221 protein-coding genes, 1 tRNA gene, 6 pseudogenes and 1 riboswitch (1 of these 229 cut by a window edge) are annotated in these 227,099 nt (G+C 70.5%); of the genes and pseudogenes, 106 read left to right on the top strand and 122 right to left on the bottom strand.

Features of this window, described 5'->3' with window-relative positions:
- The 4 genes in view from OG943_RS19535 to OG943_RS19550 are tightly spaced (at most 8 nt apart) and all read right to left on the bottom strand, a layout consistent with a single transcriptional unit that may run on beyond the window.
- Positions 1–597 carry the beginning of a class I adenylate-forming enzyme family protein gene (locus OG943_RS19535; RefSeq protein ID WP_328611222.1) on the bottom strand. 906 nt of this gene lie to the left of the window's left edge, so 597 of the gene's 1,503 nt are visible here — the first part of the coding sequence; the start codon lies at positions 595–597; its stop codon lies off the left edge, out of view.
- Entirely contained in the window at positions 594–872 is a 279-nt protein-coding gene (locus OG943_RS19540; protein WP_328611223.1) for an acyl carrier protein, read from the bottom strand. The genes OG943_RS19535 and OG943_RS19540 overlap by 4 nt, the downstream gene beginning before the upstream one ends.
- Positions 869–2,371, bottom strand: coding sequence for an amino acid adenylation domain-containing protein (locus tag OG943_RS19545; RefSeq protein ID WP_328611224.1), 1,503 nt, complete (start codon positions 2,369–2,371; stop codon positions 869–871). The genes OG943_RS19540 and OG943_RS19545 overlap by 4 nt, the downstream gene beginning before the upstream one ends.
- 8 nt (positions 2,372–2,379) lie before the next feature.
- Positions 2,380–3,372, bottom strand: a complete 993-nt coding sequence (locus OG943_RS19550) for a hypothetical protein (protein WP_328611225.1) — start codon at positions 3,370–3,372, stop codon at positions 2,380–2,382.
- Between the two features lie 551 nt (positions 3,373–3,923).
- Between OG943_RS19550 and OG943_RS19555 the strand changes: the two genes are divergently transcribed.
- From OG943_RS19555 to OG943_RS19570, 4 genes are read left to right on the top strand one after another with little or no spacing between them, the layout of a single operon-like run.
- Positions 3,924–5,201 carry a glutamate-5-semialdehyde dehydrogenase gene (locus OG943_RS19555; RefSeq protein WP_328611226.1) on the top strand — a complete coding sequence of 426 codons (1,278 nt, stop codon included), beginning with the start codon at positions 3,924–3,926 and terminating at the stop codon, positions 5,199–5,201.
- A gap of 20 nt (positions 5,202–5,221) precedes the next feature.
- On the top strand, positions 5,222–5,512 hold the full coding sequence (locus OG943_RS19560) for an acyl carrier protein (RefSeq protein WP_328611227.1): 291 nt from the start codon (positions 5,222–5,224) through the stop codon (positions 5,510–5,512).
- A complete protein-coding gene (locus OG943_RS19565) occupies positions 5,509–6,495 on the top strand; it encodes a hypothetical protein (protein WP_328611228.1) in 987 nt (328 codons plus the stop codon). The genes OG943_RS19560 and OG943_RS19565 overlap by 4 nt, the downstream gene beginning before the upstream one ends.
- 17 nt (positions 6,496–6,512) lie before the next feature.
- Positions 6,513–7,397 (top strand): aldo/keto reductase, encoded by an 885-nt coding sequence (locus OG943_RS19570; protein WP_328611229.1) that lies wholly within the window; start codon positions 6,513–6,515, stop codon positions 7,395–7,397.
- A gap of 170 nt (positions 7,398–7,567) precedes the next feature.
- On the opposite strand, the gene OG943_RS19575 is transcribed toward OG943_RS19570, so the two are convergent.
- Positions 7,568–8,575: a DMT family transporter gene (locus OG943_RS19575; RefSeq protein ID WP_328611230.1), complete on the bottom strand. Its 1,008-nt coding sequence runs from the start codon at positions 8,573–8,575 to the stop codon at positions 7,568–7,570.
- A 494-nt stretch (positions 8,576–9,069) separates the two neighbouring features.
- Here OG943_RS19575 and OG943_RS19580 point away from each other — a divergent pair, with 494 nt between their 5' ends.
- Positions 9,070–9,363, top strand: coding sequence for a GlsB/YeaQ/YmgE family stress response membrane protein (locus OG943_RS19580; RefSeq protein WP_328611231.1), 294 nt, complete (start codon positions 9,070–9,072; stop codon positions 9,361–9,363).
- Positions 9,360–9,746 (top strand): WhiB family transcriptional regulator, encoded by a 387-nt coding sequence (locus OG943_RS19585; RefSeq protein ID WP_328611232.1) that lies wholly within the window; start codon positions 9,360–9,362, stop codon positions 9,744–9,746. Before OG943_RS19580 ends, OG943_RS19585 begins: the two co-directional genes overlap by 4 nt.
- A 106-nt stretch (positions 9,747–9,852) precedes the next feature.
- On the opposite strand, the gene OG943_RS19590 is transcribed toward OG943_RS19585, so the two are convergent.
- From OG943_RS19590 to OG943_RS19615, 6 genes are all read right to left on the bottom strand, one after another.
- Positions 9,853–10,698 carry an SAM-dependent methyltransferase gene (locus OG943_RS19590; RefSeq protein WP_328612103.1) on the bottom strand — a complete coding sequence of 282 codons (846 nt, stop codon included), beginning with the start codon at positions 10,696–10,698 and terminating at the stop codon, positions 9,853–9,855.
- A 100-nt stretch (positions 10,699–10,798) separates the two neighbouring features.
- The gene (locus OG943_RS19595) at positions 10,799–11,407 is read right to left on the bottom strand and encodes a hypothetical protein (protein WP_328611233.1); all 609 of its coding nucleotides are present in this window, start codon (positions 11,405–11,407) and stop codon (positions 10,799–10,801) included.
- Between the two features lie 13 nt (positions 11,408–11,420).
- A complete protein-coding gene (locus tag OG943_RS19600; RefSeq protein ID WP_328611234.1) occupies positions 11,421–11,879 on the bottom strand; it encodes an FMN-binding protein in 459 nt (152 codons plus the stop codon).
- Positions 11,880–11,889: 10 nt separating this feature from the next.
- On the bottom strand, positions 11,890–13,287 hold the full coding sequence (locus tag OG943_RS19605) for a ferredoxin reductase family protein (RefSeq protein WP_328611235.1): 1,398 nt from the start codon (positions 13,285–13,287) through the stop codon (positions 11,890–11,892).
- Positions 13,288–13,349: 62 nt separating this feature from the next.
- Positions 13,350–14,720 carry a HAMP domain-containing sensor histidine kinase gene (locus tag OG943_RS19610; protein WP_328611236.1) on the bottom strand — a complete coding sequence of 457 codons (1,371 nt, stop codon included), beginning with the start codon at positions 14,718–14,720 and terminating at the stop codon, positions 13,350–13,352.
- Positions 14,717–15,412: a response regulator transcription factor gene (locus tag OG943_RS19615; RefSeq protein ID WP_328611237.1), complete on the bottom strand. Its 696-nt coding sequence runs from the start codon at positions 15,410–15,412 to the stop codon at positions 14,717–14,719. Before OG943_RS19615 ends, OG943_RS19610 begins: the two co-directional genes overlap by 4 nt.
- A 339-nt stretch (positions 15,413–15,751) precedes the next feature.
- Between OG943_RS19615 and OG943_RS19620 the strand changes: the two genes are divergently transcribed.
- Positions 15,752–17,272, top strand: a complete 1,521-nt coding sequence (locus OG943_RS19620) for an alpha-L-arabinofuranosidase B (RefSeq protein ID WP_328611238.1) — start codon at positions 15,752–15,754, stop codon at positions 17,270–17,272.
- A gap of 69 nt (positions 17,273–17,341) precedes the next feature.
- Here the strand turns inward: OG943_RS19620 and OG943_RS19625 are convergent, their stop codons facing one another.
- From OG943_RS19625 to OG943_RS19655, 7 genes are all read right to left on the bottom strand, one after another.
- Positions 17,342–17,956, bottom strand: coding sequence for a TetR/AcrR family transcriptional regulator (locus tag OG943_RS19625; protein WP_328611239.1), 615 nt, complete (start codon positions 17,954–17,956; stop codon positions 17,342–17,344).
- 81 nt (positions 17,957–18,037) lie between these two features.
- Positions 18,038–18,478: a nitroreductase family deazaflavin-dependent oxidoreductase gene (locus OG943_RS19630; RefSeq protein WP_328611240.1), complete on the bottom strand. Its 441-nt coding sequence runs from the start codon at positions 18,476–18,478 to the stop codon at positions 18,038–18,040.
- A gap of 70 nt (positions 18,479–18,548) precedes the next feature.
- The gene (locus OG943_RS19635) at positions 18,549–19,244 is read right to left on the bottom strand and encodes a hypothetical protein (protein WP_328611241.1); all 696 of its coding nucleotides are present in this window, start codon (positions 19,242–19,244) and stop codon (positions 18,549–18,551) included.
- Between the two features lie 71 nt (positions 19,245–19,315).
- On the bottom strand, positions 19,316–20,020 hold the full coding sequence (locus OG943_RS19640; protein ID WP_328611242.1) for a hypothetical protein: 705 nt from the start codon (positions 20,018–20,020) through the stop codon (positions 19,316–19,318).
- Positions 20,021–20,044: 24 nt separating this feature from the next.
- Positions 20,045–20,581 (bottom strand): hypothetical protein, encoded by a 537-nt coding sequence (locus OG943_RS19645; RefSeq protein ID WP_328611243.1) that lies wholly within the window; start codon positions 20,579–20,581, stop codon positions 20,045–20,047.
- A 357-nt stretch (positions 20,582–20,938) separates the two neighbouring features.
- The gene (locus tag OG943_RS19650) at positions 20,939–21,850 is read right to left on the bottom strand and encodes a helix-turn-helix transcriptional regulator (protein ID WP_328611244.1); all 912 of its coding nucleotides are present in this window, start codon (positions 21,848–21,850) and stop codon (positions 20,939–20,941) included.
- A gap of 108 nt (positions 21,851–21,958) precedes the next feature.
- The gene (locus OG943_RS19655) at positions 21,959–22,723 is read right to left on the bottom strand and encodes a response regulator transcription factor (protein ID WP_328611245.1); all 765 of its coding nucleotides are present in this window, start codon (positions 22,721–22,723) and stop codon (positions 21,959–21,961) included.
- Between the two features lie 266 nt (positions 22,724–22,989).
- Between OG943_RS19655 and OG943_RS19660 the strand changes: the two genes are divergently transcribed.
- Positions 22,990–23,973 (top strand): helix-turn-helix transcriptional regulator, encoded by a 984-nt coding sequence (locus OG943_RS19660; protein WP_328611246.1) that lies wholly within the window; start codon positions 22,990–22,992, stop codon positions 23,971–23,973.
- Positions 23,974–24,002: 29 nt separating this feature from the next.
- Here OG943_RS19660 and OG943_RS19665 read toward each other — a convergent pair whose 3' ends face one another.
- Complete coding sequence (locus OG943_RS19665; RefSeq protein ID WP_328611247.1) at positions 24,003–24,170, bottom strand: hypothetical protein; 168 nt, start codon at positions 24,168–24,170, stop codon at positions 24,003–24,005.
- 245 nt (positions 24,171–24,415) lie between these two features.
- Between OG943_RS19665 and OG943_RS19670 the strand changes: the two genes are divergently transcribed.
- The 3 genes from OG943_RS19670 to OG943_RS19680 all read left to right on the top strand — a co-directional run bounded on the left by OG943_RS19670 (position 24,416) and on the right by OG943_RS19680 (position 25,885).
- On the top strand, positions 24,416–24,805 hold the full coding sequence (locus OG943_RS19670) for a DUF2255 family protein (protein WP_328611248.1): 390 nt from the start codon (positions 24,416–24,418) through the stop codon (positions 24,803–24,805).
- Positions 24,806–25,004: 199 nt separating this feature from the next.
- A tRNA-Leu gene (locus OG943_RS19675) sits at positions 25,005–25,078 on the top strand.
- Positions 25,079–25,432: 354 nt separating this feature from the next.
- Positions 25,433–25,885: a hypothetical protein gene (locus OG943_RS19680; protein ID WP_328611249.1), complete on the top strand. Its 453-nt coding sequence runs from the start codon at positions 25,433–25,435 to the stop codon at positions 25,883–25,885.
- 685 nt (positions 25,886–26,570) lie between these two features.
- Here the strand turns inward: OG943_RS19680 and OG943_RS19685 are convergent.
- Complete coding sequence (locus OG943_RS19685) at positions 26,571–26,966, bottom strand: heavy metal-responsive transcriptional regulator (RefSeq protein WP_328611250.1); 396 nt, start codon at positions 26,964–26,966, stop codon at positions 26,571–26,573.
- A gap of 92 nt (positions 26,967–27,058) precedes the next feature.
- Here OG943_RS19685 and OG943_RS19690 point away from each other — a divergent pair, with 92 nt between their 5' ends.
- Together OG943_RS19690 and OG943_RS19695 are read left to right on the top strand one after the other, a co-directional pair.
- Positions 27,059–27,481: a hypothetical protein gene (locus OG943_RS19690; protein WP_328611251.1), complete on the top strand. Its 423-nt coding sequence runs from the start codon at positions 27,059–27,061 to the stop codon at positions 27,479–27,481.
- A complete protein-coding gene (locus OG943_RS19695) occupies positions 27,402–27,902 on the top strand; it encodes an alkylmercury lyase family protein (protein WP_328611252.1) in 501 nt (166 codons plus the stop codon). The genes OG943_RS19690 and OG943_RS19695 overlap by 80 nt, the downstream gene beginning before the upstream one ends.
- Positions 27,903–28,256: 354 nt before the next feature.
- Here OG943_RS19695 and OG943_RS19700 read toward each other — a convergent pair whose 3' ends face one another.
- The 5 genes and pseudogenes from OG943_RS19700 to OG943_RS19720 all read right to left on the bottom strand — a co-directional run.
- Positions 28,257–30,563 carry a peptidase domain-containing ABC transporter gene (locus tag OG943_RS19700; protein WP_328611253.1) on the bottom strand — a complete coding sequence of 769 codons (2,307 nt, stop codon included), beginning with the start codon at positions 30,561–30,563 and terminating at the stop codon, positions 28,257–28,259.
- Positions 30,563–30,745 (bottom strand): hypothetical protein, encoded by a 183-nt coding sequence (locus tag OG943_RS19705; protein ID WP_328611254.1) that lies wholly within the window; start codon positions 30,743–30,745, stop codon positions 30,563–30,565. Before OG943_RS19705 ends, OG943_RS19700 begins: the two co-directional genes overlap by 1 nt.
- 55 nt (positions 30,746–30,800) lie before the next feature.
- Entirely contained in the window at positions 30,801–31,250 is a 450-nt protein-coding gene (locus tag OG943_RS19710; RefSeq protein ID WP_328611255.1) for an ArsR/SmtB family transcription factor, read from the bottom strand.
- Positions 31,251–31,428: 178 nt separating this feature from the next.
- Complete coding sequence (locus tag OG943_RS19715; RefSeq protein WP_328611256.1) at positions 31,429–32,133, bottom strand: DUF169 domain-containing protein; 705 nt, start codon at positions 32,131–32,133, stop codon at positions 31,429–31,431.
- A gap of 436 nt (positions 32,134–32,569) precedes the next feature.
- Positions 32,570–32,977: pseudogene (locus OG943_RS19720) on the bottom strand (GNAT family N-acetyltransferase); the annotation flags it as partial.
- Here OG943_RS19720 and OG943_RS19725 point away from each other — a divergent pair.
- Positions 32,926–33,825, top strand: a complete 900-nt coding sequence (locus tag OG943_RS19725; RefSeq protein WP_328611257.1) for a CmcJ/NvfI family oxidoreductase — start codon at positions 32,926–32,928, stop codon at positions 33,823–33,825. The pseudogene OG943_RS19720 and the gene OG943_RS19725 sit on opposite strands and share 52 nt — an antisense overlap.
- Before the next feature lie 2,088 nt (positions 33,826–35,913).
- Positions 35,914–36,126: a hypothetical protein gene (locus tag OG943_RS19730; RefSeq protein WP_328611258.1), complete on the top strand. Its 213-nt coding sequence runs from the start codon at positions 35,914–35,916 to the stop codon at positions 36,124–36,126.
- Here OG943_RS19730 and OG943_RS19735 read toward each other — a convergent pair.
- On the bottom strand, positions 36,107–37,102 hold the full coding sequence (locus tag OG943_RS19735) for a LysR family transcriptional regulator (protein WP_328611259.1): 996 nt from the start codon (positions 37,100–37,102) through the stop codon (positions 36,107–36,109). The genes OG943_RS19730 and OG943_RS19735 overlap by 20 nt on opposite strands.
- Positions 37,103–37,182: 80 nt before the next feature.
- Here OG943_RS19735 and OG943_RS19740 point away from each other — a divergent pair, with 80 nt between their 5' ends.
- The 3 genes from OG943_RS19740 to OG943_RS19750 are packed head-to-tail and all read left to right on the top strand — an operon-like array spanning position 37,183 to position 40,726.
- The gene (locus tag OG943_RS19740; protein WP_328611260.1) at positions 37,183–38,247 is read left to right on the top strand and encodes an amidohydrolase family protein; all 1,065 of its coding nucleotides are present in this window, start codon (positions 37,183–37,185) and stop codon (positions 38,245–38,247) included.
- Entirely contained in the window at positions 38,244–39,746 is a 1,503-nt protein-coding gene (locus tag OG943_RS19745) for an aldehyde dehydrogenase family protein (RefSeq protein WP_328611261.1), read from the top strand. The genes OG943_RS19740 and OG943_RS19745 overlap by 4 nt, the downstream gene beginning before the upstream one ends.
- A complete protein-coding gene (locus OG943_RS19750; protein WP_328611262.1) occupies positions 39,743–40,726 on the top strand; it encodes an amidohydrolase family protein in 984 nt (327 codons plus the stop codon). The genes OG943_RS19745 and OG943_RS19750 overlap by 4 nt, the downstream gene beginning before the upstream one ends.
- A gap of 66 nt (positions 40,727–40,792) precedes the next feature.
- Here OG943_RS19750 and OG943_RS19755 read toward each other — a convergent pair whose 3' ends face one another.
- Complete coding sequence (locus OG943_RS19755; protein ID WP_328611263.1) at positions 40,793–41,185, bottom strand: ankyrin repeat domain-containing protein; 393 nt, start codon at positions 41,183–41,185, stop codon at positions 40,793–40,795.
- A 213-nt stretch (positions 41,186–41,398) separates the two neighbouring features.
- Here OG943_RS19755 and OG943_RS19760 point away from each other — a divergent pair, with 213 nt between their 5' ends.
- Positions 41,399–41,725, top strand: coding sequence for a hypothetical protein (locus tag OG943_RS19760; protein WP_328611264.1), 327 nt, complete (start codon positions 41,399–41,401; stop codon positions 41,723–41,725).
- Positions 41,710–42,072 carry an asparagine synthase-related protein gene (locus OG943_RS19765; protein WP_328611265.1) on the top strand — a complete coding sequence of 121 codons (363 nt, stop codon included), beginning with the start codon at positions 41,710–41,712 and terminating at the stop codon, positions 42,070–42,072. The genes OG943_RS19760 and OG943_RS19765 overlap by 16 nt, the downstream gene beginning before the upstream one ends.
- Here the strand turns inward: OG943_RS19765 and OG943_RS19770 are convergent.
- Entirely contained in the window at positions 42,062–43,060 is a 999-nt protein-coding gene (locus OG943_RS19770; protein ID WP_328611266.1) for a trypsin-like peptidase domain-containing protein, read from the bottom strand. The genes OG943_RS19765 and OG943_RS19770 overlap by 11 nt on opposite strands.
- A 470-nt stretch (positions 43,061–43,530) precedes the next feature.
- Between OG943_RS19770 and lanKC the strand changes: the two genes are divergently transcribed.
- The 6 genes from lanKC to OG943_RS19800 all read left to right on the top strand — a co-directional run bounded on the left by lanKC (position 43,531) and on the right by OG943_RS19800 (position 49,818).
- Complete coding sequence (lanKC, locus tag OG943_RS19775) at positions 43,531–46,170, top strand: class III lanthionine synthetase LanKC (protein WP_328611267.1); 2,640 nt, start codon at positions 43,531–43,533, stop codon at positions 46,168–46,170.
- Between the two features lie 49 nt (positions 46,171–46,219).
- A complete protein-coding gene (locus OG943_RS19780; RefSeq protein ID WP_328611268.1) occupies positions 46,220–47,422 on the top strand; it encodes an MFS transporter in 1,203 nt (400 codons plus the stop codon).
- 58 nt (positions 47,423–47,480) lie between these two features.
- Positions 47,481–47,612, top strand: a complete 132-nt coding sequence (locus OG943_RS19785) for a hypothetical protein (protein WP_328611269.1) — start codon at positions 47,481–47,483, stop codon at positions 47,610–47,612.
- A gap of 49 nt (positions 47,613–47,661) precedes the next feature.
- Positions 47,662–47,790 (top strand): class III lanthipeptide, encoded by a 129-nt coding sequence (locus tag OG943_RS19790; RefSeq protein WP_328611270.1) that lies wholly within the window; start codon positions 47,662–47,664, stop codon positions 47,788–47,790.
- A gap of 134 nt (positions 47,791–47,924) precedes the next feature.
- Complete coding sequence (locus OG943_RS19795; RefSeq protein WP_328611271.1) at positions 47,925–49,148, top strand: GNAT family N-acetyltransferase; 1,224 nt, start codon at positions 47,925–47,927, stop codon at positions 49,146–49,148.
- A gap of 391 nt (positions 49,149–49,539) precedes the next feature.
- The gene (locus tag OG943_RS19800) at positions 49,540–49,818 is read left to right on the top strand and encodes a response regulator transcription factor (RefSeq protein ID WP_328611272.1); all 279 of its coding nucleotides are present in this window, start codon (positions 49,540–49,542) and stop codon (positions 49,816–49,818) included.
- Positions 49,819–50,391: 573 nt separating this feature from the next.
- Here OG943_RS19800 and OG943_RS19805 read toward each other — a convergent pair.
- Positions 50,392–51,204, bottom strand: coding sequence for a MerR family transcriptional regulator (locus OG943_RS19805; protein WP_328611273.1), 813 nt, complete (start codon positions 51,202–51,204; stop codon positions 50,392–50,394).
- 95 nt (positions 51,205–51,299) lie between these two features.
- Here OG943_RS19805 and OG943_RS19810 point away from each other — a divergent pair, with 95 nt between their 5' ends.
- Both OG943_RS19810 and OG943_RS19815 read left to right on the top strand, forming a co-directional pair.
- Positions 51,300–51,647 (top strand): nuclear transport factor 2 family protein, encoded by a 348-nt coding sequence (locus OG943_RS19810; RefSeq protein WP_328611274.1) that lies wholly within the window; start codon positions 51,300–51,302, stop codon positions 51,645–51,647.
- 390 nt (positions 51,648–52,037) lie between these two features.
- A complete protein-coding gene (locus OG943_RS19815) occupies positions 52,038–52,880 on the top strand; it encodes an oxidoreductase (RefSeq protein WP_328611275.1) in 843 nt (280 codons plus the stop codon).
- 925 nt (positions 52,881–53,805) lie between these two features.
- On the opposite strand, the gene OG943_RS19820 is transcribed toward OG943_RS19815, so the two are convergent.
- Positions 53,806–54,558 (bottom strand): alpha/beta fold hydrolase, encoded by a 753-nt coding sequence (locus OG943_RS19820; RefSeq protein WP_328611276.1) that lies wholly within the window; start codon positions 54,556–54,558, stop codon positions 53,806–53,808.
- A 52-nt stretch (positions 54,559–54,610) separates the two neighbouring features.
- Entirely contained in the window at positions 54,611–55,528 is a 918-nt protein-coding gene (locus tag OG943_RS19825; RefSeq protein WP_328611277.1) for an NAD-dependent epimerase/dehydratase family protein, read from the bottom strand.
- 97 nt (positions 55,529–55,625) lie between these two features.
- Between OG943_RS19825 and OG943_RS19830 the strand changes: the two genes are divergently transcribed.
- Positions 55,626–56,579, top strand: a complete 954-nt coding sequence (locus tag OG943_RS19830) for a GlxA family transcriptional regulator (RefSeq protein ID WP_328611278.1) — start codon at positions 55,626–55,628, stop codon at positions 56,577–56,579.
- Positions 56,580–56,857: 278 nt separating this feature from the next.
- Here OG943_RS19830 and OG943_RS19835 read toward each other — a convergent pair whose 3' ends face one another.
- Complete coding sequence (locus OG943_RS19835; protein WP_328611279.1) at positions 56,858–57,262, bottom strand: nitroreductase/quinone reductase family protein; 405 nt, start codon at positions 57,260–57,262, stop codon at positions 56,858–56,860.
- A gap of 58 nt (positions 57,263–57,320) precedes the next feature.
- Between OG943_RS19835 and OG943_RS19840 the strand changes: the two genes are divergently transcribed.
- Entirely contained in the window at positions 57,321–57,896 is a 576-nt protein-coding gene (locus OG943_RS19840; RefSeq protein WP_328611280.1) for a TetR/AcrR family transcriptional regulator, read from the top strand.
- Between the two features lie 43 nt (positions 57,897–57,939).
- On the opposite strand, the gene OG943_RS19845 is transcribed toward OG943_RS19840, so the two are convergent.
- A complete protein-coding gene (locus OG943_RS19845) occupies positions 57,940–58,914 on the bottom strand; it encodes a quinone oxidoreductase family protein (RefSeq protein ID WP_328611281.1) in 975 nt (324 codons plus the stop codon).
- A gap of 136 nt (positions 58,915–59,050) precedes the next feature.
- On the opposite strand from OG943_RS19845, the gene OG943_RS19850 reads away from it, so the two are divergent.
- The gene (locus OG943_RS19850) at positions 59,051–59,716 is read left to right on the top strand and encodes a TetR/AcrR family transcriptional regulator (RefSeq protein WP_328611282.1); all 666 of its coding nucleotides are present in this window, start codon (positions 59,051–59,053) and stop codon (positions 59,714–59,716) included.
- 26 nt (positions 59,717–59,742) lie between these two features.
- On the opposite strand, the gene OG943_RS19855 is transcribed toward OG943_RS19850, so the two are convergent.
- Complete coding sequence (locus OG943_RS19855; RefSeq protein WP_328611283.1) at positions 59,743–60,438, bottom strand: TetR/AcrR family transcriptional regulator; 696 nt, start codon at positions 60,436–60,438, stop codon at positions 59,743–59,745.
- Between the two features lie 69 nt (positions 60,439–60,507).
- Here OG943_RS19855 and OG943_RS19860 point away from each other — a divergent pair, with 69 nt between their 5' ends.
- From OG943_RS19860 to OG943_RS19870, 3 genes are all read left to right on the top strand, one after another.
- Positions 60,508–61,377: an SGNH/GDSL hydrolase family protein gene (locus OG943_RS19860; RefSeq protein WP_328611284.1), complete on the top strand. Its 870-nt coding sequence runs from the start codon at positions 60,508–60,510 to the stop codon at positions 61,375–61,377.
- A gap of 378 nt (positions 61,378–61,755) precedes the next feature.
- Positions 61,756–62,343 (top strand): TetR/AcrR family transcriptional regulator, encoded by a 588-nt coding sequence (locus tag OG943_RS19865; protein WP_328611285.1) that lies wholly within the window; start codon positions 61,756–61,758, stop codon positions 62,341–62,343.
- Positions 62,344–62,421: 78 nt separating this feature from the next.
- Positions 62,422–63,828, top strand: coding sequence for an amidase (locus OG943_RS19870; protein ID WP_328611286.1), 1,407 nt, complete (start codon positions 62,422–62,424; stop codon positions 63,826–63,828).
- Between the two features lie 49 nt (positions 63,829–63,877).
- Here OG943_RS19870 and OG943_RS19875 read toward each other — a convergent pair whose 3' ends face one another.
- Positions 63,878–64,471 carry a TetR/AcrR family transcriptional regulator gene (locus tag OG943_RS19875; protein WP_328611287.1) on the bottom strand — a complete coding sequence of 198 codons (594 nt, stop codon included), beginning with the start codon at positions 64,469–64,471 and terminating at the stop codon, positions 63,878–63,880.
- 182 nt (positions 64,472–64,653) lie between these two features.
- Between OG943_RS19875 and OG943_RS19880 the strand changes: the two are divergent.
- Positions 64,654–64,896 (top strand): annotated as a pseudogene (locus tag OG943_RS19880) (alcohol dehydrogenase catalytic domain-containing protein); the annotation flags it as partial.
- A 284-nt stretch (positions 64,897–65,180) separates the two neighbouring features.
- A pseudogene (locus tag OG943_RS19885) lies at positions 65,181–65,363 on the top strand (NADP-dependent oxidoreductase); the annotation flags it as partial.
- Positions 65,364–65,465: 102 nt separating this feature from the next.
- Here OG943_RS19885 and OG943_RS19890 read toward each other — a convergent pair.
- From OG943_RS19890 to OG943_RS19930, 9 genes are all read right to left on the bottom strand, one after another.
- Complete coding sequence (locus tag OG943_RS19890) at positions 65,466–66,626, bottom strand: acyl-CoA dehydrogenase family protein (RefSeq protein ID WP_328611288.1); 1,161 nt, start codon at positions 66,624–66,626, stop codon at positions 65,466–65,468.
- A 29-nt stretch (positions 66,627–66,655) separates the two neighbouring features.
- Positions 66,656–66,949 carry a putative quinol monooxygenase gene (locus OG943_RS19895; protein ID WP_328611289.1) on the bottom strand — a complete coding sequence of 98 codons (294 nt, stop codon included), beginning with the start codon at positions 66,947–66,949 and terminating at the stop codon, positions 66,656–66,658.
- Positions 66,950–66,981: 32 nt separating this feature from the next.
- Positions 66,982–68,352 (bottom strand): MFS transporter, encoded by a 1,371-nt coding sequence (locus tag OG943_RS19900; protein ID WP_328611290.1) that lies wholly within the window; start codon positions 68,350–68,352, stop codon positions 66,982–66,984.
- A 44-nt stretch (positions 68,353–68,396) separates the two neighbouring features.
- Positions 68,397–69,992 (bottom strand): FAD-dependent monooxygenase, encoded by a 1,596-nt coding sequence (locus OG943_RS19905; RefSeq protein ID WP_328611291.1) that lies wholly within the window; start codon positions 69,990–69,992, stop codon positions 68,397–68,399.
- Positions 69,993–70,757 (bottom strand): thioesterase II family protein, encoded by a 765-nt coding sequence (locus OG943_RS19910; protein WP_328611292.1) that lies wholly within the window; start codon positions 70,755–70,757, stop codon positions 69,993–69,995. It lies immediately after the preceding gene.
- Complete coding sequence (locus tag OG943_RS19915; RefSeq protein WP_328611293.1) at positions 70,751–71,419, bottom strand: histidine phosphatase family protein; 669 nt, start codon at positions 71,417–71,419, stop codon at positions 70,751–70,753. The genes OG943_RS19910 and OG943_RS19915 overlap by 7 nt, the downstream gene beginning before the upstream one ends.
- Positions 71,416–72,381 (bottom strand): AvrD family protein, encoded by a 966-nt coding sequence (locus OG943_RS19920; protein ID WP_328611294.1) that lies wholly within the window; start codon positions 72,379–72,381, stop codon positions 71,416–71,418. Before OG943_RS19920 ends, OG943_RS19915 begins: the two co-directional genes overlap by 4 nt.
- On the bottom strand, positions 72,368–72,646 hold the full coding sequence (locus OG943_RS19925; protein WP_328611295.1) for a hypothetical protein: 279 nt from the start codon (positions 72,644–72,646) through the stop codon (positions 72,368–72,370). The genes OG943_RS19920 and OG943_RS19925 overlap by 14 nt, the downstream gene beginning before the upstream one ends.
- Before the next feature lie 92 nt (positions 72,647–72,738).
- A complete protein-coding gene (locus OG943_RS19930) occupies positions 72,739–73,752 on the bottom strand; it encodes a beta-ketoacyl-ACP synthase III (protein ID WP_328611296.1) in 1,014 nt (337 codons plus the stop codon).
- A 417-nt stretch (positions 73,753–74,169) separates the two neighbouring features.
- Here OG943_RS19930 and OG943_RS48390 point away from each other — a divergent pair.
- Positions 74,170–74,340: pseudogene (locus OG943_RS48390) on the top strand (asparagine synthase-related protein); the annotation flags it as partial.
- A 230-nt stretch (positions 74,341–74,570) separates the two neighbouring features.
- On the opposite strand, the pseudogene OG943_RS19935 reads toward OG943_RS48390, so the two are convergent.
- Positions 74,571–75,372 (bottom strand): annotated as a pseudogene (locus tag OG943_RS19935) (IS5 family transposase).
- Positions 75,373–75,586: 214 nt separating this feature from the next.
- A complete protein-coding gene (locus OG943_RS19940; RefSeq protein WP_328611297.1) occupies positions 75,587–76,222 on the bottom strand; it encodes a TetR/AcrR family transcriptional regulator in 636 nt (211 codons plus the stop codon).
- A gap of 104 nt (positions 76,223–76,326) precedes the next feature.
- Here OG943_RS19940 and OG943_RS19945 point away from each other — a divergent pair, with 104 nt between their 5' ends.
- Complete coding sequence (locus OG943_RS19945; protein ID WP_328611298.1) at positions 76,327–77,265, top strand: alpha/beta hydrolase; 939 nt, start codon at positions 76,327–76,329, stop codon at positions 77,263–77,265.
- Positions 77,266–77,319: 54 nt separating this feature from the next.
- Entirely contained in the window at positions 77,320–77,604 is a 285-nt protein-coding gene (locus tag OG943_RS19950) for a LuxR C-terminal-related transcriptional regulator (protein WP_328611299.1), read from the top strand.
- Positions 77,605–77,655: 51 nt separating this feature from the next.
- Here OG943_RS19950 and OG943_RS19955 read toward each other — a convergent pair whose 3' ends face one another.
- Complete coding sequence (locus tag OG943_RS19955; protein WP_328611300.1) at positions 77,656–78,456, bottom strand: FadR/GntR family transcriptional regulator; 801 nt, start codon at positions 78,454–78,456, stop codon at positions 77,656–77,658.
- Between the two features lie 117 nt (positions 78,457–78,573).
- On the opposite strand from OG943_RS19955, the gene OG943_RS19960 reads away from it, so the two are divergent.
- From OG943_RS19960 to OG943_RS20000, 9 genes and pseudogenes are all read left to right on the top strand, one after another.
- Positions 78,574–79,095: a flavin reductase family protein gene (locus OG943_RS19960; protein ID WP_328611301.1), complete on the top strand. Its 522-nt coding sequence runs from the start codon at positions 78,574–78,576 to the stop codon at positions 79,093–79,095.
- A gap of 31 nt (positions 79,096–79,126) precedes the next feature.
- On the top strand, positions 79,127–80,326 hold the full coding sequence (locus OG943_RS19965; protein WP_328611302.1) for an acyl-CoA dehydrogenase family protein: 1,200 nt from the start codon (positions 79,127–79,129) through the stop codon (positions 80,324–80,326).
- 48 nt (positions 80,327–80,374) lie between these two features.
- A pseudogene (locus OG943_RS19970) lies at positions 80,375–80,473 on the top strand (fumarylacetoacetate hydrolase family protein); the annotation flags it as partial.
- An 85-nt stretch (positions 80,474–80,558) separates the two neighbouring features.
- Positions 80,559–81,467 carry a VOC family protein gene (locus tag OG943_RS19975; RefSeq protein WP_328611303.1) on the top strand — a complete coding sequence of 303 codons (909 nt, stop codon included), beginning with the start codon at positions 80,559–80,561 and terminating at the stop codon, positions 81,465–81,467.
- A 32-nt stretch (positions 81,468–81,499) separates the two neighbouring features.
- Complete coding sequence (locus tag OG943_RS19980) at positions 81,500–82,606, top strand: alcohol dehydrogenase catalytic domain-containing protein (RefSeq protein WP_328611304.1); 1,107 nt, start codon at positions 81,500–81,502, stop codon at positions 82,604–82,606.
- A gap of 1 nt (position 82,607) precedes the next feature.
- A complete protein-coding gene (locus OG943_RS19985; RefSeq protein ID WP_328611305.1) occupies positions 82,608–84,110 on the top strand; it encodes an FAD-dependent monooxygenase in 1,503 nt (500 codons plus the stop codon).
- Between the two features lie 3 nt (positions 84,111–84,113).
- A complete protein-coding gene (locus tag OG943_RS19990) occupies positions 84,114–85,112 on the top strand; it encodes a 4,5-dihydroxyphthalate decarboxylase (RefSeq protein ID WP_328611306.1) in 999 nt (332 codons plus the stop codon).
- On the top strand, positions 85,109–86,110 hold the full coding sequence (locus OG943_RS19995) for an amidohydrolase family protein (protein ID WP_328611307.1): 1,002 nt from the start codon (positions 85,109–85,111) through the stop codon (positions 86,108–86,110). The genes OG943_RS19990 and OG943_RS19995 overlap by 4 nt, the downstream gene beginning before the upstream one ends.
- 34 nt (positions 86,111–86,144) lie before the next feature.
- Positions 86,145–86,471 (top strand): YciI family protein, encoded by a 327-nt coding sequence (locus OG943_RS20000; protein WP_328611308.1) that lies wholly within the window; start codon positions 86,145–86,147, stop codon positions 86,469–86,471.
- A 389-nt stretch (positions 86,472–86,860) separates the two neighbouring features.
- Here the strand turns inward: OG943_RS20000 and OG943_RS20005 are convergent, their stop codons facing one another.
- On the bottom strand, positions 86,861–87,670 hold the full coding sequence (locus OG943_RS20005) for an SDR family NAD(P)-dependent oxidoreductase (RefSeq protein WP_328611309.1): 810 nt from the start codon (positions 87,668–87,670) through the stop codon (positions 86,861–86,863).
- A 224-nt stretch (positions 87,671–87,894) separates the two neighbouring features.
- Here OG943_RS20005 and OG943_RS20010 point away from each other — a divergent pair, with 224 nt between their 5' ends.
- A complete protein-coding gene (locus OG943_RS20010; protein ID WP_328611310.1) occupies positions 87,895–88,485 on the top strand; it encodes a TetR/AcrR family transcriptional regulator in 591 nt (196 codons plus the stop codon).
- Between the two features lie 30 nt (positions 88,486–88,515).
- Here the strand turns inward: OG943_RS20010 and OG943_RS20015 are convergent, their stop codons facing one another.
- Positions 88,516–89,502, bottom strand: a complete 987-nt coding sequence (locus OG943_RS20015) for an SDR family NAD(P)-dependent oxidoreductase (RefSeq protein ID WP_442874748.1) — start codon at positions 89,500–89,502, stop codon at positions 88,516–88,518.
- A gap of 95 nt (positions 89,503–89,597) precedes the next feature.
- Complete coding sequence (locus OG943_RS20020; RefSeq protein ID WP_328611311.1) at positions 89,598–90,191, bottom strand: TetR/AcrR family transcriptional regulator; 594 nt, start codon at positions 90,189–90,191, stop codon at positions 89,598–89,600.
- Positions 90,192–90,327: 136 nt separating this feature from the next.
- Between OG943_RS20020 and OG943_RS20025 the strand changes: the two genes are divergently transcribed.
- The 5 genes from OG943_RS20025 to OG943_RS20045 all read left to right on the top strand — a co-directional run bounded on the left by OG943_RS20025 (position 90,328) and on the right by OG943_RS20045 (position 93,978).
- Positions 90,328–90,714, top strand: a complete 387-nt coding sequence (locus OG943_RS20025; RefSeq protein WP_328611312.1) for a hypothetical protein — start codon at positions 90,328–90,330, stop codon at positions 90,712–90,714.
- Positions 90,711–91,898 carry an acyl-CoA dehydrogenase family protein gene (locus tag OG943_RS20030; RefSeq protein ID WP_328611313.1) on the top strand — a complete coding sequence of 396 codons (1,188 nt, stop codon included), beginning with the start codon at positions 90,711–90,713 and terminating at the stop codon, positions 91,896–91,898. The genes OG943_RS20025 and OG943_RS20030 overlap by 4 nt, the downstream gene beginning before the upstream one ends.
- On the top strand, positions 91,898–92,788 hold the full coding sequence (locus tag OG943_RS20035) for an alpha/beta hydrolase (protein WP_328611314.1): 891 nt from the start codon (positions 91,898–91,900) through the stop codon (positions 92,786–92,788). The genes OG943_RS20030 and OG943_RS20035 overlap by 1 nt, the downstream gene beginning before the upstream one ends.
- A complete protein-coding gene (locus OG943_RS20040; protein WP_328611315.1) occupies positions 92,788–93,123 on the top strand; it encodes a flavin reductase family protein in 336 nt (111 codons plus the stop codon). The genes OG943_RS20035 and OG943_RS20040 overlap by 1 nt, the downstream gene beginning before the upstream one ends.
- Positions 93,124–93,219: 96 nt before the next feature.
- Entirely contained in the window at positions 93,220–93,978 is a 759-nt protein-coding gene (locus tag OG943_RS20045; protein ID WP_328611316.1) for a DeoR/GlpR family DNA-binding transcription regulator, read from the top strand.
- Here OG943_RS20045 and OG943_RS20050 read toward each other — a convergent pair whose 3' ends face one another.
- The 3 genes from OG943_RS20050 to OG943_RS20060 all read right to left on the bottom strand — a co-directional run bounded on the left by OG943_RS20050 (position 93,979) and on the right by OG943_RS20060 (position 101,575).
- Positions 93,979–96,045 (bottom strand): protein kinase domain-containing protein, encoded by a 2,067-nt coding sequence (locus OG943_RS20050; protein WP_328611317.1) that lies wholly within the window; start codon positions 96,043–96,045, stop codon positions 93,979–93,981. It abuts the gene before it with no gap.
- A gap of 65 nt (positions 96,046–96,110) precedes the next feature.
- Positions 96,111–97,949, bottom strand: a complete 1,839-nt coding sequence (locus tag OG943_RS20055) for an FUSC family protein (RefSeq protein ID WP_328611318.1) — start codon at positions 97,947–97,949, stop codon at positions 96,111–96,113.
- 128 nt (positions 97,950–98,077) lie between these two features.
- Complete coding sequence (locus OG943_RS20060; RefSeq protein WP_328611319.1) at positions 98,078–101,575, bottom strand: indolepyruvate ferredoxin oxidoreductase family protein; 3,498 nt, start codon at positions 101,573–101,575, stop codon at positions 98,078–98,080.
- A 113-nt stretch (positions 101,576–101,688) separates the two neighbouring features.
- On the opposite strand from OG943_RS20060, the gene OG943_RS20065 reads away from it, so the two are divergent.
- Positions 101,689–102,129, top strand: a complete 441-nt coding sequence (locus OG943_RS20065) for an Lrp/AsnC family transcriptional regulator (RefSeq protein WP_328611320.1) — start codon at positions 101,689–101,691, stop codon at positions 102,127–102,129.
- A gap of 23 nt (positions 102,130–102,152) precedes the next feature.
- Here OG943_RS20065 and OG943_RS20070 read toward each other — a convergent pair whose 3' ends face one another.
- Positions 102,153–102,740 carry a TetR/AcrR family transcriptional regulator gene (locus tag OG943_RS20070; protein WP_328611321.1) on the bottom strand — a complete coding sequence of 196 codons (588 nt, stop codon included), beginning with the start codon at positions 102,738–102,740 and terminating at the stop codon, positions 102,153–102,155.
- A 100-nt stretch (positions 102,741–102,840) separates the two neighbouring features.
- Here OG943_RS20070 and OG943_RS20075 point away from each other — a divergent pair, with 100 nt between their 5' ends.
- The 3 genes from OG943_RS20075 (at position 102,841) to OG943_RS20085 (ending at position 104,784) form a co-directional block, all read left to right on the top strand.
- On the top strand, positions 102,841–103,446 hold the full coding sequence (locus OG943_RS20075; RefSeq protein ID WP_328611322.1) for a DUF2867 domain-containing protein: 606 nt from the start codon (positions 102,841–102,843) through the stop codon (positions 103,444–103,446).
- A 43-nt stretch (positions 103,447–103,489) separates the two neighbouring features.
- The gene (locus OG943_RS20080; RefSeq protein ID WP_328611323.1) at positions 103,490–103,981 is read left to right on the top strand and encodes a GNAT family N-acetyltransferase; all 492 of its coding nucleotides are present in this window, start codon (positions 103,490–103,492) and stop codon (positions 103,979–103,981) included.
- A 323-nt stretch (positions 103,982–104,304) separates the two neighbouring features.
- Positions 104,305–104,784, top strand: coding sequence for a MarR family winged helix-turn-helix transcriptional regulator (locus OG943_RS20085; RefSeq protein WP_328611324.1), 480 nt, complete (start codon positions 104,305–104,307; stop codon positions 104,782–104,784).
- A 24-nt stretch (positions 104,785–104,808) separates the two neighbouring features.
- Here the strand turns inward: OG943_RS20085 and OG943_RS20090 are convergent, their stop codons facing one another.
- The gene (locus tag OG943_RS20090; protein ID WP_328611325.1) at positions 104,809–105,744 is read right to left on the bottom strand and encodes a hypothetical protein; all 936 of its coding nucleotides are present in this window, start codon (positions 105,742–105,744) and stop codon (positions 104,809–104,811) included.
- A gap of 127 nt (positions 105,745–105,871) precedes the next feature.
- Here OG943_RS20090 and OG943_RS20095 point away from each other — a divergent pair, with 127 nt between their 5' ends.
- The 5 genes from OG943_RS20095 to OG943_RS20115 all read left to right on the top strand — a co-directional run bounded on the left by OG943_RS20095 (position 105,872) and on the right by OG943_RS20115 (position 110,824).
- Positions 105,872–107,089 (top strand): peptidase dimerization domain-containing protein, encoded by a 1,218-nt coding sequence (locus tag OG943_RS20095; protein ID WP_328611326.1) that lies wholly within the window; start codon positions 105,872–105,874, stop codon positions 107,087–107,089.
- A 246-nt stretch (positions 107,090–107,335) separates the two neighbouring features.
- A complete protein-coding gene (locus tag OG943_RS20100) occupies positions 107,336–107,956 on the top strand; it encodes a response regulator transcription factor (RefSeq protein ID WP_328611327.1) in 621 nt (206 codons plus the stop codon).
- Between the two features lie 32 nt (positions 107,957–107,988).
- A complete protein-coding gene (locus OG943_RS20105) occupies positions 107,989–109,407 on the top strand; it encodes a PAS domain-containing sensor histidine kinase (RefSeq protein WP_328611328.1) in 1,419 nt (472 codons plus the stop codon).
- An 83-nt stretch (positions 109,408–109,490) separates the two neighbouring features.
- Positions 109,491–110,006: an MSMEG_6728 family protein gene (locus OG943_RS20110; RefSeq protein ID WP_328611329.1), complete on the top strand. Its 516-nt coding sequence runs from the start codon at positions 109,491–109,493 to the stop codon at positions 110,004–110,006.
- Complete coding sequence (locus tag OG943_RS20115; RefSeq protein WP_328611330.1) at positions 109,985–110,824, top strand: alpha/beta fold hydrolase; 840 nt, start codon at positions 109,985–109,987, stop codon at positions 110,822–110,824. Before OG943_RS20110 ends, OG943_RS20115 begins: the two co-directional genes overlap by 22 nt.
- On the opposite strand, the gene ku is transcribed toward OG943_RS20115, so the two are convergent.
- From ku to OG943_RS20130, 3 genes are all read right to left on the bottom strand, one after another.
- The gene (gene ku / locus OG943_RS20120; protein ID WP_328611331.1) at positions 110,811–111,749 is read right to left on the bottom strand and encodes a non-homologous end joining protein Ku; all 939 of its coding nucleotides are present in this window, start codon (positions 111,747–111,749) and stop codon (positions 110,811–110,813) included. The genes OG943_RS20115 and ku overlap by 14 nt on opposite strands.
- 54 nt (positions 111,750–111,803) lie before the next feature.
- A complete protein-coding gene (locus OG943_RS20125; RefSeq protein ID WP_328611332.1) occupies positions 111,804–112,223 on the bottom strand; it encodes a DUF6292 family protein in 420 nt (139 codons plus the stop codon).
- Positions 112,224–112,401: 178 nt separating this feature from the next.
- Entirely contained in the window at positions 112,402–112,920 is a 519-nt protein-coding gene (locus tag OG943_RS20130; RefSeq protein ID WP_328611333.1) for an RBBP9/YdeN family alpha/beta hydrolase, read from the bottom strand.
- Positions 112,921–112,986: 66 nt separating this feature from the next.
- On the opposite strand from OG943_RS20130, the gene OG943_RS20135 reads away from it, so the two are divergent.
- Positions 112,987–113,964, top strand: a complete 978-nt coding sequence (locus tag OG943_RS20135; protein ID WP_328611334.1) for a pirin family protein — start codon at positions 112,987–112,989, stop codon at positions 113,962–113,964.
- An 87-nt stretch (positions 113,965–114,051) separates the two neighbouring features.
- Here the strand turns inward: OG943_RS20135 and OG943_RS20140 are convergent, their stop codons facing one another.
- The 4 genes from OG943_RS20140 to OG943_RS20155 form a co-directional block, all read right to left on the bottom strand.
- Positions 114,052–114,957 (bottom strand): alpha/beta fold hydrolase, encoded by a 906-nt coding sequence (locus tag OG943_RS20140; protein WP_328611335.1) that lies wholly within the window; start codon positions 114,955–114,957, stop codon positions 114,052–114,054.
- Positions 114,958–114,992: 35 nt separating this feature from the next.
- Positions 114,993–116,057 (bottom strand): tartrate dehydrogenase, encoded by a 1,065-nt coding sequence (locus OG943_RS20145; protein WP_328611336.1) that lies wholly within the window; start codon positions 116,055–116,057, stop codon positions 114,993–114,995.
- A 69-nt stretch (positions 116,058–116,126) separates the two neighbouring features.
- A complete protein-coding gene (locus OG943_RS20150; RefSeq protein ID WP_328611337.1) occupies positions 116,127–117,020 on the bottom strand; it encodes a LysR family transcriptional regulator in 894 nt (297 codons plus the stop codon).
- A gap of 72 nt (positions 117,021–117,092) precedes the next feature.
- Positions 117,093–117,995, bottom strand: a complete 903-nt coding sequence (locus tag OG943_RS20155) for a phosphatase PAP2 family protein (RefSeq protein ID WP_328611338.1) — start codon at positions 117,993–117,995, stop codon at positions 117,093–117,095.
- Positions 117,996–118,106: 111 nt separating this feature from the next.
- On the opposite strand from OG943_RS20155, the gene OG943_RS20160 reads away from it, so the two are divergent.
- From OG943_RS20160 to OG943_RS20170, 3 genes are read left to right on the top strand one after another with little or no spacing between them, the layout of a single operon-like run.
- On the top strand, positions 118,107–118,793 hold the full coding sequence (locus OG943_RS20160; protein ID WP_328611339.1) for a response regulator transcription factor: 687 nt from the start codon (positions 118,107–118,109) through the stop codon (positions 118,791–118,793).
- 28 nt (positions 118,794–118,821) lie between these two features.
- Positions 118,822–120,258, top strand: a complete 1,437-nt coding sequence (locus OG943_RS20165) for a HAMP domain-containing sensor histidine kinase (RefSeq protein WP_328611340.1) — start codon at positions 118,822–118,824, stop codon at positions 120,256–120,258.
- A complete protein-coding gene (locus OG943_RS20170) occupies positions 120,255–120,767 on the top strand; it encodes a hypothetical protein (RefSeq protein ID WP_328611341.1) in 513 nt (170 codons plus the stop codon). The genes OG943_RS20165 and OG943_RS20170 overlap by 4 nt, the downstream gene beginning before the upstream one ends.
- A 4-nt stretch (positions 120,768–120,771) precedes the next feature.
- On the opposite strand, the gene OG943_RS20175 is transcribed toward OG943_RS20170, so the two are convergent.
- Entirely contained in the window at positions 120,772–121,380 is a 609-nt protein-coding gene (locus OG943_RS20175; protein ID WP_328611342.1) for a TetR/AcrR family transcriptional regulator, read from the bottom strand.
- A 58-nt stretch (positions 121,381–121,438) separates the two neighbouring features.
- Between OG943_RS20175 and OG943_RS20180 the strand changes: the two genes are divergently transcribed.
- The 3 genes from OG943_RS20180 (at position 121,439) to OG943_RS20190 (ending at position 123,620) form a co-directional block, all read left to right on the top strand.
- Positions 121,439–122,707 carry an FAD-dependent oxidoreductase gene (locus OG943_RS20180; RefSeq protein ID WP_328611343.1) on the top strand — a complete coding sequence of 423 codons (1,269 nt, stop codon included), beginning with the start codon at positions 121,439–121,441 and terminating at the stop codon, positions 122,705–122,707.
- A 98-nt stretch (positions 122,708–122,805) separates the two neighbouring features.
- Positions 122,806–123,126, top strand: a complete 321-nt coding sequence (locus OG943_RS20185) for a hypothetical protein (RefSeq protein WP_328611344.1) — start codon at positions 122,806–122,808, stop codon at positions 123,124–123,126.
- The gene (locus OG943_RS20190; protein ID WP_328611345.1) at positions 123,123–123,620 is read left to right on the top strand and encodes a GNAT family N-acetyltransferase; all 498 of its coding nucleotides are present in this window, start codon (positions 123,123–123,125) and stop codon (positions 123,618–123,620) included. The genes OG943_RS20185 and OG943_RS20190 overlap by 4 nt, the downstream gene beginning before the upstream one ends.
- Positions 123,621–123,667: 47 nt before the next feature.
- On the opposite strand, the gene OG943_RS20195 is transcribed toward OG943_RS20190, so the two are convergent.
- Positions 123,668–124,177 carry a DUF5994 family protein gene (locus OG943_RS20195; RefSeq protein ID WP_328611346.1) on the bottom strand — a complete coding sequence of 170 codons (510 nt, stop codon included), beginning with the start codon at positions 124,175–124,177 and terminating at the stop codon, positions 123,668–123,670.
- A gap of 165 nt (positions 124,178–124,342) precedes the next feature.
- Here OG943_RS20195 and OG943_RS20200 point away from each other — a divergent pair, with 165 nt between their 5' ends.
- Positions 124,343–125,494, top strand: coding sequence for a N(5)-(carboxyethyl)ornithine synthase (locus OG943_RS20200; RefSeq protein WP_328611347.1), 1,152 nt, complete (start codon positions 124,343–124,345; stop codon positions 125,492–125,494).
- 42 nt (positions 125,495–125,536) lie between these two features.
- Here OG943_RS20200 and OG943_RS20205 read toward each other — a convergent pair whose 3' ends face one another.
- Positions 125,537–126,130 carry an NADPH-dependent FMN reductase gene (locus OG943_RS20205; RefSeq protein WP_328611348.1) on the bottom strand — a complete coding sequence of 198 codons (594 nt, stop codon included), beginning with the start codon at positions 126,128–126,130 and terminating at the stop codon, positions 125,537–125,539.
- A 110-nt stretch (positions 126,131–126,240) separates the two neighbouring features.
- Here OG943_RS20205 and soxR point away from each other — a divergent pair, with 110 nt between their 5' ends.
- Positions 126,241–126,708, top strand: a complete 468-nt coding sequence (gene soxR, locus OG943_RS20210) for a redox-sensitive transcriptional activator SoxR (protein WP_328611349.1) — start codon at positions 126,241–126,243, stop codon at positions 126,706–126,708.
- A 39-nt stretch (positions 126,709–126,747) separates the two neighbouring features.
- Here the strand turns inward: soxR and OG943_RS20215 are convergent, their stop codons facing one another.
- The 3 genes from OG943_RS20215 to OG943_RS20225 all read right to left on the bottom strand — a co-directional run bounded on the left by OG943_RS20215 (position 126,748) and on the right by OG943_RS20225 (position 128,464).
- On the bottom strand, positions 126,748–127,254 hold the full coding sequence (locus OG943_RS20215) for a mycothiol transferase (protein ID WP_328611350.1): 507 nt from the start codon (positions 127,252–127,254) through the stop codon (positions 126,748–126,750).
- Between the two features lie 99 nt (positions 127,255–127,353).
- On the bottom strand, positions 127,354–127,818 hold the full coding sequence (locus tag OG943_RS20220) for a hypothetical protein (protein WP_328611351.1): 465 nt from the start codon (positions 127,816–127,818) through the stop codon (positions 127,354–127,356).
- A gap of 1 nt (position 127,819) precedes the next feature.
- The gene (locus tag OG943_RS20225) at positions 127,820–128,464 is read right to left on the bottom strand and encodes a hypothetical protein (RefSeq protein ID WP_328611352.1); all 645 of its coding nucleotides are present in this window, start codon (positions 128,462–128,464) and stop codon (positions 127,820–127,822) included.
- Between the two features lie 282 nt (positions 128,465–128,746).
- On the opposite strand from OG943_RS20225, the gene OG943_RS20230 reads away from it, so the two are divergent.
- A complete protein-coding gene (locus OG943_RS20230) occupies positions 128,747–128,914 on the top strand; it encodes a hypothetical protein (protein WP_328611353.1) in 168 nt (55 codons plus the stop codon).
- Positions 128,915–128,917: 3 nt separating this feature from the next.
- Here OG943_RS20230 and OG943_RS20235 read toward each other — a convergent pair whose 3' ends face one another.
- Together OG943_RS20235 and OG943_RS20240 are read right to left on the bottom strand one after the other, a co-directional pair.
- The gene (locus OG943_RS20235; protein WP_328611354.1) at positions 128,918–129,301 is read right to left on the bottom strand and encodes a VOC family protein; all 384 of its coding nucleotides are present in this window, start codon (positions 129,299–129,301) and stop codon (positions 128,918–128,920) included.
- Between the two features lie 92 nt (positions 129,302–129,393).
- The gene (locus OG943_RS20240) at positions 129,394–129,822 is read right to left on the bottom strand and encodes a DUF6314 family protein (protein WP_328611355.1); all 429 of its coding nucleotides are present in this window, start codon (positions 129,820–129,822) and stop codon (positions 129,394–129,396) included.
- 164 nt (positions 129,823–129,986) lie between these two features.
- Between OG943_RS20240 and recQ the strand changes: the two genes are divergently transcribed.
- Positions 129,987–131,831 carry a DNA helicase RecQ gene (gene recQ / locus OG943_RS20245; RefSeq protein WP_328611356.1) on the top strand — a complete coding sequence of 615 codons (1,845 nt, stop codon included), beginning with the start codon at positions 129,987–129,989 and terminating at the stop codon, positions 131,829–131,831.
- Between the two features lie 71 nt (positions 131,832–131,902).
- Entirely contained in the window at positions 131,903–133,225 is a 1,323-nt protein-coding gene (locus OG943_RS20250) for an FAD-binding protein (RefSeq protein WP_328611357.1), read from the top strand.
- Here the strand turns inward: OG943_RS20250 and OG943_RS20255 are convergent, their stop codons facing one another.
- The gene (locus OG943_RS20255; RefSeq protein ID WP_328611358.1) at positions 133,226–133,972 is read right to left on the bottom strand and encodes an SDR family NAD(P)-dependent oxidoreductase; all 747 of its coding nucleotides are present in this window, start codon (positions 133,970–133,972) and stop codon (positions 133,226–133,228) included.
- A gap of 94 nt (positions 133,973–134,066) precedes the next feature.
- Here OG943_RS20255 and OG943_RS20260 point away from each other — a divergent pair, with 94 nt between their 5' ends.
- Positions 134,067–134,675: a TetR/AcrR family transcriptional regulator gene (locus OG943_RS20260; RefSeq protein ID WP_328611359.1), complete on the top strand. Its 609-nt coding sequence runs from the start codon at positions 134,067–134,069 to the stop codon at positions 134,673–134,675.
- A gap of 21 nt (positions 134,676–134,696) precedes the next feature.
- Here the strand turns inward: OG943_RS20260 and OG943_RS20265 are convergent, their stop codons facing one another.
- A complete protein-coding gene (locus OG943_RS20265; RefSeq protein ID WP_328611360.1) occupies positions 134,697–134,903 on the bottom strand; it encodes an antitoxin in 207 nt (68 codons plus the stop codon).
- A gap of 181 nt (positions 134,904–135,084) precedes the next feature.
- Here OG943_RS20265 and add point away from each other — a divergent pair, with 181 nt between their 5' ends.
- Positions 135,085–136,068, top strand: coding sequence for an adenosine deaminase (gene add / locus OG943_RS20270; RefSeq protein ID WP_328612105.1), 984 nt, complete (start codon positions 135,085–135,087; stop codon positions 136,066–136,068).
- Here the strand turns inward: add and OG943_RS20275 are convergent.
- The 3 genes from OG943_RS20275 to OG943_RS20285 form a co-directional block, all read right to left on the bottom strand.
- Positions 136,046–137,425, bottom strand: coding sequence for a vWA domain-containing protein (locus tag OG943_RS20275; protein ID WP_328611361.1), 1,380 nt, complete (start codon positions 137,423–137,425; stop codon positions 136,046–136,048). The genes add and OG943_RS20275 overlap by 23 nt on opposite strands.
- Positions 137,422–138,303, bottom strand: coding sequence for an AAA family ATPase (locus tag OG943_RS20280; RefSeq protein WP_328611362.1), 882 nt, complete (start codon positions 138,301–138,303; stop codon positions 137,422–137,424). The genes OG943_RS20275 and OG943_RS20280 overlap by 4 nt, the downstream gene beginning before the upstream one ends.
- 103 nt (positions 138,304–138,406) lie before the next feature.
- Positions 138,407–140,893: a BTAD domain-containing putative transcriptional regulator gene (locus tag OG943_RS20285; RefSeq protein WP_328612106.1), complete on the bottom strand. Its 2,487-nt coding sequence runs from the start codon at positions 140,891–140,893 to the stop codon at positions 138,407–138,409.
- Here OG943_RS20285 and OG943_RS20290 point away from each other — a divergent pair.
- The 5 genes from OG943_RS20290 to OG943_RS20310 all read left to right on the top strand — a co-directional run bounded on the left by OG943_RS20290 (position 140,826) and on the right by OG943_RS20310 (position 146,208).
- Positions 140,826–140,984 carry a hypothetical protein gene (locus OG943_RS20290; protein ID WP_328612383.1) on the top strand — a complete coding sequence of 53 codons (159 nt, stop codon included), beginning with the start codon at positions 140,826–140,828 and terminating at the stop codon, positions 140,982–140,984. The two genes, OG943_RS20285 and OG943_RS20290, sit on opposite strands and share 68 nt — an antisense overlap.
- Positions 140,985–141,505: 521 nt before the next feature.
- Positions 141,506–141,922 (top strand): hypothetical protein, encoded by a 417-nt coding sequence (locus tag OG943_RS20295; RefSeq protein ID WP_328611363.1) that lies wholly within the window; start codon positions 141,506–141,508, stop codon positions 141,920–141,922.
- Positions 141,923–142,108: 186 nt separating this feature from the next.
- The gene (locus tag OG943_RS20300; protein WP_328611364.1) at positions 142,109–143,482 is read left to right on the top strand and encodes a cytochrome P450; all 1,374 of its coding nucleotides are present in this window, start codon (positions 142,109–142,111) and stop codon (positions 143,480–143,482) included.
- 120 nt (positions 143,483–143,602) lie between these two features.
- Positions 143,603–144,889: an MFS transporter gene (locus OG943_RS20305; protein ID WP_328611365.1), complete on the top strand. Its 1,287-nt coding sequence runs from the start codon at positions 143,603–143,605 to the stop codon at positions 144,887–144,889.
- A gap of 2 nt (positions 144,890–144,891) precedes the next feature.
- Complete coding sequence (locus OG943_RS20310; RefSeq protein WP_328611366.1) at positions 144,892–146,208, top strand: cytochrome P450; 1,317 nt, start codon at positions 144,892–144,894, stop codon at positions 146,206–146,208.
- Positions 146,209–146,231: 23 nt separating this feature from the next.
- Here the strand turns inward: OG943_RS20310 and OG943_RS20315 are convergent, their stop codons facing one another.
- The gene (locus tag OG943_RS20315; protein ID WP_328611367.1) at positions 146,232–147,260 is read right to left on the bottom strand and encodes a polyprenyl synthetase family protein; all 1,029 of its coding nucleotides are present in this window, start codon (positions 147,258–147,260) and stop codon (positions 146,232–146,234) included.
- Positions 147,261–147,654: 394 nt separating this feature from the next.
- Here OG943_RS20315 and OG943_RS20320 point away from each other — a divergent pair, with 394 nt between their 5' ends.
- The 11 genes from OG943_RS20320 (at position 147,655) to mgrA (ending at position 158,287) form a co-directional block, all read left to right on the top strand.
- Positions 147,655–147,999 carry a hypothetical protein gene (locus OG943_RS20320; protein ID WP_328611368.1) on the top strand — a complete coding sequence of 115 codons (345 nt, stop codon included), beginning with the start codon at positions 147,655–147,657 and terminating at the stop codon, positions 147,997–147,999.
- Positions 148,000–148,035: 36 nt separating this feature from the next.
- Positions 148,036–148,269 (top strand): hypothetical protein, encoded by a 234-nt coding sequence (locus OG943_RS20325; RefSeq protein WP_328611369.1) that lies wholly within the window; start codon positions 148,036–148,038, stop codon positions 148,267–148,269.
- Positions 148,266–149,270: a polyprenyl synthetase family protein gene (locus OG943_RS20330; protein ID WP_328611370.1), complete on the top strand. Its 1,005-nt coding sequence runs from the start codon at positions 148,266–148,268 to the stop codon at positions 149,268–149,270. Before OG943_RS20325 ends, OG943_RS20330 begins: the two co-directional genes overlap by 4 nt.
- Positions 149,267–150,637 carry a cytochrome P450 gene (locus tag OG943_RS20335; protein ID WP_328611371.1) on the top strand — a complete coding sequence of 457 codons (1,371 nt, stop codon included), beginning with the start codon at positions 149,267–149,269 and terminating at the stop codon, positions 150,635–150,637. The genes OG943_RS20330 and OG943_RS20335 overlap by 4 nt, the downstream gene beginning before the upstream one ends.
- Positions 150,638–150,696: 59 nt before the next feature.
- The gene (locus OG943_RS20340) at positions 150,697–151,575 is read left to right on the top strand and encodes an SAM-dependent methyltransferase (RefSeq protein ID WP_328611372.1); all 879 of its coding nucleotides are present in this window, start codon (positions 150,697–150,699) and stop codon (positions 151,573–151,575) included.
- The gene (locus OG943_RS20345; RefSeq protein WP_328611373.1) at positions 151,572–152,633 is read left to right on the top strand and encodes a polyprenyl synthetase family protein; all 1,062 of its coding nucleotides are present in this window, start codon (positions 151,572–151,574) and stop codon (positions 152,631–152,633) included. The genes OG943_RS20340 and OG943_RS20345 overlap by 4 nt, the downstream gene beginning before the upstream one ends.
- Positions 152,630–153,460, top strand: coding sequence for a TauD/TfdA dioxygenase family protein (locus OG943_RS20350; RefSeq protein WP_328611374.1), 831 nt, complete (start codon positions 152,630–152,632; stop codon positions 153,458–153,460). The genes OG943_RS20345 and OG943_RS20350 overlap by 4 nt, the downstream gene beginning before the upstream one ends.
- 3 nt (positions 153,461–153,463) lie before the next feature.
- Entirely contained in the window at positions 153,464–154,624 is a 1,161-nt protein-coding gene (gene aepY, locus OG943_RS20355) for a phosphonopyruvate decarboxylase (RefSeq protein ID WP_328611375.1), read from the top strand.
- Complete coding sequence (aepX, locus tag OG943_RS20360; RefSeq protein ID WP_328611376.1) at positions 154,621–155,529, top strand: phosphoenolpyruvate mutase; 909 nt, start codon at positions 154,621–154,623, stop codon at positions 155,527–155,529. The genes aepY and aepX overlap by 4 nt, the downstream gene beginning before the upstream one ends.
- Positions 155,516–157,117, top strand: coding sequence for an MFS transporter (locus tag OG943_RS20365; RefSeq protein ID WP_328611377.1), 1,602 nt, complete (start codon positions 155,516–155,518; stop codon positions 157,115–157,117). The genes aepX and OG943_RS20365 overlap by 14 nt, the downstream gene beginning before the upstream one ends.
- Before the next feature lie 141 nt (positions 157,118–157,258).
- The gene (gene mgrA, locus OG943_RS20370) at positions 157,259–158,287 is read left to right on the top strand and encodes an L-glyceraldehyde 3-phosphate reductase (RefSeq protein WP_328611378.1); all 1,029 of its coding nucleotides are present in this window, start codon (positions 157,259–157,261) and stop codon (positions 158,285–158,287) included.
- 473 nt (positions 158,288–158,760) lie between these two features.
- On the opposite strand, the gene OG943_RS20375 is transcribed toward mgrA, so the two are convergent.
- The 5 genes from OG943_RS20375 to OG943_RS20395 form a co-directional block, all read right to left on the bottom strand.
- On the bottom strand, positions 158,761–160,008 hold the full coding sequence (locus tag OG943_RS20375) for an HNH endonuclease signature motif containing protein (protein ID WP_328611379.1): 1,248 nt from the start codon (positions 160,006–160,008) through the stop codon (positions 158,761–158,763).
- Between the two features lie 56 nt (positions 160,009–160,064).
- Positions 160,065–161,345, bottom strand: coding sequence for a PucR family transcriptional regulator (locus tag OG943_RS20380; RefSeq protein ID WP_442874749.1), 1,281 nt, complete (start codon positions 161,343–161,345; stop codon positions 160,065–160,067).
- Between the two features lie 175 nt (positions 161,346–161,520).
- Positions 161,521–161,976: a (2Fe-2S)-binding protein gene (locus tag OG943_RS20385; protein ID WP_328611380.1), complete on the bottom strand. Its 456-nt coding sequence runs from the start codon at positions 161,974–161,976 to the stop codon at positions 161,521–161,523.
- 26 nt (positions 161,977–162,002) lie between these two features.
- Complete coding sequence (locus OG943_RS20390) at positions 162,003–164,264, bottom strand: xanthine dehydrogenase family protein molybdopterin-binding subunit (RefSeq protein ID WP_328611381.1); 2,262 nt, start codon at positions 164,262–164,264, stop codon at positions 162,003–162,005.
- A gap of 467 nt (positions 164,265–164,731) precedes the next feature.
- Positions 164,732–165,271, bottom strand: a complete 540-nt coding sequence (locus tag OG943_RS20395; protein WP_328611382.1) for a PadR family transcriptional regulator — start codon at positions 165,269–165,271, stop codon at positions 164,732–164,734.
- A 90-nt stretch (positions 165,272–165,361) separates the two neighbouring features.
- Here OG943_RS20395 and OG943_RS20400 point away from each other — a divergent pair, with 90 nt between their 5' ends.
- From OG943_RS20400 to OG943_RS20430, 7 genes are all read left to right on the top strand, one after another.
- Positions 165,362–165,922: a hypothetical protein gene (locus OG943_RS20400; RefSeq protein ID WP_328611383.1), complete on the top strand. Its 561-nt coding sequence runs from the start codon at positions 165,362–165,364 to the stop codon at positions 165,920–165,922.
- A gap of 3 nt (positions 165,923–165,925) precedes the next feature.
- The gene (locus OG943_RS20405; protein ID WP_328611384.1) at positions 165,926–167,233 is read left to right on the top strand and encodes a carotenoid oxygenase family protein; all 1,308 of its coding nucleotides are present in this window, start codon (positions 165,926–165,928) and stop codon (positions 167,231–167,233) included.
- A 156-nt stretch (positions 167,234–167,389) separates the two neighbouring features.
- Positions 167,390–168,589 (top strand): ROK family protein, encoded by a 1,200-nt coding sequence (locus OG943_RS20410; RefSeq protein ID WP_328611385.1) that lies wholly within the window; start codon positions 167,390–167,392, stop codon positions 168,587–168,589.
- Between the two features lie 112 nt (positions 168,590–168,701).
- On the top strand, positions 168,702–169,070 hold the full coding sequence (locus OG943_RS20415; RefSeq protein ID WP_328612108.1) for an ArsR/SmtB family transcription factor: 369 nt from the start codon (positions 168,702–168,704) through the stop codon (positions 169,068–169,070).
- A 9-nt stretch (positions 169,071–169,079) separates the two neighbouring features.
- A complete protein-coding gene (locus OG943_RS20420; protein WP_328611386.1) occupies positions 169,080–169,808 on the top strand; it encodes an HAD family hydrolase in 729 nt (242 codons plus the stop codon).
- Entirely contained in the window at positions 169,808–172,183 is a 2,376-nt protein-coding gene (locus tag OG943_RS20425; protein ID WP_328611387.1) for a glycoside hydrolase family 65 protein, read from the top strand. Before OG943_RS20420 ends, OG943_RS20425 begins: the two co-directional genes overlap by 1 nt.
- Positions 172,184–172,284: 101 nt before the next feature.
- Positions 172,285–172,929 carry an O-methyltransferase gene (locus tag OG943_RS20430; RefSeq protein WP_328611388.1) on the top strand — a complete coding sequence of 215 codons (645 nt, stop codon included), beginning with the start codon at positions 172,285–172,287 and terminating at the stop codon, positions 172,927–172,929.
- 51 nt (positions 172,930–172,980) lie between these two features.
- Here the strand turns inward: OG943_RS20430 and OG943_RS20435 are convergent, their stop codons facing one another.
- The 4 genes from OG943_RS20435 to OG943_RS20450 all read right to left on the bottom strand — a co-directional run bounded on the left by OG943_RS20435 (position 172,981) and on the right by OG943_RS20450 (position 176,709).
- A complete protein-coding gene (locus OG943_RS20435; protein WP_328611389.1) occupies positions 172,981–173,166 on the bottom strand; it encodes a hypothetical protein in 186 nt (61 codons plus the stop codon).
- Positions 173,167–173,207: 41 nt separating this feature from the next.
- Positions 173,208–174,260, bottom strand: coding sequence for a Ppx/GppA phosphatase family protein (locus OG943_RS20440; RefSeq protein ID WP_328611390.1), 1,053 nt, complete (start codon positions 174,258–174,260; stop codon positions 173,208–173,210).
- A 277-nt stretch (positions 174,261–174,537) separates the two neighbouring features.
- Complete coding sequence (locus tag OG943_RS20445) at positions 174,538–175,578, bottom strand: LLM class F420-dependent oxidoreductase (protein WP_328611391.1); 1,041 nt, start codon at positions 175,576–175,578, stop codon at positions 174,538–174,540.
- A 48-nt stretch (positions 175,579–175,626) separates the two neighbouring features.
- Complete coding sequence (locus OG943_RS20450; protein WP_328611392.1) at positions 175,627–176,709, bottom strand: AraC family transcriptional regulator; 1,083 nt, start codon at positions 176,707–176,709, stop codon at positions 175,627–175,629.
- A gap of 71 nt (positions 176,710–176,780) precedes the next feature.
- On the opposite strand from OG943_RS20450, the gene OG943_RS20455 reads away from it, so the two are divergent.
- Positions 176,781–177,620, top strand: a complete 840-nt coding sequence (locus OG943_RS20455; RefSeq protein WP_328611393.1) for an SDR family oxidoreductase — start codon at positions 176,781–176,783, stop codon at positions 177,618–177,620.
- 157 nt (positions 177,621–177,777) lie between these two features.
- Here the strand turns inward: OG943_RS20455 and fahA are convergent, their stop codons facing one another.
- Together fahA and OG943_RS20465 are read right to left on the bottom strand one after the other, a co-directional pair.
- Positions 177,778–178,983, bottom strand: a complete 1,206-nt coding sequence (fahA, locus tag OG943_RS20460; RefSeq protein ID WP_328611394.1) for a fumarylacetoacetase — start codon at positions 178,981–178,983, stop codon at positions 177,778–177,780.
- A 13-nt stretch (positions 178,984–178,996) separates the two neighbouring features.
- Entirely contained in the window at positions 178,997–182,314 is a 3,318-nt protein-coding gene (locus OG943_RS20465) for a DUF885 domain-containing protein (RefSeq protein WP_328611395.1), read from the bottom strand.
- An 867-nt stretch (positions 182,315–183,181) separates the two neighbouring features.
- Between OG943_RS20465 and OG943_RS20475 the strand changes: the two genes are divergently transcribed.
- Entirely contained in the window at positions 183,182–184,141 is a 960-nt protein-coding gene (locus tag OG943_RS20475; protein ID WP_442874797.1) for an AsnC family protein, read from the top strand.
- Here OG943_RS20475 and OG943_RS20480 read toward each other — a convergent pair.
- From OG943_RS20480 to OG943_RS20525, 10 genes are all read right to left on the bottom strand, one after another.
- A complete protein-coding gene (locus tag OG943_RS20480) occupies positions 184,138–185,064 on the bottom strand; it encodes an RluA family pseudouridine synthase (RefSeq protein WP_328611396.1) in 927 nt (308 codons plus the stop codon). The two genes, OG943_RS20475 and OG943_RS20480, sit on opposite strands and share 4 nt — an antisense overlap.
- Positions 185,061–185,702 (bottom strand): signal peptidase II, encoded by a 642-nt coding sequence (lspA, locus tag OG943_RS20485; RefSeq protein WP_442874750.1) that lies wholly within the window; start codon positions 185,700–185,702, stop codon positions 185,061–185,063. Before lspA ends, OG943_RS20480 begins: the two co-directional genes overlap by 4 nt.
- Positions 185,703–185,726: 24 nt before the next feature.
- Positions 185,727–186,401: a hypothetical protein gene (locus tag OG943_RS20490; protein WP_328611397.1), complete on the bottom strand. Its 675-nt coding sequence runs from the start codon at positions 186,399–186,401 to the stop codon at positions 185,727–185,729.
- Positions 186,402–186,430: 29 nt separating this feature from the next.
- Positions 186,431–187,798: an aminotransferase class V-fold PLP-dependent enzyme gene (locus OG943_RS20495; RefSeq protein WP_328611398.1), complete on the bottom strand. Its 1,368-nt coding sequence runs from the start codon at positions 187,796–187,798 to the stop codon at positions 186,431–186,433.
- A gap of 40 nt (positions 187,799–187,838) precedes the next feature.
- Positions 187,839–187,953: riboswitch (SAM riboswitch) on the bottom strand.
- Positions 187,954–188,037: 84 nt separating this feature from the next.
- Positions 188,038–188,823, bottom strand: coding sequence for a M23 family metallopeptidase (locus OG943_RS20500; protein WP_328611399.1), 786 nt, complete (start codon positions 188,821–188,823; stop codon positions 188,038–188,040).
- Positions 188,824–189,121: 298 nt separating this feature from the next.
- Entirely contained in the window at positions 189,122–190,600 is a 1,479-nt protein-coding gene (locus tag OG943_RS20505) for a potassium/proton antiporter (RefSeq protein WP_328611400.1), read from the bottom strand.
- Positions 190,601–190,778: 178 nt separating this feature from the next.
- Entirely contained in the window at positions 190,779–192,386 is a 1,608-nt protein-coding gene (locus OG943_RS20510; RefSeq protein ID WP_328611401.1) for a penicillin-binding transpeptidase domain-containing protein, read from the bottom strand.
- A gap of 191 nt (positions 192,387–192,577) precedes the next feature.
- Positions 192,578–195,748 carry an isoleucine--tRNA ligase gene (gene ileS, locus OG943_RS20515; RefSeq protein ID WP_328611402.1) on the bottom strand — a complete coding sequence of 1,057 codons (3,171 nt, stop codon included), beginning with the start codon at positions 195,746–195,748 and terminating at the stop codon, positions 192,578–192,580.
- A 344-nt stretch (positions 195,749–196,092) separates the two neighbouring features.
- On the bottom strand, positions 196,093–196,620 hold the full coding sequence (locus tag OG943_RS20520; RefSeq protein WP_328611403.1) for an MFS transporter: 528 nt from the start codon (positions 196,618–196,620) through the stop codon (positions 196,093–196,095).
- Positions 196,614–197,420, bottom strand: a complete 807-nt coding sequence (locus tag OG943_RS20525; RefSeq protein ID WP_328611404.1) for an MFS transporter — start codon at positions 197,418–197,420, stop codon at positions 196,614–196,616. Before OG943_RS20525 ends, OG943_RS20520 begins: the two co-directional genes overlap by 7 nt.
- A 65-nt stretch (positions 197,421–197,485) precedes the next feature.
- On the opposite strand from OG943_RS20525, the gene OG943_RS20530 reads away from it, so the two are divergent.
- Positions 197,486–198,232 (top strand): ArsR/SmtB family transcription factor, encoded by a 747-nt coding sequence (locus OG943_RS20530; RefSeq protein WP_328611405.1) that lies wholly within the window; start codon positions 197,486–197,488, stop codon positions 198,230–198,232.
- A 22-nt stretch (positions 198,233–198,254) separates the two neighbouring features.
- Here OG943_RS20530 and OG943_RS20535 read toward each other — a convergent pair whose 3' ends face one another.
- The 11 genes from OG943_RS20535 to OG943_RS20585 form a co-directional block, all read right to left on the bottom strand.
- Positions 198,255–199,004: a hypothetical protein gene (locus OG943_RS20535; RefSeq protein ID WP_328611406.1), complete on the bottom strand. Its 750-nt coding sequence runs from the start codon at positions 199,002–199,004 to the stop codon at positions 198,255–198,257.
- Between the two features lie 202 nt (positions 199,005–199,206).
- Complete coding sequence (gene wag31, locus OG943_RS20540; RefSeq protein WP_328611407.1) at positions 199,207–200,058, bottom strand: DivIVA-like cell division protein Wag31; 852 nt, start codon at positions 200,056–200,058, stop codon at positions 199,207–199,209.
- Between the two features lie 52 nt (positions 200,059–200,110).
- Entirely contained in the window at positions 200,111–200,386 is a 276-nt protein-coding gene (locus tag OG943_RS20545) for a YggT family protein (RefSeq protein WP_091616814.1), read from the bottom strand.
- A 115-nt stretch (positions 200,387–200,501) separates the two neighbouring features.
- The gene (locus OG943_RS20550) at positions 200,502–201,095 is read right to left on the bottom strand and encodes a cell division protein SepF (RefSeq protein ID WP_328611408.1); all 594 of its coding nucleotides are present in this window, start codon (positions 201,093–201,095) and stop codon (positions 200,502–200,504) included.
- 80 nt (positions 201,096–201,175) lie between these two features.
- Positions 201,176–201,907, bottom strand: coding sequence for a YggS family pyridoxal phosphate-dependent enzyme (locus OG943_RS20555; RefSeq protein ID WP_328611409.1), 732 nt, complete (start codon positions 201,905–201,907; stop codon positions 201,176–201,178).
- Between the two features lie 49 nt (positions 201,908–201,956).
- Positions 201,957–202,664 carry a peptidoglycan editing factor PgeF gene (gene pgeF / locus OG943_RS20560; protein WP_328611410.1) on the bottom strand — a complete coding sequence of 236 codons (708 nt, stop codon included), beginning with the start codon at positions 202,662–202,664 and terminating at the stop codon, positions 201,957–201,959.
- A gap of 97 nt (positions 202,665–202,761) precedes the next feature.
- Positions 202,762–204,063 carry a cell division protein FtsZ gene (ftsZ, locus tag OG943_RS20565; RefSeq protein ID WP_328611411.1) on the bottom strand — a complete coding sequence of 434 codons (1,302 nt, stop codon included), beginning with the start codon at positions 204,061–204,063 and terminating at the stop codon, positions 202,762–202,764.
- A 331-nt stretch (positions 204,064–204,394) separates the two neighbouring features.
- Entirely contained in the window at positions 204,395–205,159 is a 765-nt protein-coding gene (locus OG943_RS20570) for an anti-sigma factor (protein WP_328611412.1), read from the bottom strand.
- Positions 205,156–205,767 (bottom strand): ECF RNA polymerase sigma factor SigK, encoded by a 612-nt coding sequence (gene sigK / locus OG943_RS20575; protein ID WP_328611413.1) that lies wholly within the window; start codon positions 205,765–205,767, stop codon positions 205,156–205,158. Before sigK ends, OG943_RS20570 begins: the two co-directional genes overlap by 4 nt.
- Entirely contained in the window at positions 205,760–206,494 is a 735-nt protein-coding gene (locus OG943_RS20580; RefSeq protein ID WP_328612110.1) for a DUF1365 domain-containing protein, read from the bottom strand. Before OG943_RS20580 ends, sigK begins: the two co-directional genes overlap by 8 nt.
- A gap of 8 nt (positions 206,495–206,502) precedes the next feature.
- Positions 206,503–207,774: an NAD(P)/FAD-dependent oxidoreductase gene (locus OG943_RS20585; protein WP_328611414.1), complete on the bottom strand. Its 1,272-nt coding sequence runs from the start codon at positions 207,772–207,774 to the stop codon at positions 206,503–206,505.
- 83 nt (positions 207,775–207,857) lie between these two features.
- Here OG943_RS20585 and OG943_RS20590 point away from each other — a divergent pair, with 83 nt between their 5' ends.
- A complete protein-coding gene (locus OG943_RS20590; protein ID WP_328611415.1) occupies positions 207,858–209,126 on the top strand; it encodes a cyclopropane-fatty-acyl-phospholipid synthase family protein in 1,269 nt (422 codons plus the stop codon).
- Positions 209,126–209,911 (top strand): DUF1295 domain-containing protein, encoded by a 786-nt coding sequence (locus OG943_RS20595; RefSeq protein WP_328612111.1) that lies wholly within the window; start codon positions 209,126–209,128, stop codon positions 209,909–209,911. The genes OG943_RS20590 and OG943_RS20595 overlap by 1 nt, the downstream gene beginning before the upstream one ends.
- Before the next feature lie 45 nt (positions 209,912–209,956).
- Here the strand turns inward: OG943_RS20595 and OG943_RS20600 are convergent, their stop codons facing one another.
- Complete coding sequence (locus OG943_RS20600) at positions 209,957–210,400, bottom strand: mycothiol transferase (protein WP_328612112.1); 444 nt, start codon at positions 210,398–210,400, stop codon at positions 209,957–209,959.
- 191 nt (positions 210,401–210,591) lie between these two features.
- Here OG943_RS20600 and OG943_RS20605 point away from each other — a divergent pair, with 191 nt between their 5' ends.
- Entirely contained in the window at positions 210,592–211,026 is a 435-nt protein-coding gene (locus OG943_RS20605) for an OsmC family peroxiredoxin (protein ID WP_328611416.1), read from the top strand.
- A gap of 63 nt (positions 211,027–211,089) precedes the next feature.
- On the opposite strand, the gene OG943_RS20610 is transcribed toward OG943_RS20605, so the two are convergent.
- The 13 genes from OG943_RS20610 to mraZ form a co-directional block, all read right to left on the bottom strand.
- Positions 211,090–211,926 (bottom strand): NAD(P)H-binding protein, encoded by an 837-nt coding sequence (locus OG943_RS20610; RefSeq protein ID WP_328611417.1) that lies wholly within the window; start codon positions 211,924–211,926, stop codon positions 211,090–211,092.
- A gap of 85 nt (positions 211,927–212,011) precedes the next feature.
- Entirely contained in the window at positions 212,012–212,887 is an 876-nt protein-coding gene (locus tag OG943_RS20615; RefSeq protein WP_328611418.1) for a cell division protein FtsQ/DivIB, read from the bottom strand.
- Complete coding sequence (murC, locus tag OG943_RS20620) at positions 212,884–214,311, bottom strand: UDP-N-acetylmuramate--L-alanine ligase (RefSeq protein WP_328611419.1); 1,428 nt, start codon at positions 214,309–214,311, stop codon at positions 212,884–212,886. Before murC ends, OG943_RS20615 begins: the two co-directional genes overlap by 4 nt.
- Complete coding sequence (gene murG / locus OG943_RS20625) at positions 214,304–215,428, bottom strand: undecaprenyldiphospho-muramoylpentapeptide beta-N-acetylglucosaminyltransferase (RefSeq protein ID WP_328611420.1); 1,125 nt, start codon at positions 215,426–215,428, stop codon at positions 214,304–214,306. The genes murC and murG overlap by 8 nt, the downstream gene beginning before the upstream one ends.
- On the bottom strand, positions 215,425–216,918 hold the full coding sequence (gene ftsW / locus OG943_RS20630) for a putative lipid II flippase FtsW (RefSeq protein ID WP_328611421.1): 1,494 nt from the start codon (positions 216,916–216,918) through the stop codon (positions 215,425–215,427). Before ftsW ends, murG begins: the two co-directional genes overlap by 4 nt.
- Positions 216,905–218,311, bottom strand: coding sequence for a UDP-N-acetylmuramoyl-L-alanine--D-glutamate ligase (gene murD / locus OG943_RS20635; protein WP_328612113.1), 1,407 nt, complete (start codon positions 218,309–218,311; stop codon positions 216,905–216,907). The genes ftsW and murD overlap by 14 nt, the downstream gene beginning before the upstream one ends.
- 34 nt (positions 218,312–218,345) lie before the next feature.
- On the bottom strand, positions 218,346–219,428 hold the full coding sequence (gene mraY / locus OG943_RS20640) for a phospho-N-acetylmuramoyl-pentapeptide-transferase (protein WP_328611422.1): 1,083 nt from the start codon (positions 219,426–219,428) through the stop codon (positions 218,346–218,348).
- A complete protein-coding gene (locus tag OG943_RS20645; RefSeq protein WP_328611423.1) occupies positions 219,425–220,948 on the bottom strand; it encodes a UDP-N-acetylmuramoyl-tripeptide--D-alanyl-D-alanine ligase in 1,524 nt (507 codons plus the stop codon). Before OG943_RS20645 ends, mraY begins: the two co-directional genes overlap by 4 nt.
- Positions 220,945–222,489 (bottom strand): UDP-N-acetylmuramoyl-L-alanyl-D-glutamate--2,6-diaminopimelate ligase, encoded by a 1,545-nt coding sequence (locus OG943_RS20650; RefSeq protein WP_328612114.1) that lies wholly within the window; start codon positions 222,487–222,489, stop codon positions 220,945–220,947. The genes OG943_RS20645 and OG943_RS20650 overlap by 4 nt, the downstream gene beginning before the upstream one ends.
- A 310-nt stretch (positions 222,490–222,799) precedes the next feature.
- On the bottom strand, positions 222,800–224,725 hold the full coding sequence (locus OG943_RS20655; protein WP_328611424.1) for a peptidoglycan D,D-transpeptidase FtsI family protein: 1,926 nt from the start codon (positions 224,723–224,725) through the stop codon (positions 222,800–222,802).
- Entirely contained in the window at positions 224,725–225,432 is a 708-nt protein-coding gene (locus OG943_RS20660) for a hypothetical protein (RefSeq protein ID WP_328611425.1), read from the bottom strand. Before OG943_RS20660 ends, OG943_RS20655 begins: the two co-directional genes overlap by 1 nt.
- On the bottom strand, positions 225,429–226,385 hold the full coding sequence (gene rsmH / locus OG943_RS20665) for a 16S rRNA (cytosine(1402)-N(4))-methyltransferase RsmH (protein WP_328611426.1): 957 nt from the start codon (positions 226,383–226,385) through the stop codon (positions 225,429–225,431). The genes OG943_RS20660 and rsmH overlap by 4 nt, the downstream gene beginning before the upstream one ends.
- Positions 226,386–226,602: 217 nt before the next feature.
- Positions 226,603–227,034, bottom strand: a complete 432-nt coding sequence (gene mraZ / locus OG943_RS20670; RefSeq protein WP_091616769.1) for a division/cell wall cluster transcriptional repressor MraZ — start codon at positions 227,032–227,034, stop codon at positions 226,603–226,605.
- Positions 227,035–227,099: the final 65 nt, after the last annotated feature.

The raw sequence follows: 227,099 nt of genomic DNA on the forward strand, positions 1-227,099 counted from the left end.
GAAGGACAGCGGCAGGCAGCAGAAGACGTTGTCGTCCGGCCGGTACCGCAGCCGCTGCTGAATCGCGTCCGCGGTGAAGAGCACCTGACGGTGGGTCGACACGACCGCCTTGGGCATCGCCGTGCTGCCCGAGGTGTAGATCAGGGCGAGCGGGTCGATGGACAGCCGGGCCGGCTCGTTCGGTTCACCGGGCGCGTCGGCCGGCAGCTCATCGAGCCCGTACACGTTCACCGACGGCGGTGCCAGCGCCGCCACCACGTCCACCGCCCGCGCCGAGGCGACGACCAGCCGTGGTTCGCAGTCGCCGAGAATGTGCTCGAGGTGGTACGGCCGCGTGCGGTCGCTGAGCACGACGTGAATGGCGCCGAGCCGGGACGCCGCGTAGATCAGCGCGAGGGTCTCGGGTTCGTGCGGGGCGAGGATCAGGACCCGGTCGCCCGGGAGCACCCCGTGACCCCGTAACCAGTTGGCGTAGGCCATGGACCGGATTCGCAGGTCCCGATAGGACCAGCCGCGTCCCTTGGTACGCACCGCGGACGCGTCCGGGGTGTCGGCCGCCTGGCGGTCCAGCAGGTGGTGGAGCAGGGCCACGGTCATCGAACTCCCCCTGAGTTGGTGGGTTCCCGGATGGTTCGCAGGATCTCGGTGAGCGCGGCCACGGACTCGAACGCCTCGGGGACGATCAGCTCCGGCGGGACTTCCACGCCCAGCTCGTCTTCGAGGCGCTCCAGCACCGCGACCACGGCGACCGAGTCGAACCCGGGCAGGTCGAACAGGGACGGCGCCTCCCGCGCGGTCTCCGGCGAGACGCCGAGCACCTCCCCGAACCGGGCGGCGACCAGGCTGGTCAGATCGGACGGTCGCGGGTTCATCGGCTCTCCTTGCCGACCAGCGCGAGCAGTTCCGCGCGGGCGACCTTGCCGGTGCCGGTGCGGGGGAGGTCGGACTGCACGTGGATGCCGCTGGGCACCATGTAGCCCAGCAGCCGCGCCCGGCAGTGCGCGGTCACCTGGCGGGCCAGCCCGGCCGGATCGGTGCCCGGCGCGGGCACGACGAGAGCGTGCAACCGGTTCGTCAGCTCGGGATCGGCCTCCGCCACCACGACCACCTCGGCGACGCCGGGGTGCGCCCCGATGACGGCTTCGATCTCGCCGATCTCCACGCGATACCCGCGTGTCTTCACCAGTCCGTCCCGCCGGCCCATCAGGTGCAGCAGGCCATGTTCGTCGCGCCGGGCGAAGTCGCCCGTGCGGTAGAAGCATTCGCCGCCGATGTCCACCATGGACTCGGCGGTGAGGTCCGGCCGGCCCAGGTACCCGGTCGTGACGCAGTCGCCCGCCACCACGAGCTCACCCTCGGCGGGCCCGTCGATCGCGGCGGTGCCGTCCTCGGCCAGCAGCGCGATCGTCACGCCGTCGATCGGGTGCCCGATGGGTACCCGGCTGTCCTCTGCCGGCGGTCCAGGCAGCGTGTAGCTAGTGATCACGTTGGTCTCGATCGGGCCGTACAGGTTGGCCACCTCCGCATGCGGAACCGCGCGCATCAACGCGGCCAGCGACGGCGCACGGAACTCCTCCCCCGCGTACAGCAGCCGGCGCAACGCGGGCAGCCCTTCCATCAGCAGGGTCGACCGGTTGACCAACGCGGTCAGCGCCGAGGGCACCGCGTAGAGGTGCGTGATCCGGCGGTCGGTGAGAAACCGTTGCAGCGCTTGCGGAAAGAGCGCTGCCTTGGCTGAGACGAGATGCAAGGCCGCGCCGGCCGCGAGTCCGGCGTACACGTCGTACACCGGCAGGTCGAAGTGCAGCGGGGCGTGGACGGCGACCCGGTCACCGTCGGCGAGCGGATAGGCTTCCGCCGCCCAGCCGACGAACGCGGCCGCGTTGCGATGGGTGATCACCACGCCCTTGGGAGTGCCGGTGGAGCCCGAGGTGTAGAGCACGTAAGCCTCGTCATCCGGGCCCGGGTCCGGCAGGTCTTCGGTGAATTCGGTGCTCACCACCGTCGACAGGTCGAGTACGGGGAGGTCGAGCCGTGCGGTGGCCGGGTCGTCCGATGTGGACAGCACCAGTTCACAACCGGCGTCCCGCACCACGAACCGCCGGCGCTCGGCCGGTGCTCCCGGGTCCACCGGCACGTAACAGCGGCCCGCCAGCATCGCGGCCAGCATGGCGATCACCGTCGCCGGTTCCTTGGCCGTCGGCACCGCCACGCGGCCGCCCGGGCGTACTCGTTCCCGCAGGATCGCGGCCACGGTGCGAACGGCGCGGCCGAGCTCGGCGTAACTGGTCGGCGTGCCGTCCGCGGCGACGATGGCGGTGGCCTGCGGCGTGCGGAGTGCGACCGCCAGCATCGGATCTACAAGGGACATAACGGCTCTCAGCGCCCTTCGGTTTCGGGCTCGGTCCTTGCCAGCAGCCATACGGCGAGAACTGCTTCGTTCGCCAGCGCGGTGGTGGCCGCGGCGAGCACACCGTCCGGTGCCGCCCGTCCGGTCTGCACCCGGCGCAGCGCCAGGTAGGACATTTCGGTGACCCGGCGCCACGGTCGTAGCACCTCGGCTTCGAACCGGCCGGGCAACTCGGGCAGGCCGATCCGCTCCAGCTCGGCGGCGACATCGGTGAGCCACAGGTGATGCAGTCCGCGGTCGCGGGCGAGCAGCCAGGCCTGCAGTGCCAGGTTCTCCACGCAACCGCTGTCCAGCTCGCGGTGCCGCTCGACGAACTGGGCCGGCGTGCCCGCGGCGGCCGCGCCCGTGATCGCCAGCGCGTTGTCCCTCAGCTGCCGGCGCAGGTCGACCGGCTGTGCCTCGCCGACCTTCGAGAGGACAGCCCAAGACCCGCCGGGCAGCGCCGCCTCGATGTCACCGATGGGGAGTTCGGTGGTCGTCGGCACGGCGCGGCCCCACGGGGTCGCGTTGTCGTACGGATCAACGATATGCAGCAGTTCTTCCGGTCCGCCTCCGAGCGCTTCGATGGCTTCGAGCACGAACCCGTGCTGTATGTGTTCGTTGCCGTGATATGGGAGCCACGGCAGGTGATAGGCGTCCCCGACCAGCACCAGAGGGTGCCCGCCGGCCAAGAACTGCCGCCACTGCCCCACGGCGTCGTCCACGTCCGCGATGTCCCGCCACAGCGGCGTGAATCCGGTGCGGCACGCCAGCTTCTCGGCCTGGTCGGCCGGCGGCAGGTCGGCTTTCGGCAACTGGTCCGGCTCGTTCGTCAGGCGCAGGCGCCAGTCCATCGCGAACGGTGCCCGTACATCGGCGACGCCCGCGTGGGCGAGCACCAGGGCGAGGTCATCGGACACGCAGTCGAGATATTCGGAGTCCACCCGGCCGAGCAGCGCCGAGCACGGTGTGGACGTCTTCATTTCGAGCTGACCTGACACAATTCCCCCGAAATCCCTCGACGGATCATCACACGTCACGAACCGTCGATAAGACAGCTATAGTAGGACTTCACATAAATCGAACGGCGGTGCCCTGCGGACGAACTTCGCACCTGTGGTCACGCTGACCGCGACAGGTTGTGCGAAGGTCTACATCCTCTCGTGTGGCACCTGTTCAATTCGTAGCCCCCGTTCGGGTGGTCCGCAAATTGGAGCCGCCCAGTCAGCACCCGTTTTGGGCCGGTCGAGCGCCGCAGTGACCGGAATACTGCCCCGTCGGGCCGCAGCACTGGGCCATTCGGCCTAGTACCGCCAGGCCAGGCAGTACAGCCCGCTGAATCGCGCTACGCCAATCAGTTGGTTATCTACAGCCCCTAGGACCTCTTGTCGATCATTTCCGCGCGCTTCAAGTTGTTGCCCCGTGCGGGTGCGCCTAAAATCGGAATTTCCACCGGATGCTCTGTGTCGCCCATGCCCTCGGCCGGTCCGGTTCGATCTCCCGCGAACATCAAATCAGATGCCGGATTGGCGTGATGACAGAGATCATTCTCGAAAATGCGAGACAGGCAGTGACCGAGGCGCCTCCGGTCGGTGACGAAGCATATCTGACGTTCGCCGAGGCGATCGAGACGCGGCTGCGCCGGCACTGGCCGGAGGTCGTGGCCGCGAACGAGCGGGATCTGGCCGCGGGGCGGGCCAAGCAGCTGTCCGGGCCGATGCTGGACCGGATGCGGCTGACCGACGGGCATCTCGACCGGCTCGCGGAGCTGGCGCGGCTGGTGCGCAAAGACCTGCCGGCGGTCAGCCGGCCCGGCTCCGAGTTCCACGGCCTCCAGCGCTCGACCGCACGCCGGGTGCCACGGCCGCTGGGCGTGCTCCTGATGATCTACGAGGCCCGGCCGATGGTCACTGTGGACAGTGCGATCCTTTCGGCCTGCACCGGCAATGCCGTGCTGCTCCGGGGCGGCAGTGAGATCAGCCGGAGCAACGCGGCGCTGGCGGTGGTGATCGACGAGGCGTTGCGAGACGCGCGCCTGCCGGCCGATCTGGTGCAGGTCCTGCACGATCTGGACCGGGCCGGGCTGCGCGAGCTGCTCCGTCGCGACGACGCGATCGACGTGCTGGTACCCCGTGGCAGCCCGACGCTCGTGGACTACTGCCGCACCACCTCCCGTATCCCGCTGATCGTCGGCGGAGCCGGGGTCAACCACCTGTACGTCCATTCCTCGGCCGATCCCGCGCTGGCCGCCCGGCTGATCCTGGACAGCAAGCTGCCCGACCCGGCCGGCTGCACCGCGCTGGAGATGCTGCTGCTCGACGAGTCCGTGGCCGATGACGTGCTGACGGCACTGGCCCGGCACGCCGACGAGCCGGACCTCAAGGGACTGGCGCTTCGGGTGCCCGGAGAACTCGCGCGACGGCTGCCCGATCGCCTCGCGGACGTGGTCCAGGTGCAGGAGATCGGCCCGCACGACGACGGCCGGGAGTTCCTCGACCGCACCTTGGCCGTGCGCACCGTCCCCGGCCTGGTGGAGGCGTCGGCGCACATCCGGCGTCACAGCTCGGGGCACACCGACGGGGTCGTCGCGACCGACCGGGAGGCGATCGCGGAGTTCTGCCGCCGGATGGACTCCGCCGCGGTGGTGGTGAACGGCTCGCTGCGCCTGCACGACGGCCCGAGTCTCGGTATCGGGGCGGAGATCGCGATCAGCACCGGCCGGACGCACGTCCGCGGCCCGGTCACGCTGGCCGCGCTGCTGACCTACAGCTGGATCGTCGAGGGTGAGGGCAGCGTCCGATTTCGCACGTGAGCACGAAGAAGGAGAAAACGATGGCGACTGACACCCGAATTCACGATGAGGTAAACCTCGCCGTGAAGAAGATGATGATCACGGAGTCCCGGTTGTCGCTCGACCCGGCCGAGCTGGGCGACGCGGAGCAGCTCAACGGGCCGGTACTGCGGGTGACGTCGGTGGGCCTGCTCGGCATGTTCATCCGGCTCGAGGACGAGCTGGCCCTGACGCTGCCGGACGGCCTGTTCGCCGGCAAGAACTTCGGCACGGTGGCCGACCTGGTCGACGTGCTGGTGCCCGCCTGTGCGCAACAGCGAGGAGCTGCATGACCGCGGCCCCGGAGCATCAGCCGGACGCGGCCGGCCCGAATGCCCTGAGCTGCTACACCGCCAACCTCGCGGCCTACCTCCTCGCCGGGAACGACGACGCGCTCGACGTCATCGCCCGCTCGGTACGCCTCGCCGTGCGCCCAGGTGACGAGCCGGCGTTCTCCCATCACTCCATTCCGTTGCATCAGGTCCCGGCTGAGGGCGAACTCGGTTTCGCCGGCGTGCCGACCAGTGCCGCCGCGATCGAAGGCATGGCGCGCGAGATCGAATCGAGCGGGCAGGTGCTCGTGCTGGCCAACAGCGCGTCGATGCCGTGGTCACGGGCCAGGGCCGGGGATGGCGCGCCACATCTGTTACTGGTGGATGGCCGTCGCGGCGGGCAGTGGCACGCCGTCGACGAGTTCACCGCGCTGCTCCCCGAGGGCCGGCAGGATCCTTTCCAGGGGTGGCTCACCGATGAGGGCCTGCTGAGCGCGATCCGGCCCAGCCCCGTCCCCGCGCCGGAACACAAGCTGCGCGAGGAACACGCTTTCGGCTTCCCGGTGCCGATTCCGCCGGATGGCACGTACCAGTGGGTCGCGCTCAGCCCAGGCCGGACCGCCGGGGTGCCGGACCTGCCTGGTGACTGGGTCACCGGCACCGAGGCGGCCCTGGCCGTGCTGTCGGAGTTCTGGGCCGGGCTGGGAGACCACGAACCCCGGCGCCGGTTCCTCGACGACATGTGGGCGGCCGCGCAGCATCACGCCTATCGCTACGTGCGGATCGGGTCCTTTGTGGACGAACGGAGCGCGGACATCGCGACGTTCACCCGGGCCGTCGAAACCTGGCAGAACCTGCCGATGGCCCTCCGGTTCGCCGCCGAATCCGCGGCGCGGGGCCGGGCCCGGCCCTCGATGGTCCAGGCCACCTTCGACCACCTGCTCGACGCGGACGGCCCCGCCCGGGCGCTGCTGCCCCAATACGGTTTTCCGGCCGTGCCATGACAGAAGGGACTTCCACCATGAACACCGTCAACGTGGACCAGCCGGTCCGCCGGACCTCGACGTTCGCCATCGGGGGCGACCTCACGGTGCACCGCCTCGGCCTGGGCACCATGCAGCTGACCGGCCCGGGCACCTGGGGCCCGCCACGCGACCGCGCCGAGGCGATCCGCGTGCTGCGGCAGGCCGTCGAGCTGGGCGTCGACTTCATCGACACCGCGGACTCGTACGGGCCGTACGTGGTCGAGGACCTGATCCGTGAGGCACTGCACCCGTACCCGGACGGCCTGGTCATCGCGACCAAGGGCGGACTGGCCCGGCGCGGCCCGGCGGCCCGCGACGAAGGGTGGCCCGCCATCGGCCGGCCCGACTACCTGCGGCACTGCGTGGTGACCAGCCTGCAGCGGCTCGGTGTGGACACGATCGACCTGTACCACCTGCACCGGGTCGACCCGCAGGTGCCGATCGAGGACAGCCTCGGCGAGCTGGCGACGTTGCGCCAGGAAGGCAAGATCCGCCACATCGGGGTGTCCGAGGTGAGTTTGGACGTGCTACGCCAGGCCCAAGCGGTCACGCCGATCGCCACGGTCCAGAATCGCTACAACCTTGTTGTGCGGCACCATGATCCCGTAGTGGAGTACTGCGAGCGCGAGGGTATCGGCTTCATCCCGTGGTTCCCGCTGGAGTCGGGAGACCTGACCACGAGCGGCGGGACGATCGCCCGGCTGGCGGAGAAGCACCAGTGCACCCGAGCCCAGCTGGCGATCAGCTGGCTGCTCGCCCGCTCCCCGGTGATGCTGCCGATCCCGGGCACCGCTTCCACCGGCCACCTGACGGAAAATCTCACGGCCGGCTCGGTCGTGCTGACCGACGAGGACGTCGAGCTGCTGACGCGCCTCAGCTAGTACTCCAGCCAGGCTACAAATACGACCCCTACGGCGGCAGCGATCTTGGTGAAGAAGAAGAGAAATAATAAATAGCATGAGGTGACGATGCCACACGGGCGCGGTCCCGATCGGTGATCCACGGTTCCGGCAGATACAGCTCACGATCGATCAGCACCTCGAGTGCCGCCTCAACTAACCGAGCGATCGCTCAGCGGCGGGTGTTCCGGGGCGAGCACCGGGGCCGCCGGCTCGTCAACGCGCTGGCGGCGCACCGCGATCAGCACTCCCGCGATGATCACGGCGAAACCGGCGAGCTGCCACACCGGCGGCCACTGCCCGCGCGCGAGGTAGACGTAGGCGACGCCGGAAATGGTCTCGACCACCACCAGCATGCCCGCGAGGCTGGTCGGAAGCCGCATGGACGCGGCGTTCCACAGCCAGGTGCCGCCCCAGGAGACCAGCATGCCGAGCACCACCGAGCCCACCAGCAGGCCGAGCAGGCCCGGATGGGCCGGCCCGACGGGCCCGAGCTGACCGGTCACCCACACCAGCGGGAGGGCGACGAGCGTGATCGCGCCGGTCGCGACACCGACCACACTGGACCACTGGCTGGACGAGACCTCGGGGTTCTTGGCCAGGAAACGCCCGTTGCTGACTCCGTAGGTGGCCCACATCAGCAGCGCGGCGAACGCGGCGAGGATGCCGATCACCTTGCCGCCCAAGGAAGTTCCGGGTACGCCGTCGGTGCCGACGATCTCCACCCCGTTGACCACGATCAGTCCGAGGGTCACGAGCACGACCGGAACCACCAGGCGGCGCCACGGATAACGACGGTCCACCCAGTTGCCGAGCAACGCGACCGTGACCGGGACGCAGCCGATGACCATCGTGGTGATCGGCGCCCCGGCCGAGTGCACCGCGACGACGACGAGCAGGTAGTACCCGATGTTGCCGGTGATGGCGTAGACCAGCGCCGGGCGCCAGTGCCGGCGGGCGACTCCGCGGATCGCCGCGCCGCCGCCGAGGAACAGCCCGGCGGACAGGACTCCGTACAGCAGATAACGGCCGGCCGTGAGGGTCGCCGGTGTCCAGTCGTGCAGCAGTTCCGGCAAGAGGAAGGCGAGCCCCCAGACCAGGCCCGCGGCGACACCCGCGCCCAGCCCGCCGGCGATGCCTCTGTCCTTGGCCTCTCGCATCACTGCCCGCCCGTCCCGTTCGGTTGATTTCCGGCGTATCCCACGGCTGGGCCACTGCTCGCATCGCTGCGGCATTCGAGCAGTGGCATTCGAGGAGCGGGAATTTGACGAGCGCGATTTCCGGTATTTCTTCGACGCCCGGGCAAAAGGACTCATCGATAGTGGGACTCGATCGTCGCGAGGGCGGAATCTGGGCGCTCCGGCGCTGTCCGCACACTCTACCGCGCCACCGGGGCAACAGCGGCCGCTCCGGGGCCCGGTTCTGGCCGATCAACCCCGGACGGCGGATTGACCGACCGGCCTGCCGGCGGGGACGTACCGGTCCCGCATCAGCTGTATGCGGCAGCGGGCCGGAGGTCTACGATGGCAGGTATCACCCGGTCTGATGCTGCGCTTGGGCAGAACGAAGCTTGGGCAGAAAACGTCTGTACCGGATCGGGTTTCGCCCCAGATCTTGGCGCCGCACGCTCGACTTGCCCCAAGGAAGGGCCACAGTGAGCATCATCGCCTGGATCATACTCGGCCTCGTCGCCGGCGTCATCGCCAAATCCCTGCTGGGTCGCAGGGCCAAACACGGGGTCATCGTCACGATCCTGATCGGCGTCGCCGGCGCGCTGCTCGGCGGCTGGGTGGCCGCGCAATACCTCGGAATCGATGCCACCAAAGGGTTCTTCGACCTCTCCACCTGGGTCACCGCGATCGTCGGCTCGGTTGTCCTGCTCCTGATCTACCACGCGTTCGCCGGCGGCATCGTGAAGTCCCGGCGCGGTTGGCGCGTACGCCGATGACAACCACCTTGCGGCTCCCCTCGCCCCGGACGGAAAACTGGGACTGGCAGATGCGCGGCTCCTGCCGCGGAATGAACACCATGCTCTTCTTCAACCCCGACGGTGAACGCGGAGACCACCGAGCCGCGCGCATCGCCAACGCCAAAAAGGTATGCCAAACCTGTGCGGTGCTCAAACAATGCCGCACCTACGCGCTGGCCTCGAACGAACTCCACGGCGTCTGGGGCGGCCTCTCCGAATACGACCGGCGCACCATTCACGACAACCCCGCGGTTCGCGGGGGAGAGAGCGAGAGCCCGCGATGTTCACCTTCACCGGAGCCGCGTCCGAGGCCATCAACCAGCTCACCACCGGCCAGAACGTACGTGAGGAAGGCGGGCTGAGGCTGAACGGTTCCCCGAGGACGGATCCGTGTTCTCCGGGGACATCAACGGGCACTTCACCTTCCTGGTGACCTCCCCGCAGTGAACCCTCCAGCCGCGGTGTGGTTCAGGCTTTGCGGCCGACCCCACCGGCCATGATCCGCTGGGCGATGTTGGGTGCCTGGAGCAGCGGCCCGTCCGGCCACCAGTCGGTCAGCGTGACGACTTCCGGGGCCTGGGCGGGACCTGGCGGGACGAGCTCGGTCTCGTGGAACAGCTCGTGGATTTCGCCCTGGGTGCGGGAGATGACGCCGCGCAGGGAGCCCGAGCTGATGACCTCCCGCATCTGCGCGACGGCCTCGTCCTCGCCCGAGCCGTCGTGGGGGTCGATGAGGTGGGAGATCACCAGGTACGAGCCCGACGGCAGGCGGTCCAGGAACTCGGCCGTGACCTCCGCGGGCCGGCCGCGGTCGCCCTTGTGGTGGTGCAGCGTGGCGACGAACAGCACCGCGATCGGCTCGTCCCAGTTCAGGTGCGACCGCACGATGTCGTTGTCGAGGATGCTGCCGGGCTCGAAGATGTCGGCCTGGATGTAGCGCGTGAGGTTGTTGTCTTCGAGCAGGGCGCGGCCGTTCGCCGCGACGATCGGGTCGTAGTCGCTGTAGACCACTTTCGCGTCGGGCCTGATCCGCTGGGCCACCTGGTGCACGTTCTCCGCCGTGGGCAGCCCGGAACCGCAGTCGAGGAACTGGGAGATGCCGGCGTTCGTGGCCAGGAACCGGATCGCCCGGATGAGGAAGGACCGGTTCTCGCGGGCGGCGTCGGCGAGCTCGGGCATCTTCTCCATGATGCGCACCGCTTCTTGGCGGTCGACCTCGTAGTTGTCCTTGCCACCCAGCAGGTAGTCGTAAATCCGGGCGACGCTGGCCCGGTAGGGATCCACACCAGGCGGAGCGTTCAGCTCATCGGACAACGACACCAGCCTCCTCGGCACTGTGGCGACAGTGGCACACACTGTAGTCACCACCAGTGACCCTTGGCTACCCGGGCTCGGGCCCGGACCACCGGGAAAATCAGCCCGCGTGGCCCGCGTGCGGCACCGCGTTCGGGCTGAACTGCCCCTGCCAGCTGGCCTGGGCGCCGGAGTCGCCGATCCGGGCGATGTCGTAGCAGGCGGCACCCGCGGCGAGGACACACAGGACCGCCACGACCACCGTGACCGTGGTGGACGCCGGGGCCAGGAAGGTCCGACGCGCTGCCACCGGACGCGTGACGACCGCGGTGCTGCCCGGCTCGGCACCACCCGGCTCAGCAATTCCCGGCTCGGTGACCTGCGGTTCCTGGACAACGGCGGCGGCGCGGGCCTCGCGGGCACGCCACCACACGACCAGCGCGAGCACGGCAACAGGGATCGCCGCCCAGATCGCGGTGTCGCCGAGATCGGTGTGCGCGCGGACGAGCGGGGTCGAGGCCACGCGCCGTTCCAGCCACTCCCCCGCGTCGGTGGTGACCGGGACGAGGACGACAACGAGGACGGACAGGATCGCGTTGGCACCGGCCAGTTTCCGGCGCACGGCGGGCCAGACGGCGGTGAGCACGAGCAGCAGCGCGGCGAGCGGGAGCAGGACCACGATCGCGTGGACGAGCAGGATGTGCGCGGGCAGGCCGTTTACGGTGGTCATGCGTTCCTTCGCTTCAGTGGTGGGCTTGGTCGAGTGCGGACTGCAAGGACTGGGTGTAGCCCTCGGAGGTGTAGGTGGCGCCGCTGACGGTGTCGATCTGCGCGCTCTGCGCCTGCAGGGTTTCCTGCACCAGGGTGGGGACCGCAGCGGAGTTGATGCGGACGTCGCGGCCGCTCTCGTCCGGCACCTGGACGGCCTGGGCGTCGGTGATCCGGCCGCCGGAGACGACGATGCGGACCTGGACCGGTCCGTACCGGGTGTCGGCGGCGGTGCCGGTGAAGGTGCCCGCACCGGCCGCCGCGCCGGGGGATGCCGGCGCGGCGGACGTCGCGCCGGCGGAGGGGCTCGCCGGACGTTGCCGGGCAACAGGAGAGGACGTGACAACCGCGTCGCCGCCGGTGCTGGTGTGGTAGCTGAACAGCAGCACGACGATCGAGACGGTCGCGGCGATCGCGAGCGCGATCCGGCGCATGGTGGGCTCCCTACCAGCCGAAGCGTTCACTGTGGACACGAGCGGACGGGACGCCGGCGCGCTGCAGCGAAGCGGTCACGGTGTCCAGCCAGCCATCCGGGCCGCACACGTAGACCTCGTGCTCGTCCAGGTCGGGCACGAGGTGCCGCAGCACGACCTCGTCGGCGACCGGGGCGTGCCCGGCGGGCAGCCAGGACCCTTCGGCCCGGGGCCCGGGCAGATACCAGAGGCGGATGCCGCGCCGGGCGGCGAGACCGTCCAATTCGGACCGGAACAGCACCTCACCCGGTTCGCTGACGCGGTACAGCAGCACGGCGTCACCGCGCTCATACGGCAGTTCCTCCAGCAACGCCCGCAGCGGCGTGATCCCGATACCGGAAGCGATCATCGTCACCTTGTGTCCACTTCGGACAGATCCGGTCAACCGGCCGTACGGTCCTTCGAACAGGACTCTGGTCCCCGGGCGCACGGCGGCCAGCCGCGCGCTGCCCTCGCCGAGGTCCTTCGCGGTGATGCGCAGCCGCCGTCCGTCCGGGGCCGCCGACAGGGAGAACGGGTTGCCGCGCGTCCAGCCCGGACCGTCCAGGAAGCGCCACACGAAGAACTGGCCCGCGGCGGCGGGAAGCCGGTCGAGGTGCCGTCCACGCAGCTCGAGCGACACCACGTCCGCCGACTCCCGCCAGACGCGGGTGACGCGCAGCCGATGGTGGACGTTGCGCCACACCGGCAAGCCCACGCGGAACACCAGGACGGACCCGGCGGCGGCCGCGTAGGCGCCCCACCAGAACACGGTTGCGACGGGGGAAGCGGTGAAGTCGGCACCGCTCCAGAGCTGGTGCGGCAGGGCCAGTCCCGCACCGAGGTAGGCGTAGAGGTGCAGCAGGTGCCACGACTCGTACCGGAGCCTCCGCCGCGCCGCGCGGACGGAAGTGACGGCGACCAGTACCAGCGCCGCCGTCCCCGCCGTGGCCAGCAGCATCCCGGGGTACGTCGTGACCAGGTCCCAGGCCTCACCGAGCAGACCGGACCGATCGGTCGCCGCGTAGCCCAGGGTGATCAGCCCGATGTGGGCGAGCATCAGCGTGAACGAGGTGAACCCGACGACGCGGTGGCGGCGCGCCAGGTCGTCCTGACCGTACGACCGCTCCACCCACGGGATCCGTGCCATCAGCAGCACCTGCACCAGCAGCAGGTCCGCGGCCAGCAACCCGGTCAGCCGCCCGATCGAAGTGAGCGCCGCGGCCGCGCCGTCCAGTTGCTGCAGCCCCCGGCCGGCGACCCACAGCGCGACCACGAACAGCAGGCTCAGCCAGGCGGCCAGCCCCGCGGCGGCACGCCACCACGCCCGGACCGGGGCGACGTGGACATGGCGCCGCCGCCCGATCGGCAACGTGGTGGTGGCGGACATCGGCTCTCCCTGTGGTGACGGCGTGTGACCGCCGCTCTGCCTGCCACTGTGGCCGAGCCCGGTTAGCCCCCGGCGTGGCCTCGGTGAGAATCCGGTAAGAGATCGCCGACGGTGAACCCGACCTCCGCGCCGCCGCCGTCCCGTGGCCCGGCGAAAACGGTGCCACCGTGGGAAAGCGCGATGTCCCGCACGATCGCCAGCCCGAGCCCGGACCCGGGCAGCGAGCGGGCGTCCGCGGCCCGGTGGAACCGGTCGAACACCCGTGCCCGGTCCTCCTCCGGGATGCCGGGGCCCCGGTCGAGCACCGTGACCCGCCCGGCGTGGACCCGCACCTCGACCGGGCCGGTCCCGGCGTCGAATTTCACCGCGTTCTCCAGCAGGTTCGACACCGCCCGCTCAAGTCCCTTCGGCCGTCCCGAGACGGTGGTGGCGTCCGCGTCGACCAGCACCGGCCGTCCCGAACGGCGCCGGACCCGTGCCGCGGCCCGCTCGGCCACCTCCGCGAGCGCGACGGGCCCGGCCTCCTCGTGGTCGTACTCGTGGGTGGCCAGGTCGACCAGCTCGGCCACGAGGTGGGTCAGCTCCCGGGTCTCGCCGTCGACGTCGGCGAGCAGCCGGCGGCGCGCGTCCGGGGCCAGCTCGTCGAACCGCCGCAGCACGCTGGCGTTGGTGCGCAAGCTGGTCAGCGGGGTGCGCAGTTCGTGGGCCGCGTCCTGGACCAGGCGCTCCTGATCGGCGCGGGCGTCGGCCAGCCGGGCGAGCATCGCGTCGAACGAAGTGGCCAGCCGGCCCACCTCGTCCCGGCCACCGGGCGGGACCCCGATGTCGAACCGGCCGCCGGCGCTGACCTCCTCGGTCACGCGCATCAGCCGCACGAGCCGCCGCGTGATCTGCCGCGCGATCAGCCAGCCCAGCAGCGCCGCGGCCACCAGCACCGCGGCACTCACCATGGTGATGCGCGCGGCCAGGTCGTTCAGCACGTGCCGCGTCTCGTCGACGTCGATGCCCAGCTGCAGCGCTCCCCGGCCGCCGCCGAGCGCGACCGTCACCACCCGGTAGTCGTCCGGGCCGACCGTGGTGTCCGCGTAGTCCTGCCCGCCGGCGGCCGAGGCGAGCGCGCGGTCCGCGGGCCGCACGGGGAACGCGATCGGCCGGCCGCCGAGGTGCCGGACCGCCCCGTCCGGCGCGACCGCCTGCGCGGCCATCGGCTGGGCCTCGTCGTGGTCGTTGTCCTGCGGGCCGCGGGTCAGCTCGTTGGGCGCCAGCACCTGGGTCGCCCCGGTGCTGACCTCGGAGGCCGAGGTCAGCAGGGTGCGGTCCAACTCGTTCCAGACTCGTTGTGAAGCGGTCTGGTAGCTCAGGACGCCCACGATGATCGCCGCGCCGCCCCCCACGGCGGCGAACGCGATCACCAGCCGGCCGCGCAGATTCACGGCAACCGCGCCGAATAACCCACACCGCGCACGGTGTGGATCAAATCGCCGGCGCCCGCCTTCTCCAGCTTGCGCCGCAGGTATCCGATGTAGACCGCGAGGTTCTTCGACTCCGGCCCGAACTCGTAGCCCCAGATGCGCTGGTGGATGGTGCCCCGGTCCAGCACGATCCCGGCGTTGCGGACCAGCAGCTCCAGCAGGTCGAACTCCGTCTTCGACAGCTCGGCCTCCGTGTCGAGCCACCACACCCGCCGCGCCCGCGTGTCCACGGAAAGCCCGCCCAGGCGGATCACCCGCTGTGCGACGTCCCCCGGCTCGGCGCTTCGCCGCAGCAACGCCCGCAACCGGGCGAGCAGCTCGTCCAGCTCGAACGGCTTGGGCAGGTAGTCGTCCGCACCCGCGTCGAGGCCCGCGACCCGGTCCGCCGTCTCCACCCGGGCCGTCAGCATCAGCACCGGCGTCCGGTCCCCGTCCGCCCGCAGCACCCGGCACACGCCGAGCCCGTCCACCCCGGGCATCATCACGTCGACGATCAGCACGTCGAACTCCTCGCGGCGCGCCGTGGCCAGCGCCTCGACCCCGTCGCCGACCTCGCTGACCCGGTACCCCTCCAGCTCCAGCGCACGCACCAGCGACTCCCGGATCGCCCGGTCGTCGTCGGCCAGCAGGACGCGGTGTGCCATGGCCGCCATCATGCCCGACCACTGCGGACCCGTCCTCGCGGCAACACGGCCACCGGCTTCCGGACGCGGGCGGGCAGGACTGCCGGTCTGGACCTTTACAACGTTGTTCCAACGATGTAAAAATTACCGCGCACCGGATCGGCAGGCCGCGGACAGGCCGGTCGAGCCGGTTTTCGACTCCTCCACCGTCCCCCCGAGCCGGGCTTGCGCTGCCGCCTCCGTTCAGCGCGACACCGGGTTGCCGAAGTTCCCGCGATCGCCGTAGGAGATGCCGTCCGGCCGCGCCCGCGAGATCCACGACCTCGGCCGTGAACCCGCCCCGGCACAAGCCGAACAGGAGTGCCTGTCATGAAACGCCTGCGGAACATCCTGTTGTCCGTCGTTCTCATGCTCACCGGCCTGGCCTTCGCCGGAACATCGGCCGACGCCGCGCCATCCCTGCCGTGCGACGTTTACGGCTCCGCGGGCACGCCCTGCGTGGGAGCGCACAGCACCGTGCGAGCGCTCTTCGCCGCGTACAACGGCCCGCTCTACCAGGTGCGCCGCGCCGACGGAGCCACGACCGACATCGGGCTGCTCTCGCCGGGCGGCATCGCGAACGGGGCCGCGCAGGACTCGTTCTGTGCCAACACGTCCTGCTTCATCTCCGAGATCTACGACCAGTCGCCGCGGCACAACGACCTCACCATCGAGGGGGCGGGCGGAGCCGGCGCGGCCGACGTCGGGGCCCCGGCCGACGCGCTCCCGATCAGCATCGGCGGGCACACCGCGTACGGCGTGGAAATCACCTCGGGCATGGGCTACCGGGACAACAGCACGAGCGGCGTCGCCGTCAACGGCCAGCCCGAGGGCATGTACATGGTGGCTTCCGCGACCCACGTCAACGGTGGCTGCTGCTTCGACTACGGCAACGCCGAGACGAACAACCAGGACACCGGCGACGGCCACATGGACGCGGTGTACCTCGGCCTGCGCTGCGAGTTCGGCAACTGCAACGGATCCGGCCCCTGGGTGGCGGCCGACCTCGAGAACGGGCTCTTCCAGTCGAACACCGGCACCAACGCCGGCGACCCGGGCCCCGGCGCGACCCCGTACGTCACGGCGATGCTGAGCAACAACGGCCAGGATCACTTCACCCTGAAACGGGGCGACGCGCAGACCGGCGACCTGGCCACGACGTACTCGGGCTCCGAGCCGACCGTCCGGAACACCTACTCGCCGCTGCACCAGGAAGGCGCGATCGTCCTCGGCACCGGCGGCGACAACAGCAATGCCGACATCGGCTCGTTCTTCGAAGGCGTGATGACCGCCGGTGTGCCGACCGACGCCGCCGACAGCGCCGTACAGTCCAGCATCGTCTCCGCCGGCTACGGCGGCTCGAACGGCGTCCCCGGCGGCACGCTCACTCCCGGCTCGTCGATCTCCCTGCGAGCGACCACCGCGTGCTGCACAACCCGCTACTTGCGCCACTTCGCCGGCGACGCGGTCACTTCGGTGATCACGGCGGACAGTTCCACATCGGACAAGAACGACGCCACCTGGATCGTCCGGCGAGGCCTGGCCAACAACTCCTGCCTCTCGTTCGAATCGAAGAACTATCCCGGCGACTATCTCCGCCACTCCAACTACCAGCTGCACCGGCAACCGGACGACGGCAGCGCCTTGCTGACCAACGACGCCACCTTCTGCCCGGGGTCCGGTAACAGTGGCTCCTACACGTCGTTCCAGTCGAACAACTATCCTGGCTATTACATCAGGCATTACGACAGCACTGTCTACATCGCTCACAACGGTGGCAGTAATCCTTGGGACGCCACGGCATCGTGGGCCGAGGACACCACCTGGGAGGTGGCTCAGCCGTGGTCGTGACCGGGCCGCCGGTGAACCCCTTGTGCCTCTTCTGAAGCACCGTTCCATCAGCAGGACCCGGAGGCTGTGTCAAGGCCCGCAGATCTGCGTGACGAGTTCGGTCCAGCCGTGCATGAGCCGCTTCCGCTGCCGCTCGACCGTGGCGGACGAAAGGTCTTCGGCGGGCAGCTGGAGCATCAGCGGCCCGTCGAGGGCGCCGGTGAGCTGTGCGGCGAGCACGTCGAGATCCCCGAACGCGGGCTTGATCTCGCCGAGCAGCATCCGGATGTGCAAGCGGGACAACGGGGATTCGCCGGCGGGGGCCTTCTGCCCGCCGTCGAGCGTGGCGCGGGCGATCTCGTGATTGTCGAACAGGAAGCTGATCCGCGCGGTCCCGTAGGCGATCAGCCGCTCCAGCCCCGGGGCGCCGGGGCCGAGCGGCGGGTCGCCGCCCATGACGGCCTGCTGCAGGGAGCGTTCTTCTTCGTCCAGCAACGCCTGGAAGATCCCCGCCCGGCTGCCGAACCGGCGGAAGACGGTGCCCTTGCCCAGCCCTGACCGCGCGGCGAGCTCGTCCATCGTGACGTCGCTCGCACCGCGTTCGGCGACCAGCACCCGTGCCGTCTCCAGCAGCAACGCCCGGTTGCGGGCGGCGTCCGCGCGCTCCGGGCGTGGTTTGCCGAGGTGCGGCAGAAGTTCCTTCACGGCGGCCACCCTATCCGCTCGATCCCGACGCCGGGCGGCACGTTCGCAGGGGAAACATGCCGCCCGGGTCCGCCGGCGCTACTACGCGTCGAACGGCGTCAGGACGAAGATGGGCATCTTGCGGGTGGTCTTCTTCTGGTACTCCGCATAGTCAGGCCACGCTTCGACGGCACGGGCGATCCACGTGGCGTACTCGTCGCCATCGACTTCCCGGGCCCGGTAGTCCTTCTTGACCGGACCGTCCTGAAGCTCGACGTGCGGGTTCGCCTTCAAGTTGTAGTACCAGACCGGGTTTTTGGGCGCACCGCCCAAAGAGGCCACGACCGCGTACTCGCCTTCGTGCTCCACTCGCTGCAGGGCACTCTTGCGGATCTTGCCGGTTTTGGCTCCCACCGAGGTCAGGACGATCACGGGCGCGCCCTGGTTGTCGGTGCCCTCGGTGCCGCCGGAGCTCTCGTAGAGCTCCACCTGGTTGCGGCTGAACTCGAACGCGCTCGGCTCGTACTCCCCGGTGAGAGGCATGGCTCCATCATCTCTTTCGTCGATCGGCTTTACCGTCAATCGGACTATACCCCGCTTCTTGCCGGCGTGCTCATGAGCTGGGTCCGGTGGTCGGAGACGGTGGTGCGCCGGACGACGCCTCAGTCGAGACCGGTGGGACGGTGGTCTCGACGGCCCCTGGCGGAGCGGCGCCCTTCGATGCCGGTGGGGAGGTGGCGGTGGTCCTCGCGGGGGCGTCAACGGCGCCTGATCGCGGACCCGGGCTCGGAGGCGGCGGCGTCGTGTTCGGATTGTTCGGTGTATCCGCCCCGTCATAGTCGGGGAGACCCCAGATCGGGATGACCGCGGGCGGTTCTTCCTTGACGACGCCCGGCCTCGTGGGAGTACAGCCCACGACGTGGGAATTGCTGACCCAGTTGCCCAGCGTGGCGTGCACGAACAGATAGTGCAGCTTCGGATCGGCGCCGCCCCGGGCCAACGGCCGGTTCACCACCGGACTGGTCAAGGTGACCAGGCTGGCGATCGGATGGTAGTTCCCGTCCGGGTGATTCCCTTTGGCGACCATCCGGATCTGGTAGGTCACGCCCGGCTGCGGTGGGGTGAAGGTGATTCGCGCATCGGTTCCGGCACAGCTCCCGCCGGCGTCGGTCCAGATGAGACCGTCCGGCCGGATCAGCGCGCCGGCCCGGCCGCTCGCGGCACCGGCCCCGGTCAGCCCGTAGGCAGCCGCGGCCGTCGACGACAGGACCAGACCCGAAGCCAGCACGGACACGGCCGTGAATACCATGGACAGCAACGCTTTCCGTCGGGCCGAGACCCGCAGGCCAGCACCCTTCACCCGGACGTTCCGGCACCTGTTCATCGCCGCGCCCCCTGCGCGCGACGACGCCGGGCACCGAGCAACCGCAACGCGATCCCGGCGAGCAGCAGGGCGAGCGCGATCCCGGTCAGCGCCAGGACCGAGACCCCGGTGAACGCGAGTTTCCCCGGCCCCGAGCCGCTGTTGCTCGCCTGCTCACCGACCGGCCCCGAGCCCTCGTGGCCGGTCCCCACCGGCACACCGGCCTCGGGCCCGGAACCCGGCGGACCGGGGGCGGTGCCCGTCGGCGGGACCACGCTCGCACCCCGGTCATCCGCGACGCCGACGGCCCGTGTCTCGACGATGAACGTCACGCCGAGACACGCGTCGGTCGCCGCCGCGGACAGGGTCAGCGCCCCCGGCACGACAAAGGAAGCCTTGCCGGACGCCGGCACGAAGAGCCCGCCTGCCGGTTGCCGGTCGTTGGTCGTGAGCAGGCCGACCGGGCAGCCCACCGGGTTCGAGGAGGACTTCACCCGGTCGAAGAACAGCGACACCAGCCGCACGCCGAACCCGTTGGGATTGGTCACGGTGAACTGCGCGGCGCCGGTCCTCCCGGGCAGGAGGTCGGCCACCGGCTCGCCCACCGCGTTCAGCGTGACCGGTTCCGGCGGCTCCGCGGCCGCCGCCGTGCCGCCCGCACCGACACCGCCCACCATCAGGACCGCGGGTACCGCGCTCAGCAAGAGCAGTGGTCGTCTCATCCCCACTCGCACCCCGTCGGCTCGCTATCCGGCTGCTGTCACGGCATCGATGGCCGTGACCTTCACGACCACCTTCGCGCCCTGACAGCCGTTACCCGCATCGGCCGACAAGCGGATGGCGCCGGGGATGGAGCCCGTCTCCGCCGTCGCGTTCGCCGGGACGGTGAGCGGCGGGGTGATGGTGATGGGCGCGGTGGGCACGCTGAAGTTCTCCGGACCGCAGGTCTGCCCCGCGACCGGTTCCACGGTCAGCCCGCCGATGCTGATCTTGTTCACCTGGACCGCGAACCCGTTCGCGTTCGCCACGGTGAAGGACGCCGCGCCGGTCCCACCGGGCAGCAGGTCGCCCTGGGGGTCGGCGACCTGGGTGAACACGAGGGCTTTCAGGTCACCCGCGCCGAGCGCCCGGCCGGACGCGTCGCCGCCGCCCTGGATGGAGAACGCCGCGATGGCGCCGCCGGTCAGGGCCATCGCCCCGACGGCGACCCCGATCCCCGCCATGACGGTCTTGAATCGACGGCTGTGCTTCGGCCCGGTCACGTGCTCGGAATCGTTCGCCATGATGAAGTGTTCCTTCTCTGAGAATTGCGACAACACCCAGAACGGGCTGCCCAATTCCTACGGGAGCGTCGGAAAGAACACCACACCTCACTGTGAAAGTACCCGCCAAGGGTGATATCCGGCGACGCGAGCCGGCCGCGTATCAATGCCGATCAGTTCTTCTCTCCCCCACGCTGGTGAGATCGGGCCGCCGGACGCGGAAATCCGGGTAGGCTCCCCTCGAGCCGCGATCTCCATTTCGGACGATGCGGCCGGCCGAGCGGGACCTGGCGGGGGGCCGGATCCGATAGCCGGGTCCCGCTACGGTCTGAACTGGACCCATCGCGAACCGCAGCAGGAAATGGTTCAGCGTAAGGGTCATCGGCTCGAATATCCGGGCCGGGCGGCACTCCGGCGGAAAACCAGCGGCGACTCGCCGGTCACCTCGCGGAACACATGGGAGAAATGCTGTGCACTGTGGATACCGACCGCCTCGGCGATCTGCCTGATGCTGTGGTCCCGATACGTCGGATCGGCGAGCAGCGCTTTCGCTTTGTCGATTCTCGCGCTGCGGATGAAGCTCGCGACCCCGGCACCGTCGAACAGCTGGTACAGCCTGCGCCGGGAGACCGCGTGCGCGGCGGCGACCGTGCTGACGGAGAGCTGGGCGTCGGTGAGGTTCCGCCGGATGTAGCGCTCGATGTGCTCCCGCTTCGCGGCTCCGGGGCTGACGTCGCGATCGGTGTCATGGATCGAGCGAAGGATCAGCTCGGCCAGCCCGGTCAGATAGTGGTCGAGGCCGACCACGTCGATCGCGGGCCGCCCGTCCGCGCCTCGCGCGGCGGTGATCGGCATGATGTTCTCGATCAGCTGGCGCAGATCCCGGCTCAGCCCATACGGCCGGTAGAGGACCCGGTTCACGGTCGCCGGCGGCAGCTGGATCACCGACAAGTCGACCCGGATGACGTGCCACCGGCAGGCACCCTCCTGGATCACCGTGAACGGCACCTCCGACGAGCCCGCGAACAGGTGGCCGGCCGGGACGTCGACCCGGCGTCCCTGGGTGAGCACGGTGGTCCGCGCCTGGTCGAACACGGCCAGGAACAGCGACCTGCCGCCCCCGTCCCCACCGATCCGCCAGGTACCGCGGAGCAGGTCGTGCGCGCCGGCGCCGACCGCCGTGTCGGCGCCGGCCCGGATCTCGAGGTGCACGGCGGTCGGCGCGTCGCGGAAAACGTGCTCGATCTCGACGTCGCCGAGGAGGCGCCGCAGCGCCTGGCAGACTTCCATCCCGGTTTCTCCTCGCCTCGCCTGCGCTCAGTGTCGGAGAAGCGAACGACGGGAGGGAACCCGCCGGGACGAATCGGCAAAAAGGGCGAACGGACAGGCAAGACGGAGCTATCCGCGTTGCGAAAAATCCGATCTCGCCGGACGCGGAAACAGTACCGGAACCGGAAAGCTTTCCGGGGAGAGGATGCGCAACCGGAAACCGCGCGAAACGGCGTCGGCGCGGCTCTGCGCCCCGAGCTTGCGCATCGTCGACTTCGCGTGTGTGCGCACCGTTTCCACCGAGATGAACAGGATGTCCGCGATCTGCCGGTTCTGCAGTCCTTCCGCCATCAGGTGCAGCACCTGGACCTCGCGGCCGGTGAGCAGCCGGCCGGCCGGGCGGACCGGTCCACTGTGGCCACCCGGCAGCCGCAGCGAAGACGGGAGCTGGGGCCGGCCCCGCACCGCCAGGCGCAGGCCGTCCAGGAGCTGCTCGACCGCGGACGAGGCATCGAACGCCGCGAACGCCCCGGTCTCGAAGGCGAGAGCGGCCCGCTCACGGACCCGCTCCCCCGGCTTCAGCAGGACAGCAACCCGGCTGTCCTGGCGGCTTTCCGAGAACAGCCGCACGAAGCCGAAGTGCGGGTCAGCCTCCTCGTGCACCCAGACGAACGCGGGCCGGAGCATCCGATCGAGCTGGAGCCCGGCGTCCATGGTGGATGCCGCGTGCACGACGACATTCCCCCCGGACTGCTCCAGCAGCCTGGCCATGCCCTCACGGACGAACAGCGACGGGCAGACGACCAGGAACCGGCCGGGACCGGCGCCCTCGGTCCTGGCGTTCGCCCGGAATGCGAAAACCGCCGCGGCGTCCCGGATTTCGACCTGTGTCATTTTTTCGTCCTTCCTCCGAACACGGGGACCGGCAACGAGAAACGGTTCCGGGTCAGCGCGATGGCCGCCAACTGTAAGGCAAAGTGGAAGGATCACACTGGGTCAGCTGTACCGATTTCTTGCCGATTCGTGCATCTTCTCCGGTCACCCGGGAGAGGGATGAACGGCCGCCGCATATTTGACTTCCGGACCCGCGCGTCCCACAATCACGATCAATCGCGCCCATCCCACCGGAAAGCACCAGGGCGGCCCGCGGAGGTGATGGTGTGTCCCAGCCGGACGGCCCCCTGCGCCCCCTGGTCCAGCGCCACACCCTCGGGTGGACCCCCGGTGGCAGCGCCTGGACGCAGTTCCAGCACGAGCTGGACAAGATCGACACGACGTCGGTGTCGCTGGCCAGTCCCCATCAGGCGGACCACCACGCGGACGTGGGCGTCGTCCGGATCGACGAGTTCGCGATCGCGCACGGCGAACTGCCCTCGGTCCGGGTGCTGAAGGAGGAACTGGGCGAGACCGCGGCCCTGTACCTGCGCGAGGGCACGCCATGGACCGTCCGGAACGGACGGACGGACTTCACCCACCACCACGGCGAACTGGTGGTCGCCGGCGCCGGCACGCACGAGGCGCTCAGCCACGAGCGTGGCCGGACGACCGGGCTCTGGGTGCCGCTGGACCGGCTCACCGTTCCTTACCGCGAACTCAGGCCGATGCTGATGCAGTCCGTCCCGCTGGACACTTCACTCCGCCGGCTGCTCTCGGTATCGGCGACGGAGCTCGCGAGGTCCGGCGAGTCGGACGCGGTGGGCGCCATGCACTACCTCAGCGGCCTGGCCGACCTCGTGCTGCGTTCGCTGCTCGGCCGCGACCCGGACCACGCCCTGACCCGCGACGCGCGGCGCGAGCAGATCATGGAATACCTCGACAACCGCCTGTCCGACACCGGGCTCACCGTGGACGAGGTCGCCGGAGCACACCACATCTCCCGGACCAAGCTCTACGAGATCTTCGGCGGCGACGGCATCGCGAGCTACCTCCGCGGCGCCCGGCTCGACCGGGCCAAGGCCATGCTGCTCGACGCCCGGCGCGCACACGAAACGATCGGGAGCATCAGCCGTCAGGCCGGATTCACGAACCAGTCCCACTTCACCCGGGCGTTCACCAAGGAATTCGGCGCGAGCCCGGGTGATTTCCGTGCCGCCGCAGCGGAAATGCGGCGCCGCCGTGATGAGCAGCCGCCGCAAGACGGGTGAACCCCCGGACCCCAGCGGACGTACGGCCCTCAGCGCTCCTGCTGCGGTGACCGGTCCTCGTCCGCCGGAGGTTTCCGGGTCGGCGGGTCGATCTCGGCCAGCAGCTCGCCGAGCTTGCGGTCGGCCGCCCTGAGCCTGATCACGATGAACAGCACCAGCACCGCGAGGAAAACCGGCACCACCACACTCCAGCACACGGCAGACTCCGTTCCTCAGGCCCGGCGGCGGAAACAGCGCAAGAACGCGGTTCCGGCCCGAAGCCGCCCGGCCCGCGAAACTCGCCGGGACCCCGGTCTCCGGAACCGCAGGTCCACCCATCTGAGCACATCCGCCATTGTCGCCCGGACGAACGGCCGCGGATGCCGTCGACGTGCACGAACGTTGCCGCTGCGTGCAGACTCTCTCTTCCCCACCAGCGGCCGAGTGAGGGTAACTTCGCGTCATGACTGCGACCTGGACTCCGGACGACCTACGGCGAATAGGTTCCGCCGACGAACTGCAGATCGCCGCCAGACGTGCCGACGGAACCCTGCGTCGCTGGTTGCCGATCTGGGTCGTGTGCGTCGGCGAGCAGGTCTATGTACGAACCTGGTACCGGCGGAACACCGGTTGGTTCGGTCACGTGCTGGACTCCCGCCGGGCCTGCATCCGCGTTCCGGGCCTGCAAGCCGACGTCGCCGCCGAGGACGTCGCCGCCGGACCGGATCAGCTGCGCGCGGACATCGACGCTGCCTATCGCGCCAAATACGGCCGCTACGGCACCTCGACGGTCGCGCAGATGGTGGCCGCCAAGGCCGCGGCCACGACCCTGCTGCTCAGCCCGGAGCCGTGACCGCGCCCCGCTTGCCCCAGGCGTGACCGGACCAGCCCGGTGAGCTCACGACGTTGTTCCCGGGAAAGGCTTTCCGCGCCAAAAGCGGGCTCACCGGCCCCCGGCGCCGAGGATCCGGTCCGTCCCATCGGCCCGACCGCGGAGCCCGACCCCGGAGCTCCGGTGGCCGGGCTGATCGCGTAGAGTTTCGACGAGTCACGCCCCCGTAGCCCAACTGGCAGAGGCAACGGATTCAAAACCCGTCCAGTGTGAGTTCGAATCTCACCGGGGGCACACTCCAGAACCCCACAAGCGCCCCGGCGTCAGCGCCGGGCTTCTCTTGCGAGTTCATCTGGTCGTTGATCCTTTCTGCGGTGCCCGTGATCTCGGGCACCTGTTCTCCCTGGTCATGGACCTGGACATGGAGCTGGACCACTTCGAACAGCGTTCGAAGCAGGGTGGCTGGTGCCTTGGCCAGGTTGACGGTGAGGTAAGGGAGCGAGTCCAGCAGCGACAGGTCCTCCGAACTCGGCTGAGCAGGCTCCGCACTGGTCTCCTCACTCACAGTGGTCGACTTCGCGGCCAGGTCGGTGCGCTGGGTTTCGAGGTCGCTGTAGCGGCTGAGCTTCCCCCTGTAGCCCGGACACCTTGGCCACGCTCACCGCGTGCGGCGGCGGCTCGACGACGTCCGGATCCACCGGCGGCACAGCCGCGACGGCGAAGACCGCGGACCAGGTGACCGCCGACATCACCGCCAAGATCCCCTCCGCCAAGCTGTTCAAAAGCTACACCGCGGCCGACGACCCGAACCACCAGCTCGGCCGGCCGAACGGCTACACCTCGAAGACGGCATTCAGCGACAGCCGCGTCCCAGCCGACCAGGCTGAGTTCGCCGAACCGGACGTCGTCGAGCGGGGCGGCAGCGTCGAAGTGTTCGCCGACGAAGCCGGTGCGAAGACTCGCATGAACTACATCCAGGAGATCGTGAAGAAGCTCCCTGCCGCAACGGAGTACGACTACCTCAACGGGCCCGTGCTGGTACGGGTGTCGAAGCTGCTGACCCCCGACCAGGCCAAAGAGTACGACGCCGCGCTCAGGTAGTCGTCCGAGGAGTTCGGCGCTCCCCGAAGCAGCCAGCGAGACGCAGTGACGCTGGAGAGGCTCGGGCAGTTTCGAGGTTCCGATCCACCACGCCCCGGAACGCGTCCAGAGCGGCCTGGTCGGCGTCGCCGCGATCGCCCCGGCCAACCATTCCCTCGGCCTGGTGCGGGCCGGCGCCCTGAGCCCGGACGTCGGGGAAGGCTTCGCGTTCACCCCGCTGTTCCTGGCCGGCGCCATCGCCGGCGACCCGTCTAGGCGACCGGCACACCATCAGAGTCGCAAAGAGCTTCACCTCCTGCAAGTGCCCCTCCGAAGCACGTTCGCCTTCATCGGGTAGCTCGGACGGGGGTGACGTCCACTCGCCGCCAGTCCGGGCCGTGGCGACCACAGCGTCAGACCGAACGAGGTCGGCGCCCCGCCAGCCGGTAACGCTCGGCGACGGCGGGGCCACACGACGCACTGACCAGACCTGCGTGTCCGGTATCAAGCCAGTGGTCGCGGGACCTGTGGTGATCGGCAGCACCGCGGAGACGGCGTCGTGCGGTGGAGGTCGGTTCAGCGGACGGGGCTGCGGCGTTCGAGGAAGACGGTGTCGTGCCGGACCACCGTCGCGTTGGGCGATGCGTTCGCGGATGCCGATGGTGCGGTAGCCGGGACGTCTGCAGAGATCCGAAGTTCGGTGAGGTCAGTTGGAGAGGATGCCGCAGACGGCGTCGCCGGTGCAGGTGGTGGGCTGGAAGCTTGCGGCGCGTGCTTTCAGCTCGCGGAGGTCGGCTTCGGCAGTGCGAAGGTCGGCGATGCGCCGGCGCACCTCGCTGAGCCGCTGGCCGATGAGTTCGGCGACGTGTCCGCACGGCGGGTGGCCGCTGTCCCGGATGGTGAGGACGTCGCGAATTTCGGTGAGGGTGAGGCCTGCGGCCTGGGCGGAGCGGATGAAGACGAGCCGGCCAGCCGCGTCTGAGGTGTAGTCGCGATATCCGCTGGAGGTCCGAGCGGGTTCGGGCAGGAGGCCGGCCTGTTCGTAGAAGCGGATGGTTTTGGTGTTGACCTGCGCTGTCCGCGCGAGCTCACCGATGCGCATGACGATGGACTCTACTCCTTGACCTTCCACTGGGATGGAAGGTTTACGGTGCTGGTCAAGATCGGGATCGGCGTTCTGCGAAGTGGTGTGCGATGGAGCTTGTCGTGTTGTCCGTGCCCGACTGCCCGAATGTGGCGCTGCTCGACGAGCAGCTGGCGACGCTGCTGGTCGGCCGCGACGACGTCCAGCTGATGCACCGGCAGATCACGGACCTGGACCAGGCGAACCGTGAGGGTATGCACGGTTCGCCGACGATGCTCGTGGACGGGACCGATCCGTTCGCCGATCCGGACGCAACGCCAAGCGTGTCGTGCCGCCTGTTCCCCGACGACCGTGGGCATCTGCGGCGCTCGCCATCTTTTGCGGCCTTGACAGCCGCGCTCGCTCCGGCAAGCGCGGCGTCGCCTGGCGCCGGTGGAGGGCGGGCAGCGGGCGATGCAGCAGGCTGTGCTGCGCTCGTTCGCGGCAACGGGACGTCCGCCGGCGAAGGAGACACTGGACCGCGTCGCGGCTGATGGATCGTTGACGGCCGCGGAAGTGCTGTCCGCGCTGCACCGCGGCGACTACGCTCGCCTGGACACGGCTGGACGGATCGTCGCGGCCTGCCCGTTCTCGCCCGAGCCCACTCGCCATCGCGTCACGTTGCCCGGCGGTCGCACCGTGTTCGCGATGTGCGCGATCGATGCCCTCGGGATTCCCGCCATGCTCGGCACGGACGCCAGGATCGACTCGGCCGGTCTCGGTGGACATGGCATCGTCGTGACCGTGCGTGGTGCCCAGGCCGAGGCGGTCTGCTGCGGGCATCTCAACTTCGCCAGCCGGTCAGCCGCGGGAACGTGGACTGCGGCACATCCGGATGTGCCGGGCACGGTCCTCGAGCTGGATCAGGCCCACGAGCTGGGTCGCGAAATTTTCGGCCCGTTGCTGAATTCCTGATCTTCCCCGCGGCGACGGCGTCCGCCCGCTTCCCTCGTGCGCGGGATGCACGGGGCGCGGGGCGTCGTGGTGTCCGGTGGTGCGGCGTTGGAGGTGCGGCGGGTTTCACGGCAGGATGGGTGCGCGCCCCCTTGGTGGCGGGCGCACGATGGCCGGGTGGTGAGCGGGCCAGGGTAAGACTGGCCCGCTCACCACCCGGTTTCTTCGAACCGCCGCGTGCGGCGGTCGTCTTCTAGCAGACGCAGCCGCCGTCCGGGGACATCGCGCAGGCCTGTGTGCCCTGGCCGCCCTGCACCTCGTCGAGCTCGGCTTCGGTGAGCTCGGGCACGGTGGTGGTTTCGTTCTCCATGGTGGTCACCTCCTCTCGGTGTCTGGCCGGGTGTGGTTCTCCCCGCCCGGAATGGCGGTGAGGATCGGGGGCCGCGCGGCGTCGGGCTGCTCGCCGGCGGCGTCGCCGTGGGCGTGGGCCGGTTCGTCGATCTGGGCGGCGACGAGCCGCGCGTAGTGCCCGCCGTGGCCGAGCAGTTCGCTGTGGGTGCCTTGCTCGGCGATGCGGCCTTGGTGCAGCACCAGGATCTGGTGGGCGTCACGCACGGTGCTGAGCCGGTGGGCGATGACGATCTGCACGCACCGCAGGCCGGCGAGGTTGTGGTGGATGCGGGCTTCGGTGGCGGCGTCGAGGTGACTGGTGGCCTCGTCGAGCAGCAGGATCCGGGGATCGCGCACGAGCGCGCGGGCGAGGGCGAGGCGCTGGCGCTGCCCGCCGGACAGGCCGGTTCCGCGCTGGGCGAGCTGGGTGCGGTAACCCATGGCCATCGCGGCGATCTCGTCGTGCAGGCACGCCAGCCGCGCGGCCCGTTCGATCGCGTCGGCGGGGATTGTGCTGTCGCGCAAGGTGATGTTGTCCGCGACGGTGCCGCTGAACATGAACGGTTCCTGCGGGACGACACCGATCTGGCCACGCAGCGCGCGGGGGTCGAGGTCGCCGGCGGGAACGGTGTCGAAGCTGATCCGGCCGCCGGTCGGGGTGTAGAGCCCGAGCAGCACCATCCCGAGGGTGGTTTTGCCCGATCCGGTCGAGCCGACGACGGCGATCCGTTCACCGGGGCGGATCCGGGTGGAGATGTCGTGCAGGACCGGTGGGCTGTAGGGGTCGTAGCGGAACCCGACGTCCTCGAGGTCGATCCGCCCGTGCAGCTGATGCCCCGTCGCGGCAGGGAGGCTGCGTTCGGGCGGGGTGTCCAGGACGTCGGCGAGCCGTTGCAGCTGAGCGCCGGCCAGTTGCAGCCGCTGGCCGTTGGCCACCACGGTCGCCAGCGGGGCCACGATGGCGGAGGCGAGCCAGGTGACCGCGAGCATGGTGCCGGGCGTCATGGTCCCGGCCAGCACCCGCACCGCGCACAGCCACAGCACCAGCAGCGGGGTCAGCACCCGCAGCGCCATCGTGATCGCGTCGACGACCGCGGCGAGGTAGGTACGGCCCAGGGTGGCGGTCATCCAGCCGGTGAGCAGTTGCGCGAGACGGCCCATGGCGCGGTCTTCGGCGGCGGCCGCCTTGTAGGTGGCGATGCCTTCGAGGGTCTCGACGAGGTAGCCCTGGGTTTCGGCCTGGGTGGCGAGGTCGGCGGCCATGCGCTCGCGCACCGAGCGGGTCGTGGCGATCAGCAGCAGCACCACGACGACGATGACGCCGAGCACCGCCAGCGCCACCGGCACGTCGAGCGCGGCCAGCACGGCGAGGTAGGCCAGGACCAGCACCGCGTCGAGCAGCGACCCCAGCGTCTGGCCGGTCATCAGGTCGCGCAGCATCGCGATGCTGCCGAAGCGGGTGACGATGTCGCCGGTGCTGCGCTGCTCGAAGAAGCGCAGCGGCAACCGGAACAGGTGCGCGCTGAACCCGAGCAGGGCGGCGGTGTCGAGGCGGCCTTGCAGGTACACCAGCAGCGACGACCGCACCAACGTCGTGAGCAACTGCGCCACGGTGACCACGGCGATCCCGACGCCGAGCAGTGTCATCAAAGCCGTCGCGCGCAGCGCGGGCAGGTCGTCGACGACGGTCCGGGTCGCCAGCGGCATCGCCACCACCAGCGCCTGCGCGATGACGCTGACCGCGAGCACGTGCAGCAGCAGCCGCACGGTGCCGGGGATCCGGCACAGCGACCGCAGGTAGGACCGCCAGAACGGCTCGACCGCGGCGGACCGGGGCGCGAACCCGTCTCCGGGGCGCGCGGTCAGCACCGCCTTGCCCAGACCCGCCCGGAACTCGGCGTGGGCGAGCCGCCGGCGGCCGCGGCGGGGATCGACGATGTCGACCCGGCGCGGCGAGATCCGTTCCACGACAACGTAATGGTTGCCCTCCCAGTGCGCGATCGACGGCAGGGGGAGCTTCGCGACCGACTCCGCGGTGGCGGCGTAGCCGGCCATCCGCAGGCCGCTGGCCCGCCCGGCCCGCAGCAAGCCACTCGCGCTGACCCCGTCGCGTCCCGGCGCGCACACCTCACGCAATTCACGGACCGGCGTGGGGCTGCGGTGGAACGCCAGGATCATCGACAGGCACGCCAACCCGCATTCGGCGTTACTTGACTGCAGCACCAACGGAACCCGGCTCCGCCGGCGCCGGACGCGTGCCAGCACCGCGGCCGGCCCGAAGCGGGTAGCCATCACAGCGTCCGTCCCATCAGCACCAGCAGCACGGCCAGGCCGGTGAGCACGAGCAGCAGGCCCAGCCACAGCAGCCGCACCGCCACGGGCCGGACCGGCGCGGGGAACACGTCGCGTTCGCGGGCGGTGGACCAGTGGCCGCTTTCGTCGCCGAACAGGATCCGTTTCTTCTTCCGCGCCAACGGTTTCACCCCCTCTTCCGCTCGCGAAGACCGCCTACGTCGAATACCTCGATCGTCACGTGCCGGAGGTGACCCGGTGGGCCGCGGCGCCGGGCGGGTCGGCCGGCGCACGGCGCGGCGGGGCCGTCTCGTCCAGATCGATCACGACACCGAGGTTCCGCATCGCGTCCCGGTCGACCGAGTAGTACGCCCAGATACCTCGCTGCTCCCGCCGCAGCAGTCCCGCGGTCACCAGCAGTTTGAGGTGATGGCTCACCGTCGACTGGGCCAGGCCCATCGCCACGGTGATGTCGTACACGCACACCGGTTCGCCGCTGCCGGCCAGGAGATTCACCAGCTGCACCCGGTGCGCGTGACCGAGTGCCTTGAACAGCACCGAGATCTGCGACGCCTCGTCGAAGGACAGCCGTGGTGTGCTCAGCGGCACGCTGCACAGCGGAACCCCCGACGGCGGGACCGGCGCGCATTCGGCGGCCGACGGGCGCACCACCACGGTCTCGTCCACAGCCGCTCCCCACTGAAGATGCTAGATCGAGGAACTTCGATGTATTAGATCAGAGTTCGTCGATGTGACCGAAGGTAGTAACCGGTGGCTCAACGCACAACCCCTGCCACCGGAATGGTCCAGCCACACCGAGGGCAGGGGCTTGTCACCGCGCAGACGCCGCAACCGGCGTCACGGATCAGGCGAAGGTGGCCTTCGCGGTCTCGTAGAACTGCTTCATCCCGGCGTTGGCGGTCACCGTGACCTCCAGCGCGGCAACGAACTCTTCGGCCTTGCCGCCGGGAAGCACGGCCAGAATCCGGTCATCGGCGATATCGGTGAACGTGCGCATCCCGATGCACCCCAGCGCCAGCCGCGGCGCCTGCGACTCCAGCGCCAGTGGCAACGCCGCGCACCCGGGGCGGCCCGACACGTCCATCGGGGTCGACGTCCATTTGGCGTTGCCCGCCGCCTCGTTGTAAACCATCGCCTGGGCCGGAGTCAGCCACAGGAGAACGAGATCGGCGGCGGTCGGGAATTCGGCCAGCGGACCGTACACAATTCCCGAACTCTTGCGCTTGACCGTCGGGATGTTCGCCGCCTCGTCCGGATCAAGGTAGCGGGCGTCGCACATCGACTGCACGAGGCCGCCGAGCTGCTCACCGGTCGCCGGCGGCAACTCGAAGCCCATCACCATCGCTCCGACCGGGCAGTTGAAATGCTGCTCGGCGGCCGCGTAGAACACTCCCTTTTCCGCGACACGCCAGAAGTTACAGCTGGAGGGAACGGCCTCGGTGGAGACCGCGACACCGTCGGGTGGCGCGTCGACGAACGTCAACGCCACCGGGGCGAAGTCGGCCGACAACAGCTCCGAGATCCGTGCTGCAACGTGTGCGTATTCCATGAATGTGCCTTTCACTAAGGTCATCTGATGGTGGCGGAACACGCACTGGCCGAGCCGGGGGTTTCCTTCCTTGAATCGTGGCGATCGGCCAATAATGTGTCCCCAGATTCCCTCTACGATCCACGTAAAGGATGCGGTATCCGGTCCAAGGCAGATGGGAAGCGCTCGTGAACGTCCCGGGTAAGACGAGACGACGAGCCCCCTGAACCCACCCCCTCGATCACGAGCGTCACGCTCTGTCGAGGCGCGACTCGTTCATGATCAAGAAACGGGACACGCCTCCCCGTACCCACCTGGATCCTGCCCGTAGCCGGAGACACCGCGCGCCGTCCACCCGGGTGCAGTTACACCCCGATAGCGCGTTTTCGATACGTTTCTTTCACCGAAGCCCAGCGCCCTACACCAGCGGAGACTCGAACACTCCGTCGACGTCGGTTCAGCTGACGGGGCTGCGGCGTTCGAGGAAGACGGTGTCGTGCCAGCTGCCGTCGCGTTGGGCGATGCGTTCGCGGATCCCGACGGTGCGGTAGCCGGCCGCGTGGTGCAGGGCGAGGCTGGCGCGGTTCTCGGTGAAGACCGACGTCTGCAGGGTCCACAGGCCGGCGTCGTCGGCGGCCATGACCTGCTTGCGCAGCAAGGCATTCCCGACGCCGCGACCACGCTGGCCCTCGGCGACGTAGACGGAGGTTTCGGCGACGCCGGCGTAACAGTCGCGTGTGGACACCGGGCTGGACGCGGTCCAGCCGACCACCTCGCCGTCGCGCTCGGCGACCCAGCGGTGCCCGGGGAACGATGACCGCCCAGGCTCTCTCGTCGGTGACGGTGCCCTTGCGGTACGCGGGCCCGGCCGAACCCGCCGGAATCTTCTACGCCGGCCAGCACGCGGCCGCCACGGCCCGCTTCCGCTCCGTCGGCACCGCCATCACGAACGCCCGGCCGATCCGCGGGGACTTCCGTCTCGACGTGTACGGGTTCGCGCTGGTCAAGCACCAGACGAAGGTGCAGGACTTCACCGACACCGAGGAGGTCGAACTGGTCTACAAGGCCGAACTGGAGGAGCTGGTCAAGGCGGCGACCGGCGCGGTGAAGGTCGTCGTCTTCCACACGATGGCGTGCTTCGAGGACGGCGAGAAGCGAGGCGAACGCCCGCCTGCACGCGCAGCGCACGCCGACTACGACGGCGCGAGCTTCGAAGTCTGGATCCGCCGGGCCATGGGCGCGGAGGCCGATGAGTGGCCGGCGGGACGCTGGTCCGAAATCAACGTCCGGCGCGGCATCCGCCCCGTCGAGCGAGTCCCCCTCGCCGTCGCCGTCGCCCGCACCACCGGCCTGGACCAGTACGTGCCGGTCCCGATCCACGAACGCCCGGACCAGCCGATGCCGTTCACCGGTCTCAATCTCGTGCACGACCCGCAACAGCGCTGGTACTACTTCCCGGACACGCAGCCGGACGAGGCACTGCTGTTCCGCCTCTGGGACACCGACTCCTCAGTGCCGTTCCCGGTGGCGCACAGCGCGATCGACGACCCCACCTCGCGCCCCGGCGCAGCCCCGAGGGCCAGCGTCGAGGGACGCACCGTGGCGTTCTTCGGCGGAGAGAAGCTGATTCCCGCCCTGTTCGGGGGTTCGTTCTCATCGAGGCTCGGCGGTCGGGCCGATCTTGAGTACGGGCCTTCCACTGGGGTGTCGTGACTGGGCAGGTCGGCTGCCGATCCCCACGGCTGTCGGATTGTTCGCCCGCTGGCGGTCGTCTCGACAACCGGTGCCCGCGGAGCTGCCCGAGGTGCGCGTCTTGGTCGAGGTCGCGCTCGCCACCGTGTGCGGCAGCGACCGGCGCACCGTGCTCGGCCACCGCCGTGCCCGAGCGTGCTGGGCCACGAGCCGGTCGGCACGGTCGCGGCGTTCGGGGCGGGCGGGTCGGCCGAGGCGGTGGACGGGTCCCCCTGGCGGTGGGGACCGTGTGGTCTGGTCTGTGCCGGCGCAGTCTCGTGCAGAAGTGTCGGCGGCTGCGCAAGTACGGTCACGAGCGGCTGACCGCGGACTGGCTGGCGCCGGAGCCAGGCGCGAAAGCGGATCGTCTTCAGTCTGCCTGTCGACATGCCTGCTGGTCGTGTCGATGTGGTGGGTTCGTTCAATGATTGGACTCTGGGCCGGCATGACCTCCAACCCGCACATGCGGGCGCCGCTCGACCACCTTCGAGGTCGCCGCGAGAGTAGTTGGCGGGGTGTCTCAGCCTGCCGTCACTATCAAGTTGGGTGGAGCAGTGCAATACTCGACTAACCGTCCATTGTGGAAGATTTTACCCGCATCTGAAAGGTAGTTGCGGGCAACCAGAATACTTCTTAGAGTGAGCAGACGGGGCGTTACACCGAACGGTGATCAGGAACGCGGCCAAAGCGGGGATTACGAGTTAAAAAGACTGTCGGTCCACCGTTGAAATCATTATCATTTCGAATGAATTATCAACGAGGAGGAGAATTGATCTCTGCATGGAATTCTAGAATGCGTAAAACACTGACTCTAATGGCTGGCCTGTTGCTGGCAGCGGGCACCATGCTGACCACAGCTCCGGCCGCCTCCGCAAATCAGACACCATCGACCGCCGCTCGCGCCTGTGGTCCCACGAACGCCGTGGATTACGGCAAGGTCTACTTCTCTCAGACAGAGAATATTTATGATCAACGAAGCAGTGGATCGCAGGTGTGCGGAGTCGCGCGGGCGGACACGGTGCGACCTGGTAATGAAGTCTGCAATGGCTGGGTGTTAGTGCAAGCCACAAATGGAATCTGGGGGTGGGTGCCCTTGGCCAAATCCTCGCCAAGTGCAACCATACCGAATGCCTGCGACTAAACATTTTGGCCGTGATGCGACGATGTGAGCACGAGTGGCTATGACGCCGAGTTGTCCTGGCGCGAGGCGCCGGCCAGATGTGGCGTGAGCAGTTCGGGCGGGCTGGCGATTGAGAGGGCGACGTCGTAGAAGCGGATGTCCTCTGTGCACCCTTCCACGGTGGGGTCGCGGGCGATTTCGGTGTTGATTAACTGCAAGGTCGTGGCTTGGCGTGCGGTGCAGACGAAGTGAAGGCGTTCGACCTCGACATCGGAGATGCAGGTATTTCGTTTTGCCGCCGCGGCCGCGGACGCAGCGGCTGTGCGACCGCATTCGCCGACATCGTCACCACGGCGCGGCGCTCGAGGGCCCCGACGGGACACGCTCGCCGTGCGAACATTTAGAGCAGCAGTAGGACTTTCGGTCGGATTGAAAATTTACCACCGCCAATTGCCGGCCAGCGTAGTCAACAATTATTCGCACATGCCGCCGACTTCGATTTTGAATGAAGAGATCGTAGATCTCGGCCCGGAATCGAATCGCATTCGAAATCGCCTGCTGCGGAAGCTGTCGTCGGACGAACCGATGCCCGACGTGGACCGTCGAGCAGATTACTAGCGCTGCTGGAATATCCGAGGCCCAGCTGCACGCGTTGAGAACGGACCATGACCGCCGGACTCGATCCTGAAAGTGATTCGGCTTGCCGATACACTCGGGCCGCAACGCCTGGAAGCAGTCGAGCGCGCTTACGCGGAGTTCACCAGGTGCCGGAACGATCCACGAGGCCAGTGACGTCAGCGAACCACCATCCGGCCCGATCGCGCGTGCTTCTGCGCGAGTTCGCGCCAGCGCGTGATCGCCATCGCGGCCGTCGGCACGGCGTCGATTCGCTTGCCGACGGCCTGACGGTCCGGCTTGTCCGGCCGTAGCTGGCCGGCGTCCCCGGCGGGATGCCGGACCTCTACGGCAACCGCGAGAACAAGGGCCACCGTGGTGGACGACCGCCGGCGTTCGACAAGGAGATCTACAAGCAACGCCACGCGGTGGAGTGCGGTATCAACCGTCTCGAGCGCAACCGTGCGGTGGCCACCCGATACGACAAGCTGGCCGTCCGTTACGAGGCCACGGTCGTCATCGCGGCGATCAACGAGTGGCTTCCATGACATCCGAAACATGCCCCATCAGACTTCGTAACCACTGATGCCCTGGATCCACGTCGTGCACCGGGTGCCACCAGAATGCCTCGATCAGCGGCACGGCGTCGAACGGGCAGTCGAGCACCCGGATGCCGGGTCCCGCAGCCGCGGCGAGGCGAGCGGGAACGATGGCGATCGTGTCCGTTTCCGGCAGTAACCAGAACACCACGAGAAACGACTCCGCGGTGGCCGCTATCCGCGGGCTGACACCGAGAAGTTCCATCTGCCGCCACCCAGGAGAACGGCCGAGATAGTTGGCGAACGTGGCCACCCACGGCATCCGGCTCAGGTCGTCCATGGTCAGCAGGTCGCCGACGAGCCGATTGTCAGCGGCCACCACACACACCCAGCGATCGGTGTACAGGTCGTGGTGGCGGGCCGAGTCCAGGAACCCGTGGGGCAGCAACACCCCGTCGACGGTGCGCAGGTAGTCGTCCTGCTCGTCGAGCAGCCGCGGAGTTGCCGGCGTGAATCGCAGGCTCACCTCGGGTGCGGAGTTCCGGACCAGCCGGAGAAGCGCCGCGCCGGCGGTACCGATGCCGTTGTCGGACGAGACGATGGTGAATGTCCGCGTGCTGGTGCGCGGGTCGAAGGCGGTTTCGGCCGCGAACGTGCGCTCGACGGCCGCGACCGCGGCAGAGGCCAGCGGGCGCAGCCGTTCCGCGAACGGTGTCAGCCGATAGTGATTGCCGGCCCGTTCGAGCAACGGGTCTCCGAAGTGCTTGCGCAACTGGCTCAACGCCTTCGACAGTGTCGGCTGGGTCCTCCGCAACAGGACGGCAGCGCCGGTCACGCTGCGCTCGTCCAGCAGGGCGTGCAACGCCTGCAGATGCGTGGAATCCAGCCCGAACGACAGCAACGCGTCGTTGCACCGCTGGTCTCCACTGTCCGGTTGATGCGGTGCGAACACGACATCACTATAGCCAGGAGGAATGTTGACCATACGCAATATGCTCTACGTTCTGGATCTCTCTCGGCGCACGATCGAGGTGAACCCCGCCTCGCCGTGCTGAAGGAGCGATCGTGTGCCACCCCGTCATCGATGTCCACGCCCATCTGTGGGCCGCCGACATCGAGTCGGCCACCGAAGCATTGCCCGGTCGCGCCGAACAGCGCCGCCTGGAACACCGGCGGCTGGGCGACGTGTCCGCCGACGTCGGCGCCAGCCAGTTGCGCAGCCGTCTTCCGCTCCTGGTCGATGTCGACCAGCGGCTGGCCGCCATGACCGCCGCCGGCATCGACGCACAGGTCGTGTCCATCACACCGACCCAATACCACCACTGGATCCGAGATCCGGCCGCCGCCCGTGAACTCGCGCACCTGACCCACGAGGTCATCGCCGCGCACTGCGCCGCACGCCCGGAGCAACTTGTCGGACTCGGTGTCATCCCCCAGCAGTTCCCCGCTCTCGCCGCCGACGCGCTCGACGACGCCTTCGCCCACGGGCTACGCGGTGTCGAGATCTCGACGCACGCACCGGACCCGGACCGTGGCGCGCCGATCGAGCTGTCTGATCGGCGGTACGACGATTTCTGGGTCCGAGCCGTTCACCTCGGCGCAGTGATCTTCCTGCACCCCTGGGGCTGCACGCTCGACGACCGGCTCTCCCAGTGGTACCTGTCGAACAGCGTCGGACAGCTCGTCGAACACACCGTGGCCCTGTCCCACCTCATCGTCGGCGGAGTGCTGGAGCGGTTCGGGCAGTTGCGAGTGATCGTCGGGCACGGCGGTGGCTATCTTCCCGGCACGATGACGCGCGCCGATCACGCCTGGCGCGAACGTCTCGACGCCAGGACCACCCCGCGACCGCCGAGTAGCTACCTGCCCCAGCTGTTCTTCGACAGCCTCGTCCACGAGCCCGCCGCACTGCGCCGGCTGGTGGACGAGGTCGGGTACGACCATGTCCTGCTCGGGTCCGACTACCCGTTCGACATGGGCGACCCCGACCCCTGCGGGCGGCTGAGGGCAGCCGGGCTCGAACCGCGTGCCATATCGGCGGTAGCCGGCGGCAACGCCGCCCGGATCGGACTCGCACCAGGCCCGCGACCGGTCACCTTGAGCTCCACCGACCAGAAGGAGGCAACGTGAGCAACAACCTCGAGGTCATCCGGCTGCGCTGGTCGTCGGCAGCGGGCGAAGACCGCTTCACCGTGGAGAACCCGGCGACCGGCGACACCGTCGCGGTGATCCAGGGCTCCGGAGCCGCCGAAGTCGACGCCGCCGTGAAAGCGGCGCACACCGGCTACCTCGGCTGGCGGATCCGTCCTGCCGCCGAGCGCGGCCACTATCTGCGGCTGATCGCCCAGACGATCCGCGACCACGCCGACGAGATCGCCGAGCTCGAGACCCTCGACAACGGCAAGCCGTTCACCCAGGCCCGCGACTTCGACCTCGTCGCGGCTGGCGGCATCTTCGACCTGTACGCCGGCCTTATGACGGCAGCGCCGAGTACCGCGGTGAACAACGGGCCACTGCTCGACGTCACGACCCTCGAACCGTACGGCGTCGTCGGCGCGATCGTGCCCTTCAACTGGCCGCCGATCCACACCGCGGGCAAGATCGCCCCGGCCCTCGCGGCCGGCAACGGCGTGGTACTCAAACCCCCGGAGCAGGCGCCACTGGCCGTGCTCCGGCTGATCGAACTCATTCAGGACGCGCTCCCCGACGACGTCGTGCACGTCGTCCCTGGTCGTGGGCCGGTCGGCGCCGCGCTGGCCGCACACCCGATGATCGGCAAGCTCTCCTTCACAGGGGCTCCGAGCACAGGGGTCGCCGTGGTGAAGACAGCCGCCGACAACCTCACCCCGGCCCTGCTCGAACTAGGCGGCAAGAACCCGCTCATCGTCTTCGACGACGCCGATCTCGGATCGGTCGTCCCCTGGATCATCGAGGGTGGCTTCTTCAACCAGGGCGAAGCCTGCACCGCGGCATCTCGGATCCTGGTACAGGACCCGGTGTACGACGAGGTCGCACGCCGGGTCGGGGACGCTGTGCGCCGACTCGAAGTCGGTGACGGCGCCAAGGCTGGCACCCACGTCGGGCCACTGGTCACGAGCCGGCAGCGGCAGCGCGTGCTCGACTACCTCGACATCGGCCGCGCCGAAGGCGCCGTACTCGCCGCGCAAGCCGACCTTCCGCGTGACCCGACGCTGTCCGACGGCTACTTCGTGCGGCCGACACTGCTCACCGAAGTGACGCCCGGCATGAGGGTGGCCAACGAGGAGATCTTCGGACCGGTCGTCACCATGATCCGGTTCGGCACGGAGGAGCAGGCGGTCCGTATCGCCAACGGCACACCATTCGGACTGGTCGCCGGCGTGTTCAGCACCGACGCGGAACGCGTGCTGCGGGTGGCCAACGCGGTCCGTGCCGGTCAGGTGTTCGTCAACCACTACAACCGCGCGGCGGTCGGCGTTCCGTTCGGCGGAGTCGGCGCCAGCGGCTACGGACGCGAGCACGCCCGGGAGACCCTGCGCGAATACGGCTACAGCAAGAGCCTGCGCATCCCCAACGGACTCGGACCGATACCCCGCTGGCAGCCCTCACTCGACATCACCCGGCCCGACGAAAACAGGAAGCCCTCATGACCGCCACCGGCTGGATCGACATCCACGCGCACTTCTCCACACCGTCCACCGACGAGCAGCGGCACGCGGCGTGGGAAGCGATGCACAAGCTGTGCTTCATGGCACCGCACCCCCACGTCTGGACCCCCGAAACGGCCCTCGCGTCGATGGACCGCGCCGGTGTCGCCATGCAGCTGCTGAGCAACGTCCCCCACACTCACGCAGCGCTGCGCGATGCCAACACCTACGGCGCCACGCTTGTCGCCGACCACCCCTCACGGTTCGGATTGCTCGCCGCGCTGCCGAGCGACGACCCGGACGCCGCGCTGGCGGAACTCGACCGTGCCGGCGGTGAACTGTCCGCCGATGGCTGGGCGGTCAGCACCACCTATGCCGGCGTCAACCTTTCCAGCCCGTCACTCGAACCGGTGTGGGCCGAGCTCGACCGGCGGCACGCGACCGTGTTCGTTCATCCGGACACCACGGCCCTGCCGCGGCTGGGGTTGCCCACGCCCCTGGTCGAGGTCGCGTTCGACACGGCCCGGACGGTGGTGGCGATGATGTACAGCGGGGTGTTCCGCCGGCACCCGGACATCCGTTTCGTACTGGCCCACTGCGGCGGCGCTCTGCCCGGGCTGTCCGGGCGGATAGGTCTGCTCGGCACCGAAGCCTGGGTTCCAGGTGCGGCCGGGATCACCTCCGACGAGATCCGCGCACAGCTGGGTCGCCTCTACCTCGACACCGCCGCTTCCGGCACCGACGCCAACATCGCCGCCGCGCTGGCCATGGTGCCGGCCGACCACATCGTCTACGGCACAGACTCCGGCGTTCCCTGCAGCACCGAGGACACCATCGCCGCCAACATCGCCGCGCTGCGCGACTCGACGGTCCTCGATGGCGCACAGGTCGACCACATCGGCAGCCGTGCCTTCGACTTGCTCCCCTCGGCAGCCCACCGCCACTGCGGTGGGGACCCGAATACCACTTCGCCTGCCCGATGAAAGCTCGCCGTGCGCTTCGCAGGCGCAACCACCAGCCCCAGCAGCCCATCCTCTCAACGCTGACCGCTAATCGACGTCGTCAAAAAACTGATTGACATCGTAATTTGCGATGAGCCGAGCCAGCCCGGCAGGAGTCTGCCCCGAACCATTGACGTTGCGTGGATCAGCCCCGTGCCGGCGAAGCAACTGAATGACATCACCTCGCCCCTGCGAAGTGAACACTGCCACGAATAGCGGCGTGTTCCCATACTTGTTAACCGCGTCGACCGCGGCTCCGGCTTCAAGCAGCGCCTCGGCGACCTCGACGTTGCCCTGCTGGGCCGCCAGGTGGAGCGGGACGAAGCCGTCACGGTCCCCAAGGTTCGGGTCTTGCCCCTCCGCCAGGAGCGCGCGGGCTCGGTCGGCAGTACCTTCAAGTGCACTGTAATGCAGCTCAGAGCGCCCTTGGCGGTCAACCATGCCGATGTCTCGATGAACCGCCGCCGGGTCCGGTCTTCAAGCTGAGCCCGGTCACGAGTCCGCCAGTATTCGAACCCAGGTCTGTGCCCATAGTGAACGGACCGTCTTTCGGGATGATTTTACCGGTGTTCGGGTCGATGTGGTTTCCGTCCTCGTCCTGCGGTTGCGCAGCCCGTACCGAAGCCTTCGTGGACTCGCGAAGCGTAACCCGCCATGCTCTCGTTCCACCCGGCGCTGGCCGACCTCACCCGAGCCGGGTGGCAATGGGACCATGGCCGATGGCGTTGCGGCGACAGCTGGGTCCAGCCGATCTCCCATCCCGCGCTGCGCCACGAGATCGACCGCACCCAGCACACCACGACCATCCTGGTGCGTGACCTCGCCAGCCCGGTGACCCTGGCGGGACCGGCACCTCCCGCGCACGACGGTGAGGGCGCGACCGGCACCGCTCGTGGCGACGCACTGGTACTGCATCTGCAGCCGGGACGGGTCACCCTCACCGCCGGCATCGGCGGCACCGTGCCGTGGCACGTGCCTTGACCAGGCGGCACCGCTACAGCAGCGACACCCTGTTCACCGAGGTGACCATGCTGACCGAACGCGCGACCGCGACGTTCACCACCACGGGCCTCCGGCTCGCCCACCCGCTCCCAGCCGAACACGTCACCCGCGCGGGAACTGCGCCCCGGCGCCGACCCCGCGACGCGCTCGCCTACCTGCTCACCGAGGCACTGCGCCCGTGGCGCGCCGGCGGGGCCCCGATGGGGCTGGAACTGTCCGGCGGCCTGGACTCCGCCACCGCCGCGATCGCCGCACACGAGCCCGCAGGACCCCCGCTGCGGACCTTCGGGCTCCTCGTCGAGGGAGGACAGGCGGCTACGAAGTAGCTACAGCCGTGTTGTAGGCCTGCAGTTCACTGTCCCCGAACAGTGGGCCCACTTCCCTGGTCTGATTCCCGGCTGATCCCCGGATGACAGCCGTCACGACGTTGTATACGCCCTGATCATCCGTCACGAAGAACGGTCCGCCGGATGCTCCTGGACCGAAGACGCAGTTCACCGCGATGCGGGTCGAGTCGGAAGGATCACGGAAAGCACGCACGCCAACGCAGCCGTATTGCTGCTCCGTGTCTCCTGCTTTGTTGCCATAACCGACCACCGTTACCCTCTGATCTGGAGAATTGTTGAAGGCGAGCCCGTTTTGGTAGCCGATATCTCCAGGGTTGCGACCATTCACACTGGGGGCGGTGACCACGAAAGCGGCGTCATGCTGCTGCGGATGACCTGGGGTCCAGCCCGCGGTGGGAACGTATGCCCTGACCGGAAAGCTGTCATACGGGCTGGTTCCCTTTGAGTACGCCGGAACGTAGTCGGCGTTCTCGGTCTTGCCTTTGTCGGGGCTCAGGCAGTGCGTAGCGGTTGCGAGCAGGTTGCCGCTTTTGCCGCCGTTCACGGCGACGGCCGTGCACGAAACATTGCCATTTGTCTGGCGGATGAACAGTTTTCCGACGCTCCGGGTGTCGTAAGGATCCGTTTCCACGCGCGCCCCGGTACCACTACCGCTCTTCGACTCGGCCGGCAGGATGACAGTGGGAGGGCTCGCCGGACCGGCAGCGGCGGTACTTTTCTCGCCCTCACCACGAGTTCCCGGCGCGACGACGTCATCAAGGGGCACAGCTTCGCGCATCCGCTGTGGCGTCCAGTAAGCGCGGGTCGTCGCGTCGTAATCCGGGCTTTGACCTCCGAGCATCACGACGTCAGGCTCCGACGCGGACGAGCTCGTCAGGGTGGCCGCGTTCACTGCCGGGACCACCGTCAGCGACACCGTCGCCACGGCGACGGTGCCCAGAAACGCGTACCGGATGCTACTTCGCATAACTTCTCCTTATCTCGAATTCACAACAAGGACTGACAAGCCTTTTTCGTGCCGACGTAAAGAAGGACGAAACTTCAGGAACTTTTCCGCCGGACTACGAAGCGAAACGCAAAGGGACCGATCACAACTTGTCTTCACTCAGCGAAACAGGACCACACTGTCCGGTCCCCGGATTTTCACACGGAGAACAAGAGTGGGCTATTTCCCGGGATCTTCAGTGCCACCGGACCGCTTCCCCTGATCCAGAGTTTAATTATTCACGGGTTGACGACAATGTCAAGGATCGCCCGCCGCCATTATCGCCCCACTCATATCTCACAGCTCATTTTGACTGTCAAGTCACGAGCTTCCGCCACTATTGTCGGAAGCGGTCCGGCGTACAGTATATTCCTGCAGCCGCCGACGCTTGCGCTAGAGGAATTCGGGCACCGTCCGCTGATCTGCCTCCTCTGCAGAAAGCCTGATGTCTTATGGACGACTACTTACTTTTCTGCCAGAACGATGGCGACTTCTACGACCACCCCTCGGTCCGCGCGGTAACGCCGTTCGCCACCGTGACGCAGGCACCACCGGAAGGATGGGTGCGCGAGGAGGACGCCTACTGGGCCTACTTCACCCCGGCAGACGCGCAGTTGCCGGAACAGGGCTGGAAGATTCACGTCTCGGCGGTGGTGGATGAGGCCGAGGAGGTCATCGGCCTCGTCGCGCGGCACTGTTTCGAGGAGCGGGTCAGCTTCAAGGTGCAGCCCTCGCGGCAGGCGTATCTGCTCAGCAACGGCAAGTACGCCCCACGAGGTGGAAGCGGAAAGCTGATCACGATCTATACCGGCGACGATGACCAGCTGCGAAGCACCCTCGATGCCCTCTCGAATACCTTGCGCGGCCGCCGAGGGCCATACATTCTCAGTGACCTGCGGTGGCTCGACGGCCCTCTGTACGTGCGCTACGGCGGGTTCAGCATGATGTACTGCGCCAACGGCGGCGGTCAGAGTGTCCCCGCCGTCCGCAGACCCGACGGCACGCTGGTACCGGACCTGCGCGGCCCGACATTTTCCGTTCCGGACTGGGTTCGTGTGCCGGGCTTCGTCGCGGAGCAGATTGAGAAGGCCTCCGTCGGCACCGTGAAAATGCCGTACCGGGTCGACAAGGTGCTGCATTTCTCCAACGGCGGCGGCATCTACCTCGGCCGAGGTGAGCAGTCGGACAAGCCCGTCGTCCTGCGAGAAGCGCGGCCGTTCGCCGGACTGGATGGATCCGGCCAAGACGCGGTCACCCGGCTACGGCACGAAGCGGATGTCCTGGCCGCCTTGTCAGATCTCGATTTCACACCCGGCTTTGTCACCGTTTTCACCGCGTGGGAACACCATTTCCTGGTCGAGGACTACATCGAGGGTGACACACTCTGGACCTTCATGGCCAAGCGGAACCCTCTTCCCCGCGGACGGCACACAGCTGACGAGGTGACCGAGTACACCGAACGGGCACTGTCGATCCTCATCCAGCTCGAGGCCGCCCTGCAAACGCTGCATCGACGCGGCTACGTGTTCGCCGATCTGCACCCGAAAAACATCATCATCGGTGCGGACGACCGGGTGACACTGATCGACTTCGAGATTTCCTACCGCCCCGCCGACGAACCGGCGCCCACCATCGGCGCCCCTGGGTTCGTCGCCGCCCACGCGTGGGAAGGGCCGGAACGGGACATCTACGCGCTCAACGCGATTCGGCTGGCGGTGTTCCTCCCCCTCACCGCCATGCTGGACTTCGATGCCGCGAAGGTCGACGACTTGGCCGACGCGGCCACGGTCCTGTTTCCGAAGGCGGCGGACGTCGTCGAGCAGGCCAGACTGGGAATCGCCGTTCCGGACGACCCCACCGCCGGATCGCCCACGCTGAGCCATCGGTTCGGGGCGGCGGCGCGGGACCAGCACGGTCCCGATATGCGGGCACTGCAGGCGTCGGTCCTCGCCGGGATCCTTCGCACGGCAACTCCCGATCGAGCCGATCGACTTTTCCCAGGAGACCCCGCCGGCCTGCGCGACGGCGGGTACAACCTCGCTTACGGCGCTTCCGGGGTGCTCGTCACGTTTCTTCTCATCGGACACCCGGTCGATCCCCGGCAGGTCGAGTGGCTCCGTTCGGCCACCGAACGTTCACCGGCGCGCGGCGGGCTTTACACGGGTATGCACGGCGCGGCGATCGCACTGCACGCACTCGGCGAGACGAACGCGGCTCACGACCTGCTCGACCGGATCACCGCCGACACCCCTCCTCAGCACTCACTGAGCCTGTTCGGCGGACTCGCCGGCATCGGCCTCGCCGTCCGCTACTTCGCACACCAGACCGGTGACGCCCACTGGCAGGAAGTGCTGGACAACCTCACGGCACGCGTAGCCGGCGAGCTGGCGCACGAGGCTCCGCAGTCGCCTGTTCCCGGTGAGCCCACGCGGAGCGGCCTCATGTTCGGCCGGACCGGCGCGGCGCTGTTCTGCCTGCGCCGCTACCAGGACACAGGCGACTCCGCGCTGCTCGACGCCACCAAGAAGGCGCTCGACGACGACTCCGCCCACCTCGACAGCAGTGAGTCGGGCGGAGTCGTGCTGTCGGACGGTGTGAACTCCCTGTCCCATCTGTCCATTGGCAGCGCCGGCCTGGCCATGCCGATCGACCTCTACCTGCGATACCGCACCGACGAACGCCTGACCACGCTGCGCCGCGGTATCACCGACGCTTGCGGTGCCGTCTTCACCGCCGAGTCCGGTCTGTTCCTGGGCCGGGCCGGGCTGATGACTGCGCTCGCCGCGGGCTCTCCCGACGAGACGACGGCCCGGATGCTGGCCGCGCATGTCCGACGGCTGGCATGGCACGCGGTCCGGCGTGACGGAACCATCCTGTTCCCCGGAAGCTGGCTGCTCAAGCTGTCAGCGGATCTGACCACCGGATCGTCCGGGGTCCTGCTCGCGCTCCGGGCCTGCGAGCTCGCGGCAGGAGCACCACCGGACAACACCACGAGCATGCTCCACGCTCTCGCCGAGTCGATCGCGGTGCCTTTCCCCTTGGGCCATTCCCCGTCGCCTCATTCCCCGCCGCCGGGCAAGCCGATCGGCTGACCGATCGGTGCTCCCGTTCGAACGGATGTCTGCCAGGAAGGACAGTTCCATGGGTACGGCGCGCTTGTACCGGGACAATGGCTATCGCCGGCTGTGGCTGGCCCAGGGTCTGTCCATTCTGGGCACCCAGGCGTCCCTGGTGGCACTGCCGCTGGTGGTCCTGTCGCAACTGCGCAGTCCCACGGATCTGGGCGTGGTCGCGGTCGTCGAGGCGGCCGCCACCGTCGGCGCGTTACCTCTCGCCGGGCCGCTCAACGACCGATTCGGTTACAAGCTGGTCATGGTGGGGTGTGACGCCGTTCGTGTCGTCCCGCTGGTCATGCTGGCCTGGCTGGTGTTCACGCACCGCGTCTCATTGCCGGCTGTGCTCGCGGTCGCGGTCATCGACAGCACACTCGGTGTCGTGTTCTCCTCGGCGAGCACCGCAACCTTCCGTTTGGTCGTCCCACCGGAGCGGCTGGCTACCGCGTTGTCGTACAACCAGGGCCGGTTCGCGGTGGTGAGCGTCGGCGGTCCGGCGCTGGGGGCGGCGTTGTACGCCTGGGCACCTCCGCTGGCGTTCCTGGTCGACGCGGCCTCCTTCCTGTTGTCAGCGGGTTGTGTGACGTCAGTCCGGCTGGCCGCGGTCCCACCACGGCGTACGGCGCGGCGGCGGCAGGCCACTCCCTTCGATGGCTGGAGATTCCTCTGGCGCCTGCCGTGCCTGCGACATCTGATCTTCGCGATGACCTTGACGAACTTCTCGATCAGCGGTGTCATGCTCACGCTGACCACGCTCTACGGCACGACCGGCCGCGCTCCGGTGACCGGTGTCGTCCTCGCTGTCGCGGGCCTGGCCAACCTGATCGGATCGTTCGGCATCGCCCCGAGCATGCGGGTGATCTCCCCGCGCACCCTGGTGCCCATGTCAGCGGCGGTGATCGCCGCCGCGGTCCTGCTGATCCCCGTCGGCGCCGCAAGTGTGGCCTGGGTCTGCTCGCTCATCGGCCTCTGCTGTCTGACCAGTCCCGCTTCGCAGACCTTGACCCAGACGATCCTGCTCCGAAACGCTCCCGCCGACCTCGTGGGACGAGCCCAGGCCGTGTTCCAGGTCGTGCCGCAGCTGGTGGCGTCACTCGGCCCGCTGGCCGGCGCGTACCTGCTCACCCGGATCTCGACGAGTGGAGCGGTCCTGGTGTTCGGCGGTCTGCTGGCTCTGGTCACCGTCTTCTGCCTCCTGTCGCCCCGGATCCGCGGCATCGCGGCGACATGACCCCCCAGTTGTCTGCTCTCACCAGAAGAGCGGAAGACGGAATGGAATGGAATGGTAAGTGAACGAAATCCTCGCACTGCAAAACATCCCGGTCGAGCCGGACCCGGACTCCCTCGGCCTCTTGCAGTTCAGCACCGCCAGTGTCAACTGCACCTCGGGGCGCACGATCTTCCGAACCGGCGACAACTGACCCGGGCACGTCGGCGTACCCCCATCTCACCATCTAAGGAGAAGACGAAATGAACCAGATCCTGGCCCTGCAGGGCATGTCCACCGAAGATACCGAGAGCGACGCGCTCGGCGTCCTGAAGACCAGCACCCTGAGCGTGAACTGCGGCACCCGAACGATCTTCGCGCCCGCCAACTGAGACACCCGCGAGAAACCTCAGTCGTGACAACGGCTGAGCGATGACGCCCTGCTCGGCCGGGCCGCACGACGTCCCGGCCGGGCGGAGGCCAGTCGCAGCCGGATCGGTTCACCGCGGCCAGTGAAAGTGACGCCATGAACAACCAGCCAGATCACTGTTCCCCACTGGTGCGGGCACTGCGACCGAGCGAGTATCGCGACGCGGTGGATCTGTTCCAGTCCGCGATGCACGCGCCGCTGGTCACCGACGACCAGTGGCCGCTGCTGGCGCGCACAATAGCTCCACGCGAGGCTTTCGGCGTGTTCATGGGCGCCCAGCTGGCAGGTATCTGTCAGGCGATACCCACGCGGCTCACCGTGCCCGGCGGCGGGACGGTCCGGGCATCCGCGATCGGGCGATTCGCGATGCGGCCGGATCACACCCGCAAGGGCGCCGGAACAGCGCTGATGGCGACGTACCTGGGTACCACCACGGCGCCGGTCATCATCTTGCGCGCCAGCGAGGGCGGGATCTACCGCCACTTCGGTTTCGGAGTGTCCACCAGCGCCGGCAACGTCGTCGTGAACCGGCATCAGGCCGTCCTCACCGCCGATGTGGCCGACGCGGGACGCGTCCGGATGATGCCCGCACAGGACGCCGGGCCGTTGACGAGCGACGTGTACCGGCGCACACCCCGGCGCCCCGGCATGGTCGACCGGGCGGACTACTTCGACGACCTCCTCCGCTTCGAAGCGCAGACGAGTCCGTCACCGCTGTGGGTGGCTGTCCACACCGGACCTGGCGGTAACGACGGCTTCGCGCTGTACCTGGTGCGCGAGACGTCCCGGATCGGTGAGACCCCTCGCACTGTGCTGACAGTCGCAGACATGCACTACCACACCGCCGACGCCTGGACGGGACTGTGGCGCTACCTCCTGGGCGTCGATCTCGTCGACGAGATCTCCCTACTGCAGCGCCCGAGTGACGAGCCGACCGCGTGGCTGTTCACCGACCCGAGGTCCTGCCGCCTCCAGACAGACTCCGACGAAACCTGGCTCCGCATCACCGACGTGGCGACCGCCCTCACCGCACGAACCATGGTCGGCGACGAACCTCTCGTCGCCGAAATCAGCGACGCGTTACTCCCCCGCAACTCGGGTCGATACTCCCTGTCGGCACGAGGCACCCATCGCACGTCACTGCCCGCTCAGCTTTCCCTGGACATCAGCACGCTGGCCTCGCTGTACCTCGGGCGAATACGCCCGTCCGCGCTCGCCGCGGTCGGCCGGATCACCGTGCACGCCGGCGGAGAAACCCTCGAAATCGCGGACCGCCTGTTCTCCGCGCCCTCTCCCCCCTGGTGCGGCACCGGCGTCTGACCGGTGCATACGCCGCGAAGCCCTGATAATCGGCAACGTCCGGTGACCTGACCGCGTTGGGGAAGGTATTCGCGCACGATCCGATCAGGCTTGCGCAGACGAGTTCATGCGTGCCACCGTCGCCGTGTCAAAATCAGGTTTCCATTAATGGAGATCCCGCCCGGGATCGGATACCGCCGAACGTCGTGAATATGCACGGCAAAGAATTGTTCCCTCGCCGAACACCCAACACCACATACTACATACTACATACCGCTTGAGCCCACCTCCCGGCCACACTTATTACAAAGAACTTAACAAATGAGAAGCAGTCTTACCGTAAGAATTCCCTATGAATTACCTCGACACGACCAAGCTAGAGTGCTCATGAGAACACAAGGGAGACATTGTCATGAGCACATCACCTGATGATAACGACGGTACGTATGGCAAATTCGCACCTCGCGAACTGGAAGTGCTTCACCACATCGCACATGGGTACACCTACGCCGCCATAGCGCATAAGCTGAAGATTAGCCCGCACACGGTCGACACCTACGTTCGCCGGATCAAGATCAAAGCCGACATCAAGAGTTACCCGCAATTGCTGATTCTCGCCACGGGGGGCGATTCGGCCGGCAGCGGGCACAATGGGGACTCAGAGAGTGCTCTACGCGGCGATCGCTCCTGAGCGATGATCTTGGACGAGGTTGATCGTTTGCCGTTGCGGTCGGCACCGAACGAATTGCGGTAACTGGCGGAGCAAGTCCATCCCCGCCTTCGAGTCGCGTCCACAGAGCGGTGGCGCGGCTCCGGCCAGGGTCCGGGCTCATGCACGGCGCTGAAATGCGGTTTCACGCTCAAATGGATGCCGTAGTTTCAGACCAACCGGCACCCGGTTACCGGCTTCCCCACTCCTGAGCAGTGGAGTACCGAAAGATCCAAGCATGACCGACATCCTGCGCAGCAGCGAACTCCGACGCGCGTGCGCAACCGTGACGCCTCGACTGTTCGGCGAACGTCCACTTCGGGCAGTCGACTGCCGTCGCGGAAGAATCGGCGCACCAGCGGCCGGATCAGGCTCCGCATCCGGAGCACATTGCGTCAGCCCGCTGCCCCGCTCGATGGCCAACGAGGCGAGGTGGGGCAACAGCGTCTTCGGAGTCATCCGTCATTCCATCGAAGCTGAGCAGCGAGCCGGATATCCACGGAGAGCTGTCAAAGGGTGTGTCGCGTACGGGCTCCGCGACGCACCCTCCCACTCTCATGCCGAAGCCAGGCGGAACACGGGCCAGCCGATCTCAGTCCGCCAGGACGCCGGGTCCGGATCGTCGCGTGGTCCAACGAGATAGGTCTCGTGGACAGGGCCGTCCACCGCGAGAACGTGGTCGACGACCCAGCCGCCAAGCCGACCGTACGTGACGTCGATGCCGTCATGCGGTCCGCAATGGATGGTGACGGCGAGTTCAGCGGACGGGAGCTCGACAGGCGTCACCCGGCCCACGGCCGGCGGGTCGACAACCGGCCGGTAGACTTGAACAGTTCCGCGGCCGCCAGTGAACAGTTCGTTGGCATAGCGGCCACCCGGCGGCCCCAGCGACCGCAGGCCGACGACCGCGGCGTCGAGTTCGGACATGGCCTCCGCGTACCAGGACAGCACATCGCCGTGGTCGGCCACACCCTCGACCGCGGCGACCACCCTGGCGGGCATTGAGCGGAGCTCGACGGGCAATGCGCCGTCGCCGGGGCGGAGCAGCTGCCGCAGCGAAGTCACTGCCGCGCGGGCGCGATCCAACTCGCTCTCTAACCGCCGCAGGTGTTCACCGACCAGACCCGCACGCTCCTCGGCGTCCTCGGTGGCGAGGATCTTGGCCACATCGGACAGTGGCACGTCCAGCTGTCGCAGCCGGTGAATGATCTGTGCGTGGGGGATCTGCTCACCGGCGTAGTAGCGATAGCCGCTCACCGGGTCGACCGACGCCGGTTCGAGCAGCCCGGATTCGTGGTAGCGGCGCAGGGTCCGCACGCTCAGGTGGGTCAACTGGGCGAACTCGCCGATCGTCAGTTTGCCGGACATGCCCCCTACTCTGCACCCTCCGGCCACGGCGCGCTTGACCCTCTCCCTACGGGAGGCCCCAGTGTCTGCCTGGAAGGACAGAAAGGACCACGGAGATGAGTACACCGATCGATGCCGGGCAACTGCCCGAGACGATCACCAGCTATCTGGCCGCCCACCAGGCCCGCGACTTGGAGCCCGCCCTCGGCCACTACTTCGAGGACGCTGTCGCGGTCGACGACGGCCACACCTACCGCGGCAAGCGAGAAATCCGCGACTGGCTGGCGCGCAGTTCCGGCGAGTACACCTATATGATGGAACTCATCGCGGCCGAACGTGTCAACGGCGACCAGTACGTAACCGTGCACCACCTCGAGGGCGACTTCCCCGGCGGCGTGGTCGACCTCAGGTTCAGGTTCACTTTGCGTGCCAACCAGATCGCCGAACTGATCATCGAACCCTGATCACTCCCACGGAATACGGCGCTTGGCTACCGGTTTGGCCCACTCCCTGCGCACTGCCGGCTGGCGGCGGACCCGCTCGGGATCCAAAGTGATCATCCGCGTCTCACCGGTCTCTCTCGCAATCCGGGGCCAGAAGCCAGTCGTCCGTGGAACTGCTGCCGTCCGCGCGGAAATGGCATGGCGCACCTCCGGTCCGCACGGCCGGCGGCCTACAGATGTTCCTGATAACAGGGCGGCCGCGTCTTCGCCTGCCGAGGTCCGCTACCGCTGCTGACCGCATGGTCGCCAACGTGACCTTCGTCATAGGACTCACCACTTCGGCGGTAACTGGCTGGCCTGCTGCGGGGAAGCGACACAACGCCCGATGCCCTTTCTGAGATGAGGAAGTACATGAAAACCTGGTTCATCACCGGCGGGACCTCCGGCGGCTTCGGCATGGCCTACGCGGACGCCGCGCTGGAAAACGGCGACCGTGTCGTACTCACCGCACGCACAGTCGAACCCCTGCACGAATGGGCCACGCCCTATGGCGACAAGGTCCTCGTCCTGCCCCTCGACGTCACCGACACGACACAAATCCAGCTGGCCGTAACTACCGCCGAAGCCCACTTCGGCGGCATTGACGTCCTGGTTAACAACGCTGGACGAGGGTGGGTCGGCTCCGTCGAAGGAATGGCCGACGCCGACGTGCGCAAACTGTTCGAACTGAACTTCTTCGCGGTAATCGCAGTCACTCGCGCGGTACTTCCCGGCATGCGCGCCAGGGGCGACGGCTGGATCGTCAACATGTCCTCCGTCGCCGGTCTGCTCGGATCACCGGGCTTCGGCTATTACACCGCGGCAAAATTCGCGATCGAGGGAATCACCGAAGTCCTGCGCCAGGAAGTGACGCCGCTGGGCATCAGCGTCATGGCGGTGGAACCGGGAGCTTTCCGGACCAACGCGTACGCCGGGTTCGCCGGCGAACCGGTCCAGGAGACCATCACCGACTACCGTGAGACGCTGGACACGATCAATGAGGCCTTCATCAAACAGGACGGCAACCAGCCCGGCGACCCGCTGCGTGGCGCCAAGGCCGTCATCTCGGCGATGAGCCTCCCCCACCCGCCACACCAGTTAGTGCTCGGCAGCCCCGGCTACGACAAGGTCATCGAGAAGCTCGAAGGGACCCTCACCGGCCTGCGCACCTACGAAACCCTCTCACGTGGCGCGGACTTCCCGCCGGGCGAATGAATTGCCGTGAAGGCCACCTTGACGGCGTCGACCGAGCAACAAGCTAGCCGAAATCTTCTTCGACAGAGGCATTCTCCCTGATCTGGCTCACCCGGTCGCGGACGAGCGGCCAGCAGCGGGATGCACAGCAGGGTCACCCGGCCGGCCGGGGAAGTGCGAGTTGCCCGTCGGGGAGGCGGTGCCGGTTGTGGTGGGCCCAGGTCAGTGCGAGCCAGGTCTTGCCGATGCCCCCGATCGCGGAGATCACCGCCGTCGCCCCGCCTCCGGGCCGCCATCCTCCGGTGACGGGGCGCCGGGTTGGCGCGGGGTGGGCGCAGGCGGTCCCGGCGACGGTGGTCAACGTGGAGAACGCCGGTGAGGTTGCCGATTGCGGTGGCGCCAGAGCCAAGACGGTAATGCCGGCCATCGAACCGGTGCGCGGACGAGGCAAATCCCAGGTCGACCCGTTTCGCCGACCCGCTTGAGCACAGCAGGAAGAACGGAGGCATAACGGATCCCGGACTGGGCGTCAGCAACCGCAAACATGATCTAGAAGTCGGCGAAACCACAGGTAGAAGCCCTGCACTCGAAACCTGGTTTCAAGATCGTCACGGTTGAACCAAGGGGATTTTAATCCCTGGGTTTGTCGTGTCAACGAGTGTCGAATAATGTTGCCCAGCACCACTTTGTGCAGGTCGGGCGGCATTTTTCGCGGGCGTTAAGGTCGGACGGTGCCGCGGCGTATCGGGTGCGCTGTGAGCAACCGAGCCCAATCGGAGACCGGCATCGGCATGCATTTCCGCCGAAGGCCGACCCCGGGCATGTCGTCCGTCGCTTCGCGGAGTCGTGTTTACTCGTCTTCGGCGGACCGTAATTACCTTAGTATTTCGGTTTGTTTCAGCGCCGGCCGCGCCCAACCCCACCAGCAGTCTCCGATCGTCGGGTGTCAGTCGAGGGTGAGGTTCGCGTAGAAGTCGTTCAGCGCGGCCGCGCCCCGCTTCGGGTCCTGCGTCATCCACCAGTGTCCGAGCCCGTCCAGCACGGCTTCCTTCGCGTCCAAACGGACCGCCGCGCGATGCCCGAACTCCGGCCCGCCAACGAACTGGTCCTCGGTCGCGTTGATGACGAGCCCTGGCCGGCGCGCGGCCGGCTCGAGGTCGACTCCCCAATCGAAGACAAGGGGGTCTGCCGCCGACCGGTACAACGCCAGAATGCACCTGGCCATCTCCGGACCACCGGCCTTCGCACACGCCTGCGCCGCCTCGGCGGTCATGCCGAAGCCGACCAGGCCCGTGACCCTGTCGTCGAACGGGGCGCCGAACATCTCTTCGACGGCGGCCTCACCCACACCCGGAGTCTGCCAAGCCCGCGCCAGGTCATGCCAGATGTAGGCGGGGTCGCTGATTCCGGCGACGTCGGTGCACCACGATCGGAGAAGATCCGGGCGGCTGGCCGCGACGCGCTGCACGTGGGCGCCGCCCCAGTCGTGCCCGACCAGGTCGATCGGACCGCCGATCCGCTCGAGCTCGCCGATGAGCCAGGTGAGGTAGTCGTCCGCGGTGGCCCCGAAACCCTCCGGCACAGGTGCGCCGAATCCGGGCGGGGACAGCGTGATGACGTCGGTACGGGACAGTTCCCGGCGCAGCGGGTCCCAGATCGCGGCGGCCTCGGGAACACCGTGGACGAAGACGATGGACATTCAGTGAACCTCCGTTGGCTGAACGGGTGAGTGCGGGAAAGTCTATAAAGGACTATCTGGTTGGCTGGGTGTTTTCCAGGAGGATCTCGTCCAGTGGGGTCGGTTTGAGGTCGAAGGTGTGTTCGGTCTGGGCGGAGTCGAGGATGAACGGCCGCCGGAACTGGTACTGCATTTCGGGCAGTTCCCGGATCATCGGTGAGGTGAGGCCGGCTGTCTTCAGCAGCCAGGCGGGCATGGAACGCAGCTTCGGGACGGGTGCCGCGGCCAGGCTCGCGAGCCGGGTTGCCAGGTCCCGCACGGAAACCGCCTGGTTCGTCGGCACATGCCAGACCTGGCCCCAGGCCCGTTCGTCCCGGCTCACCGCGACGAGCGCGCGGGCGGCGTCACCGGTCGCGGTCCAGCTGTGCGGCAGGTCGAGGGCCGCGGGCACCATCGCCTGTTTGCCTGCCAGCACTTTCGGTGCGGCTGTCAGCGTGAACACCGACTGGGCGCCGTTGCCGATGAAGTCGCTGGCCCGCACTTCGGTGACCCGCACCCGGCCCGCGCGGTGCGCGTCGAGCGCGTCTTCCCACATCTCGGCCCGGATTCTGCCCTTCGCGCTGGAGGGCGCCAGGGGCATGTCCTCGGTCATCGGCCGGTCCACCGGCCCGTACGCGTAGATGTTGCCGAGCATCACGTACCCGGCCCCGGTCGCTTCCGCGGTTGTCAGCAGGGACTTCGCCAGCGGCGGGAACTCTTTCCGCCAGCGGTGGTAGGGCGGCGCGGCACAGTTGAACAGCGTGTCCGCGCCGCTGGTCAGCTCGATCAGCCGGCCGGCGTCGGCGGCGTCGGCCGTGACCCGCTCGATCCGCGGATGCTCCGGCCCGCTGCCGCTGCGGGTGACCAGGCGGACCTCGTGGCCGGACTCGGCCAGCAGCGTGGCGGTCGCGATGCCGGTTCCCCCGGCGCCGATCACGACGGACAAAGGCATGTATTCCTCCAGTTTCGCGGTTCGAGGAGGTTCACTCTGGGCCAGATCGGCCCGGCGGCACAGTGGCCTGAATGCCAGATAGGCGTAGGATCCGGCCATGCATCAGATCGCCGTCGTGGCGGTGCCTCCGGTGGGCACTTTCGAGCTGGCCATCCCCGACCTGATCTTCAGCGGTGTGGAGGTGGCCGGTCGCCCCGCCTACGAGGTGTCCACCTGCACGGGCGAGCCGGGCCGGGTCACCAGTACCGGCGGGCTGGACGTGTTCGTGCCGCACGGGCTGGAGCGCGCCGACACGGCCGACACGGTCATCGTCACCGGCACTGGCGCCCGCGACCACGCGGACCCCGCCACGGTGGCGGCCCTGCGCCGGGCGGCGGCGCGGGGAGCGCGGATCGCGTCCATCTGCACGGGCGCCTTCGTGCTCGCCCACGCCGGCCTGCTCGACGGCCGCCGGGCCACCACCCACTGGCGCTACGCCACCGAGCTCGGTGAGCGCTTCCCGTCCATCACCCCGCAACCGGACGTGTTGTTCGTCCAGGACGGCGGCATCGTGACCTCCGCGGGGCTGGCCGCGGGAATCGACCTGTGCCTGCACCTGGTCCGCGCCGACCACGGTGCCGTGGCCGCCAACACCGTGGCGCGCCTCGCGGTCGTGGCCCCGGTGCGCCCCGGCGGCCAGGCCCAGTTCATCAGCGCCCCGCTGCCCGCGGAGAACGGGACGACACTGGCCGACACCCGGGCCTGGGTGCTGCGCCGGCTGGCCGAGCCGCTGACCCTGGCCGACCTCGCCACGCACGCGCGAGTGAGCGTCCGGACCCTCACCCGCCGCTTCCGCACCGAAACCGGCGAAAGCCCACTGCAATGGCTACTGCACCAACGGATCGAGCGGGCCCGCGAACTACTGGAGGCGACAGACCTGCCGTTGGCGCGAGTAGCCCACCTCAGCGGCATCGGCAGCATCGAATCGCTACGCCAGCACGTCATCCGCCGAACCGGGCTCACCCCCAGCGCCTACCGCACGTCCTTCACCCACCGACGCAGCAGCGCGTAAACCGCACGACCGCGGCCCTTGATTGATCCCCTCATTTCCGTCCAAAGTGGATCAACCAAGGGCCGCGCAATCAGCGACACACACCCCCAGGCCGTGCCGTGACCGTTCATCAGGTCAAGGTGAAACACCTGCCGGAGAAGTCGTGCGCGGGCCAGCTGATGAGGCGGTGTCGTTGCCGTACATGCCGGCGACGTCGGCCGGTGACGAGCCGTACCGCACAGCGGCGGACCCGATGGCTGCTGTGAGGCCGTCCGGACCGGCCCCGGCGACCGGGACGGTCACCGGCTGGTCCCGTGGCCGAGGTCGATCCGCACGGTCAGCAGGTCGGTTCCAAGCGCGCGGACCATGGCGCTGTTGAACCGCGGCAGCGTCGCCAGCCGTGCCCGCGCGTCGTCGTCGGGCATCAGGTGCGCCGTGCCGGTGCGCCACCGGCCCCGGATGCGGATCCGGACGGTGTTGTCGGCCTTGATGTTGCGGACATAGTTCGAGCTTTCGCCATGGTTGGACACGAACCAGAACTGGTCGGCGACCACCCGCCCGCCGACCGGCACCCGGCGGGGCAGACCGCTGGCGCGGCCGGTGGTCTCCAGCACCACCTGCGCCGGCAGGCTGGCGGTGACGGGGTTCGCGAAATGGTGGAACGTGTCGGCGAAACGTCGCTTGTGGCGCTGGTCTGATGTCATGAATCCATCTTTGTCGAGACCGTTGGTCTCGTCAATAGTGGCAGGTACTGTCACCCGGGTGACCGAACGGGCCCACACCGGACGACGCCGGAACGAGGCGGCCAGGCAGGCGATCCTGCACGCCGCCGCCGACCTGTTGACCACCGGCGACCGCGCGACGATCACCGTCGCCGCCATAGCCGAGCACGCCGGGGTCGGCAAGCAGACCATCTACCGCTGGTGGCCGTCCAAGAGCGCGGTCCTGCTCGACGCGATGATGCAAGGCGCCGACCAGGCCGCCCCGATACCGGAGACCCACGACCTCGCCGAAGACCTGCGCGCCTTCCTCGAAGCCACCTTCACCGCCGCGGCCGGGCACCGGACCCTGCTCGTCGGCACGCTGCACGAAGCGCTCGGCGACACCGACACCATGACGCAGCTCACGGCATTCGTCGCCAGCCGGCGCGCGGCACTGAGTCAGCTCCTCGACCGCGCCCGCGACCACGGCCAGATCCGCGACCCGCGTCGCGCCGCCCTCGCCGTCGACCAAGTGTTCGGTGTCCTGTGGTATCGCCTGATCTTCACCCGCGAACGACTCGACGACCACGCTGCACGCGAACTCGCCGACGCCCTGGCCGAACAGCTGACAACCTGAACCGGTCGACCCGGGCCACTCCCGGGTCGACCGCGGGCCGGGGTCACGGGGTCAGGACGACCTTGCCGATCGTGCCCCGCCCGGCCAGTGCCGCGGCGGCTTCACGCACCTCCGACAGCGGGAACCGGTTGTCGGCGAACAGTTTTATCCGCCCTTCGACGGCGAAGCCCAGCAGCGCCGAGAATCCCTCGGCCAGCTGCTCCGGGGTCGTGTACCGAAGGCTGAAGCCGAGCACGCTTTGACTGTCCAGGATCAACTGCCGCAGCTGCCCCGGCAGGCTGACGTCGTGAAGGTTCTGCGCGCCGTAGACGACGAAACGCCCGAGCGGCGCAAGCATCTCGAAGCTTTCCCTTGCCACGTCACCGGAAACACAGTTCAGCACCACGTCGAACCCCGCTCCGCCGGTCGCCTCCCGGGCCCGCCGGGCCCAGTCCGGCTCGGTGTAGTCGATGGTCACGTCAGCGCCGAGCGTGTCCAGCAAGGCGAGCTTGCCCGGGGAACTGGCGAGCGCGACGATCTGCCGCACGCCCGCGATCTTGGCCAGCTGCACGAGAAACAGCCCGACACCACCGGCCGCGGCCTGGATCAGGACCCGGTCGCCGGTGCGAAGCCGGGCGACATAAGTGGCCAGCGCGTAAGCCGAGAGCCCCTGCGTGAGCAGTGTGGTCGCCTCCTCGAACGAGATCGGCTCGGGAACGGCGACCACCCTCGCCGCGTCGACCAGGGCATATTCCGCGAGCCCGCCGCCTTCGGTCAGGGACGCGACCCGATCTCCGACGGCGACACCGTCCACACCGGACCCGACCTCGGCCACCACCCCGGCCACCTCGAAGCCCATGACGTACGGCAGCGGCTTGATCGCCGGGTACCTCCCCCGGCTCGTTTCGATGTCGGCGTAGTTCAGGCCGGCAGCACGAACCTCCACCAGCACCTCCCCCGCCCCGGGCCGGGGCCGGTCGGCCTCGACCTCCTTCAAGCTCTCGATTCCGTCGAACCCGGTCAGCTCGATCGCTTTCATGCAGCGCCTCCGGCGGCTGGTACTGGGTTGTCGCGGACACTCCCGCGTACGACAACGACCATTGTCGTACGTTCGACAATAAGCATTGTCGTATGATCGCGTCAAGGACGGTGGCGGCCGAAACCGGAGAGGGTTCATGAAGAGCTGGTCCGACGACAACCCCAAGGCACAGCTCATGCAGCGCAAACGCACAGCGATCGTGGACGCCGCGCGAACCGCCTTCCTCGACACCGGCTACGCCGAAACCTCGGTCCACCGGATCGCCGCCGCGGCCGGCGTGTCGATCAAGACCGTGTACCGCCACTTCGAAGACAAGGACGACCTGTTCAGCGCCGTCATGCACGACGCCTGCTCACTACCCGGCTCAGCCGGGCCCGGCCACGACGGCCGCGACGGGACCGCGCTTCCCGACCTGCCATGGCACGCCGAACCCCCACACCTCGCCCTCCCCGCCGCCGGCACCGACTACCTGCGAGTCACACTCACACCGACCGAGCTGTCGCTGTACCGGGTCGTCGCCCGCGACGCCCCGCGCTTCCCCGAACTGGGCCACCGGTACCGCCAGTTCGTGGAACTCCGGATCAGCCTGCTGGTGCGCTACCTCGACCGCTGGACCCCCAGCCAGAACTGGAACATCACCGACAGCCGCCGCGCGGCGGGCACCTTCGTCGCCATCCTCGGCAGCGACCTGTTCGACGACGCCCTGCACGGCATCCGCCAACCAACCGACCAGGACATCACCGACCGCGCCCACACCGCCGCAGACCAATTACTGACCCTCCTCGACAACGGCGCCCTGTAGCGGAACAGCACAGAATCCGCACGCGGTTATCCGGCCGAGGTGACGTCGGGTGTATGTGGCGGGGTGGAGATTCGTTCGCCGAGGTGGGCGATCCATCGCTGGTGTTCGTCTTTCGGCATCACGTAGGGGATGACCAGATCGCGGATAGCGTGTGTCAGTGAGGCGGTCTCGATGTCATGCCCGCGTGGGCGGGCGACTCGGTGCACCAGAAATCCGTCGACCAACGCCACAATCGCGACGGCGCGCTCCTCGGGTTCGCGGGCGCCGAAGCTGCGCAGCAGTTCCGTCGTGAGCCGCTCGAACGCGGCCAGGGCGCGGGCAATCGGTTCTTGGAGATTCGGACGTCTGCCTGCCTCGATGTAGAGCTGGAACTGGGCGATCGCGGCGTCCGGCGCGCGGTCTGCCAGCGCGACGGCCATCACCTCGATCATCGAGTCCGCGGCCAGGCCGCTACGCACGACCGTGTCCGCGAGGTCGGAGAGTTCGGCGACGCGTTCCTCGACGTGCAGGGTCAGCGCCTCGTCGATGAGATCTTGCACGGCGGCGAAGTAGTAGCTCGTAGTCGCCGCCGGCAGACCAGCCCGTGCCGCGACCCGGCGGTGGGTGACCGCGCCCGGTCCGTCTTCGGCGATCAGCGCCAGCGCGGAGCGCAACAACGCGGTTCGTCGTCGCAGGCTGCGTTCTTGGCGGGGATGATCACGGCCCGATGTTGACCTGGTCACGGGTTGCGAGTATACCGTTCACAGAACCTGGGCGTTCGCCCAGGTTTTGCGAAGGTAGGGAGATGGATCGTGCCAGACACGAAACGACCGGCCTGGCTACAGAGACTGCGCAAGCGGTATGCGACTCCGGCGACGGTGCTGGTGGCGGTGTTCGCGGCAGCCGGTTTGACAGCCCCCGCCGCCAGCGGCGCGGCCACCGCCCACCCGAACTATGTGGCCGTGGGTGACTCGTTCGCCGCGGGACCACTCATCCCCCACCAAACGGGCGGGTCTTGCCTGCGGTCGTCCAGCAACTACCCCGCACGGCTGGCCGCCACCCTCAAGGTCGCCACCTTCACCGACGTCACCTGCTCTGGCGCGGCAACCACCAGCCTGGCCAGCCAGTATCCGGCGCTCAACGCCAACACCGACCTTGTCACGCTCACGATCGGGGCAAACGACGCCGGGCTGTTCCAGGCGGTGTTGAACTGCGTCAACATCCTGCCGCAGCCGATCGGGACCCCGTGCAAGGCTCGATACACCGCAGGCGGAACCGACCAACTGGCCGCCGCGGTCGACGCGGCGGCGCCCGCGATCGGCGCGGCCATCAACCAGATTCACCTGCGCGCGCCGAACGCGAAGGTCATCGTGACGACATACGCCGACTATATCCGCCCAGGCGGTTGCTGGAATCCCGTCATAACGCCGATCTTGAGCGTTGACGGAGACTACCTGCAAAACGTCATCGACCGCCTCGGCACCCGCATCTCCGAACAGGCCGCGGCACACCATGCCACGTTCGTCGACTTCCGCGGACCGGGCGTCGGCCACGACGTCTGCGCCAGCGAACCGGACCGATGGGTCGAACCACTCCTGCCAGGCTCCCCCGCCGCGCCCATCCACCCCAACGCCCAGGGCATGACCGCATTCGCCGGCATCATCGCCAGCAAGCTGGACTAAGCGGAGTCATTCCTGCCAACGGGGTTCCGCCGCACGTTTCCGGGCGGCAACCCCGCCGGCGGAACGAAACCCATGCCCAGATCGACGCGGCGTGGTATCGAGATCGTGGGGCCACCGTTACCGAGATCCAGAATGGCCCCACATGAGGCAGCTCGACAGCCTCAACTTGTGCTGGCGTGTGCGGAGGGAGTCGCCGGCAAAGGAGGCGGCCGCGGCACTGGGGCACGGGAGCAGGCGGTAGCTCAGCGGCGGGCCGGACCGGTGCGGTGGTTCCGCGGTAGCCGCTCGCGGATCTCGTTGAACAGGTGGTCCCGCTGGCGCGGTGCACCCCTCGCCGACTCTCTAGACGACCAGTCTAATCCACGGTACGGTCAGGGCATGCCAGTCGCCAAAGTGGAAACGCGTCAGAGTCTTCTGGGCGCCGCGCGGCGGATCGTGGCCGCGAAAGGCTACGCCGCGGTCGGTATCAATGAGATCCTCGCTGCGACCGGTGTCCCGAAGGGGTCGTTTTATCACTACTTCAGCTCCAAAGACGCCTTCGGCGAGGCGATGATGAAGAGCTACTTCGACGACTACCTCACGACCATGGACGGGATCGTTGCCGACAAGGGCAAAAGTTCTGCCGAGCACCTGATGAGCTACTGGCGGAAGTTTTACGACACGCAAGCTGCGGACGACTGCCGAGGCGGGTGCCTGGTTGTCAAGCTCGGCGCGGAGGTCGCCGACCTCTCCGAGGTGATGAGGGTGGCGACGAAAGCCGGGACCGCGGCGATCATAGACCGGCTGGAGCGGATGATCGCCCACGGCATTGCGGATGGGTCCGTATCCGTCGATGAAAGCCCCCGCACTACGGCTGAGGCTCTCTACGAGCTGTGGCTCGGAGCGAGCATGATGGCGAAAATTCATCGCAGCCCGGGCTGCCTCGACCGTGCCATGACTGTCACCCGCCAGGTTCTCCGCACTTGACGAGTCCCCACCCCCACATCCTGCGGCGGATCAGCGCCAGCGCGAGAATAGTAGACCGGTCTAATCAAGGAGATCCTCATGCCCACCGACCTCATCTACTCAGACGCGAGTGAACTCGCCGAACTGATCCGCGACAGGAAGGTGTCCTCCGTCGAGGTGGTGCAGGCGCACCTCGATCGGATCGAGGACACCGATCCGAAGGTCAACGCCATCGTTACGCTCGCCGACGGCGTTCTGGAGGCTGCGAAGACTGCGGATGAGGCGCTCGCGGCCGGTGTGGAAGTAGGGCCGTTGCACGGCGTGCCGTTCACGGTCAAGGACTCGTTCGACACCGCCGGGGTGCTGACCCAGCGCGGTTCCCCGATCTTCGAGGGCCGCATCCCGGATGCGGACGCCACCAGCGTGGCACGGATGAAGCACGCCGGCGCGATCCTCCTTGCGAAGACCAACCTTCCGGAGTTCTCGTACTCGACCGAGTCCGACAACCTCCTGACCGGCAGGACGAACAACCCCTGGAACCTCGACCGCACGCCCGGCGGTTCCAGCGGCGGCGAATCGGCGGCGATCGCGGCCGGCATGTCGCCTCTCGGGCTCGGCAGCGACCTGGCCATCTCGGTGCGCGGGCCGGCCGCTCACACCGGCATCGTCGCCCTCAAAGCAACGCACGGGCGTATCCCGATGACCGGGGTCTGGCCGCGGGTGCCGCGCCGTGACTGGCACGCCGGCCCGATGGCCCGCACCATCCGCGACCTCGCACTGGCCTATTCGGTGCTTTCCGGCCCGGACGGTGCCGACGGATTCGCCACCGTTCCGCGTGAATTCGACGCCGGGCTGGGCGCGTCGCCGGACCGGCCCGTCCGTCTCGGCTGGCTGACCGACTCCGGGCTCGGCCCGATCGACTCAGAGGTCGCCGCCACCGTACAGAAGGCCGCCGAAGCGCTGCAGAGTACTGGGGTTCTGACCGAGGCGGTGAACATCCCCGCGCTCGAACGGGACAACCCTCTCGACCTGTTCTACCGACAGCACGTCATGGAGGTCAAGCCGTCCTTCCGCGACGTCACGGCCGGTCACGAGGACCAGATGGCCACGGTCTCCCAGCGCATGCTCGCCGGCCCCGACACATCCGTCCGCGACTACGTCCTGGCCGAACAAGGCATCGAACGCCTCCGGGACGCCTTCGCCGAGTACTTCCAGCAGTACGACGCCCTCCTGCTCCCGGTCCTGCCCATCCCTGCCCACGAACACGGACTCACCCGGTTCACCATCAACGGTCAGACGGTGAACGCCGCCCACATTCAGACGGCGACCATTCCGTTCAACCTGACCGGACTTCCAGCACTGTCCATGCGATTCGGCACGAGCAGCGACGGCATGCCGATCGGCGTACAGCTGGCAGCCAACTGGCACGCCGAGTCGACAATCCTGCACATCGCGTCGCTGCTGGAATCACTCAGCCCGGTCCGAAACGAGCACCCCACCCTCTGACAAGTCGCGAAAGACGCTACTCCGGGCCTGGTCCGTGTGCGCAACGTATTCATCCACGGGCCCGAGGGCGGCGTCCTGCCTCAGCATCGTCGCTCGCCGCGTTGACCAGGATCGCGCTCGCGACCACTTCGAAGAGGTGGCCGGCGCGTGGCGCGAGCGAGGGTTGGTCGCCGAGCCAGGCGAGCGCCGCTACCAACGCAAACAGATCGGTGCCATCAAGGTCGGTCCTAGCTGTCCCCGCCGCCTGGGCGCGGGTGAGGAGCCGCGCACCGGCGGCTCGCAGACTGACGCACGAGGAGTGGAGCGCGGATTCGGTGTCCTCGATGGCGGCTGCCATCAACACGGTCACGCCCCGGTACTCGGTCGTCCACGCGACGCAGTCGCGTAGCCACGAGACGAGCGCGTCTTCGGGTGGCCCTATCGTCTCGAGCTCGTCGGCCTGTGTCGTCAACTCGTCGAAGCTCGTGCGGAGTAGGGCATCGAGCAGCGCCTCGCGTGCCGGGAAGTGCCGCAGCAGCGTGGCGAGGCCGACGTCGGCCCTGCGTGCAATGTCGCGCAGTGACACGTCGACACCTTGCTCGGCAATGGCGGTGCCCGCTACTACGAGCAGGTGGTCTCGGTTCTTCCTGGCGTCGGCCCGCATCTACCCCTCTTGAATATCCGGATCAGTGGTCCATATATTCGCACCAGTGGACCACTTACATGAGTCACTGATCCACATAAGCGTATCCGCAGCACGGGCAGGAGAAAACGATGTCGACACACACCATGAGGGCGATCCGGCTCCATAAGCACGGCGGACCCGAGGTTCTGCGTTACGACGAGATGCCGATTCCCGAGCCGAGGCCGGGCGAGGTGCTCGTCCGCGTGCACGCGGTCAGCGTCAATCCTCCGGACTGGTACCTGCGCGGCGGACTGACCACGATGCCCGGGGAGACGGAATCGACGCTCAACCTGCCGGTTATCCCGGGGACAGACGTGTCGGGCGTCGTCGAGGACGTCGCCGCGGACGTCGACGGCTTCACCGCCGGCGACGAGGTCTTCGGCCTTCTGCGTTTTCCCAGCTTCAAAGGCAGCGCATACGCCCAGTACGTGGCCACGCCCGCGTCGGACCTCGCACGCAAGCCGGCCAGCATCGACCACCACTCGACGGCACTCGACGGCACTCGACGCCGACACAACAGTGCTCATCAACGGCGCCGCCGGCGGCGTGGGGCACTTCGCACTGCAGCTCGCGAAACGGAAAGGCGCACGTGTCATCGCGGTAGCATCCGGGCGCGCATGAACCGTTTCTCAGCGACCTCGGCGCCGACCGGTTCATCGACTACACGAAGACCCGCCCCGAGGAACTCGTGCACGACGTCGACCTCGTTCTCGACACTGTCGGCGGCCCCCACAGCAAACGCTTCCTGCGCACGCTCAAGCCCGGCGGCGCCCAGTTTCCCGTACTTCCCGGGGACTTCGACGAAGAAGAGATCGCGAAGCTGGGCGTCACGGTCTCGAGCGCCCAGGTCCGCTCGAACGGCACGCAGCTCGCCGAACTGGGACGCCTGCTCGACGCGGGACGTCAACATCCCAGTCCGGCAACTGCGTATGCACCGAGGCGAAGATTCGGCGCCCGGCCCGGACGTCGCACATCATCGAGCCAGCAGGGCGCGAGCCATCACCATGCGCTGGATCTGGTTGGTGCCTTCGTAGATTTGGGTGACCTTGGCGTCGCGCATCATGCGCTCCACGGGGTGGTCGCGCGAGTAGCCCGCGCCGCCGAACAGCTGAACCGCGTCCGTGGTGACCGACATCGCGATATCCGAGGCGTACGTCTTCGCCGCGGCAGCCATGAAAGTGCCCCGGATGTCGCCCCGCTGGGTCGCCGCGGCGGCGGCGTAGACCAGATGGCGCGCCGCCTCGATCTTCATACCCATGTCGGCGAGCATGAAGCGGATGCCCTGGAAATCGGCGATGGCCTTGCCGAACTGCCTGCGCTGCTGGACGTACGCGACCGATGCGTCGAGCGCGCCCTGCGCGATGCCCAGTGCCTGCGCGCCGACCATCGGCCGGGTGTGGTCCAGGGTGAGCAGCGCGGTTTTGAGTCCGGTGCCGAGCTCTCCGATGACGCGGTCTGCGGGAATGACACAGCGGTCGAAGTAGATTTCCCGCGTCGACGACCCCCGTAGCCCCATGGTGTGTTCCGGTTCGCCGACCGAGAATCCCGGATCGTCCTTGTGGACCACGAACGCCGAGATCCCGTCCGACTTCCGGGCCGCGTGCTGGTCGGTCACCGCCATCACGACATACCAGGTGGAAATCCCCGCGTGCGCGATCCAGCACTTGGCGCCGTCGAGCACCCACGTATCGCCGTCCGGACGTGCGGTGGTGCGCATGGAGGCCGTGTCCGAACCGGCTTCGCGCTCGGTCAGCGCATAAGAGGCCGACGCGCCCCCTGCGGCGATCGACGGCAGGACCAGTTTCCTCAGCTCGTCCGAGCCTGCCAGGAGGATGGGCTGGGTGGCCAGCCTGTTGACCATGGGGATCAGCGACGCGGTCGCGTCCACGCGCGCGACTTCTTCGACGACGACACAGATCCCGGCCGCGTCCGCGCCGTGTCCCCCGTACTCTTCGGCGATGTTGATCGCGTGATAACCGGCTTTCGACAACGCGTCGTACGCCTCTTGCGGGTAGCGCTCCTGCCTGTCGACTTCCGCCGAATACGGCGCGATTTCCCGCTCGGCGAGCGCACGGACCGACGACCGCAGAGCCTCGTGCTCGCCGGCCGGTTGAAACCCCCAGTGTTGCTCCATCGTGTTTCCCCTCCTGTCGTGTGGAACGGTCAGACGTCCAATCGGCGTATGTGATGTGGCCGGGGCGGCCCGTCGAGTTGCCCCTCCACCCTGTCCAGCAGGAGCCGCATGTGCGCTGTCCGCAGGTGCGTGTCGATGGCCGCCTGATCGGCCCACTCCTCGTCGATCACCAGGGTGTGCTCGTGATCGACCGAGACGTGGACGTCGTAGCGCAAGTTCCCGGTCTCTGCCCGCGTCGCGGGGACAGCCTCCGCGAGCGCTTCGACCAGCGAGTCGAGGCAGCCGGGTCGCACTGTGACGGTAACGAAGGACTTGATGGTCATTTCGATCCTCTTCCTGACGGGGACTGCGGGTTTCACGCCGTTTTCCCGCTGGCGGGCAGCAGCGGGCGCGCCGCGGCGGCCATGCCCAGCAGCAGCACGACGGACATGACCGCCGAGACGCGCATCGCCTCGGTCACGCCACCCGTGGTGGTGATCAGCAGGCCGAACACCGCAACGCCGACGACGCTGCCCATCTGCCGGGCCGCCTGCAGTGCACCGGATGCCAGGCCGACCCGGCTGGCGGGCACCCCGCTGACCAGCGTGGCCATCATCGGGGGCGCCGCGATGCCGACGCCGATGGCGATCGGCAGGGTCGAGGCCACCACGAACCACAGTGGCGAGGTGGAGCTGGTCGCGGTGAACATGGCGAACCCGGCCGCCTCGATGACCAGGCCCGCGACGATCACCGCCCGCGCGCCGAAACGGCGGCTCAGGCGATTGACGGTGAGGTTACAGACGCCGATGGTCACCATCATCGGCACGAACAGCAAGCCGGCCACGAACGCCGACGTGCCGCGCACGTTCTGGAAGTAGAGCGAGAGGATGAACAGGATCCCGAAGTTGGTGATGTTGAGGATGGTGCCCACACCGACGCAGGACAGAAACACCCGGTCCGAACCTAGGTCGACCGGCACCACGACGGTTTCCTTCCGCCGTTCCACTCGCCAGAATCCCAGCGCCCCCAGCACGAAGACGCCGACGCTGCCGAGTACCAGCGGTGACGACAGTCCGGCTTCCCCGACCTCGATGATCGCGAAGGTGAGCGAGGCGAGCGTGACCATCGCCAGCACCTGGCCTGCGACATCGAACTTGGCGTAATGACCGGTGGAACGCGGGATGCTCCGCAGTCCCCACAGGCCGAGCAACCCGAACGGGATGTTGACGAAGAAGATGGACTGCCAGCCGAGCCACGAGGTCAGCAGCCCGCCCACCGTGGGACCCGCGGCCAGCGAAATCGTCCCGCCCGCCGCCCACAGCGCGATCGCCTTCGCGCGTTCTTCGGTGTCGCTGACACATTCCCGCAGCAGCGACAGCGACGCCGGCAAGGCCGCCGCGGCCCCGGCGCCCTGCACGGCCCTGGCCAGCAGCAGCACCAGAGCCGTCGGCGCCAAACCGCAGAGGATGGAACCGGCGACGAACACACCGAGCCCGGCAGCGAACAGACGCCGCGCGCCCAGCCTGTCGGACAAGGAACCGGATGACAACATCAGGGACGCGAAGACCAGCGTGTACGCGTCGACGACCCACTGCAATTGGGAAGTGTCGGCATCGAGACTTCGCCCAATCGCCGGCAGCGAGACGTTCACGATGGTGACGTCCAAGGTGACCAGGAAGATGGCGCAGCAAGTGACGATGACCGCCCTGGCCATCGAAACCTGCCGGACGGGGGGAGGCGTAGTCACGCGGGTGTTCCTTCTTCTCGAGGGTGGTGGTCGAGCGGCACAGGTCAACGTGGGACGGCGGGAAGGCGGTTCAGCGCCGGATCGGACCGCTCCGCACGAGCGGTGGACCGGGCCACCTCGGCGGCAACGGCCGCGGCACCGGACTCGATGTCGAATTGGGCGAGGTCGACGAGCGTCGCGAGATGCCCGTCGGGCCGGACGACGAAGGCAGCGCGCGACCGGCCGAGGCGGCCGAGCAGGGCCCCCGGCGGGCGACCGGCGAGATCGATCAGCCGCAGACCGGGCAGCACCGCCTGGATCGCCGCGACCCGGGGCACCCAGTCCGCGGCGCGGTACTCCGCGCCCGGCCACAGCAGCACCGTGTGGGTGTCCGGCGCGAGCGTCGGCGTCGCGTCGGCGCCGGTCCAGCCCAGCGGGACGCGCTGCCCGGCAGCCATCGGATCGCCGGGCCCTGCCGGGCCGTAGCTGGTGTCGAGCTGCGCGAGCCGCGGGGCGATCGACCGGTCGAAAACCCCGGTGGCCGAACCGATCCGCATCGTGAGATCACGCACCGTCATCCGCGTCCTGTCCGTGTACAGCCCGATGCGGGCCAGGAATGTCGTAGCCGAGGCCACCCTCGCCACAGCGGGCCGCCGTTCCGCGTCATAGCTCTCCAGGATTCCGGTGCCGTACCGGCCGCGAGAAACCCCTGCCAGCTTCCACGCCAGGTTGGCCGCGTCCTGTATGCCGGTGTTCATACCCTGTGCCCCGGCGGGACTCATCACGTGGGCCGCGTCGCCGACCAGGAAGACCCGGCCCCGACGGAAGGTGTCGGCGGTGCGGACGTGAGCGGTGAAGATCGCGCTGAATCGCATCTCGCCGACCTCTTTGATGCCGGGGACGCGCTCGGCGAGCAAGCGCTCGAACAACTCCCGGCCGGGTTCGTCGCCGCCGGTGTACCAGGCCGGCACGCTGGCAGCGACGCGGAAGACGTCCCCGCCCATCGGTCCGAGTGCCATGTTCCCCCGTTCGGTGAGGAAATAGGCCGCTTCGTTCTTCGTCACCTCGCCGACCAGTTCGGCGTCGGTGATCGCCAGTCTGACCGGGAGGGTCTGACCGTCGAAGGTGAAACCCGAGAGCTGCCGCACCGCGCTATGGGAGCCATCGGCACCCACCACCCAGTCGTAGAACTCGGTGACCGGTGTCGTTCCAGCTTCGCGCAGCATGACGTCGACCCGGTCCGGAGTCTGCGAGACCGCCCTCAGCTCGCACCCTGTCCGCACGACGCCGCCGAGCTCGGCGAAGCGTTCCTCGAGGATCTGTTCCGTCCTCGACTGCGCGATGGCGATCCCATAGGGGTAGCGGGTGCCGCGAAGCCGGTCCAACCTCAGCTCACCGACACGCTTCTTACGCGAGTAGTAGTTCATCCGGTCGAAGTAGTGACCTGCGCCGATGACCCGATCGGTGACCTCCACACGGTCGAGCAGTTCGAGGATCCGCGGCCACAGCACGGTCGCCCGCGAATGCGGGCTGCCCAGCCTGGCTGCCTTGTCGATGACCTGTACATCCACCCCCTGCGCGAGCAGCTCGGCACCCAGCAGCAGGCCCACCGGCCCCGCGCCGACCACGAGCACCCGCGCGCTGTTCCGGTTCTGTGCCACCTACTTCTCCCTTCCACTCTTGACCATCGCGCCGCGCACCGCCACCGAAAAGGCCGCGGCCACTGGGCCGCTGTTGTCAGGGTCGAAGGCCGCGAAATGGCCTCCGCGCACCACGCTGCCGTTGACTGCGCCCTCGGTGAAACCGTGCCACTTCGCCAGCTCGCCGACTGGAACAAGCGGGTCGGCATCGCCACAGACATAGGAGACGTCGGCTCGGCACCGTTCCCGAGCGGCAGGCAGGTCGCCTTCGCCGACGATCGAGAAGTCGGCGCGCACCCGCCGCACCAGCTCGCCGACGACGTCGGCATCGGCCAGCGCACGCTCGTCGACAGCCCCTCCCGACGCCAGCAATGCCCGGATGGCGCCGTCGCTGACCGGGCCGGGATGCAGCCTGGCCAACCCGGCAGGACTTTGTGCCACGAGTACACAGGTCGAAGCCGCGCCGGGCGTGCGCGACGCCACACCGAGTGCGAGCAGCGCGCCCAGGCTGACGCCGACCAGCACTCGAGGAAGGCGTGCGTACTCCCCCAGCTCGACCGAGACAGACGCGGTGATCGTATCCAGCGACATAGTGCGCTCCTCGCCGTCCAGGCGTGGGGGCCGGAAGCAATGGGCCGCGCATCCCGGCGGCAACAGCCTGCTCAGCGTCCGCAGGCCTACCACGCTCCCGCCGGCGAAAGGAAAGAACAACACCGATGCGGCGGGACTCGGTGGCGCGGCGAGGCAAGTCCAGTTGCGACGGCGGACAGCCGTGGCGGTCAGCATGTCTCCACAGCCCGTCGTCCGCCGTGCCCGTCGGCAAGGCACTGCCCGGCCCAGTCCGCGCAAGCGCGCGCGGTCACATCCCAGCGCCGGATGTCGAGCGACAGCCCGGCGCTCTGTCCATAGCGGACACACACGCCGTGGCAGTTGCGCACCCGGCGTGACGAGGGCACCGGCCCTAGATATCCGGCTAGCGGAGCCAGCACACCGCCGTGGGTAACCAGCAGAACCGCCGCCCACCCTTCGGCCAGGCCTTGCCTCAACACGGTTTGAAGGCAAGAGGACACCCTGTGCAGGACCGCTTTCTGAGTTTCGCCGCCTGCCGGGGCGTAGTCGGCGTCGGACACCAGCCTGGCGAACTGCGCGCCGTGGGCCGCGGTGTAGCTATCGATGTCGCAGCCTTCCAGGTCACCGAGGTCCCGCTCCCGCAAGCCGTCAAGGACGCGATGGCCGACGCCCAGCGCGTCGCCGACCAGACTCGCCGTCTCCCGGGCCCTGGACAGCGGCGAGGAGTACACGGCGGAGAAATGCCCGTCCGCCAATGCTCGCGCGGCGTCCGCCGCCTGGCACTCCCCTGCCTCGTTCAACGGCTCATCGGCCCGGCCGAGGAACCGGTGCTGGGCATTGGACTCGGTTTCACCGTGCCGCAGCAGAACGAGTTTCACAGCCCGGCCTCCGGAAGCCGGTGAGCCACCTCGAACGTGGTGGTCACATCGGCGCAGCTCCCCCGCCAGGACGAGGCACTCCAGATCTCGCCGCCTTTCGGCAAGTGCTCGTGGTCAAGCACGGCCACCGTCACCGAGTCCGCACCGTCGCGGCGCCTCGGCGGCCCGGTCCGGCTTGCGGTGAACACACGTGTCCACAACGTGTTGCTGTCCGCTCGCGCGACGTCGTCGATCCGGTAGAGCAGAGCCTGCGCGGTCTGTGCGACCGCCAGGATGTTCTGCACGTCGGTCACGAACGGGCGGTGAGCCGCGGCAAGACCCGCGGGCGGGCCGCCGCGCCCGGCCTCATCCAGGAACCGGACAGCAGCGACGGCGGTGCGGGCGGGGACGTCGAGCTCGACGTCGTGCAGAGCGATTCCCGGCTGATCCGCCCCGCTCACCAGGCCGGCGGTGAACACGGTTTCCGGTCCCGCCTCTCCTGGCGCGCGCGGAAGCTCGACGACGTACGTGGTGCGCATCGAACCCATTTCACTGGTGAACTCGTAGGCGGGTGCACTCCCGTCACCGCGCTCCACGATCGCAGTTCGTATCTCGATGGTGTCGACGCTTTCCTGCGCCGCCGGGCCCGCACGCAGGCTCAGCGACCGTATCCACGCTCGGGCGACCTCGTCGGAGGTCAGTCCCGCCCACGACCTCAGATGCGACTCGGCGATGAGCCCGGCCAGCACTGTCGCGTCTATTGTGGACAAGTGCGGCCGCAGCCCTGTACCCGGCTTCTTGGTCGACCAGTCACGGGGGTAGTCGATCGCCGCCCGGTCGGTGCGCACCGTCGTGGCGCCTGCCTGCTCGGTACCGGAGTGCCACAACCGCTGCTCGACCCGGCGATAGCCCGAGCCGAAGAACCGCCCTTCGGCGGGCCCCAGCAGTGCGTCGATCCCGGCGTGGGTCTCACGCGTGGTCATGGCCGGCCTCCGCCAGCTTCCGGCTGGTCAGCGTGATGACCTCATCGAGCGACTTGCCAGCGTCGATCTCGCCGTCGAGAAAGACGACGCCGAACAATTTCTTGATCTTCAGTTCGAGCTGGACCACGCCCAGCGAGTCTATTCCCGCGTCTTCCAAGGTGCCTGCTCGTGCCCCGGTTCCGGTGACGCCGAACTTCACGGAGACGAAGTCCATGACCTCGGCCTCCACCTTGGCTGTCATCGGCGCCGTGCTGCGTTCGCTCATCCTGCGTTACCCCAATCCCCAGTGATGGTTCCTGTTCACGCCACCGCTACGTCGCGGCCGTGTCGAGCAATGGTCCGGTGGTGCCGGTGCGCTCAGGAGACGGCCTTTTCCGGCCAGGTGACCACAGTGGACCCCCAAGCAGTGCCGCCGCCGAATGCGGTGATCAGCACGCGGAGTCCTGGCGACAGCACACCTTCCTTGATGGCATCGCACAGGGCGAGCGGGATGGACGCGGACAGAGTGTTCCCTTTTTCCCCGATATTGATGAAGAACTTCTTCGGATCGAGCTCCAGCTCGTCCGCCAGGGCGTCGATAATCCGGCCGTTGGCCTGATGCACCACCACCAGGTCGACCTCGTCCAGGCTCAGCCCGGCCGCGCCGACCACGGTCCGCGCGGACTTCTCCAGCCGCGTCACCGCTTGGCCGAACAGGTCGCGTCCTCGCATGGCGATGTACGGGGAAGTCGAGCCGAGGAAACCGTTGGCGCGATCACGGGACCCGTAGCCCGGAATCGTCACGAGCTCACCCCAGCCGCCGTCGCTGCCAAGGTCGAAATCGCCGAGCACCCCTGCGGCCTCCGGATCGTCGGTCGCGACGACCACTACGGCTCCGGCACCGTCGCCGAAGATCGGCGCGGTGTCACGATCCCTCGGATCAGTGAACAGGCTGGTCGTCTCCGCCGACACGAACAGGACCCGCCGCGCCAGACCGGCTCGCACATAGGCCGCGACCGTGGCCAGCCCGAAGACGAACCCGGAACACGCGGCGCTGACGTCGAACGCGGCCACCTGGGGCAGCCCCAGCCGGTGGGCCACCAACGGAGCCGTCGGCGGCGAGATGTAGTCCGGTGTGGCGGTGGAGACCACCACCAGGTCCACCTCGTCGGAGCCCCAGGCGGCGAGGGCCCGCCGCCCGGCCTCGACGGCGAGATCGGAGGTGGCGACGCCGGGATCGACGACATGCCGGTTCGCGATTCCCGTCCTGGTCCGAATCCATTCATCCGTCGAGTCGATGGACCGGCAAATCTCATCGTTCGAAACCCGTCGCGGCGGCACGTAGCCACCGAGCGCCGCTATCGCTGCGTATTTCACGCGATTCCCCCCCATTGACGTGACCGGGCCTGGTTCCATCGACAGAGCGCCGGACGACGTCGTCCAGCAAGATGCACCTGTGACTTTTCGGACCAACCCGCACAATCCGGGTTAACGATTACCCGGATACTCCCCATCTTCGTGAAGATCACGCTACAGGTGAGGGGGTCCACCCTTCAAGCACGCAAGCAGGTGACAGCGCCTGCGCCACGGGGGCGATGTTGAGAAGTTGTCATCCTTCGAACAAGCGGGCAGCTCAGCACTGTCACCAGCAACAGAAGACACGCTTGCTCCAGCAAGTGGTCCGTACCAAGACGGTACATTTGTCCACTTCTGCACAAAATACGGTGATCCAGGACACAACCGCGCATCGCAGCGAAGGTCCACGACCATCCATTGTGGACTAAAATACCGTGGCCCATCACGGAATCGTTGACAGCGAACCGGCTCGCCTCGGCGGTCGGGCGGGCGGGCGTGCAGCTGTCGGGTGGTCTGGATTCCACGGCGATGGCCTGGCTGGCGGATTCAGCCGACCCGTTGCTAGTGACCACCACGGGTTCCTCTCCCGTCGACGACGATCTCACCTGGGCTCGACGCGCGCCGCGGCGTTGCCGGGCGCCGACGACGCCGTCCGCAACGGACTCACCCTCGCCTGGAGCAGCGGGGCCGTCGAAGGAGCTGTCTGCCGAATCAAAGCGATCAAGAGGCAGATGTATGGCCGAGCCAACTTCGATCTACTGCGCCGAAGCGTCCTACTCGGCACCTGAACCAGCCAGGACGATCACAGACTTCGTGCCAGAGCCAGAACCACCGTGACTCATTTAGAGCGTGTCTCAGTTGGCGAGTTTCTTGTAGCAGGTGATGGCGGCGCCGAGGGTGAGGAAGGCGAGGTAGTGGCTGGGTTTGCGTTCGTAGCGGATGGTCAGGCGGCGGTACCCGGTCAGCCAGGCGATGGTTCGTTCGATGACCCAGCGGTGCCGGCCGAGTTTGTCGGTGGATTCGATGCCTTTGCGGGCGATGCGCGGGATGATCCCGCGCTGGCGCAGCCAGTCGCGTAGGACTGGGATGTCGTAGGCCTTGTCCGTGTGGAGTTTTGCTGGTTTGCGTCGTCGTGGTCCTCGGCGGGAGCGGGTGGCCGGGAGGGCGTTGACCAATGGCTTGAGCGCGTGGCTGTCGTGGGTGTTGGCCGCGGAGACCCCAACGGTCAACGGCAGCCCGGCCCGGTAGGAGAGCGTGTGGATCTTCGAGCCGAGTTTGCCGCGGTCGACCGGGCTCGGACCGGTCAGACCGCCCCCCTTTGGCCCTGACGGATGCTCCGTCGAGGACCACGCGCGATCAGTCGATCAACCCCCGGCCACCCAGTTCGTCCAGCACCGCTTGGCGCACCTGCCGCCACAGCCCGGCCTCGGTCCACTCGGTGAACCGACGATGCGCCGTCGGTACGGTGACCCCGAAACCGGGTGGTAGATGCCGCCACGCGCAGCCGCTGGTCAGCACGAACACGATCGCGGTGAACACCGCTCGGTCGTCCACCCGCGACATGCCGCCGCCTTGCGGACGCGTCTTTCCCGGCGGGATCAACGGTTCCACCAGCACCCACAACTCGTCTGGCACCAACCGCAGCTCAACCCAGATCCAAGTGAGACACGCTCTAAATCGGACCGCGATTGGGCTGCCGATCCGTCGACGGCAACGCCTTCCACGCGCTCGCCGGAGTGGGCAGGCTCCCGGTTCGGCAGCCCGCGAACCCGTCTCATCTCCTGGGGCCGGGTGCCTGACCTCACGCCCAGCCACGTTCGACGCGCCCGGCACCCAGGGCGGCGTTGACTGACACACCTGGCCCGAGCTGTCAGCGGACGAGGTGGCTCTCGATGTGGTCGATCACCACTGACACGGCCTGCCGGTAGGCGGTGCTCGACCGGCGGATCTGGGACAGCAGCATGCCGCCCTGGATGGCGGCCAGCAGAGCGGTGGCGAGCGCGGCGATATCGGCGCTCTCGCTCAGCTCGCCGCGCTCCCGCATGCGCGCGAGTCCCGACCTGATAGGACTTTCCCACCGGTCGAAGGCGGCAGCGAGGCCGGTCCGCGCCGACTGATCGCTGTCGGCGAGTTCACTGGCGAGCGAGCCGATCTCGCAGCCGCCTTCGCAGCCCATAGCGTCCTGCCGGTCGCCCGCCCTGTCGCACCACTCGCGCAGGGCCTCGATGCTGTCCAGGTTGTCCAGAAGCGGACGCTGCTGGACGAGCTTGGCGTCTGTCTGGTGGTCGATGACCGCCAGGACCAAGCCCTGCTTGTCTCCGAAGTAGTGGTAGATCTGCGACGCGCTGACCCCGGCAGCCGCCTGGATGTCCGGGATGCTCGTGCCCCCCGCGCCGCGGCGGAACATCAGCTCCGCGGCGGTCTCCACGATGCGCTCGCGGGTCCTGCGGCCGGCTTTGGTGAGCCGGCGCTTCTCCGGCGCACCGGTCTTCGCTGGTGTGCTCACGCGTCCACGCTACCAAAGTTGGAATTGACATTCCAACGATGCGCCACGGATATTGGAGAAGTCATTCCAGCCCGGGTAGCCGTCTCTTCGGATAGGTGCGCACCATGTCCCTCGACCCCCAGATCGAGACCCTGCTCAAGCACTTGGCCGCAGAAGCCGGACCAGCCCTCGAAAGCCGGACAGTGGCGCAGAACCGCGCCGCCGGGCGCGCCTTCGCCATCCTGGCCGGCGCTCCCGAACCTGTCGCCGACGTCCGAGACGCCACTGCCACTGCCGACGGCCGCGACATTCCCGTCCGCATCTACCGGCCCGTCACCGAGCCGGACGCCGGGCCGCTGCCCGTGACGCTCTTCTTCCACGGCGGCGGCTGGGTCTTCGGCGACCTGGACACCCAGGACCACATCGCCCGCACCGTCGCCGGCCGCTCCGGCACGATCGTGGTCTCCGTCGACTACCGGTTGGCGCCCGAGCATCGCTTCCCGGCCGCGGCCGACGACGCCTACGCCGCGCTGACCTGGGTCGCGGACAACGCCGCCGGCTTCGGGGGCGACGGAGAGCGCCTCGCCGTGTTCGGCGAGAGCGCCGGCGGCAACCTCGCCGCGGTCCTCGCACAGGAATCCCTGCACCGCGGCGGACCTCGCATCACGCTCCAGGTGCTCGCCTACCCGGCAGTCGACCGGTTCGACGACAGCCCCTCGATGTACCAGTACCTGGCGGGACCTGTCCTGTCCCGGTCCTACCTCGAGTGGTTCTGGGGCGCCTACCTCAGCACCCCCGACCAGGGCGCCGACCCGCGGGTCTCGCCGGCACGCTCCGGCGAGCTGGCCGGACTCCCGCCCGCCGTCATCGCCACCGCCGAGAACGATCCCCTGCGCGACCAGGGGGACCGCTATGCCCGCAAGCTGGCCGACGCCGGCGTGCCAGTCCAGCACCTCCCGGTCAAGGGAGCCATCCACGGGTTCCTCTCGTTCACCGGCTCGGTACAACTCTCGCGGAACGTACTGAACCAGCTCGCCGACGCCGTGGCCATGGCCTTCCACTAACCAACCCAGCCTGCGCAGCGCCGCCCACCGCCCGACCCAGCCGAAATCGCCGCGTTGATCGCGAACGGCATGACCAGCAAGGAGATCTCCGCGACGCTGTTCATCGCACCGCGAACAGCCGAGACACATGTCGATCACATCCGCGGCAAGCAGAGCTTCGCCAACGCTCGCAAGCCGCCGCCCGGGTCACCTCCAGACGGCGGCCACCGAGGCCTGAGGATCGCTCCCCGGCGAGCAGTTCTTCGAACTCGTCGCCGGAGCCACTTACAGTCCACAGTGGAATCTGAAGCCGATCGACCGGCTCGGGCGCCGCCCTGGCCGCGCTCGACCTGGGCGTGACGGTACGGCGCGGCCAGGCGTCCACCGGTTCACGAAAACGCGGTGAGCGGGTCATGCGCGAGCGTGGTCCAACGCAGGTCCTGGACGGTCAGGATCGTTCGGCTCGACGACAGGATCGCCCGTGTTGTGCCGCTCGATCAGTTCCAGTGCACGGAGATCATGTACCGCGATGGCGGCTACCAGGTCAGCGTGCACTTGGTAACGCGCCAGCAGATCCTCGCGAGGTGCGACACCCTTGGCTGCCACGGCCGCACGGGTGTGCGTGTCGATGATCTCCAGCAGCCCGAGGTAGAGCGACCGCAGGATCGGGCCGGGGCTGATCTCGGCCATCCGGGCGTGCAGCTGCCAGTTCGCGCGCAGGAACGTGTCGACGTCGCCGCGGTCGGCGGCCTCGCCCATCCGGTCGGCAGCGTCCTGCAGCGCTTGGACGTCCCCGGTGGTGGCATGGGCCAGTACGTCCCGCACGAGTAACGGGTCCACCGCGTTGCGCAGGCGCACGGCTTCCGCCACCGCCTCGGCGTTCTGGTCCAGCGACAGCACCGCGTTGCCCAGCCGGATCACCGCTGAGGGGGTACTGGCGAACAGGCCGCCACCCGGGCCTCGGCGCACGGTGACGACGCCACGGGACTGCGCCATGCGCAAGGCCTCGTTGAAGGTACCGACGGAGACCCCCCACAGCGTGCGGAGTTCTTCCTTGGTGCCGAGACGTTCGCCCGGTCCCGCCTCGGCGGCCAGGGTTCGCATCTGCTCGGCGACGGCCGCCGGCCGGCGCAGCGGCTCCCAGTCGGCCTGGCGATAGGCGGGGGGACCGGTGCTCGCCGCGTCGTCGTCGGCCGTGTTCTCGCGCGTCACCGACGTGAGGGTAATTCAGCATGCTGAATTACGCCAGAACCCTTGACACACGAACTTCAGCGCGGCAAGACTATGTCGAATGAATTCAGCATGCTGAATTAGGATGAGGTGGCGACGATGACAGCTGACCAGCAGTTTCGTAACCTGATGGCCGGCGTGTGCGCCCCGGTCAGCGTGGTGACCACCCTGGATGCCGACGGTCCGCACGGGGCGACGGTCAGCTCGCTCGCCTCGCTGTCGTTGCGGCCCTCGCTCATCTCGATTGCCCTGGACCGCCGGTCGAGCCTGTTGTCGCGCGTGCTGAGTGCCGGCGTCTTCGGCGTCAACGTCCTGGCCGCCGACCAGGACGACCTCGCAGGGTTGTTCGCCCAGCGCGACACTGATCGCTTCGCCGCCGCCTCGTGGTCGCCGCATCGCGGACTCCCCCGGTTGGATGGCGTGGCCGGCTGGGCCGCGTGCCGGCTGTGGTCGACCGTGGACGGGGGCGACCATCTGCTGCTGATCGGTGAGGTGACCGACGCCGGCGCCATCCCCGCCGCGCCGCTTGTCTACGGCCACCGCACCTACGGCACCCACTCGGGATTCCGGACACGGCCTCGCACACCGATCGCCGACATGATCGCCGCCTGCGCCCGATGACCTTCCACACCTGAAGAAAGAGGAATCGTTCGTGACCAGCACACCGTCCCAGGTGGACACTCCGAGCACGGCGGAACTCCTCGCCCGCGCGACCGACCTGGCTCCCCTGATCAAGGCCAACGCCGCAGCGGGAGAACAAGACCGCCGGGTCGTCGAGGAGACGATCCGCGCGTTGTCCGACGCAGGGTTGTTCAAGCTCGCCACGCCCCAGCGCTACGGCGGCTACCAGACCTCGATGCGCACGTTGGTGGAGGTTTCCGCCGCCGTCGCCGAAGCCGACGGCGGGACCGCCTGGGTATTGACGTTGATCAACGGCTCGGCCTGGCTGGCGAGCCTGTTCCCGCAGCGCGCGCAGGACGAGGTATTCGGCGCGGACCCCGACGCCATGGTGTCCGGGGTGATCTCGCCGACCGCGCAGACCGTCAAAGTGCCCGGCGGCTGGCGAGTGACCGGTAAATGGTTCTACAACTCCGGTTCATGGCACGCGACCTGGGCGGTGCTGGGCATCCCGGTCACCGACGAGACCGGCGCCGTGATCGACCAGGGGGCCGCGCTCATCCCCCGGCACGAGATGGACCTGGTCGATACCTGGTTCGTCGCGGGTATGCGCTCCTCGGGCAGCAACTGCCTCATCGCCGACGACGTGTTCGTGCCCGAGCACCGGGTGATGCGCATGCCCGCCGCCATCGCCGGGGACTACCCGACCGAACACACCGACGAGGTCCTCTACCGCGCGGCCCTGATGCCGTTTCTCTCGTTGATCCTCGCCGGACCCCAACTGGGATTGGGCCGGGCCGCGCTGGACTACGTCATCAGCAAGGCCGCCAACAAGCCCATTTCTTACACCTTCTACGAGGCGCAGCAGGACTCGGTCGGGTTCCAGCTTCAGGTGGCCGAGGCCGCGCAGTTGATCGACACCGCGCACCTGCACGCCTTCCGCGCGGCCGACGCCATCGACGACTTCGCCCGGCGCGGGGAGTACCCCGATTTCCTGCCTCGCGCCCGAATCCGAGCCGACGTCGGCTACATCGCCGAGTGCGTCACGCGTGCCATCGACGTGTTGCTCAGCGCGCACGGCGCCGGCTCCTTCGCGGAGGTGAACCCGTTGCAGCGGATCTGGCGCGACTCCGCGACCGCGGCCCGCCACGCGATCGTCTCGCCCCGGATCAGCCAGGAAATCTACGGCAGGGCACTACTCGGTGTCGCGGAACCGGTCAGTCCGCTCGTCTGAGCATCTCTCCCTGATCACCGCCACCGATCGGGTGATCACGGCGAGCAGGTGCAGCACGGGCACACCGCTGACATGGTCTTTCCTGTTCCCGAGTTGATCACCCGGCGCTCGGCCATGCTTCCTCTCCTGCCCGGCGACGTGATCTTCACCGGCATGACGTCGCACGAACGGGTATCGGTCACGATCGGAGTCCCCGACCCCGCCACACCACCTGATCACGAGAAGGCAACCCATGCCCCAGCACAACCCGCCCTTGCTCAACGTGTCGAAGATCGGTTACGTCGGTTTCGAAACACCCGACGTCGACCGGATGGTCGAGCACTACACGAAGGTCCTCGATTTCGTCCTGGTCGAACGAGGCGCGAACCAGGCGTTCCTGACCACGAACTTCGATCATCACGCGGTGGTGATCGAACGCGCGGCCACCAGCCGGGCACGCAGCTACGTCGGTTACGAACTGCGTGAGGATCTGGACTTCGCCGAAGAGACGCTCCGCACCGCGGGCTACACCGTCGATCGCAGGCACGACATCGCGCCGTCCACTCCGGACGTTGTGGTAGTGGCCGAACCCGGCAGCGGCATCCCGATCCACCTCTACGACAGCCAATCCGGCACCGGGGTGAGCGGCTACACCCCGGTGCGCCCCACCAAGCTCGGGCACGTCGCGGCCTTCACCCCAGATCTGAACCTGCTGCAGGGTTTCTACCAGGACCTGCTCGGCTTCCGCTGGTCGGACACGGTCGGTGACTTCTTCGTGTTCCTGCGCTGCAACGCCGATCACCATGCCGCGAACTTCCTGGCGTCGACCAAACGGGAGGGCATGCACCACGTCGCGTTCGAGGCGCGCGACCTCAACCACCTGCAGACGCAGCTCGACCACCTCGCCGCTCACCAGGTCCGGCTCGACTGGGGACCGGGCCGGCACGGGCCGGGGCACAACATCTTCACCTACCACCGCGATCCGGACGGCAACACCATCGAGCTGTTCACCCAGCTCGACCTGATGATCAGCGAGGACAACGGCTACTTCGAACCACGACCGTGGCACGAGGACTTCCCGCAGGTGCCCAAGACCTGGGAAGTCGACCTGGCCACGATCAACAGCTGGGGTCCGGTCGAGCAAGCCCAGCTCGACCACTGAAAGCACGGAAAGATCGCGAGGAGGCGGAGGACATGACGGCGTCGGCAGCGACGGACCGCGCGGGCGAACTGCCCACGACCATGCGCGCCATGGTCATGCGGGCACGGGGCGAACCTTCGGTGTTGCGGATGGAGGAGATCGCGACGCCCGTGCCAGGACCGGGCGAGGTCGTGGTGCGGGTCGGCGCGGTCGAGGTGTCGCGCAGCCGGGACGTGGCCACCCGCACCGGGCAGCACCCGTACTCTCGCCAGCTCACCCTCCCGCACGTGCTGGGCGGCGACTTCGCCGGGATCGTCGCATCCCTCGGAGCGGGTGTGGACGGATCGCTGCTCGGGGCCAGGGTCGCGGTGATGAACCATCAGACCTGCGGCAGCTGCGCGGCGTGCCGCGCCGGGCGGGAGGACGACTGTTCGGCGCTGACCATGCTGGGCATCCACCGGCCCGGGTCGTATGCGGAGTACGCGCTCGTGCGCGTCGATCAGGTGCATCGGCTGCCCGAGGACATCGACCTCGTCCAAGCCGCCGCGCTGGCCGCCACCGGCCCGGTCGCGCTGACCCAACTGGTGGCCGGACGCGTCGAGGCCGGCACCACCGTGCTGCTCACCGGCCTGTCCGGGGCGCTGGCATCGACGCTGGCCTGCCTGTCCGGTGCTCGCGGCGCGCGGGTCGTGGGCCTGACCCGGCGGCCGGCCGAGATCGACCCGGCGCTCGGGGTCACCGTGCTCGATCTCGCGCACGCCGACCTGGCCGGCGCGATCGTCGCGGAGACAGGCGGCGGCCCGCAGGTGGTCGTCGACAACATCTGTGTTCCCGAGATCTTCGGCGCCTACTATCCGATCCTGCCCAACGGAGCGCGGGTGGTGATCTCCGGCGCGCTCGACGCTTCCGGCCCACCCGTGCTGGCGGTCCACGCGCGCACGCTGTACCTGCGCAGCATCAGCCTCCTCGGGGTGCGCAGCCACACCGCGTCCGTCACCGACCAGTTCTGGCGCCTGGTCCGCGACGGCTTCCGGATCCCGCGCACGGTGCTGCACGAGTACCCGCTCGCTCAGGCCGCCGACGTCCACGACGCCGTCGCCCGCAATGCCACCGCGGGACACACCATCCTGCGCGTCTCGCCCGAGAGCCTGGAGAAATGACATGACCGAGAACGTCATTGTGGTCGGCGCGGGACCGTCCGGTCTGATCGTCGCCAGCGAGCTGGCCCTCGCCGGGGTATCCGTGACCCTCGTCGAGCGGCGCACCGACGGTGTGCAGTCCCGGGCGGGCACCATCCTGCCGCGGGTGCTCGAACTGCTCGACACGCGTGGCCTCGCGCAGCAGTTCATGGACCGGGCCCGCGACATCATCCCCAATCCACTGTTCCGAACCCACATGTGGGCCGGGATGAAACCGGTGCACTGGCGCCACCTCGACTCGCGTTTCGGCTACCGGCTCGTCCTGCCGCAGAACATCACCGAGGACCTGCTGACCAAACACGCACTCGACACGGGGGTCACCATCGAACGCGGCCTCACCGTCGACACGGTCACCCAGGACGACTCCGGTGTCGAGGTCGGCATGGTCGCCGCCGACGGGCGGCGCGGCACTCGCCGCTGCGCCTACCTGGTGGGCTGTGACGGCGGGCGCAGCGCGGTGCGCGAACAGCTGGGTATCGAATCCACGGGCCACGGCCCGACCTTCACCGGCATCGTCGCCGATGTCCGGCTCGACAATCCGTGGCCGGGCGGCCGGCACATCACCGACAACGAGCATGGCTGGCTCGCGTCCTTCCCCTTCGGCGCCGGTGTCACCCGGTTCAACCTCGTGCACGCGCAGCGGATGCACGCCGACGTCGCCGAGCCCGTCACCGTCGACGAGGTGCGCGGCTGCCTGTCCGACATCCTCGGCACCGAGGTGGACTTCGACGAACTGGCCTGGGCATCGCGCTTCACGGACACCACCCGCATCGCCTCGACGTTCTCCCGAGGACGCGTCTTCCTCGTCGGTGAGAGCACCCGCATCCACTACCCCGCCAGCGGCGTCGGCATGAACTTCTGTATCCAGGACGCTTTCAACCTCGGGTGGAAGCTCGCCGCCGTCCTCAACGGACACTCGCACCCGGAGATCCTCGCCACCTTCGACGCCGAGCGTCGTCCCGTGGCCGAGGGCCTGCTGCGCAGCGTCGCGGCCCAGGTCGCGGTGCAGTTCGCGTTCTCGCCCGAGGCGATGGCATTCAAGCGATGGTTCGAGGCGACGTTGATGCCGATGCCGGAGGTCAACCGACGTCTCGCCGTCGAACTCAACGGCATCGCCGAGCCCTATCCCCGCGCGCCCGACGCCGACCCGTGCGTCGGATTCCCGGCGCCGGACCTGGAAATCCACCACGCCGACGGCGTTTCCACCATCGGCCGGCTCCTGCGGACCGGGCACTTCCTCCTGCTCGACCTGACCGGCAACGACCGCTTCCACGATCTGTTACCCGGCGGCATCCCCGTGGATGTCGTGTCGGGAGTCCCCATCAGACCACCCGACCGGATCGGCGACGTCACCGCGCTGCTCGTCCGCCCGGACGGCTACGTCGCCTGGTCGGCAACCGGACAGGACGATCGTGACGCGGCACGCGACGCCCTGCGCCACTGGCTCACCAACGTAAGGACGTGAACTATGTCTGCTCCACATCTGGACATCGCCACCTTTCGCTACGACACCACGCGTGCGCTGTTCGACGGAACAGTGGCGTTCGATGACGTCGACGCGGCCCTGCACACCGCCGCCACCATTCCCGAGATCTTCGCCGGTCTGGCGTCCGGCCGGTTCGACGTCGCCGAGTTCGGCCTCACCTACTACCTGCGGGCGCTGGACGCCGGCTCCGACCTCATCGCCATTCCGGTGTTCCCCAACCGGGTTTTCCGGCATTCCTGCGTTTTCGTGAACACCGCCAAGGGGATCACCGGCCCAGAGGACCTCGTCGGCCGCACGATCGGCGAGTTCGGCATGTACGGCCAGGACTCGGGCGTCTGGGCGAAGGGAATCCTGTCCGACGACTACGGCTTCGCCCCGGAGAAGAACCAGTGGGTCCTCGGCGGGCTCGAGACACCGTTGTCCGCTCCGTTCGAGTTCACCACGCACCCGCACCCGGACAACGTCGAGATCAGCTTCGCGCCGCCGGGCCGCACCCTCGCCGACATGCTCGACCGCGGGGAGATCGACGTCCTGTTCAGCGCCAACGCCCCGATGAACTACCTCGCCGGCTCACCCAACATCGCGCCGCTGTTCCCCGACCACGAAGCCCGCGAGCGCGACTGGTACCGCCGCACCGGCATCTTCCCGATGATGCACACCGTGGCCGCGCCCCGCGAACTGTTCACCGCCAATCCCGGCCTGGCCCAACGCCTCTACCAAGGATTCCTCTCGGCCAAGGACACCGCCGCCGAGAGGTACCGCACCATGCGACGGCTCTACCAGGTCACCACGATGGTGCCCTGGATGAACGGCCTGTTCGAAGGAAACCGCGAACTGTTCCCGGAGGACTGGTTCCCCTACGGCATCGACGCCAACCGCACGGCGCTGCAGACCTACCTCCGCTACTCCTACGAGCAAGGGCTCTCGCCCGCCCTGCGCACCGTCGACGAGCTGTTCGTCGAAGAATTGCGGAACACGTGAGCACCGAATACCGCGTTGTCGCCCTCGAAGAACACGTGGTCACCCCCGAGGTCGTCGCCGCGTGGCAGAAGCTGGAGCCGCAGTGGCGCGACCTGGCCCTGGCCCCGTCCACCCAAGGTGAGAGCGGACGACGGCTGGCCGAGATGGGCGACGAGCGCATCGCGGCGATGGACGCCGCCGGCATCGACACGCAGGTCCTGTCACTGACCGCGCCCGGCCTGCAGAACCTCGAACCGGCCGACGCCATCCCCCTTCAGCGAGAGGTCAACGACCTGCTCGCCGACACCGTTCGCACCCGGCCGGACCGCTTCCAGGCATTCGCCACGCTGGCCACCCCAGCGCCGGAAGCCGCGGCCGCGGAGCTGGAGCGCGCCGTGACCCGGCTCGGGCTGGCCGGTGCCATGGTCTTCGGCCGCACCCGCGAGCGGCACCTCGACGAACCGGAGTTCCGGCCGCTCCTCGAAGCCGCCGCCGCCCTGCGCGCACCGCTGTACCTGCATCCGCAATCGCCGCCGACCACCGTGCGCCAGGCGTACTACGGCGGGCTCGGAGAGCGGCTCGACGCGGCACTGGCCACGCACGGCATCGGCTGGCACTACGACTGCGGCGTCGAACTGCTGCGCCTGATCCTGGCCGGCGTGTTCGACCGGTTTCCCGACCTTCAGGTCATCGTCGGGCACTGGGGCGAGCTGATGATGTTCTTCCTCGACCGCATCGACACCAACCTCACCGAAATCGCCGGTCTCGACCGACCGATCTCCGACTACCTGCGCACCAACGTGTTCGTCACCCCCAGCGGCATCCTCAGCGAGAAGTATTTGCGCTGGACCGTCGAAACGATCGGCGCCGAACGCATCCTGTTCGCCGCCGACTACCCGTTCGTACCACTATCGACCGGAGCACGCGCGTTCCTGGACACGGCGGCACTGGACCCGGCCCAGCGGGCTGCCATCGGCTCGACGAACTGGGAACGAATCCACACCCGGATCCGCCGCTGACGCGGTGGAAGACCAGCGAGGAAGAACATCGAGAATGTGGTACCTGACAATTCAACGGTGGACCGGCGACCGTCAGAAGGCGCTCTCCGAACTGGTCGAGGACCACCTCGCCTGGATGGCGGAGCAGCTGCGTGCTGGCAACGTCTTGCTGGCGGGCCCGTCAGCGGACATGGAACTCGGCATCGTGGTATTCCGGGCTGAGAACCAGGCCGAGGCCGACGAACTCTGCAGGGCCGACCCCTTCGTCGCGGCCGGCTATCGCGAGTTCGACCTGATCGCCTGGGACGTGCACCAACTCTTCGGCGTCAACGCGTCCCGGCTGCCACCGAGAACGGGAAACTCAACCGGCCCCGGGTCCTGACGAAATCAGCAATCACACAGCGCAAGGAGACGAACAGATGGTACGCACCAAGGTCACGTACGTCGGCACGCTGGCCGCGTGCGGCGGCGGCACCACGCCGGGGGCACGTACAGCATCCGCACAGGGACTGACCTTTGTGCTCCGAGCAGTGCATGGGGGTTCCGGCCTCCTGGTCGTCCAGCTGCGGAGCCAGCTCCACCAGGCTGGTCACCCAGTGTGACAGCAACGTCACCTGCAGGGTCGCCGATCACGAATTGCCTGATCGCCCGCGAATGGCCGAAAGCGGTACGTTCAGCCGGCCAGGATGCGGCGCGTTATGAAAGAGCGAGATAGCCCAACGGGTATTGGCCGGACCGTCTGCGTCCGCGCCGCATCCGTTCGCTGGATCGTCAGGTGCCCAGGTCCCGGGTCATGCCGTGTCCGACGAGGCCCAGGCCGCCGTCCCAGGAGAAGAATCCGCCGGTGGCGAGGGTGGATTCCTTGCCCGCCAGCAGCACATAGATCGGTGGGTATTCCTCATCCCGCGGCATCCGGCGCAGCGGCGTCATGTCCGCCACTTGGCCGTCGCGGTCCAGCGTCTTCAAGCTGATGCCCTCCTGCCCGAGGGCGACCGGTCCGCGCAGGTCGCTGCCCGGGACGCCGCCGGGGATGACGGCGTTGACCCGGACTGCGGGCGAGTACTCGAAGGCGAGCTGGCGGACGAGTCCCACCCCGGCGTGCTTGGAGAAGGTGTAGAGCGGGCCGGACGCGCCGGGATAGAACCCGGACGTCGACAGGGTCAGGGTGATGCTGCCGTTCGTCTTGGCCAGTTCCGGTCTGGCGGCGACGGCCGCGAACAGGTAGCCCTTGAAGTTGACGGCCATGATCTCGTCGAGCGCGCTCTCCAGCTTGTCCGGCGGAATCTGATCCAGCCGGGCCGCGTATTCGTTGATGGCCGCTGTCCCGACGAGGGAATCGAGGCGGCCGAACCGATCGACGATGCCGGACACCGCCCGCTGGTGGTCCTCGAGGTGGCGGACATCGCCGTGGACGGCCAGCACGGCGTCGCCGTACTCATCGGTGAGTGCCGCCAGTTTGTCCTTGTCGTGGTCGAGCACGCCGACCAACGCGCCTTCGGCCACGAACCGGCCGACGACGGCGCGGCCCAAGCCGGACCCGCCGCCGGTGATCAGGGTGACGGCTCCTTCCAGCCGGCCCATCAGAACGTCACCTCCGAGGCAACCTCGGCATTGACGGGCGGAGTGCTTGACCTGATTGCCGTTTTACCCATGCTCGACTCCTTCGCGTCCAGCGATGCGTGCCGGAGGGGGACCCGGTAAACTCCGAATCGGAGGAACCTCCGGTACGCCGTCGAGCGTAACCGGAGGAACCTCCGTTAAGCAACTCCGCACGCCGATCCGTGTGGGCCGAAAGGGAGAATCCCGTGTCAGAGAACGGCACCAGACCGGTGCGCGCCGACGCGCGGCGCAACTACGACCGGCTGCTCGAAGTAGCCGTGCACGCCTTCGCCACCGACGGCACGCACGTCACGCTCGAGCGCATCGCGAAGACTGCCGGCGTCGGAATCGGCACGCTCTACCGCCACTTCCCCACCCGCGAGGCGCTCGTCGAGGCCGCCTACCGCCACGAGCTCACCGACCTCTGCGACGCGGTGCCCGGCCTGCTGCGGTCGATGCCGCCGGACCAGGCGACCCGCGCCTGGATGGATCACTTCATCGACTACCTGACCACCAAGCACGACATGGCCGAGGCACTCCGCGCCGTCATCGCCTCCGGTGGCAACCCCTTCGCCGAAAGCCGCGGCCGGCTGATCGCCGCCATCACCGCGCTCCTCGAAGCAGGCGCCGCCGCCGGGACACTACGGCCGGACGTCGAACCCAACGATGTGCTCGTGGCACTCAACGGCGTGTCCCTGGCCGCCGGCGAGCCGAGCCAGCGCGAACAAGCCGGCCGCCTCCTCGACCTTCTCACCGAGGGCCTGCGCCAGCACTCCGGGCCCGCTGAGCAGCGATAGCAGCGTTCCGCTCGGCGAACCCGTGCCTTATTACTCGAAACCAAGCAGTGCGAGCGACAACTCCCAGAGCCGGTTCGCGTTGGCCGGGTCAAGTGCGTAAGCCTCGACGCCGGAGATTGCGGTATTCGGGGCGGCGGGGTCCAGGACGGCCGCTTCGTCGCAGTCCTCGAAGTAACGGCCGCCGGTACCGTCGAGCTGTCGCGAGGTGGCGACGAAGACGCTCGTGGCCGCGCCTTGCTGTGGGGTCTTGAATGTCACTTCCGACTCGGCATATGTCCGTGCGTACGGGGCTGCGGCCACCAGCGCCGCCGAGACGTCAGGGTCCAGGTGTTGCGAGAGGTTGGTGGCCGCGATCGTCCCGGGGTGGACCGCGTTGGCGGTGATGCCGTCACCGCCCCAGCGGCGGGTCGCCTCGACGGCGAACAGGACGTTGGCGGTCTTGGATTGACCGTAGGCGAGGCCCAGGTCGTACGGCCGGGCGGTGAAGTTCACGTCGCCGAACACCACCGGTGAGCGCCGGTGCCCGACGGAGCTGAGCGACACGATCCGCGCATCACCGGCCGCGGCGAGTGCGCCGTGCAGGCCGAGCGCGAGCGCGAAGTGCCCGAGATGGTTGGTCGCGAACTGCGTCTCCCAGCCCTCGGGGGTCACCTGGAGATCACGTCGCCCCATAGTGCCCGCGTTGTTGACCAACACGTCCAACGGCCCGTCCCACGCCGCGACGAAGGCGGCGACGGACCCTTGGTCGGCCAGATCGAGCGGCACAACGTGGATCTGCTTGTTCCGGGTGCCGGCGATGATGTCCTCGGCGGTGCGGCGACCGGCCTCGGCCCTGCGCACGCCCAAGGTCACCTCGGCGTTCGCGCCGGCCAGCGCCCGTGCGGTCTCCACGCCGATGCCGGACGAACCACCGGTGACGATCACGCGCTTCCCGGAGAGGTCGATGCCGTCGATGACATCCGCGGCGGTCGACCGCGCGCCGAACCCGGTAGTGATGCGGTTGCCGTTCATGGCCATGCCTCGTCCCCGTCCGGTCGTAACGGAGGAGCCTCCGGTACGGCTTCCACCGTAACCGAACGCCGGACCGGCGGGCAAGACGGCCGACGAGCGCGTCAGGTGAAGGCCTTGACCATCAGGTCTGCCACCTGGTCGAGGTACTCCGAAGTGACCGGTTCGCGCCGCGCGTGCAGGCGCCAGAAGACCGGCGCCGCGAATACGTCCAGGGCCAGCTCGCGGTCGATGTCCGCGGGCACCTCGCCGCGGGCGACGGCGCGGTCGAGGACTTCCATGCCGAGCGCGCGACGGGGGGCGGCGATGTCGTCGGTGAGCGCGCGGGCCAGTGCTTCGTTGGTGCGGGCGATGCCCAGCAGGTCGGTGAAGATCGGGCCGATGCGCGGGTGGCCGACCCACTCCAGCACCGCGTCGAGCGTCGCCCGCAGGTCGCCGCGGAACGAGCCGGTGTCGGGCACCGCCGCCAGCGGCACGCCCAGTGCCGCGAACGTGCTGACGGTCATTTCCAGCTTCGACGGCCACCGCCGGTACAGCGCGCTCTTGCCCACTCCGGCGCGGCGCGCGACGGCGTCCATCGACAGGGATTGGTAGCCCTTCTCCGCCAGCTCGTCCAGCACGGCCTCGACGATCGAATCCGTCAGGTCCTGCCGAAGGACGGCGGCGCCCGTGGGGGTTCGGCGCTTGATTTCCGGCATGGGCGGCGATGTTAGCACTGGACAGGACCGTCCCGTCCCGCCTAAGGTCGTTGAGACGATACGGTCCCGGCCTGTTCACTCAGCACTACCACCTCATCACCATCATCGAACTCGCGTCGCACCGGAAGGAAGTTTCGTGAGCGACTATTCCGAGAATCCCGGCGATACCCTCCTCTTCGAGAACGACCGGGTGCGCGTCTGGTCCATGACGCTGGCGCCGGGCCAGATGTTCGACTTCCACCAGCACCACCACGACCACGTCGTGGTCTGGCCCGAAGCCGGCCTCGCGCAGGCGCAGGAACTGGGCGACGACGAATGGGGCCTGACGCAGGAGGCCCAGCCCGGCTTCGTCCTCTACCGGACGGTCGGGCACCGGAAACCCCTGACGCCGCACCGGATCCGCAACATCGGGGAGGACGCCGTGACGCACTTCGTCGTGGAGCTGCTGGAGAAGTCGCCGAGTGCCGAGGCCGAGCCGTGGGTCTTCAACGACCGCGGCGCGATCCGTAAGGAGAACCGATGACCACCGGACTGCCGCAGACCCGCCGCGAGGTCGTGGAGCGTGCCCGCGAGCTGCGGCCGCGGCTGGCGAAGGACGCCGTGCGCATCGACGCCGAGGGCGCCGACCCCACGGACAACATGCGCCTGCTCGGCGAGGCCGGGCTGCACCGGATCAACGTGCCCGTCGAGTTCGGCGGCCTCTGGGACGGCGGCCTGTACGGCGGCTGGCGCGAGACCATCGAGGCGATCACGGAGATCTCCGCGGCCGACGGCTCCACCGGCCAGTGCTGGGGCACCACGGCGCTGGTCGCGCGCGAGCTGTACGGCTCGGACCTCGACGCCGGGACCAAGCGGCAGCTGGCCGGCGAGCTGATGCACGAGGGACGCCGGTTCGTCGCGTCGAACGCCGAGACCGGCGGCGCCGGCCCGGTGACCGGGCGCCGGGTGGCCGGCGGCCTGGTGGTCAGCGGCACCAAGACGTTCAACACCGACAGCGGGGGCGGCGGCCGCGACCTGTCCTGTGTCAGCTTCGCGCTGGCCGGCCCGGACGGCGGGAGCACCCGCCACCACGCGCTGATCCGGCTCGACGACCCCGCCCTCGAGGCCCGCGGCGACTGGGACAACATGGGCCAGCGCGGCACCTGCAGCCAGACCATCGTCTACCGCGACGTGTTCGTGCCCGACGGCTGGCATTTCGCCTCGCACGAGCCGGACCCGTACTTCCTGTGCGCGGTCATGCTCCTGCACGCGGCGCTCCTGCAGGGCATCGGCGAAGGCGCGTTCGAGACGGCCGTCGGCTACCTGCGCGAGCTGAACCGGCCGAGCATGCCGAGGTTCGGCGCCGCGGCCACCGACCCGCTGATCCACCGGCAGCTCGGCGAGATGTCGAGCGAGCTGGCCGCGGGGCGGGCGTTGATGGTGGCCACGGCCGCCGAGCTGGAGGACCCGCCCGTGGACGCCGGCGAGATGGGCATCCGCGGGTTCCGCTCGAAGGTCGCCAGCACCCGCGCGGGCCTCGACGTGTCCTCGCGCCTGCACGACCTCACCGGCGCGCGCAGCACGTCCAACCGCTACCGGTTCGACCGGTTCTGGCGCAACGCCAGGACGTTCGGCTCGCACGACTCGCTCGACGTGAAGAACGCCCTCATCGGCGACTACGAGCTTTCGGGGGAGTTCCCGGTGCTCTCGGACTACGTGAAGTTCTGATGCCGCACCCCTCGGAACTCCTGCCGCCGCTGGATTACGCGGCCATGGTGCCGCGGGCGCTCACCGAACCGCACGCCGTGGCCGCGCTGCCGGGTGCGCTCAGTCATCTGAACGTGGCCTACGCGACGATGACCGGCTGGCGGCCGTTGCGGCTCGACCTGCACGTGCCGGCCGGCTCACCCGGCCCGCACCCGGTGGTGGTGTACGCGCACGGCGGCAGCTTCCTCGCCGGGGGCCCGGCGCTCGGGCCGTGGACTTCCCTTCCCGCCCAAGGGATCGCGGTCGCGTCGGTGGCCTACCGGCTGGCCGGGGAGGTGCCGTTCCCGGAGCCGGTCGAGGACATCCGCGCGGCGGTCCGGTGGGTGCGCGCGTCCGCGCCGCGGTTCGGCCTCGACCCGGCGCGGGTCGCCGGCTGGGGCAGTTCGGCGGGCGGCTACCTGATGACCATGGCGGCGCTGACCGGTGAAACGGCGCTGGGGCGGGAGTTCGGCGAGCACCGGGACTTCTCCCCCGCACTGTCCGCGGTCGTCGACCACTACGGCCTGGCCGACCCCGCGCGGCTGCGGGAGGACGCGCACGACAACACCGAAGAACAGCTGCGCGCGCTCGACGGCATCGCGGCGCAGTTCTTCGGCGCGGTCCCGCCCGCCTCGGCGGACCCGCTCCGGCTGGCCCGCCCGGGCGCGCCGCCGTTCCTCATCATGCACGGCGACGACGACCACCGCCTCGGCCTGCGCCAGAGCGAACGGCTGCGCGACGGGCTTTCCGCGGCCGGCGTGCCCGCGTCACTGGTCGTCGTGCCGGGCGCCGACCACGCCGGCCCGGAGTTCTCCTCCCCCGAACTGGTCGGGCAGGCGGTGCGGTTCCTGCGCGAGAGCTGGGCGGCGTGATGGACCCGGGCAGCCTGCGCGCGGCCTTCGGCTGTTTTCCCAGCGGGGTCACGGCTTTGTGCGCCCTCGTCGACGGCGAGCCGGCCGGGATGGCGGTCAGCGCGTTCACGCCGGTCTCGCTGGACCCGCCGCTGATCGCGGTGTGCGTCCAGGAGACTTCGCAGACGTGGCCGAGACTGCGCACCGCGCCGGCGATCGGCGTCAGCGTGCTGGCCGGCCATCACGGGCCGCTGTGCCGGCGGTTGTCCGGCCCGGGCGACCGCTTCACCGGCGCGGGCCGGACGTTCGCGGAGTCGGGCGCGATCCTCGTCAGCGCCTTCCGTCAGCTGGCCTGAGCCACGGCAGGAATTGACCACAGTGGAAATTGACCGCAGTGGGAGTTAGCACACCACGTGTGTGCGAACGACCATCCCGCGTGCGAGCATGGGCGCATGAGAAGTGCTGAACGCCGGCAGGTCATCGTCGAGCGGCTGCGGGGGTCCGCGCAGGTGGCGGTGGCCGAGCTGGCCGAGGTGACCGGCGCGTCCGAGATGACCGTGCGGCGGGATCTCGACGTGCTGGCCGCGCACGGTGTGCTGCGGCGGGTGCACGGCGGCGCCGTCCCGGTGGTGCCGACGGGGGTCGAGCCGCCGTTCGACGCGCGGCTGGCGACGGGCGCCGGCACCAAGCAGTCGATCGCCGCGATGGTGGCGTCGATGATCTCCGACGGCGAGACCGTGCTCCTCGACAGCGGCACGACGGCGCTGGAGGTCGCGAAGTGGCTGCGCGACCGGCCGGTGACGGTGATGCCGCTTTCGCTGCACGCCGCGCTCGCGCTCGTCGACGCGCCGAACGTCCGGATCCTGTTGCCCGGCGGCGAGCCGCGCCCCGGCGAGCTCGCGCTGGCCGGCCCGCTGGCACTGGCGTCGATGCGGTCGCTGCGGTTCGACGTGGCCGTGCTCGGCGCGTGCGCCTTCGGCCTCGACGCGGGCCTGACCGCGTTCGACCTGAACGACGCCGAGGTGAAACAGCAGGCGCTCGCCGTCTCGCGCCGGTCGATCCTCGCGGCGGACGGCTCGAAGTGGGGCCACGCCGCCCTCGCCCACGTGTGCGCCGCGGCCGACCTCGGCGCCGTCGTCACCGACGAGTCGGCTCCCGAGGACCAGCGGCGCGAGCTGGCGGCCCTCGGGGTGCACGTGTACGTCGCCTGATCACTTGCCCGGGGGCAGCGCCGCCACGAGCAGCACCCCGCGGTCCTGATCGACCACGTACGCGCGGCTCCCGTCCGGGGCGAGCGCGACGGAGGCCGAGTTGTCCGCCGTCACCGGCAGGGTTCCGCGCGATGTGCCCGTGGCGACGTCGATGATGGTCAGCACGTTGCCTTCGCCGTGGGCGTAGGCGGTCCGGCCGTCCGGCGAGAAGGCGACGTTGACGGCCGGCTTGTCGAACCGGACGGACCCGGTGACGGCCCGCGAGGCGACGTCGACCAGGTCCACCTGGGGCCGGTCGGCCTCGGCGACGTACAGGTGACGGCCGTCCGGGCTGTACGTCGGCGAGAAAGCCGGGCCGCCGACCGGGACGGTGGCCGTGACTTGGCCGTCGGCGCGGTCGAGCAGGACCAGGTCGGGGTTGTCGAAGCTGGTGACGGCGAGCGTGGTCCCGTCCGGTGACAGCGCGACGAAGTCCGGCGAGGCGACCGGATACCGCCGGGTGACCACGCCCGCGCGCAGGTCGACTTCCACCACGAGGCCGTCGCGCTGCAGCGCCGTGTAGCCGAACCGGCCGTCGGCGGAGATCGCCATCGAGTACGCGCGGGCCTGCAGCGGCACGGTCCGGCGGACGGTGGCCGTCGCGGGATCGATCTCCTGCAACCCTTGCGGCACGGCGACCCACATCGCGTCGCCGGAGGGGGTGAAGGCCACGCCGGACGGGTTCCCCGACACCGTGATCGTCGTGACGCGGGCGCTCGTGGCCACGTCGACGACGCTGACGGTGCCGCCGCCCTCGTCCGCGACGCAGACCCGGCGGCCGTCCGGCGCCACGGCCAGTCCGAACGGGGCCTGGCCGACCGGGACGCTGCTGACGGTCCCGGCGGGCAACGGCGGCAGGATCGCGGGCTTCGGTTGCGCCACAGGCGATCCCGCGGCCGGCGTTCCGGCGGACGGCCCCGCCGCGACCGGCACGGCCGTGCCCGCCAGCTGCCGGGACCGCCCGGCCACCGCGGCGGCCGTGATCCCGCCGCCCAGGATCAGCACCACGGCCACCACTGCGGCGACCCGGAGGCGCCCCAGCCCGCCACCGCGCGCGAAGCTACTGTCCTTAGTGGACAGATCGCCGACACCGCCGCCCAGCCCATCGCCGCGGGTGAGCTGAGGCCCGGCAACCCCCGTGGCCGGCGCCGCGATCCCCGCCCCGCCGACCGGTCCACCCACGGTCGGTGCCGCGGCCGGTGTGGTCCCGGCCAGTGCCGCCCGGACCGCCGCCGCCAGCGCACCCGCTGTGGCGTAACGGTTTTCGGGGCGTTTCGCCATCCCGGTGGCGACCACGGTGTCGAACTCCGGCGGCAGGAACGGGTGTTCGGCGGCGGGCCGCGGTGGCGGCTGGTCGAGGTGGGCGCGCAACGCCTCCGGCAGGCTGCCCGCGGCGAACGGCGGCCGTCCGGTGAGGCAGGTGTAGAACAGGCACGCGAGCGAGTACACGTCGGCCCGGTGGTCGACCGGCCCGCTCTCGAACTGTTCGGGCGCCATGTAGTCCGGCGTCCCGGCGATCCGGGACCCGCCGGTCGCGGTGAGGTCCGGCCGGGTCGCGATGCCGAAGTCGAACAGGTACACGAAGTCGTCGTCGAGCACCCGCACGTTGGACGGCTTGAGGTCCCGGTGCACGAGCCCGTCGCCGTGGGCCAGGTCGAGCACGCCGGCCAGCTGCTCCACGATCGACGCCACGCGCGCGGGCGGCAGCGGCCCGTCCTCGGTGAGCACAGTGGACAGATCGCGGCCGCCGACCAGCTCCATGTCGAGGTACAGCCGGCCGTCGACCTCGCCGTAGCGGTGAATGGGCACGACGTGCGGGCTGCGCAGGGCCGCCGCGAGCCGCGACTCACGGCGGAACCGCGTCCGGAACGCCGGGTCGAGCGCGAGCCCGGACGGCAGCAGCTTGAGCGCGACGAGCCGGTCGTCGTGCTCGGTGTCGCGCGCCCGCCAGACCTCGCCCATGCCACCGCCGCCGATCATCGACTCGAGCGCGTACGGGCCCAGGCGGGCCGCTCCCTCTTCCGTCACGAGCCGACACTAAGCCGCGAAACCGGGACCGGTCCCCGCACGGCAAGATCATGCCGTCGCGATGGCTAAGCCGAAGGCGCGAGCACGGGCCGGGCGTGCTGCACCCGCAGGACGTCCGCCAGGATCAGGTCCGCGACCAGGCGCTGCTCGTCGTCCGCGGGCTCCGGGAGGGCGGGCGGCACGGAACCGTCGGCCAGCGCGCGGGCGGCGCCTTCGGCGAACGCGGCCAGCTCGGGTGAGCCGCCGCGCAGCATGGCGCCCGCGGACGCCGCGAGCCCGCGCAGCCCACCGGCCGCCTCGTCGAGGGCCTCGCGCTGCGCCTCGTCCGGCGTGCGACTGCCCGGCTCCGGGCTGAGCAGGTCCTGGTGGGTGCGCACGGCGGCGCGGAACCGCAGGCCCAGCTCCCGCTGGGCGGGGGACTCGCCCCGCAGCCGGGACGCGACGTCGGCGAGCAGGTCGCCCATCGCGGCCGTGGCGTCGGCGAACCGGCGCGAAACCGGCGGCTTCGGCACACCCGGCACGGCGGCGAAGCCGAACAGCAGGCCGATCACCACAGCCAGCAGCACGAGCAGTATGTACTCCACGAGCACCGACACCGCGTCGAGGTGCCGCGTGGTCGCGTTCACCCCGACGCTCATCAGCACGATGCACCCGTTGAACACCATGGGTTTCGTCTGCATGAACGGGAATCCGACGAGCAGCGCGACGAGCCCGATGGGCAGCAGCGCCGATTCCGGCAGCAGCCACAGCACCAGCGCGAGCACCACGGCACCGGCCACCGCGCCCGCGCATCGTTGCCAGGCCTTCGACAGCGTGTCGCGCCACTCCGGCTGCATGATCGCGTACGTCGTCATCAGGAACGACACGGTGAGCGGGTCCCCGGGCCGCAGGCTCGCCACGATGACCGCGACCAGCATGCCCAGCGCGCACCGGACCGCGTGCCGCAGCTGGGCCGAGCGCCACGACAACGCGCCCGCCGCCTCGTGCCGCACGGCCTCCTCGACGAGGTGGCGCGGGAAGTCCACGGTGGACTCGTCGCGGACGGCGACCGCCGCGTGCACGGCTTCGACCGCGGTCCACAGGTCGTCGACCAGGCGCCGGGTCTCGCCCGGCAGGTCCACGGTCACGTCGACGCGGGTGACCGCGGCGAGTTCGGCCGGGGCGTTCTTCTCCCGGACGGCTTCGGCGATCCGCGCCAGCTCCTCGTCGACCGCGGTGAGCACGGCCGTGACGGCGTCGGCGGCTTCCGGGTCCAGCGCGCGGAGCCGGTCGCGCAGCACCGCGGCGGTGCCGTGGGCGCGCAGGCCCGCGCCGAGGACCCGGGCCTGCCACGCGCGCGGCCGGTCGGCCAGCCAGAGCCGGGTGGCGCGCTCGGCGCTGTCCTGGTCCGGCCCGGCCAGCGCGTCGGCGAGCGCGGCGCGGGTCGGCTTGCCCGGGTCGCCAAGGCCCATCAGCAGCCGCAGCACGAAGACCACGCCGATCGCGAGCGCGGGCGCGCCGATGATCTGCGCGGTGCTCGCGGAGCCGGTCAGCTGGAAGCCGTAGCCGAACACCGAGGCCATGCCCAGGCCGAGCCCGACGGTCACGAACCGCGCGCCCAGCGCCGGCAGCAGCGCGGACACGAACACCACGATCGTCAGCAGCGCCACCGCCGCGACCGTCGAGACCTGGCCGAGCAGCCTCGGCCCGGCCGCGCCGATGATCACCGCGGGCGCGAACACCGCCAGCAGCCGCAGGTCGGGCCGCAGCGGCCCGCCGTTCGCGGCCATGAAGCAGAACAGGGCGGTCAGCCCGGCCAGGATCATCGTCCCGCCGAGCCCGACGGCCGCGCCGATCCCCGCCGTCCCGCCGACCACCACCAGAATGACGACGAGCATCCCGCCGCCGCGCGCCAGAGCGTTCACCGCACCTCACCGTCGTCGATCTCCGCGAGGAGCCTCGCACCTCCGGCTCCGGCGCGCCACAGCGGGGCCACAGTCCTTTGTAGACTCAGTCCTTTGTAGACTCAAGCCTTGGTGGACTGAACCGCCGCTCAGGCCGTGATCGTCTCCAGCAGCTCCGCCGCGCGCGTCCGGAACCGCTCCACGGCGGCCAGCTTGATGTCCTCGTACCCGCGGACGACGTCGGGCAGCGCGGCCAGCTCCGTGACGGCCTCGGCGGTCTTCTCGTCCAGGTGGGCGAGCGCGCGGTCGACGAAGTGCTGGTACTCCCCCGGCAACGAGCGCTCCACTCGGCGGACGCGGGCGTAGCCGAACACGTCGGCCCGCGTGCCGCGGAGCCGGCGGGCGCCCCGCAGGGCCCGGAAGGTGACCGTGGCCGTGCGGCCGCGCAGGCGGATCTTGCGCTTCATTCCCATCGCGCGCAGCACCGGCGGGTGCAACAGCACGGCGACGTCCGCGTCGGCCCCGAACTCCGCTTCGCGGCGGGCGCGCTCGACCGGGTCGAGGTGCAGGCGCGCGACTTCGTATTCGTCCTTGTACGCCAGTAGTTTGTGCAGCCCTTGCGCGTACGCGGTGCCGATGCGCGCGCCCGTTTCCGCGTCCGTGCGCCCGGTCGCGTCGGCGGCGACCCGGCGGACCTCGGCGGCGTACCGGCGGGCCAGCGCCTCGTCCTGGAAGCCGATCAGGTCCGCGACCCGCGGCGCCAGCACGGCCTCCAGGTCCCCGGCGGCGGTCGACGCGGCGACGGCGCCGACCTCGACCGGCGCCACCACCGGCGCGGCGGCCGCCTCCCGGACGGCGGCCGCGTCGAGCACCGCGGCGCGGCCCCACCGGAACGCGGCCAGGGTCCGGTCCACGGCCGTGCCGTTGAGCCGGATCGCGGCCTCGATCGCGTCGGCCGAGATCGGCACCGCCCCGTGCTGGTAGGCGGCGCCGACGAGCAGCATGTTGGCCGGCATGTGGTCGCCGAAGAGCGTCTCGGACAGCTGGTTCGCGTCCAGCGGCAGCACGTCCGCGGTGACGGCGGCGATCTGCTCCAGCGCGTCGTCCGGCGAGCCCGGCAGGACGACGCGGTGGGTGACCATCGCGGCCGTCGGCACCACCGCGGTGTTCACCACGGCGACCGTGTGGCCGGCGCGCGCGGTGGCGAGGTTGCCCGCGTCGGCGGCGCCGAGCAGGTCGAAGCCCACCAGCACGTCGACCGTGGCCCGCGACGCGCGCAGCGAGCCGACCAGCGGCGTCTTGGAGATCCGGACGTCGGAGACGACCGGGCCGCCCTTCTGCGCCAGCCCGGTCTGCTCCAGCCCGGCCGCGAACCGGCCGTCGAGGTGCGCGGCCATCTGCAGCACCTGCGAGATCGTCACCACGCCGGTGCCGCCGACGCCCGGCATCCGCAGCAGCACGCTGTCCACTTCGGACAGACGCGGTGTCGGATCGGCCAGTGCCACCGGCAGTTCCGGTACCTCGCGCCGCCGCGGCGCGCCCGGCGTGACGAGCAGGAACGACGGGCAGTCGCCCTTGAGGCAGGTGAAGTCGCTGTTGCAGGAGGACTGGTGGATCCGCGTCTTGGGGCCGAACTCCGACTCGACCGGCCGCACCGAAAGGCAGGTGGACACGTCGCCGCAGTCGCCGCAGCCCTCGCACACGCGCTCGTTCACGACCACGCGCTCGGCCGGCGTGGGCAGCTGGCCGCGCTTGCGCAGCCGCCGTTCCTCGGCCGCGCACCGGTCGTCGTGGATCAGCACGGTGACGCCCTCGGTGGCGGCCAGCTCGGCCTCCACCCCGGCGAAGTCGTCGCGGTGGCGCACGGAGGCGATCGGGTCGAGCGTGACGCCGCGGTAGTCCGCCGGGTCCGCGGTGGTGACGACGATCCGGCGCACGCCCTCGACGGCCAGCAGCCGCGTGATCGAGGGGACGTCCATCCGGCCCTCGGCACGCTGGCCGCCGGTCATCGCGACGGCGTCGTTGTAGAGCAGCTTGTACGTCATCGTCACGCCGCCCGCCACGGCCGCGCGGATCGCGAGCGAGCCGGAGTGGTGGAACGTGCCGTCGCCGAGGTTCTGCACGAAGTGCGGGTCGTCGGTGAACGGCGCGAGCCCGAGCCACTGCGCGCCCTCACCGCCCATCTGCGTGAGGCCGACCTGGTGGCCGCGGCCCGCGCCGTCGATCGCCACCATCGCGTGACAGCCGATGCCGACGCCCACCAGCGTGTCGTCCGAGGCGCGGGTGGAGACGTTGTGCGGGCAGCCGGAGCAGAAGAACGGCGTGCGCGGCGCGGTCGCCGTCGGCAGGGCGATCCGCGCGGGCCGCGGCGGCGCGATCGCGTCCAGGTGAACGGCCGCCGTGCGCGGCAGCCGGTCCGGCCCGGCGACGGCCTCGATCCGTTTCGCGAGCGCGCGGGCGACGTCCTCGGCACCGAGCTGGCCGCGGGCGGTGAGCAGCGGGCGGCCGTTCTCGTCGCGGCGGCCGACGACGTTCGGCGCGCCGGGCCGGCGGTAGAGCGCCTCCTTGAGGTGCCCTTCGAGGAACGGCACCTTGTCCTCCACCACGAGCACTTCGTCGAGGCCCTCGGTGAGTTCCGCCAGTGCGCCGGCGTCGATCGGGTAGGGCATGGCCAGGCGGATCAGCCGCAGCCCGAGCGCGTCCATCGCGGCCTCGTCGAGCCCCAGGTCCTGCAGCGCCCGCTGCAGCACGGCGTACCCGGTGCCCGACGCGAGCACGCCCAGCTTCGGCGCGCGGGCGGAGAAGGTGACGCGGTTCAGGCCGGTCGCGCGGGCGTAGGCGCGGGCCAGGTCGAGGCGGCGGGTGAGCTGGTCGTGCTCGGCGTCCACCGCCGGGGCGCCGACCAGCGCCGGCCCGGTCGGGCGCACGGTCTCGGGCGGCATCGGGATCCCGTGGCGCAGCGCGCCGACGTCGATGGTGGCCGACGCGTCGGCGATGTCCGCGACGATCTTCAGCCCGGTCCAGAGCCCACTCGCCCGCGAGAGCGCGACGGCGTGCAGGCCGAGCTCGATGATTTCCGGCACGCTGCCCGGCGCGAGCAGCGGCATCACCAGGCTCTGCGCCATCGGCTCGCACGAGCTGGGCACGGTCGAGGACTTGCACGCCGGGTCGTCGCCGATCCACGCCACCGCGCCGCCGAGGCTCGCCGTGCCCGCGAGGTTGCCGTGGCGGATGGCGTCGGCCGCGCGGTCAAGGCCCGGGTTCTTGCCGTACCAGAAGCCGGTGACCCCGGCGTGGCGACGACCCGGCACGCTGCCCAGCAGCTGCGTGCCGGCGACGGCGGTGGCGGCCAGCTCCTCGTTCACCCCCGGCCGGAAGACGACGCCCGCCGGGTCGAGGAATCGCTTGGCCCGCCCCAGTTCCTGGTCGAGCCCGCCGAGCGGCGAGCCCTGGTAACCCGAGACGAACGCCCGGGTGTCGAGGCCGCGGGCCTCGTCGAGCCGCCGCTGCTCCAGCACCAGCCGGACGAGCGCCTGGACCCCGGACATCAGCGCCCGGCCGTGGTCGGCGACGTACTTGTCGTCCAGCGAAACCGATTCCGTGAGCACGGCGGCGCTCCTCTCGCGCGGGGACCTGTGGGGTGGCACACAGCAGAACCGACACCTTCTCACGGTGCAAGATCCGTGTTCACTCCGACGGGTTCGACGCAACTATGTAACGTGGAGTGGCAGTCCTGATTCATTTCTTGCGCGGAGGCACCATGAGCGCCGTAGACGACATCGACCTGCGGCTGATCGGGTTCCTGCGGCTCGACGGCCGCCGGTCCTACGCCGACATGGCGGCCGAGGTCGGCCTCTCGCTGCCCGCGGTGAAGCGCCGCGTGGACCGGCTGCAGGCGGCCGGCGTGATCACCGGCTTCACCGCGAAGGTGGACTACACGAAGCTCGGCTGGAGCATCGAGGCGTTCACCGAACTGCGCTACACCGGCCGCACCCGGCCGCCGGACATCGAACGGCTCGCCGTCGACCTGCCCGAGGTGCAGGCCGTCTACCTCATCGCGGGCGACCCGGACGCGCTGTGCCACATCCGCGCGAAGGACGTGACGCACCTGCGCGAGGTCATCGACGCCATCCGCAGCTCGGGCGGGGTGATGGGCACGAAGACGTTCATCACGCTCGGCAACTCGACCGAGCCGGTCTGAGCCGTTCCGGGCGACGCGACTCGTCACGCCCGTCTAGCCCGGGGCGGGTGGTCGCCGGGCGGGCCGTCGAGGATCAGGTCGGCGGCGCGGGCGATGACTTCGGCGCGGGTACGTCCGGGGTGGTCGGCGGCGAGGAAGTGGCTGCCGATCGCCGTGCAGAAGGCGAGCAGGGCGCGGGCCTCGACCTCGCCGGGGTCGGGGCAGAACGTGCTGATCGCGTCGCGCAGCAGGTGCATGCGCCGGTTGTCCACGCGGCGCAGACGCTCGGCGACGGCCTCGTCGCGGCGGGCCCAGTCGCGCACGGCCAGGTCGATGGGCAGCAGCCGGTCGCCGGAGAAGGTGAGCTGCCCGGCGCGCCGGGCCTTGTCCCGCACGTCGCCGCCGTCGGCCTCGATGCGGTCGAGCACGTCGTCGGTGCTCTCGCGCTCCCAGGTGTCCAGCATGGCTTCCAGCAGTGCGTCGCGGTCGGCGAAGTAGCCGTAGAACCCGCCTTTGGTGACGCCGAGGGCCTTGGCCAGCGCCTCGACGCGCACGGCGTCCACGCCGCCGTCGGCCAGCGCCCGCAGCCCCTGCTCGACCCACTTCTCCCGCGGTGTGCGCAACGCGCCCATGGCCCGGGTCCACCTCCAGTTTGGTTGTACGAAGCCGTACAACCGGTCTAACCTCACCTTATACGCAACCGTACAACACCGGAGCGACACGGAGGCCGTGATGGTCAGGAGACTCAGCACCGCCGCGCACACCTCGCGCCCGTGGCGGATCCACGAGATCGCGCCGGACTTCGAGGTGGAGGACGCGTGGGCGTTCCACACCCCCGGCGCCGGGCCGGACGACTTCCCCGCCATGCTCGCCGCCCTGCAGGCCGACCTCCGGCACACCGAGGGGCCCTCGCTGACCCAGTTCCTGTTCGCCGCGCGCTCGAAACTCGGCGGGCTGCTCGGCTGGGACGACCCCGGGACCGGCCTCGGCGGACGGGTCCGGCCGCTGTGCGACCGGCTGCCGGACGGCCTTCGCGGGCCCCGGACCGGGAAACCGATGCCGGGCACCCCGTTCACGACCGTGTACGAGCTCCACGACGAACGCGCCGAGGAGCTGGCGAACAAGACCGTCCACGGCATCGTGCACTTCGGCTGGGTCCCCGCCGGCGACGGCGACCACGAACTGCGGATGACCGTCCTGGTCAAGCCCAACGGCCGGCTCGGGCGCCTGTACCTGACCGCCATCGCCCCGTTCCGGTACCTGATCGTCTACCCGGCGCTCACCCGCCGCTGGGAGCACGCGTGGCGAGACCGCGACCGTATAGGGCGTTATACATAAAATTCCCTTGCCCGGCAACACTTGTCCGGAGATCGTGGAGGGCATGGCGGTCATCCGGGAACTCACGGTGGACGACTGGGCCGGCTGGCGGGCGCTGCGGCTCACCGCGCTCGCCGAGGCACCGCACGCGTTCGGCGCGCGGCTGGCGGAGTGGCAGGGCGAAGGCGACACCGAGGCCCGCTGGCGGCAGCGGCTGATCGACCGGCCGTTCAACGTGCTGGCCGAGGTCGACGGGCGCGCCGCCGGGATGGCCAGTGGCACCACGCCCGACGAAACCGACACCGTGAGCCTGCATTCGATGTATGTGGCGGCTTCCGCGCGCGGGCACGGCGTCGGCGACGCGTTGATCGAGGCGGTCGCGGGCTGGGCGCGGAGCTGCGGCGCCCAGCGGCTGCGGCTGGAGGTGTTCGACGACAACGAGTCCGCCATCGCGCTCTACCGGCGGCACGGGTTCGCCCCGGCGGGCACCGTCCGGTATCCGCGGCTCGCGCTGGAGATGGTCCGCGAGGTCAGGCACCCGTCACGTTCGGCATGATCGAATAAACGGACGTGGTGGCGCAGACGAACAGGATGGTGCGCTTCGGCCCGCCGAACACCAGGTTCGCCGCCGCCGGTGAGCGTGCCCCGTGCCGTGACGCCGAAGGCGCGGATGTGCCCGCGCCGGGTGTCCACAATGTACAGTTGCGAGCCGTCGTGCTCGGTGCGCGACGCCGGGAAGTGGACCGCGCCCTCCGCCCAGCGGCAGCCGTCGTACAGCCGCTCCAGCCGCGAATCGCGGCGTATGCCTACCTTAGGTATCCTTTTACCCGATCGAGCCATCTCTAGGCCTGAGTTGGTCAGGTAATCAAGGAGCCGATGATGGAGCGCGACACCTCACTGCTGGCCGATCTGCTCCCCCGGCTCACGCAGCTGAGTGGCGTGCTGAGCCGCGGCCGCCTCTTCGAGCACGCGCTCGCGGCCGCCGGGCTCTCGCTGGAGCGGCCCGCGATGACGGTGCTCGCCACCCTCCACCTGGCCGGGCAGCCGCTGCGCGTCGGCGAGATCGCCACCCGGATGCAGGTGGTGGGCCCGCACGTCACCCGGCACGTGAACGGGCTCGAGAAGCGCGGCCTGATCCGCCGCGTCACCGACCCGCTCGACCAGCGCGCCCGGCTGATCGAGCCGACGCCGGAGGGCACGGCCGCGACGAAGCGCTACATCGGCGTGGTGGAGGGCTGGTTCACCGGCGCGCTGGCGGACTGGCCCGAGCACGACCGCCGGGAGCTGGGCCGGCTGCTCACCCGGCTGGCCGACGACCTGTCCGGCCACCTGTCCGCGCTGGACGACGAGGTCCGGTGAGCCCGCGCCCGCCCGGACAGGCGGCTACTGCTGCGGCTGGGAGAAGCCCAGGAACTCCTGCTGCTCCCGGTCGTAGCGCTGGGTGAGCCCGTTGCCGTAGCGGTCCCACCAGTTGGCCGTGTGGCCGCCCTGGGTGGTGGTCGTGCCGCCGTAGACCTGGTGGTCGTACTCGATGCGGGCGTCGTGGAACTGCTGCTGGAACTGCTGCGGTGTGAGGCCCTGGATCTGCTGCACCGCGCCCGGGTCGAGGGTCCGCGCGCTCTGCACGATGTCCGCGCCGCCCATGTGGTTCAGGATCGCGCGGACGCCGCTCGCGCCCCGCATGTGCGCGCCGGACATGACCGCGGCCTGCGTGCCGGGGTCGGTGAAGTTCAGCGCGCCGGCCTGGCGGGCGTTGTTCGTCATCAGGTTCGCGACGACGGCGTGCTCCTCGGGACTGCCGAGGCCGTACTGCTGGCGGGCGGCCATGATCTGATCGTAGCCGTTGTGCATGTTCTGCCGGAAGCCGTAGGCCTCGGGCACCCCGCCCTGTTCGCCGGTCGCGCCCTCGGACTGCATGATCGAATCGACCACGCGGGAGTCGAGCTGCGTCGGCGCGGCGGCCGGTGCCGCGGCGCCCCCACCGGCGGGCGGCGTGGCGGCCTGCGCGGTCTGCGTACCGCCGCCGAAGCCCTCGGCGACGGCGGAGTCGGCGTCGGTGTAGCCGCGGGCCGCGGTCTGGACCTTGTTGTTCACCTCGCCGAGCAGGCTCACGAACTTGCCCAGCGCGGAGCCGAGGTTCGACTGCAGCGTGGAGTTCGCGGCGGCGACCCCGCTGCCGATGCCGGCGAACGACAGCGCGTCGATCACCAGCGTCTCCAGGTCGCGGGTCGCCGACAGCGCGGAGGCGCCGATGCCCTCCACGTTCTGCACGATCGACGACACCTCGGCCGGCAACACCCGGTAAGTCCCCGCTGTCATTGGCTGCTCCGTCCCGGTCCGCCTGTCACTGTCGGACCGAGAATTCCCCACCGGAAACTCCGTGCCCACGGTCGAATTACCCACTAGTCGCGGTCAAAACGGCCCGCGCGTGGGTATGTAGCCGCGCATGGAGCCCGACGAAGCCCGCCACGAGCGGGTGGACCAGGAGATCGAACGGCTGGACGAGCGCCTGTGGTCGCTCGCCGGGGAGCTGCACGCCTACCCCGAGCCGGCTGGTGAAGAGCACAACGCGGCGAAACGGCTGACAGCCGAGCTGGCGGCCGAGGGATTCGACGTCAGACGCGGCGTCGCGGACCTGCCGACGGCTTTCACCGCCCGCTACGGCACCGGACGGCCGTGCGTCGCGCTGCTGCTGGCGTACGACGCGCTGCCCGGCCTGGGCCACGCGCGCGGGCACAACCTCGTCGCGGCGGCCGGGCTCGGCGCGGCGCTGGCCGCACGCCGGGTACTGGCCGGCGACGCCGGGTCGCTGCTGGTCGTCGGCTGCCCGGCCGACGAAACCGCCCCGGTGCGGGCCGGGGTGTTCGACGAGGCCGACGCGGCGCTGGTGTTTCACCCGGGCGTGCACTCGTGGTCGTGGACGCCGCTGGCCGCGCGGGCCGAGGTGCGGATGACGTTCCACGGCCGCGCCGCCGGCCTGGCCGCCCCGGAACAAGGGGTCGACGCGCTCGCCGCGCTGGTCCAGGCGTTCACCGCGGTGGCGGCCCTGCGCTCGCGGCTGCCGCCCGGCTCGCGGGCGCAGGGCATCGTCACCCGCGGCGGCGAGTCCACCGACGTCGTGCCGGACCTCGCCGAGGGCCGGTTCGGGCTGCACGCCCGCACCACGGCCGAACTCGACCAGCTGGTGGCCGACGTGACGGCGTGCGCCGAAGGAGCCGCACTGGCCACCGGCGCGAAGGCCGGCGTCGAGCGGCTGGAGGGAAGCTCGCACTTCCGCGACAACCCCGTGCTGTCCCGCCGGTTCAGCCACCACCTCGCCGCGTGCGGGATCCACACCACCCCGCCGGACCCCGGGGTCTTCGCGGGTGGCTCGGGGGTCGAGGAGGTGAGCGTCCGGGTGCCGGCGATCCACCCGCTCATCGCGATCCTCGACCCGGGGCACGCCGATCGGACGCCCGAGTTCGCCACCGCCGCGGCGTCCCCGCGCGGGCGCACCGTCCTGCTCGCGGCGGCCGCGGCACTCGGCCGGACCGCGGTGGACCTGCTCGCCCATCCGGCGCTGGTGTTCCAGGCGTGGTCCCGCTTTACCGATCAGGCCGGCACCGACCAGGCACGCGCCGAGCGGGCCGGTTCGCCGGTGCCGCCAGTGCCGCCGGGCGGATGACGGCGGGATGGGCGGCTGTTATCCACCGCCGCGGGGAGACGGGCCTGGCGCGGGAAACCCGTTCCTCGCCCGCCGGACGCAGCCGGACAGCCAGGCCCCGGCGCGGCAAACCCGCTCCGACGGCCGGAACGGACAGTCCCGTTGCCCCATGGCGCCGTATGGCGGGCCGAGCGCCGCGCGAATGGCGGCTTGCCGGTTACGATCGTCGCCCAGTCTGCTGCCAGTTTCAGGAAGAAGGCCGTCGCCATGTCGCCCGAGCCGCGTCCCGATCCGGTGCGGGTGCTGCTGGTCGAGGACCACGACATGGTCGCCGAGGCGCTCGAACTGGCGATGGAACGCGCGCCCGGCATCGAAGTCGTCGGGCGGGCCCGTTCCCGCGGCTCCGCGCTCACCGAGGCCCGGCGTCTGCGGCCCGCAGTGGTGGTGCTGGACCGGCGGCTGCCCGACGGCGACGCGATCGCGGCCATCGGCGCGCTCGCCGAGCTGGGCGCCCGGGTGCTTGTGCTCACCGGCGACGCGACCCCGGCGCTGGCCGCGCGCGTCACCGAGGCCGGCGGCGGCGGGCTGCTGCTCAAGTCGGCGCAGCTGGGCGCGCTGGTGGCGGCCGTGCGGCAGATCGCGGCCGGCGAGCACGTCTTCGACCCGGACCTGCTGCCCGGACGGCCCGGTGCCGCGGCGCTGACCGGGCGCGAGCGGGAGACGCTGCACCTGCTCGCGGAAGGCGCGAGCACCGAGGAGATCGGCGACCGGCTGGGCGTCACCCGCAACACCACGCGCAACCACGTGCAGCGCGTCCTGGAAAAGCTCGGCGCGCGGTCGAAGCTCGAAGCCGTCGCGGTGGCCCGGCGCGAGGGGCTGCTCGACTGACGCGCCGGCCGCCGATGAGGGAGAGTCAGGGAATGGACGAAGCTCCCGCGGACGACATCCGCCTGCTGGTGCAGGGCGTCGTCGACTACGCGATCTTCATGCTCGACCCCGGCGGGCGCATCCTCACCTGGAATGCGGGCGCCGAGCACATCAAGGGCTACCGCGAGGACGAGATCGTGGGACAGCACTTTTCGGTGTTCTATCCGCCCGAGGACATCGCCGCGCGAAAGCCCGACCTGGAACTGGAAACCGCGCTCGCCGAAGGACGCCTCGAAGACGAAGGCTGGCGCATCCGCAAAGACGGCACCCGATTCTGGGCCAACGTGGTCATCACCACGCTGTACGACGAGGCCGGAAACCACCGCGGGTTCGGCAAAGTCACCCGCGACCTCACCGAACGGCGCACCGCCGAACAGGCCCTGCGCGAGAGCGAGGAGCGGTTCCGCCTGCTGGTGCAGGACGTCGTGGACTACGGCATCTTCATGCTCGACCCCTCGGGGCACGTGATCAGCTGGAACGCGGGCGCCGAGCGGATCAAGGGCTACCGCGCCGAGGAGATCACCGGGCAGCACTTCTCCGTGTTCTACCCGCCCGAAGACGTCGCCGCCCGCAAACCCGACCTGGAACTGGAAACCGCGCTCGCCGAAGGACGCCTCGAAGACGAAGGCTGGCGCGTCCGCAAAGACGGCACCCGGTTCTGGGCCAACGTGGTCATCACCACGCTCTACGACCACGCCGGAAACCACCGCGGCTTCGGCAAAGTCACCCGCGACCTCACCGAGCGGCGCACCGCCGAGCGGGCGTTGCGGGAACGGCGCCGGCTGGTCTGGCACCTGGTGGACGCCCAGGAAACGGAGCGGCGGCGCATCGCGTGGGACGTGCACGACGATTCGATCCAGGCCATGGTCGCCGTGGGCATGCGGCTGCAGCTGCTGGCCGACCGCCTGCCGGACAAGCACCGCCGGGCGGTGCGGGCGATGGACGAGTCGGTGCGCACGGCGGTCGGGCGCCTGCGCACGCTGGTCTCCCGGTTGCAACCGCCGGAACTGGACGGGCAGGGCCTGGCCGGCGCGCTGGCCGGCTTCCTGGACGAGGTCGTCTCCGGCTGGGGCCTGGACCACGTGTTGCGGGACAAGCTGACGGCCGAGCCGTCACCGGAGGCGGCGGTGACGGCGTACCGGATCTGCCAGGAGGCGCTGACCAATGTGCACAAGCACGCCCATGCGTCCCATGTGGACATATCTCTGTCCACAGCAGACAACGGACTCCTGGTGCGCGTGACGGACGACGGCACCGGCACCGACGCCGGCGCCACCCCCGGCCACTTCGGCCTGATCGAGATGCGCGAACGCGCGGAAGCCGCCCACGGCTGGTGGTCGATGACCGGCGCCCCGGGCACGGGCACGGCCATCGCGTTCTGGCTGCCCCGGGTCCCGGACGAACACCGGTGATCCCCGTGCTCCCGGCAACCCGTGCCCCCGAAACCCATGCCCCGGAATCACAGTACGACCACCTCCACCGGAAGGGGCCGACCTTGCAGACCTTCCTCCCGCTCCCCGGTTTCACCGCCAGCGCCCGGGCGCTGGACCGCCGGCGCCTCGGCACCCAGCGCGTCGAAGCCCTGCAGGTCCTGCGCGCGCTCCTCGGGCCGGATCACGGCCCGCGCGACCACCCCGTGGTCGCCATGTGGGCGGGCTACGAAGAAGCACTGACCCGTTACGGCCTGGATGTCTGTGCAGTGTGGACGGACGCGGGCGGCGCCGACCTCTGCGCGGGCAAACTGCGCGACCGGCTCCGCACCGCGCTGGGGCCGGCCCAGCCGCGGACGCAGGCCGAGCTGGCCGCGGCGGGCGAGCTGCCACCGTGGCTCGGGTCGGCGAGCTTCCACCTCAGCCACCAGTCGGCGCTGGTGTGGAAGGACCCCCGTTACTACCGCAAGCGGTTCCCGTCGGTGCCGGACGACCTGCCCTACGTCTGGCCCGCCTCGGACCGCCCGTGGCGGGTGCCGGGGGCATTAGGATCGCGGCCATGGGGACTTCACGGGAACTGACCTTGGCCGACGGCCGCGCGCTGCGGGTCCACGACACCGGCCGCGGCGCCGCGCTGACCGTGGTGTGGCACCACGGCACCCCGCAGACCGGGGCGCTGCTGGCGCCGCTGGTCGAGGCCGCGGACGCGCGGGACATCCGGGTGATCTCCTACGGCCGTCCCGGTTACGGCGGTTCGACCGGGCTGCCGGGCCGCACCGTCGCGTCGGCCGCCGAAGACGTCCGGCAGCTCGCCGACGCGCTCGGCGTCGGCGAGTTCGCGTCGATGGGCACGTCCGGCGGCGGGCCGCACGCGCTGGCGTGCGCCGCGCTGCTGCCCGACCGTGTGCGGGGTGTGGTGTGCTACGCGAGCGTGGCGCCGTACACCGAGGAATTCGACTGGTACGCGGGCATGGCCGACAGCGGTGGCCTCCGCGCGGGCCGCGAAGGGCGCGAGGCGCGCCTGGCCCACGGCGCGACGGCGGAGTTCAACGAGGACTCCTTCCTGCCCGTCGACTGGAAAACGCTGGAAAGCACGTGGTCCTCGTTGGGCAAGGACGCCGGCGCGGCCAGTGCGAGCGCCGAGGCCCAGGCCGACGACGACGTCGCGTTCGCCTCGCCGTGGGGCTTCGACCTGACGGCCGTGACCGCCCCGGTGCTGCTCGCCCAGGGCGGCGCGGACCGCGTGATCCCCGCTTCCCACGCCGAATCGCTCCTGCACGGCCTGCCGAACGCCGAGCTGTGGCTCCGTCCGCGTGACGGCCACATCTCGGTGCTCGAGACCGTCCCGCTCACGCTGGACTGGCTGCTCGCCCTCCGCCGACGCGTCAGGAGGCCTTGAGCGCCTTCTCCAGCGCGGCCCGGTTCATCTTCGAGCGGCCCTTGACCTCGCGTTCGCGGGCCAGCTCGTCGAGTTCGGCCTTCGACAGGTCGCCCAGGTCCGGCTTCTTCGCGCGCTTCGATTTCGCCGCGGGCCGCTTCTTCTTGCCGCTCTTGCCGTTCTGCACGCTGCGCTGGAGGGCCTCGAACAGGTCGACCACCTTCGTCGGCTCCGCGGGCTCCTCCGCGGGGGTCACGGTGCGGCCTTCGGACTTCGCGTCGATCAGCTCGTGGACACGGTCGGTGTAGGTGTCGCGGTAGTCGCCGGGGCGCCATTCGGCGGACATGGCGTCGATCAGGTTCACGGCCATGTCCAGCTCCTTGCCCCGCGCGCCCGCCCGGCCCGGCAGCTCGGGCAGTTCCTTCGCCGGGTCCCGCAGGTCCGCGGCGAAGTGCAAGGTGTTGAGCAGCATCACGCCTTCGCCGGCCCGCACCAGCGCCAGGTATTCGCGCCCGCGCAGCACGAACTTCGCGACGCCCGCCTTGTCGGTCTTGGCCATCGCGGTCAACAGCAGCGCGTACGGCTTCTCGAACTCCTCCTTGGCGGGCGCGAGCCAGTAGGTCTTGTCGAAGAACATCGGGTCGACGTCACCGAGGTCGGCGAACGACTCCACCTCCAGCGCCTTCGACCGCCCGGGCGCGATCTCGTCCAGCTCCTCGGGCTCGACCAGCACGTACTCGCCGTCGTCCAGCTCGTAGCCCTTGACCACGTCGGCGTAGTCCACCTCGTCGCCGGTGCGCTCGTTCACCCGGCGGTAGCGGATCCGGTCGCTCGTCCCGCGCTGGAACTGCCGGAAGTGCACCGTGTGGTCCTCGACCGCGCTGTAGAGCCGCACCGGCACCGTCACCAGGCCGAGCGTCAATGAACCACTCCAGACAGGCCTCATGACCTGGGAGTACCCGATTCCCGCCGCGCCGACACGGGACGGCCGCCCACTCGATCAGGCGAGCCGCTCGATCAGCTCCTCGTGCCGCCCGGCCCGGCGCAGCTCCCGCGGGTCCGGGCGGCCGGCGGAATGGTCCTCCGCGCGCAGGGCGGCCAGGAACTTCACCACGGTGCGCGGGTCGGGCAGCACGTCGTCCCCGTCGACGTAGGCCAGCACGATCGTGTCCTCCCCGCCGGCGGCCTCGACGGCGGCCGACCAGCCGTGCGCCTCGTGCCAGAGCAGCGCCAGGTCGCGGTCCGGGAAGCGGCCGAGCCGCCAGTCGAGCGCGATGTAGGCGGACACCGGGACGTCGAGGTCGACGGTGCAGGATTCGAGCCCCACCCCGGCGGCCCTGGCCACGCGCGCGAGGTAGCCGCGGAAAACTCGGTCGAAGTGGCTGTCCACGTCGAGGTCGGCATCCACGATGCGGGTCACGGGGCACCTGCTCTTTCGCTGGCGGGGAATGCGGCGCTCACCGGCTACCCCGGCCGCGCCCGGAATACACCAGTTCTCCCGCAGGAACCGCCTGGGGGAGAAGGGATCCGGCCCAGAAGCGGCCGTTCGGCCGTACCCCGTCCCGCCGAGCGGGAAACGCCGGGCCGCCCAGCCCGGGTCAGACCAAGAGCTTGGCCAGCAACGGCTCCCCGTCCGGCCACGGCCCGTACGCGCCGGTCAGGTGGCCGGCCTCGCCGATCGGCACGCACTCCGAGCCCCACAGCCCCGCGAAGTACCCGGCGCGGGCCGGCGACATCCACCGGTCGTTCGCGCTGGCGGCGAGGATCGACGGGAACGGCAGCCGCCCGCGCGGGATCGGGGCGAAAGCGGCGAGAGCGGGCTCCGGGTTCTCCTCGACGTCGGCGGGCGTCACCAGCAGCGCGCCCCGCACCGGCCGGGCGGCGCCGGCGGCCACCCAGTGCAGGATGGTCAGCACCCCCAGGCTGTGCCCCACCAGCACGGGCGGCTCCGCGAGCGCGGCGACGGCCTCGTCCAGCCGCGCCACCCACCCGGCCCGCCGCGGGTGCTCCCAGTCGTCCTGGAGCACCCGCGAGGAACCCGGCAACCGCTCGGCCCACACCGACTGCCAGTCGCCGGGATCCGGTCCGTACCACCCGTCCACGAACACCACGCTCATGCCGCCAGTATCCCGGCCCGGCTAACGTTGCCGGTGAGACGGCACCGACACCGGAGGTCCACCGCGATGAGCAACACCGAAGCCGCGCCCGACGAGCTGAGCTGCGGCGACGGCCCCGCCGCGGGAGCCGGCCGGGTCCAGGTCCTCGGCGCCCGAGAGGTGCCGCTCGGCGGGCCGCGGGCGATGCCGGTGCGCCGGACCCTGCCGCAGCGAAGCCGTTCCCTCATCGGCGCCTGGTGCTTCGCCGACCACTACGGCCCGGACGACACGAGCGCGTCGGGCGGCATGGCCGTCGGCTCGCACCCGCACACCGGGCTGCAGACCGTCAGCTGGCTCTTCGCGGGCGAGATCGAGCACCGCGACAGCCTCGGCTCCCACGCGATGGTCCGGCCCGGCGAGCTGAACCTGATGACCGGCGGGCACGGCATCTGCCACTCGGAGGTCTCCACCCCGGAAACCACGACGCTGCACGGAGTCCAGCTCTGGGTCGCGCTGCCGGAGGAGCACCGGCACGCCGCCCGCGGCTTCCAGCACCACGTCCCGCCCGTCACCGGCCTCGACGGCGCCACCGCGCGGGTCTTCCTCGGCACGCTCGCGGGCGAGACCTCGCCGGTGAAGACCTTCACGCCGCTGCTCGGCGCGGAGCTGACCCTCGACCCGGGCGCGCGCCTCACTCTCGACGTGGACCCGGCGTTCGAGCACGGCGTGCTGGTCGACACCGGGGCGGTCGCCTTCGCCGGCACCCCGCTGGCCCGCGCCGAGCTGGGGTACCTCGACGCCGGCGCCGCCAAGCTGGAGCTGGTCAACACCGGCGAAGGCGCGGCGCGCGTGTTGCTGCTGGGCGGGCCGCCGTTCGGCGAGGAGATCCTGATGTGGTGGAACTTCGTCGCCCGCACGCACGAGGAGGTCGTCGCCTTCCGCGAGGCCTGGCAGGCGGGGTCGGACCAGTTCGGCGCGATCCCCGAGGTGCCGGGCGCGCCGCGGATCCCGGCGCCGGTGCTGCCCGCCGTGCGGATCAGGCCGCGGCGGAACCCGGCGCGGTGAAGACCCGGCCTCGGTGCGCCGGTTGCCGAAACCGGCCCGCGCGCCGTCGACCGGCAGCGGCGCAGAACCTGTCCGGTACCGGACCGCTCAGCCGAAGAACTCCGCCAGCTCCCGGGCCACGTCCGCCGGTGCCTCCTCCGGCAGGTAGTGGTCCGACGCCAGCGCGCGGCCGCGGACGTCGGTGGCGTAGCCCCGCCAGACGTCCAGCACGTCGTAACTGCGGCCGACGAAGCTGCGCTCGCCCCACAAAACCAGCAGCGGGCAGGTGATCCGGCGGCCCGCCGCCGCGTCGGCGTCGTCGTGGACCAGGTCGATCGACGCCGCCGCGCGGTAGTCCGAACAGGACGCCGCGATCGCGGCCGGGTCGGCGAAGCAGCGGACGTACTCGTCCTCGGCCGCCGGGTCGAACGCCGTGCCGCCGGCGTGCCGGGCGCCCATCCGCGCGCGGATCCAGAACTCCGGGTCGCCGCCGATCAGCCGCTCCGGGATCCCGTTGCCCGCGGCCAGGAAGAACCAGTGGTAGTAGCCGAGGCCGAACGCGGCGTCGGCGTGGGCGAAGGTGTGCCGCGTGGGCACGATGTCCAGCACCGCGAGCCGGCTGACGGCGTCCGGGTGGTCGAGCGCCATCCGGTGCGCGACCCGGCCGCCGCGGTCGTGCCCGGCCACGGCGAACCGCTCGAACCCCAGCGCCCGCATCAGCTCGACCTGGTCGCCCGCCATCACGCGCTTGGCGTACTCGGCGTCGTCCGGGCCGGGCGCGGGCTTGGCGCTGTCGCCGTACCCGCGCAGGTCGGCGGCCACCACGGTGAACCGCCGCGCGAGCACCGGGGCGACGTGGTGCCAGATCACGTGCGTCTGCGGATATCCGTGCAGCAGCAGCAAAGGCGGGCGGTCGCCGCCAGAGGCACCTTCGTTCCCGATGGCACAGTGGATCCGCACGCCACCGGCGTCCACTGTCCGGTACTCGAACGGGCTGGGCAGCGGGACACTCATCGGCACACCTCCGGTTCGGCCAACGCGGGCACGTTTCAGCCCACACCGGCGGCGTCGAGCACCGCGCGGGTGAACGAGACGGTAGTGGCGGTGCCGCCCAGATCCGGTGTCCGCAGCGCGGTTTTCGCGAACACGTCCGCGATCGCCGACTCGACTTCGGCGGCGGCCTCGGCGTGGCCGAGGTGCGCCAGCAGCATCGCGGCGGTCCAGATCGCGCCCACCGGGTTCGCGATGCCGCGCCCGGCGATGTCCGGCGCGGACCCGTGCACCGGTTCGAACATCGACGGGTACTCGCGCTCGGGGTTGAGGTTGGCCGCGGGCGCCATGCCGATGCCGCCCGCGACGGCGGCCGCGAGGTCGCTGAGGATGTCGCCGAACAGGTTCGACCCGACGATCACGTCGAACCGCGCCGGGTCCAGCACCAGCTTCGCGGCGAGCGCGTCGATGTGCTCGGACTCGACGGCCACCCCGGGCCGGGCGGCGGCGCGCTCGGCCACCAGCTCGTCCCAGAACGGCAGGGTGTGCACGATGCCGTTCGACTTCGTGGCCGACGTCAGCCGCCCGCCGCGGCGCTCGGCGAGGTCGAGCGCGTAGTCCACCACCCGCGTCACGCCGGGGCGGGTGAACACCGCCTCCTGCACGGCCAGCTCGTCCGGGAAGCCGCGGTTCATCCGGCCGCCGATCTCGCTGTACTCCCCCTCGACGTTCTCCCGCACCACCACCAGGTCCACCTCGCCGGGCCGGGCCGCGCGCACCGGGCTCTCCACCCCCTCGAACACCCGGATCGGCCGGAGGTTGACGTACTGGCGGAAGCCGCGGCGCAGCGGGATCAGCAGGCCCCACAACGAGACGTGGTCGGGCACGCCGGGCCGGCCGACCGCGCCGAGGAAGATCGCGTCGTGGTGGCGGACGCGGTCGAGGCCGTCGCCGGGCATCATCGCGCCCTCGGCGAGGTAGCGCTCGCAGGACCAGTCGAACTCGTCGTAGGAGAAGGAGACGCCGTGGCGGGCGCCGACCGCGTCGAGCACGGCGCACGCCGCCGGGGTCACCTCACGGCCGATGCCGTCACCGGGGACCAGGGCGATGCGATGGGTCGTCATGCCCCCATGCCACCAGCGCGGGCCGGGCGGCGTCCAAGACCTGATCACGGCCCGGCTTATCGGCTGGGCCTATGAGTCCGCCGATGAGTCACCCGCGCAAGCGAGGAACGCCTGCGCCGGCGGGGTCAGCCCCGACGTGCGGTGCAGCAGCGCGAGGTGCAGGTACGCGGGCGGGTCGAGGTCGAGCACCCGGGCCCCGGCCTGCTCGGCCAGCGGCGCCCACGAATCGGCGAGCAGCGCGACGCCCACGCCGGCCAGCACGAGCGGCAGGATGGCCTCGCGGTGCTCGGTCTCGACCACGTCGACCAGGTCCACCCCGGTCGCGCGGAGGTCGTCGACGAGCCGGCGCATCCCGGTGCCGGGCTGCCCCACGATCATCCGCTGCCCGGCCAGCTCCCCCGGGCGCACCACCGTACCGGGGAACGGCGCGCCGGCCGGGGCGACCAGCACGAACCGCTGCCGGCCCAGCCGCACGACCTCGACCCCGGTCGCGGTCAGGGGCTCCGGCCCGGCGGCGAGCCCGATCTCCGTGACCCCGCCGCGCACCATGCCGAGCACTTCACCCGGGGTGAACGCGGCGCGCACGGCCACCGACAGCCCGGGGTGGCGGCGGGTGAACCGGCGGATCATCCCGCCCAGCGGCTCGACCGCCTGCGACGGCATCGCGGCCACCTCGACCCGGCCCACCTCCAGCCCGGCCACCGAGTCCACGCTGGCCCGGGCCGACGCCAGCCCCCGCACCACCTGGCGCGCAGGCTCGATCAGCGCGCGGCCCGCCTGCGTGAGCACCAGCCGGCGGCCGACGCGGTCGAACAGGCCGGTGCCCAGGTCCCGTTCCAGCGCCCGGATCGCCTGGGACAACGAGGGCTGCGCGACGTAGAGCGCCTGCGCGGCGCGGTTCATCCCGCCGTGGTCGACCACCGCGAGGAAGTACTCCAGCTGCCGCGCGTCCACTTTCGTCACCTCACTCCACGCCGGTGACGATAGCGTTCCGGCCCGCCGCGGAGCCGGTGGAGCCGCCCGGGATCGGCCGGGTCAGCGGCTCAGCCGCGAACCCGCGCGCGCCGGGTCGAAGTTGACGCGCCGGATCGGGCCGGAGACGAGCAGGACCACCGCGACCGAGGAGGCCGCGGCCAGCACCATGGCGGCGACGAACTGCGCGGCGCCGGAGGTGGCCGTGGCGAGCACCGCGTAACCGCCCAGCACGAGGGCGGACGGGGCGAGCAGGGTGACCAGCACCGGGACCAGCGGCACGCCCGTGGCGTCCGGGCGGCGGGCCGAGACGACCGCCGCGCCGGCGCACACCACGGCGGCGACCAGCAGGCTTCCGCCGACGGTGTCGGAGAGCCGGTGCCAGCCCAGCGCGACGGTCGCCGCGGCGACCCAGGCGACGCCGAGCGAGCCCACGGCGAGCACCCAGGTGCGGAACCGGGCGGGCAGCACCACGCCCAGCGCGAGCACCACCGCCGTCGCCGCGCTGACGTGCCCGCTCGGGAAGCTGTTGTGGCTCGCGACCGCCAGCCCGTCGTTCATGCTGGGCCGGTCGAGCACGTAGAGCTTGAGCAGCTGCGCGGCCAGCATCGGGGTGATCAGCAGCACCAGCGCCGTGACGCCGAGCGCGAAGCGGCGGCGCGCCAGGGCGATGGCCAGCACCAGCACCGCGACCCCGCCGAGCGCGACCACCAGGTCGGCGTGCTGCAGCGGGGCCGCCCAGTCCACAGTGGACTTGCCGGACTGCGCGCTGTGCACCACGCCGTTCTCCACCTGCTGCCCCGAGGCGGTGCGCACGAACAGCAGGTACGCCACGACAAACGCCACCGCGCAGCCGGCCGCGGCGGTGACCAGCAGGACGGTGCGCGACGCGGCCGCGGTCACCAGCGCGTGACGCGGGGCGGTGGACGAGGTGGCCGAGGGTGCTTCGGAGAACATCACAACCATGTCCCCGAGTCTCGGCGCCGGATTTTCAGGTCCGGTCAGCGCGGTGTCATGGTTTCGCAACAGAATGGCCCCGGTTCGCCCCGCGCCCCGGCGTTCCGAATAATGTGCCGGGTGGCGGTGCTCTTGGTGATCGAAGACGACGCGTCCGTGCGGGAGGGGCTGGAGCTCGCCCTTCGCCGTCAGGGACACGCTGTGCACACGGCCGGCACCGGTGAGCGAGGCCTGGAGATCATGACCGGTCAGGCTCCGGACATCGTGGTGCTGGACCTGATGCTGCCGGGCATGGACGGGTTCGAGACCTGCCGCCGGATCCGGGCCGCCGGGCAGACCCCGATCATCATGCTCACCGCCCGCAGCGACGACTTCGACATCGTCGCCGGGCTGGAGGCGGGCGCCGACGACTACGTGGTCAAGCCGGTCGAGCCGCGGGTGCTCGACGCGCGGATCCGGGCCGTGCTGCGCCGCGCCACCGCCGACCGCGACGCCCGCGAGAACGAGGCGGAACAGCACGGCGACCTGGTCATCGACCGCGCCGGCATGCAGGTGACCAAACACGGCGAGCCGGTCGCGCTCACCCCCACCGAGCTGAAGCTGCTGCTGGAACTGTCGCGCACGCCCGGGCAGGTCTACAGCCGCCAGCAGATCCTCACCGCCGTCTGGGAGCACGACTACCTCGGCGACTCCCGCCTGGTGGACGCCTGCATCCAGCGGCTGCGCTCGAAGATCGAGGACGTGCCGGCCCGGCCGGACCACGTGCAGACCGTCCGCGGGTTCGGGTACCGGTTCGGCCGCTCGTGAACGGGCCGCTCGGGAAAAGGCACTGCCGGTGAACAGCCGCCGTCTGCGGCAGTGGCTCGCCGGGCTGCGGCCCCGGCTGGTGCTCTCGTTCGCGGCGATGACGCTGGTGGGCGCGGCCGCCGCGGCGGGCGCGAGTTACGTGTCGGCCCGCACCACCATCCTCTCCGGCGTGCAGGACCCGGCGCTGATCCAGCTGCGCGACCAGGTCATCGCCTACCTCCCGCAGCTGCGGCTGCCCCTCGACCAGAGCCAGGTCGACCGGTTCGGGATCAACTTCAAGGGGGTCAGCACCCTGGTCGTCTACCGGGACCTGCACTCGGGCGCGAGCATCTCCGTGCAGGAGCTGCCGCCGGAGCTGCGCCGCGAGGTGGCCACCGGCTCGTCCATCCAGTTCCAGCGAGTGAGCAGCCCGGTGGGCCCGCAGCTCGTGATCGGGATGCCGGTGCTGGAGCGCACGGGCACCGGCCCGCCGGAGCACACCGGCGTCGAGGTCTACCGGCGGATCGATCTGGCCCCGCAGCAGGCGGCGATCGACCAGCTCGCCACCCGGGCCTGGCAGACCGCGGCGCTGGCGCTGCCGATCGCCGTGGCACTGGCGCTGCTCGCGGCCCGGCAGGTGCTGCGGCCGGTGCGCGCGCTCAACACCGCGGCGCGCAAGCTCGGCCACGGCCAGCTCGACGTCCGCCTGCCCGCGAAGGGCTCGGACGAGCTGGCCGAGCTGGTCACCACGTTCAACAGCACCGCGGCCGAACTGGAGCGGACGGTCGGCTCGCTGCGCGCGATGGAGGCGGACGCGCGCCGGTTCGTCGCCGACGTCTCCCACGAGCTGCGCACGCCGCTGGCCGCGATGAACGCCGTCACCGACGTGCTGGACGAGGACGCCGAGCAGCTGCCCGCGGACACCGCTGTCGCGGCGCGGCTGGTGTCGGCGGAGACGCGGCGGCTCACCCGGCTGGTACAGGACCTGGTCGAGATCTCGCGGTTCGACGCCGGCCGCGCCGAGCTGCGGCTGGACGAGTGGGATGTCGCCACGGCGGTGGCCGACAGCATCAGCGCCCGCGGCTGGTCCGCCGAAGACGGCATCGTGACGGACCTGCCCGCCGGCGTCGTCGCGACGCTCGACCCGCGCCGGCTCGACATCGTGGTCGCCAACCTGGTCGGCAACGCGCTGCGCCACGGCGAGCCGCCGGTCGAGGTCCGGCTGGGCACCGACGGGACGACCGTGACGCTGGTGGTCACCGACCACGGCCCCGGCATCCCGGCCGAGGTGCTGCCGCACGTGTTCGACCGCTTCACCAAGGCCGACAGCTCACGGGCCCGGTCCGAGGGCAGCGGGCTCGGCCTGTCGATCGCCCGCGAAAACGCGCGCCTGCACGGCGGCGACATCGAGGCGGGCAACACCCCCGGCGGCGCCCGGTTCGTGCTGCGCCTGCCGCGCCACGCCCGTCCCCCGGAGCCCCGATGAGACTCCTCCGGCACAGGAGCGCGCTGACCGCGCTGGCGGCGGCCGTCGCGCTGCTGGCGGCGGGCTGCGGGATCCAGTCCACCGGCGCTATCACGGCCGGGTCCGCGCCGTTGATGCCCGGCTCCGGCTCCGGCATCAGGCGGCTGACGCTGTACTACCTGCTCGACGGCAGGCTGACCCCCGTGCAGCGGACGTGGAACGGAGAATTGTCAGCCAGCGTCGCGGTGCAGCAGCTCTTCCAGGGGCCGACCGCCAGCGAGCAGGAGAAGGGCTTCTTCTCGCTGCTGCCCACCGGCGCCATCCCGCCGGTCAAGGTCGATTTCACCGGTGACTCGCCGACGGTCACCGTGACCTACCCGCTGGCGAAGCTGCAGCCGGGCGGCATGAACCAGATCGCCTGCACGACGGTGGCGGCGATGACGGCCGCGGGCGACTTCGTCCGCACGGGGCGCATCACCCTGGTCGGCCCGGACATGACCGACGACCAGCTGGTGTGCGGCGTCGGCTGAAGCCTCACCCCGGGGACAGGAAGCCGCGCGCCGTGCGCGCCACGGTGGCCATCGCGAGTTCGGACGCGGGGCGGCGGGGGCGGCCGCCGTCGTCGAGGTTGGCCTGGAGCGCGGCCTGCATCGCGCCCAGCACGGCCCCGGTCAGCGCGGCGGCCTCGACCTCGTCCAGCCGCGGCGCGTACGTCTCGTGCAGCTTGCGCGCCCAGCGGTCGCCGACCACGGCGTTGCGCAGCAGGTAGCCGGCCCGCAGCACGGGCACCGCGGCCAGCAGCCGGGTCCGCACGGCGGTGAGCGGGTGATCGAGCGGGAAGCTCCACGAGTCCTTGGTCGCCAGTGCGTGCACGGTCCGCACCACGAGGTCCGCGACGGGCTCGGCCGGGCCGGCGGTGGCGAAGACCTCGTCGAGCACCTCGTCGTAGAGGTGCTGGTCGGCGAAGACCACGTCCTCCTTGGTGGCGAAGTAGTTGAAGAACGTCGCCGGGGAGACGCCCGCCGCGGCGGCGATGTCGGCGACGGTGGTGCCGTCGTAGCCGTGTTCGTCGAACAGGGTGAGCGCGACCTCGATCAGCGTCTTCCGCGTCCGCCGTTTCTTCTCTTCCCGCAGACCCGCCATGGCGCGGATCCTACAGCTCATCTAAAATTATAGAGACTCTAAGTTTAGGGGAATCGTCATGGAGCACACCCGATGCTGTGTCGTCGGCGGCGGGCCGGCCGGGGTGATGCTGGGGCTGCTGCTCGCGCGCGCCGGCGTCGACGTGGTCGTGCTGGAGAAGCACACCAGTTTCCTGCGCGACTTCCGCGGCGACACAGTGCACCCGTCCACCCTCCGGCTGCTGGACGAGCTGGGGCTCGGCCCGGCTTTCGCGGCGCTGCCGCACTCGGTGCTGGGCCGGATGAGCATGCGGATCGCGGGTACCGACGTGGTCGCGGCCGACTTCACCCGGCTGCCCGGAGCGCACCCGCACCTGGCGATGGTGCCGCAGGCGGACCTGCTCGGGCTGCTGGCCGAAGCCGGTCGCGCCGAGCCGGCGTTCTCGCTGCGGATGGGCTGCCAGGTGCTGGGCCTGCTCCGTGACGGCGAGCGCGTCACCGGCGTCCGCTACCGCGACGAAGCGGGCGAGGTGCGCGAGCTGCCGGCCGCGCTCACCGTCGCCTGCGACGGCCGGTGGTCGACGGTCCGCCGGGCGCTGGGCTTGCGGCTGCGCGAGTTCACCGTCCCGATGGACGTCTGGTCGGTGCGCGTGCCCAAAACCGGTCCCGGCGACGACGACGACGGCGTGTTCGCGCGGTTCGAGGCGGGCCAGGCCGCGGTGACGATGGACCGCGGCGACTACCACCAGACGTCCTACCTGATCACCAAGGGACAGGATGCCTTGCTGCGCAAGGAAAGCATCGCCGCCTTCCGCGTCCGGCTCGGTTCACTCTTCGGCTGGGGCGAACAGCGGATGGCGGCGGTGCGCTCGTGGGACGACGTCAAGCTGCTGGAGGTCACCATGGGCCGGCTGCCGCGCTGGCACGCCGACGGCGCGCTCTGCATCGGCGACGCCGCCCACCCGATGTCGCCGGTCGGCGGGGCCGGGGTGAACCTCGCCGTGCAGGACGCCGTCGCGGCCGCCACCCTGCTCGCGGAACCGCTGCGCCGGGGCCGGGTGACTCCACGCCTGCTCGCGGCCGTCCGGCGACGGCGGCGGCTGCCGATGGCGGCGGTGCAGCGCAGTCAGCTGGGCGAGCACGCGATGCTGCTGCGCCCGGCGCTGGACGGCACGCTCGACCGCCTGCCGGCGCCGCTGCGACTGGTCCGCCGGTTCCCCGCGCTGGCCGTGGCGACCGCGTACCTGGGCGGCATCGGACTGCGCCCCGAGCACGCGCCCGCGTTCGCCCGTCAGTCCACTTCGGACGGTCCGGGGAAAGACCCCGCCCGCGGCTCCCACCAGGTGTAGTGTCGACAGTACGGGCGTGGTCCGCGCGCCGGCGGCAGAGCCGGCGCCGCGCGCCCGCGCACTCCTCGCTGGTCGGTGGCGGCCGGGACGGAGCCCGCATGAAAACAGAGGAACTGCGCGCGATGAACCGGATCCATGTCGAACGAGCGGCCGGGATCAACGAGAACGTGCGGACCGCGCGGGAAGAGATCGCGCTCGCACTGGCGACCCTCGAACAAGTCGAAGCCAAGCACGATATCCAGGCGCAGTACCAGGTGCTCGCCCGCGCCCGGCACCGGATCGCCGAGGCCTACCGGGCCGCCCGCGGCCTCGACCTGCGCACCGACCTCGACGAGTCGCTCTGGTTCGCCCTCGACGAGGCCGCGCTGTGGCAGGACCAGGAGGCGGAGCGCTACCGGCGGCTGGCCGGCACCCCGTGAAGGCGTCCACACCGCCGGTGCAGGTGCTCCTGCCCGACGGGGTGCTGGCGTGGGCCCGGCGGCTGCGGCCCGGTGACGTCACGGCCGTGATGGCCCTGCGCAGCCGGCTGACCGGGCACGACCACTCCTTCGCGCTGGGCGCGACCCGGCTCACCGAACTCGCCACCCAGCTCACCCACAGCTCCGGCATCGGGCACACCGCGGTCGGCTGTTTCGTGCACAGCCGGCTGATCGGGGTCGCCCGCTACGACGTCCTGGCCGACCCGGCCATGGCCGAGGTGGCGCTGGTGGTCGACGACCGCGTGCCGGCACTCGGGGTGTCGACGATCCTGCTCGAACAGCTCGTCGTCGCGGCAAGTGCCGACGGCGTAAGGAGTTTCCTCGCCGACGTCCGCGCGGAGGACCCCGCGGCGCTCGGCGTGTTCACCGCGCTGGGCCTGCCGTTCCACCTCGAACACGACCGGCCGGCCACGGTCTCACTCGTGCCGGCCTGACCGGCTCGGTGCGTTTTAACGGCTCGGTGTCTTAACGGCCCGGTGTCTTAACGGATCGGTGCGTCGCATTCGGCGAGCAGGGTTTCGACGGTCGCCGAATTTCCGGTTTCCGCCGCGGTTTTCAGCACCCGGTGCGCGAGCACGGGGTCGGTGGCCGGCGGGACGACCAGCAGGACCAGCCGCCGCTCGGGGCCGATCACGGTCACGGTGCCGGCGGGCTGCGACCGGAAGCCTTCCAGGCGCACCATGCGGTCCCCCGGCAGCCGGCGCGCGACCACGTCGTGGTCAATGAGGCTGTATGTGACGTGTTCGACCCGCTTCAGCGGCGACTTCAGCTCGGCCAGCAACGCCGGCAGCTCGGCGACGAAGTCGTCCGAACGCGGCCACCACGCACCGTCGACCTGACCCGACGACGGGCCTTCGGGCTTGAGCCGCAGCCGATCGGCTTCGCCTGGCGCAGCGGTCTTCTCCGGCGCGGTGGTCTCGCTTGGCGCGATTCCCTTGCCCGGGGCGGTGGTTTCAGCTGCGGTCGTGACTGTCCGCGGGCCCGACGGCATGCCGGTGCTCCCGTCCCCGGCCGGACGGACCAGCCGGTCTGGTCGCCCGAGGACGGCACAGGCTCGAACGCCTGCGCGCGAAGTGCTCTGGGGCTCCTTTGAACACTACACCCGCCATGCGCGCGACGTTTTGTGTTAAGACTTGCTTCTAGCAAAGGGGCCAAAGTGCACCAGCTCAGCCTTGGAGTCATCTCCCGGTCGCGCAAGGAAAACGAACGGCGGTTGCCGATCCATCCCCGGCACCTCGAACGGATCGACGCGGATCTGCGCTCGGCCATCTACCTCGAACACGGTTACGGGGAGCGCTTCGGCATCCCGGACGAACAGCTGGCCGGGCTGGTCGCCGGCATGCGCTCCCGCGAGGAGCTGATCGCGGAGACCGACGTCATCCTGCTCGCCAAGCCGCTGCCGGAGGACCTCGCGGAGCTGCGGACGGGCCAGGTCCTCTGGGGCTGGCCGCACTGCGTGCAGGACGACAAGCTCACGCAGCTGGCCATCGACCGGCAGCTGACCGTGATCGCGTTCGAGGCGATGAACCACTGGAACGACGACGGCTCGTTCGGCCTGCACGTGTTCCACAAGAACAACGAAATCGCCGGCTATTCCTCGGTGCTGCACGCGCTGCAGCTGATCGGCTCGACCGGCGACTACGGCCGCCGGCTGCGCGCCGTCGTGATCGGCTTCGGCGCGACCGCGCGCGGCTCGGTGACGGCGCTGAACGCGCTCGGCATCCACGACGTGGACGTCCTCACCGGGCGGGGCCTGTCCGCGGTCGGCTCGCCGATCCACTCCGCGAACATGGTCCACTTCCAGCACGACGTCAACAACCCGGGCGACCCCCGCCGCAGCCACGCGCTGACCGAGCACGGCCGGGTGCCGCTGGCCGGTTTCCTCGCCGAGCACGACATCGTCGTCAACTGCGTGCTGCAGGACACCGACGCGCCGCTGACCTTCCTCATCGAAGAGGACCTGGCCGAGTTCGCGCCGGGCAGCCTGATCGTCGACGTCTCCTGCGACGAGGCCATGGGCTTCAGCTGGGCGCGGCCCACCACGTTCACCGATCCCTCGTTCGTGGTCGGCGGCCACGTCACCTACTACGCGGTGGACCACAGCCCGTCGTACCTGTGGGACTCGGCCAGCTGGGACGTCAGCGAAGCCCTGCTGCCGCACCTGCGCACGGTGCTCACCGGGCCGCCCGCGTGGGAGATCAGCGAGACGGTCCGCCGGGCGATCGAAATCCGCGAAGGACACGTGCGGAACCCGGCGATCCTGGCGTTCCAGCACCGTTCGCCGGACTACCCGCACATCCGCGGCTGACCGGTTCCGGCGCGGGCGGCGGGCACCCGCCCGCGCCGGGGGTCACGCGGGATAGGGCCGCGCGGCCCGCGCCTGCGCGAGCGAACGGGCCCACCACTCCAGCTGGTCCAGCAGCGCCTTCGCGGCGACGGCCGTGGCCGACGCGTCCTTCGGCGAGCCGTTCTCGTCGAAGCAGCCGTGCGCGCCGTGGAAGCTGACGGTCTCCCGGATCGTCACCGCGTGCAGCTCGGCGAAGACCTGCCGCAGGTGCTCGACCGCCCGCAGGCCGCCGGAAATCCCGCCGTAGGAAACAAAAGCCACCGGCTTCGCCTGCCACTCGGCCATGAACCAGTCCACGACGTTCTTCAGCGAGGCCGGGTAGCTGTGGTTGTACTCGGGCGTGATCACCACGAACGCGTCGGCGGCTGTCAGCCGGGCACGCAGGTTCGCGACCTCTTCGGCGACCTCCGGCGCCGGCGTGGACCCGTATCCGGGCATCACCAGCGGCAGCGCGAGATCGGCGACGTCGACCACGTCCACCTCGAATCCGCCGTGCCGGCCGGCCTCTTCGGTGAACCAGCTCGCCACCGTGGGGGCGAACCGTCCTTCCCGGACACTGCCGACGACCACGGCGACCCGGACGGGAGCTTCGGACACTGTTCTCCTCCTGACTTCGCGGCGTGGAAAGGACTTCCCCGCCGTCTTCCGCCAGTCTGAAACTTCAAGCTCCCTTGAAGTCAAGCTCGGCTCGCGGCATGCTTGCGGGCATGACGAAGACCGAGCTGCCCGACCTGAGCGTCGGCGAGCTGTCCCACCGCAGCGGCGTCCCGGCGTCGGCGCTGCGGTTCTACGAGGACGAGCAGCTGATCCGGAGCCGCCGCACCGCGGGCAACCAGCGCCGCTACCGGCGCGACACGCTGCGCCGCGTCACCTTCATCCGGATGTCGCAGCGGGTGGGTATGCCGCTGTCGACGATCCGCGAGGTGCTCGCCCTGCTGCCGGACGACCGCACCCCCACCCGCGTCGACTGGGACCGGATCTCGCAGTGCTGGCGCAAGGACCTCGACGAGCGCATCCGCCAGCTCGAACAGCTGCGCGACCAGCTCACCGACTGCATCGGCTGCGGCTGCATGTCGCTGACGAAGTGCCGGCTGGCCAACCCGGGCGACCAGCTCGGCCGCCAGGGCCCCGGCCCGCAGCGGCTCCCGGACCACCGCTCCGAGGGTTACGCCTGAGCTGGTTCCGTGCCGCTGGGCCGGTTCCGGGCCGCCGGCTCAGCCGAGGAGCACCCCGCGCACGAACGCGGCCTGCCCGGCGTGCTGCAGGTCGTCGGACAGGACGCTGAGCAGCCGCACCCCGAGCGTCACCGGCGGGTCCCAGCCCTCGTCGACCACGCGGTCGAGGGCGGACTCGTCGAGCTTCGAGACCCAGCCGACGGTGTGCTCGTGCACCGCGTCGTAGTAGCCGGTGAGCAGCTCGGGCGAATCGGCTTGCACCGCGGCGACGTCGGCGCTGCTGTGCCCGTAACCGATGTCCGCGGGCGGGAAGGGCAGGCCGAAGCGGCGGTGCCAGTCCTGCCCGGTCCACACCTGCTCGGTGCCCGCGACGTCGGCGACGTGGTCGTCCTGCACCCGCGCGAGGTGCCAGACCAGCCAGGCGATCGAGTTCGCGTCCGGGCCCAGCCGGGCGGTCAGCTGCTCGCCGGTCAGGCCGTCGACGGCCCGGTGCACCACACCCTGGATCCGGCCGAAGCCGTCCACGAGCAGATCGGCCACGTTCATCCGCGTTCCTCCTAGGCTTGATCCTTGTCTGCTACCCCGATCATGCCCCGGGGAAACGACGGTGCCCAGGCCGGGCGCGGAGTAAAGAACGGCCGCGGGTTACGAGCCGATCAGCTGGTCGAAGAACGAGCGGTACCGGCGCAGCGCGATCCGCAGTTCCTCGGTGGCCGGCTCGCCCTGCTGCCATTGCGCTTCTAGATCACCCTTGTGCTCGGCGAACGAGGAAGCCAGCGCGCTGATCACGGCGGCGACCAGCTCGTCGGCGTCACGGACAGCACGGCGCGGGTCGTCCACGAAGCCGGTCTGCACGTTCTGCCAACGGCCGCGGAAGCTCGTCACGGCGTCCTCGTCGAACAGCGGCGGGGCGTTGTCGCTGTCCGCGCGCTGGTCCGCGGTGTGCGCACCCGCCGTTTCCGCGGGTTCTTCAGTGTCCACAATGTCCACCGAGCCTTCGGTGTCCACTCGGAACTGGTGCGGCTCGCCGGTGTCGGCGCGGGTGCCGGTCCCCTGCGCGGTCGAGGCCAGGTCGGCGGTGCTCAGGCCGCGGGTCTCCTGGTCGGTCATGTCAGCGTCCTCCGTTGCGCTCGTGGTTGCCGTCACGTTCACGTGAGGCACCGTTCCCGCCCCGCACGGCGGTCTCCTCGCGCTCGGTCCCGTTCGTCCCGTGAGGACGGTCGCCGCCGTCGGTCAGCAGGTCCTCGAAAACGGTGCGGTAGTGCACCATCGCGTCCCGCAGCTCCTCAGTGGACAGAGCGGTCTCCGCGTGCCGGGTGTGCGTGTCGTGCGCCGCGCGGTAGTGCTTGAGCGTGCTCGAATGCCGCACCGAAAGGTCCGACAGCTGCTGGTCGTAGCCTTCGGTGGGGTAACCGCGCTCGGCCATCAGCGAGACCAGCACCTCGTCCGCCTCGCCGACGGCGCCCGCGGGCTGGTCGACGAACTTCTCCTGGATCAGCGCCCACCGCTGGGAGTAGCGCTCACGGGTGGACGGCGAGAGCGGGTGAATGTCAAGGTCTTGGTGGCGGCGCTCGCGGCCGGCCAGATCCCGTTGTGCCGCACGGGGACTCTCGTTCTCCTCGACCGCGCGGGTGTACTCGGGTCCGAACTTTCGCTGCAGCCGTTTGCGCTGCGTCTCCTGCAGCACCAGCCAGGCCACCGCCGCGATCACCACCACGGCGACCACGACGATGACAACGATCAGCCATGTGGGCATCGCACGAACTCCTTCTCGGTGTTGTCGAAGCCCCCCGTCGGCTGCCGGATTCCCCTTGGCGCGGCGCGGAAACGCGAATCACCGTCAGGCCAAGTGTTTTCGGCCGAGTGGCCGTACCGGCGCCGCCGGATGCGGTACCGTCGAGTCAACAGTGCCGTTCGTTACCAATCCGACGGCAGCCACGGCGGAAACGGGTTCTCCGAGCAGATCGGCTGCAGCCCGTCTCCGCCTACTTTCGTCGGATTAGTAACAGCGCGAACCCGGCGAATCGGGAGGACCACCGTGCACCAGGGCTTGGGCTTCGGCCCGGCGGCGCTCGCCGTGCTGCCGGGGTCCGGCGGCGCCGCCGGGATTCCCATCCCCGGCTGGGTGAGCGCGCTCATCGCCGCGGTCTGCGCGGTCTCCGCCGTGGTGGTCCTGCTGCTGATCGCGCGCAACCGCCGCCGGTGAGGCTCAGCGCAGGTACCGGCTCACCTCGATGAGGTTCTCGTCCGGGTCGCGGAAGTAGACGCTGAGGATCGGCCCGGCCGCGCCGGTGCGCTCCACCGGCCCCTCCTCCACCGGCACGCCCGCGCGGGCGAGGTCTTCCTGCACCTCGTCGAGCGTGTCCGTCGTGATGAGACAGAGATCGGCGCTGCCCGGGGTCGGGCGCCGGGCCTTCGGCTCGAACTCGTGGCCGGCCTGGTGCAGGTTGATCTTGCTGCGGCCGAAGACCAGCGCCTTGCGCCCGCCCTTGAACGTCACCTCGGCCATGCCGAGCACCCGCGTGTAGAACGCGACGGTGGCGCCGACGTCCGCGACGGTGAGCACGAGGTGGTCCAGGCGGTCGATGCGCATCAAGGATCCTTTCGGTCGAAGCCTGCCGGCCGGTCCGCGCCGGGCCGCGCGGGTGCGAGCGCCGGCCCGCGGTGCTGGTCCGCGGGGCCGGCTCAGGCGCGGGTGAAACGCGTGGTGATCACGTGGTCCTTGACCGGTCCGGTGACCACCCATTCCTGGCGCCAGCGGCCGGAGTCGAGCACGGCGTACTCACCGCGGTAGACGTCGTCGCGGCAGGGGTGGCCGGTGGCCCACGCGCCGGTGCTCAGGTCGAGGTCGTGGAAGAACCCGCCGTGGTCGAAGTGCACCGCGGCCCTGGCCCCGCCCGCCGGGTGGTAGAGCAGGGTGCGGCTCATCGGGCCGGTGTAGGCGCCGAGCCGCATGCGGCCGGTCTCGCGGTAGACGAGCACGCCGTCCTCCAGCGCGAAGACCGCCTCGCCGTCCGCCGTGCCCATCGGCTCGCCGTCGGTGGCCACGATGTCGCGCGACAGCCGCCAAGCGCCGGCGAAGTGCGCCGTGAAGTCGGTGATCGCGAAGTGCACCCGGCCATTCTGCGCCCGCGGCCGTAGTCCCGTCCGCCCGAACGGGCATGGATCACAGAACCGCCCACCACGGAGGGTCACCCACGACGTCATGAGCGGGACACTCGTGCCAGGACGGCCAGGGCGGCCGCGCGCTGTCGGACCCCCGGCCTAGAATCGGCCGGGTGGCTCACCCCGACACGGCCATCGCGGCCGCCCCCACGTCTGCGCTCGAAACCCTGCACCGGGTCTTCGGCTACGACGCCTTCCGCGGCGATCAAGCGGAGATCGTCGAGCACGTGATCTCCGGCGGCGACGCGCTGGTGCTCATGCCCACCGGTGGCGGGAAGTCGTTGTGCTATCAGATTCCCGCGCTCGTGCGGCCCGGCGTCGGCGTGGTGATCTCGCCGCTGATCGCGCTGATGCAGGACCAGGTCGACGCGCTGCGAAACCTCGGCGTGCGCGCGGGTTTCCTCAACTCCACGCAGGATTTCGCCGAGCGGCAGCGCGTCGAGGACGCGTTCGTCTCCGGTGACCTCGACGTGCTCTACCTGGCGCCGGAGCGGCTTTCGGTCGACGCGACCGTGCGGCTGCTCGACCGGGGCAAGATCTCGCTGTTCGCCATCGACGAGGCGCACTGCGTGTCCCAGTGGGGCCACGACTTCCGGCCCGACTACCTGATGCTGTCGTCGCTGCACGAGCGCTGGCCGGACGTGCCGCGCATGGCGCTGACCGCCACCGCCACCGAGTCCACGCACAAGGAGATCTCCGCGCGGCTGAACCTCGACGGCGCGAAGCACTTCGTCGCGAGCTTCGACCGGCCGAACATCCAGTACCGGATCGTCGGCAAGGCCTCGCCGCAGAAGCAGCTGCTGGAGCTGCTGCGCACCGAGCACAAGGGCGACGCGGGCATCGTCTACTGCCTGTCCCGCGCTTCGGTGGAGAAGACCGCTGATTTCCTGGTGCAGAACGGAATCCCGGCGGTGCCGTACCACGCGGGGCTGGACAAGCGCGTCCGCGCGAGGAACCAGTCGCGGTTCCTGCGCGAGGACGGGCTGGTGGTGGTCGCCACGATCGCGTTCGGGATGGGCATCGACAAACCCGACGTCCGCTTCGTCGCGCACCTCGACCTGCCGAAGTCCGTGGAGGGCTACTACCAGGAGACCGGCCGCGCGGGCCGCGACGGGCTGCCGTCCACCGCGTGGCTGGCCTACGGGCTGCAGGACGTGGTGCAGCAGCGCAAGATGATCGACAACTCCGAGGGCGACGAGGCGCACCGGCGGCGCCAGGCGGCGCACCTGAACGCGATGCTGGCGCTGTGCGAGACGGTCGAGTGCCGCCGGGTGCAGATCCTCAACTACTTCGGCCAGGCCGGCGAGCCCTGCGGCAACTGCGACACCTGCCTGACCCCGCCGGAGCAGTGGGACGGCACGATCCCGGCGCAGAAACTGCTCTCCACCGTCGTCCGGCTGCGCAACGAGCGCCGGCAGAGTTTCGGCGCCGGGCAGATCACCGACATCCTGCTGGGCAAGACCACGCCGAAGGTCACGCAGTTCCAGCACGAGACGCTCAAGGTGTTCGGCATCGGCACCGAGCTGAAGGAGCCGGAGTGGCGCGCGGTCGTGCGGCAGCTGCTGGCCCAGGGCCTGCTGGCGGTCGAGGGCGACTACGGCTCGCTGGTGCTGACCGAGGCCAGCGCGGAGGTGCTGAACGGCGCGCGGAAGGTCATGCTGCGGCGCGAGCCGGAGCGCGCGGCCGCCGCCCGCTCGTCGCGGACCCGCAGCAAGGCCGCCGTGGTGGAGCTGCCGCAGGAGGCGGCGCCGTTGTTCGAGCGGCTGCGGGCCTGGCGGGCCGCCACGGCCAAGGAACAGGGCGTCCCGGCGTACGTGATCTTCCACGACGCGACGCTGCGCCAGATCGCGACGGAGCGGCCCGGGTCGCTGGAGGCGCTCGGGACGGTCAGCGGGGTCGGCGAGAACAAGCTGGCCAAATACGGCGAAGGGGTGCTGGCTTCGCTCGCCGAGGAGTAAGCGCCGCCGGTCTCGACCGGGGGCGTGGGTAGGGTCGGAAACCGGGATCCCGGACAGCAGGAGGCACCTCGGTGGGCGAGACGAACTGGGCCGGAAACCACGGCTACGCCGCCGAAGCGGTGCTGACCCCGCGCACGACCGAGGAAGTGCGGGCCGCGGTCGAGGCCGCGACCACCGTCAAGGCGCTGGGCAGCCGGCACTGCTTCAACGACATCGCCGACGCGCCCGGTGGAGTGCTCCTTGATCTGAGCGCTCTCAACACCGGCTCTCTGGAAAACCCGGTGGAGATCAACGCCGAGGCCGCCACCGTGACCGTCGGCGGGTCGGCGCGCTACGGCGACTTCGTCGGGCAGCTGCACGAAGCCGGTTTCGCGCTGCCCAACCTGGCCTCGCTGCCGCACATCACGGTGGCAGGCAGCGTCGCCACCGGCACGCACGGCTCCGGACGGCGGCTGCAGGGGCTCGCGTCGGCCGTTTCGGCGCTGGAGCTGGTCACCGCGGACGGCGGGCTGCGGACCTTCTCACGGGAGGCGGACCCGGACGTCTTCCCCGGACTGGTCGTCGGCCTCGGCGCGCTCGGTGTGGTCACCCGGCTGACCCTCGACGTGGTGCCCACGTTCGAGGTGCGCCAGAACGTCTTCGAGGGCCTGCCCTGGACCGCTGTGCACCAGCATTTCGACGAAATCGAGGACGCCGGGTACAGCGTCAGCCTGTTCACGGACTGGACCGGCGACCGGATCGACCAGGTGTGGGTGAAGAGCCGCGTCGAGCCCGGGGCGCCGGTCACCGCGCTCCCCGGGCTGCACGGCGCGGTCCCCGCCGACCGGCCCCGGCACCCGGTGGCCGCGGCCGGCGTGCCGGCCGTCCACTGCACGCCGCAGCTGGGGGTGCCGGGACCGTGGCACGAGCGGCTCCCGCACTTCGCCCTCGCGTTCACCCCGAGTGTCGGGGAGGAGCTGCAGTCGGAGTACTTCGTGCCGTACGGCGACGCGGTGGCGGCGATCGAAGCGGTCCGCGGGCTCGGCGACCAGCTGGCCCCGGTGCTCCTGGTGTGCGAGATCCGCGCGATCGCGGGCGACGACCTGTGGCTGAGCCCGTCCCACGGCGGTGACCGCGTGGCGCTGCACTTCACCTGGCGCCCGCGTCAGCCCGAGGTCGAAGCGCTCCTGCCGCTGCTCGAGGAACGGCTGGCCCCGTTCGGCGCCCGCCCGCACTGGGGCAAGCTCTTCCACAGCAGCGCGCTGTCCGGGCACTACCCGCGGATGGCCGATTTCCGGGCGCTGGCCCATGATCTCGACCCGGGTGGAAAGTTCCGCACGCCGTTCATCCGCCGGACTGTGTTCGGGGAAGCCGGAATCCGGCTCCAGAACCGGCCTCCCCACCACACGCCCTGATCAGAACTGGTTCTCGCCGCCGTCGATGTCCAGGTTCGCGCCGAGGATGAAACTGCTGTCGGCGGAGGCGAGGAAGGCCACCGCGGCGGCGATCTCCTCCGGGCGCCCCATCCGGCCGATCGGCACTCCCGCGGCGAGTTCCGTCTTGGCGGCGGCCGCGTTCGCCTCGCCGACGACCCGGTCGATGCCCGGGGTGTCGATCGCGCCCGGCGAGACCGTGTTGACCCGGATGCCCCGGTCCTTCAGCTCGTTGGCCCAGGTTCGCGCGAGCGACCGGATCGCCGCCTTGGACGCCGAGTACAGGCCGTAGGTCGCCCAGCCGTCGTCGGCGCGGATGGAGGCGTTGAGGATCACCGACGCGTCCGGGTTGAACAGGGGCAACGCCTTCTGCACGGTCAGCCAGGTGCCCCGGACGTTGATGCCGAAGATCTCGTCGTACTGCGCCACCGTGGCCTGCTCCAGCGGCGCGAACGACGCGGTGGCCGCGTTGGCGAACAGCACGTCCAGGCCCCGGCCGCGGTCGCGGACCGCGTCGTACAGCCGGTCCAGGTCGGCCGGATCCGCGATGTCACCCGGCACCGCGATGGCCGCCGGCCCGATCGACGCGGCGGCCGCGTCCAGCTCGGCCTTGCGCCGGCCGACCAGGAACACGTACGCGCCCTCAGCCGCCAGCCGGGCCGCGGTCGCCCGTCCGATCCCGGTGGCGGCGCCGGTGACGACGGCGGTCTTGCCCTCGAGCGTTCCCATGTGCGGAGCTCCCCTTAGTTCGGTATCGATCGGTACTTAAGTCGACCGTAGCACTTCCGGACCGATCGGTACCGAAGGGGTAGAATCCCCGGGGATGGGATCCGCTGAGAAAACTCCGATGGGCCGGCCCCGCGGCTTCGACGCCGACGAGGCCCTCGAGCGAGCCATGCTCGTGTTCTGGGAACAGGGTTACGAAGGCGCCAGCCTCACCGATCTGACCGGCGCCATGGGCATCACCCGCACCAGCATGTACGCGGCTTTCGGCAACAAAGAAGAGCTGTTTCGCAAGGCCATGCAGAGGTACGCCGAGGGCCCCGCCGCCTACGCGGTCCGGGCACTGGAGGAGCCGACCGCCCGGCAGGTGGCCACGGCGTTCCTCACCGGCTCGGTCCGCACGACCACCCGCCCCGGCTGTCCCGCCGGATGCCTGGCCGTGCAGGGTTCTCTGGCGGCCGGCGACCTCGGGCGCCCGGCCCGCGACACACTTGTCGCCTGGCGCGACGAAGCCCGCTCACGCCTGAGCGACCGCTTCCGGCAGGCCGTCGACGACGGCGACCTGCCACCGGAGACCGACACCGGACTGCTCGCCCGCTACCTCATGACCGTGTCGAACGGCATCGCCGTCCAAGCCGCCGGCGGCGCCGCTCGCGAGGAACTCCAGCAGGTGGCCGACGCGGCGCTGCGAAACTGGCCACCCGCCTGACTGTGCCGTCCGACAGTGCTGTCAGTGCCCGGGACGGGGCTTGGTGACGTCGCTGACCTTGCGGACCGCGCCACTGAGCTGGCTGTGGTACTTGCCCTTGGTCTTCTCGTCAACGAAGGTGGCGGCCTTGCCCACGACCTGGTTGACCTTCTCCGGGTTCTTCCGCGCATAGGACTGGACGACGCCCGCCGCGCCCGCCAGGATGGCCAGCCGTTTCATCATTGCCATGAGTGATCCTCCCGTTGTCTCTCGCCCGTTCAACGCCCGGCGGATACCCACGGTTCCCGGAAGCCGAACATTCCGGACATCGCCGCCGTGCCGAGATCAGCTGTGCCGAGATCAACCGACTGTGCCCATATCAACCGAAAACGACGCGACCTCGCGGCGCCGCCCCGGCATGATCACCGGCATGCACGACCTCGCCGCCCTTCCCAAGGCCCACCTGCACGTCCACCTCGAAAGCACCGTGCGCCCCGGCACGCTGCGCGAACTGGCCGACGCCAACGGCGTGTCCCTACCCGGTGAAACGCCGGTGTTCGACGGGTTCCGCGCGTTCGCCGACTACAACTCGCTGATCCGCGCGTGCCTGCGCCGGCCGGAGGACTTCGAGCGGGTCGCCCGGGAGTTCTGCGAAGACGAGTTCACACAGGGCACGCGGTACGCCGAGGTGACCTTCACCGCCGCGTCCCACGGGGAACGGCTGGGGGACCTGGAGATGCCGCTGGTATCCGTCCTCAAAGGACTGTCCGAAGGCGGCGCGCGCACCGGCCTCGAGTGGCGCGTGCTGCTCGACCACTCACGACGGCGGCCGGTGGAGCGGGCCGAGCGGACGCTGGACCTCGCGCTCCGCCACGAGGGCGTGGTGGGCCTCGGGCTGGCCGGCGAGGAGCGGCACCCGCTGAAGCCGTTCGCGGCCGTCTTCGACCGGGCCCGCGAGGCCAGCCTGCACCTCGTCCACCACGCCGGGGAGGACGCCGGGCCCGAAAGCATCCGCGAGGCCCTCGACCTCGGCCACAGCGAGCGGCTCGGCCACGGGATCCGGATCCTGGAGGACGACGCACTGGTCGCCGAGGTGCGCGAGCGCGGCGTCGCGCTGGAGGTCTGCCCGTCGTCGAACGTCACGCTCGGGCTGGTGCCCTCGCTCGCCGCGCACCCGCTCCCCCGGCTCGTCGACGCCGGTCTGGCTGTCACGCTGAACACCGACGTGCCGTCGGTCACCGGCACCACGCTCACCGACGAGTTCACCCTCGCCCGCGCCGCTTTCGGCTACGACGACACCCGCCTGGCCGCGATCGCCGCCGCGGGCGTCACCGCCTCCTTCGCGCCCGAGGCCACGAAAACGGCGCTGCACAAGGAGATCTCGGCCTGGCTCACACCGGGAGCAGGCGCGTGACGAGGGTGCTCAGCTGCTGCACCGTGCGGCACTCGTGCATCTCGACCAGCTCGGCGTAGGCGAGCGCGGCCGAGTCGCCCGTGGACCACAGCGCGCGGCGCTCCGGGTTGAGCCAGAACACGTGCCGGGCGCGGTCGCGGACGGCCCGGAGCGCGTCGAGGTTCGGGTCGCCGCCGTTGGTGCGGGCGTCGCCGAGCACGAGCACGGAGGTGCGCGGGCCGACGGCGTCGAGCCAGCGGTCCGCGAACTGGCCGAGCGCGCCGCCGTAATCGCTGTGCCCGTCCCAGCGCACCACGGCCGCCTCGCTCAGGATGCGCGCGCCGAGGTGCTCCGGGTCGGCCGTGCCGGTGGTGACCAGGTGCGTGACCTCGTCGGTGCTGTCGACGAACGCGAACACCCGGATCTTGCTGAACTGATCACGTAATGCCTGCACCAGCAGCATGGTGAAGTTCGCGAACCCCGCCACCGAGCCGGACAGGTCGCACAGCAGCACGATCTCCGGCCGTCCGGGCCGGCGGTGCCGGTACGCCGGGCGCAGCGGCACTCCCCCGGTCGTCAGCGAGCGGCGCAACGTCCGCCGCAGGTCGATCTGCCCGCGCGTGGTGCGCTTGCGCCGCGCCGCCAGCCGAGTGGCGAGCTTGCGTGACAGCGGCTGCACGGTCCGGCGCAGCTCGGCCAGCTGCGCGCGGCTGGCGATGAGGAAGTCGACGCGGTCGGCGGCGGGCGCGATGGCGTGTTTCGCGACCCGCTCGCGGCCCCGGACCTCCGCCGCCCGGCGGCGGGCCTCCGTGCGTACCTGGCCGCGGAAACCCTCGACGCGGCGGCGGATCTCGTCCCGCGTGAGCCGGTCGGTGAAAGCCTCCTCGGTCTCAGCGCCGCTGCCCGCCCGCATGGCCGCGAGCACCCGCGTGATCAACGTCTGCGGCTGGAGCCGGTCGAGCGTCTGGTGTGCGGAGAAGCCGCCGCCCGGCCCGGACCCGGCGCCGTACTGGCCGAGCATGTCGACCGCGAGCCCGGCGAGCTGCGCCAGCGTCTGCTGGTCGCCCTCGGCGAGCGCGGCGCCCAGCGCGTCCCGCAGCTGTTCGAGGTCCCGCGGCCGGTCCTCGCGTGCCAGCTCCGGCACCCCGACCCCGGCCGGGAAGTACAGGTCGAACGCGGCGTCGAACACCGCCCGCTGCCCGTCCCGGCGCACGAGCGCGGCGGCGAGCCCCTCGCGGACCAGCTCCCGGTCGTCGAACCCGAGCACCTCCAGCGCGGCCGCCGCGTCGACGGTCTCGCTCGGCCCGGCCGGGATGCCCTGCGCCCGCAGTGCCCGCACGAAGCCGGTCAGCCGCTCCGTGACGCCGGGCGCGGTCACGACGCGTCCAGCACCTGGTCGAGTTTCAGCCCGGCCCCGGCCTTGACGATGTCGTCCTGGTGCTTGAGCACGACGCCGAGGCTCTCCCGCACCACCTGCTCGTCAAGCGTGCCGGAGCCCAGCTCCAGCAGGGTGCGCGCCCAGTCGATGGTCTCCGCCACGGACGGCAGCTTCCGCAGGTCCATCGCCCGCAGCGCGGCGATCACGCGGACCACGGAATCGGCCAGCGCGGCGTTGATGCCCGGCACCTTGAGCCGGACGATCTCGCGTTCCAGCTCCTCGTCGGGGAAGCCGATGTGCAGGAACAGGCAGCGCCGCCGCAGGGCCTCGGACAGCTCGCGCGTGGCGTTCGAGGTCAGCACCACGAACGGCTCCCGCGTCGCGGTGATCGTGCCCAGCTCGGGGACGGTGACCTGGAAGTCGCCCAGCACCTCCAGCAGCAGGCCCTCGACCTCCATGTCGGCCTTGTCGGTCTCGTCGATCAGCAGCACGGTCGGCTCGGTGCCGGAGATGGCCGTGAGCAGCGGGCGGCGCAGCAGGAACTCCTCGCCGAAGATGTCGGTGCGCGCGTCTTCCCACGTCTCTTCGCGGCCGGCGGTGATGCGCAGCAGCTGTTTGGCGTGGTTCCACTCGTACAGCGCGCGGGCCTCGTCGATGCCCTCGTAACACTGCAGCCGCACCAGCCGCGAGCCACTCACCGCGGCGACGGCCTTCGCCAGCTCGGTTTTCCCGACCCCCGCCGGCCCTTCGACCAGCAACGGCTTACCCAGCCGATCAGCGAGGAACACGGTGGTCGCCACCGCCGTCGACGCGAGATAGCCGGCCTCGGCCAGCTTCGCCGACACGTCGTCGACGGAGGAGAAGAACCCGGTACCCACGTGACCTCCTAAGCGGTTGCTTACGGGTCATTATGCGGGACACCTCCCCACCCGGGTCCGGCCAGCGCCTCGCGGTCACGACCGGCACGGGTGTACCGGAGTCTCAGATGCCGGGCGGGCGCCGGCGCGGGAACGCCCGCCGGCAGATCGCGCCGTGACGGCGGGCATTGCGGTGCTTCTCCGCACGTTGCGGGTGTGGCATTTCCAGGTAAGCGACTTCACGGACGAGCACCTGGGAGAACTCGTAAGCCGGTTCGTCTTTCGTGCCCAGCGGAGATTTCCGGTTCAGCAGCTGTAACTTTTCGAGCCGATCCAGGCAGCGCCGAAGGTAGTCGATCCGGTCATCGCCGTACTCGCCCGCCGCGGCGATCCCCGCGGCGGTTATGCACCGGCCGAGTACCGCCGCGTCCTTGAGGACAGCCTTGTCGTCCGGGGGCAGTTTTGCCAGCCGGGCGGCCAGTACCCGGCGGACCTGGTCCGGCAGCCGCCCCTCGCGGAACCGGCCATTGCCGATCTCTGCCAGATATTCGAGGGCGAAGAGCGGGTTGCCGCCCACTTTGGCCAGGATCGATTTCTGCCGCGTTTCGTTCCGGTGACCGTTGCCGGACGACGAATCCAGCAGCTGCGCCATCGCCGCGTCCGGAAGAGGCGGCAGGGTCATGACGGTCGAATTGTGGGTCGTGCTGGACCACATCGGATACTTGGCGAACAGTTCCGGGCGGGCGGTGGCGAGGATGAACAGAGCGGCCGGGTCGAGGCTGCGGGAGAGTCGCGCGACGAACTCCAGCGACTGCTCGTCTGCCCGCTGGAGGTCTTCGAAGACCGCGACCACCGTGCGATTCGCGGCGATCCTTTCCACCAGGAAACACAGTGCGTGGAAGGCTTTTCCGAGGTCCGCGATTCGCCCGCGTGGTCCGGCCGGGAGGCGGGCCAGCCACGAAGTCAGCCGCTGACCGAGCTCTCCGGTCCCGGCCAGGCGATGCACGAGGGCGGTGATATCCGCCTCGGCCGGTGCCGGGTGGGTGAGCTGGTGATCGTGGCCGAGGTGGATGAGGCCGGTCAGGATGCCTGCGGCGAGGTCGTGGCCGGAGCCGGCGGCGCGGACGACCAGGACAACGGGACCGGGACTCACGGTGACGTCGCCGGGTCTGCCGCGTGTGCCGTTCCGCGCGCGCACCATCGCGAGGAATTCCAGGACCAGCCGTGACTTCCCGATCCCGGTCTCGCCCAGGACGGTCAGCAACTGCGGCCGGGCACCACGTTCGGCCTGATCCAGCTGGCGGCACAAGAGGTCCACACTGGATTCCCGCCCCACAAAGGGGGCAGCCGCGGATGAGCGAGAAGTCAGGGCGGGGGCTTCGCGCAAGGCTTCGACCTGCCACATCGGGTGCGTGGTTCGCTGTTCCACGCAGCTGATCAGCGCCGCGCTCGCCTCTCGGGTCGCGTCGCAGACCCACACCGTCCCGGGTGGGGCCGCGCTGGCGATCAGCACGCTGGAATTCACCGCGGCTCCGGCGACATCCGGATATCCGGTCCGGTCCGGTGCGTACTTGGCCAGTACTTCACCGGTCGCGACGGCTATCCGGCAGTTCTTCCCGGACGCGGCCGGGTTGCCCGGTGCCCGCAGGCGATCCCGGATCGCCAAGGCGGTGCGTACCGCTCTCGCCGCGTCGTCGTCGTGCGCACTGGGCACCCCGAAGGCCGCCAGGATGATCGGACCGGCCGAGCCTGCTCTGACGCCGCCCTCTTGCTCGACCTCCTCGCGCATCGCCAGGGTGACCTCCCGCAGACGCCGTTCGACCTCTTCCGGATCCTGATCGGGTTCGGCGTGCAGGGCCACGGCCACGATGCTCACCAAACGGCGCTCCACCACCGTTCCCGGGGCCACCGCTGGATGAACGGGCAGAGCGCCGGCAGCCCGGCCGGTGAAGCCGGGCTCGGCGGGGTGCGCGCCTCCGTGCGGATCCGGGCGGCCACCCGGAGGCGGGTTCTCTCCTTCCGATGCCGGCTCCGGGGGCGGCAGGTGCAGGCTCGGGTCGTGGACCAGGATGGCCTGCTCGAGCCGGCGCAGTTCGCGTCCGGGTTCGAGCCCGAGGTCTTGCAGGGTCGCGTCGCGCGCCAGGCGGTAGAGCTGGAGGGCATCGTGCTGCCTGCCCGCCCGGTAGAGCGCGAGCATCAGCAGCTGGCGAAGCCGCTCCCGGTGCGGCTCAGCCCGGCAGGCGTCGGTGAGTTCGCTCAGTGCTTCCCGATGCCTGCCCCGGCGAAGTTCGAGGTCGAAGTACTCCTCTTGGATCGCCGGTCGCAGGGCACGGATCGCCGCGAGCTCCGGCCAGGCGGCACCGGACTCCACCAGATCGGCCAGGACGGGCCCGCGCCACACTCGCAGGGCTTCCTGGAACATCTGCGCCGCGTCGTCGGGCCGGCCCAGGCCCGTCTGGGTGCGGGCGGCCTGCGCCAGCGCTTCGACCCGGCCGAGGTCGAGGTGCTGCGGGGCGACCCGCAGGAGGTATCCGGGAGCCTGCGTGAGCAGGTCGGTCCCGCCATCCGCGGCGAGCACACCGCGCAGGCCGGAGATCGCGTTCTGGATCATCTTGCGCGCGGTCGGGGGAACCTCGGCCGGCCAGAGCGCGGTGAGCAGCTCGCTGGTCGCCACCGGCTGGTTCGCGTGGAGCAGCAGGTAGGCCAGCACCCACCGTTGCTGCGCCCCCCTGAGCGATACCACGGACCCTCGATCGAGCACTTCAAGCGAACCCAGCACGCCAAATTCCACAGCCGTTCCTCAGCGTAGACAGACGGCGACTCAAGTGAGTATCGGCCGTCGAATTCATCGGATTAACTCGTTTGGCTCAACGCGAAAGATCTATTTTTCACCCGGCTCGCCGGTGTGGCAACCGATCTGTTCGAGGGTTGCCCTTTTCTCTCTGATGCCCGCTTCGCATGGTGGCCGCGCCACCGTCGCCGAGTTCGGACATCAGGTGTGAAATGTACGATCACTGTCCGGTTTCTCGCCGGGGCGGCGGGCCGGGGGCGCCCTCCCCGGTCATCCTCTGGTAATCGGGGCGATTGCCGGAGGATGGAGATCATTCGTTGCGGACGGTGATCACCCGTCCATACAGTGGCCTCGGAGGCACTACGGTGGGAGGAGGGCTTGTGCCAGAAATCCGGTTCCGTGAATCGATAGCAATCCACTGAAAGGTGAGAAATGACCATCGAGCACGTTGAAAACCCCACGCAGAACGTTTCCGGTGAGAAGAACGTAGCTTTCCAGAATTTCCTCGCGTCCATCGTCTCACTCAATGGCCCGGCCCTGCTGACGGAACTGGACGAGGCGGAGAAGACGTTCCCCGCCCTGGTCAGCGCGGTGAAGTACATCTGTTTCCAGATGTCGGCGAGCGCGGTCGCGGGCAGCACGTCCCGGCGCGGGAACGTGGTCGCCGATTGCGGCCCGGCGGTCGCCGAGTTCGTGATCAACGCGGCGAACTCGGTCGTGCAGAGCCCGGACATGGCCCGGAGCCTGACCGCGAAGGTGAATTCAATCTACATGCACGGGCAGACCGAGAAGTCCGTCAAGGAAGGGTACGTGGTCGAGGCCAGGCTGATCGGCGATCCGGTCCGCTGACGGCCCGGCCGGGGAACTCCCGGTGACGAAGAACGCACCTTGAGCAGGTCGATCTCGCCGGTCCGGCCGGGCCGGCGAGGTCGCCGCACCGCACATCGTCCCGCGCGGCCGCTACCCGAGCGGTGCGGCCCGAACACCGCGGTCATGGGCCAATGCCTGCTTCCGGAAACGCAAGGAGTTCGCGGCATGACGATGACAGAGACAGCGGCAGAGACCCCGGTCGCACGCCCGGCGGTGATGCCGGGCCTGCCCTACTTCGGCGGTATCGCCCGGATGAAGTCCGATCCGCTCGGCTACCTCCGAGAAGCGAGCGGGCGTGGGCCGGTGGTCCTGCTCGGCCGCCTGGACCGGAGATCGTTCTACCAGGTCAACGACGCAAACCTGATCCGGCAGGTGATGACGGCGCCGAGCACCGACCTCGGCATGACCCGCACGACCGACGTGCTCAAGGCGCTGTTCGACAAATCCGTGTTCACCCTGCAGAACGATGCCTGGCGCCGGCGCCGCGCCGAACTGCAGCCGGCCTTCCGGACCTCGACCATGCCGGAACTGTTCGACGTGGCGGCCGGTGAACTGACCGGCGCACTGGACCGGTTCGAGGCGGCGGCCGGGGCTGGGGAGCCGGTGGACTTCACCGCGGAGATGCTCGAACTCGTCCAGCGGGTGATCGTGCGCATGATGTTCGGCGTGGCGGTGCCGGGCACCGGCGAGCGGCTGGCGCGGGCGTTCGACTACGGGCTGAGCTACCGCCAGCGACGGCGCTGGGCACTCGTCAAACCCCCGTTGTGGGTCCCGACTCCCGCCAACAACCGCTTCACCTGCGAACTCGGGCAGCTCAACCGGCATATCACCTCGATCATCGGTGCCCACAGGGCCGAGCGCAGCGAGCGCGCCAGCCTGCTGTCGATGCTGATGAGCTGCCGGGACACCGAGACCGGCGAGAGCTGGACCGACGACCAGCTGCTGGCCGAGCTGAAGACGATCTTCAACACCGGCTGGCTGACCACCACGAACTCCCTGGTGTGGCTGTTCGACCTGCTGGGCAGGCATCCCGGGGCCGAGGCCAGAGTCGCCGCCGAGGTGGCCGAGCTGGCGCCGGACCGCCCGCTGGAGTTCGCCGATCTCAAGGCACTCCCGTTCACCGAGGCGGCGATCATGGAGACCATGCGCCTGTACCCGCCGGGCTGGCTGACCAGCAGGCGGGTGCTGCGCCCACTGACACTCGGCGGTGTGCCGCTGCGGCGCAACACCGTCATCATCGTCGCCCAGTTCTCGCTGCACCGGGATCCCCAGTACTGGGAACGGCCGGACGAGTTCGTCCCCGACCGGTTCGAGGCCGGCAGCCACGGCGGCGCGCACAAGTTCGCCTTCCTCCCGTTCGGCGCGGGACCGCGGGTCTGCATCGGACGCGGAGTGGCCATGATGGAACTGCTGATGATCGTCGCGATGCTGCTCCGGCGATTCCGCTTCAGCCCGGTGGACGACGCCCCCGCGGTCCTCGAACCGCTCTCCGTGCTGCGGCGCAAGGATCCGCTCAACCTGCACGTGGAGCGGCGCTGAGCGCAGCGGCCGGGCAACGGCGCCCGCGGAGTTCGCCCGGCCGCGTCGCGAAGGAATCGCTTCGGCCGGACCGATCCACCGCGGCGCGGCCCGGCCGGGACGTCCGGAAGGGAAATCGGTGTGCCGACGCGACATCCTCCTGCCACCGCGCGGGCCTCGGCGGTGGCCGGCTCCGCGGTCCGCTGGTTCCGGTCGCGGTGCGCGCCGCTGGCGTATCCCGCCTACCGCAGGTACTGGACCGGCCGGGTGCTCTCGGCCGCGGGCTCGGCGACCTCGCCGGTCGCGGTCGCGTTCGCGGTACTGCACCGGGGTGGCTCCGCGGCGGAGCTGAGCTGGGTGCTCATCGCCAACGTCGCCGCGCAGATCCTGTTCCTGCTCGTCGGCGGGGTTTTCGCGGATCGGATGCGGCGGGGGCGAATCCTGGTCGTGGCCAACCTGCTGGCGGGTGGCACCCAGGGCTGTGCCGGGCTGCTGGTGCTCACCGGGCAGGTGCAGGTGTGGCAGCTGGTCATGGCGTCGTTCGTGTCGGGTACCGCGGAGGCGTTCATCGGACCGGCGGCGCAGGGCACCGCGGCGAACCTGCTGCCCGCGCCCCTGGTGCGCGAGGGGACCGCCTTGATGCGGTTGTCGTTCAACCTGTGCAAGACGGCGGGTCCGGCGCTCGGCGGGGTGACGGTGGCCCTGGTGGGTGCGGGCTGGGCGATTGTCTGGGACGCCGGCACCTTCCTCGCCGCAGCCGTGATCCTGTCCAGCTTGCCTGCCGCCGCGGCGCGAGTCCGGAAAGGACGGTTCGCCGTCCAGTTGTGGGAAGGGTTGCGGGAGTTCGCCGCGCGTCCCCGGCTGTGGGTGCTCGTCGTGCAGATCTCGTGTGCGGTACTGGGCTGGCTGGTCGGGTTCCCATTACTGGGACCGATTTACGCGGGACAACGGCTCGGCGGGCCGGTGGCCTGGGGCGACATCGCGGCGGGCTACGCGGCGGGCCTGCTGGCGGGCTCGCTGATCACGCTGGCGTGGCGGCCGCGGCGGGTGGGGATGGTCGTGAGCCTGAGCTTGGCCTCGATGGCGGTGCCCCTGGTGGCCATGGCCACCGGGGCGGAGCTGCCGGTGGTGGTCGCGAGCGCGGTGCTGACCGGGGCGGGCCTGGACATCGGGATCCAGACCTACATGGCCTACCTGCAAAGCTGCGTACCCGATCGGCTGCTGGCGCGGATGACGTCGCTGAGCGCGCTGGGCCAGCTGCTGCCGGTTCCGTTCGGCTACCTGGTGGCGGGCCGGTTCACCGACGCGGTGGGGATCGGCCCGATGCTGGCCGGGTGTATCGGGGTGATCCTGCTGTCGGCCGTCGGACCGCCACTGTTCCTTCGCGAGACACGGCGGCTGCGGATCGCCGGGGAAAGGGAGCGCTGACCATGAACAGATTCGGCGAGCTGCGCGGTCGCGCGCGAAACCACCTGCGGACACTCGGCGCCGGCTACCTCGCCCGCGACCCTCTGGCGCTGCTTCAGTTGCGGCCCGGACGCGTTGCCCCGTATGCGATCTACGCCCGGATGCGCGCACAGGGCCCGCTGCTGCCCGCCAGTACGGGTGGCTGGGTCACCGCCAGCCACCGGGTATGTGACGCGGTGCTACGCGACCGGCGGTTCGGCACCCGCTCCCCGCGGTACGACGAGAGCACCGGCGCGCTGCGGGATTTGTCGCTGCTGGGCATGAATCCGCCGGACCACACGAGACTGCGGCGTCTGGTGCAGCCCGCCTTCAGCCCGAAGCTGATGACGGGCTTCACCGATCGGATCGAGCGCACGGTGGATGGCCTGGTGAAGCGCGCGAGCGGGCTTGGCCGGTTCGATCTGATGACCGAGATCGCCATGCCGCTGCCGTTCTCGGTCATCACCGGGCTGCTCGGCATCGCGGGCCCGGACGTCGAACGGCTGATGCCGAAGTCTCCCGGCGGGGAAATCCGCGCACTGCGGCACTTGCTGGAGGCCGGCGACGCGAGGGCGTACGAGTTGCTGCGGGACCTGTTCGAGCGCCGGCGCCGCGAGCCGCGCGACGACCTGATCAGCAGGCTGGTCGCGGCCGAGGGCGAGGGCATCGACTCGGCGGAAATGGTTCCGTTGTGCGGTTTTCTCCTGGTCGCGGGGATGGAGACCACGGTCTACCTGATCGGCAACGCCCTGCTGGCCCTGCTGGACCGGCCCGAGCAGTGGGAGCTGCTGTGCGCCGACCCGGCCCGGTGGGCACCGGCCGCGGTGGAGGAGGCGCTGCGCTTCGATCCGCCGGTGCAGCTGACCTCCCGAACCGCGCTCGAACCGGTCGAACTCGCGGGCGTGCCGTTGTCCGCGGGCATGCGTGTGCTCACCCTGTTCGGGGCCGCGAACCGGGATCCGGAGGTCTGGGACCGCCCGGACGAGTTCGACCTGTGCCGCCCGGCCGCGGCCGAGCACCTCGGGTTCGCCAGCGGGATCCACTACTGCGCCGGCCGGCCGCTCGCGCTTCTGGAAGCGACGATCGCGCTGCGGACGCTGGCGGAACGGATGCCCGGGCTGGTTCGGAACGGGCCCGTCCGCCGCCGGAATTCCACCACCATGCGCGGACCGCTCACCCTGCCGGTCCGGATCGGCGGCGCCGTGCGTACCGCGCGGCGGGGTGCCGGAGGCGTCCCGGCCGCACCCGAGGTGCCCGGCCCCGGTTGCCCGGCTTCCCGGCTGGGCGGGAGGTCCTCGTAGTGGGGCCCGGACCGGACTTTCGATCAGTGGGTGCGGGTGACGATGAGCCGGGCGAGCGTGGTCAGTTCCGCTGCCGCCCGGGCAGTCAGGTCGAGTGCGGCCAGTTCGTCGAGCCCCTCGGTCAGCAGCGCCTCGGCCCGGGCCTGGCTCCACGCCCGCCCGCCGGCCTGCTCGACGAGCTGGGCGGCGCGCACCAGTTCGCCGTCCACGAGTGCCGTCCGGCGGCGGTAGAGCATGGACAGTTCGGCACCGGCGCCCGTGCCGGAGGTCAGCGCCGCCACCACCGGCAGCGTTTTCTTGCGGCTTTGCAGGTCGGAGTACACCGGCTTGCCGGTGACCCCCGGGTCACCCCAGATGCCAAGCAGGTCGTCCACGTGCTGGAAGGCCAGCCCGAGCGCTTTGCCGAACGCGCCGAACCTGGTCACGGTTGCGGGACCGGCCTGCGCCGCCACCGCGCCGAGCGCGCAGGCCGCGCTGATGAGCATCGCGGTCTTGCCTTCGGCCATGGCCGAGCATTCGCCGAGCGTGACTTCCTCGCGCTGCTCGAAGTCGAGGTCCGCGGCCTGGCCCGAGATCAGCTCCAGCACCCCGGTCGCGAGCAGCTGCGCGCCCGATGTCCCTTGCGGGAAGAGGATTTCGAAGGCCAGGCCGAGCAGCGCGTCGCCGGTGAGCACGGCCGGTCCCTTGCCGAAGACGGTCCAGGCCGTCGGCCGGTGCCGCCTGGTGCGGTCGCCGTCCATGACGTCGTCGTGCAGCAGCGAGAAGTTGTGCACGAGCTCGACCGAGACGGCCGCGGGCAGCGCCCCGGCCGGGTCGCCGCCCGCGGCCTCCGCACACAGCACCACGAGGGCGGAGCGCAGTGCCTTGCCGCCGCCCGCCCGTGTCGGCGTGCCCTGGCCGTCCCACCAGCCGAAGTGGTAACCGGCGATCCGTCGCAGCTTTTCCGGCAGCCGTTTCACCGCGGCCCGCAATGCCGGATCGAGCAGCTCCTTGCTCCAGGCCAGAATCTCGGCCGCCGGGCGGGCCGAGCTGTGCGAGTTCACGATGGTCATGATGGGCCCATCCGGGGTGTCGTGGAATATTCCAAGCGTTTTTCCGCGGTACCGCCAACCGGGCTATTTTTCCGGAAATCAATGGCCGATTCCGAGACAGGCGGCGCCGGACCGCGCATTCCAACTTCTTTGCCGTACAAGACTGGTTGGCTTCAACCCTACACCGGAAGACGAGGTGCCAGCCAGTGTCCGAAGCTGCCAGGCAAAAGGTGCACGGACGCGAGTAAGGATGGGCAACGATGAGTACCGGAGGTGGGTGAAAAACGATAGTATTAATGGAGTCGCTATTCGCACTTCGGCCATCTTGCCGACCTTTCGTCCTTTGTGGAATAGGGGAGAAATGCTGGGAGAAGGAAGCGCTTCCATGGGGCGTTTTGAAAACTATGAGAACTTTATGGCCGCGGTGATCGGACTCGACGGGAAGGCGTTGGTCGAGCAGTTGCGGGAGGCGCGGGAGGCGTTTCCGGAGCTGATCACCGCGTTCACCTACCTGAGCATCCACGCCTCGGCGGCGGTGGTCGCGGGGAACACGTTCCGCCGCGGCAACCTGCTCGCGGACTGCGGACCGGCGGTGGCCGAACTCGCCGTGCACGCGGCGAACGCCGTCGTCGACACCCCGGACCTGGCCAAGGGGGTGATGTCCCGGATCAACGCGCACTACCTGCAGGCCGCCATGGAGAAGTCGCTGGAAGACCGGCACGTAGTCGTGCCCACCCTGGCCGACCCTTCGGTCATCTAGCCCGGACCACGACCGAATACCGAGATGAGGAGCGCGATGAACCCGATCACTCTCGTCGATCTGGCGAGACTGTTCCACGCGGCGGTCACGGCCGATCCCGCCGTGCCGGCGGAACTGCCCGGCGGTGTCCCGCGGGCCGAGCGTGAGCGGGTCGGTGCGGTCCTCACCGCCCTGCTCGCCGATCCGGAGGACGAGCGGATGCTGCGGCTGCCGCTGACCGGCACCGACATGGTGGACTTCGAGATCCCGGTGGAGGTCGGGCCCAAATGAGCACTTCCGTGAACGACGCCGTCGACTGGGATCTGGCCGGGTACGCCGTGTCCTACCCGGCTTTCCAGGCACATCCTGCGATCAAGGCGGAGTTCGCCCGGTCGTTGGAGAAACGCACGCGGCTGTGGGAGCCGGTGCTGAGTCTGCTCGCCACCGAGTTCGGGCACCGTCCCTCGGAGGCCTCCGCCCGGCTGCTGGGCGGATGGTTCGCGATGGTCCATCTCTCGGCACCGATCGATCAGCTGGTGGACCGGGATCCGATGTCCGACCAGTGGCGGGAACTCGGCGGGGTCGGCGCCATCGAGCTCGTGCTCGCGCTCAAGGACCAGATCTTCCGCGCACCGCTCGCGGCGCTGAGCCAGGACGACGACGCCGAGGCCCGGCATCGGGTGTCGCTCGCGGCGGTCGAGCTCGGCTCGTCGTGCCTGACCGCGACGATCGGAGAGTACCTCGACATCGTGGGCTATTCGGAGCTGCGTTCCGCCCCGCCCTACCCGGTCCAGGCCGGCGCGCGGGTCACCTTGTTCTACGAGAAGCTCGTCGGCTGGAAGTCCTCGGTCATCTACGAGTGCCTGCTGCGTTGCGCGGCCCTGATGATGGGGGCGCCGGAGAAGACCGTCGAAGCGCTCGCGATCTTCGGCCACCACATCGGATTCGCGGTGCAGGTCCTCGACGACGCCGGCGGGGTCTGGGGCGGCGGCGACGATCTGGAGAAGGACCCCGTCAAGGTGATCTCACCGCTGGCCTACGCGCTGTCGGTCGAGCATCCGCGCCGTGACGAGCTCGTCGAACTGCTGCACACCCGCACCGAGGACCGGGATGTGGCCGCGGTGCGTGACATCCTCGACGGCATCGAGGCCAGGGCCTTTCTCGAGTTCGTGATCCGGGAACGCGTCTCGCGGGGGGTGAGCGCGGTCGCCGAGGTGGCACCGGCGCTGGTGGTTCCCTTGCAGCACTGGGCGGACGGGTACTTCCGGCGGACGTCGGAGGCAGTCCGGTGATCAAGGCCGGGGCATCGCCCGCACGGACCTCGCGTGCGGCGTCGATGGTGCGGTTCCCGCATTTCACCGGCGTCGTCAGGATGAAACGGGATCCGATCCGTTATTTCCGCGAGGCCGCGGGCAAGGGACCCGTGGTGCTGCTCGGCCGGGTCGGCCGGCGGCGTTTTTACCAGATCAACGATCCGGCGCTGGTGCGGTCGGTGATGACCGCACCGCGCGAGGACGTGGGGATGACCCGGACCACCGACATCCTCGCCGCGCTGTTCGGCGACTCCGTGTTCACGATGCAGGGTGAACGCTGGCGTCGGCGGCGCGACGAGCTGCAGCCCGCGTTCCGCACGTCGAACCTGCCGGAGTTGTTCGGAACGGCGGCGGGTGAGGTCGCCGAGACCGTCGGCCGGTTCGCCGAAGCCGCCGAGACCCGCGGATCGGTCGACTGCAGTGCCGCCATGCTCGATCTGCTGCAGCGCATGATCGTGCGGATGATGTTCGGCGTGGCGGTACCGGAGACCGCACGGCAGCTGAGCGAGGCTTTCGACTACGGGCTGGAATACCGGCAACGCCGCCGGTGGTCCTTGCTCAGCCTGCCGCTGTGGTTCCCGAGCCCGGCCAGCGCCCGGTTCAACGACGGGGTACGCCGGCTCAACGGCAGCATCCGGGAAATCATCGAGGACTACCGGGCGCATCCGCCTGAGCGGGCCGGTCTGCTCAAGATGCTGATGGAGTGCCAGGACGACGAAACGGGTACCGGCTGGACCGACGACGAGCTGCTGGCCGAGGTGAAGACGACGTTCATCGCCGGCTGGCTGACCACCTCCACGGCGGCGATCTGGCTGTTCGATCTGCTCGCCCGGCACCCCGAGGTCGCGGCCCGCGTCGTCGCCGAACTCGACACGCTGCCGGCGGACCGGCCGCTGGCGTATGAGGACCTGCACGATCTGGCTTACGTCGAGGCCACGATCCTCGAGGCGATGCGGTTGTTCCCGCCGGGCTGGCTGCTCAGCAGGCGGGCCCGGCGGACGTTCCGGCTCGGTGATCTCCGCGTCCGGCGCCGTGCGGTGCTGCTGGTGTCGCCCTATGTCCTGCACCGGGATCCCGCGCACTGGCGGGAGCCGGACCGGTTCGATCCCGGCCGGTTCCACGACCGCTCACACGGCGAGGCGGGACGCGCCGTCTTCCTCCCGTTCGGCTTCGGTCCCCGGGTGTGCATCGGCCGCGGAGTGGCCATGATGGAGCTGAAGATGGTGGTCGCGACGCTGCTGCGCAATTTCCGGTTCACACTCGCCGATCCGGCGCCGGCCAGGTTGAATCCGGTCTCCTTTCTCCGCCGGGCCGATCCGCTGATCCTCGATATAACGCCTCGTTGAGGCCTGGTTCCGACTCCACCGACGAAAACGGTATGCCGTCCAGCAGAAGGGGGCTCGAAATGAGCAAGGTCACGTTGAATTCACCGGCGCAGGAGATCACCGGGAAGGCCGTCGTCGATTCCGAGTACGAGAAGGAAGTCGCCCGGATGTACGACGGGAAGCAGGAGGATTTCAACCTGCTGCTCGGCAAGGACACCAAGCTGGTCCACCACCACTTCGGGATCGGGGACTTCGACCGCTCGCCCGGCGCCCTGCGGGACGAGGACGAGATCCAGCGCAGGCTGCACGAACTGGAGAACGCCCAGACCGAGCGGCTGCTCGACCTGCTCGCCGGACTGGGGCCCGAGCACCGGGTCTTCGACGGCGGATCGGGCCGCGGCGGCACGGCGTTCATGGCGCACGAGCGCCTGGGCTGCTCCGTGGACGGCGCCACGATATCCCAGTACCAGAGGGAGTTCGCCGAACGCAGCGCGCGTGAACGGGGGTGCGCGGCCGAGGTTCGCTTTCACTTCATGAACATGCTGCGCACCGGCCTTGGCACCGCGAGCATGGATGCCGCGCTGACCAACGAGACGACCATGTACGTGGCCGATCTGACCGCGCTGTTCCGGGAGTTCGCCCGGATCGTCAAACCGGGCGGGCGTTACGTCTTCGCCACCTGGGCGATCGACGAGAGCGGTTCGGCCGGCGAGACCATCGCCGCGATCGACCGGCATTACGCCTGCACCATGCACACGCGCGAGGCCTATCTCCGGGCCCTGCTGGACTCCGGTTTCGTGCCCTACCACGTGGCCCAGATGGACGTGGACGCGTTGCCCTACTGGGAACTGCGCCAGCGCAGCGAACACAGCGATACCATCGAGAAGCTTTTCATCGATGGTTACCACGCCTCTTCGATCGCGTATCTCATGGTGGCCGCGGAACGGGTCGGAGGATGACTCCGGACGCACTGCTGGCGGACTTCGACGGCGAGCTGTTCCGGTTCCTGCACCGGGCGCAGCCGAAGTCGGGCACCTTTCGCGAGATGGTCAGCTATCACCTGGCCTGGCGTTCCTGGGACGACGCCGAACCGGCGGTGGCCGACGCGGGGGGCAAGCGGGTCCGGCCCCTGCTGGCGCTGCTGACTGCGCAGACTGTCTCGGGTGATCACCGCGCGGCGCTGCCGGCGGCGATCGCGGTGCAGCTCGTGCACGATTTCAGCATCATCCTGGACGACATCATGGATCGTGACCGGGTGCGCCGGAACCGCCCGTCGCTGTGGGTCGGCTACGGGACCGGGCAGGCGATGACGGCCGCCGCCGGTCTCTACGTGATCGGTCTCGACGCACTGCAGGACTATCTCGACACCGACGTGCCGCACCGGGAGTTGCGTGGTCTCACCAGGACCCTCCTGGACAGCTGCCTGGAGATGGCCGACTCCCAGCACCTCGATCTGGACTGGGAGAAGCAGTTCGGCATGACGCTCGACCAGGTGCGCGCGGTCGCGCTGGGCCGCTCCTGCCTGATCCGGTGCGGGGCCGAGCTCGCGGCCGACGTCAGTACCTCGGACCCGGAGGTCCAGGCGGCCTTCCGCGAGTTCGGCGCGTTGCTGTCCACCGCGTTCTCGATCATCGATGATCACCGGGGCCTGTGGGGCGACGAACTGCGCAACGGCAAGCCACTGCGCAGCGACATCCGCCAGCACAAGAAGACCTTCCCGATAGTCGCGGGCTACCTGCGCTGTGATCCCGTCCGGCAGCGGCGGATGCGGGACTTGCTCACCGGTCCCGAACTCGGCGACGCCGAGGTCGCCGCCGTCATGGACCTACTGGACGAAGCCGGTGCGGAGGAAGCCACCACACGGGAGGTGCGGCGCCTGTCCGGTTTGGCGCTGGAATGCCTGCATCGGCCGGCACTGGCGCAGTTCGACGTCTCCGATCTGGCCGGGCTGACCGAGAACCTGCTCGGTGGGCCGGCCACCACCACTCACCCTGTTCGGCAAGGAGGATCCGCATGATCACGCACGCACCTGAGCAGGCCGGGCCGCCGTTCGCGACCCTGCCTCCACTGACCTCGGCCGGACTGCCCGCCTTCGCCGACGCCATCGAAGAAGCTTGGCAGCGGCATCCGGTCCTGGTGTTCCACCAGTGCGAGCTGACCCCCGCCGACCTGGTCGCGTTCGGCGCGATCTTCGGTACCCCGGTGCCGGTGCCCCCGCAGGAGGGTGTCGTCGACACCACCGGGCTCCCACCGGAAATCATGATCATCTCGAATATCGTCGAGCAGGGCAGGCGGGTCGGCCATCTGGGCGGCGGGGACCTGAGCTGGCACACCGACATGTGTTACGTGCCGGAACCCGCGGTCGTGAGCGCGCTCTACGCTCTGGAGGTCCCGGAAACCGGTGGCGACACCTGGTTCCTCGACATGGCCGCGATCTACGACCGCCTGCCGGCCGGCCTGCGCGACCGGATCGAAACCCTGTCCTGCAAGCACGACGACAGCTACACGGCGGCGGGAGAACTGCGGCACGGCCGCGACCCGGTCCTCGACATCACCACCTCCTCCGGTGCGGTGCACCCGCTCGTGCGTACCCGGCCCGGGAGCGGCCGGAAGGCGCTGTACCTGGGCCGCCGGCTGAACGCCTACATCCCGGGGCTGTCGCTCGCCGAGTCCGACGCGCTGCTGGACGAGTTGTGGAGCTACTGCGGTGATCCCGCCGCGGGGTGGCCGCACCGGTGGCGGGCCGGTGACCTGGTGGCCTGGGACAACCGGGTGATGATGCACCGCCGCGACGGGATTCCGGAGAGATCGCGCCGGCTGATGCAGCGGATCCAGGCGAGGTGATCGGTGAACACGACTTCCGCGGCAGGGAAGGACCCGGCACTGGACGCCGACTTCGTCATCGACGCCCTGCTGGCCCGCGACTACCGCGAAATGGCCGCCGTCCCGTGCAGTTACCTCAAGCCGCTGCTCGAACGTGCCGCGCGGCGGCCCGAGCTGGGCTATTTCCCGGCGACCTGCGAGGGCGAGGCGGTCTCGGTCGCCGCCGGCGCCTGGCTTGGTGGCCGCCGGGTAGTGGTCGCCATGCAGAACTCCGGCCTGGGTGACGCGCTCAATCCGCTTGCCTCCCTGTGCCTGCCTTACGACGTGCCGGTCCTGCTTTTGGTCTCGGTACGCGGCGAGCCGGGCACGCGGGACGAACCCCACCACGACGTCATGGGCCGGACCACGGCCCGGATCCTCGCCGAGGTGGGGATCGATCACGACTGGCTGCCCTCCGATCCCGATGGTTTCCTGGACGCGCTCGACGAGGCCGAGCAGACGATGGACCGCACCCGCAGGCCGTACTGCCTGCTGGTCCGGAAGGACACTTTCCGGGAGCGTCGGGCCGTGGACAGGGTGCAGGCACCGGCCGCCCGGGAGGCGCTGAGCCGGTCCGAGGCCATCCGGTGGCTCCGGCAGCGGTTGCCCGAGGAGCAGGTGATCGTCACGACGACCGGCCTGACCGGCCGGGAACTCTACGCGGCGGGTGACCGCACGAGCCATCTCTACCTCAGCGGCTCGATGGGATGCGCGGGGGCGGTCGGCCTCGGCATCGCACGGTCGGGCAGGCAGCCGGTCGCCGTGTTCGACGGGGACGGCGCGGTCCTCATGCGGTTCGGCACACTGGTCAGCGCCGCCGCTTCGCGAACGCCGGATCTGCTGCATATCGTGTTCAACAACGGCTGTTACGACTCCACCGGCGGCCAGCCGATCCAGGGGCCGGTACCGTTCGCACTGACCGCCGAACTGCTCGGCTACGCGGCGTCGGCGCGCTGTACCTCGCTCGCGCAGTTGCAGCAGGCGTACGAGAAGGTGATGGCCCAGCCGGGTCCCCGGTTGCTGGAGATCCAGGTGACGACCGATCCGGTACCCGCGCCGCGGGTGCCGCTCGCTCTCCCGGAGATCGCCACGCGCCTGCGCGCTTTTTCCGCGCTGTCCGCCGCCGGCGAGGAGGAGGCCCAATGAGCGTCACCAGCCGGGCACTGCCCAAGACGTCCCAGCTACGGCGCCTGCTCCAGCGCCCGGAGCTGAGTTTCCTGATGGAAGCGCACAACGGCCTGTCCGCCAAGCTGGTCGAGGAGGCCGGTTTCGAGGGCATCTGGGCCAGCGGCCTGTCGATCTCGGCCTCGCTCGGACTCCGGGACAGCAATGAGGCCAGCTGGACCCAGGTCCTGGAAATCGCGGAGTTCATCAGCGATGCGACGACGATTCCCGTGCTGCTCGACGGCGACACGGGTTACGGCAATTTCAACTCGGTACGGCGCCTCGTGCGCAAGCTGGAGCAACGCGGAGTGGCCGGGGTCTGTATCGAGGACAAGCTTTTTCCGAAGATGAACAGCTTCGTGCGCGGCAGTGGGCAGCAGCTGGCCGAGATCGGTGAGTTCGCCGGGAAGATCGAAGCCGCGAAGGCCGTGCAGCGGGATTCGGACTTCGTCGTCGTGGCCCGCACCGAGGCGCTGATCGCCGGCCACGGCCTCGCTGAGGCGCTGCGCCGGGCCGAGGCGTATCGCCAGGCGGGCGCCGACGCGATTCTCATCCATTCGGCGCAAGCGGACGCGAGCGAGGTACTGGCGTTCAAGGCGGAGTGGGGTGAGCGCCTTCCGGTCGTCATCGTCCCCACGAAGTACTACCGCACCCCGACCCAGGTCTTCGCCGAACACGGGTTTTCCACGGTGATCTGGGCCAATCACCTGATGCGGTCCGCGCTGCAGGCGATGCGGATCACCGCGACGAGGATTTTCACCGAGCAGCACCTGCGGAACGTGGAGGACAGTGTCGCCCCGATGGCGGAGGTCTTCGAACTGCAGGACGAGGACGAACTGGCCGAAGCCGAGCGGCGCTGGCTGCCGAGGCGGAATGGCGGGCACTGACGCGGGCTCCGGTCCCCGGAACACTTCCCGCGGCTCGGCGGTGATCCTGGTCGTGGTGCTGGCCGCCGTCCTGATGGTGTCGATGGACAACTCCATCCTCAACGTGGCGCTGAAGACTCTCGCCGAGCCGCCGCCCGCCGGCCTCGGAGCCGACCAGAGCCGGATCCAGTGGACGATCGACGCCTACACCCTCGCCTACGCGGGCTTGCTGCTGACTTCCGGGCTCATCGGTGACCGGATCGGTCACAAGAAGCTGCTGCTCGCGGGTGCGATCCTGTTCGGCGGCGCCTCAGCGGTTTCGGCTTACGCGCGCACTCCGATGGAGCTGATCGCACTACGCGCGGTCATGGGTGCCGCCGGGGCACTGATCATGCCCGCGACCTTGGCCATCATTTCCGCCGAGTACCCGGGCGACAAGCGCACGAGGGCCCTCGGGATCTGGACCGCCGTGGTCGGTGTGGCAGTCGTCCTCGGCCCGATCATCGGCGGTGCCCTGCTCGGCTGGTTCTGGTGGGGGTCGGTATTCCTGATCAATGTGCCGATCGTGCTCGCTGTCGTCGTCGCGGTGTGCTGGTTCGTGCCCGATGCCGCTCGGGCCGGCGGCACCCCGGTCCGGCGCATGGACCCGGTAGGCATGGGGCTGTCGGTGCTCGGGCTGCTCGGGCTGATCTACGGCATCATCCGCGTCGGCGAGTACGGCGACTGGACGCGTCCGGACGCGATCGTGCCGTTCGGCGGGGGCCTGGTGCTACTGGGCGGGTTCGTGCTGTGGGAGCGGAGCGTCGACCATCCGGCGCTGAACCTGCACCACTTCCGGGAACGGGGTTTCGCGGCGGCGGCGACCGCGCTCGGGGTCCTCTATTTCGCGCTGACCGGCGGAACGCTCGTGATCGCCTTCTATCTGCAAGGCGTGCGGGGCTACAGTGCCCTGCTCACCGGTGTCTGCGTGCTCCCGCTGGCGGTCTCGCTGATCATTTTCGCTCCGCGGGTGTCGAAGCTGGTTCGCCGGTTCGGCGTGCGTGCCGTCTGCGTCGCCGGCCTGACCGCCATGGGCGTGGGCCTGCTGGGACTGGCCACGACCGGGACGGACACCCCGATCTGGTTATTCGAGCTGTACCTGTTCGTCTTCGGCACGGGGACCGCACACGTGCACCCACCCGCGACCGGAGTGCTGGTCTCCGCGCTGCCGTCCGCCGAATCGGGTGCGGCGTCCGCGGTGAACAACACCTTCCGGCAGGTCGGCGCCTCGATCGGGGCGGCGATCCTCGGCTCCGTACTCAACGCTGCCTACCAAGCGCGGATCGGATCCGCGCTCGACGGACTGCCGCCGCCTCTCGCGGAGCCGGCCCGCGGGTCCTTGACCGCGACGCTTCGGGCCGCCGCGGACCTGGCGGAACAGGGCCGGGGATCGCAGGCGCAGTCCCTCGCCCGCGCCGCGACCGAGGACTTCGTCGATGCCATGCGAATCACCTGGGTCACCGCGGCGGCGGTCGTGCTGGCGACCGCCGTCGTCGTGGCCGTGGTCATGCCCCAGGCCATCCGCGCGAAGAGCCGGAGCCGTCCTGAAATGAACACGGATCAGCACTGAGCAAAGACGTGCCGGCCGACCTGGACGCCATCTTCCGCAAGGTCGTGACGGACTTCGCCGACGCGGCGAGTGCCCCTGGCGCGGTTCCGGCTGGTCACCGCACCCGTGCAGCGGCCCGGCGGGAACCGTTAGCATCCGGACGTGACCTATGTTGCGGCGACCAGCCGATACGATTCCCTGCCTTACCGCCGCTGCGGACGCAGCGGGCTGAAGCTGCCCGCCATCTCGCTGGGCCTGTGGCACAACTTCGGCCACGACCGTCCCTTGGACGTCCAGCGGTCGATCACCCGGCGCGCGTTCGACCTGGGCATCACGCACTTCGACCTGGCGAACAACTACGGCCCGCCCTACGGCTCGGCCGAGGAGAACTTCGGCCGCCTGCTGGCGACCGACTTCAAGCCCTACCGCGACGAGCTGATCGTCTCCACCAAGGCCGGTTACGACATGTGGCCCGGGCCATACGGCGACTGGGGCTCGCGCAAGTACCTGCTGGCCTCGCTCGACCAGTCGCTGGGCCGGCTGGGCCTGGACTACGTCGATATCTTCTACTCCCACCGGGTCGACCCCGAGACGCCGCTGGAGGAGACGGTCGGCGCGCTCGACCGGGCCGTGCGCTCGGGCAAGGCGCTGTACGTCGGCATCTCCTCCTACCGGTCCGAGCGCACCGCCGAGGCCGCCCGCCTGCTGCGGGAGCTGGGCACGCCGCTGCTGATCCACCAGCCCTCGTACTCGATGTTCAACCGGTGGACCGAGGAGGACCACCTGCTGGACACGCTGGAGGACGCGGGCGCCGGCTGCATCGCGTTCTCGCCGCTCGCGCAGGGCCTGCTCACCGACCGCTACCTCAAGGGCGTGCCCGAGAATTCCCGCGCGGCACAGGGCAAATCGCTCGACCCGAACTCGATCACCGACGACAAACTGGCGAAGATCCGGGCCCTCAACGAAATCGCCGCCCGCCGCGGCCAGTCCCTCGCGCAACTGGCCCTGGCCTGGGGCCTGCGCGACCCGCGCATGACGTCGATGCTCATCGGCGCCAGCAGCGTCCGCCAGCTGGAGGACAACATCGCGGCCCTGAAGAACCTCGACTTCACCCCCGAGGAACTCGCCGAGATCGACAAGTACGCGACCGAAGCGGACATCAACCTCTGGAAGCGCTCCAGCGACGCGTGACCGCCGCCGCTTCGACGGGAAGTCCATCAAGGACTCGTGAGTGGTGAGTCCGGCTGGGGCGTGCGGCTCAGCCGGGACGGGACTTGAAGGCGCCGCAAGTCGACGACGAGGTGCGACGGGAGTGGTCGGCAGCGGCGGCTCGGCGTACGTCGAGGCATCCGGCCGCGCCCGGCACGTCGACAGCGAGTTGCGGTCGGCACTGACTGCGGGCCGGATGGCTGCGGTCGGTGCCGGCCGCGATCGACACTGGCCGCGGTCGACGTTGGCCGCGGTCGGCACTGACTGCAGGCCGTGCGGCTGCGGTCGGTGCTGACTGCGGTCGGTGTGGGCTGCGGGCCGTGCAGCCGCAGTCGGTGTTAGCCACTGTCGCGGCGTGCGGTCCCGGCCCGGAACCGTGCCCGGGCGCGTCTGTGTCGCGGCCGGCGGTTGTCCGGTCGCGGCACAGGCGAGCCTGAGCGGGAGTGGGTATCCGGTCAGAGGTGAAAAGTGTTGCGCCTGGGTCTTCGCAGCGGGTCAAAGTAGGCCGGCGGGATGAAGTCGGGTTTGCCGTCGGTGCCCATCCGGATTTCCCAGTCGCTGTTGTGGATGAGCCGGTGGTGGCGTTCGCACAGCAGCGTCAGGTTGCCGAGGTCTGTTGGCCCGCCGAGGATCCAGTAGACGATGTGGTGGCCGTCGCAGTGTTTTGCCGTGCTTCGGCAGCCCGGGAACGTGCAGCCTCGGTCGCGCATGGTGAGGCGTCGGCGTAGGCCGGTGGTGATGAGCCGCTTCGACCGGCCCAGGTCCATCGGCTCGCTGTCGGTGCCGAGGACCGCGGGGATGACGGCGCAGTCGCAGGCCAGTTTCCGTGCTTCGGCCGCGGAGATCGTGCCGCCGCCCTCGAGCGTCGCGGTTCCGATCCCCGACTTGAGTGCCTCGTAGCCCACGGTGATCGCCACGTGGACGCGGTCACCGCCGTGGGTGGGGAGCTCGTCGGCGGTCATCGCCAGCCGGGCCAGCTCGACCAGGGCATCGGCTTGGCGTTCGGCCAGGCCGCGGGGGTCGTGGCCGCCCTCGGTCCCCCAGCCCGGTGCCGCCAGAGGATCCAGCGCCGCCCGAAGACGAGCGTAAGCCAGACCGTCCAGAACACCCTTGATACTGGCCGTACCGTCACGATGCTCCCGGAACGACAGCTCCCGCGTCGGCCGCCCAGGCGGGTCCTCCGGCTCAGGTCCGTCGGGATCGAACGTGTCGGCCAGCCGCTCGCCGGCACGACTGACCTCACCGGGATTCGTCTCCCGGGCGAGGTCGACCAGGATCTTCTCCGCACCCGCACGGTCCACTTCGGACACAGTGACGGGAATCCGCGCCATGGCCCGCGCGATCACCTCGACATGCGCCGGGCTGATCGCGCCCTCGCGCGCAGCACTCCCCGCGAGAGGCGCGGTCACCGGGATCTCGGTCCCGTCCAGGCTGTGCGACACGTTCACCGCGTGCGCCCGCCGCACGATCCGCCCCGCGTCGCGCAGCCCGATCCTGGTCAGATCGTCCAGCCACGCCGCCGCGGAGGAATACCCGTAAGTCGCTTTCACCCCTTCGGTTTCCACCTTGGCGATCACGGCGCCGACCAGCGCGTCGCACTGGTTCGACACCTGGATCAGCAACCGCACGAGGGCGGCGGTCTGCACCCGATCGGCCCGCCGGATATCGGCGAGATCGGGGAGGTGAATCGCTGTACTGGACACCCTTCAAGACTACCGAGATTCGAACACACATTCGACACACGTTCGGGTGTACCTGCTCAGCCCACGTGAGTCGGCCGGGGCGAAGGCAAGTGCGCGGTTTCCGGGAACAAGTGCAGTGCCCGCAAGGCCGCCCCGAGTTCCGCGATGTCCGCCGGGTCCGTGAGCGAGCGGCCCAGCTCCTCCGTGACCCGGCGCAGGCGGTGCCGGATCGTGTTGGGGTGGCAGAACATCCGCTCCGACGTCAGCTTCGTCGAGCCCTGGCAGTCGAACCACGCGCGCAGGGTCAGGAGCAGCACGTTGCGGTCGTCGCCGGGGAGGTCGAGGATCGGGCGGAGCACGTGGTGCGCCAGCTGCACCGAGGCTTCCGGCGCGCTCGCCACCAGCCCCGCGAGCGGCGACTCCGTGAACTGCACCAGCCCGGACGCGCCGGGCGCCAGGCTGGACAGCGCCACGCGCGCGAAGTGCAGCGCCCGCGCCGTGTTGCCCAGCCCCGAAAACACCGGGCTCATCCCGACGCGGCCGACCGGCTCCGCGCCCATCAGGTCCACGATCACCTTGGCCGCCAAGGGATCCCGCAGCGAGACGACGCCCACCTGCAGGTCCGGCGTCAGCCGCCAGGCCGACGCGTGCTGGGCCTCGCGCAGCCGCTGCTCGATCTGCGGCAACGGCTCGTGGCCCAGCCGGGGCGTTTCCGCCGCGACGACCACGAAGGTGCCATCCAGGGACAGCTCCAGCACGCGCGCGATGTCCCACAGCGTGCCCTCGGTCGCGGCGCCGCCGGCGAACAGGGCCTCCACCAGCGCGGAGCGGCGATTCTGGTGCGCGACAACAACTTCCGCCGACGCGTCACGGTAGGCGAGAGTGAGCGCCTCGGCATAGTCGTCGATGAGCGCCCAGATCGCGGACGTCACGGCCACCAGCCCGGCCAGGTCCTGGTTCTCCCCGCGCGCGGTGAGCGCCACGAACCGGTGCCACACCTCGGTGAGCCCGATCCGGTACGCGCGCAGCACTTCCGGCAGCGGCGCGCCCTGCAGCGCCCGGGCGCGGCCGGTGGCCAGAGCCTGCGAGAGGTCGGGCGTCTCGCCGCCGCGCAGCGTGCGCATCACGAAGTCGAGGTTGACGCGCACGGACTTCCGCAACTCGCCGTAGGTGAGGAACCGCTGTTCGCGGTACACCGGCATCTGCTCGAGGATCTGCCGGGTGGTGGCCTCGGCCAGCTCGGGCAGCTCCCGCTCGACCTCGGCCGCCAGCTCGGCGACCACCGGGGCGAGGCCGCCGCGCAAAGCAGCCTGATGGTCCAGCGCAGTCCGGTGGTGAGACGCGGTCCGGTCGTGCATCGATGCCCTCCAGGCCTGGCGAAGGACACTCGCCCGTGACCGTACGGGGACTCTTCCTTGAGCCTCCGGGAAGGACAGCTAACACGACTGCCGCTGACCCGGCCGGGTGAACTTGTGACAGCCTCCGCGAATGCGGCAATAAATCTGTAGTACTTGCCGCATCCGCGGAACGGGCTCACATCTTGGCCGCCGCCGCCTTGATCGCCTCGCGGATCCGGAAGTACGAGCCGCAGCGGCAGACGTTCTCGATCGCGTCGATGTCGGCGTCGGTCGGGTTCTTCGTCTTCTTCAGCAGCGCCACCGCGGCCATGATCTGCCCCGGCTGACAGTAGCCGCACTGCGCGACATCCTGCTCCAGCCAGGCCTCCTGCACGGGGTGCAGCTGGTCGCCGTCGGCGAGGCCTTCGATCGTGGTGACCTCACGGCCCTCGCACTCCGACACCGGCACGACGCAAGGGTTCACCGCCTCGCCGTCGAGGTGGCTGGTGCAGGCCTTGCAGACGTTGATCCCGCAGCCGTACTTGAGGCCGCGGACCTTGAGCTTGTCGCGCAGCGCCCAGAGCAGCGGCAGGTCGGCGGGCGCGTCCACGGTCACGGTCTTCCCGTTCACCGCGAAGCTGTAGTTGGGCATGGGAACTCCTCGTGGTGGGGGGACGGTCAGCGGGGGAACGGGTCGAAGTCGACCGGGAAGTTGACCGGGAAGCTGCGCGGCTTGGTCCCGGTGGCGCGCGCGTAGGCGTTGGCGATCGCGCCGACCGGCGCCGGCAGGCCCAGCTCGCCCGCGCCGCCGATCTCGCTGCCGTTGGCGGGCATCACGAATACGGTCACCTCGGGCGGCGAGTTCTTCTGCCGGGCGTAGTGGAACTGCGAGTAGCTGCCCTCCAACGGCAGGCCCTTGTCGATGTGCAGGCCCGCGGTGAGCGTCGTCGAGATCGCGTCGGTGAGCCCGCCGAGCATCTGCGACTGCAGCCCGCGCGGGTTCACCGGCTTGCCGACGTCCACGGCGATGGTGGCCTTGGTGACGCGCGGCTGCTTCGGGTCGCGGGCGTCCAGCTCGACCAGACACGCGGCGTACGACTTGTACTCGCCGTGCACCGCGATGCCCTGGGCGAAGCCCTTCGGCATCTTCTTGCCCCACTCGCCGAGCTCGGCGACCTTGTCCAGCACGGCCTTCTGCCGCGGCTCCTTGATGAACTCGCGCCGGAACTCCAGCGGGTCCTTGCCGAGCTTCGCGGCGATCTCGTCGACCATGATCTCCTCGGCGCCGCGGGTGTTCGCGGAGTACACCGAGCGCCACGCCGAGGTGTGGAACTTCAGCGGCACCTCGTTGAGCAGCTGCGTGGTGACGCCGAAGTTGTACGGCGACTTCACGGTCAGCAGGAACACCGTCTGCGCGAAGCTCAGGTTGCCGCCCACGGGCAGCTTCGCGGCGAACGCGGTGAGGATCTCGCCGAGGCCGTGGCCCCAGTCGGTCTCGACGCTGGCCACGCGGTGCTCGAACGTGAGCACCTGGCCGAGCGCGAAGGTCGCGCGGATCTTGTGGTGGCTGGCCGCCCGCGCGCGGCCGTGGCGCATGTCGTCGATGCGGCTCCACATGAGCCGGACGGGCTTCTTCATCGCCTGGGAGATGTGCGCGGCCTCCAGCGCGGCGTCGAAGAACAGCCGGCGGCCGAACGAGCCGCCGCCCTGCTGGACGTGCACGGTGACCTTGTTCTCCGGCAGCCCCAGCTCCTGCGCGATGGTCTGCTTCGCCACGATCGGCGACTTGAGCCCGGCCCAGATGGTGGCGCTGTCCTCACGGACGTCGGCCACCGCGGAGTTCGACTCCATCGGCGCGTGGCTCACGAACGCGAAGTCGAACTCGCCGTCCACGTACTGCGTCAGCAGCGGCGGCACCACGAACGGCAGCGCGGCCGCCCGCAGTTTCTTCTGGATGGACGCGTTGTCCTCGCCGTCGACCGTGCCCGCGTTCCAGGTGACGTCGAGCGCGTCCTTGCCGTCGAGCGCCTGGCCGAAGGTCTCCGCCATCACCGCGACACCGGTGGACACCACGGCGAGGTCGATGATGCCGGGCATCGCGCGCACGGCGGCCTCGTTGTTGACCTTCTTCACGGTGCCGTTGATCGTCGGCGGGCGCCGGACCATCACCGGCATGGCGCCGGGGATGTCGAGGTCGAGGGTGTAGACCTGCTTGCCGGTGACCATCGCCAGCGCGTCCTTGCGCGAGGTCGGCGTGCCGACCAGCGTGTGCGCCGACTCGGCCTTCGGCTGGACCGGCGTGACGGGCAGCGCGGCCCGCGCGGCCGGGCCGGCCAGCTCGCCGTAGGACGCCGTGCGCCCGTCCGGGGCGCGCACCAGGCCGTCGCGTGTGGACAGTCGCGCCACCGGCACGTTCCACTGGGCGCCGGCCGCGGCGACCATGCGGGCGCGGGCCGTCGCGGCGGCGGAGCGGATCGGGTCGTACAGCGAGCGGATGGTGTTGGAGCCGCCGGTGAGCTGGTTGAACAGCAGCTCCGGGCGGGCGTCGGAAAGCACGACGTCGACCATGTCGAGCGGCAGGTCCATCTCCTCGGCGACCAGCATCGCGGACGCGGTGTTGATGCCCTGCCCCACTTCCGCGCGCGGCAGCTGCAGCCGCACGTGCCCGCCGGTGGTCACCTCCAGCACGAGCATCCCGGACGTCGGCGCGCACGAAAGCGTCAGCACGTCGCCGAGGTCGAGGATGTCCGCGGGCTGCGGCAGGGTCGGCACGGCGGCCTCGGCCGCGGCGGGCGCGAGGGCGTCGAACGACAGCTTGGTGGCGACGGTCAGCGTCGGGGCGGCGACCAGGTAGGTCAGGAAACGGCGGCGGCCGACCCGCCCCTCGTCGTCCGGTGCGGCCTCGCCGTGTTCGCCGGGGCGGGTGACAGGACTGGCCATCGGGAATCCCTTCGGGGCTCGCGCGGGCACGCACCGCTGCACCGGCGCAGCCCGGACGGGTGGAAACGGGGAAGTCGGGGGTATGACGCGGGTCACGCTAAGCACATGACAGAACCGACGCAACGCGCAGTAGTCGTGTCGACTGATTCGTGTGACGAGGTGACAGCGCGCGGACCCCGAATGTGCGCCGCGCCACAGTCATGACTGGTCGGAACGGCCGCGCGCCCTGCTGCGGACGGGGGAACGGCGGCTAGTGCCGCATCAAGCGGCCCGAACGCTCAGTGCGCTCCATTGCCGGTCGGCGGTGGCCAGTTCATAGCCGGCTTCCTCGATCGCGGCGCGCACCTCGGTGAGGATGCCGGCCGGATGTCCGGCGCAGCGGCAGAGGAAGCGCTCCGCATCAGCCTGCTACGCGTATTGGGCGTGGCCGCGCCGCCATCAGCCCCTACGCCGCTCTAGGACGAACGTCACTCCCCATCGGCAGCAGTGGCGCCGCCGGCCTTCCCGATCTGCGCCGCCGACCACTCCGCCCACTCGGCCTGCATCCGTGAGAATCGCTTGCCCCACTCCAACGCCAGGCGGCCGTAAACCGAGGCACTGTCCCAGTCGATCGACGCCTCCAGTCGCTCGAGGTGCTCCAAGCGCCGCTGCCCGATCTCGCCCATGCTCGTCACGTAGTCCTGCGCCTGCTCCGGCGAAATCGAGTCCAGGAAGTACACCCGCAGCAACGACTCGCTGCGGGGCGGGGGCGGCTCGTACGGCGAGAGCAGCCACGCGCGCAACTCCTCCTGGCCCGCCTCGGTGATCTCGTACTCCTTGCGCCCGCGCGGGCCCTCGTCCGCCACCTTGATCAGCGACGCCTTCTCCAGCTTGCCCAGCTCGCCGTAGAGCTGGCTCTGGGTGGCGGACCACACGTTGGCCATCGCCGTCTGGAAGCGCTTGAGCAGGTCGTACCCGCTTCCGGGCTGTTCGGCGAGCAGGCCGAGCACCGCGTGTCGAAGGCTCATGCCGCCATCTTACCTTCCACTCTTGACATGTCCAAGCGGAACGTTCTAACTTCGACATATCAACGCAGGAATATCGGGGAAGGGCAGGCCATGAACTACCTCAAGAGCTTCATCCCGTGGATCGCCTTCGCGGTGGTGTCCACCCAGGTCGACTGGCGGTACTCGGGCCTGGTCGGCCTGGTGCTCGCGGCCGGCCTGCTCATGCTGGAGCGCCGGCGCGGCAAGGGCTGGGACACGCTGGTCATCGAGCTGTCCGCCACGGTGTTCTTCGCGGTGCTGACCGTCTGGTCCTTCGCCGACCCCGGCTCGCCGCTGCACGACTACGTGGGCTCGCTGTCCGACGTCTGGCTCGCGGTCACCGCGTGGGGCTCGATCGCGGTGCGCCGGCCGTTCACCCTCGGCATCGCCAAGACGATGGTGCCCGCGGCAGTGTGGGACAACCCGGCGTTCCTCCGGGTCAACGTCGTCATCACCGCGGTGTGGGCCGCGAGCTTCACCGTCGCGGGCGTGGCCTCGGCCGTGCTCCTGAGCTCCGCGCCGCACGCGACCGCCGCCCTGGTCGTGATCAAGGTGCTCGGCTTCGTCGTCCCCGCTTCGTTCACCGTCCACTACCGCCGGCTCGTCCAGGCCCGCGCCCGGAAAGCAGCGTGAACCATGACCACCAGCGACTTCCAGATGACCGGCGGCTACGCGCCCGTGCACGACGAGCTGACCGCCTACGACCTGCCCGTCACCGGCGCGCTGCCGCCCGAGCTGACCGGCTGGTACCTGCGCAACGGCCCGAACCCGCGTGAGGCCAGCGCGCACTGGTTCACCGGCGAGGGCATGGTCCACGGCGTCCGGCTGGAGAACGGCCGCGCGGCCTGGTACCGCAACCGCTGGGTGCGCACCGAGAGCTTCGACCGGCCGGACGCGGTGCTGTACAACGCCGACGGCTCGCGGAACCTGCGCAACGGCCAGGCCAACACCCACGTGGTCAACCACGCCGGGCGCACGCTCGCGCTCGTCGAATCCTCGCTCCCGTACGAGATCACGCGGGAACTGGACACGGTGGGGCCGTACGACTTCGGCGGCGAGCTGGCCGATTCGATGACCGCGCACCCGAAGATCTGCCCGGAAACCGGGGAGCTGCACTTCTTCGGCTACGGCAGCCTCACCACGCCGCACGTGAGCTACTACCGGGCCGACGCCGCCGGGAACCTCGTCGTGAAGCAGCCGATCGACGTGCCGGGGCTGACGATGATGCACGACTTCGCGCTCACCCGTGAGCACGTCGTGTTCTTCGACCTGCCGGTGGTGTTCGACCGGGCGTCGGTCGGGCGCGGCATGCCCTACAGCTGGAGTGAGACCTACGGCGCCCGGCTCGGCGTGCTGCGGCGCGACGACCCTTCGGGCGGCGTGCGCTGGCTGGCGATCGACCCGTGTTACGTCTTCCACACGCTCAACGCGCACGACACCGCCGACGGCCGGATCGTCCTGCACGTGGTGCGGTACGACTACATGTTCCGGCCCGGCCACCCCCCGTCGGACGGCACGCTGTGGCGCTGGACGATCGACCCGGCGGCGGGCACCGTCACCGAGGACCGGCTCGACGACCGCCGCGCCGAGTTCCCCCGGATCGACGACCGGCTGGCCGGCGCCGACGCCCGGTTCGGCCACCTCACCGCCTCGCGCGGGCCGGAGGCGCGCAGCTCGCTGCTGCGTCACGACCTGCACACCGGTGCCGTCGAGGAGCACCGGTTCGAGACCGGCCGCATCCCGGGCGAGGCCGTGTTCGTGCCCGCCGACGACACCCCGGGCGGCGCGGGCTGGCTGCTCACCTACGTCTACGACGCGACCGCGGGCTCCAGCGACCTCGTGGTGCTCGACGCGCAGAACGTCGCCGCGCCGCCGGTCGCGACCGTGCGCCTGCCGCAGCGCGTGCCGGCCGGCTTCCACGGGAACTGGCTGCCGGACGCCTGATCGCACCCGCCCCCAGCGCGGCGTCCCCCGGTTCCACAGCTACGCCCCGTATCGTCGGCGGCGGGAGTCGATAAGAAGGTTTCCTGCCTTACCCGCGGAAAGCCGGATACCGTTGCCGGGACGGACATCGACACGACGTGAGGAAGCGGGCTGCAGGTGGTGGGCGCGGGGATTCCGCCGGTCGGCACGCCGGCCGGGATGCGCAAGATCAATCAGCGGGCGGTGCTCGACCTGCTGCGCCGGGAGGGCCCGGCGACGCGGCCGCGGGTGGCCAAGGACACCGGGCTGTCGAAGCCGACGGTGAGCCAGGCCCTGCTGGCGCTGGAGGCCGCGGGGCTCGCGCGCGCGACCGGGCACACGTCCACCGGCACCGGCCGCTCCGCGGTGCTGTACGAGGCGGACCCCACGGCGGGTTACGTGCTGGGGATCGACATCGGGCGTGAGCACCTGCGCGTCGCCGTGTCGGACCTCGGCCGCACGACGGTGGCGCGGCGGGACGCGCGCAACACCGCCCGGTCCGGCAGCGCGCTGGTCGCCGCCGTCGGCAAGCTCGCGGGCGAGATCGTGGCGGAGGCGGGGCTGGCCGCCGGGGACATCGTGGTGCGGGTGCTCGGCTCCCCCGGCGTCGCGGACCCGGCGAAGCGGTGCTTCCGGCACGCGCCGAACCTGCCCGGCTGGGGCCGCGCCGGGCTGCTGGACGACCTGGAGGCCGCGCTCGGCCCGGACCTGGTGGTGGAGAACGACGCGAACCTCACCGCCGTCGGCGAGTGGGAAAGCGGCGCGGCGCGGGGTGCTTCGGTGTTCGGCTGCATCACGATCGGCACCGGCGTCGGCATGGGCCTGATGGTGGACGGCCGGGTGTTCCGCGGCGCGACGGGCGCCGCGGGCGAGATCGGCTACCTGCCCTACGGCCGGATGCGCTCGGCCGACGAGCCGGGCGAGCCGCCCGCGCGCGGCCACCTGGAGGAGGCGACCGCGGCCCAGTCCGTGGTGCGCGGCGCCCGCGAACTCGGCCTGGGCACGGCGAAATCGGCGCGGGAAGTCTTCCGCCTGGCCCGCGAGGGCGACGAGCTGGCGCAGCGGGCCGTCGAGGCGGAGGCCGACCGGCTCGCCTACACGGTGGCCTCGGTGGCTGCCGTGATCGACCCGGAGCTGATCGTCCTGGGCGGCGGTGTCGGCACCGCCGCCGACCTCCTGCTGGAGCCGATCGACCGCGCCCTGCGCGCCTTCACCCCGCTGGTCCCCACCGTCGTCCAGGGCGAGCTCGGCGACGACGCGGTACTGGCCGGCGCCATCAGCGTCGGCCTGCGCGCCGCGGAGGGCCTGGTGTTCGACCGCCGCGTCGGCGCCGTCTGAGCACTCGTGAGTGTTTATGACGGTTAGAACCGGCATCAACACTCACGAGCCGGTTCCGGCGCGGCCGAACTGGTCGCCGGGCCCGGCGGGTGGAATCATCCCCGGGGTGAGCATCGAGCCCGACCGGCGTCTGATCGACCCGGAACGCGTGGCCGCCGCCGTCGCCGGGCTGGGCGACCGGGCGGTGATCGACGAGTGGGCCGCGCGGTTCGCCGTGGTGGCCGACCCGTCGCGGCTCGCGCTGCTCGTGTCCATCCACTACGCGCGGGAAATCAGCGTCACCGATCTCGCCGCCGCCACGGGCATGACCGACACCGCCGTCTCACAGGCATTGCGGCTGCTTCGCGCGCACGGCTTGGTCACGGCGCACCGAGACGGGCGGGTAGTGCGTTACCGGCTCGCCGACGCCACCGTGCACGAACTCATCCACCACGTGCGCCCGCACCCGGACGAACCCGCGGGAGACGGCCCGGCCCGGTAGGTTGGCGGAATGATCGGACTGCCCGACACCATCACCGCCTGCCTGTTCGACCTCGACGGCGTGCTGACCGGGACGGCCGTGCTGCACCGCGAGGCGTGGAAACGGACGTTCGACGAGTTTCTGCGCACCCGGGACGGCGAGTCGTTCCAGGAGTTCACCGACCAGGACTACGCGTCCTTCGTGGACGGCCGCCCGCGCGCCGACGGTGTCCGCGAGTTCCTGCGCTCGCGCGGCATCGAGCTGCCGGAGGGCACTCCCGACGACGCCGTCGACGCGCCGACCGTGAACGGCATCGGCAACCGCAAGAACGAGCTGGTCCTGAAGATCATCGAGGAGCGCGGCGTCAACCCGTACCCGGGATCGGTGCGCTATCTGGAAAAGGCGCGCGACGCGGGCCTGAGGATCGCGGTGGTGACCTCCTCGGCGAACGGCGCGAAGGTGCTCGACGCGGCCGAGCTGACGAAGTTCGTCGAGGCCCGCGTGGACGGGCTGGTGATCCGGCGCGACGGCCTCAAGGGCAAGCCCGCGCCCGATTCGTTCCTGGCCGGTGCCAAGGCGCTCGGCGTTACGCCCGAGCACGCGGCGGTGTTCGAGGACGCGCAGTCCGGGGTGCAGGCCGGGAAGGCCGGCGGCTTCGGCTTCGTGGTCGGGGTGAACCGCGCGGACCAGGCGGACGAGCTGCGGGCGCACGGCGCCGACGTGGTGGTCGACGACCTCGCCGACCTGCTGGAGGACTGATGACATCGTACGGTTACGAGTGCTCGCCGTGGGAGCTGCGGTGGTGCGGCCTCGACGTGGATGCCTTGCAGCGCACCGAATCCGCGTTCGCGCTGTCGAACGGCCACATCGGGTTCCGCGGCACGCTGGAGGAAGCGGAGCCGCGCGGGCTGCCCGGCACGTACCTCAACGGCTTCTACGAACAGCACGAACTGCCCTACGCCGAGGGCGGTTACGGCTACCCGGAGGCGGGCCAGACCGTCGTCAACGTGACCGACGGCAAGATCATCCGGCTGCTGGTCGAGGACGAGCCGCTCGACATGCGCTACGGCGCCGCGAACGCGCACGACCGGGTGCTCGACTTCCGCAAGGGCACGCTCAGCCGCACCACCGAGTGGTCCTCCCCCACCGGCCGCCGGGTCCGGGTCAAGACCGAGCGGCTGGTGTCGTTCACGCAGCGGGCCGTCGCCGCCATCCGGTACGAGGTGGAGCCGATGGACGAGGACCTGCAGCTGGTGGTGCAGTCCGATCTGCTGGCCAACGAGCCGGTCGAGTCGGACACGCACGACCCGCGGGTGGCGGCGGCGCTGGACTCGCCGCTGGTGGCGGAGTTCTGCCACGCGTCGGACTACGAGGCGGTGCTCGTGCACCGCACCCGCGTGTCCGGGCTGCGGATGGCGGCCGCGATGGACCACGACATCGAGGTGGACGACGGCATCCGCACGCACATCCACGCCGAGGACGACCTGGCGCGGCTGACCGTGGCCGTCGACGTGCCGCGGGGCGGACGGCTGCGGATCACCAAGTACCTCGCCTACGGCTGGTCCGCGCAGCGGTCGGTGCCCGCGCTGCGCGCACAGGCGGAGGCCGCGCTGGCCGGCGCGCGCCAGACCGGCTGGGACGGCATGGTCGAGGAGCAGAAGCAGTTCCTCGACGACTTCTGGGCGACGTCCGACATCGAGATCGAGGGCGACCCCGAGCTCCAGCAGGCCGTCCGCTTCGCGCTCTTCCACCTGCTGCAGGCCGGTGCCCGCGGGGAGAGCCGCGCGATCCCGGGCAAGGGCCTGACCGGGCCGGGCTACGACGGGCACGCGTTCTGGGACACCGAGACCTTCGTGCTGCCGGTGCTCACCTACACCACGCCGGACGCGGCGCGGGACGCGCTCCGCTGGCGTCACTCCACATTGGACAAGGCCAGGGAGCGCGCGACCCAGCTCGGCCTGCACGGCGCCGCCTTCCCGTGGCGCTCGATCAACGGCGCCGAGTGCTCGGCGTACTGGCCCGCGGGCACGGCGGCGTTCCACGTCAGCGCCGACATCTCCGACGCCGTGGTGCGCTACCTCAACGCGACCGGCGACGAGGACTTCGAGCGCGCCTACGGCGCCGAGCTGCTCGTGGAGACGGCGCGGATGTGGGCTTCGCTCGGGCACTTCGACCGGCACGGGAAGTTCCGCGTCGACGGCGTCACCGGGCCGGACGAGTACTCCGCGGTGGCGGACAACAACATCTACACGAACCTGATGGCGCGGCGGAACCTGCTCGCCGCGGCGGAGGTGTGCACGCGGCTGCCGGACGTCGCGCGGGAGTTCGAAGCGGACACCACCGAACTCGACACCTGGCGCGCGGCGGCCGACGCGATGGTCGTGCCGTACGACCGGGAGCTCGGCATCCACCCGCAGTCGGAGGGCTTCCTGGAGCACGACGAGTGGGACTACGCGGCCACCGAGCCGGACTTCTACCCGCTGCTGCTGAACTTCCCGTACTTCGACCTGTACCGCAAGCAGGTGGTGAAGCAGGCGGACCTGGTGCTGGCGCTGCACCTGTGCGGCGACTCGTTCAGCCCGGAGGAGAAGGCGCGCGACTTCGCCTACTACGAAGCCCGCACGGTGCGCGACTCCTCGCTCTCGGCCGGCACCCAGGCCGTGATCGCCGCCGAGGTCGGGCACCTGGACCTGGCCTACGACTACCTCGCCGAAGCCGCCCTGACCGACCTGCACGACGTGCACAACAACGTCCGCAACGGCCTGCACATGGCCTCGCTCGCCGGTGCCTGGCAGGGCGCGGTGGCGGGTTTCGGCGGGCTGCGCGACCACGGCGGCCAGCTGTCGTTCGCGCCCCGGCTGCCGCGGCAGCTGGGCAGCCTCAAGTTCCGCCTCGCCTTCCGCGGCACGCGGTTCCAGGTCGAGATCACCCACGACGAGGCGATCTACCACGTCCTGGAGGGCGAGCCGCTGGAGCTGGTCCACCACGGCGAGCGCTTCACCGTGACCGAGGACCCGGTGAAACTGCCGATCCCGGCCATCGAACCCGGCCAGCCGCCCCACCAGCCGCTCGGGCGCGCCCCGATGCGGCGCACTCCGGAGCGCGTCCGGCAGTTCGCGGCTCAGCAGAAGTGACGACTATCCAGAAATAACGGCTGGGCAGAAATGACGACTGTGCAGAAGTGACCGCTTGGCGGGGTTAGACAAGACGCAACGTTGCGTCTACTCTAACTCTCATGACACCCACGCTGCACACACCGCAGATCCGCACCGTGCTCGACCGGCTGTTCACCGAGGCCGCCCACGACGACGACCGGTCCCCGGCGGCCGGAAACTTCCACAGCAGCACCGCCAAGGACCGCGCCGACCTGATGGCGGACGTGTACATGCCGATCTCCGCGGCGGGCGGCGATCTGCTCTACGCACTGGTCAGGGCCGGCCGCCCGGAGACCGTCGTGGAGTTCGGCACCTCGTTCGGGATCTCCACCCTGTACCTGGCCGCCGCGGTGGCCGACAACGGCACCGGGCACGTGTTCAGCACCGAACTCAGCCCGGCCAAGATCGCCACCGCCAGGGCCAACCTGGACGAAGCCGGGCTCGGCGGCCACGCAACGATCCTGGCCGGTGACGCCAGGGAAACCCTCGCCGACCTCGCCGGACCGATCGGCCTGGTGCTGCTCGACGGCTGGAAGGACCTGTGCCTGCCGGTGCTGCGGCTGCTGGAGGACCGGCTCGCGCCCGGCGCATTGGTGGTCGCCGACGACGTCACCCTGCCGAGCATGGGCGACTACCTGGACTACGTCCGCACCCCGGCGAACGGGTACGTCAGCGTGGCCTTCCCGGTCGAGGACGGGATGGAGATCAGCTGCCACGCCGCATGAGGCCGGGGACCCCGCTTCAGGAGCGGTGCTCCGACAAACTCGAGGGAACGGTCAGACGGGGCCGGGCTCTTCGGTGCCGGGCGGGCTGTCGACGTCCTTCGTCGAGGCGGGGGTGAGGTCCGGGCCCGGCACGGACGGCACGTCCCCGCGCAGGTGCTGCGGATCGGGCAGGGCGCCAAGGTCGTCTTCCTCGTCGTCGCGGTGGTCACGCGGGAACAGCTCGCTGCGGGGGCTCATGGCTCCGGGATACCCGCTTTTCCCTTACCGCACCAGGGGCGTCACGCGGCCGGACGCGACTGTGACTTTGACTGAGCGGACTTGGACTGCGCGGATTTCGACTGAGCGGACTTGGACCGCGGAGACTTGGACTCGGGCGACTTCGTCTGGGACTTCCCAGGACCGTCCAAGGTCAGCTGGTCCAGCAGGGTGAGCAGCAGCCCGTCACGCGTCGACCACGGGCAGATGCTCACCGGCCCGCCCGCCACGGTCAGCAGCGCCTCCGCGACGATCGCGCCGCCCAGCGCCTGCTCCGCGCGCTGGCGGGTGATGCCGGGCAGCTTCGCGCGCCTCGACGACGGCATCGCCGCCAGCCGCGGGATCCACTCGCGCAGGTCGTCCAGGTACAGCTGGCGGGCCTTGCCCGGCCGGTCGCCCGCCAGGCGCGCCAGCTGCCGCAGCACCTTCGAGCAGCCGACCACCCGGTGGTCGGCGAACTCGGCCGTCACATCGCCCAGCGCGTCGGTCACCTGCTCCAGCGCGTGATCGCGCAGGGCCCGGACCATCTTCGACCGCACCGGCGGCTCGGCCGGCAGCCAGTCGCGCGTGACCGATCGGGCGCCCAGCGGCAGCGAGCGCGCGAACCCGGCGTGCTCGCCGTGGCCCGCGGCCAGCTCCACGGTGCCGCCGCCGATGTCCAGCACCAGCAGCGGGCCGCTCGACGCGCCGTACCAGCGCCGTGCGCCGACGTACGCCAGCTCAGCCTCGCGACGGCCGGAGAGGAACTGCAGCTCGACGCCGGTGTCACGGGCGACCCGGCGGACCACCTCGTGCACGTTCCCGGCGTCGCGGATGGAGGACGTGGCCAGCGGGAAGACGTCGGTGACGCCGTGGCGGGCGGCCGTCGCGGTGGCGGCCTCCACCGCGGCGGAGATCGCGTCGATCCCGCGGCGGGTCAGCCGGCCCTCCTCGTCGAGCTCACGGTCGAGGCGCAGCCGGGTCTGGTGGCTCAGCGCCGGCTCCAGCGGCGTGCCACCTTCCTCGACCACGACAAGCCGCGCGCTGAACGACCCCACGTCCAGCACACCGACAGCGGGCCCCGCGATGCTGTGCACAGTCCGGCCTACCTCGCTTCCGTTCAGGCCCCGTTTTCCCCCTGGACACCTTTCCTACACCCGCAACGGGCGGGATTTCGGCGTAATTACGGCTTTTCCGCGAAGGAACGGCGGCATTTTTCCGTCCCCACGCACCGGCCGATCACGGAAGAATAACCCAGTCAGACGTTTGACCAGCGCGGCGCCCACGCCCGGACGTGACGGAGCACACACGGAAAAGGGGCGAAGACCCGCAGGTCCCGCCCCTTTTCCGACGATATTCACACCGGCCGGCCGCTCAGCCGATGAGTTCCTTGAGTTTCGCGACGACGGCGACCCGCGCCTCACGGCCGGGCAGCAGCGGGCTGACGTTCAGCGTGGTCACCCCGGCCTCGGCGAACGCCGCCAGCCGCTCCTTGACGTAGCCGGCCGGGCCGACCAGCGAGATCGCGCGCAGCAGCTCCACCGGCACCGCCGCGGCGGCCTCGTCCTTCTTGCCGTCGAGGTAGAGGTCCTGGATCAGCTTGGCCTCGGCCTCGTAGCCGTAGCGGACGGCCAGGTCGTTGTAGAAGTTCCGGCCGCGCGCGCCCATGCCGCCGACGTACAGCGCGACGAGCGGGCGGACCTGGTCCAGCAGGTGGTCGACGTCGTCGCCGATGGCCAGGGCCGGGGCCGCGTACACGTCCAGCTCGCCCAGCGCCGGGTCACGCTTGGCCTTGCCCTCGGCGAGTGACGGGCCCCAGACGTCGGCGGCCTTCTCCGGGTGGAAGAAGATCGGCTCCCAGCCCTCGGCCAGCTCGGCCGTGAGCGCCACGTTCTTGGGGCCGAGCGAGGCGAGCAGGATCGGGATGCGCTCGCGCACCGGGTGGTTGATCAGCTTGAGCGGCTTGCCGAGGCCGGTGCCCTGGTCCGCGGGCAGCGGGATCTGGTAGTGCTTGCCGTCGTGGACCACGCGCTCGCGGCGCCACACCTGGCGGCAGATCTCGATGATCTCCCGGGTGCGGGCCAGCGGCGCGTCGTACTTCACCCCGTGGAAGCCCTCGATGACCTGCGGGCCGGACGCGCCGAGGCCGAGCGTGAACCGCCCGTTGGAGACGAAGTCCAGCCCGGCCGCGGTCATCGCGGTGAGGCTCGGCGTGCGGGTGTAGATCTGGAAGATCCCGGACGCCAGCTCGACCCGCTCGGTCTTCGCGGCCAGGTAGCCGAGCTGGCTGACCGCGTCGAAGCTGTAGGCCTCGGGCACGAACGCGATGTCCAGCCCGACTTTCTCCAGCTCCACGACGTCCGCGACGCTCTCGGCGAAGCCACCCGAGTAGTTGAGTCCCGTCCCGATCCGCATCCTTGCCTCATTCCGCACAGGGTTTACCGGCTAAGCGCCCGCTCATGTCTACCACGAAGCCCCGGACGACCTCGCGTAGTGGCCGGGCGCGACACCGGTGAACCGGCGGAACGCGGTGGCGAACGCACTGGCCGACCCGTACCCGACGGTGCGGGCGACCTCGTCGATCGTCCGGCCGCGGGCGAGCGCGTCCTTGGCCAGCGCCATCCGCCAGGCCAGCAGGTACGAGATCGGCGTCCGGCCGACCCGAGCGGAAAACCGCTCCGCGAACACCGACCTCGACAGATGCGCCGCGGCGGCCAGCGAGGCGACAGTCCAGGACCGGGCGGGGTCGGCATGCAGCGCACCCAACGCGGCGGCGACGGGTGGGTCGGCCAGGCCGGAGAGGAGGCCCGGGGCCGGGTTTTCACGCGGAGCCGGGGTGGCCGGAGTCGCCGGGGTGCTGCTGCCCGCTGGGCTTCCTTCTGTCATGGGGGTTTCGCGCGAGTCCGGGGCCGGCGGGGTGCTGCTGCTCGCCGGATTCCCTGCCGCCATGGGGATTTCGAGTGGGTCCGGGCTTCCGTCTCCGCCCGGCCCGGCTCTCAGCGCCTCGACCAGCATGACCTCCACCAGCCGGGGCAGGACGAACCCCGCACCGGGCCGATCGGCGGCGGCTTCGTCGCCGAGCAGGTCCAGCAGCTGCGAGATGCGGCGCGCGCCGCGGTCGGAGCCGTGCAGGTGGACCAGGGCTGGCACGAGATCCAGCAGCAGCGCCGAATTGGCCGGATCGAGCAGGAAGTGCCCGCCGATCAAGCGGACTGGGCCGGCGTCCGCCGCGTCACCGCCGTTGCCGACGGTGATCGAGTTGTCCTGGGCGCCGTCGAGCAGGGCTTCGCCGTCCTGGGGCGAGACGCCGGGAGCGCTGGCGAAGGTGAACGCGGGCGGGCCGCACAGCAGCAGGAAATCCCCCGCGGCCAGGGCTCGGGGCGGGCCGTCACTCAAGAGGAGACAGTGGCCGTCGGACACCATGCCGAAGTTGACGTCGCTGTTGCCCGGGAAGCGGACGGCCCAGTCGCCGGCTCCTTCGATCCGCTTCCACAGCACGGCACGGGGGCGGATCAGGCCGACGAGATCGGCCAGTGGATCAGTCATTCGGACGCTCGCTCATCAATAGCGGACTCTCGATGATAGACAGTCCGGCCGCGCACTCGCAGGCTGGAGGCATGACCGAAACATCGCGCTCCACCGTCCTGATCACCGGCAGCTCGTCCGGCTTCGGCCGCGCGACCGTCCACTTGTTCCGCGCCCGCGGCTGGAACGTCGTCGCCACAGCGCGGCGCGCGGACGCCTGGGCGGACGAGCCGCCGGCCGAAGACCTGCTGGTCTGCTCCCTCGACGTCACCGACGCCGGATCCATCGACGCGGCCGTCACTGCGGCCGTGGCCCGCTTCGGCCGTCTCGACTGCGTCGTCAGCAACGCGGGCGCCGGGCTGCTCTCGGTCTTCGAGAGCACGCCGATGACAACCGTGCGGGATCTGTTCGACACCAACGTTTTCGGGATGATGGTGGTCACCCGGGCCGCGCTGCCGCACCTCGCGGCGCACGGCGGGCGCGTGGTCACCGTGGCGTCCGGCTCCGGCATCGTGCCCGAGCCGCTGATGTCGGTGTACTCCGCGACGAAGTTCGCCGTCGAGGGTTTCACCGAGTCGCTGCGCCACGAACTCATCGGCCGCGGCGTCGGCGTCAAGCTCGTCGAGCCCGGGCTGGTCCGGGAGACGAACTTCGTCCAGCGCACCACCGAGACCTCCCTCGCCGTGCCCGTGCCGCCCGGTTACGAGGACTACTTCGCCCAGGTGGTGGCGGGTTACCAGCAGGAGTCGCCGTACCGGCTGGCCACGGAGTCCGATGTGGCCGAAGCCATCGTCACCGCGGCCACCGACGACACCAGCCGGCTGCGCCACGTCGTCGGCGAGGACACCGAAGTGTCCGCCCGCCAACGACGGGAAACGTCCGAAAAGGACTACAACGACTGGGCCCTCGCCCGGTCCGGCGCCACCGGCTGACGACCGGCGGCTGGCGCCCGACGGCGCGCGGCGGCTGGCTGCTGACTGTTGCTGGCGGCTGACGGCGCGCGGCGGCTGACCGCTGGCTGCTGCTGGCGGCGACTGCTGCTGCTGCTGGCGGCTCACGACCAGCTGCTGGCGGCTCACGACCGACGGCTCAGTGCGGCACCACCCGCCCGCGCACGTCGCCGAAGCCGATCCGCCCGCCGCCGAAGCCGGGCGCGGTCGCGCTGATCACGACCTCGTCGCCGTCCTCCACGAAGGTCCGCGTCTCGCCGCCGGCCAGCTCGAACGGCTCCCGCCCGCCCCAGCTCAGCTCCAGGAACGAGCCGCGCTGCTCCTTCGCCGGTCCCGTGACCGTGCCCGACGCGTAGAGATCGCCGGTCCGCAGGCTCGCGCCGTTCACGGTCAGGTGCGCCAGCTGCTGCGCCGCCGTCCAGTACTGCGTGGCGAACGGCGGGCTGGACACGAGGTGCCCGTTGAGCCGGATCTCCAGCGCCAGGTCCAGCCCCCACGGCTCGGCGCCGCGCAGGTACTCGAACGGCTCGGGGTCCTGCGGGGGCTGCGGCACGCGGGCGTGCTCCAGCGCGTCGAGCGGCACGATCCACGGCGACACCGAGGTGGCGAACGACTTGCCCAGGAACGGCCCCAGCGGCTGGGACTCCCAGCCCTGCAGGTCGCGCGCGGACCAGTCGTTCACCAGGCACACGCCGAAGACGTGCTCGGCGAAGTCCCCGACCGGCACGGGCGTGCCCATGGTGGACGGGGTGCCGACGACAAAGCCGACCTCCGCCTCGATGTCCAGCCGCTTCGACGGCCCGAACGACGGCTCGGCGGCCTGGCGCGCCTTGCGCTGCCCGCTCGGCCGGACCACGGGCGTGCCGGACACCACCACGGTGCCGGCCCGGCCGTGGTAGCCGATCGGCAGGCGCTTCCAGTTCGGCGGCAGCCGGGCCTCGGCGCCGCCGAAGATCCGGGCGGCGTTGAGCGCGTGCTGCTCGCTCGAGTAGAAGTCGACGTAGTCGGCGACCTCGAACGGCAGGTGGTTCGTGACCTCCGAGCGCGGCACCAGGTGCGCCCCGGCCTGGTCGGCGTAACGCGGCTCGGTCAGCCACTCCCGGACCTGCCCGCGCACCGCCCGCCAGGTCGTGGCACCCGCGGCCAGCAACGGGTTCAGCACCCCGCCGTCGAGCAGCCGAGCGAACGGCGCCGCGGCCTCCTCCGCCGCCGCGGACAGGTCGAGCACGTGCTCCCCCACCGCGACGCCGACACGACGGGCGAGCTCGCCCCCGCGCGAGAACACGCCGTACGGCAAGTTGTCCAGGCCGAACGGAGTGTCCTCGGCGAGGTCGAGCCAGGTCACTGCGGATCTCCTCCTACCGGCGGGCGCGGGCCGAAACCCACTCCGTCACCAGATCGTCCAAAGTAGACAGCGGAAGGATCCCGTTGCCCAGCACCACGTCGTGGAACTCGCGGATGTCGAAGTCCTCGCCCAGCGCCCGCTCGGCCTCAGCGCGCACGCGCTGGATCTCCAGCCGCCCCACCATGTAGCCGAGCGCCTGGCCGGGATTCGCCACGTAGCGGTCCACTTCGGCCTCGATCTCGAGCTTCGCCATCGGCGTGTTCTCGACCAGGTAGTCGATGGCCCGCTGACGGCTCCAGCCCAGCGCGTGCAGACCGGTGTCGACCACCAGCCGCCCGGCCCGCATCGAGTCCTGCGTGAGCATGCCCAGGCGGGTGATGTCGTCGAGGTAGAGGCCCATCTCGTCGGCGAGCCGCTCGGCGTAGAGGCCCCAGCCCTCCAGGTACGCGGTGAACGGCACGACGCGCCGCAGCATCGGCAGGCCGGTCAGCTCCTGTACGAAGGAGAGCTGGAAGTGGTGCCCCGGCACGGCTTCGTGGAACGCTATGGCCTCACTGGTGAACCGCGGCCGCGAACTAGCCTCGTACGTGTTGGCGTAGTACGTGCCCGGGCGCGAGCCGTCGAAGGAGGGCGGCAGGTAGTAGGCGATGGTGCCGCTCGCCGCCTCGGTCTCGGCCACCGGCTCCACTACGCACCGAGCCGCCGGGACGCGGGAAAACCATTCCGGCGCAACGGCTTCCGCCCGGGAGATCGCGGCACGGGCACCGTCGAGCAGCTCCTCACCGTCACGCCAGCGCAGCTCGGGGTCCGACCGCAGCCGTTCGAAGATCTCTGCCAGGTCCGCCGTGCCGAACACCTTGGTGCCCAGCTCGCGGTACTCCGCCGCCAGCCCCTCGGCGACCCGCAGACCGGCGTCGTGCAGTTCCTGCGCGGTGCGCTCGGTGGTGGTCTCCGCGCGGATCAGGCCCTGGTACTTCTCCTGCCCGCCGGGCAGGTGCCCGAGGCCCGGCTCGGTCTCCGGCTTGGCGACTGGCAGCGCCTCGTCGGCGAGGAAGGCGCGGTAGCGCGCGAAGGCGGGGTGCACCACCTCGGCCAGCAGGCGGTCGCGCTCCTCGGCGAAGCCCTCGACCTCCACCAGAGGCGTGAGCCGCAGCGAGTCGGTTTCGGCGTCGAGGTAGCGGTCGACGTAGCCGATCCCGATGCGCACCAGGAAGTCCGGCGCCACCAAGCCTTCGGCCATGGTGGCGCGCTGAGCCTCGATCACCGCGTCGAGGAAATCGCCGAGCGCGCCGAGCCGGCTGAGGTAGCCGCGAGCCTTCTCCTCGTCTTCCGGCGTCAGCTGGGGCAGGATCATCAGCAGGTACAGCACGGGCGAGCTGAAGCTGTCGCTCACGGCGAAGCCGGACACGCGCGAGTCGATCGAGTCGATCGCCCCACGGGCGCGCGTGATCACCACATCGCGGGTCACGACCTCCGCGCTGGTCAGGCCGGCGCGGTCGATCGCCTCGGCGCGCGCGGCGATGCCGTCGTAAGTGGCGCGATACCGCTGCGCCGCGGCAAGGCTGGGGTCGCCGAGCTTGTCGTGGTCACCGGGCAGGCCGTAGATCGTGCGATCGAGCGGCTCGCGCTCGAAGTCCAGCTCCAGGAGTTCCTCGGCCAGCCCGTTGACGGTGTCGCCGTGCCCGGCCACCCACTCGGAGACCACGGCGTCCAGCACCGACAGCGGCAGCGCGCCGCCGGAGAGCACGACGTCGTGGAACGCGCGCACATCGAAACGGCTCCCGAGGCGGGCCTCGGCGGCGGCGCGGACGCGCTGGATCTCCAGCCGCCCCACCAGGTATGCGAGCGCCTGTCCCGGATAGCCGATGTAACGGTCGACCTCGGCTTCGATCTCGACGGGCGCCATCGGCGTGTTCTCGACCAGGTAGTCGATCGCCCGCTGACGGCTCCAGCCCAGCGCGTGCAGACCGGTGTCGACCACCAGCCGCCCGGCCCGCATCGACTCCAGGGTGAGCATGCCGAGCAGGGAGACGTCGTCGGAGTACAGGCCCATTTCGTCGGCGAGGCGCTCGGTGTAGAGGCCCCAGCCCTCGGTGTAGGCGGTGAAGTCGCCGATCCGGCGCAACAGCGGCAGGTCGGTCAGCCCCAGCGCCGTGCTCAGCTGGAAGTGGTGGCCCGGGATCGCCTCGTGGAACGCCGTGGCCTCGGCCGTGTGCCGGAAGCGCTCGGTGGCCTCGTAGGTGTTGGCGAAGTAGGTGCCCGGCCGGGAGCCGTCGGTGGCGGGCAGCATGTAGTACGCGGGCGGCGCGCCGGGCGCGGAGTCCTCCGGGACCGCCTCGACCGTCCACGGCTGCTCCGGGATCCGGCCGAACCATTTCGGGGACTCGGCGGCCGCGCGGGTGATGGCCGCGCGGGCGGTGTCGAGCAGCTCGCCGGCGCTGGACCAGCGCAGCTTCGGGTCGGTGCGCAGCCGGTCGAAGATCTCGGGCAGCTCCCGCGTGCCGAACACCCGCGCGCCGAGTTCGCGGTACTGCTCGGCCTGGCCCGCGATCACTTCGAGGCCGGTGTCGTGCAGTTCCTGCGGGCCGCGCGCGGTGGTGGTGTGCAGGCGGGCGAGACGGGCGTAGATCTCGTCGCCGCCGGGCAGCCAGGAGACGCCGGCCTTGTCGTCCGGGCGGCCGTGCTGCACGACTTCGGCCGCGAGGAAGTCGCGGTACTCCTGGAAAGCCGGGCGCACGACGTCGCGCAGCAGCTCCTCGCGCCGGGCCGCGAACTCGTCGTCCGGCGCGGGCTGGCGCAGCAGCGGGTCGCCCGCGGCCTCGGCGAGGTAGCGGTCCAGGTGGGCGATGGCGCCCCGCACCAGCCGCGCGACCGGCACCCGCCCGGCCGCGATGCCCGCGCGGTGCCGTTCGGCGACCGCGCGCAGGTACGCCGGGATCTCGGCGAGCCGCCCGAGGTGCGCCTCCGCCGACGACCCGGCCGCGACGGACACCATCGGCAGCGACGACAGCAGCCCGGCCGCGGGCGCGACGAACAGGTCGCTGAGGGTGAACTCGGTGGAGTGGCTGCCGATCAGGTCCAGCCGGCCCTCGATGGAGCGGACCAGGACGTCACGCGTCACGCGGTCCTCGCCGGACAGGCCCGCGGCCTCGACCGCGCGAGCCCGCTCCAGCAGTGCGGACAGCCGCCCGCAGTGCGCGGCCTCGGCCTCGGCGCTCGGATCGCCGAGGCCCGGCGCGTCCGGCCGGATGCCCAGCAACGCGGCGGAAAGCGGCTCGACGGCGAACAATTCGTCGACGAACTCGTCGGCGAGATCGGTGACGACGGTCATGGATTCGGACCCCCAGGTTCGGTGGCGCAGATGCGTTTCCGACCCTAATGGAGATCCGCCCCGCGAGGGGCCGCATGGCACGAGAGTCCCGTTCACGCTGGGAGAACGGCGCTTTTGGACCTCCGGTGTCACTCCGCGTGTGGGCTGGGCCGCGGTGGGAGCCGGTCGCGGGTGGGCCGGGGGTGGCTTGGGTGGGGAGGCGGTGCGGTGGGTGACGGGTGGGGGGTCGGGTGAGCGGGGTTCGGACGGGGCGAGGGTTTGGGACGGGCGGGTTCAGGTGGATCGCGGCGCCGCGGGGCGAGGCCAGTGACGGGCGGGGCAGGAGCGGGCCGGGACACGGGCGGGTTTGGGCGCGATCCGGGGTGGTGAGGCGGTAGCGTTCGGGGAGTGGCCGTGACCGATCCCGTCGACATTCGCCTGCTCGCCGCGCTCGCTGATCTCGGCAAGACCGCTGTGCACGAGCTGGCGGCCAAAGTCGGGATGGATCCGCGGGAGGTCGCGTATCGGCTGGTCGCGCTGTCCGGGAGCGGGCTGCCTCTGCTGGTCGGCGTCGAGAGCGACCCCAGTGGGCTGCGGGCCGCGATCTCGGCCGCACCGCCGTCGTGGGCTCAGCCGGGGGCGCAGCAGCCGTCGTCGGGGCGGATGCCGTCCCAGCAATCGCCGGCTCAGCAGCCGCAGGCCCAGCAACAGCCATCCCAGCAGCCGCAGTCCGGGCCGATGCCCTCCGGGTCAGTGCCCTCCGGGTCAGTGCAGCCGGGGTCAGTGCAGCCGGGATCGATGCCGCCTGGGTCGATGCAGCCCGGGTCGGTGCCATTCCCGCAGCAACACGCATCCCCGCAGCAACCTCAGCCGCACCAGTCCCAGCAGCTGCCGCCCCAGCAGTACCTGTCCCCGCAACAGCCGCAGCCGGGACAGGCACCTCAGCAACAGCCGCAGTCCGGGCAGGTGCCCCAGCAACAATCGCAGCCGGGGCAGATGGCCCAGCAACAGCCGACGTCCGGGCCGATGGCCCAGCAGCAACAGCTGTCCGGCGGGTTTCCCGGGGCCGGGGCCGCGATGGCGCCGCTCCCCTACGGACAGAGCGGACAAGGCGGGCAAGGCGGGCAGAGCACGCAGGGCGGCCCAGCCGTCCACGGTGGACCATCCGGCCCCTACGCAGTCCAAGCCACCCCCTCCGGCGTCTACCCGGGCGCACCCCAACCTCAGCCCCAACCGGGCGCGGTCTCCGGCCCGTACTCAGGAGTGCCCGGCTCCGGCTCCGGCCCATACGCGGTCCAGGGCACCCCCTCCGGCCACTACCCCGGCGCCCCGGCGCAGCCCAACCCCCTCGTGAGCACCTGGGGAGTACCGCAGACGGCGTCCTGGGCGCGCGGCGACGAACCGCGCCGGACCGGGCCGCCCGGGGGTAAGCAGGGACGGATCGGCGAGGTGCTGGCGACCGAGGGGCTGGAGGGCGAGCAGCTCACCGTGCAGCTGCTGGAAGTCCAGGACCCGGCGGACTACCTGTTCGGCGCGGCCGGCTACCGGCTCGAGGAGGGCGAGCGGTCCGTGGTGGTGCACACCGAAATCACCAACCGCGGCTCGGTCGGCTTCGCGTCGCTGCCCGACAATTACCTCGAACTCGTCACCGACGAAGGCGCGACGGTCGGCAAGGCGCCGGTTTCGCTCACCTCGCGCCCGCCGCACAAGATCGGCGTCCGCCCGGGCGAGACGCTCGGCGGGCACACCGTCTACATCCTCCCGGACGCCACCCGCGTGGTCTCGGTCCGCTGGAGCCCGCGCCCCGAGCCGGACGATCGCACGCTGACCTGGGCGGTCGAGGGCTAGTTCTCGTCGCGCAGGAGCTGCAGGGCGTTGGCCAGGTCGTCCGGGTACTCCGATTCGAACTCCACCCAGCGGCCGTCGGCCGGGTGCGCGAAGCCGAGCGTGCGGGCGTGCAGCCACTGGCGGGTCAGGCCCAGCTTGCGCGCCAGCACCGGGTCGGCGCCGTAGGTGAGGTCGCCGACGCACGGGTGGCGCAGCGCGGAGAAGTGGACGCGGATCTGGTGCGTCCGGCCCGTCTCCAGCTTGATGTGGGCGAGCGACGCGGCGCGGAACGCCTCCACCACCTCGTAGTGGGTCACGCTCGGGCGGCCGCCCGCGACCACGGCGAACTTGTAGTCGTGCCGGGGGTGGCGGTCGATCGGGGCGTCGATGGTGCCGCGCGTCGGGTCCGGGTGGCCCTGGACCACGGCGTGGTAGCCCTTGTCGACGGTCCGCTCCTTGAACGCGCGCTTGAGCACCGTGTACGCGTGCTCGCTCTTGGCCACCACCATCACGCCCGTGGTGCCGGCGTCGAGCCGGTGCACGACCCCCTGGCGCTCGGCCGCGCCCGACGTCGCGATCCGCAGCCCCGCGGCCGCCAGCCCGCCGACCACCGTCGGCCCGGTCCAGCCCGGGCTCGGGTGCACGGCGACGCCGACCGGCTTGGAGATCACGACGATGTCGTCGTCGTCGTGCAGGATCCGCATGCCCTCGACGGGCTCGGCGACGATCTCGACCGGGTTCGCCGGCTCGGGCAGCGTCACCTCCAGCAGTCCGCCGGCGGCGAGCCGGTCGGACTTGCCTGCGGGCTGGCCGTCCAGCAGCACGTCACCGGCCGCCGCGAGTTCCGCGACGACCGTGCGCGAGAGGCCGAGCAGCTTGGCCAGCCCGGCGTCCACGCGCATCCCGTCGAGCCCGTCGGGGACGGGCAGCATCCGGGCGCTCACGCGGATTCCTCTTTCTTGACGCGGGTGGAGGTGCCGTCGTAGTCCTTGCCGAGCAGCGACAGCAGGACGATCAGCACCCCGCCGCAGCAGATGGCCGAGTCGGCGATGTTGAAGATCGCGAAGCCCTCGCCGTTCGGGGCGAAGGCCGAGATGAAGTCGACGACGTGGCCGCGCAACGGGCCGGGGGCGCGGAAGATGCGGTCGGTCAGGTTGCCGAGCGCGCCCGCCAGCACCAGGCCGAGCCCGATCGCCCAGCCGACCGAGCGCAGCCGCCGCGACAGCCACACGATGGCGACCACGACGGCCGCCGCGACCAGCGCGAGCACCCACGTCATGCCGGTGGCCATGGAGAACGCGGCGCCGGGGTTGCGGATCACCTGCAGGTAGATCAGCCCGCCGAGGATGCGGACCGGCTCCTTGCCCTCCAGGTTCGCGGCCACCAGGTTCTTCGTCACCAGGTCGATCGCCCAGAGCAGCACGGCGACGGCGAACACCAGCCCGACCCGGCGCTTGGGCAACGGGGCGGCGGCCGGCTCGGCCTCGGGCTCCGGCGGAGTGACGGCCTCGGCCGCAGCCGGTTCGGGGGCCTCGGCGGGCTTCGCGACGTCGTGTTCGGACGAGGAGGACTCGGTGCTCACCCGACCATTGTCCACGTTACGGGCTCAGCCGGTCCCGGCGGCAGGCCGCGGACGCCACTTCGCGGGCCCGGCGACCGCCGCGAACGCCGCCGCCAGCAGTACCGCGCCCGACAGCACGACCCCGGCGAGCGACGGCATGAGCACCGCGGCGAGGACCGCGAACAGCACGGAAACGACCAGCACGAACACACTGCGTTCGTGCCAGGCGAGCACCAGCAGCCCGAGCGCCGCGAGCGCCGGGCCGCGCACCTCGGCCGTGAGGCCGAACTGCGCGAACGCGAGCAGGTCGAGCAACGGCACAGCCAGCACCCCGCCCACCAGCGCCAGCACGAACCGGCCGGTGCGGTACGGCGTCCCGGCCCGCCGGGCGGCGACCGCGTATCCGACGAGGACGGCGGCCACCACGAGCGCGAGCATGATCAGCCAGCTGTTCGAGGGCGCGAACGTCGCCGGCATGGACGTCGCCGGGACCACGGGCGGCTGGCTGTAGGCATACACCGTTGTCTGCCCGGATCCGACCTCGGCGGGCGCCAGCCGCGCCGTGGCCTGCAATGTCGCAGCGACCTCACCCTGCACTGCCACCGCGACGTCGTAGGCCCGGTGCGGATCCGGCGCCGCGGCGCGCTGCGCCCCGATCAGCACCAGCTCGGCGAAACCCAGTAAGGCCAATGGAAACGCGTACCGCGGCGGTCTCCCCATGCGGGGAGCCTAGCGGACCGGCGCGACGCTCAGGCGCAGAACGGCGGCAGCTCGCGCGGGTCCCCGACGGGCGCCCAGCGGCCGTCCACCTTCTCGTACTGCCAGCGCGCGCCACGGGCGGCGATCTGGCGCAGAGCGAGCACCACGCGGTCGACGTGCTCCGCCGTGCTGCCGAGGCCCAGGCTGACGCGCACGGCCTGCTGCCCGTCACCGCCGGCGACGCCGATCAGGCGCTTCGTGGCGACGTGCGCGCAGAAGGCGCCGTCGCGGACGCCGATGCCGTATTCGGCCGACAGCACCGCGGCGAGCCAGCCGGGCTCGAAGCCGTCGACGACGAAGCTCACCGTGCCGACGCGGTCGACCGGCGCGTCGAACAGCCGCAGCTCGGCGCAGCCGGGGATGCCGGCCAGGCCCTTGCGCAGCCGCTCCAGCAGCTCGGCCTCGTGCTCGCCGACGGCGTCCCACTGCGCGGCCAGCTGCTCGCACGCGACGCCGAGCGCGTACACGCCGACAGTGTTCGGCGAGCCCGCTTCGTGCCGCTCCGGGCCGGAGTTCCAGACCACGGCCTCTTCGGTGACGAGCTTGGTCGCGCCGCCGCCGGCGAGGTACGGCTGGGCGGCGCGCAGCCAGTCCGCGCGGCCGATCAGCGCGCCGGCGCCGAAGGGCGCGTACAGCTTGTGGCCGGACAGCGCGACGTAGTCCACGTCCAGCTCCCGCAGCGAGATGCGGCGGTGCGGCGCGAGCTGCGCGGCGTCGAGCGCGATGCGGGCGCCGTGTTTCCTTGCCACGGCGGCGATCTCGGCCACCGGGAGCAGCTCACCGGTCACATTGGACGCTCCGGTCACCACCACCAGCCGCGGGCCCTGCGGGCAGTCCGCGAGCGCTTCGTCCACAACGGACACTGCCGCGAGCCGCGTGCGCGGAAGGCTGACGCGGCGGACGTTCCGGCCGCGCCACGGCAGCAGCGCGGCGTGGTGCTCGGTGTCGAACACGACCACGGAGGTGTTCTTCGGCAGGGCGCGGGCCAGGAGGTTGAAGGAATCCGTGGTGTTGCGCGTGAACACGACGGTGTCGGTGCCGCGCGCGTCGACGAAGCGGCGAAGGATGTCGCGGGTGCGCTCGTAAAGCCGCGTCGAGACCTGCGACGCGAAGCCCGCGCCGCGGTGGACGCTCGCGTACCAGGGCAGGAACTCGTCGACGGCCGTGCGCACCGCGTCCAGGCACGGCGCGCTGGCGGCGTGGTCGAGGTTCGCGTAGCCGATCTCGCCGCCGGTCACCAGCGGCACCCGCAGGCCCGCGCCGGCGACGGCCGGGATCCCCTGCGGCGCAACGGTTCCAGCGGCGTCAGTGGTGCCCGTGGTTTCGGCGGTGCAGGTGCGATCGAGGGCGAGAGTCATGAGGGTGCCTCCTCGGCAGTCCGGGGGACCCCCGGCGAGGGGCCCGCGCTTGCCTGCCGCACGACGCGACCGGCCTGGTCCTCACCCGGGGCACCCCACCGCGGTAGGAGGGTTGCCGGCCAGCAAGCCGGGGCTTCGCGCTGGCACTCATGACCTGTTTTCGAAGGTAACCGAACGGAGTGGGTTCGAGCCAGCCCCGTCCCGCGATCTGAGACCGCGGTCACACGTTCGGCGGACTGTTACGGGGTGTCGCGGAACCGGCCGGGCAGCTGGACGAGCTGGCGGTCGGCCAGGTGCGTCGCGGTGCCGTCGTACTGCTCGGCACCGGCGGTGAACTGCCAGCCGCCGATCTCCTTGCCGTCGACGGGCTGGCCGTAAGCCGCCGCGACGGTCGAGGTGAGGCGGGCGTAGGAGACGTTGTCCCAGTCGCCGATGGCGGCTTCACGGTCGTTCGCTTCACGATCGCGGGGTGCGGCTTCGCGATCTCCGGGCGCGGCCTCGCGATCGCCCGGCGCGGCGGCGGTGGCCGGGGCGGCGGGCAGGGTCCAGAGGGTGAAGTGCACGTGGGCGCCGGTGCTGCTGCCCCCGCACGGGAGCGCGTTGCCGGTGGACCCGAGCGGAGCGCCGGCCTCGACCTGCTCACCGTCGGTGACCTGGATGGCCTCCATGTGGTAGTAGCCGGTCCGCCAGCCGCCCGCGTGGTCGATGGTCACCCAGTCGCCGCCGGAGCAGTGCTGCAGGTGGACAGTCCCGGCCAGCGGCGCGCGCACGGTCCGGTCGGCGGGGCTGAAGTCGATGGCGTTCTTGACGCCATCGGACCCGTCGTCGGAGTGGATGCCGGCCGAGTAGACCTGCTGCCCCAGCGCGAACGGGAACGCCATCGCCGGGAACGCCGTGGCCGGGGATGGCACCGTCGGGGACGGCGCCGACTCGGCCGCCGCGGGGCCCGCGAGCAGCACGCCGGCTGTCAGCGTCAAGACGGCGGCAGCGGTGGTCGTGGTGCCCCAGCTCCGAAGTTTCGTCACCCTGCGTACTCCTTTGGGTCAGCCTTCCCCCGTTCGATGGAGTCGAACGGGCGGAGGTTAACCCGAAAGGGCGACATTTGGGAATGATCACTGCGAAATTCGCGTGAAACCGAGGTGTGGTGCCGCGGACGGGTGGGGGGCGCTCGCCGCGAGCCGACCTGCGGAGGTTCACCTCACCCCGTGGGCCCGCGGGCGGTGATCAGAACGCACTGGTCGGCGACGTGCGCTCCCCCGCTCGGGTCAGCGGCCGGGCTCATCACACCAGCAGGTCAGCCGCCCAGCTCCCGCCGCCGGCGGGTCAGCGGCCGTCTTCCCCACGCCAGCGGGCCAGGCGCCCGGCGCGGTCCACGGCGCGGATCCGGCGCTCCACCGCCTCCCGGACGCTCGCGGTGGTCACCACGAGGAGCTGGTCGTCCACCTGCAAGCGGCTCGTCTTCTGCGGGGTGAAACCCGCGCCGGCGCGGACGATCAGGCTCACCGTGGCGCCGGCGGGCAGGCCCAGCTCCGAGAGGTACACCCCGTGCAGCTTCGAGCCCTTCTGGATGCGCACCTGCAGCAGCTCGGCGCCCAGCTCGTCCAGCGGCGCGGCGTCCACCTCGATCTCGTGGGCCTCGGCCGGCTTGGCGAGGCCCAGCAGCCGGGCGAACGGGCCGAGGGTGGCGCCCTGCAGCAGCGTCAGCACGATGACCAGCACGAATACCGCGTCGACCAGCTGTTCGGCGCCGGGGACGCCCTCCGAGAGCGGGATCATCGCGAGCACGATCGGCACGGCCCCGCGCAGGCCGGCCCACGACAGGAACGCCTGTTCTCGCCACGGCAGCCGGAACGGCAGCATCGAGAGCACCACCGACAGCGGCCGCGCGAGCAGGAGCACCACCGCGCCCGCGACGAGGCCGGGCACCAGCGTCTCCAGCAGCCGGCTCGGCGAGGCGAACAGGCCGAGCAGCACGAACAGCCCGATCTGCGCGAGCCAGCCGAGCCCTTCGGCGAACGAGAGCGTGTCCGAGCGGTGCGGCAGCTTGGAGTTGCCCAGCACCAGCCCGGCGACGTACGTGGCGAGCAGGCCCGAAGCGTGCGCCAGCTGCCCGGACGAGTACGCCACTATGCAGACCGCGACCGTCGCGAGCGGGTACAAGCCGGTGGCCGGCAACGCGGCCCGCCGCAGCGCCATCGCGCCCAGCCAGCCGAACAGCAGGCCGATCCCCAGGCCCGCGGCCAGCTCGTACACGACCAGCAGCGGCAGCGACCAGTCCACCGCCTCACCGGACGCGAGCACGACGACGGCGATGTACGCGGGCGCGTCGTTGATGCCGGACTCCAGCTCCAGCGTGCCGACGATCCGCTTCCCCACCCCGGCCGAGCGCAGCACGGAGAACACCGCCGCGGCGTCGGTCGACGCGAGCACCGAGCCCCACAGCAGCGCGAGCCGCCAGTCGAGGCCGAGCAGCCAGTGCAGCGCGGCGCCGGTGATCGCGACGCTCAGCACAACGGCCACTGTGGACAGTACGATTCCCCGCCCCAGCGACGGTTTCACCGCGGACCACCGGGTGGTCAGGCCGCCTTCGGTGAGGATCATGACCAGCGCGGCGAGGCCGAGCGACTGGGTCAGGCCGGGGTTGTCGAACCGGATGCCGAACCCGGATTCGCCCAGCACCACACCGATCGCGAGGTACAGCAGCAGCGACGGGAACCCGAGCCGGATCGAGACGCGCACGGCCACGACGGACGCGAGCAGCACGACGCCGCCGATCCCCAGAAGCACGGGAAGCTGGTCCATCGTCCGCTCCTCCCGGTCTCCTCTGGCGTCCAGGATAGTGAGCGGGGTGTTCACTCTTTCGTGTACCACCGGATAATTCGGACAAGTGGCATGCTAGGGCGCGGCACCGGGCGCCGTGAGATCAACACCGAGCGCCGCTCTGTCCACTCCGGACAGTCACCCGGCAATCCGGCCCTGGCTACTTCACCCCGGCCAGGAACTTCGCGCCCAGTGTCACGGCGGGGCCGGAATCGTTGGCGCCCTCCAGGAAAACCACGAAGGCGACGTCGCCGCGGTAGCCGGTGAACCAGCCGTGGGCCTCGGCGCCGGAGCCGAACTGGGCGGTGCCCGTCTTGCCGAAGACGGTGCCGGAGCGGGACAGGCCGGTCGCGGTGCCGCCGGTGACCACCTCCCGCATCATCGTGCGCACCGAGGCCAGCACGCCCGCGGGCGGCGCGGTGTACCGCGTCGACACCTTGGTCGCCAGGTCCGGGTCCGACCACAGGCTCGGCGTCACGGCCTTGCCCGCCGCCACCGTCGCGGCCATCAGCGCCTCGCCGAACGGGCTGACCTGCACCGTGCCCTGGCCGATGCCGTCCTCGACCTGCTCGTCGGCGCCCGCGGCCGCGACCACCTTGCCGGCCTCGGTGGCGACGCCGGGGATGTCGAAGTCCGCGTTCAGGCCGTACTGGCTCGCCGCCTTCGCCAGCCCGTCGGCCGGCAGCTGCGAGGCGAGCGTCCCGAACGTGGTGTTGCACGACTTCGCGAAGGCCCGGTGCATCGGGACGGTGCCCAGGTCGAAGCCCTCGTTGGAGATGGTCCGGGTGCCGATCCGCGCGGTCAGCGGGCACGGCAGCGACGCGTCCGGCGTCGCGATCCCGGCTTCCAGCGCGGCCGTCGCCGTCGCGATCTTGAACGTCGAGCCGGGCGCGTACAGCCCGCTCAGCGCGGACGGCCCGGTGCCGGCCGCGGCGTTCTGCGCCACCGCCAGAATCCCGCCGGTCGACGGCTGGATCGCCACGATCAGGGCCTTGCCGCCGAAGCCGTCCACGGCCGACTGCGCCGCCGACTCCACCCCTGCGCTCAGCGTGGACTTCAGCGCCTGCACCCCGCTGGTGGTCTTGCCGAACAGCGTCTCCAGGTTCTTGCCCGCCGTGTCCACCCGCTCGACCGCGAACGAGTCCGACGCGGTGGCGTGGACCTGCCCGGTCAGCGCGGACTGCAGCAGCGGGAACGCCGCGCCGTCGGCCGCGCGGGTGCCGCCGGGGCCGGTCACGAGGATCGGCTTGCCGTCACGGTCGACCACCACTGGCTCGTCCCCCGCCGAGGTCGCGACGACCAGTCGTTGCCCGGCCTGCAGCTTCGGCTGCAGCACCGCGAGCGTCCAGTGCACCCGCCATTCCGAGCCGGACTGCACGACGTCGAACGTGCCGTCGTAGGACCACACATGGCCGGCGCCGAGCGTCCAGGTCGTGGTGTACGCGGCGGACGCCTTGTTCCCGGCAGCCGCGCCGACCTGCCCGACTTTGGCCTGCACCCCGGTCGGCCGCAGCGTGGCCCAGGCGTCGCGCAGGGCGGCGGCCGAGCCGGACGGGTCGTCGGTCAGCCGGCTCGCGCCGTCGGCGTCGCCTGCGGCGAAGGCCTTCAGGTACTGCTCCGCCGCCGAGGCCGGGTCCGGCGCCAGCACGCCGGCCACGGTCGATTCGTCCGACGGCGATGACGCCGCCGGCGCCGGGCTCCCACCGCTGAGCAGCACCACCGCCGCCACGACGATCGCGACCACCGCGACGGCTCCCCCGATCAGCACGCCTCTTTTGCCCGCAGGACTCACCGTGAACTCTCCCCTGGCCCGTGCGGCGTTCGCGCACCCGGCCCAGCTTGCCCATCGCACGGGGGGCCATGGCGTTACCGGGGAAATGCCGGCTCGGCACCGAGGACCGGCCCTGAAGGCCACCATGAGGGACATATAGGCCCTCATGGTGGCCTTCAGGGCACCGGTCAGGCCTTGGCGACCGCCACACGCACCTTCACGCCGTCGCCGACCACACCCTCGAAGCCGCCGGGGGCCTCGCCGTAGGACACCGCCGTGGCCAGCGTCTCGGCGGCGGCGAACTCCTCGTGCTTGCGAGCGGCCGCGACCGTGGCGTCCGGCGCGTCGATCACCAGGGTGATGCGGTCCGCGACGTCGAAGTCCGCGTCGCGCCGGGCCTGCTGGACAACACGCACCAGGTCGCGGGCCACGCCCTCGTCGGCGAGCTCGGCGGTCACCTCGGTGTCGAGCACGACCAGCCCGGTCCCGCCGGGCAGCTCCGCCGCCGCGCCGCCGTCCTTGGCGACCAGGCGCCGCTCGTACTCGCCGTCGCGCAGCTCGACGCCGGCCGCCACGATCGCGCCGCCGGGGCCGGTGGTCCAGTCGCCCGCCTTGACGGCCTTGATCACCTTCTGCACGTCCTTGCCCAGCCGCGGTCCCGCCGCCCGCGCGTTGACCGCGACCTCGGCCGAGCCGTGCGCGGCCACGTCGGTGGTCAGCTCCACGGACTTGACGTTCACCTCGTCCCGCAGGATGTCGGTGAACTCCCGCAGCGCCTCGACGTCGCCCGCCGCCACCACCAGCCGTGCCAGCGGCAGCCGCACGCGCAGCTTGTTCGCCTTGCGCAGCGACAGCGCCGATGACGCCACCTGGCGCACCCGGTCCATCGCGGTCACCAGTGCCGCGTCCGAAGGCAGGTCGAGCGAGTTCGGCCAGTCCACCAGGTGCACCGAGCGGCCGCCGGTCAGCCCGCGCCACACCACCTCCGTGGTCAGCGGCAGCAGCGGCGCGACGACCCGGCAGGTCACCTCGAGCACCGTGTGCAGCGTGTCGATCGCGTCCTGCTCACCGGCCCAGAAGCGGTCGCGGGAACGGCGGACGTACCAGTTCGTCAGCACCTCGAGGAAGTCCCGGACGGTCTGGCAGGCGCCGGCGATGTCGTAGTTGTCCATCGCGTACTCGACGTCGGTGACCAGCTCGTGGGTCTTCGCCAGCGCGTACCGGTCGAGCAGGTGCGCCGAATCCGTGCGCCACTTGCCTTCCACGCCCTCGGCGTTCGCGTACAGGGCCAGGAAGTAGTACGAGTTCCACAGCGGCAGCACGGCCTGGCGCACGGCGTCGCGGATGCCCCGGTCGGTGACGACCAGGTTGCCGCCGCGCAGGATCGGGCTCGCCATCAGGTACCAGCGCATGGCGTCGGAGCCGTCGCGCTCGAACACCTCGTTGACGTCCGGGTAGTTCCGCAGCGACTTGGACATCTTCTGCCCGTCCGAGCCCAGCACGATGCCGTGCGAGACGCAGGTCCGGAACGCGGGCCGGTCGAACAGCGCCGTGGCGAGCACGTGCAGCAGGTAGAACCAGCCGCGCGTCTGGCCGATGTACTCGACGATGAAGTCGCTCGGGTAGTGGTGCTCGAACCACTCGGCGTTCTCGAACGGGTAGTGCACCTGGGCATACGGCATCGAGCCCGAGTCGAACCAGACGTCGAGCACCTCGGGCACGCGGCGCATGGTCGAGCGCCCGGTCGGGTCGTCCGGGTTGGGCCGGGTCAGCTCGTCGATGTGCGGCCGGTGCAGGTTGTCCAGCCGCACGCCGAAGTCGCGCTCCAGCTCGTCGAGCGAGCCGTAGACGTCGGTGCGCGGGTACCCCGGGTCGTCGGACTGCCACACCGGGATCGGCGTGCCCCAGTAGCGGTTGCGGGAGATCGACCAGTCGATGGCGTTCTCCAGCCACTTCCCGAACTGGCCGTCCTTGACGTTCTCCGGGTACCAGGTGATCTGCTGGTTCAGCTCGACCATCCGGTCCTTGAACTGCGTCACCGCGACGAACCACGAGGACACCGCGCGGTAGATCAGCGGGTTCCGGCAGCGCCAGCAGTGCGGGTAGGAGTGGTCGTAGGTCTCGTGGCGCAGCAGCAGCGCGCCCTGCCGTCCCGCCGAACCCGTGCCGTTCTTGAGGTCGCGGACGATCTCCGGATTGGCGTCGAACACCTGCTGCCCGGCGTAGTCGGGCACGGTGGCGTCGAACCGGCCGTGCGCGTCGACCGGCGTGACCGGGGCGATCCCGGCGGCGTCGGTGACCACCTTGTCCTCGGCGCCGTAGGCGGGCGCGATGTGCACGATGCCGGTGCCGTCGCCGGTGGTGACGTAGTCGGCCGAGAGCACCCGGTGCGCGTTCTCGGTGCCGGTGAAGTACGGGAACGGTGGCGCGTAACGGTTTCCGAGCAGCTGCTCGCCGGTGTAGTGCGCGACGACCGTCGGCTCTTCGCCGAGCTCACGCGCGTACGCGGCGACGCGCGCTTCGGCGAGCAGGAACCGTTTGCCGGGGAAGTTCTCGCTCTCCACCACGACGTAGTCCACCTCGGGGTGCACCGCGGTGGCGAGGTTCGACGGCAGCGTCCACGGCGTTGTCGTCCAGATCAGCAGGTACGTGCCGTCGAGCTCGTTTTCGTTGCCCTCCAGGCGGAACCCGACGGTGACGGCCGGGTCCTGGCGGTTGCGGTAGACGTCGGCGTCCATGCCCAGCTCGTGGTTGGACAGCGGGGTCGCGTCCCGCCAGCAGTACGGCAGGACGCGGTAGCCCTCGTAGACGAGTCCCTTGTCCCACAACCGCTTGAACGCCCACAGCACCGACTCCATGTAGGTCACGTCGAGCGTCTTGTAGTCGTTGCCGAAGTCGACCCAGCGCGCCTGGCGGGTGACGTAGTCCTGCCACTCGTCGGTGTAGCGCAGCACGGACTCGCGCGAAGCCTCGTTGAACTTCGCGATGCCCATCTCTTCGATCTCGGACGTCTCGGTGATGCCGAGCTGGCGCATCGCCTCGAGCTCGGCGGGCAGGCCGTGGGTGTCCCAGCCGAACCGGCGCTCGACGTGCTTGCCCTTCATCGTCTGGTAGCGCGGGACGATGTCCTTGACGTAGCCGGTGAGCAGGTGGCCGTAGTGCGGCAGGCCGTTGGCGAACGGGGGGCCGTCGTAGAAGACGTACTCGTTGTCGCCGTTCTCCCCGGCGGGCCGCCGGTCGATCGACGCCTGGAACGTCCGGTCGGTCTCCCAGTACTCGAGGACGCGCTGCTCCAGCGCCGGGAACGACGGCTGGGACGGGACCGTGGTCTCTCCGTCCAGCTGGGCCTGGGGGTACATCCGGGTGCGCTCCTTGCGTTCGTCGCTCGCGTACGGACGGCCGGTGCCTCACCGGTCGCCCACACGGGGACGAGACGCTCGCGCGTCACGCGGTACCACCCCGCTTGCCCGGGCGCGAACTTCCGCCCCGGGCCACTCGTGGACGGCTGTCACGGGCCGCACCCGTCCGGTTCTACTGGGGGCGCGCCGCACCCTGTTCTTCCGGAGGCTCCCCGGTGATGGCCGGATCGACGCCTTGCTGACACCAGGTTAGCTGGCCGGCACAAGCGGCTTCGCGGTGACCCGGTTTTGAAATGATCCCGCGCGGTGATCACGAACAGGCCGAGGCCGGAGCCGCCCCGTGGTCAGAGGAAGTCCGCGGTCCGGCGGCGGGGCAACGTCACCCAAGTGAGGGCGGCGCCCGCGAGCCACAATGCGGCGGCCACCACGCCGAGCACGTGCAGGCCGTGCACGAACTCGCCGCGGGCGGCCGGTTCTCCCGCCACCGCACCGAAAACGGCCACGCCGAGCGCGCCCCCGGCCTGTCGCGCGGTGTTGTTGACCCCGCTCGCGACGCCCGCGCGCGACGACGGCACGTCCGCCACCGCGGCGGTGACGACGGCGGCGGTGAGCAGCCCCATGCCCAGCCCGAGGCCGAGCAGCGTCGGCAGCACCGTGCCGTAACCGCTGGAGTTCCCGACGCGCAGCAGGTTCAGCATGCCCAGCGCGCCGAGCACGAACCCGGCGACCATCAGCGGCCGTGGGCCGAACCGGCCAGTGAGCCGTCCGCTCAACGGGCCGAGCAGCGAGAGCGGGACGAACAGCGGCAGCACGGCCATCGCGGCGCCGAGCGGGGACGCGCCGAGCACCCGCTGGAGGTAGAGCGTCAGCACGAGGACCGCAACAGTCCGCCGAACGCCGTGCGGGACACCAGGTTCGCACCCATCGTCTGGCGCGAGCGCAGGACGTCGAGCGGTAGCATCGGCTCCCGCGTCCGGCGTTCGACCGCCACGAACGCGACGGCGGCGGCGACCGCGAGCACCGCGGCGAAGGGCTGCCCCGCGATCACCGCGTAGACCCCGGAGCCGAGCGCGACGGCGGCGGTCGCCGCACCCGGCACGTCGACGCGCCCCGGTTTCCGGACGCCCGGCGGGACGAGCCGCCGCGTGGCGACCGCGGCGACGGCGACAACCGGCACGTTGAGCCAGAACACCGGCCGCCAGCCGGCCAGCGAGACGAGCACGCCGCCCAGCAGCGGGCCCGCCGGCAGCGCGAGCGCCGACACGCCCGCCCAGACACCCAGCGCACGAGCGCGTTCACGCCGTCCGGGAAAGGCCGCGGTGATCACGGCGAGAGTCCCGGGCAGCAGCAGCGCGGCGCCGACCCCCTGCCCGGCGCGGGCCGCGACGAGCCAGCCGGCGCTGCCCGCGAGCCCGCACAGCGCGGACGCCGCGCCGAACACCGCGAACCCGGCGAGCACCACCCCGCGATGGCCCAGCACGTCGCCGAGCGCGCCGCCGGTGAGCAGCAGCGCGGCGAGCACCACGGAGTAGCCGTCGACCACCCACTGCAGCTGCGCGAGCCCGGCGTTCAGCTCGGCGCCGATGGTGGGCAGGGCGACGTTGACGACGGTGACGTCGAGCTGTACCAGGAACATCCCGGCGCACATCGTGATCAGGACGGCGGATCGCATGGTCCCCAGTGGACCGTGCGAACGCTTCCGTCGCGGTGGAAGTGTGCCGGGTGCACCCTGGGAGCATGCTCGAAGGAGACGCCGACATCGCCCGCACGGCCGCGCTGTTCGCCGACCGGGCGCGGGTGCGCGTGCTGCTGGCGCTCGCGGACGGCCGTTCGCTGGCCGCGTCCGTGCTGGCGGGCGAGGCCGGGCTGTCCGCGCCGGGGGTGAGCGCGCACCTGGCCAAGCTGCTCGAAGCGGGCCTGGTCACCGCGGAACGCTCCGGGCGGCACCGGTTCTACCGGCTCGCCGGCCCGGCGCCGGAACTGCTGGAGACGCTGGCGCGGTTCTCCCCCGCCGGGCCGGTGCGTTCGCTGAAGGAGGGCACGCGGGCACAGGCGCTTCGTGCCGCGCGGACCTGTTACGACCACCTCGCCGGACGGCTGGGCGTCGCCGTCACGGCGGCACTGCTGGAGCGGGAAGCACTGGTCACTGTGGATGGTCAGCCGAGCACTGTCCGTCGCGCCGGGGACCGGATTTCCGCGCAGCTCAAGGAACATCCGTACGCGCTGGGCCCCGCCGCCGAGACCGTGTTCGGCGCGCTGGGGGTGGACCTCGCCGCGGCGTCGGCGAGCCGGCGCCCGCTGCTGCGCTTCTGCCTCGACTGGAGCGAGCAGCGCCACCACCTGGCGGGCGCACTGGGCGCGGCGCTGACCGACCGCTTCCTGGACGCGGGCTGGCTGCGCCGGCGCGCGGAAGCCCACCGCGCCGTCCGCCTCACCCCCGAGGGCGCGGTGGCTCTGCGTGACGTGCTGGGCGTGACGACCTGACGCAGCGGCGAACGCGCGGGATTCAGCGGTGGGCGGCGGCGAGCACGGCGTCCGGGCCGCAGCGGGAACACGGGGTGAAGCCGAGCTGCCGGGCCTCGCCGACGGCGATCGGGATGGTGTCGCGGCCGGAGAGCCAGCCGCAGTCCACCAGGTGGTAGCGGGGGAACTCGTCGACGACGACCACCTCGTCCTCGAGGTCCGAGACGATCGCCAGGTCCTCCTCGTCCGTCTTCTCCTCGCCGGGCGCGTTCTCGCGGGCGGCCGCCGCGGCGGCGGAATCCGGCCTGGTGACCTTGGTCGCACCGAGCGCCGATCCGGCGGCCGCAGCCCCGGCGGGCGCCGTGGATTCCGCGGCATCGGCCGCGGCAGGGGTCTCGGCGGTGGTCTCGGCCGCCGTCTCGGCCACGGCCGGGGAAGCGGCTTCGGGCTCGTCGCCTTCCGGCTCGATCACCGGGTCCGGCACGTCCGCCGGGTCGCCGAGTTCACCCGTGGCGGGGAGGAGAGTGGTCGGCTCCGCGTCGTCCTCGACCGGATCTTCGGCGGCGTCGCCTGAGTCCGCTGTGTCCTTCGCGTCGGCCGTGTCCTCCGTGGACGGTTCGGCCTCGGCGGCGGCGGACCGCTTCCGGCGGCGCAGCCAGTCGAAGAGCAGGATCAGCCCGGCGAGCACCGACAGGCCGATGGAGACCCAGGCCCACAGCGAGGTGGCCGTGATGAGGGCCGTGACGAGCAGCGCGAGCGCCGCCAGCACCAGAATGAGGACGATGTAGAGCACGCTGAATTACAGCACGAACCGGCGGAATACCGGGTCACGAAACGCCCACGCCGCGTACTGCCACGGCTGCTTTCCGTGGCGATTCGCCGACCGCGCGCACGCCGAAAGCCCCGCCGCCGCCGGGATCCGGCAGACGACGGGGCGTCACACGGCAAACGCCGGGCCGGCGCGGTGAACCCACGCCGGGCCTGACGGTGAAGACTCAGCCTGCTTCGGCCCGCGGGCCGAACGAGTAGCCCTGACCACTGCCGGAATTGGCCGGCTGGCCCGAGTTCGACGAGGCCGAAGCCGGCGCCGCCGAACCACGGTCGTCGAGCTCACGCAGCTGGGACTCGAGGAATCCACGCAGCCTCGTGCGGTACTCCCGCTCGATCGTGCGCAGCTCCTCGATCTTCTTGCCCAGAGCGCCCTTCTCGGCGTTCAGGTTGTTCATCGTCTCGGTGTACTTGCGCTGCGACTCGCGTTCCATCGTGGTCGCCTTGTCACGGGCCTGACGCTCCAGCGTCTCGGCCCGCGTGCGCGCGTCGTTCAGCATGGTCTCGGCCCGCGTACGAGCCTCGTTGACCATCGAGTCGGACTTCGCCCTGGCATCGGAAAGCAGCTGCTCGGACTTGGTCCGCGCCTCCGCCAGCATGCCGTCGGACTCGGTCTTGGCCTCGGCGGTCAGCCGGTCGGCCATCTCCTGGGCCAGGCCGAGGACCTTGGCGGCCTGAACGTTCGGCTCACCACTGTCACCACCGACCATCGAGTGGGCCTGTGTCTGCTCCATCGCCGAAGCGGGGGGCGGCACGGGCGCCAGACGGCGGGAGGGCTCTTCCCGCACCGGCGGTGGACCGCTCACCTTCGCGTTCTCGAGCTCACCGCGGGTCGATTCCAGCTCGTTGTCGAGCTGTTCGACCTGCTGCCGCAGCTCGTTGTTGTCCTCGATCAACCGGGCAAGCTCGGTCTCCACCAGGTCGAGGAACGCGTCCACCTCGTCCTCGTTGTAGCCCCTCTTGCCGATGGGCGGCTTGCTGAACGCGACGTTATGCACGTCAGCGGGGGTCAACGACATCAGATCACCTCACGCACTCCATGGCCTGCAGGGTCCACCCAAGTTTCCCCGATCACCTGGGAGTTGCCAGTTGCATCGCAAAGAACACAACCAACAGCAGCACCATAATCGATAAGTCCAGTCCCATCCCGCCGATTCGAACCATCGGGATCATTCGCCTGAAGAGGCGAACCGGCGGGTCGGTCACTGTGTAGATGGTCTCGAGCGTGACCGCAACCCCTCCAGCGGGACGCCACTCACGCGCGAAGGTGCGCACAAGCTCGATCACGATACGCGCCGTCAAGAGCAGCCAGAAGGCGAACAGCACGTACCAGACCACCAGCCACACAGCATTCACGCGACCACTCTAGCGGGGTAGGCCCGGGGAAGCCGCAGCCAGCGGCCGCGACATCGCATCGAGTCGACAAAATCACGTTCTGCTGCGCCCAGCGGTCCGGTCTGCTTCAGCCGCGCAGGAACAATCCGCCCTCGGCGATCCGCCTGCGGTCCTCAGCCGTCACGTCGACGTCCGGCGGTGAGAGAAGGAACACCTTGTTGGTGACCTTGTCCATCGAGCCGCGCAGCGCGAAGGCGAGCCCCGCGGAGAAGTCGACGAGCCGCTTCGCGTCCGCGTTCTCCATCTCGGTGAGGTTGATGATCACCGGGATGCCCTCGCGGTAGTGCTCGCCGATCTGGCGCGCCTCGACGTAGCTCGTCATGTGCAGCGTCTTGATCCGGCTGAGCGCGTCGCGCGCCGGCGTCCGCACCGGCTCCGCGAGCGGGCGCAGCCGGGCGACCGGCTCGGGCTGGCGGTCGACGGCCAGCGCGCCGTGTGTCGTCGGCTCGGCCGTCACCGACCGTGACCGAGACCTCGGAGCGGGCTCGTCGTACGTGTCATCGGTCTCGCGGTAACGTGACCTGGATCGTGTCGGCGGCTCGTCGTAGGTGTCGTACTCGTCGTCGTAACCACGGCGGTACTCTTCGTCCTCGACCTCGTAGCCGTCTTCGTCTGCGGGCACCATCCCGAAGTAGGCCTTCAGCTTCTGCAGCGCGCTCATGCCTCTCCCTAGCCCTAGCCGCTCCCGCACCGTGCTACCCCACCCGGCCGCACACGAAACGTGACGGCCACGCGGACTCCCTACGGCGAGGCTAAACCGCGCCCACCGAGCAGCGCGGTTCCGACACGCACACAGGTTGAGCCGTGCGTGATCGCCTGTTCGAAATCATGGCTCATTCCGGCCGAGACTTCTACGGCATTCGGGTGATCTTCACGAAGCCGCCCTGATGCCTGGACCAGCCGGGCAAAGGCGCGGGAGGGGTCCTCGCCGAGGGGGGCCACGGCCATCACCCCGCGCAGTCGCAACTCACCCACATGGGCGATGTGATCGGCGAGCGCGGCGAGGTCGCCGAGCGGTGTCCCGCCCCGCGCGGGGTCGCCGTCGAGGCTCACCTGGATCAGCACGTCGAGGGGTTCGGCGCGCTCCCCCGCTTCCTGTGCGTTACCGACGGCCCGGCCGAGCGCGTCGGCCAGCCGGGCGGAGTCGACCGACTGGACCTCGGCCGCCCACCGGACGACGGAGCGGGCCTTGTTGCGCTGCAGGCTGCCGACCATGTGCCACCGCGGCGACGCGTCCGGGCGCAGCTGCGCCACCTCGGCCGCCTTGGCCCCGGCCTCCTGGTCGCGGTTCTCCGCGAGCTGGGTCAGGCCGAGATCGGTGAGCAGGGCGGCGTCGGCCGCCGGGAAGGTCTTGGTGACGCCGAGCAGGCGCACCTCGTCGCGGGCCCGGCCCGCGGCCGCACAGGCGGCGGCGATCCGCTCCTCGACCGCCTTGAGCGAGGCGGCCAGTTCGCCGTGGCGGTCGTCCGTCATCGGGCGCCCCCGCCCCGGCCCGCTGCGAGGTTTGGCCGATCGCGGGCGTTCACTCCGTCTCCAGCCAGGTGATGCCCGCGATCCGGCCGGTGGTGCCGTCGCGGCGGTAGCTGAACAGCGTCTTGTCCTCCGCGGTGCAGCGCGGGTCCACGCCGATCTTGCCGACGCCGTGGTCGGCGAGCTGCCGCCAGAGCCCGGCGCGCAGGTCGAGGCCCGGCGTGCCCTTGCGGGTCTTGGCCGCACTGCCGGGAACGTGCTTCTCGACGTCGGCCGCCATGGCGGCGGGCACCTCGTAGCAGTCGCCGCAGATGGCCGGGCCCAGCAACGCCTCGGTACGGCCGGGTTCGGCGCCCAGCCCGCGCATCGCCGCCAGCGTCGCGGGAACCACGCCGACGCGCGCGCCGACCCGTCCCGCGTGGACCGCCGCGACGACGCCGGCTTCGGTGTCCGCCAGCAGGAGCGGCACGCAGTCGGCGACGAGCACCACGAGCGCGACGCCGGGCTCGGCCGTCACCAGCGCGTCGGTCGCCTCGGCCGCGGCGGTCTCGGTGCCGTCGACGACGGTCACCGTGCGGCCGTGCACCTGCTCCATCCAGGCCAGCCGGTCCTCGGTCAGGCCCAGCTCGGTGGCCAGCCGCTTGCGGTTGGCATAAACGTCGCCCTCGTCGTCACCGACGTGGTCACCGAGGTTGAAAGTGTCGTACGGCGGGCGGGAAGCGCCGCCCGCCCTGGTCGTGACCACTCGTCGCAATCGCACCCCGTCATCCTCCCATTGCGTCGTCCCCATCCGGCCCGTGAACGCGGCGAAGGCCACCTCGAACCAGCCGAGGTGGCCTTCGCCGTGGAAACGGTCGTTACCGGCGCATGAACGGCGGCACGTCGACCTCGTCGTCCGACGGGTCGTCGTGCACCGTGGCCGGGCGGCTGGGCAGGCTGCCGCCGGTGCCGGAGCCGATCGGCGAGTAGCCGCGCGAGCCGCCGCCCGGCTGGGGCAGGCCGCCCGGCGGGGTGCCGGGCTGCGGGAGCGGCGGGTGCGTGCGCGGCGGCGCGACCGGGTAGCCCGAGCTGCTCGCGGGCGGCACCGGCGTGGCCCCGGACGGCGGGGCGGCGGGCGCCTGCCCGTTGCCCACGTGCCCGGAGGTGGCCGTGGCCGTGCTGCCACCCGAGCGCGAGCCGAACGCCGGCGGGTCGAGCTTCTTGTGCGTCGGCGCGCCCGCGTCGAAGCCGGCCGCGATCACGGTGACCCGGACCTCGTCGCCGAGCGAGTCGTCGATGATCGTGCCGAAGATGATGTTCGCGTCCGGGTGCGCGGACTCCTGCACCAGCGACGCGGCCTCGTTGATCTCGAACAGGCCGAGGTCGGAGCCGCCCGCGATGGACAGCAGCGCGCCGTGGGCGCCGTCCATGGACGCCTCCAGCAGCGGCGAGTTGATCGCCTTCTCCGCCGCCTGGATGGCCCGGCCCTCGCCGCGCGCCGAGCCGATGCCCATCAGCGCGGAGCCCGCGCCGGACATCACGCTCTTCACGTCGGCGAAGTCCAGGTTGATCAGGCCCGGCGTGGTGATCAGGTCGGTGATGCCCTGGACACCGGAGAGCAGCACCTCGTCGGCCGAGCGGAACGCGTCCATCAGGGACACGCCGATGTCGCCGAGCTGCAGCAGCCGGTCGTTCGGGATCACGATCAGCGTGTCGCACTCGTTGCGCAGCTGCTGGATGCCGTCCTCGGCCTGCTTGCCGCGACGCTTGCCCTCGAAGGTGAACGGGCGGGTGACGACGCCTATGGTCAGCGCGCCCAGCTTGCGGGCGATCTGCGCGACCACGGGGGCGCCGCCGGTTCCGGTGCCACCACCCTCGCCGGCCGTCACGAACACCATGTCGGCGCCCTTGATGACCTCTTCGATCTCTTCGCGGTGGTCCTCCGCGGCCTTCTGGCCCACTTCGGGCGCGGCGCCCGCACCGAGGCCACGGGTGAGTTCGCGGCCGATGTCGAGCTTGACATCGGCGTCGGACATGAGCAGCGCCTGTGCGTCGGTGTTCACCGCGATGAACTCGACACCCTTGAGGCCGACCTCGATCATCCGGTTCACGGCGTTCACGCCGCCGCCGCCGATGCCGACGACCTTGATCACCGCAAGGTAGTTGTGCGGGGGCGTCATCGGGTCCGCCTTCCTGATCGTGATGTGCTCGTGCTGCCCACCGGAGCCGCAACCCTCACCCTCAACTCGAGAATCAGAGTTATGTCAACCACCGGCGTTAGAGCAGGACGGTAGGCACCGGGCTGGCTCGAATCCAGTAGCCACGCCGTGTGCGGCAAAGGTGTTTTGCCACAACACGAACGCGAGCGCAAGAGCAGGAGCCCCGTCGGACCAGTGCCCGCGGGTCTGCTAAGGACGGAAAACCTCGTGCGGCGCGGCCTGCCCCTGAAGGCCACCATGAGGGACGTAGATGCCCTCATGGTGGCCTTCAGGGCGGACCGGCGAGCCGGATTCACACGGGCATCGGCAGCACGAGGACGACGTCGGACGACGGCTTCCCGGTGGGCGAGCCGCCGGCCTGCTCGACGCTGATCCCGACCTGGTCGGCGCGGCCGAGCCCGTCGGCCACGACGAGCGAGCCGTCCGGCCCGCCGGGCAGCAGGCCGACCGGGCGCGGCTCGACGCCCGGGCCCATCAGCCAGGCCTGGTAGACGTGCCCCGCGGGGTACGGCGGCAGGCTGTTCTCCAGGAACATCATGCGGTCGAGCTGCTTCGAGACGAGCACGGTCCCGCCGCCGCCCCCGGACGCGGCGGTGTGCGCGGTCTTCACGTCCGGCGCGGCCAGCAGCTCCGACACCGGCTGGTAGCGCCCGCGGGCCTGGTCGAGCTGCTCCTGCGCGGTGGTCAGCTGGCCCTGGGTGTGCAGCGCGACGCCGCCGAACACGCCGGCCAGCGCGAGGCCGACGACCGCTGCGGCCGCGGCGATGCCCAGCGCCCAGCGGCGGCGGACCCGCGGCTGTCCCGCCGGCTCCGGCGCCGTGACGGGCGGGAGCTGGCGCGTGGTGCGCATGGCGGCGAGCACGCGGTCCTTCATCTCGGGCGGCGGCTCCTCGGCCATCGCCGCGCCGAGCCGTCCCGCGGTCGCCTGCAGTTCACGGACTTCCTGCGCGCACGCCTCGCACTGCTCGAGGTGGCGGCGGAACTGCGCGCGCTCGAGGTCCGACAGGGCGTCGAGCGCGTACGCACCGGTCAACGTGTGCATGTCCGGCGTGGTCATGCGGTCACCCCCAGGCAGTCGCGCAGCCGGATCAGCCCGTCGCGCATCCTCGTCTTGATCGTCCCCTGCGGGGCCGACAGCACGTCGGCGACCTCGCGGTAGGTGTAGCCCTGGTAGTAGGCCAGCAGCACGGACTCGCGCTGCAGCTCGGTAAGGAACTTCAGGCAGCGCCGCACCTGCGAGCGCTCCAGGCTCGCGGTGACCGACTCGGCCACCTCGTCGAACGGGCGCTCCCTGGCCGCCTCGAACGTCGCCTTCTGCTCGCGTTCGGTGCTCGCCCGCGCGGAGCGCACCCGGTCGACGGCCCGGCGGTGCGCCAGCGTCATCGCCCAGTTCAGGGCGCTGCCCTTGTCCGCGGAGTAACGGGTGGCCGTCTTCCACAGCTCGATCAGGACCTCCTGCGCCACCTCCTCGGACTGCGCGGTGTCGCGCACGATCCGGCGGACCAGGCCGTAGACCGGCCCGGCCAGCTGGTTGTAGAGCAGCTCGAACGCGCGCTCGTCGCCCTTGGCGACCCGGCCCATCAGCTCCTCGGGCGTGGGCGCCGCGGGCTCGCCGGAGACCGGTGGCACGGCGGCCACCCGGCGCGGGCGGGCGGTCTCATCCATTCAGCTGTCCTCCGGAGTTCAACGGGGTCCGGGCGGCGATCGCCGCCTTGCGCCGCCACAACGTGATGCCGTGGCGGCGGATCAGGGCCGAAACCCGCTGCGGCTGCAGCGGCCGGCCGAGCACCACCCGCGCGAGCGAGCGGGTGTCCATGGGCCGCCGAACCCCTCGCAGCGTAGCGACCAGAGGTGTCGTTTCACCCCGGTGCAGCGCCACGGTGAGGGCGAGCAGCGCTTCCGGGCGCGGCAGGTGCATCCGGTATTCGCCGTCCATCTCCTGGAACGGGGACACGTAGAACTCCTTGTCCACGCTCGCCCGGTGGTCCTCGCCGGGCCGCAGCAGGTAGGCGTGGCGGCCACCGTAGGTGTTGTGCACCTCGGCGACCACGCATTCGAGCGCGCCGCCGGGGGTGTGGCACCAGTAGACGGTGATCGGATTGAAGACGTAGCCCAGCACGCGCGCGGAAGCCAGCATCGTGACCGGCCCGCCGCGCAGGTCCACCCCGCGGTGCGCGAGCCAGGTGTCCAGTTTGGACCGGATGGTGCCGCCGCCGCCCGGCGCGAAGTGGTCGCGGGCGTCGAACCGCGCGAACGGCCGCAGCCACCACGGCAGCCGCGGCAGCCGGTCGAGATCGGTGTGCCACAAGTACATCCGGTGCGCGAAGGCGTGCGGCGGGTCCGCGCTCCGGACGTGCCCGACGGTGGCGTCGTAGAGCGCGGTGCCCTGAATGACGGTGGTCACCAGGTCGCCCCCAGGCTCTCGGCGGCCCGCAAGCCGGACGAGCAGCCGTCCTCGTGGAAGCCCCAGCCGTGGTAGGCACCGGCGTAAGCGACCACACCGTCGTTCAGCCCGGCCAGTTTCCGTTGCGCGGCAACGGATTCCGGAGTGTAGACGGGATGCTCGTAGTCCATCTTCGCGACCACCGAGCCGGCGGCGGGCTCGGCACGCGGGTTCAGCGTGACGACGTAGCCCTCGGGCTCGTCGAGGCGCATCAGGCGGTTCATGTCGTAGCTGATCTGGACGGCGTCGCTGTCCGCGCCGCACACCGGCGTGCGGTAGTTCCAGCCGGCTCGCGCGGCCGCGACCGTGGGCAGCACGCTCGTGTCGGTGTGCAGCCAGGCTTCGTTGCGGGAGTAGCGGAACGCGCCGAGCACGTCCTGCTCCGCCCCGGTCGGCTTGCCCAGCAGCCGCAGCGCCTGGTCGGCGTGCGTGGCGATGACCACGTGGTCGACGCGGTGGGGCGTGTCGGCGTCGTCGCGGATTTCGACGCCGCGGGCGGTCCTCGTCACCGAGCGCACGGGTGTGGACAGGTGCACGGCGGTCAGCTGCTTCGCCGCCAGCTCGACGTACTCGCGCGAGCCGCCGACGACGGTCCGCCAGGTCGGCGAGTTCTGCACCGAGAGCAGGCCGTGGTTGCGGAGGAACTCGAACAGGTAGCGGGCCGGGTACCGCAGCGTGTCCGTCCGGTCGGCGGACCAGACCGTGGACACCAGCGGCAGGACGAAGTGATCGACGAAGTAGGCCGGGTAACCGCCGATGGCCAGGAACGCGCCCAGCGTGACGTCACCCGTCTCCGGCCGCGTCAGCACCCGCGACGCGTGCCGGTGGAAGCGCTTGACCTCGGCGAGCATCCGCAGGTAACGCGGGTCGGCGAGATTGCGCCGCTGGGCGAACAGGCCGCGCAGGCCCTTCGCGCCGGCGTACTGCAGGCCGCAGCCGTCGCAGCGGATGCTCATCGACATCTCGGTCTCCTGCGTCCGCACGCCGAGCTCGCCGAACAGGCGCAGGAGCGTGGGGTAGGTGCGCTCGTTGTGGACGATGAAGCCGGAGTCCACCCCGATCGTGCCGCCGTGCGCGCTGGGCACGTCGTGGGTGTGCGCGTGCCCGCCGAGCCGGTCGTCCGCTTCGAACAGCAGGACCTCGTGGCGGCGCTGCAGCAGGTAGGCGGCGGTGAGGCCGGCCACGCCGCTGCCGATGACTGCGATGCGTTGTCCCGTGGTGTGGTGCACGACAGGGATTCGGCGCCGCGCGGACCGCGGATGGGTGCGGGGTTCCGACCCATCCGCCCGGCCGCCGGCGGCGAATCCCGGGTATGCCGAAAAGCTCCGCGACCCGCCTGGCCACTTTCGCCGAACGCCTGCTCGGCACGCGGCTCCCGCTCGCCGTCCGCACCTGGGACGGCGAGCGCGTGGGCCCGGCCGGCCCGGCGGTGGTCCTGAAGAACCGCCGCGCGCTGCGCTGGCTGCTGTACTCGCCCGGCGAGCTGGGACTCGCGCGGGCCTACGTGTCCGGCGACCTGGACGTGGAGGGCGACCTCACCGAGGGGTTCCGGCGGATCTGGGCGTTGACGCGCTCGGGCGAGCTGAGCCGGGTCAAGCTCGCGCCACGAGACTGGGCGGAGGCGGTCTCGCTGGCCGCCCGGCTCGGCGTCGCCGGGCTTCCGCCGAAGCCGCCCGCGGAGGAGGCGAGGCTGACCGGTGTGCTGCACAGCCGGCGGCGCGACCGTTCCGCCATCGCCCACCACTACGACCTCTCCAACGCCTTCTACCAGCTGCTGCTGGACGAGTCGATGGCCTACTCCTCCGGGTACTGGACTTCGGACGAGCCCGGGTACACCGTCGCGCGGGCCCAGCACGACAAGCTGGAGATGATCTGCCGGAAACTGGGGCTGCGGCCCGGAAAACGGCTGCTCGACGTCGGCTGCGGCTGGGGCTCGCTGCTCGTCCACGCGGCGAAGCACCACGGCGTGGAGGCGGTGGGCGTGTCGCTGTCGGCCGAGCAGGTGCAGCACGTGAAGGGGCGGCTGGCGCAGCACGATCTGACCGGCCGCGTCGAGGTGCGCCAGCAGGACTACCGGGAGCTGGCCGGCGGGCCGTTCGACGCCGTCGCGTCCGTCGAGATGGGCGAGCACGTCGGCGAGGCGAACTACCCGGAGTACACCCGGACGCTGTTCCGCCTGCTCAAACCCACCGGACGGCTGCTGCTGCAACAGATGTCGCGCGGCGCGGTGGCGCCCGGCGGCGGCGCGTTCATCGAGCGTTACATCGCGCCCGACATGGCCATGCGCCCGCTGAGCCGCACACTGGGCCACGTGGAGAAAGCCGGCTTCGAGATCCGTGACGTCCACGCGATGCGCGAGCACTACGCCCCGACGGTGCGGGCGTGGCTCGACACGCTCGAAGAGAACTGGGATCAGGCCGTCGCGCTGATCGGCGAGGCCGGGGCGCGCGTGTGGCGGCTGTACCTGGTCGGCGGCGCGCTCGCGTTCGAGGAGAACCGGATGGGCGTGGACCAGATCCTCGCGGTGCGCCCGTCGGCGGCCGGCGACAGCGGTCTGCCGGCCACTCGGGAGTGGATGTGATCGGCCTCGGCGCGCTCGTCGCGATCACGGCCGGCGTCACGCTGGTCGCGGTGACCGTCACGTTCGGCATCGCCAGGCTGCGCGGGCGCTACGACACCGTCGATACGTTCTGGGGGCTGGGTTTCGCGATCATCGCCGTGGTCGCGTTCCCCTTCGGCAGCGGGCCGCTCTCGCTGCGGCTGGTGACGGCGGCGCTGACCGTGGTGTGGGCCGTGCGGCTCGCGGTCCACCTGCACCTGCGCAACCACGGCAAGCCCGAGGACCCGCGGTACGCGCGGATGGTGGAACGCGCCGGGGACAACCCGGGGCTGCGCATGTTCGTGCGCGTTTACCTGTTCCAGGCGGTGGTCCTGTGGTTCGTCTCGCTGCCCGTGCAGTTCGCGATGTACGGCGACGGGCTCGGCGTGCTGGGCTGGATCGGCGTGGCCGTCTGGGTGCTCGGCTTCGCCTTCGAGACGGCGGGCGACGAGCAGCTGCGCCGTTTCAAGGCCGACCCGGGCAACCGCGGCAAGGTGCTCGACACCGGGCTCTGGCGCTACTCGCGGCACCCGAACTACTTCGGTGACGCCTGCGTCTGGTGGGGCCTCTACCTGCTGGCGTGCTCGACGTGGCCGGGCGCGGCGACCGTGTTCTCCCCCGTCGCGATGACCTTGACGCTGGCCCGCGGCACCGGAAAACCCATGCTGGAGAAGGGAATGCGGCACACGCGGCCCGGCTACGCCCGCTACGTCGAGCGGACGAGCGGCTTCTTCCCGCTGCCGCCGAAGCGGCTCACTCCCCGGTGAGCCCGTCGGTCAGCTCGCGCAGCAGGTCGAGGTGGCCAGCCAGAATCAAACAAGGTGGCGGGCGATCTCCTCTGCGCTTTTCGGCCTATGGTGCGCCACGACCCAGCGGACGGTGAGCGGCTCCCGCTCCTTGAACACCACCGTGTCGTCGAACGCCCGCGCGGCCACGACCTCGCGGTACAGCGCCGTCTCCGCCTGGTAGTCCGCGATCAGCCGCTCGATCGGGGTGCGGTGGGCGGCGCGGAACTCGGCGTCCCGGTCGAGCGCGAGGGCGTCGGCCCATTCGTCGGGCTGACCGTCGAGGATCACCCGGAACCAGTAGTTCTCCACCAGGGTGAGGTGGCCGAGCAGCCCGGCGATGGTGGTCAGCTCACTCGGCAGCAGCGAGCGGCGGGCCTGCTCGTCGGTGAGGCCGGAGCACTTCCAGACCACGCTGGCGCGCAGGAAGTCGAGGAAGCCGGTGAGCTGCGTGCGCTCGTCGCCGGCCATCGGCGGGTCGGGGCGCGTGGGCGGATCCGGCCGGGCCGGCCGTTCGGAGCAGGCGGGCGCGCCGGCCGTTTCGGTCATGCGGGCAGTCTGCCGCATGGGGGCGACAAGTTTTCCCGAGATAACTTGCGCGCAATGTAATTGCGCGCTACCTTTGCCGCAGAAGCTTACGGAAGAACTCACGAGGAGGCACCATGCCCAGCCGCGACGCGACCACCCACTGGACCGGCGGACTGCAGAAGGGCAACGGCGAGGTCACGCTCGACTCGTCCAACGCGGGCACGTTCACCGTGTCCTTCCCGACCCGCGCCGGCAACCCGGACGGCCAGACCAGCCCGGAGGAGCTCATCGCCGCCGCGCACTCCTCGTGCCTCGCGATGAACCTGTCCGGCGTGCTGGAGTCCCAGAAGCTGGAGGCAGAGTCCATCGACGTCTCCGCCGAGGTCACCCTCGGCCCGGCCGACGGCGGCGGCTTCGAGATCAGCGGCATCGCGATCACCCTGCGCGCCAAGCTGGACGGCGTGACGGCGGAGCAGTTCGCGGAGCTGGCCTCCACCGCCGAGAAGACCTGCCCGGTGTCGAAGGCCCTGTCCGGCACCACGATCACCCTGGACGCGGCGCTCGCCTGACGTTCTCCGCGAAGGCCCTCTCACCCGGTGCGGCGAGAGGGCCTTCGCGCTGTGTACCGCTGATCAGCCGCCGAACGCCCCGGCGTTCGCCACGGCCCACTCGGCGTAGGTGGTCCCGGGGCGGCCCAGCAGCTCCTCGACGACGCCGGTCGGCACCTCCGGGTGCTCGAGCGTGGCGGCGAACCCGTCGAGCAGCCAGTCGGCGACGTCGTCGGGGAAGCCCTGCGCCACCCACTCGTCGTGCTGCTCGGCGCGGGTCAGTTCCACGAACGGCACCTCCCGCCCCAGCGCCGCCCCGATCGCCGCGGCCATCTCGCGCTGCGAGAGCGCCTGCGGTCCACTGAGGACATACGTGGCCCCGGAATGCCCGGGCGTGACAAGGACATGCGCGGCGACGGCGGCGATGTCGCGGAGGTCGATCAGCGTCAGGGTCGAGTCGCCGGACGCCGTCCGCACCACCCCGGCCTCGCGGACGGAGCCCGCCCAGCCGAGGGTGTTGTTCATGAACCCGCCGGGCCGCAGGAAGGTCCGGTCGAAGCCCGCGGCCGTCACCGCCCGCTCGACGGCTTCGAACTCGTGCCCGCTCGACCCCTCGTGCTCCTGGCCGATGCTGGTGCCGGACAGCGCGACCACCCGCCGGATCCCCGCGTCGGCGGCCAGCTCGCAGAACCGCGTGACCGTGCGGGCCATCGGCGCGAGGTAAACCGTCTCGATTCCCTTCAGCGCCACCGGCAGCGTCGACGGCCGCGCCAGCGACCCGACGACCACCTCGACCCCCTCGGGCAGCGCCGCCCGCTCCGGATCGACAGTCAGCGCGCGCACCGCGGCACCCCGCTCCAGCAGCTCGTCCACCACCAGCCGCCCGACGTTGCCGGTCGCCCCCGTTACCAGGATCGTCATGCGTTCCCCATTCTCGTATGACATACGGACATGATCACCGTACGCCATACGGAGAAGTTCGTGCCAGTGAAAATACCCCGGAAGGTCAGGAGGTGATGGTCGGCAGTTCCGGCGCCGAGACGTCGTAGACCTTGCCCGGCTGGGTGAGCAGGGCCGCGAGGACCTTGGCCTTGCGGTCGGTCTTCCCGGCGTCGCCCCAGCGGACCGTCTTGCCGCCGGCGAGGGTGAACTCGACGCTGGCCGGCGTCTGCGCCGTGGCGGTGGTGACCTGTTTGAGCAGGGCCTGCGGGATCACGCCGAGCACCGCCGTCACCGCACGGGTCACCGGGTCGTCGGCGGAGACCTTGGGCAGCTTCAGCTCGGGCAGGCCCGCCGGACGGTCCTTGACCGTCTTGAACACCACGCCGCCGCCGTCGACGAGGTGGTAACCGTCGCCGCCGGGGCCGCTGTCGAAGAACGCGATCGCCGCCCGCTCGGTCACCGCGATCTCCACGGTGCTGGGCCACGAACGGGAGACGTCCACCGTCGCGATGCCGGACATCGCCGCCACGCGGTCGCGGATCTCGTCGACGTCGACCCGCAGCATCGGCTTGTCGGCCGGGACCGCCGCGGTCGCCCGGATCTGGTCCGCCGACACCTGTTTCGCGCCCTGCACCGAGACGTCCTTCACCCCGAGCAGCGAGCTGAAGAACAGGAAGTACACCAGCGCGACGACGGTGACCACCGACAGCAGCGCCACCCAGCGCCGGCGGATCTCCGTGCGCCGGGTGGGCCGGGCGGGCCGGGCGGGCCGGATGCGCGCCGAGGCCGGGGTCGCGGCCGGACGCGCCGAGCGGCCCGACCGCGTGCGACGGCGCTCTTCCTCCGAGCGCCGCCCCCGCCGCTCCCGCGCCAGGGCAGCCCGGTCCCGCTCGCCCTGTTCGGACTCCGGCGGCCGGCGGTGCTCCCTGGTCGAACTCATGCGCCCGTGGTCCGCCGGTCCAGCTCGGCCAGGATCTCCGGGCCCAGCTGCGTCACGTCGCCCGCGCCCATGGTGACCACGAGGTCACCCGGCTTCACCAGGTCGGCGACCAGGCGGGCGGCGACGTCGAACGCGGGCTCGTAGCGCACGGAACCGCGCACCCGGTCGGCGATCAGCGCGCCGGTGACCCCGGGCACGGGCTCCTCGCGCGCGCCGTAGACGTCCAGCACCACCACCTCGTCGGCCAGCGACAGCGCCTCGGCGAACTCGGGCGCGAACGTCTGCGTGCGCGAGTACAGGTGCGGCTGGAAGACCACCAGCACGCGGCCCTCCCCCGCGGCGGTCCGCACGGCGCGCAGCTGCGCGTCGACCTCCGTCGGGTGATGGGCGTAGTCGTCGTAGACGCGGACGTCGCCCGCGCGGCCCTTGAACTCGAACCGGCGGCGCACCCCGCCGAACGCGGCCAGCCCCTCGGCCAGCCCGGGCACCGGGGCGCCCAGCTCGACGCCGGCGAGCAGCGCGGCGATCGCGTTCAGCGCCATGTGCTCACCCGGCACCGCGACCCGGACGTCCAGCTCTTCGCCGTCCAGCGCGATCCGCACGACCCCGCCGTCGGGCGCGGGGGTGTAGGCGAGCACGCGGGCGTCGCCGGCACCGGTGGCCGCGCGGCCGTAGCGGCGCACGCGCACGCCCGCCGCCTCGGCCTCGTCGCCCAGCTTGGCCGCGCCCTCGTCGTCGGCGCAGACGATCAGCAGGCCGCCCGGCTCGACCCGGGCGGCGAACTCGGTGAACACCCGCACGTACGCCTCGGCGGTGCCGTGGTGGTCGAGGTGGTCCGGCTCGACGTTCGTCACCACCGCCACCGACGGCGTGTAGGTCAGGAACGAGCCGTCGCTCTCGTCGGCCTCCGCGACGAAGATGCCGCCCTCGCCGTGGTGGGCGTTCGCGCCGGACTCGTTGAGGTCGCCGCCGATCGCGAACGACGGGTCCATCCGGCAGTGCTGCAGCGCGACGGTGAGCATCGACGTGGTCGAGGTCTTGCCGTGCGTGCCGGCGATGCAGGCGACGCGGTGCCCGGCCATCAGCCCGGCCAGCGCCTGCGCGCGGTGCAGCACCGGGATGCCGCGCGCACGGGCCGCGGCCAGCTCCGGGTTGGTCTCCTTGATCGCGGTCGACACCACGACGGCGGACGGCGGCTCGGGCAGCGCGTCCAGGTTCTCCGCGCGCTGGCCGACGAACAGCCGGGCGCCCTGCGCGCGCAGCGACAGCAGCGCGCGCGATTCCTTGGCGTCCGAGCCCGACGCCTGCGCGCCGCGGGCCAGCAGGATCCGGGCGATGCCGGACATCCCGGCCCCGCCGATCCCGATCAGGTGCGCGCGGCGCAGCTCTTCCGGCAACCGCGGTTCCTCCGGTGAGTCAGGCACCAGCGGCCTCCAGCACGATCTTGGCGAGCGTCTCGTCGGCCTCGCGGTGGCCCAGCCCGACCGCGGCGGAACTCATCGCCGCGACCCGGGCGGCGTCGACGACCAGCGGCACGACCAGCTCGGCGATCTTGCCCGGCGAGAGGTCGGCGTCGGTCACCATCAGGGCGGCCCCGGCGTCGACCGCCGGCTGCGCGTTCACGGCCTGCTCGCCGTTTCCGTGTGGCAGCGGCACGAACACCGCGGGCAGCCCGACCGCGGACACCTCGGCCGCGGTCATCGCGCCCGAGCGGCACACCACGACGTCGGCCGCGGCGTAGGCCAGGTCCATCCGCTCCAGGTACGGCACCGGCACGTAGGCCGGGCGGCCCGGGAACTCTTGCACCGCAAGGGTGTTCTTCGGGCCGTGCGCGTGCAGCACGCCGATGCCGGCGTCGGCGAGCTCCTTGGCGGCGCCGGAGACGGCGGCGTTGATCGACGCCGCGCCCTGCGAGCCGCCGAACACCAGCAGCGTCGGGGCGTCCGGGTCGAGGTCGAAGAACTTGCGGGCCTCGGCGCGCAGCGCGGCGCGGTCCAGCGAGGTGATGGAGCGGCGCAGCGGGATGCCGACGACCTCGGCCTTCGGCAGCGGCGTGCCGGGCACGGCGACGGCGACCCGGGTGGCGAACCGCGCGCCCACCTTGTTGGCCAGGCCCGGCGCTTTGTTGGCCTCGTGCACCACGATCGGCACCCGGCCACGCGCGGCCAGGTACGCCGGGAGCGCGACGTAACCGCCGAAGCCGACCACGACGTCGGCGCCGACGCGTTCGAGCACTTCCCGCGTGCGGCGCACCGAATCGCGGACCTTCAGCGGCAGCCGGAGCAGCTCCGGCGTCGCCTTGCGCGGCAGCGGCACCGGCGGGATCAGCTCGAGCGGGTAGCCGCGGGCGGGCACCAGCTTGTTCTCCAGGCCGCGCTCCGTGCCGAGCGCCACCACCTTCGCGTCGGGGCGCAGCCGCATCACGGCGTCGGCCAGCGCGAGCGCGGGTTCGATGTGTCCTGCGGTGCCACCTCCGGCGACGACCACCGTCGGCACCTTGCCGACGGGCGATCGCTCGGCTCCCTTGACGGGCTTACTCACCAAGTACCTCTCCGGTTCGCGGTGCCCCTGGCCCCGCGGTTCGCTGTTGTCCGCGCCGCGCTGGTGCGCGCGGTGGTGGTCCGCCGCACGGGTTGCCGGACCGTCCGGCGGCGCTCCTGTGCCGGTGCGGGCCGGGCTGTGCGCGGCGCCGGCCGGGCTGTCTTCGCCCCCGAGCCCGCCCCGCGCGCGGCCTGGCCCTTGCGGGTGGTCGGCGGGCGGTACGGATCGGGCGCGGGCAGCCTCAGCAGGCGTCCGAATTTACCCGGGCCCTGCGAACGCAGTGCGGCCACCGCCTCCGGTTCGTGCCGGGCGGCGTTGGCGAGCACGCCCATGATGAGCATGGTGATCACCAGCGAGGTGCCGCCGTAGGAGATCAGCGGCAGCGTGACGCCGGTGACCGGCAGCAGGCCGACCACGTAGCCGATGTTGATGGCGGCCTGCGCGACCAGGAACATGGTGAGCGTGCCGGACACGATCCGGATCCACGGGTCGATGTTGCGGGTGGCGATGCGCAGGCCCACCACGGCGACCGCGGCGAACAGCGCCAGCACCACCACGCAGCCGACGAACCCGAGCTCCTCGCCGATCAGCGCGAAGATGAAGTCGTTCTGCACGTTGGGCAGGTAGCCCCAGTTGGACGCGCCCTGGCCGAGACCCTTGCCGAACAGGCCGCCGTCGGCGAGCGCGAGCTTGGCCTGGTTCGCCTGGTAGCCCTCGACCGTGGTGTCGGCGTTCGGCGACAGGAACGACATCACGCGCGCGAGCCGGTACGGGGCGATGATCGCCAGCACCAGCACGCCGGCCAGGCCGCCCGCGAGCAGCACGCCGAACAGCCGTTTCGGCGCGCCCGCGAACCACAGCAGGGACAGCAGCACCACGGCCAGGGTGATCGTGCCGCCGAGGTCGGGCTGGAGCATGACCAGCGCGAACATCACCAGCGCGACCGGGACCACCGGCACCAGCAGGTGCCGCCACTGGTGGATCACGTTGTACTTGATCACCAGGATGTGCGCGCCCCAGAACGCCAGCGCCACCTTCGCGGCCTCCACCGGCTGGAAGGTGAACACGCCCAGCTTGAACCAGCCCTGCGAGCCGTTGACCGTCGAGCCGAGCGGCGTGAGCACCAGCAGCAGCAGGCCGAGGCAGACGACCACCATGGTCGCCGACATCCGGCGGATCCGCTCCAGCTTCACCCGCAGGCCGAACCAGAACACGACCGAGCCGATCGCGACGAACATCAGCTGCCGCATGAACATCGAGTAGACGCCGCTGCCGGTCTTCGGGTCGTAGGAGGAGACCGACGACGCGGACAGCACCATGACCATGCCGATCACGGTCAGCACGCCGGTCAGTGCCAGCACCAGGTGGAACGACGCCAGCGGCCGGGACAGCCAGGCGGTCAGCGCCGAGCGGAACGCGACGAACACGCTTTCCTTGCGCTCCCGGCGCCGCGGCCGGCCTTCGGGCTTCTTCTCGTCAACTGCCGTCATTCGGGGCCCCCGCCGCACCGTCGGCCAGGACACGCACCGCGCTCGCGAACGCGTCGCCGCGCGCGCCGTAGCCCGGGAACATGTCCAACGACGCCGCGGCGGGGGCGAGCAGCACCACGTCACCAGGGCGAGCCATCTCGCTGGCCGCACTCACCGCCGCAGTCATGGGCTCATCGTCACCCGGACGGAGGCTGTTCACCGGGACATCCGGCGCGTGTCGCGCCACAGCGGCCGCGATCACGGGTGAATCCACCCCGAGTAGCACGACTCCGCGCAGCCGGCCGGCGATCGAGGCCACCAGTTCGTCGACCGACGCGCCCTTGAGCTGGCCCCCGGCGATCCACACCACGCTGGCGTGCGAACGCAGCGAGCCGGCGGCCGCGTGCGGGTTGGTGGCCTTGGAGTCGTTGACGTAGCGGACGCCGCCGATCTCGCCGACCTCGGCGGCCCGGTGCGGCGCGGGCTGGTATTCGCGCAAGCCCTTGAGAACGGCCTCGGGACTGGCGCCGTGGGCGCGGGCGAGCGCGGCGGCGGCCAGCGCGTTCGCGACGTTGTGCGGCCCGGCCGGGCGCACGTCGGCCAGCGTCGCCAGCTCCTCCGCACTGGTCGCCGGGTCGGCGACGAAAGCCCGGTCCACCAGCAGGTCCTCGACCAGGCCGAGTTCACCGGCGTACGGCGTGTCCAGCCGGAACCCGACGCGGCGGGCGCCGTCGGGCGCGTGCTCCTCGGCGATCCGGGTGGACCAGTCGTCCTCGGCGTTGTGCACGACGATGCGCGAGTGCGTGTGCGCACGGCCCTTCGCGGCGGCGTACTCCTCCATCGAGCCGTGCCAGTCGATGTGGTCCTCGGCCAGGTTGAGCACCACGGACGCGTCCGGCGCCAGGGTCGAGGACCAGTGCAGCTGGAAGCTGGACAGCTCCACGGCGAGCACGGCGTGCCCGGCCCGGACCGCGTCCAGCACCGCGTAGCCGACGTTCCCGCAGGCCACGGCGTCGACGCCGGCCGCGCGCAGGATCGACTCCAGCATGCCGACGGTGGTGGTCTTGCCGTTGGTCCCGGTGATCACCAGCCATGACGGCGGCCGCTCGCGCAGCTGCCCGACCCGCCAGGCCAGCTCGACGTCGCCGATCACCTCGACGCCGGCCGCGGCGGCCGCGACCAGCAGCGGCGAGGTCGGCCGCCAGCCGGGGCTGGTCACCACCAGCGCCGTGCCCGGCGGGGGCTCGGCCAGCCCGGGCACCAGCTCGGCGCCGAGGCCGGCCAGCTCCGCCAGCCGCTCGGCGTTGCCGTCGGTGACGGTGACGTGCGCGCCCAGCTCCCGCAGGACCGGGACCACCGACTTCCCGGTGACCCCGGCGCCCGCGACGAGCACGGACTTGCCGTCGAGGTCCAGTGCGGCTCGGGACAGTGCGGTTCGGGACAAGGGCCTAGCTCCCGAGGCCGAGCTGCTCGCTGTAGAACAGCCCCAGGCCGAACATGCAGCAGATCGCCGATAGCAGCCAGAACCGGATGATCACCGTGGTTTCCGCCCACCCGGCCAGTTCGAAATGATGATGGAACGGTGCCATCCGGAACAGCCTTCGCCGCGTCGTCCGGAACACCGCGATCTGCGTGACCACCGAGATCATCTCGACCATGAACAGGCCGCCGATGACGATGGCGAGCAGCTCCGTGCGGGTGGTCATGGACAGGCCGGCGACCAGGCCGCCGAGCGCGAGCGAACCGGTGTCGCCCATGAAGATCTTGGCCGGCGCGGCGTTCCACCACAGGAAGCCGACACACGCGCCGGTGGCGGCCGCGGCGACCACGGCCAGGTCCAGCGGGTCGCGCACGTCGTAACAGGCGGGCGCCGGGGTGGGCCAGCAGGACAGCCGGGCCTGCCAGAACGAGATCACCACGTACGTCGCGAGCACCATCGCGGCGGCGCCGCCGGCCAGCCCGTCGAGGCCGTCGGTGAAGTTCACCGCGTTCGACCAGCCGGAGATCACGATGTAGCAGAAGATCACGAACACGATCGACGGGAACGTGATCAGCGCGAGGTCACGCGCGTAGGACAGGCTCTGCGACGCCGGGGTGAGCCCGTGCTCGTCGGCGAACTGCAGTGACAGCACCGCGAACACGATGGTGACCACGAGCTGGCCGACCAGCTTGGCGGTCTTGTTCAGGCCGAGGTTGCGCTGCCTGCGGATCTTGATGAAGTCGTCGAGGAAGCCGACGATGCCGAGGCCCACGGCCAGCAGCAGCACCAGCAGGCCGGACGCGGACGGGGCCGCGCTGTGCGAGTTGCCGAGCCAGCTGACCAGGTGCGCCACGAAGTAGCCGACGACCATCGCGATGATGATCGCGACGCCACCCATGGTCGGGGTGCCGCGCTTCGACTTGTGGCCCTGCGGGCCTTCTTCGCGGATCTCCTGCCCGAAGCCCTGCCGGGAGAAGACCCGGATCAGGTAGGGCGTGAGCAGGATGGAGACCAGCAGGCCCGCCGCGGCCGCGATCAGGATGTTGATCACGCGTGACCACCGTTCGAGCGTTCGGAGGAGGGGGAAGGAGATTCTGAAGGGGGAGCAGTTTCCGGGGGATCGGCGAGCAGCGCCTCGGCCACCCGCCAGAGGCCGGCCACCTTGGACGCCTTGACCAGCACGATGTCTTCCGGGCGGAGCTGATCGCGCAGCAGCGCGACGGCGGCGTCGATGTCCGGCACCAGCACCGACTCCTCGCCCCAGGAACCCTCCTGGGACGCACCCTGGTGCATGGCCGCGGCCTCGGGGCCGATCACCACGAGCTTGTCGATGTTGAGCCGGACGACCAGCCGGCCGATCGCGTCGTGCTCGTTCACCGAGTCCGCGCCGAGCTCGCCCATCACGCTGAGCACGGCCCAGGACCGGCGGCCGGAGGCGCTCATCGACGCGAGCGCCTTGAGCCCGGCGCGCATCGACTCGGGGTTGGCGTTGAACGCGTCGTTGAGGACGGTCACGCCGTCGGCACGGGTGGTGACCTCCATCCGCCGGGCCGAGCGCCGCTCCAGCGCGGACAGGCGCCCGGCGATCTGGGCCGGCGTGGCGCCCAGCTCCAGCGCGACGGCGGCCGCGGACAGCGCGTTGCCGACGTGGTGCTCGCCGTACAGCGGCAGCTTCACCGGCGCGTCGCCCGCCGGGGTGACCAGCCGGAACGACGCGCGGGCCTCGGCGTCGAGGGTGATGCCTTCGGCGCGGACCTGCGCCGCGGCCGTCGCCCCCACGCCGACGACCCGGGCGGAGGTGCGGCTCGCCATGGCGGCGACCAGCGGGTCGTCCAGGTTGAGGATCGCCACGCCGTCTTCCGGCAGCGCCTCGACCAGCTCGCCCTTGGTCTTGGCGATGCCCTCGCGCGAGCCGAACTCGGCGATGTGCGAAGTGCCGACGTTCAGCACCACGCCGATCTTCGGCGGCGCGATCGCGGCCAGCTCGGCGATGTGCCCCGGCCCGCGGGCGGCCAGCTCCAGCACCAGGTACTTCGTGTCGCGGCCGGCGCGCAGCGCGGTCCACGGGTGGCCCAGCTCGCTGTTGAACGACCCGGGCGGCGCGACGGTGGGGCCGAGCGGCTCCAGCAGCTGCGCGATCACGTCCTTGGTCGAGGTCTTGCCGGACGAGCCGGTGACGCCGACGACGGTCAGGCCGTCCCCGGTCAGCCGGTCCACGACGTGGCGGGCGAGCTTGGCCAGCGCGGCCAGCACGGCCGCGCCGGAGCCGTCGGTGTCGCCGGCCAGCGCCACCGAGCGCTCGTGCGCCTGCCCGGCGGGCAGCGGCGGCACGACGACGGCGGGCCCGTCCACCTCCCGGCCGGCCAGCACGGCGACGGCACCGGCCGCCACCGCCTGCGCGGCGAAGTCGTGCCCGTCCACGCGCTCGCCCGGCAGAGCGACGAACAGGCCGCCCCGGCCCAGCTTCCGCGTGTCGAACTCGACACTCCCCGTGACGACCGGGGAGCCGTCGGTCCCGTGCAGCCGGCCGCCGACAACGTCGGCGATCTCGGCCAGACTGAGCTCGATCACGCACTCACCTCGAGATGCTTGCGAATGGCGGCCTCGAGCTCGTCCCGGTCGGAGAACGGGTGCACCACACCCTGGATCTCCTGACCGGTCTCGTGGCCCTTGCCGGCGATGAAGACGATGTCACCCGCGCGGGCGAGCGAAACGGCGTGGGTGATGGCCGCGCGGCGGTCGCCGACCTCCAGCACCTCGCCGCCGTGCGACGGCCCGACGCCGCGGGCGCCCGCGAGCATCGCCGCGCGGATCGCGTCGGGGTCCTCGGAACGCGGGTTGTCGTCGGTCACGATCAGCACGTCGCTGCGGCGCGCGGCGGCCTCCCCCATCATCGGGCGCTTCGCGGTGTCGCGGTCGCCGCCGCAGCCGAGCACGGTGATGATCCGGCCGTCGGTGCGCGCCCGCAGCGCGTCGAGGCCCTGGGCCACGGCCGCGGGCTTGTGCGCGTAGTCGACCACCGCGGTGAAGTCCTGGCCCAGGTAGACCCGCTCCATCCGGCCGGGCACCTCGACCGAGCCGAGCCCGCCGACGATGTCGGCCAGGCCGACCCCGGCGCTGCCCAGGATCGCGGCGGCGAGCACGGCGTTGGCCACGTTGAACGTGCCGGGCAGCGGGATCTTCGCCGCCGCGGTCAGCCCGTCCGGGCCGTGCAGGGTGAAGGTCTGCTCCCCCGCCGGGGTCGCCTCGATGTCCGAGGCGCGCCACGCGGCGTCGGTGCCGGGCTCGATCGACACGGTCACCGTCTGCGGCGTGAGCAGCATCTGGCCCCACGCGTTGTCCACCACGACGACCTCGGTGGTGGAGCGGCCGTCGAACAGCAGCGACTTGGCGGCGAAGTACTCCGCCATGTCGTGGTGGAAGTCCAGGTGGTCCTGGGAGAGGTTGGTGAACGCGCCGACCGCGAACCGGGTGCCGTTCGCCCGGCCCAGCGCGAGCGCGTGGCTGGAGACCTCCATCGGCACGTGCGTGACGCCGCGCTCCAGCATCACCGCGAGCAGCGCCTGCAGGTCCGGCGCCTCCGGCGTGGTGAAGCCGCTGACCAGGCGCTCGCCCGCGATCCGGGTCTCCACCGTGCCGATCAGGCCGGTGGTCAGCCCGGCCGCGCGCAGCCCGGCGTCGACCAGGTAGGAGGTGGTGGTCTTGCCCGCGGTGCCGGTGACGCCCAGCACGGACAGCCGCAGCGAGGGCTCGCCGTAGATCCAGGCGGCGATCTCGCCGAGCGCGGCCCGGGGGTCCGGGTGCACGAGGATCGGGACGCCCGCGTCGCGCAGGGCGGGCCGCTCGGCGCCGGCCGGGTCGGTGAGCACCGCGGTGGCGCCGGCGGCCACGGCCTGGTCGCTGAAGTCGGCACCGTGCGCGCGGGCGCCGGGCAGGCCGGCGAACAGGTCGCCGGGCAGTACGTGCTGAGCGCGCAGCGTGGTTCCGGCGACGGCGAGGTCGGCCGCTTCGGGGCGGTCGGCGATGAGCCGCGCGCCCGCGCGGGCGAGCAGGGTGGCCAGCGGCACCGGTTCGATCCGGGCCGGGCGCGGCGGCGCGGGGACCGCCTTCACCGGGCTGTCCGGCAGCGACGGGGCAGCCGGCCCGCTCTGGGGCTGGGACGAGGACACGGACACGCCCGAGAGGTTACCGAGGTCGCATTCGGGTGACCCAAGGCGGTACGGCCAAGGGGTGCCCGGTCGGCAGATGTGCTAATGGCGCTCGCGGAGATCGTTACGGCGCAAGGACTTCCCGCGACGGCACCAGCCGATGTGGACAATCGGCGCCTCCCACGCCGTCAAGGCCTCCCACGCCGTCAAGGCCTCCTTACCCGCGTCCCACGCGGGTAAGGAGGCCTTGACGGACCAGCAGGGCGGTTGCCGCTCAGGGCAGGATGAGCGGGACCACGGGCGACGGCCCGTCCGACAACGGGATCTGGTACCGCTGGGTGAGGTACGAGGCGATGGTGTGGAACAGCGGCGCCGCGGAATGCCCGGCCGGCAGCGTGGTGTCCGGCGCGTCGAGCCGGATGCCGACCACGAACCGCGGGTGGTCGGCGGGCAGGATGCCGGCGAAGGTGATGTTGTACAGGTGGTCGCTGTAGGCCTTGGTCCGCGGGTCCACCTGCTGGCCGGTGCCGGTCTTGCCGGAGATCTGGTACCCCTCGAGCGCGGCGGTGGTCGCGGTGCCCCCCTGTCCCCCCTTGCCGTTCTGCACCACCGCGCGGAGCATGTCGCGCACCGTCTTGGCCGTCTGCGGGCTCACCACCTGGACGGTCTTCGGCGCGGGCTCCGGCACCAGGGTGCCGTCCGGGTTCTTCTTCGCCTTGACGATCCGCGGCTGCACGCGCAGGCCGTCGTTCGCGATCGCCTGGTACATCCCGGCCATCTGCACGACGGTCATCGACAGGCCCTGCCCGATCGGCAGGTTGCCGAAGGTGGTCGCCGACCACTGGTTGCGCGCGGGCACGTAACCGGGGCTCTCGCCCGGCAGGCCGAGCCCGGTGCGCTCGCCGATGCCGAACTTCTTCAGCAGCGCCGAGTAGCGGTCCGGGCCGACCTGCTGGGCCAGCAGCAGCGTGCCGATGTTGGACGACTTGGCGAAGATGCCGGCCGTGGTGAAGGTCTGGGTGCTGTGCAGCCAGGCGTCGTGCACGGTGGCGTCGGCGATCTGCAGCTGGCCGGGCACCGAGGTGGTGGACGTGGGCGTGGCCACGCCCTCGTCGATCGCCGCGGTGGCGGTGACGACCTTGTTCACCGAGCCCGGCTCGTACGGCGTGGTCACCGCGCGGTCGTTGAGCAGCTCGTCCTGGAACGTGGACTTGTCGTTGGGGTTGAACGTCTTGTCGTCGGCCAGCGCGTAGACCTCGCCGGTCTTGGAGTCCATCACCACGGCCTGGCCGCCCTTGGCGTGCGACTGCGCCACGTAGTCGCCCAGCTGCCGCTGCAGCTCGTACTGCAGGTCGGAGTCGATGGTCAGCTCGAGGTCGGAGCCGGGGATGGCGGCCTGCAGCACGTGCTCGGTGCCCGGCAGGTACAGGTTGTCGTTGCCGTTCTGGGTGTTCACGATCTCCCGGCCCGGCGTGCCCGCCAGGTCGTTGTCCCGCGACTGCTCCAGCCCGACCACGCCGTGCAGGTTGTGCTTGGAGACGTCGGGGTCGTCCAGCCGCCAGTTGGCCATGCCGACGATGTTCGACGCCAGCGTGTCACCCGGGTACTCGCGCTTGGCGCGCTTCTCCACGCCGATCCACGCGAACTTCTTCACGATGTCGTCGGCGGCCGAGGGCTCGACGTCGTTCACCAGGTAGGTGAACGAGCCCGGCTTGTGCAGCAGCGTCAGCAGTTCCTGCTCGGTGATCAGGTTCGGCACCTTCGCCGCGATGTACTTGGCCGCCGAGGTCACCTCGGTCTCGAAGTTCCGCCCCTTGGTGGGGTTCTTCGCGGCGTAGTCGTCCATCGACTTGTGCAGCGCCTTGAGGTTCACCGACAGCGTGCGCGTCTCGACGCTGAAGGCGAGCTTCGCGCCGTTGCGGTCCACAATGGACCCGCGCTGGGCGGGGATGTCGATGGTGAGCGTGCGCTGCCGCTCGGCCGCGGCCGAGAGCGTCGGCGCCTCGAACCACTGCACCTGCACCAGTTTCGCGCCCGCGACCACCATCAGCGCGACCAGCAGCAGCCGCACGGCGGAGAACCGGCTGCGGTGCCCGCCGTTGCCGCGCTTGGCGACCGCGCGGCGGGTGCCCGCGGCGTAGGTGCGCCGCGCGCTGCCCGCCGCGCGCGCCCGGGCCTGGCTCGAACGTCCGGCCGGCATCACTGTCCCCCTTGGCCCGCGGGCGTGTCGGCCGGCACGGCGGGCTGGTCACCTTCGATCGGAGCGGTGCCCTGGGTCCCGGCGGCCGGGGCCACCGGATCCGCGACGGGCGCCGCCGAGTCGTCGCCTTCGGCCTTCTGCGGGTCGCCGACCAGCGTGGTCTTGCCGTCCGGGCCCACGACCAGGCGCGCCGGGTCGCCGCCGGGCACCATGCCCAGCTGCTTCGCGGCGGGCGCGAGCGACGCGGGCGACTGCGCCTTGGCGACGTCGCGCTCGAGCCGGTCCTTGGTCTCGGCCAGGTTCGCGTTCGTGGTCCGCAGCTGCTCGAGCCGGTAGGAGTCGGCGATCGCCTGCGTGGTCAGCCAGAGCGTGGAGGCGACGCCCGCGACGAGCAGTCCCATCATGATCAGCACGAAGGACGCGCGCGAACGCGGCCAGCGCAGCCCGCGCTTGACCTTGGGCGTGACCTTCAGCGGCTCCGCCTTGGCCTCCGGCCGCTTCGGCCCGCGCTGCTGCAGCAGGTCGGCCCGCTGGGCGCGGCGCGCGTACGCCCGCTCCGCCGCCGTGGTCCGCCCGCGCGACCCGCGGCGTGGCGACGCCTCCGGCTGGGTGGTCTCCGGCTCCTGCTCGACCGTGGTCCCCGCCTGCTCGCGCCGGCGGGTCGCCTGCTCGCCCGATCGGCGACGGGACTTCGTGGGTGCGGTCATCGCGGCTCTCCGATCCTCTGTGCTGCCCGCAGCCGCACCGAGGCGGCGCGCGGGTTGTGCTCGATCTCGCCTTCGTCGGCCTTCTCGGCTCCTCGCGTCAGGAGTTTCAGCTCCGGGCCGTGCCCGGGCAGCTCGACCGGCAGCCCCTCGGGCGTCCGGGACTTCGCCAGCGCCGCCAGCGCCTGCTTGACCAGGCGGTCCTCGAGCGACTGGTAGGCCTCGACGACGATGCGGCCGTCCATGGCGAGCGCGGACAGCGCGGCGGGCATGGCCCGGCGCAGCACCTCCAGCTCACCGTTGACCTCGATCCGCAGCGCCTGGAACGTGCGCTTGGCCGGGTGGCCGCCGGTGCGCCGGCTCGCCGCGGGCACGGCGTCGTAGAGCAGCTCCACCAGCCGCCCGCTGCGGGTGAACGGCTCCTTCTCCCGCGCGGTCATGACGGCCCGGACGATCCGCTGCGCGAACCGTTCCTCGCCGTAGTCGCGCAGGATCCGGATCAGCTCGCCCGGCGCGTACGTGTTCAGCACGTCGGCCGCGGTGAAGCCGGTGGTCGGGTCCATCCGCATGTCCAGCGGGGAGTCCTTCGAGTACGCGAAGCCGCGCTCGGCACGGTCCAGCTGCATCGAGGAGACACCGAGGTCGAAGAGGATGCCGTCCACACTGGACAGTCCGAGGCCCTCGACGGCCTCCGGGAGCCCGTCGTAGACAGTGTGGACGAAGTCGACGCGGTCGCCGTGCCGCGCGAGCCGCTCAGCGGAGCGCTCGAGCGCGGCCGGGTCGCGGTCCAGCGCGACCAGCCGCAGGCGGGGGAAGGCTTCGAGGAGGGCGTCGGAGTGGCCGCCGAGGCCGACGGTGGCGTCCACCAGCACGGCGTCGCGGTCGGCGAACGCGGGGGTGAACAGCTCGATGATCCGGTTCAGCAGTACCGGAACGTGCTCGTGACCGGTCGTCATGGCTTCTCCCCCTTCCGTGCTCGCCTATCCCGGGGAAGATGCGGCGGATGCCGTCAGGTCCCTGTCCGCCCGCTTGCTGACCTGGCACCGGGGAAGGTGCGCCAGGGCCAAAGAGCGGACAGAGGCCTCACGGCATCCGCGTTGGGCGGCGTCCGGTGGCGCGGCCACGGCCTACCCTCGTCCCCCGACGACGCAGGTGCTCCGTTGGCCACGTCCCCTAGAAGACGCCCGGTAGAACTTCCTCTCGAGCCTTCGCGTAGCTGTCCTCGTGTTCGTCCAGGTAGCCCTGCCACGCTTGGGCGTCCCAGATCTCCAGCCGGGTGATCGCTCCGATCACCACGCATTCCTTGTTCAGCCCGGCGTAGCGCCGGAGCTCGGACGCGATCGCGATGCGCCCCTGCCCGTCCGGGCGTTGTTCATCGGTTCCGGCGAACAGGTAGCGCTGGTAGGCCCGGACCGCCTCGTTGGTGAACGGGGCGTCGGCGACCTTCCGAGCCATCTGCTCGAACTCGGCGCGGGGGAAGACGAAGAGACAGTGATCCTGCCCCTTGGTGATCATCAGCCCGCCGGCCAAGGCGTCGCGGAACTTGGCGGGAAGCGTGAGCCGCCCCTTGTCGTCCAGCTTCGGGGTGTGGGTGCCGAGGAACATCCGGCTTCCACCTCCCTGCCGGCTCCGGCTTGGCGAACCAGTCCGACCCCGGCCACGGGGCTCCC

Source organism: Amycolatopsis sp. NBC_00345 (assembly GCF_036116635.1).
Taxonomy (GTDB): domain Bacteria; phylum Actinomycetota; class Actinomycetes; order Mycobacteriales; family Pseudonocardiaceae; genus Amycolatopsis.

Bases quoted from the DNA above. Each gene is read 5' to 3' on its own strand.
- ftsZ (WP_328611411.1), bottom strand. From the start codon at position 204,063: ATGACGCCCCCGCACAACTACCTTGCGGTGATCAAGGTCGTCGGCATC.
- OG943_RS20035 (WP_328611314.1), top strand. From the start codon at position 91,898: ATGCCGCACCCCTCGGAACTCCTGCCGCCGCTGGATTACGCGGCCATG.
- OG943_RS19630 (WP_328611240.1), bottom strand. From the start codon at position 18,478: ATGCCTCTCACCGGGGAGTACGAGCCGAGCGCGTTCGAGTTCAGCCGC.
- OG943_RS20605 (WP_328611416.1), top strand. From the start codon at position 210,592: ATGCCCAGCCGCGACGCGACCACCCACTGGACCGGCGGACTGCAGAAG.
- OG943_RS20380 (WP_442874749.1), bottom strand. From the start codon at position 161,345: ATGCACGACCGGACCGCGTCTCACCACCGGACTGCGCTGGACCATCAG.
- OG943_RS19985 (WP_328611305.1), top strand. From the start codon at position 82,608: ATGACCGAGAACGTCATTGTGGTCGGCGCGGGACCGTCCGGTCTGATC.
- OG943_RS19575 (WP_328611230.1), bottom strand. From the start codon at position 8,575: ATGCGAGAGGCCAAGGACAGAGGCATCGCCGGCGGGCTGGGCGCGGGT.
- add (WP_328612105.1), top strand. From the start codon at position 135,085: ATGCACGACCTCGCCGCCCTTCCCAAGGCCCACCTGCACGTCCACCTC.
- OG943_RS20400 (WP_328611383.1), top strand. From the start codon at position 165,362: ATGAACTACCTCAAGAGCTTCATCCCGTGGATCGCCTTCGCGGTGGTG.
- OG943_RS19835 (WP_328611279.1), bottom strand. From the start codon at position 57,262: ATGACATCAGACCAGCGCCACAAGCGACGTTTCGCCGACACGTTCCAC.
- OG943_RS19565 (WP_328611228.1), top strand. From the start codon at position 5,509: ATGACCGCGGCCCCGGAGCATCAGCCGGACGCGGCCGGCCCGAATGCC.
- OG943_RS19865 (WP_328611285.1), top strand. From the start codon at position 61,756: ATGCCAGTCGCCAAAGTGGAAACGCGTCAGAGTCTTCTGGGCGCCGCG.
- OG943_RS19850 (WP_328611282.1), top strand. From the start codon at position 59,051: ATGAAGAGCTGGTCCGACGACAACCCCAAGGCACAGCTCATGCAGCGC.
- OG943_RS20095 (WP_328611326.1), top strand. From the start codon at position 105,872: ATGGAGCCCGACGAAGCCCGCCACGAGCGGGTGGACCAGGAGATCGAA.
- OG943_RS19825 (WP_328611277.1), bottom strand. From the start codon at position 55,528: ATGCCTTTGTCCGTCGTGATCGGCGCCGGGGGAACCGGCATCGCGACC.
- OG943_RS19730 (WP_328611258.1), top strand. From the start codon at position 35,914: ATGCCGGACCTCTACGGCAACCGCGAGAACAAGGGCCACCGTGGTGGA.
- OG943_RS20080 (WP_328611323.1), top strand. From the start codon at position 103,490: ATGGCGGTCATCCGGGAACTCACGGTGGACGACTGGGCCGGCTGGCGG.
- OG943_RS20350 (WP_328611374.1), top strand. From the start codon at position 152,630: ATGATCACGCACGCACCTGAGCAGGCCGGGCCGCCGTTCGCGACCCTG.
- OG943_RS20425 (WP_328611387.1), top strand. From the start codon at position 169,808: ATGACATCGTACGGTTACGAGTGCTCGCCGTGGGAGCTGCGGTGGTGC.
- OG943_RS20655 (WP_328611424.1), bottom strand. From the start codon at position 224,725: ATGCCGGCCGGACGTTCGAGCCAGGCCCGGGCGCGCGCGGCGGGCAGC.
- OG943_RS19815 (WP_328611275.1), top strand. From the start codon at position 52,038: ATGAAAACCTGGTTCATCACCGGCGGGACCTCCGGCGGCTTCGGCATG.
- OG943_RS20385 (WP_328611380.1), bottom strand. From the start codon at position 161,976: ATGCCCAACTACAGCTTCGCGGTGAACGGGAAGACCGTGACCGTGGAC.
- OG943_RS19920 (WP_328611294.1), bottom strand. From the start codon at position 72,381: ATGACCACGCGTGAGACCCACGCCGGGATCGACGCACTGCTGGGGCCC.
- OG943_RS20255 (WP_328611358.1), bottom strand. From the start codon at position 133,972: ATGGGAACGCTCGAGGGCAAGACCGCCGTCGTCACCGGCGCCGCCACC.
- OG943_RS20070 (WP_328611321.1), bottom strand. From the start codon at position 102,740: ATGGGCGCGTTGCGCACACCGCGGGAGAAGTGGGTCGAGCAGGGGCTG.
- OG943_RS20525 (WP_328611404.1), bottom strand. From the start codon at position 197,420: ATGCGATCCGCCGTCCTGATCACGATGTGCGCCGGGATGTTCCTGGTA.
- OG943_RS20225 (WP_328611352.1), bottom strand. From the start codon at position 128,464: ATGCCCACATGGCTGATCGTTGTCATCGTCGTGGTCGCCGTGGTGGTG.
- OG943_RS19635 (WP_328611241.1), bottom strand. From the start codon at position 19,244: ATGGTATTCACGGCCGTGTCCGTGCTGGCTTCGGGTCTGGTCCTGTCG.
- OG943_RS20105 (WP_328611328.1), top strand. From the start codon at position 107,989: ATGGACGAAGCTCCCGCGGACGACATCCGCCTGCTGGTGCAGGGCGTC.
- OG943_RS20365 (WP_328611377.1), top strand. From the start codon at position 155,516: ATGGCGGGCACTGACGCGGGCTCCGGTCCCCGGAACACTTCCCGCGGC.
- OG943_RS20235 (WP_328611354.1), bottom strand. From the start codon at position 129,301: ATGCGCATCGACCGCCTGGACCACCTCGTGCTCACCGTCGCGGACGTC.
- wag31 (WP_328611407.1), bottom strand. From the start codon at position 200,058: ATGTCGTTGACCCCCGCTGACGTGCATAACGTCGCGTTCAGCAAGCCG.
- OG943_RS19975 (WP_328611303.1), top strand. From the start codon at position 80,559: ATGCCCCAGCACAACCCGCCCTTGCTCAACGTGTCGAAGATCGGTTAC.
- OG943_RS20005 (WP_328611309.1), bottom strand. From the start codon at position 87,670: ATGGGCCGGCTGGAAGGAGCCGTCACCCTGATCACCGGCGGCGGGTCC.
- OG943_RS19800 (WP_328611272.1), top strand. From the start codon at position 49,540: ATGAGCACATCACCTGATGATAACGACGGTACGTATGGCAAATTCGCA.
- OG943_RS19820 (WP_328611276.1), bottom strand. From the start codon at position 54,558: ATGTCCATCGTCTTCGTCCACGGTGTTCCCGAGGCCGCCGCGATCTGG.
- OG943_RS19910 (WP_328611292.1), bottom strand. From the start codon at position 70,757: ATGCTGACCGCCACGGCTGTCCGCCGTCGCAACTGGACTTGCCTCGCC.
- OG943_RS19925 (WP_328611295.1), bottom strand. From the start codon at position 72,646: ATGAGCGAACGCAGCACGGCGCCGATGACAGCCAAGGTGGAGGCCGAG.
- soxR (WP_328611349.1), top strand. From the start codon at position 126,241: ATGACGAAGACCGAGCTGCCCGACCTGAGCGTCGGCGAGCTGTCCCAC.
- OG943_RS20345 (WP_328611373.1), top strand. From the start codon at position 151,572: ATGACTCCGGACGCACTGCTGGCGGACTTCGACGGCGAGCTGTTCCGG.
- OG943_RS20100 (WP_328611327.1), top strand. From the start codon at position 107,336: ATGTCGCCCGAGCCGCGTCCCGATCCGGTGCGGGTGCTGCTGGTCGAG.
- OG943_RS19790 (WP_328611270.1), top strand. From the start codon at position 47,662: ATGAACCAGATCCTGGCCCTGCAGGGCATGTCCACCGAAGATACCGAG.
- OG943_RS20285 (WP_328612106.1), bottom strand. From the start codon at position 140,893: ATGATCCAGAACGCGATCTCCGGCCTGCGCGGTGTGCTCGCCGCGGAT.
- OG943_RS20215 (WP_328611350.1), bottom strand. From the start codon at position 127,254: ATGAACGTGGCCGATCTGCTCGTGGACGGCTTCGGCCGGATCCAGGGT.
- OG943_RS19980 (WP_328611304.1), top strand. From the start codon at position 81,500: ATGACGGCGTCGGCAGCGACGGACCGCGCGGGCGAACTGCCCACGACC.
- OG943_RS19585 (WP_328611232.1), top strand. From the start codon at position 9,360: ATGACAACCACCTTGCGGCTCCCCTCGCCCCGGACGGAAAACTGGGAC.
- OG943_RS20185 (WP_328611344.1), top strand. From the start codon at position 122,806: ATGAAAACAGAGGAACTGCGCGCGATGAACCGGATCCATGTCGAACGA.
- OG943_RS20015 (WP_442874748.1), bottom strand. From the start codon at position 89,502: ATGGCCATGAACGGCAACCGCATCACTACCGGGTTCGGCGCGCGGTCG.
- OG943_RS20505 (WP_328611400.1), bottom strand. From the start codon at position 190,600: ATGGACCAGCTTCCCGTGCTTCTGGGGATCGGCGGCGTCGTGCTGCTC.
- OG943_RS19620 (WP_328611238.1), top strand. From the start codon at position 15,752: ATGAAACGCCTGCGGAACATCCTGTTGTCCGTCGTTCTCATGCTCACC.
- OG943_RS20390 (WP_328611381.1), bottom strand. From the start codon at position 164,264: ATGGCCAGTCCTGTCACCCGCCCCGGCGAACACGGCGAGGCCGCACCG.
- OG943_RS20455 (WP_328611393.1), top strand. From the start codon at position 176,781: ATGACCGAAACATCGCGCTCCACCGTCCTGATCACCGGCAGCTCGTCC.
- OG943_RS19810 (WP_328611274.1), top strand. From the start codon at position 51,300: ATGAGTACACCGATCGATGCCGGGCAACTGCCCGAGACGATCACCAGC.
- OG943_RS20660 (WP_328611425.1), bottom strand. From the start codon at position 225,432: ATGACCGCACCCACGAAGTCCCGTCGCCGATCGGGCGAGCAGGCGACC.
- OG943_RS19690 (WP_328611251.1), top strand. From the start codon at position 27,059: ATGGAGCTTGTCGTGTTGTCCGTGCCCGACTGCCCGAATGTGGCGCTG.
- OG943_RS20195 (WP_328611346.1), bottom strand. From the start codon at position 124,177: ATGCCGTCGGGCCCGCGGACAGTCACGACCGCAGCTGAAACCACCGCC.
- OG943_RS20040 (WP_328611315.1), top strand. From the start codon at position 92,788: ATGGACCCGGGCAGCCTGCGCGCGGCCTTCGGCTGTTTTCCCAGCGGG.
- ku (WP_328611331.1), bottom strand. From the start codon at position 111,749: ATGAGGCCTGTCTGGAGTGGTTCATTGACGCTCGGCCTGGTGACGGTG.
- OG943_RS19890 (WP_328611288.1), bottom strand. From the start codon at position 66,626: ATGGAGCAACACTGGGGGTTTCAACCGGCCGGCGAGCACGAGGCTCTG.
- OG943_RS19795 (WP_328611271.1), top strand. From the start codon at position 47,925: ATGAACAACCAGCCAGATCACTGTTCCCCACTGGTGCGGGCACTGCGA.
- OG943_RS19805 (WP_328611273.1), bottom strand. From the start codon at position 51,204: ATGTCCGGCAAACTGACGATCGGCGAGTTCGCCCAGTTGACCCACCTG.
- OG943_RS20610 (WP_328611417.1), bottom strand. From the start codon at position 211,926: ATGACGATCCTGGTAACGGGGGCGACCGGCAACGTCGGGCGGCTGGTG.
- OG943_RS20260 (WP_328611359.1), top strand. From the start codon at position 134,067: ATGGGATCCGCTGAGAAAACTCCGATGGGCCGGCCCCGCGGCTTCGAC.
- OG943_RS20530 (WP_328611405.1), top strand. From the start codon at position 197,486: ATGCTCGAAGGAGACGCCGACATCGCCCGCACGGCCGCGCTGTTCGCC.
- OG943_RS20600 (WP_328612112.1), bottom strand. From the start codon at position 210,400: ATGGCCGGCGACGAGCGCACGCAGCTCACCGGCTTCCTCGACTTCCTG.
- OG943_RS19845 (WP_328611281.1), bottom strand. From the start codon at position 58,914: ATGAAAGCGATCGAGCTGACCGGGTTCGACGGAATCGAGAGCTTGAAG.
- OG943_RS19615 (WP_328611237.1), bottom strand. From the start codon at position 15,412: ATGGCGGCCATGGCACACCGCGTCCTGCTGGCCGACGACGACCGGGCG.
- OG943_RS19545 (WP_328611224.1), bottom strand. From the start codon at position 2,371: ATGTCCCTTGTAGATCCGATGCTGGCGGTCGCACTCCGCACGCCGCAG.
- OG943_RS20320 (WP_328611368.1), top strand. From the start codon at position 147,655: ATGGCCGCGGTGATCGGACTCGACGGGAAGGCGTTGGTCGAGCAGTTG.
- OG943_RS20145 (WP_328611336.1), bottom strand. From the start codon at position 116,057: ATGACGACCCATCGCATCGCCCTGGTCCCCGGTGACGGCATCGGCCGT.
- OG943_RS19990 (WP_328611306.1), top strand. From the start codon at position 84,114: ATGTCTGCTCCACATCTGGACATCGCCACCTTTCGCTACGACACCACG.
- OG943_RS20570 (WP_328611412.1), bottom strand. From the start codon at position 205,159: ATGACCACGCCGGACATGCACACGTTGACCGGTGCGTACGCGCTCGAC.
- OG943_RS19770 (WP_328611266.1), bottom strand. From the start codon at position 43,060: ATGCGAAGTAGCATCCGGTACGCGTTTCTGGGCACCGTCGCCGTGGCG.
- OG943_RS19725 (WP_328611257.1), top strand. From the start codon at position 32,926: ATGACCGCCCAGGCTCTCTCGTCGGTGACGGTGCCCTTGCGGTACGCG.
- OG943_RS20395 (WP_328611382.1), bottom strand. From the start codon at position 165,271: ATGAGCCTTCGACACGCGGTGCTCGGCCTGCTCGCCGAACAGCCCGGA.
- OG943_RS20265 (WP_328611360.1), bottom strand. From the start codon at position 134,903: ATGGCAATGATGAAACGGCTGGCCATCCTGGCGGGCGCGGCGGGCGTC.
- OG943_RS20090 (WP_328611325.1), bottom strand. From the start codon at position 105,744: ATGACAGCGGGGACTTACCGGGTGTTGCCGGCCGAGGTGTCGTCGATC.
- OG943_RS19760 (WP_328611264.1), top strand. From the start codon at position 41,399: ATGCTCTCGTTCCACCCGGCGCTGGCCGACCTCACCCGAGCCGGGTGG.
- OG943_RS20325 (WP_328611369.1), top strand. From the start codon at position 148,036: ATGAACCCGATCACTCTCGTCGATCTGGCGAGACTGTTCCACGCGGCG.
- OG943_RS19550 (WP_328611225.1), bottom strand. From the start codon at position 3,372: ATGAAGACGTCCACACCGTGCTCGGCGCTGCTCGGCCGGGTGGACTCC.
- OG943_RS19695 (WP_328611252.1), top strand. From the start codon at position 27,402: ATGCAGCAGGCTGTGCTGCGCTCGTTCGCGGCAACGGGACGTCCGCCG.
- OG943_RS20430 (WP_328611388.1), top strand. From the start codon at position 172,285: ATGACACCCACGCTGCACACACCGCAGATCCGCACCGTGCTCGACCGG.
- OG943_RS20155 (WP_328611338.1), bottom strand. From the start codon at position 117,995: ATGGTTGTGATGTTCTCCGAAGCACCCTCGGCCACCTCGTCCACCGCC.
- OG943_RS20555 (WP_328611409.1), bottom strand. From the start codon at position 201,907: ATGACGGACGACCGCCACGGCGAACTGGCCGCCTCGCTCAAGGCGGTC.
- aepX (WP_328611376.1), top strand. From the start codon at position 154,621: ATGAGCGTCACCAGCCGGGCACTGCCCAAGACGTCCCAGCTACGGCGC.
- OG943_RS19945 (WP_328611298.1), top strand. From the start codon at position 76,327: ATGTCCCTCGACCCCCAGATCGAGACCCTGCTCAAGCACTTGGCCGCA.
- OG943_RS20550 (WP_328611408.1), bottom strand. From the start codon at position 201,095: ATGAGCGCGCTGCAGAAGCTGAAGGCCTACTTCGGGATGGTGCCCGCA.
- OG943_RS20220 (WP_328611351.1), bottom strand. From the start codon at position 127,818: ATGACCGACCAGGAGACCCGCGGCCTGAGCACCGCCGACCTGGCCTCG.
- OG943_RS19555 (WP_328611226.1), top strand. From the start codon at position 3,924: ATGACAGAGATCATTCTCGAAAATGCGAGACAGGCAGTGACCGAGGCG.
- OG943_RS19700 (WP_328611253.1), bottom strand. From the start codon at position 30,563: ATGGCTACCCGCTTCGGGCCGGCCGCGGTGCTGGCACGCGTCCGGCGC.
- OG943_RS19540 (WP_328611223.1), bottom strand. From the start codon at position 872: ATGAACCCGCGACCGTCCGATCTGACCAGCCTGGTCGCCGCCCGGTTC.
- OG943_RS20135 (WP_328611334.1), top strand. From the start codon at position 112,987: ATGAGCAACACCGAAGCCGCGCCCGACGAGCTGAGCTGCGGCGACGGC.
- OG943_RS19960 (WP_328611301.1), top strand. From the start codon at position 78,574: ATGACAGCTGACCAGCAGTTTCGTAACCTGATGGCCGGCGTGTGCGCC.
- OG943_RS20170 (WP_328611341.1), top strand. From the start codon at position 120,255: ATGAGACTCCTCCGGCACAGGAGCGCGCTGACCGCGCTGGCGGCGGCC.
- OG943_RS20000 (WP_328611308.1), top strand. From the start codon at position 86,145: ATGTGGTACCTGACAATTCAACGGTGGACCGGCGACCGTCAGAAGGCG.
- OG943_RS20020 (WP_328611311.1), bottom strand. From the start codon at position 90,191: ATGCCGGAAATCAAGCGCCGAACCCCCACGGGCGCCGCCGTCCTTCGG.
- OG943_RS20450 (WP_328611392.1), bottom strand. From the start codon at position 176,709: ATGACTGATCCACTGGCCGATCTCGTCGGCCTGATCCGCCCCCGTGCC.
- OG943_RS20420 (WP_328611386.1), top strand. From the start codon at position 169,080: ATGATCGGACTGCCCGACACCATCACCGCCTGCCTGTTCGACCTCGAC.
- OG943_RS19670 (WP_328611248.1), top strand. From the start codon at position 24,416: ATGACTGCGACCTGGACTCCGGACGACCTACGGCGAATAGGTTCCGCC.
- OG943_RS20435 (WP_328611389.1), bottom strand. From the start codon at position 173,166: ATGAGCCCCCGCAGCGAGCTGTTCCCGCGTGACCACCGCGACGACGAG.
- mraZ (WP_091616769.1), bottom strand. From the start codon at position 227,034: ATGTTCCTCGGCACCCACACCCCGAAGCTGGACGACAAGGGGCGGCTC.
- OG943_RS19650 (WP_328611244.1), bottom strand. From the start codon at position 21,850: ATGGAAGTCTGCCAGGCGCTGCGGCGCCTCCTCGGCGACGTCGAGATC.
- OG943_RS20405 (WP_328611384.1), top strand. From the start codon at position 165,926: ATGACCACCAGCGACTTCCAGATGACCGGCGGCTACGCGCCCGTGCAC.
- OG943_RS20130 (WP_328611333.1), bottom strand. From the start codon at position 112,920: ATGAGCGTGGTGTTCGTGGACGGGTGGTACGGACCGGATCCCGGCGAC.
- OG943_RS20075 (WP_328611322.1), top strand. From the start codon at position 102,841: ATGGTCAGGAGACTCAGCACCGCCGCGCACACCTCGCGCCCGTGGCGG.
- OG943_RS20140 (WP_328611335.1), bottom strand. From the start codon at position 114,957: ATGAGTGTCCCGCTGCCCAGCCCGTTCGAGTACCGGACAGTGGACGCC.
- OG943_RS19875 (WP_328611287.1), bottom strand. From the start codon at position 64,471: ATGCGGGCCGACGCCAGGAAGAACCGAGACCACCTGCTCGTAGTAGCG.
- OG943_RS19870 (WP_328611286.1), top strand. From the start codon at position 62,422: ATGCCCACCGACCTCATCTACTCAGACGCGAGTGAACTCGCCGAACTG.
- OG943_RS20465 (WP_328611395.1), bottom strand. From the start codon at position 182,314: ATGACCGTCGTCACCGATCTCGCCGACGAGTTCGTCGACGAATTGTTC.
- OG943_RS19655 (WP_328611245.1), bottom strand. From the start codon at position 22,723: ATGACACAGGTCGAAATCCGGGACGCCGCGGCGGTTTTCGCATTCCGG.
- OG943_RS20030 (WP_328611313.1), top strand. From the start codon at position 90,711: ATGACCACCGGACTGCCGCAGACCCGCCGCGAGGTCGTGGAGCGTGCC.
- OG943_RS20175 (WP_328611342.1), bottom strand. From the start codon at position 121,380: ATGGCGGGTCTGCGGGAAGAGAAGAAACGGCGGACGCGGAAGACGCTG.
- OG943_RS19895 (WP_328611289.1), bottom strand. From the start codon at position 66,949: ATGACCATCAAGTCCTTCGTTACCGTCACAGTGCGACCCGGCTGCCTC.
- OG943_RS19600 (WP_328611234.1), bottom strand. From the start codon at position 11,879: ATGCGCCGGATCGCGCTCGCGATCGCCGCGACCGTCTCGATCGTCGTG.
- OG943_RS20295 (WP_328611363.1), top strand. From the start codon at position 141,506: ATGACCATCGAGCACGTTGAAAACCCCACGCAGAACGTTTCCGGTGAG.
- OG943_RS20495 (WP_328611398.1), bottom strand. From the start codon at position 187,798: ATGACTCTCGCCCTCGATCGCACCTGCACCGCCGAAACCACGGGCACC.
- OG943_RS20310 (WP_328611366.1), top strand. From the start codon at position 144,892: ATGAACAGATTCGGCGAGCTGCGCGGTCGCGCGCGAAACCACCTGCGG.
- OG943_RS20045 (WP_328611316.1), top strand. From the start codon at position 93,220: ATGAGAAGTGCTGAACGCCGGCAGGTCATCGTCGAGCGGCTGCGGGGG.
- rsmH (WP_328611426.1), bottom strand. From the start codon at position 226,385: ATGACGACCGGTCACGAGCACGTTCCGGTACTGCTGAACCGGATCATC.
- sigK (WP_328611413.1), bottom strand. From the start codon at position 205,767: ATGGATGAGACCGCCCGCCCGCGCCGGGTGGCCGCCGTGCCACCGGTC.
- OG943_RS20115 (WP_328611330.1), top strand. From the start codon at position 109,985: ATGGGGACTTCACGGGAACTGACCTTGGCCGACGGCCGCGCGCTGCGG.
- OG943_RS20180 (WP_328611343.1), top strand. From the start codon at position 121,439: ATGGAGCACACCCGATGCTGTGTCGTCGGCGGCGGGCCGGCCGGGGTG.
- OG943_RS20615 (WP_328611418.1), bottom strand. From the start codon at position 212,887: ATGAGTTCGACCAGGGAGCACCGCCGGCCGCCGGAGTCCGAACAGGGC.
- OG943_RS19735 (WP_328611259.1), bottom strand. From the start codon at position 37,102: ATGGTCAACATTCCTCCTGGCTATAGTGATGTCGTGTTCGCACCGCAT.
- OG943_RS19685 (WP_328611250.1), bottom strand. From the start codon at position 26,966: ATGCGCATCGGTGAGCTCGCGCGGACAGCGCAGGTCAACACCAAAACC.
- OG943_RS20340 (WP_328611372.1), top strand. From the start codon at position 150,697: ATGAGCAAGGTCACGTTGAATTCACCGGCGCAGGAGATCACCGGGAAG.
- OG943_RS20085 (WP_328611324.1), top strand. From the start codon at position 104,305: ATGGAGCGCGACACCTCACTGCTGGCCGATCTGCTCCCCCGGCTCACG.
- ftsW (WP_328611421.1), bottom strand. From the start codon at position 216,918: ATGACGGCAGTTGACGAGAAGAAGCCCGAAGGCCGGCCGCGGCGCCGG.
- OG943_RS19645 (WP_328611243.1), bottom strand. From the start codon at position 20,581: ATGGCGAACGATTCCGAGCACGTGACCGGGCCGAAGCACAGCCGTCGA.
- ileS (WP_328611402.1), bottom strand. From the start codon at position 195,748: ATGTACCCCCAGGCCCAGCTGGACGGAGAGACCACGGTCCCGTCCCAG.
- OG943_RS19750 (WP_328611262.1), top strand. From the start codon at position 39,743: ATGACCGCCACCGGCTGGATCGACATCCACGCGCACTTCTCCACACCG.
- OG943_RS20490 (WP_328611397.1), bottom strand. From the start codon at position 186,401: ATGGGGAGACCGCCGCGGTACGCGTTTCCATTGGCCTTACTGGGTTTC.
- OG943_RS19595 (WP_328611233.1), bottom strand. From the start codon at position 11,407: ATGACCACCGTAAACGGCCTGCCCGCGCACATCCTGCTCGTCCACGCG.
- OG943_RS19715 (WP_328611256.1), bottom strand. From the start codon at position 32,133: ATGGAATACGCACACGTTGCAGCACGGATCTCGGAGCTGTTGTCGGCC.
- OG943_RS20065 (WP_328611320.1), top strand. From the start codon at position 101,689: ATGAGCGCCGTAGACGACATCGACCTGCGGCTGATCGGGTTCCTGCGG.
- OG943_RS20590 (WP_328611415.1), top strand. From the start codon at position 207,858: ATGCCGAAAAGCTCCGCGACCCGCCTGGCCACTTTCGCCGAACGCCTG.
- OG943_RS20315 (WP_328611367.1), bottom strand. From the start codon at position 147,260: ATGACCATCGTGAACTCGCACAGCTCGGCCCGCCCGGCGGCCGAGATT.
- OG943_RS19570 (WP_328611229.1), top strand. From the start codon at position 6,513: ATGAACACCGTCAACGTGGACCAGCCGGTCCGCCGGACCTCGACGTTC.
- OG943_RS19830 (WP_328611278.1), top strand. From the start codon at position 55,626: ATGCATCAGATCGCCGTCGTGGCGGTGCCTCCGGTGGGCACTTTCGAG.
- OG943_RS19930 (WP_328611296.1), bottom strand. From the start codon at position 73,752: ATGGGGGGGAATCGCGTGAAATACGCAGCGATAGCGGCGCTCGGTGGC.
- OG943_RS20330 (WP_328611370.1), top strand. From the start codon at position 148,266: ATGAGCACTTCCGTGAACGACGCCGTCGACTGGGATCTGGCCGGGTAC.
- OG943_RS19755 (WP_328611263.1), bottom strand. From the start codon at position 41,185: ATGGTTGACCGCCAAGGGCGCTCTGAGCTGCATTACAGTGCACTTGAA.
- OG943_RS20445 (WP_328611391.1), bottom strand. From the start codon at position 175,578: ATGCGGATCGGGACGGGACTCAACTACTCGGGTGGCTTCGCCGAGAGC.
- OG943_RS19640 (WP_328611242.1), bottom strand. From the start codon at position 20,020: ATGAGACGACCACTGCTCTTGCTGAGCGCGGTACCCGCGGTCCTGATG.
- OG943_RS20300 (WP_328611364.1), top strand. From the start codon at position 142,109: ATGACGATGACAGAGACAGCGGCAGAGACCCCGGTCGCACGCCCGGCG.
- OG943_RS19560 (WP_328611227.1), top strand. From the start codon at position 5,222: ATGGCGACTGACACCCGAATTCACGATGAGGTAAACCTCGCCGTGAAG.
- OG943_RS19605 (WP_328611235.1), bottom strand. From the start codon at position 13,287: ATGTCCGCCACCACCACGTTGCCGATCGGGCGGCGGCGCCATGTCCAC.
- lanKC (WP_328611267.1), top strand. From the start codon at position 43,531: ATGGACGACTACTTACTTTTCTGCCAGAACGATGGCGACTTCTACGAC.
- OG943_RS19780 (WP_328611268.1), top strand. From the start codon at position 46,220: ATGGGTACGGCGCGCTTGTACCGGGACAATGGCTATCGCCGGCTGTGG.